This window comes from Flavobacterium terrae, assembly GCF_900142035.1.
GTDB lineage: Bacteria > Bacteroidota > Bacteroidia > Flavobacteriales > Flavobacteriaceae > Flavobacterium > Flavobacterium terrae.
Map to the genome: position 1 here is coordinate 519043 of NZ_FQZI01000002.1, position 230686 is coordinate 749728.

The 230686-nt window shown below is 32.4% G+C and carries 193 protein-coding genes, 8 tRNA genes and 1 pseudogene (2 of these 202 running past the window's edge); 87 read left to right on the forward strand and 115 right to left on the reverse strand.

What is annotated here, in order from left to right; genetic code table 11:
- The 6 genes from BUC09_RS06730 to BUC09_RS06755 form a co-directional block, all read right to left on the reverse strand.
- Positions 1 to 1819: the 5' portion of a CHAT domain-containing protein gene (locus BUC09_RS06730; RefSeq protein WP_073309927.1), read on the reverse strand. 386 nt of this gene lie to the left of the window's left edge; the window shows 1819 of its 2205 coding nt (coding positions 1–1819); its start codon is at positions 1817 to 1819; its stop codon lies beyond the left edge, outside the window.
- A gap of 169 nt (positions 1820 to 1988) precedes the next feature.
- Positions 1989 to 4760 carry a bifunctional aconitate hydratase 2/2-methylisocitrate dehydratase gene (locus BUC09_RS06735; protein ID WP_073309929.1) on the reverse strand — a complete coding sequence of 924 codons (2772 nt, stop codon included), beginning with the start codon at positions 4758 to 4760 and terminating at the stop codon, positions 1989 to 1991.
- Between the two features lie 320 nt (positions 4761 to 5080).
- Positions 5081 to 6355: a YCF48-related protein gene (locus tag BUC09_RS06740; RefSeq protein WP_073309931.1), complete on the reverse strand. Its 1275-nt coding sequence runs from the start codon at positions 6353 to 6355 to the stop codon at positions 5081 to 5083.
- Between the two features lie 13 nt (positions 6356 to 6368).
- Positions 6369 to 7322, reverse strand: a complete 954-nt coding sequence (locus tag BUC09_RS06745; protein ID WP_073309932.1) for an AAA family ATPase — start codon at positions 7320 to 7322, stop codon at positions 6369 to 6371.
- 78 nt (positions 7323 to 7400) lie between these two features.
- A complete protein-coding gene (locus BUC09_RS06750; protein ID WP_073309934.1) occupies positions 7401 to 8759 on the reverse strand; it encodes a peptidylprolyl isomerase in 1359 nt (452 codons plus the stop codon).
- Positions 8760 to 8781: 22 nt separating this feature from the next.
- Positions 8782 to 10758 carry a peptidylprolyl isomerase gene (locus BUC09_RS06755; protein WP_073309936.1) on the reverse strand — a complete coding sequence of 659 codons (1977 nt, stop codon included), beginning with the start codon at positions 10756 to 10758 and terminating at the stop codon, positions 8782 to 8784.
- Positions 10759 to 10910: 152 nt separating this feature from the next.
- Here BUC09_RS06755 and BUC09_RS06760 point away from each other — a divergent pair, with 152 nt between their 5' ends.
- The gene (locus BUC09_RS06760; protein WP_073309938.1) at positions 10911 to 12500 is read left to right on the forward strand and encodes a peptide chain release factor 3; all 1590 of its coding nucleotides are present in this window, start codon (positions 10911 to 10913) and stop codon (positions 12498 to 12500) included.
- Positions 12501 to 12573: 73 nt separating this feature from the next.
- On the opposite strand, the gene BUC09_RS06765 is transcribed toward BUC09_RS06760, so the two are convergent.
- The 18 genes from BUC09_RS06765 to rpsU form a co-directional block, all read right to left on the reverse strand.
- Positions 12574 to 12840 (reverse strand): hypothetical protein, encoded by a 267-nt coding sequence (locus tag BUC09_RS06765; protein WP_073309940.1) that lies wholly within the window; start codon positions 12838 to 12840, stop codon positions 12574 to 12576.
- Between the two features lie 131 nt (positions 12841 to 12971).
- Positions 12972 to 13286 carry a DUF3467 domain-containing protein gene (locus BUC09_RS06770; protein ID WP_073309941.1) on the reverse strand — a complete coding sequence of 105 codons (315 nt, stop codon included), beginning with the start codon at positions 13284 to 13286 and terminating at the stop codon, positions 12972 to 12974.
- A gap of 128 nt (positions 13287 to 13414) precedes the next feature.
- A complete protein-coding gene (gene rpoC / locus BUC09_RS06775) occupies positions 13415 to 17716 on the reverse strand; it encodes a DNA-directed RNA polymerase subunit beta' (RefSeq protein WP_073309944.1) in 4302 nt (1433 codons plus the stop codon).
- 231 nt (positions 17717 to 17947) lie between these two features.
- Positions 17948 to 21760: a DNA-directed RNA polymerase subunit beta gene (gene rpoB / locus BUC09_RS06780; RefSeq protein ID WP_073310399.1), complete on the reverse strand. Its 3813-nt coding sequence runs from the start codon at positions 21758 to 21760 to the stop codon at positions 17948 to 17950.
- Positions 21761 to 22024: 264 nt separating this feature from the next.
- On the reverse strand, positions 22025 to 22393 hold the full coding sequence (gene rplL, locus BUC09_RS06785) for a 50S ribosomal protein L7/L12 (protein ID WP_073309946.1): 369 nt from the start codon (positions 22391 to 22393) through the stop codon (positions 22025 to 22027).
- Positions 22394 to 22445: 52 nt separating this feature from the next.
- Positions 22446 to 22946, reverse strand: a complete 501-nt coding sequence (rplJ, locus tag BUC09_RS06790; RefSeq protein WP_073309948.1) for a 50S ribosomal protein L10 — start codon at positions 22944 to 22946, stop codon at positions 22446 to 22448.
- A 22-nt stretch (positions 22947 to 22968) separates the two neighbouring features.
- Positions 22969 to 23658 (reverse strand): 50S ribosomal protein L1, encoded by a 690-nt coding sequence (gene rplA, locus BUC09_RS06795; protein WP_073309950.1) that lies wholly within the window; start codon positions 23656 to 23658, stop codon positions 22969 to 22971.
- 6 nt (positions 23659 to 23664) lie between these two features.
- On the reverse strand, positions 23665 to 24105 hold the full coding sequence (gene rplK / locus BUC09_RS06800) for a 50S ribosomal protein L11 (RefSeq protein ID WP_073309952.1): 441 nt from the start codon (positions 24103 to 24105) through the stop codon (positions 23665 to 23667).
- Between the two features lie 66 nt (positions 24106 to 24171).
- A complete protein-coding gene (gene nusG, locus BUC09_RS06805; protein ID WP_073309954.1) occupies positions 24172 to 24723 on the reverse strand; it encodes a transcription termination/antitermination protein NusG in 552 nt (183 codons plus the stop codon).
- Positions 24724 to 24731: 8 nt separating this feature from the next.
- A complete protein-coding gene (gene secE, locus BUC09_RS06810; protein ID WP_073309956.1) occupies positions 24732 to 24929 on the reverse strand; it encodes a preprotein translocase subunit SecE in 198 nt (65 codons plus the stop codon).
- Between the two features lie 15 nt (positions 24930 to 24944).
- Positions 24945 to 25015 (reverse strand) — tRNA-Trp (locus BUC09_RS06815).
- A gap of 51 nt (positions 25016 to 25066) precedes the next feature.
- A complete protein-coding gene (tuf, locus tag BUC09_RS06820; RefSeq protein ID WP_073309958.1) occupies positions 25067 to 26254 on the reverse strand; it encodes an elongation factor Tu in 1188 nt (395 codons plus the stop codon).
- A 55-nt stretch (positions 26255 to 26309) separates the two neighbouring features.
- A tRNA-Thr gene (locus BUC09_RS06825) sits at positions 26310 to 26381 on the reverse strand.
- A 182-nt stretch (positions 26382 to 26563) separates the two neighbouring features.
- A tRNA-Tyr gene (locus BUC09_RS06830) sits at positions 26564 to 26644 on the reverse strand.
- Between the two features lie 62 nt (positions 26645 to 26706).
- Positions 26707 to 26780, reverse strand: a tRNA-Thr gene (locus tag BUC09_RS06835).
- A gap of 88 nt (positions 26781 to 26868) precedes the next feature.
- Positions 26869 to 27171, reverse strand: a complete 303-nt coding sequence (gene hpf, locus BUC09_RS06840) for a ribosome hibernation-promoting factor, HPF/YfiA family (protein WP_073309960.1) — start codon at positions 27169 to 27171, stop codon at positions 26869 to 26871.
- 25 nt (positions 27172 to 27196) lie between these two features.
- The gene (locus BUC09_RS06845) at positions 27197 to 28102 is read right to left on the reverse strand and encodes a tyrosine-type recombinase/integrase (RefSeq protein ID WP_073309962.1); all 906 of its coding nucleotides are present in this window, start codon (positions 28100 to 28102) and stop codon (positions 27197 to 27199) included.
- A 71-nt stretch (positions 28103 to 28173) separates the two neighbouring features.
- Positions 28174 to 28368: a 30S ribosomal protein S21 gene (gene rpsU / locus BUC09_RS06850; protein ID WP_073309964.1), complete on the reverse strand. Its 195-nt coding sequence runs from the start codon at positions 28366 to 28368 to the stop codon at positions 28174 to 28176.
- Between the two features lie 206 nt (positions 28369 to 28574).
- Between rpsU and BUC09_RS06855 the strand changes: the two genes are divergently transcribed.
- Positions 28575 to 29243, forward strand: coding sequence for a ferredoxin reductase domain-containing protein (locus BUC09_RS06855; RefSeq protein WP_073309966.1), 669 nt, complete (start codon positions 28575 to 28577; stop codon positions 29241 to 29243).
- A 48-nt stretch (positions 29244 to 29291) separates the two neighbouring features.
- Here the strand turns inward: BUC09_RS06855 and BUC09_RS06860 are convergent, their stop codons facing one another.
- The 9 genes from BUC09_RS06860 to BUC09_RS06900 all read right to left on the reverse strand — a co-directional run bounded on the left by BUC09_RS06860 (position 29292) and on the right by BUC09_RS06900 (position 42012).
- On the reverse strand, positions 29292 to 30464 hold the full coding sequence (locus BUC09_RS06860) for an acyl-CoA dehydrogenase family protein (RefSeq protein WP_073309967.1): 1173 nt from the start codon (positions 30462 to 30464) through the stop codon (positions 29292 to 29294).
- A 29-nt stretch (positions 30465 to 30493) separates the two neighbouring features.
- A complete protein-coding gene (locus BUC09_RS06865) occupies positions 30494 to 31387 on the reverse strand; it encodes a ComEA family DNA-binding protein (protein WP_073309969.1) in 894 nt (297 codons plus the stop codon).
- Between the two features lie 5 nt (positions 31388 to 31392).
- Positions 31393 to 31620, reverse strand: a complete 228-nt coding sequence (locus tag BUC09_RS06870) for a PspC family transcriptional regulator (RefSeq protein WP_073309971.1) — start codon at positions 31618 to 31620, stop codon at positions 31393 to 31395.
- Positions 31621 to 31657: 37 nt separating this feature from the next.
- Positions 31658 to 32923: a DUF2851 family protein gene (locus BUC09_RS06875; protein WP_073309973.1), complete on the reverse strand. Its 1266-nt coding sequence runs from the start codon at positions 32921 to 32923 to the stop codon at positions 31658 to 31660.
- 76 nt (positions 32924 to 32999) lie between these two features.
- On the reverse strand, positions 33000 to 34361 hold the full coding sequence (locus BUC09_RS06880; protein ID WP_073309975.1) for a pyridoxal-phosphate dependent enzyme: 1362 nt from the start codon (positions 34359 to 34361) through the stop codon (positions 33000 to 33002).
- 136 nt (positions 34362 to 34497) lie between these two features.
- Positions 34498 to 36459: a putative porin gene (locus BUC09_RS06885; RefSeq protein ID WP_073309977.1), complete on the reverse strand. Its 1962-nt coding sequence runs from the start codon at positions 36457 to 36459 to the stop codon at positions 34498 to 34500.
- A gap of 88 nt (positions 36460 to 36547) precedes the next feature.
- Positions 36548 to 37276, reverse strand: a complete 729-nt coding sequence (locus BUC09_RS06890; protein WP_143161876.1) for a hypothetical protein — start codon at positions 37274 to 37276, stop codon at positions 36548 to 36550.
- Between the two features lie 18 nt (positions 37277 to 37294).
- A complete protein-coding gene (locus BUC09_RS06895; RefSeq protein WP_073309981.1) occupies positions 37295 to 38761 on the reverse strand; it encodes a RagB/SusD family nutrient uptake outer membrane protein in 1467 nt (488 codons plus the stop codon).
- Positions 38762 to 38772: 11 nt separating this feature from the next.
- The gene (locus BUC09_RS06900; protein ID WP_073309983.1) at positions 38773 to 42012 is read right to left on the reverse strand and encodes a SusC/RagA family TonB-linked outer membrane protein; all 3240 of its coding nucleotides are present in this window, start codon (positions 42010 to 42012) and stop codon (positions 38773 to 38775) included.
- A gap of 199 nt (positions 42013 to 42211) precedes the next feature.
- Between BUC09_RS06900 and BUC09_RS06905 the strand changes: the two genes are divergently transcribed.
- Complete coding sequence (locus BUC09_RS06905; protein ID WP_073309984.1) at positions 42212 to 42871, forward strand: ribonuclease HII; 660 nt, start codon at positions 42212 to 42214, stop codon at positions 42869 to 42871.
- A 36-nt stretch (positions 42872 to 42907) separates the two neighbouring features.
- On the opposite strand, the gene lipB is transcribed toward BUC09_RS06905, so the two are convergent.
- On the reverse strand, positions 42908 to 43600 hold the full coding sequence (gene lipB, locus BUC09_RS06910) for a lipoyl(octanoyl) transferase LipB (RefSeq protein WP_073309986.1): 693 nt from the start codon (positions 43598 to 43600) through the stop codon (positions 42908 to 42910).
- A gap of 117 nt (positions 43601 to 43717) precedes the next feature.
- Positions 43718 to 44455, reverse strand: a complete 738-nt coding sequence (locus BUC09_RS06915; RefSeq protein ID WP_073310401.1) for a hypothetical protein — start codon at positions 44453 to 44455, stop codon at positions 43718 to 43720.
- 153 nt (positions 44456 to 44608) lie between these two features.
- Here BUC09_RS06915 and lysS point away from each other — a divergent pair, with 153 nt between their 5' ends.
- The 3 genes from lysS (at position 44609) to BUC09_RS06930 (ending at position 47269) form a co-directional block, all read left to right on the forward strand.
- Positions 44609 to 46300, forward strand: coding sequence for a lysine--tRNA ligase (lysS, locus tag BUC09_RS06920; protein WP_073309988.1), 1692 nt, complete (start codon positions 44609 to 44611; stop codon positions 46298 to 46300).
- A 113-nt stretch (positions 46301 to 46413) separates the two neighbouring features.
- Complete coding sequence (locus BUC09_RS06925; protein WP_073309989.1) at positions 46414 to 46866, forward strand: hypothetical protein; 453 nt, start codon at positions 46414 to 46416, stop codon at positions 46864 to 46866.
- Positions 46867 to 46930: 64 nt separating this feature from the next.
- The gene (locus BUC09_RS06930; protein ID WP_073309991.1) at positions 46931 to 47269 is read left to right on the forward strand and encodes a hypothetical protein; all 339 of its coding nucleotides are present in this window, start codon (positions 46931 to 46933) and stop codon (positions 47267 to 47269) included.
- Positions 47270 to 47319: 50 nt separating this feature from the next.
- Here the strand turns inward: BUC09_RS06930 and hemL are convergent, their stop codons facing one another.
- The 3 genes from hemL to BUC09_RS06945 are packed head-to-tail and all read right to left on the reverse strand — an operon-like array spanning position 47320 to position 50435.
- Complete coding sequence (gene hemL / locus BUC09_RS06935; RefSeq protein WP_073309993.1) at positions 47320 to 48606, reverse strand: glutamate-1-semialdehyde 2,1-aminomutase; 1287 nt, start codon at positions 48604 to 48606, stop codon at positions 47320 to 47322.
- 46 nt (positions 48607 to 48652) lie between these two features.
- Positions 48653 to 49537 carry a glucosaminidase domain-containing protein gene (locus tag BUC09_RS06940; RefSeq protein ID WP_073309995.1) on the reverse strand — a complete coding sequence of 295 codons (885 nt, stop codon included), beginning with the start codon at positions 49535 to 49537 and terminating at the stop codon, positions 48653 to 48655.
- Positions 49530 to 50435: a 1-aminocyclopropane-1-carboxylate deaminase/D-cysteine desulfhydrase gene (locus tag BUC09_RS06945; RefSeq protein WP_073309997.1), complete on the reverse strand. Its 906-nt coding sequence runs from the start codon at positions 50433 to 50435 to the stop codon at positions 49530 to 49532. The genes BUC09_RS06940 and BUC09_RS06945 overlap by 8 nt, the downstream gene beginning before the upstream one ends.
- A gap of 513 nt (positions 50436 to 50948) precedes the next feature.
- Between BUC09_RS06945 and BUC09_RS06950 the strand changes: the two genes are divergently transcribed.
- Both BUC09_RS06950 and BUC09_RS14840 read left to right on the forward strand, forming a co-directional pair.
- A complete protein-coding gene (locus BUC09_RS06950) occupies positions 50949 to 56615 on the forward strand; it encodes a GEVED domain-containing protein (protein ID WP_143161877.1) in 5667 nt (1888 codons plus the stop codon).
- Positions 56616 to 57025: 410 nt separating this feature from the next.
- Positions 57026 to 61495 (forward strand): glycine-rich domain-containing protein, encoded by a 4470-nt coding sequence (locus BUC09_RS14840; RefSeq protein ID WP_073310001.1) that lies wholly within the window; start codon positions 57026 to 57028, stop codon positions 61493 to 61495.
- Here BUC09_RS14840 and BUC09_RS06960 read toward each other — a convergent pair.
- Positions 61492 to 61818, reverse strand: coding sequence for a hypothetical protein (locus BUC09_RS06960; RefSeq protein ID WP_073310003.1), 327 nt, complete (start codon positions 61816 to 61818; stop codon positions 61492 to 61494). The two genes, BUC09_RS14840 and BUC09_RS06960, sit on opposite strands and share 4 nt — an antisense overlap.
- Positions 61819 to 61845: 27 nt before the next feature.
- Between BUC09_RS06960 and BUC09_RS06965 the strand changes: the two genes are divergently transcribed.
- The 4 genes from BUC09_RS06965 (at position 61846) to BUC09_RS06980 (ending at position 65958) form a co-directional block, all read left to right on the forward strand.
- Positions 61846 to 62028, forward strand: coding sequence for a C1orf53 family protein (locus BUC09_RS06965; RefSeq protein WP_073310005.1), 183 nt, complete (start codon positions 61846 to 61848; stop codon positions 62026 to 62028).
- A 212-nt stretch (positions 62029 to 62240) separates the two neighbouring features.
- Positions 62241 to 64232, forward strand: a complete 1992-nt coding sequence (locus BUC09_RS06970; RefSeq protein WP_073310007.1) for a urocanate hydratase — start codon at positions 62241 to 62243, stop codon at positions 64230 to 64232.
- Between the two features lie 80 nt (positions 64233 to 64312).
- A complete protein-coding gene (locus BUC09_RS06975; protein WP_073310009.1) occupies positions 64313 to 64846 on the forward strand; it encodes a DUF4136 domain-containing protein in 534 nt (177 codons plus the stop codon).
- Between the two features lie 71 nt (positions 64847 to 64917).
- Positions 64918 to 65958, forward strand: a complete 1041-nt coding sequence (locus tag BUC09_RS06980) for a DUF6340 family protein (protein WP_073310010.1) — start codon at positions 64918 to 64920, stop codon at positions 65956 to 65958.
- A 10-nt stretch (positions 65959 to 65968) separates the two neighbouring features.
- Here the strand turns inward: BUC09_RS06980 and BUC09_RS06985 are convergent, their stop codons facing one another.
- Positions 65969 to 67270, reverse strand: a complete 1302-nt coding sequence (locus BUC09_RS06985) for an OmpA family protein (protein ID WP_073310012.1) — start codon at positions 67268 to 67270, stop codon at positions 65969 to 65971.
- A gap of 212 nt (positions 67271 to 67482) precedes the next feature.
- On the opposite strand from BUC09_RS06985, the gene BUC09_RS06990 reads away from it, so the two are divergent.
- Both BUC09_RS06990 and BUC09_RS06995 read left to right on the forward strand, forming a co-directional pair.
- Positions 67483 to 69240, forward strand: coding sequence for an aromatic amino acid hydroxylase (locus BUC09_RS06990; RefSeq protein ID WP_073310014.1), 1758 nt, complete (start codon positions 67483 to 67485; stop codon positions 69238 to 69240).
- 60 nt (positions 69241 to 69300) lie between these two features.
- Positions 69301 to 69609: a rhodanese-like domain-containing protein gene (locus tag BUC09_RS06995; RefSeq protein WP_073310017.1), complete on the forward strand. Its 309-nt coding sequence runs from the start codon at positions 69301 to 69303 to the stop codon at positions 69607 to 69609.
- A gap of 40 nt (positions 69610 to 69649) precedes the next feature.
- Here the strand turns inward: BUC09_RS06995 and BUC09_RS07000 are convergent, their stop codons facing one another.
- The 4 genes from BUC09_RS07000 to BUC09_RS07015 all read right to left on the reverse strand — a co-directional run bounded on the left by BUC09_RS07000 (position 69650) and on the right by BUC09_RS07015 (position 75229).
- Positions 69650 to 70213 carry a DUF4230 domain-containing protein gene (locus BUC09_RS07000; RefSeq protein WP_234972528.1) on the reverse strand — a complete coding sequence of 188 codons (564 nt, stop codon included), beginning with the start codon at positions 70211 to 70213 and terminating at the stop codon, positions 69650 to 69652.
- 301 nt (positions 70214 to 70514) lie between these two features.
- Complete coding sequence (locus BUC09_RS07005) at positions 70515 to 71492, reverse strand: GSCFA domain-containing protein (protein WP_394333000.1); 978 nt, start codon at positions 71490 to 71492, stop codon at positions 70515 to 70517.
- A gap of 24 nt (positions 71493 to 71516) precedes the next feature.
- On the reverse strand, positions 71517 to 72746 hold the full coding sequence (gene xrtN, locus BUC09_RS07010; RefSeq protein ID WP_073310023.1) for an exosortase N: 1230 nt from the start codon (positions 72744 to 72746) through the stop codon (positions 71517 to 71519).
- Complete coding sequence (locus BUC09_RS07015) at positions 72746 to 75229, reverse strand: XrtN system VIT domain-containing protein (RefSeq protein WP_073310025.1); 2484 nt, start codon at positions 75227 to 75229, stop codon at positions 72746 to 72748. Before BUC09_RS07015 ends, xrtN begins: the two co-directional genes overlap by 1 nt.
- Before the next feature lie 216 nt (positions 75230 to 75445).
- Here BUC09_RS07015 and BUC09_RS07020 point away from each other — a divergent pair, with 216 nt between their 5' ends.
- Positions 75446 to 77206: an ABC transporter ATP-binding protein gene (locus tag BUC09_RS07020; protein ID WP_073310027.1), complete on the forward strand. Its 1761-nt coding sequence runs from the start codon at positions 75446 to 75448 to the stop codon at positions 77204 to 77206.
- A 49-nt stretch (positions 77207 to 77255) separates the two neighbouring features.
- On the opposite strand, the gene BUC09_RS07025 is transcribed toward BUC09_RS07020, so the two are convergent.
- The 4 genes from BUC09_RS07025 to alaS form a co-directional block, all read right to left on the reverse strand.
- The gene (locus BUC09_RS07025) at positions 77256 to 78071 is read right to left on the reverse strand and encodes a hypothetical protein (RefSeq protein WP_073310029.1); all 816 of its coding nucleotides are present in this window, start codon (positions 78069 to 78071) and stop codon (positions 77256 to 77258) included.
- Positions 78072 to 78178: 107 nt separating this feature from the next.
- On the reverse strand, positions 78179 to 79015 hold the full coding sequence (locus tag BUC09_RS07030; RefSeq protein ID WP_143161878.1) for a hypothetical protein: 837 nt from the start codon (positions 79013 to 79015) through the stop codon (positions 78179 to 78181).
- A gap of 80 nt (positions 79016 to 79095) precedes the next feature.
- Positions 79096 to 79860, reverse strand: a complete 765-nt coding sequence (locus BUC09_RS07035; RefSeq protein ID WP_073310032.1) for a hypothetical protein — start codon at positions 79858 to 79860, stop codon at positions 79096 to 79098.
- 63 nt (positions 79861 to 79923) lie between these two features.
- Positions 79924 to 82560: an alanine--tRNA ligase gene (gene alaS / locus BUC09_RS07040; protein ID WP_073310033.1), complete on the reverse strand. Its 2637-nt coding sequence runs from the start codon at positions 82558 to 82560 to the stop codon at positions 79924 to 79926.
- 63 nt (positions 82561 to 82623) lie between these two features.
- On the opposite strand from alaS, the gene BUC09_RS07045 reads away from it, so the two are divergent.
- The 6 genes from BUC09_RS07045 to BUC09_RS07070 all read left to right on the forward strand — a co-directional run bounded on the left by BUC09_RS07045 (position 82624) and on the right by BUC09_RS07070 (position 88775).
- Entirely contained in the window at positions 82624 to 83595 is a 972-nt protein-coding gene (locus BUC09_RS07045; protein ID WP_073310034.1) for a M23 family metallopeptidase, read from the forward strand.
- Positions 83595 to 83924: a MerR family transcriptional regulator gene (locus tag BUC09_RS07050; RefSeq protein ID WP_073310035.1), complete on the forward strand. Its 330-nt coding sequence runs from the start codon at positions 83595 to 83597 to the stop codon at positions 83922 to 83924. Before BUC09_RS07045 ends, BUC09_RS07050 begins: the two co-directional genes overlap by 1 nt.
- A 67-nt stretch (positions 83925 to 83991) precedes the next feature.
- A complete protein-coding gene (locus BUC09_RS07055; RefSeq protein ID WP_073310036.1) occupies positions 83992 to 84609 on the forward strand; it encodes a LemA family protein in 618 nt (205 codons plus the stop codon).
- Positions 84609 to 85046: a TPM domain-containing protein gene (locus BUC09_RS07060; RefSeq protein ID WP_073310037.1), complete on the forward strand. Its 438-nt coding sequence runs from the start codon at positions 84609 to 84611 to the stop codon at positions 85044 to 85046. The genes BUC09_RS07055 and BUC09_RS07060 overlap by 1 nt, the downstream gene beginning before the upstream one ends.
- The gene (locus tag BUC09_RS07065) at positions 85047 to 85850 is read left to right on the forward strand and encodes a TPM domain-containing protein (RefSeq protein ID WP_073310038.1); all 804 of its coding nucleotides are present in this window, start codon (positions 85047 to 85049) and stop codon (positions 85848 to 85850) included.
- Positions 85851 to 85952: 102 nt separating this feature from the next.
- Positions 85953 to 88775, forward strand: a complete 2823-nt coding sequence (locus BUC09_RS07070) for a T9SS type A sorting domain-containing protein (protein WP_073310040.1) — start codon at positions 85953 to 85955, stop codon at positions 88773 to 88775.
- Positions 88776 to 88782: 7 nt separating this feature from the next.
- On the opposite strand, the gene BUC09_RS07075 is transcribed toward BUC09_RS07070, so the two are convergent.
- The gene (locus tag BUC09_RS07075) at positions 88783 to 89568 is read right to left on the reverse strand and encodes an SDR family oxidoreductase (RefSeq protein ID WP_073310041.1); all 786 of its coding nucleotides are present in this window, start codon (positions 89566 to 89568) and stop codon (positions 88783 to 88785) included.
- 176 nt (positions 89569 to 89744) lie between these two features.
- Here BUC09_RS07075 and BUC09_RS07080 point away from each other — a divergent pair, with 176 nt between their 5' ends.
- Together BUC09_RS07080 and BUC09_RS07085 are read left to right on the forward strand one after the other, a co-directional pair.
- Positions 89745 to 91622, forward strand: a complete 1878-nt coding sequence (locus BUC09_RS07080; protein ID WP_073310042.1) for a transthyretin-like family protein — start codon at positions 89745 to 89747, stop codon at positions 91620 to 91622.
- Between the two features lie 193 nt (positions 91623 to 91815).
- Complete coding sequence (locus BUC09_RS07085) at positions 91816 to 92346, forward strand: hypothetical protein (RefSeq protein WP_073310043.1); 531 nt, start codon at positions 91816 to 91818, stop codon at positions 92344 to 92346.
- Positions 92347 to 92383: 37 nt separating this feature from the next.
- Here the strand turns inward: BUC09_RS07085 and BUC09_RS07090 are convergent, their stop codons facing one another.
- From BUC09_RS07090 to era, 3 genes are all read right to left on the reverse strand, one after another.
- A complete protein-coding gene (locus BUC09_RS07090; protein WP_073310044.1) occupies positions 92384 to 95164 on the reverse strand; it encodes an outer membrane beta-barrel protein in 2781 nt (926 codons plus the stop codon).
- 105 nt (positions 95165 to 95269) lie between these two features.
- Positions 95270 to 96580, reverse strand: coding sequence for a ribosome biogenesis GTPase Der (gene der, locus BUC09_RS07095; protein WP_073310045.1), 1311 nt, complete (start codon positions 96578 to 96580; stop codon positions 95270 to 95272).
- Between the two features lie 54 nt (positions 96581 to 96634).
- Positions 96635 to 97519 carry a GTPase Era gene (gene era / locus BUC09_RS07100; RefSeq protein ID WP_073310046.1) on the reverse strand — a complete coding sequence of 295 codons (885 nt, stop codon included), beginning with the start codon at positions 97517 to 97519 and terminating at the stop codon, positions 96635 to 96637.
- A 46-nt stretch (positions 97520 to 97565) separates the two neighbouring features.
- Here era and BUC09_RS14780 point away from each other — a divergent pair, with 46 nt between their 5' ends.
- The 9 genes and pseudogenes from BUC09_RS14780 to BUC09_RS15010 all read left to right on the forward strand — a co-directional run bounded on the left by BUC09_RS14780 (position 97566) and on the right by BUC09_RS15010 (position 106944).
- Positions 97566 to 97718, forward strand: a complete 153-nt coding sequence (locus tag BUC09_RS14780) for a hypothetical protein (RefSeq protein ID WP_159432943.1) — start codon at positions 97566 to 97568, stop codon at positions 97716 to 97718.
- Between the two features lie 125 nt (positions 97719 to 97843).
- Positions 97844 to 98167, forward strand: a complete 324-nt coding sequence (locus BUC09_RS07105) for a hypothetical protein (RefSeq protein WP_073310047.1) — start codon at positions 97844 to 97846, stop codon at positions 98165 to 98167.
- Positions 98168 to 98238: 71 nt separating this feature from the next.
- A complete protein-coding gene (locus BUC09_RS07110) occupies positions 98239 to 100407 on the forward strand; it encodes a TonB-dependent receptor (protein ID WP_073310049.1) in 2169 nt (722 codons plus the stop codon).
- A gap of 4 nt (positions 100408 to 100411) precedes the next feature.
- Positions 100412 to 101212 (forward strand): cation efflux transmembrane domain-containing protein, encoded by an 801-nt coding sequence (locus BUC09_RS07115; RefSeq protein WP_073310403.1) that lies wholly within the window; start codon positions 100412 to 100414, stop codon positions 101210 to 101212.
- Positions 101202 to 101540: pseudogene (locus BUC09_RS14900) on the forward strand (MerC domain-containing protein); the annotation flags it as partial. The gene BUC09_RS07115 and the pseudogene BUC09_RS14900, both read left to right, overlap by 11 nt.
- A gap of 51 nt (positions 101541 to 101591) precedes the next feature.
- Positions 101592 to 101810, forward strand: coding sequence for a GDCCVxC domain-containing (seleno)protein (locus tag BUC09_RS14905; protein ID WP_234972533.1), 219 nt, complete (start codon positions 101592 to 101594; stop codon positions 101808 to 101810).
- A gap of 353 nt (positions 101811 to 102163) precedes the next feature.
- Entirely contained in the window at positions 102164 to 104068 is a 1905-nt protein-coding gene (locus BUC09_RS07125; RefSeq protein WP_143161879.1) for a hypothetical protein, read from the forward strand.
- A 154-nt stretch (positions 104069 to 104222) separates the two neighbouring features.
- Positions 104223 to 104831 (forward strand): recombinase family protein, encoded by a 609-nt coding sequence (locus tag BUC09_RS07130; RefSeq protein ID WP_073310054.1) that lies wholly within the window; start codon positions 104223 to 104225, stop codon positions 104829 to 104831.
- Between the two features lie 460 nt (positions 104832 to 105291).
- Positions 105292 to 106944 (forward strand): recombinase family protein, encoded by a 1653-nt coding sequence (locus BUC09_RS15010; RefSeq protein ID WP_084127148.1) that lies wholly within the window; start codon positions 105292 to 105294, stop codon positions 106942 to 106944.
- On the opposite strand, the gene BUC09_RS07140 is transcribed toward BUC09_RS15010, so the two are convergent.
- Positions 106904 to 106976, reverse strand: a tRNA-Met gene (locus BUC09_RS07140). The genes BUC09_RS15010 and BUC09_RS07140 overlap by 41 nt on opposite strands.
- 123 nt (positions 106977 to 107099) lie before the next feature.
- Here BUC09_RS07140 and BUC09_RS07145 point away from each other — a divergent pair.
- The 5 genes from BUC09_RS07145 (at position 107100) to BUC09_RS07165 (ending at position 111636) form a co-directional block, all read left to right on the forward strand.
- Positions 107100 to 107528: a MarR family winged helix-turn-helix transcriptional regulator gene (locus BUC09_RS07145; RefSeq protein WP_073310056.1), complete on the forward strand. Its 429-nt coding sequence runs from the start codon at positions 107100 to 107102 to the stop codon at positions 107526 to 107528.
- Positions 107529 to 107662: 134 nt separating this feature from the next.
- On the forward strand, positions 107663 to 109276 hold the full coding sequence (locus BUC09_RS07150) for a S8 family peptidase (protein ID WP_073310058.1): 1614 nt from the start codon (positions 107663 to 107665) through the stop codon (positions 109274 to 109276).
- Positions 109277 to 109399: 123 nt separating this feature from the next.
- The gene (locus tag BUC09_RS07155) at positions 109400 to 109846 is read left to right on the forward strand and encodes a KTSC domain-containing protein (protein WP_073310060.1); all 447 of its coding nucleotides are present in this window, start codon (positions 109400 to 109402) and stop codon (positions 109844 to 109846) included.
- A 100-nt stretch (positions 109847 to 109946) separates the two neighbouring features.
- Positions 109947 to 110429 (forward strand): DUF1761 domain-containing protein, encoded by a 483-nt coding sequence (locus BUC09_RS07160; protein WP_073310062.1) that lies wholly within the window; start codon positions 109947 to 109949, stop codon positions 110427 to 110429.
- Between the two features lie 61 nt (positions 110430 to 110490).
- A complete protein-coding gene (locus BUC09_RS07165; RefSeq protein ID WP_073310063.1) occupies positions 110491 to 111636 on the forward strand; it encodes a GNAT family N-acetyltransferase in 1146 nt (381 codons plus the stop codon).
- Here BUC09_RS07165 and BUC09_RS07170 read toward each other — a convergent pair whose 3' ends face one another.
- Both BUC09_RS07170 and BUC09_RS07175 read right to left on the reverse strand, forming a co-directional pair.
- A complete protein-coding gene (locus BUC09_RS07170) occupies positions 111637 to 112020 on the reverse strand; it encodes a DUF4345 domain-containing protein (RefSeq protein ID WP_073310066.1) in 384 nt (127 codons plus the stop codon).
- Positions 112021 to 112035: 15 nt separating this feature from the next.
- Positions 112036 to 113946 carry an ABC-F family ATP-binding cassette domain-containing protein gene (locus BUC09_RS07175; RefSeq protein WP_073310068.1) on the reverse strand — a complete coding sequence of 637 codons (1911 nt, stop codon included), beginning with the start codon at positions 113944 to 113946 and terminating at the stop codon, positions 112036 to 112038.
- 66 nt (positions 113947 to 114012) lie between these two features.
- On the opposite strand from BUC09_RS07175, the gene BUC09_RS07180 reads away from it, so the two are divergent.
- Positions 114013 to 114408: a DUF983 domain-containing protein gene (locus BUC09_RS07180; protein ID WP_073310070.1), complete on the forward strand. Its 396-nt coding sequence runs from the start codon at positions 114013 to 114015 to the stop codon at positions 114406 to 114408.
- On the opposite strand, the gene BUC09_RS07185 is transcribed toward BUC09_RS07180, so the two are convergent.
- From BUC09_RS07185 to topA, 7 genes are all read right to left on the reverse strand, one after another.
- Positions 114405 to 115466 (reverse strand): NAD(P)/FAD-dependent oxidoreductase, encoded by a 1062-nt coding sequence (locus BUC09_RS07185; RefSeq protein ID WP_073310072.1) that lies wholly within the window; start codon positions 115464 to 115466, stop codon positions 114405 to 114407. The genes BUC09_RS07180 and BUC09_RS07185 overlap by 4 nt on opposite strands.
- A gap of 66 nt (positions 115467 to 115532) precedes the next feature.
- Positions 115533 to 116546: a type IX secretion system ring subunit PorN/GldN gene (porN, locus tag BUC09_RS07190; protein ID WP_073310074.1), complete on the reverse strand. Its 1014-nt coding sequence runs from the start codon at positions 116544 to 116546 to the stop codon at positions 115533 to 115535.
- 48 nt (positions 116547 to 116594) lie between these two features.
- Positions 116595 to 118124, reverse strand: a complete 1530-nt coding sequence (porM, locus tag BUC09_RS07195; protein ID WP_073310076.1) for a type IX secretion system motor protein PorM/GldM — start codon at positions 118122 to 118124, stop codon at positions 116595 to 116597.
- Positions 118125 to 118175: 51 nt separating this feature from the next.
- Positions 118176 to 118823, reverse strand: coding sequence for a type IX secretion system motor protein PorL/GldL (porL, locus tag BUC09_RS07200; RefSeq protein ID WP_073310077.1), 648 nt, complete (start codon positions 118821 to 118823; stop codon positions 118176 to 118178).
- Between the two features lie 48 nt (positions 118824 to 118871).
- Entirely contained in the window at positions 118872 to 120257 is a 1386-nt protein-coding gene (gene porK / locus BUC09_RS07205) for a T9SS ring complex lipoprotein PorK/GldK (RefSeq protein ID WP_073310405.1), read from the reverse strand.
- Positions 120258 to 120404: 147 nt separating this feature from the next.
- Positions 120405 to 121550: a formimidoylglutamase gene (locus BUC09_RS07210; protein WP_073310079.1), complete on the reverse strand. Its 1146-nt coding sequence runs from the start codon at positions 121548 to 121550 to the stop codon at positions 120405 to 120407.
- Between the two features lie 3 nt (positions 121551 to 121553).
- The gene (gene topA / locus BUC09_RS07215; RefSeq protein ID WP_073310080.1) at positions 121554 to 124055 is read right to left on the reverse strand and encodes a type I DNA topoisomerase; all 2502 of its coding nucleotides are present in this window, start codon (positions 124053 to 124055) and stop codon (positions 121554 to 121556) included.
- Between the two features lie 213 nt (positions 124056 to 124268).
- Here topA and miaB point away from each other — a divergent pair, with 213 nt between their 5' ends.
- The 10 genes from miaB to BUC09_RS07270 all read left to right on the forward strand — a co-directional run bounded on the left by miaB (position 124269) and on the right by BUC09_RS07270 (position 132949).
- Positions 124269 to 125723, forward strand: coding sequence for a tRNA (N6-isopentenyl adenosine(37)-C2)-methylthiotransferase MiaB (gene miaB / locus BUC09_RS07220; protein WP_073310082.1), 1455 nt, complete (start codon positions 124269 to 124271; stop codon positions 125721 to 125723).
- Positions 125724 to 125755: 32 nt separating this feature from the next.
- Complete coding sequence (locus BUC09_RS07225) at positions 125756 to 126280, forward strand: YcxB family protein (protein ID WP_084127130.1); 525 nt, start codon at positions 125756 to 125758, stop codon at positions 126278 to 126280.
- 16 nt (positions 126281 to 126296) lie between these two features.
- Entirely contained in the window at positions 126297 to 127562 is a 1266-nt protein-coding gene (locus tag BUC09_RS07230; protein WP_073310085.1) for a sigma-54 interaction domain-containing protein, read from the forward strand.
- 29 nt (positions 127563 to 127591) lie between these two features.
- Complete coding sequence (locus tag BUC09_RS07235; RefSeq protein ID WP_073310086.1) at positions 127592 to 128095, forward strand: LptE family protein; 504 nt, start codon at positions 127592 to 127594, stop codon at positions 128093 to 128095.
- A 4-nt stretch (positions 128096 to 128099) separates the two neighbouring features.
- Positions 128100 to 128978 carry a hypothetical protein gene (locus BUC09_RS07240; RefSeq protein ID WP_073310088.1) on the forward strand — a complete coding sequence of 293 codons (879 nt, stop codon included), beginning with the start codon at positions 128100 to 128102 and terminating at the stop codon, positions 128976 to 128978.
- Positions 128979 to 128984: 6 nt separating this feature from the next.
- Positions 128985 to 129359 (forward strand): preprotein translocase subunit SecG, encoded by a 375-nt coding sequence (gene secG, locus BUC09_RS07245; RefSeq protein ID WP_073310090.1) that lies wholly within the window; start codon positions 128985 to 128987, stop codon positions 129357 to 129359.
- A gap of 139 nt (positions 129360 to 129498) precedes the next feature.
- On the forward strand, positions 129499 to 129774 hold the full coding sequence (locus tag BUC09_RS07250; RefSeq protein ID WP_073310092.1) for a co-chaperone GroES: 276 nt from the start codon (positions 129499 to 129501) through the stop codon (positions 129772 to 129774).
- 40 nt (positions 129775 to 129814) lie between these two features.
- A complete protein-coding gene (gene groL / locus BUC09_RS07255) occupies positions 129815 to 131446 on the forward strand; it encodes a chaperonin GroEL (RefSeq protein WP_073310093.1) in 1632 nt (543 codons plus the stop codon).
- Between the two features lie 530 nt (positions 131447 to 131976).
- On the forward strand, positions 131977 to 132393 hold the full coding sequence (locus BUC09_RS07265; protein WP_073310098.1) for a hypothetical protein: 417 nt from the start codon (positions 131977 to 131979) through the stop codon (positions 132391 to 132393).
- Positions 132394 to 132499: 106 nt separating this feature from the next.
- Positions 132500 to 132949: an SRPBCC family protein gene (locus BUC09_RS07270; RefSeq protein WP_073310100.1), complete on the forward strand. Its 450-nt coding sequence runs from the start codon at positions 132500 to 132502 to the stop codon at positions 132947 to 132949.
- A gap of 36 nt (positions 132950 to 132985) precedes the next feature.
- Here BUC09_RS07270 and BUC09_RS07275 read toward each other — a convergent pair whose 3' ends face one another.
- From BUC09_RS07275 to xrtF, 13 genes are all read right to left on the reverse strand, one after another.
- Positions 132986 to 133747: a DUF2490 domain-containing protein gene (locus tag BUC09_RS07275; RefSeq protein WP_073310102.1), complete on the reverse strand. Its 762-nt coding sequence runs from the start codon at positions 133745 to 133747 to the stop codon at positions 132986 to 132988.
- Positions 133748 to 133762: 15 nt separating this feature from the next.
- Positions 133763 to 134440, reverse strand: coding sequence for a DedA family protein (locus tag BUC09_RS07280; protein ID WP_073310104.1), 678 nt, complete (start codon positions 134438 to 134440; stop codon positions 133763 to 133765).
- 77 nt (positions 134441 to 134517) lie between these two features.
- Positions 134518 to 135153, reverse strand: coding sequence for a carbonate dehydratase (can, locus tag BUC09_RS07285; RefSeq protein WP_073310106.1), 636 nt, complete (start codon positions 135151 to 135153; stop codon positions 134518 to 134520).
- 21 nt (positions 135154 to 135174) lie between these two features.
- On the reverse strand, positions 135175 to 135816 hold the full coding sequence (locus BUC09_RS07290; RefSeq protein WP_073310108.1) for a carbonic anhydrase family protein: 642 nt from the start codon (positions 135814 to 135816) through the stop codon (positions 135175 to 135177).
- Between the two features lie 8 nt (positions 135817 to 135824).
- Positions 135825 to 137426 carry a SulP family inorganic anion transporter gene (locus BUC09_RS07295; protein ID WP_073310110.1) on the reverse strand — a complete coding sequence of 534 codons (1602 nt, stop codon included), beginning with the start codon at positions 137424 to 137426 and terminating at the stop codon, positions 135825 to 135827.
- Positions 137427 to 137487: 61 nt separating this feature from the next.
- The gene (locus BUC09_RS07300; protein ID WP_073310112.1) at positions 137488 to 137778 is read right to left on the reverse strand and encodes a hypothetical protein; all 291 of its coding nucleotides are present in this window, start codon (positions 137776 to 137778) and stop codon (positions 137488 to 137490) included.
- A gap of 91 nt (positions 137779 to 137869) precedes the next feature.
- On the reverse strand, positions 137870 to 138241 hold the full coding sequence (locus BUC09_RS07305; RefSeq protein WP_073310114.1) for a heavy-metal-associated domain-containing protein: 372 nt from the start codon (positions 138239 to 138241) through the stop codon (positions 137870 to 137872).
- Positions 138242 to 138254: 13 nt separating this feature from the next.
- Positions 138255 to 140252: a TonB-dependent receptor plug domain-containing protein gene (locus tag BUC09_RS07310; RefSeq protein ID WP_073310116.1), complete on the reverse strand. Its 1998-nt coding sequence runs from the start codon at positions 140250 to 140252 to the stop codon at positions 138255 to 138257.
- A 76-nt stretch (positions 140253 to 140328) separates the two neighbouring features.
- Positions 140329 to 140757, reverse strand: a complete 429-nt coding sequence (locus BUC09_RS07315; protein ID WP_073310118.1) for an HYC_CC_PP family protein — start codon at positions 140755 to 140757, stop codon at positions 140329 to 140331.
- A 56-nt stretch (positions 140758 to 140813) separates the two neighbouring features.
- A complete protein-coding gene (locus BUC09_RS07320) occupies positions 140814 to 142172 on the reverse strand; it encodes an MBL fold metallo-hydrolase RNA specificity domain-containing protein (protein ID WP_073310120.1) in 1359 nt (452 codons plus the stop codon).
- 10 nt (positions 142173 to 142182) lie between these two features.
- Entirely contained in the window at positions 142183 to 143007 is an 825-nt protein-coding gene (locus BUC09_RS07325; protein WP_073310122.1) for an ATP cone domain-containing protein, read from the reverse strand.
- 38 nt (positions 143008 to 143045) lie between these two features.
- Positions 143046 to 143489 (reverse strand): exosortase F system-associated membrane protein, encoded by a 444-nt coding sequence (locus tag BUC09_RS07330; protein ID WP_073310123.1) that lies wholly within the window; start codon positions 143487 to 143489, stop codon positions 143046 to 143048.
- Positions 143470 to 144015 (reverse strand): exosortase family protein XrtF, encoded by a 546-nt coding sequence (xrtF, locus tag BUC09_RS07335; RefSeq protein ID WP_073310125.1) that lies wholly within the window; start codon positions 144013 to 144015, stop codon positions 143470 to 143472. Before xrtF ends, BUC09_RS07330 begins: the two co-directional genes overlap by 20 nt.
- 70 nt (positions 144016 to 144085) lie before the next feature.
- On the opposite strand from xrtF, the gene BUC09_RS07340 reads away from it, so the two are divergent.
- The 3 genes from BUC09_RS07340 to BUC09_RS07350 all read left to right on the forward strand — a co-directional run bounded on the left by BUC09_RS07340 (position 144086) and on the right by BUC09_RS07350 (position 147222).
- Positions 144086 to 144538, forward strand: a complete 453-nt coding sequence (locus tag BUC09_RS07340) for a GAF domain-containing protein (RefSeq protein WP_073310127.1) — start codon at positions 144086 to 144088, stop codon at positions 144536 to 144538.
- A 99-nt stretch (positions 144539 to 144637) separates the two neighbouring features.
- Positions 144638 to 144907 carry a 30S ribosomal protein S15 gene (gene rpsO / locus BUC09_RS07345; protein WP_073310129.1) on the forward strand — a complete coding sequence of 90 codons (270 nt, stop codon included), beginning with the start codon at positions 144638 to 144640 and terminating at the stop codon, positions 144905 to 144907.
- A gap of 146 nt (positions 144908 to 145053) precedes the next feature.
- Positions 145054 to 147222: a polyribonucleotide nucleotidyltransferase gene (locus BUC09_RS07350; RefSeq protein ID WP_073310131.1), complete on the forward strand. Its 2169-nt coding sequence runs from the start codon at positions 145054 to 145056 to the stop codon at positions 147220 to 147222.
- Positions 147223 to 147329: 107 nt separating this feature from the next.
- Here the strand turns inward: BUC09_RS07350 and BUC09_RS07355 are convergent, their stop codons facing one another.
- The gene (locus BUC09_RS07355; protein ID WP_073310133.1) at positions 147330 to 149426 is read right to left on the reverse strand and encodes a DUF3857 domain-containing protein; all 2097 of its coding nucleotides are present in this window, start codon (positions 149424 to 149426) and stop codon (positions 147330 to 147332) included.
- Positions 149427 to 149494: 68 nt separating this feature from the next.
- Positions 149495 to 151411 (reverse strand): transglutaminase-like domain-containing protein, encoded by a 1917-nt coding sequence (locus BUC09_RS07360; protein ID WP_073310135.1) that lies wholly within the window; start codon positions 151409 to 151411, stop codon positions 149495 to 149497.
- Between the two features lie 170 nt (positions 151412 to 151581).
- Here BUC09_RS07360 and BUC09_RS07365 point away from each other — a divergent pair, with 170 nt between their 5' ends.
- Both BUC09_RS07365 and rpe read left to right on the forward strand, forming a co-directional pair.
- The gene (locus BUC09_RS07365) at positions 151582 to 152445 is read left to right on the forward strand and encodes a sigma-70 family RNA polymerase sigma factor (RefSeq protein WP_026711939.1); all 864 of its coding nucleotides are present in this window, start codon (positions 151582 to 151584) and stop codon (positions 152443 to 152445) included.
- A gap of 345 nt (positions 152446 to 152790) precedes the next feature.
- Entirely contained in the window at positions 152791 to 153453 is a 663-nt protein-coding gene (gene rpe / locus BUC09_RS07370; RefSeq protein ID WP_073310137.1) for a ribulose-phosphate 3-epimerase, read from the forward strand.
- Between the two features lie 36 nt (positions 153454 to 153489).
- Here the strand turns inward: rpe and BUC09_RS07375 are convergent, their stop codons facing one another.
- The 19 genes from BUC09_RS07375 to mraZ form a co-directional block, all read right to left on the reverse strand.
- Positions 153490 to 154794 (reverse strand): TolC family protein, encoded by a 1305-nt coding sequence (locus tag BUC09_RS07375; RefSeq protein WP_084127132.1) that lies wholly within the window; start codon positions 154792 to 154794, stop codon positions 153490 to 153492.
- A gap of 1 nt (position 154795) precedes the next feature.
- Positions 154796 to 157885, reverse strand: a complete 3090-nt coding sequence (locus BUC09_RS07380) for an efflux RND transporter permease subunit (RefSeq protein WP_073310141.1) — start codon at positions 157883 to 157885, stop codon at positions 154796 to 154798.
- A gap of 7 nt (positions 157886 to 157892) precedes the next feature.
- A complete protein-coding gene (locus BUC09_RS07385) occupies positions 157893 to 158960 on the reverse strand; it encodes an efflux RND transporter periplasmic adaptor subunit (protein ID WP_073310143.1) in 1068 nt (355 codons plus the stop codon).
- A 114-nt stretch (positions 158961 to 159074) separates the two neighbouring features.
- A complete protein-coding gene (locus BUC09_RS07390; RefSeq protein ID WP_073310144.1) occupies positions 159075 to 159899 on the reverse strand; it encodes a zinc-dependent peptidase in 825 nt (274 codons plus the stop codon).
- Positions 159900 to 159921: 22 nt separating this feature from the next.
- A tRNA-Arg gene (locus tag BUC09_RS07395) sits at positions 159922 to 159995 on the reverse strand.
- A gap of 47 nt (positions 159996 to 160042) precedes the next feature.
- Positions 160043 to 160492: a GatB/YqeY domain-containing protein gene (locus BUC09_RS07400; protein WP_073310146.1), complete on the reverse strand. Its 450-nt coding sequence runs from the start codon at positions 160490 to 160492 to the stop codon at positions 160043 to 160045.
- A 135-nt stretch (positions 160493 to 160627) separates the two neighbouring features.
- The gene (gene ftsZ / locus BUC09_RS07405; RefSeq protein ID WP_073310148.1) at positions 160628 to 162592 is read right to left on the reverse strand and encodes a cell division protein FtsZ; all 1965 of its coding nucleotides are present in this window, start codon (positions 162590 to 162592) and stop codon (positions 160628 to 160630) included.
- A 42-nt stretch (positions 162593 to 162634) separates the two neighbouring features.
- The gene (ftsA, locus tag BUC09_RS07410) at positions 162635 to 164008 is read right to left on the reverse strand and encodes a cell division protein FtsA (RefSeq protein WP_073310149.1); all 1374 of its coding nucleotides are present in this window, start codon (positions 164006 to 164008) and stop codon (positions 162635 to 162637) included.
- A 3-nt stretch (positions 164009 to 164011) separates the two neighbouring features.
- Positions 164012 to 164737: a cell division protein FtsQ/DivIB gene (locus BUC09_RS07415; RefSeq protein WP_073310151.1), complete on the reverse strand. Its 726-nt coding sequence runs from the start codon at positions 164735 to 164737 to the stop codon at positions 164012 to 164014.
- Complete coding sequence (gene murC, locus BUC09_RS07420) at positions 164730 to 166070, reverse strand: UDP-N-acetylmuramate--L-alanine ligase (protein ID WP_073310153.1); 1341 nt, start codon at positions 166068 to 166070, stop codon at positions 164730 to 164732. The genes BUC09_RS07415 and murC overlap by 8 nt, the downstream gene beginning before the upstream one ends.
- Positions 166067 to 167161 (reverse strand): undecaprenyldiphospho-muramoylpentapeptide beta-N-acetylglucosaminyltransferase, encoded by a 1095-nt coding sequence (gene murG, locus BUC09_RS07425; protein WP_073310155.1) that lies wholly within the window; start codon positions 167159 to 167161, stop codon positions 166067 to 166069. The genes murC and murG overlap by 4 nt, the downstream gene beginning before the upstream one ends.
- A 3-nt stretch (positions 167162 to 167164) precedes the next feature.
- Positions 167165 to 168460, reverse strand: a complete 1296-nt coding sequence (locus BUC09_RS07430) for an FtsW/RodA/SpoVE family cell cycle protein (protein ID WP_073310157.1) — start codon at positions 168458 to 168460, stop codon at positions 167165 to 167167.
- Positions 168461 to 168480: 20 nt separating this feature from the next.
- A complete protein-coding gene (murD, locus tag BUC09_RS07435) occupies positions 168481 to 169812 on the reverse strand; it encodes a UDP-N-acetylmuramoyl-L-alanine--D-glutamate ligase (protein ID WP_073310160.1) in 1332 nt (443 codons plus the stop codon).
- Positions 169813 to 169815: 3 nt separating this feature from the next.
- Entirely contained in the window at positions 169816 to 171045 is a 1230-nt protein-coding gene (mraY, locus tag BUC09_RS07440) for a phospho-N-acetylmuramoyl-pentapeptide-transferase (RefSeq protein ID WP_073310162.1), read from the reverse strand.
- 10 nt (positions 171046 to 171055) lie between these two features.
- Positions 171056 to 172516: a UDP-N-acetylmuramoyl-L-alanyl-D-glutamate--2,6-diaminopimelate ligase gene (locus tag BUC09_RS07445; RefSeq protein WP_073310164.1), complete on the reverse strand. Its 1461-nt coding sequence runs from the start codon at positions 172514 to 172516 to the stop codon at positions 171056 to 171058.
- Entirely contained in the window at positions 172516 to 174519 is a 2004-nt protein-coding gene (locus tag BUC09_RS07450; protein WP_073310166.1) for a penicillin-binding protein, read from the reverse strand. The genes BUC09_RS07445 and BUC09_RS07450 overlap by 1 nt, the downstream gene beginning before the upstream one ends.
- Positions 174510 to 174851 carry an FtsL-like putative cell division protein gene (locus BUC09_RS07455; RefSeq protein ID WP_073310168.1) on the reverse strand — a complete coding sequence of 114 codons (342 nt, stop codon included), beginning with the start codon at positions 174849 to 174851 and terminating at the stop codon, positions 174510 to 174512. The genes BUC09_RS07450 and BUC09_RS07455 overlap by 10 nt, the downstream gene beginning before the upstream one ends.
- Positions 174848 to 175756 (reverse strand): 16S rRNA (cytosine(1402)-N(4))-methyltransferase RsmH, encoded by a 909-nt coding sequence (gene rsmH / locus BUC09_RS07460; protein WP_200778477.1) that lies wholly within the window; start codon positions 175754 to 175756, stop codon positions 174848 to 174850. The genes BUC09_RS07455 and rsmH overlap by 4 nt, the downstream gene beginning before the upstream one ends.
- Positions 175731 to 176201, reverse strand: coding sequence for a division/cell wall cluster transcriptional repressor MraZ (gene mraZ, locus BUC09_RS07465; protein ID WP_073310172.1), 471 nt, complete (start codon positions 176199 to 176201; stop codon positions 175731 to 175733). The genes rsmH and mraZ overlap by 26 nt, the downstream gene beginning before the upstream one ends.
- A 370-nt stretch (positions 176202 to 176571) precedes the next feature.
- Here mraZ and BUC09_RS07470 point away from each other — a divergent pair, with 370 nt between their 5' ends.
- Entirely contained in the window at positions 176572 to 177342 is a 771-nt protein-coding gene (locus BUC09_RS07470) for an alpha/beta fold hydrolase (RefSeq protein WP_073310407.1), read from the forward strand.
- Positions 177342 to 177962: a ribosome biogenesis GTP-binding protein YihA/YsxC gene (yihA, locus tag BUC09_RS07475; protein ID WP_073310174.1), complete on the forward strand. Its 621-nt coding sequence runs from the start codon at positions 177342 to 177344 to the stop codon at positions 177960 to 177962. The genes BUC09_RS07470 and yihA overlap by 1 nt, the downstream gene beginning before the upstream one ends.
- Positions 177963 to 177998: 36 nt before the next feature.
- Here yihA and gldC read toward each other — a convergent pair whose 3' ends face one another.
- Complete coding sequence (gldC, locus tag BUC09_RS07480) at positions 177999 to 178340, reverse strand: gliding motility protein GldC (RefSeq protein ID WP_073310176.1); 342 nt, start codon at positions 178338 to 178340, stop codon at positions 177999 to 178001.
- On the reverse strand, positions 178340 to 179296 hold the full coding sequence (gene gldB / locus BUC09_RS07485; protein WP_073310178.1) for a gliding motility lipoprotein GldB: 957 nt from the start codon (positions 179294 to 179296) through the stop codon (positions 178340 to 178342). Before gldB ends, gldC begins: the two co-directional genes overlap by 1 nt.
- A 101-nt stretch (positions 179297 to 179397) precedes the next feature.
- On the opposite strand from gldB, the gene nadE reads away from it, so the two are divergent.
- A complete protein-coding gene (gene nadE / locus BUC09_RS07490) occupies positions 179398 to 180204 on the forward strand; it encodes an NAD(+) synthase (protein WP_073310410.1) in 807 nt (268 codons plus the stop codon).
- Positions 180205 to 180285: 81 nt separating this feature from the next.
- Entirely contained in the window at positions 180286 to 180915 is a 630-nt protein-coding gene (locus BUC09_RS07495) for a response regulator transcription factor (protein ID WP_073310180.1), read from the forward strand.
- Here the strand turns inward: BUC09_RS07495 and dnaG are convergent.
- The 6 genes from dnaG to BUC09_RS07525 form a co-directional block, all read right to left on the reverse strand.
- Entirely contained in the window at positions 180912 to 182888 is a 1977-nt protein-coding gene (gene dnaG, locus BUC09_RS07500) for a DNA primase (protein ID WP_073310182.1), read from the reverse strand. The two genes, BUC09_RS07495 and dnaG, sit on opposite strands and share 4 nt — an antisense overlap.
- An 84-nt stretch (positions 182889 to 182972) precedes the next feature.
- The gene (locus tag BUC09_RS07505) at positions 182973 to 184214 is read right to left on the reverse strand and encodes a hypothetical protein (RefSeq protein WP_073310184.1); all 1242 of its coding nucleotides are present in this window, start codon (positions 184212 to 184214) and stop codon (positions 182973 to 182975) included.
- A gap of 136 nt (positions 184215 to 184350) precedes the next feature.
- Complete coding sequence (locus BUC09_RS07510) at positions 184351 to 185388, reverse strand: hypothetical protein (RefSeq protein ID WP_073310187.1); 1038 nt, start codon at positions 185386 to 185388, stop codon at positions 184351 to 184353.
- A 16-nt stretch (positions 185389 to 185404) separates the two neighbouring features.
- A complete protein-coding gene (locus tag BUC09_RS07515) occupies positions 185405 to 186124 on the reverse strand; it encodes a hypothetical protein (RefSeq protein ID WP_073310189.1) in 720 nt (239 codons plus the stop codon).
- A complete protein-coding gene (locus BUC09_RS07520; protein ID WP_073310191.1) occupies positions 186111 to 186671 on the reverse strand; it encodes an RNA polymerase sigma factor in 561 nt (186 codons plus the stop codon). Before BUC09_RS07520 ends, BUC09_RS07515 begins: the two co-directional genes overlap by 14 nt.
- A gap of 103 nt (positions 186672 to 186774) precedes the next feature.
- A complete protein-coding gene (locus BUC09_RS07525) occupies positions 186775 to 187755 on the reverse strand; it encodes a polyprenyl synthetase family protein (protein WP_073310193.1) in 981 nt (326 codons plus the stop codon).
- A gap of 121 nt (positions 187756 to 187876) precedes the next feature.
- Here BUC09_RS07525 and BUC09_RS07530 point away from each other — a divergent pair, with 121 nt between their 5' ends.
- The gene (locus BUC09_RS07530; RefSeq protein WP_073310195.1) at positions 187877 to 188731 is read left to right on the forward strand and encodes a hypothetical protein; all 855 of its coding nucleotides are present in this window, start codon (positions 187877 to 187879) and stop codon (positions 188729 to 188731) included.
- 45 nt (positions 188732 to 188776) lie between these two features.
- Here BUC09_RS07530 and rlmN read toward each other — a convergent pair whose 3' ends face one another.
- Positions 188777 to 189820, reverse strand: coding sequence for a dual-specificity RNA methyltransferase RlmN (rlmN, locus tag BUC09_RS07535; RefSeq protein ID WP_073310197.1), 1044 nt, complete (start codon positions 189818 to 189820; stop codon positions 188777 to 188779).
- A gap of 113 nt (positions 189821 to 189933) precedes the next feature.
- Here rlmN and BUC09_RS07540 point away from each other — a divergent pair, with 113 nt between their 5' ends.
- The 7 genes from BUC09_RS07540 (at position 189934) to BUC09_RS07570 (ending at position 196456) form a co-directional block, all read left to right on the forward strand.
- The gene (locus BUC09_RS07540; protein ID WP_073310199.1) at positions 189934 to 190884 is read left to right on the forward strand and encodes an NAD(P)H-dependent flavin oxidoreductase; all 951 of its coding nucleotides are present in this window, start codon (positions 189934 to 189936) and stop codon (positions 190882 to 190884) included.
- Positions 190885 to 190985: 101 nt separating this feature from the next.
- Positions 190986 to 191627 carry an O-methyltransferase gene (locus tag BUC09_RS07545; protein WP_073310201.1) on the forward strand — a complete coding sequence of 214 codons (642 nt, stop codon included), beginning with the start codon at positions 190986 to 190988 and terminating at the stop codon, positions 191625 to 191627.
- Positions 191628 to 191770: 143 nt separating this feature from the next.
- Positions 191771 to 191977 (forward strand): hypothetical protein, encoded by a 207-nt coding sequence (locus BUC09_RS14660; protein WP_073310203.1) that lies wholly within the window; start codon positions 191771 to 191773, stop codon positions 191975 to 191977.
- A gap of 4 nt (positions 191978 to 191981) precedes the next feature.
- The gene (locus tag BUC09_RS07555) at positions 191982 to 192755 is read left to right on the forward strand and encodes a GLPGLI family protein (protein WP_234972529.1); all 774 of its coding nucleotides are present in this window, start codon (positions 191982 to 191984) and stop codon (positions 192753 to 192755) included.
- Positions 192756 to 192786: 31 nt separating this feature from the next.
- Positions 192787 to 193032 (forward strand): hypothetical protein, encoded by a 246-nt coding sequence (locus tag BUC09_RS07560; RefSeq protein ID WP_073310207.1) that lies wholly within the window; start codon positions 192787 to 192789, stop codon positions 193030 to 193032.
- A gap of 50 nt (positions 193033 to 193082) precedes the next feature.
- On the forward strand, positions 193083 to 193799 hold the full coding sequence (locus BUC09_RS07565; RefSeq protein WP_073310209.1) for a GLPGLI family protein: 717 nt from the start codon (positions 193083 to 193085) through the stop codon (positions 193797 to 193799).
- On the forward strand, positions 193799 to 196456 hold the full coding sequence (locus tag BUC09_RS07570; RefSeq protein WP_073310210.1) for a carboxypeptidase regulatory-like domain-containing protein: 2658 nt from the start codon (positions 193799 to 193801) through the stop codon (positions 196454 to 196456). Before BUC09_RS07565 ends, BUC09_RS07570 begins: the two co-directional genes overlap by 1 nt.
- On the opposite strand, the gene BUC09_RS07575 is transcribed toward BUC09_RS07570, so the two are convergent.
- From BUC09_RS07575 to BUC09_RS07600, 6 genes are all read right to left on the reverse strand, one after another.
- Complete coding sequence (locus BUC09_RS07575) at positions 196451 to 197014, reverse strand: phosphatase PAP2 family protein (protein ID WP_073310212.1); 564 nt, start codon at positions 197012 to 197014, stop codon at positions 196451 to 196453. The genes BUC09_RS07570 and BUC09_RS07575 overlap by 6 nt on opposite strands.
- A 1-nt stretch (position 197015) precedes the next feature.
- Entirely contained in the window at positions 197016 to 197375 is a 360-nt protein-coding gene (locus BUC09_RS07580; protein ID WP_073310214.1) for a Sec-independent protein translocase subunit TatA/TatB, read from the reverse strand.
- A gap of 40 nt (positions 197376 to 197415) precedes the next feature.
- Complete coding sequence (locus BUC09_RS07585; protein ID WP_073310216.1) at positions 197416 to 199677, reverse strand: M1 family metallopeptidase; 2262 nt, start codon at positions 199675 to 199677, stop codon at positions 197416 to 197418.
- A gap of 61 nt (positions 199678 to 199738) precedes the next feature.
- Positions 199739 to 200242, reverse strand: a complete 504-nt coding sequence (locus tag BUC09_RS07590; protein ID WP_073310218.1) for a DUF6702 family protein — start codon at positions 200240 to 200242, stop codon at positions 199739 to 199741.
- Between the two features lie 12 nt (positions 200243 to 200254).
- Positions 200255 to 200992 (reverse strand): peptidase associated/transthyretin-like domain-containing protein, encoded by a 738-nt coding sequence (locus tag BUC09_RS07595; RefSeq protein ID WP_073310220.1) that lies wholly within the window; start codon positions 200990 to 200992, stop codon positions 200255 to 200257.
- Positions 200982 to 201680: a hypothetical protein gene (locus tag BUC09_RS07600; RefSeq protein WP_073310222.1), complete on the reverse strand. Its 699-nt coding sequence runs from the start codon at positions 201678 to 201680 to the stop codon at positions 200982 to 200984. Before BUC09_RS07600 ends, BUC09_RS07595 begins: the two co-directional genes overlap by 11 nt.
- A gap of 110 nt (positions 201681 to 201790) precedes the next feature.
- Between BUC09_RS07600 and pepE the strand changes: the two genes are divergently transcribed.
- Positions 201791 to 202495 (forward strand): dipeptidase PepE, encoded by a 705-nt coding sequence (pepE, locus tag BUC09_RS07605; protein WP_073310224.1) that lies wholly within the window; start codon positions 201791 to 201793, stop codon positions 202493 to 202495.
- A 104-nt stretch (positions 202496 to 202599) separates the two neighbouring features.
- Here pepE and BUC09_RS07610 read toward each other — a convergent pair.
- Both BUC09_RS07610 and BUC09_RS07615 read right to left on the reverse strand, forming a co-directional pair.
- Positions 202600 to 202672 (reverse strand) — tRNA-Gly (locus BUC09_RS07610).
- 35 nt (positions 202673 to 202707) lie between these two features.
- Positions 202708 to 202780 (reverse strand) — tRNA-Gly (locus tag BUC09_RS07615).
- Positions 202781 to 202925: 145 nt separating this feature from the next.
- On the opposite strand from BUC09_RS07615, the gene BUC09_RS07620 reads away from it, so the two are divergent.
- A complete protein-coding gene (locus tag BUC09_RS07620) occupies positions 202926 to 203363 on the forward strand; it encodes a GNAT family N-acetyltransferase (protein ID WP_073310226.1) in 438 nt (145 codons plus the stop codon).
- Positions 203364 to 203366: 3 nt separating this feature from the next.
- Entirely contained in the window at positions 203367 to 204911 is a 1545-nt protein-coding gene (locus BUC09_RS07625) for a L,D-transpeptidase family protein (protein ID WP_073310228.1), read from the forward strand.
- Here the strand turns inward: BUC09_RS07625 and BUC09_RS07630 are convergent.
- Positions 204849 to 205574, reverse strand: a complete 726-nt coding sequence (locus BUC09_RS07630; protein WP_073310230.1) for a murein L,D-transpeptidase catalytic domain family protein — start codon at positions 205572 to 205574, stop codon at positions 204849 to 204851. The two genes, BUC09_RS07625 and BUC09_RS07630, sit on opposite strands and share 63 nt — an antisense overlap.
- Before the next feature lie 203 nt (positions 205575 to 205777).
- On the opposite strand from BUC09_RS07630, the gene BUC09_RS07635 reads away from it, so the two are divergent.
- From BUC09_RS07635 to BUC09_RS07695, 13 genes are all read left to right on the forward strand, one after another.
- A complete protein-coding gene (locus BUC09_RS07635) occupies positions 205778 to 208258 on the forward strand; it encodes a DUF5916 domain-containing protein (protein ID WP_084127136.1) in 2481 nt (826 codons plus the stop codon).
- 113 nt (positions 208259 to 208371) lie between these two features.
- On the forward strand, positions 208372 to 209889 hold the full coding sequence (gpmI, locus tag BUC09_RS07640) for a 2,3-bisphosphoglycerate-independent phosphoglycerate mutase (RefSeq protein ID WP_073310232.1): 1518 nt from the start codon (positions 208372 to 208374) through the stop codon (positions 209887 to 209889).
- Positions 209890 to 209893: 4 nt separating this feature from the next.
- On the forward strand, positions 209894 to 210460 hold the full coding sequence (locus BUC09_RS07645; RefSeq protein ID WP_073310234.1) for a thioredoxin family protein: 567 nt from the start codon (positions 209894 to 209896) through the stop codon (positions 210458 to 210460).
- A 129-nt stretch (positions 210461 to 210589) separates the two neighbouring features.
- Complete coding sequence (locus BUC09_RS07650) at positions 210590 to 211261, forward strand: TetR/AcrR family transcriptional regulator (RefSeq protein WP_073310236.1); 672 nt, start codon at positions 210590 to 210592, stop codon at positions 211259 to 211261.
- Positions 211258 to 212907: a peptidase domain-containing ABC transporter gene (locus BUC09_RS15040; protein WP_073310238.1), complete on the forward strand. Its 1650-nt coding sequence runs from the start codon at positions 211258 to 211260 to the stop codon at positions 212905 to 212907. Before BUC09_RS07650 ends, BUC09_RS15040 begins: the two co-directional genes overlap by 4 nt.
- Positions 212908 to 212919: 12 nt before the next feature.
- Positions 212920 to 214272, forward strand: coding sequence for an HlyD family secretion protein (locus BUC09_RS07660; RefSeq protein WP_073310240.1), 1353 nt, complete (start codon positions 212920 to 212922; stop codon positions 214270 to 214272).
- Positions 214256 to 215641, forward strand: a complete 1386-nt coding sequence (locus tag BUC09_RS07665) for a TolC family protein (protein WP_073310242.1) — start codon at positions 214256 to 214258, stop codon at positions 215639 to 215641. The genes BUC09_RS07660 and BUC09_RS07665 overlap by 17 nt, the downstream gene beginning before the upstream one ends.
- A 123-nt stretch (positions 215642 to 215764) precedes the next feature.
- Complete coding sequence (gene map / locus BUC09_RS07670) at positions 215765 to 216589, forward strand: type I methionyl aminopeptidase (RefSeq protein WP_073310244.1); 825 nt, start codon at positions 215765 to 215767, stop codon at positions 216587 to 216589.
- Entirely contained in the window at positions 216589 to 217359 is a 771-nt protein-coding gene (locus tag BUC09_RS07675; RefSeq protein WP_073310246.1) for a class I SAM-dependent methyltransferase, read from the forward strand. Before map ends, BUC09_RS07675 begins: the two co-directional genes overlap by 1 nt.
- 59 nt (positions 217360 to 217418) lie before the next feature.
- Positions 217419 to 218666, forward strand: coding sequence for a type IX secretion system plug protein (locus BUC09_RS07680; RefSeq protein ID WP_073310248.1), 1248 nt, complete (start codon positions 217419 to 217421; stop codon positions 218664 to 218666).
- A 71-nt stretch (positions 218667 to 218737) separates the two neighbouring features.
- Positions 218738 to 219124, forward strand: a complete 387-nt coding sequence (gene apaG, locus BUC09_RS07685) for a Co2+/Mg2+ efflux protein ApaG (RefSeq protein WP_073310250.1) — start codon at positions 218738 to 218740, stop codon at positions 219122 to 219124.
- A 133-nt stretch (positions 219125 to 219257) separates the two neighbouring features.
- Positions 219258 to 220883 carry an L-glutamate gamma-semialdehyde dehydrogenase gene (gene pruA / locus BUC09_RS07690; protein ID WP_073310252.1) on the forward strand — a complete coding sequence of 542 codons (1626 nt, stop codon included), beginning with the start codon at positions 219258 to 219260 and terminating at the stop codon, positions 220881 to 220883.
- 306 nt (positions 220884 to 221189) lie between these two features.
- Entirely contained in the window at positions 221190 to 224093 is a 2904-nt protein-coding gene (locus tag BUC09_RS07695; RefSeq protein ID WP_073310254.1) for a T9SS type A sorting domain-containing protein, read from the forward strand.
- A 34-nt stretch (positions 224094 to 224127) separates the two neighbouring features.
- Here BUC09_RS07695 and rsmG read toward each other — a convergent pair whose 3' ends face one another.
- The gene (gene rsmG, locus BUC09_RS07700) at positions 224128 to 224748 is read right to left on the reverse strand and encodes a 16S rRNA (guanine(527)-N(7))-methyltransferase RsmG (protein ID WP_073310256.1); all 621 of its coding nucleotides are present in this window, start codon (positions 224746 to 224748) and stop codon (positions 224128 to 224130) included.
- Between the two features lie 105 nt (positions 224749 to 224853).
- Between rsmG and BUC09_RS07705 the strand changes: the two genes are divergently transcribed.
- The 6 genes from BUC09_RS07705 to BUC09_RS07725 all read left to right on the forward strand — a co-directional run.
- Entirely contained in the window at positions 224854 to 225948 is a 1095-nt protein-coding gene (locus BUC09_RS07705) for a fatty acid desaturase family protein (protein WP_073310258.1), read from the forward strand.
- 30 nt (positions 225949 to 225978) lie between these two features.
- The gene (locus BUC09_RS07710; protein ID WP_073310260.1) at positions 225979 to 227166 is read left to right on the forward strand and encodes a pyridoxal phosphate-dependent aminotransferase; all 1188 of its coding nucleotides are present in this window, start codon (positions 225979 to 225981) and stop codon (positions 227164 to 227166) included.
- A gap of 57 nt (positions 227167 to 227223) precedes the next feature.
- Positions 227224 to 228390, forward strand: a complete 1167-nt coding sequence (purT, locus tag BUC09_RS07715; RefSeq protein ID WP_073310262.1) for a formate-dependent phosphoribosylglycinamide formyltransferase — start codon at positions 227224 to 227226, stop codon at positions 228388 to 228390.
- Between the two features lie 149 nt (positions 228391 to 228539).
- On the forward strand, positions 228540 to 230411 hold the full coding sequence (locus BUC09_RS07720; protein ID WP_073310264.1) for a peptidase U32 family protein: 1872 nt from the start codon (positions 228540 to 228542) through the stop codon (positions 230409 to 230411).
- A gap of 94 nt (positions 230412 to 230505) precedes the next feature.
- Positions 230506 to 230664, forward strand: coding sequence for a lipoprotein (locus BUC09_RS15020; RefSeq protein ID WP_159432944.1), 159 nt, complete (start codon positions 230506 to 230508; stop codon positions 230662 to 230664).
- Positions 230621 to 230686 carry the 5' portion of a DUF6370 family protein gene (locus BUC09_RS07725; protein WP_073310266.1) on the forward strand. 261 nt of this gene lie beyond the right edge of the window, so only the first 66 of its 327 coding nucleotides appear in the window; it begins with the start codon at positions 230621 to 230623; its stop codon lies off the right edge, out of view. The genes BUC09_RS15020 and BUC09_RS07725 overlap by 44 nt, the downstream gene beginning before the upstream one ends.

Consider the following 230686-nt stretch of genomic DNA (forward strand, 5'->3'; position numbering starts at 1 on the left):
TTTTTATTGGTAAAAAAGTCGTAGTTACACAGTATGCACCTGCCTGCATAAATGCATCGGAAAGGAGTTTAACATATCCATAGTTTGGAAAAGTCTCACAAGCAGAGAGAAATACTAGTGGTGCACTAATTTCGTATTTTATAATATCGTTTCCAGTTAAAACTTCATTTTTTTCATTATCAACAATTAAATAAGTTGATAAATCCTTTTTATTAGAAGCTCCATGACAATCAAAAATTAGTAATTCAGGTTTATGCTTTTTTATTGCCTCACTTATCTCTGTGATTGTCGAACATTTTACTGACGAAAAGCCAAGTTTTTCTTTATGACTATCTATTAATTCAAACATTCTATTCATAATAGCATCATCTTTTGACGCACAATGAACAACTAAAGTATTATTAATCAAATCATTTGGTATTTGAAATAATTTTCTCTGCAAATGAACTGCATTATTAACTATAGAATTTAGATTAAATTCTGGTAGTCTACAAACATCGTGTGTAAAACATAAAGGGTGTTCGTCTAAGTACAACCACTCTAAAGGCAAATCAGAAATGGCAAATATCTGTCCATTTCTTTCTTTTATATAATTTTTAGAAATTTGATCTAAAGTAAGATTACTTATTTTTTTTCCAAACTTTTCAATATTTGAAATTGTAGATTCCTTTTTAGGTGTTATTTTTTCTAAATGAGATAATTCCAAATTAATTGACTTTCCAATCTGTGGTAATCGCATTACTGGAGAATATGTGAACATAGAGTGTAAATAGGCTACATTATCTAAATACATTAATCGTTTTAAGTTTTTACTCATAATAAGTTTAATCCCATCTTCGGAGACAGCATTTTTACCTTGTTCTGGGATTAAATGTTGATACATTAAATCCTGTTCAGAATTTAATACAGCTGAAAATTGCTTTTGTTGTTTAGAAAATCGTTTGTCTAATAAATTCTCTGTTTTAGGATAATGATATGGTTGAATAAGAATTAATGTTGGAAAAATTGGCTGAAATGGGTCTGTAGGTTTTACTCCGACATCATTATAGAGTATAGCATAAATGCTATCTATTTTTTGACATTGATTGACTATTTCTTTCGTTCTTTCTTCTGGTAAAGTTACAGTAGTTCCAATCTCACTATTAACTTCTAACCAATAATTACCGATTATCTGATTTAATACAAAATAATTATTCCAAGTTAATATTGCTCCTGGAATATTATTTTCTCTTATAAATGTTCTTTTTGGGTTAATTTGGAGTTGGAAATCCATTCCAGTTAACACATCAGTTCCTTCATAAAATGAATCAAGCTTACTTTTAATTTTCCCAATATCTCTATTTATGATTTCAATAAACTCAGTTGTATTATTAAATAAGTTAATCCGCAAATACTCTTCTGTATTATCAGTTTTTTCTCCAATTATTACATAATAAGAATATTCCATTAGCTCTAAAGTCTTAGCAATAGCAGCATGATTTTTAAGTGTGGAATCAATTATAAAGACTTTTATTAAAGATTGAACCCCAAAACTTTTCGAATAGTTATCTATATTTTTTAATACTACTTCTTTTTCTAAATTAAAGACGTCACCTGGTAAAGTAAATAACTCATAACTTTTTATAGCTTTATACTTGAAACTGAACTCAAAATGCTGTATTGAATTTTCAAGTTGCATTAAATCTATCGGTAAAGTCCTAAGAAGATTAAATGAGTTAACATAAAATTCACTATCAGTATAGTTAGGAGTATTAGATATTACAATATATTGAATAGTAAGTGGAGAGGAAAACTTTAAAAATGAACTAGTTTCTGTCATACTACATGAATTTATTATAAGTTTAAAACACACTTAATTTAAGAATATCCTATTTTCAACTACAAATCTCAGTAAAGTTTATCAAATTATAAATATAACCAAAATCTTACAATAAACGCCAACAAAAAAACCCGAGCTTTCACTCGGGTTTTTTATATATTTTAAAAAATTATTTCACTAACAACTTGTGAGAAGGTGCAAACTTAGTCAAGTTGATACCTTCTACTGCTGCAGTATATTCTTCAATATTAGGAGTTCTACCCAAGATCGTTGACAATACTACTACCGGTGTAGAAGACAATAATGATTCTCCTTTTTTCTCAGCAGAATCTTCCACCACACGTCCTTGGAACAAACGCGTTGATGTTGCCATAACCGTATCTCCTTTAGCTGCTTTTTCTTGGTTACCCATACACAGGTTACAACCTGGGCGCTCTAAATACAACATGTTTTCATATTCTGTACGTGCTGCTGCTTTAGGTGCGTTATCGTCGAATTCGAAACCTGAGTATTTTTGTAATACTTCCCAGTCACCTTCTGCTTTTAACTCGTCCACAATGTTGTATGTTGGAGGCGCAACTACTAAAGGCGCTTTGAATTCTACTTTACCCTTTTGAGCTTCGATGTTTTTCAACATTTGCGCTAAAATTTTCATATCGCCTTTGTGTACCATACACGAACCGATAAAACCTAAATCAACGGTTTTAGTTCCGCCGTAGAAAGACAATGGACGAATTGTATCGTGAGTATAACGTTTTGAAACATCCGCATTGTTTACGTCTGGATCGGCAATCATTGGTTCAGCAATTACATCTAAATCCACTACTACTTCAGCGTAGTATTTTGCTTTCGCATCCGGACGTAATGCAGGCTCTTCCCCTGATCTGATTTCGGCAATACGTTTGTTTGCTTTGTCGATTAATCCTTGTAACACTTGTTTTGCGTTATCCATACCTTTATCGATCATGATTTGGATTCTGCCTTTAGCAATTTCCAATGATTCGATTAAGGTTTCATCTTCTGAAATACAGATTGATGCTTTTGCTTTCATTTCAGCCGTCCAATCGGTAAATGTAAACGCTTGATCTGCTGTTAATGTACCAATGTGCACCTCGATAATTCTTCCTTGGAATACATTTTCACCTCCAAATTGGTGTAACATTTGCGCTTGCGTAGCGTGAACCACATCACGGAAGTCCATATACGATTTCATTTCACCTTTGAAGGTTACTTTAACCGATTCTGGAATTGGCATAGAAGCTTCACCCGTTGCTAACGCTAAAGCTACAGTTCCTGAATCAGCACCAAACGCTACTCCTTTTGACATACGTGTGTGTGAATCACCACCGATAATGATTGCTCTATCATCAACAGTAATATCGTTCAATACTTTGTGGATAACGTCAGTCATTGAGTGATAAACACCTTTAGGGTCACGAGCCGTAATCAATCCGAAATCGTTCATGAATTTCATTAATTTCGGGATGTTTGTTTGTGCTTTTTTATCCCAAACCGAAGCCGTGTGACATCCTGATTGGTACGCACCGTCCACGATTGGAGAAATCGTCGTTGCTGCCATTGATTCTAACTCCTGCGCCGTCATTAAACCTGTAGTATCCTGAGAACCTACAATGTTCACGGTTACACGAACGTCAGAACCTGCGTGTAATACTTTTTTAGAAATCGTACCTACCGCGTTACGGTTGAAGATTTTCTCTACTGCAGTCAATCCTTGACCTTCGTTGTGAATCTCTTTTGATGGTGCGTATACTAGAGGCGCATCGATTCCTAATGTTTTAGCCGCAAACGTTTGTAATTTTTTACCAAAAACGATAGCGTAAGAACCACCTGCTTTGATAAATTCCATTTTTTGAGGCGTGAATGATCTTGAGATATCGATTAACTCCTGATCACCATTGTATAATTTTTTTGATTTTGTATTGATCGTTAAAACAGTACCTGTTGCTACAGAGTATTTTTGCTCTAAAACCGGCTCACCGTTTTCATCACGAACCACTTCACCGTTAGCATCTGTTTTCTTTACCCAGTTTTTAAGGTCGATACCAATACCACCCGTTACATCAACTGTAGTTAAGAAAATTGGAGAAATACCATTCGTACCACCTACAATTGGAGCAATGTTTACGAAAGGCACATAAGGACTAGCTTGTTTACCTGTCCAAAGCGCAACGTTATTAACCCCTGACATACGAGAAGAACCAACTCCCATTGTTCCTTTTTCAGCAATTAACATAACACTTGCATCAGGATGTTGTGCTTGCAACGCTTTGATTTCTTCCTGTGCTTGAGGTGTAATCATACATTTTCCGTGCAATTCACGATCTGAACGCGAGTGTGCTTGATTACCTGGAGAAAGTAAATCTGTAGAAATATCACCTTCACCTGCAATGAAAGTTACCACTTTAATTTCTTCAGCTACTTCAGGCAATTTTGTAAAGAATTCTGCTTTAGCATAGCTTTCTAAGATTTCTTTTGCCACTGTGTTTCCAGCTTCATACGCTACTTTTAAACGATCCATATCGGCATCGTACAAGTATACCTGTGTTTTTAACACCTCAGCTGCTTGCTTCGCAATCGCTTCATTGTTTCCTAAAGCCAAGTCCAACAATGCAATGATTGATGGTCCACCTTTCATGTGTGATAATAATTCGAAAGCAAAAGCAGGGGTAATTTCCGCTACCGTAGCTTCGCCTAAAATAATTTCTTTTAAGAATTCAGCTTTAGCACCTGCTGCCGTAGTAGTTCCTGGCAATGTATTGTAGATAAAAAACTTTAGCGAATCTTCTCTATTCGGATTGTTTACATCTTTGATTTGAGCAATAATCTCACTTAACAATTCAGCACCATCAATTGGTTTTGGATGCAATCCTTGACCTTTACGGTCTTCTATTTCTTTAATGTAGTCGTTATAAATATTCATTTTCAATATTACTTAGATAATACGAATTAAATCGTTTTCGTTATTCTTTGTTTGTTTGTTTTTAAAATTTCAGAGCAAATTTAATCAATAGGAATCGAATTAAAAAATATTTAGCATTTCATTAATTTATGGAAAATATTATTTATAAACATTCTATTTTAATGAATATAATTTAATAAAATCAAGAAATCGTATGCTAAATTTAATAATTCTTAAAAATTGAAAAATAATTTGATAATTTACAAGAAATCTGGTTTTAAAATTGAACTATTTGCAATAAACCAAAGCAATTCTCTGTCCGTAAAAGATTAAAAAAAAGATTATTTAATCACCTTAACAGATTGTCTTCCAGTGTTGGAATGGAAGTTTACAAAATAGACCCCTTTAGGATAATTGAATTCGAATTCGAATGCTTTTTTTTGTGGAAAATCTATATCCAATTGCTTTAATTCGGTTAATCTACGCCCCAAGTGATCATACAACTCAATCATCATGTGATCTGCATCTTTAAAATCTATAGTAATATGTAATTTATCGCTAACGGGATTAGGATGAATTTTTACTTGCAAAGGAATGCGTGGTACTTCTTGAAATTCATTGGTACTCAAAGTACTATCAAATTTATAAATGGTTGCTCCTGAAGCGTATGCTAAATCTTGGTTGATTATAAATATTCGGTTTAAATTGCTTCCTATATTCATGTTTGTCCAAGTATCACCCGCATCAAAAGTTTCATAAAAACCAGTGTTGTGTCCACCCATCCATCCGTGGTTTTCTGTAATAAAACCTACTGCTTGAATATCTGTTTCTGGCGCATTTTTACTTACCCAAGTAGCACCAGCATCTGTTGATTTTATGAATTTCCCTAAGTTAGGCGAAACAGATTCGATTGAACCAAACATTACATTATTATTCCCTTGCAATGTTTGCAACTTCCACACATATTCACCTGCCAAACCACTATTAAAGATTTCATTCCAAGTAATTCCGCCATCGGTTGTTTTAAGGATTATAGCTCCGGTGCCATTTCTTCCTGAAACAAAACCATTATTTTCATCTAAAAAAAGTATTTCAACTAGCCCAGTAGCATAAGCTGACATATTGATATACTGCCACGTTGCTCCTGAATCTGTTGATTTTATAATAAACGGAGGCACATTCATATACGAACCACAACCATATACTGTTGAATTACCTACACAATCCAAACCACAAACAGCTCTTGGCGCAGTTCCTATATTAGTTACTTCTGACCAAGTAGTTCCGCCATCAATAGTTTTGTAAAATTTATTATTTGTCAGCGTTCCAACAAATCCGATATTTTCATTGAGAAATTCAATGTTTCTGAAGTATGTATTAATTCCTAGTGTAGCTTCAGACAATTGTTGAGTCCAAGTTAACCCTCCATCCGTTGTTTTATATACTGACGCTGTTGAACCATTTGCCGCCCATCCTAAATTATCATTAAGAAAAAACACATCGTCAAATCTGCTTCCATTGGTATTCAAATAAGCTGAAGACAATGGATGCCATTGTGATTGTGAGAAACCAAAAACAGATAGTAGTACTATTACTATATTTAGAAAAGGTTTCATAAAATTCTTTTTATTAAAATAATTTTTGGATTATGCTTTCTTCAGAAATTCCTTCGGCATCAGCTTTGTAATTCTTAATAATTCTGTGTCTCAAAATTCCTGTAGCCACTGCTTGAACATCTTCGATATCTGGAGAAAATTTTCCGTTAAGGGCAGCATGTGTTTTTGCAGCCAATATCAGATTCTGTGAGGCTCTTGGCCCTGCTCCCCAATCTAGATAATTCTTAACAAAATCTGTCGCTAAAGGATTGTTAGGTCTTGTTTTAGAAACCAGTGTTACTGCATACTCAATAACATTATCAGCAACTGGAATTCTTCTGATTAAATGTTGAAAATCTATAATTTCTTGCGCCGTAAACAATGCATTTACTTGTACGTTATTATCTGTAGTTGTGCTTTTTACTACCTGCACTTCTTCTGCAAAAGATGGATAGTCTAATTTTACAGCAAACATAAAACGGTCTAATTGCGCTTCTGGCAACGGATAGGTTCCTTCTTGCTCAATTGGGTTTTGAGTCGCCAACACAAAGAATGGCAAATCTAATTTATAATGATGACCTGCAATAGTCACCGCTTTTTCTTGCATTGCTTCAAGAAGCGCAGCTTGTGTTTTAGGGGGTGTTCTATTGATCTCATCAGCCAAAATGATATTGGAAAATATTGGTCCTTTGATAAACTTAAAAGAACGATTTTCATCTAGAATTTCACTTCCTAAAATATCTGAAGGCATTAAATCTGGTGTAAACTGAATACGTTTAAAATCTAAACCTAAAGCTTGAGAAATCGTATTAACCATTAACGTTTTAGCTAGTCCTGGCACACCCACTAATAAAGCATGACCACCAGAAAATACACTCAATACAATTTGATTAACAACCTCTTCCTGACCAACAATAATTTTTGATATTTCTTTTTTAAGCTCTTTTTGTTTTTGAACTAAATTTTGAATTGCAGCAACATCAGACATCTTGGAATATATTTAAATTAAAAAGAGTTAGCTTATACTTTGATAAAACTAACTCTTTTCTCTGAATTAATAAAATAATTATTTTTTTAACCAGTTATTAGTAAATGCACAATCACGGTATTCACCATTGATTTTAACATGGGTTTCTTTGATTTTTTCCTCAGACCATTTAGCAATTTCTTTTAATTGCTTTTCTTTCAATGCTAATTCTTTTAATCGAGTATAATCTTTAGAATAATCAGCTGTGTGTTCTTCGAATTTATTTTTTACTGCCATTATTTTATAGAACTTACCAGTAGGCTCTTCGTCTAATGTAGGATATGAAACATCTCCGTCCTTCAAATTAGCAACTATACTATATAAACTAGGGTCCATCTTAGTTAATTCGAAACGCTTGTCTTGAGTTTTAGGATTCGTTAAAACACCTCCATCATTTCTAGTTTCTTTTTGATCTGACATTGTACGTGCTGCCTCTTCGAAAGTAATCTCTTTATCTAAAATTCTTTTTCTGATTAAATCAATTTTTTCTTTTGCCGCTTTCATTGCTTCATTTGAAACTTTTGGTTTAATCAAAATATGTCTTACATCAATTTCTTGACCTCTAACTTTTTCTAAATAAATAATATGATATCCAAATTCGGTTTTAAATGGCTCCGAAATTTCACCTTCTTGTAAACTAAACGCCACATCTTTGAACTCTTTAACAAATTGTGTTTTACGATTCATTTTGTAAAAACCTCCTGAGGATCTTGAAGCATCATCCTCAGTATACAGAACTGCTTTACTAAAAAAACTTGAATTGTTTTCTAGTATATCTTTTTTAAATCCTTTTAGTTGATCTATAACAGCTTGTTCAGCTTCTTTAGAAACCTGTGGCTTAACAACAATTTGAGCTAATTCCATTTCGGCACCAAAAACCGGCAAATCTTCTTTTGGGATTTTCTTGAAGAAATCACGAACTTCCTCTGGAGTAATAGTAACATTATCAACTATCTTTTTCTGCATCTCAGCAGTTAACTTATTAGTTTTAATAATCTCAAAAAGCTCAGTTCTAAAATCTTGTTCACTACTCTTTTTGAAATATTCGATTACTTTATCCATAGAACCTAACTGTTCTACCATATAACTTACCTGCTCTTCAAGTTTTGAATTTACTTCGGCGTCAGTAACCACAATACTATCTTGAATTGCCTGATGAGCATATAATTTTTCACCAAGTAATTTATCAAGCATCTCACATCTTGAGATTTCCTTTATATCAATTCCTTGAGTTTTTAATTCTAAATATGTTTTATCAATATCAGAATCTAAAATCACATAATCACCCACAACGCCTATAACACCATCAACTTTAACTTTTTTATCTTGGGCATGTCCCAAAAAAGAAGTTATCAAAACTGCAATGATTACGCTTATTTTACTTTTTAAAATCTCCATTCTTCTTATTTATTTCTCTCTTTTATTTTTTCATTTCTGCTTTTAATCTTGCAAAAACATCTTGATTAACTGATACCTTGAACTCGTTTTTAAGTTCAGAAACCCAATTATCTTCTAAATATTGTTGGTAGTCATTAATTACCTTACCTCTAGATTCATCAATAGTTTTAGCACCTGCTGGCATAACCTTAAGAACTTTATTCACAAAATAATGATCTTTATCCTTATAAACATTTGAGATACCTTCTTTTAACTCTAAACCTTTTGGTAAATTTTCCGCTCCCTCTTCAAAAGTTTCTTGTTTAATCATGATATCAACCACGCCATTTTTATTAAATTTTTCCTTAATTGCTTCGATAGCCACTTCACTTTTAAGCATTTTACGAGCTTGTTTTACAATATCTTCTTTAGCAGATGATGCGACTAAAACATCTCCTCTTTTTTTCCATTGGTATTTTGCTCTATTTGCTTCAAAATAATTTTTCAATCCAACGGTATCTTGTTTCGCTTTGTTCCAAATTTCTTTTTCCATTAAGTCAAACAACAACAAACCATCTCTATACTCTTCTACAACATTAGCGAACTCAGGAAATTCATTTTCTAAATTTTCATTGTAGTATAGATTTAATTGATTGTCTACAAATTTTGAATACAAGAAATCAACTAATTTTCCAATAGGTTTAATTTGATACTTACTTTTTTGTTGTGATTCCAGATCTCTTAAAAAAGGTACTGCTCTAATTGATTTATTTTCAATTTTAAGTAATTCTACATTAAAATCTTTTAAGTCTGTTGGTAATTCCCATTTTTCATCATAAAATGTATTATTTACAAGACTTTTAACTTTAGCCAATATTTTAGCATCAGTAACAACTTTATACTTTTTATGTAACTTTTCAGTCAGTGAGTTAGTTATTAATCTAGAACGATCATCTTTACGAATTTTGCCGTCTAACTCACGTTCCATTTCTGATTGACTTTTTATAGGATGTTTTTCGATTAACTTCACTATATGCCATCCAAATTGACTTTCGAAAGGTTTAGAATAATCTCCAACATTAACTAATCCAAAAGAAGTGTTTTCAAATTCTTCAGAACTTAATTGACCCGCAGCAAAACGAGGTAAAACCCCACCTCTAGGTGCTGAATTTTTATCTTGTGAAAATTGATTTGCTAAGGCTTCAAAATTTTCACCTTGCTTTAATTTAGCATATATTTCTTCTATTGTTTTTTTAGGCTTTTCAATTTCAGATGGTTCATCTGTTACTGTTGTAGGTTTTAAAATCATTATATGAGCAACAGTTATTTCTCCCTTATTGTCTCGAATATCTTTAACTTTAACTAAATGATACCCAAATTTAGTTCTAACTGGCATAGAAATTTCACCAACCTTAGTTTTATAAGCCGCAGATTCAAAAGGATACACCATTCTAAACGCTGTAAAGTAACCTAAATCTCCTTTATTCTCCTTAGCTGATGGATCTTGAGAGTATTTTTGAGCTGCTTCTTCAAAATTTTCGCCAGCAATTATTTTTTTTCGAATGTCTAATGCTTGGTTGTAAGCTTTCAAAGTATCTGCAGGAGCGGCATTCTCATCTACAGTTATTAGTATATGTGATGCTCTAACTTCTTTTAGTAAACGAGCATAACCTTCATCGATTAATGCTTTTGTAACTTTAGTATCAGATGTATAATTTTTAGATAATTGAGTACGGTATGAATTAAGTTCACTAATGTACTTTGAATTATACTGCAAACCTAATTTGTTCGCTTTGTTAATCTTGAGCTTATAACCAATAAATAACTCCAAGTATTTATCTAAGTCTTTTTGAGATTCATCTTTAACTAAGTCAATATTCTTATTATACACTCTAGAAAATTCATCTGTATAATAGGGCTTATCATCTATTGAAAAAAGAACTTCTTTTTTGGTTTCTTGCGCATAAGTAATTGCATTAATCACTAAGGCAACACCTAAAATCAACTTATTAATTTTCATTGTTTAGAAATTATTTACAGTGGTTTTGGTATGTTTTTTTAAATAACGAACAAAAATAACAATTCGCTTATATTATCCAACTATATAAATAGGTATTAACAAAAATTTATTAACGAAAAATAGTATTTTTGCAAACCATTTTAATTCACATTATGAGTTTTTTAAAAGAAATACAACGCAGAAGAACATTTGGTATTATATCCCATCCCGATGCTGGTAAAACAACACTTACAGAAAAGTTACTTTTATTTGGTGGTGCAATTCAAGAAGCAGGTGCCGTAAAAAGTAATAAAATTAAAAAAGGTGCTACATCTGACTTCATGGAAATTGAGCGTCAAAGAGGAATTTCAGTGGCAACTTCAGTATTAGCATTTAATTATAAAGACAAAAAAATCAACATTCTTGATACTCCAGGTCACAAGGATTTTGCAGAAGATACATTTAGAACCCTAACCGCAGTTGATAGTGTGATTGTAGTGGTTGACGTTGCCAAAGGGGTTGAGGAACAAACAGAGAAACTAGTAGAAGTTTGTCGTATGCGCCACATTCCTATTATTGTTTTCATCAACAAATTAGACCGTGAAGGTAAAGATGCTTTTGATTTGATGGACGAAGTGGAGAAAAAACTTGGTCTTCATGTCACACCATTGAGTTTCCCTATTGGAATGGGATACGATTTTAAAGGAATCTATAACATTTGGGAAAAGAACATCAATCTTTTTGAAGGAGATAGCCGTAAAAACATTGAAGAAACCATTGCTTTTGAAGATGTAAACAATCCTGAACTTGAAAAAATCATTGGCGAAAAACCAGCAAATAAACTTAGAGAAGAATTAGAATTAATCAGTGAAGTTTATCCTCCGTTTGATAGAGAAGCTTATTTAAAAGGTAATTTACAACCTGTATTTTTTGGTTCTGCTTTGAACAATTTTGGAGTTCGTGAGTTATTGGATTGTTTTATTGATATTGCTCCTTCCCCACGTCCAAAGGATTCAGACACTCGTGAAGTAAAACCAGACGAAAATAAATTCTCTGGATTTGTATTTAAAATTCATGCTAACATGGATCCAAAACACCGTGATCGTTTAGCATTTATCAAAATTGTTTCTGGTACTTTTGAAAGAAACAAACCATATTTACATGTTCGTCATGGAAAGAATTTAAAATTCTCTAGTCCGAATGCTTTTTTTGCTGAGAAAAAAGAAATTGTCGATATTTCATATCCTGGAGACATTGTTGGTTTACATGATACAGGTAACTTTAAAATTGGTGATACTTTGACTGAAGGTGAACAAATGAGTTTTAAAGGAATTCCTAGTTTCTCTCCAGAGCATTTCCGTTACATCAACAATGCCGATCCTTTGAAGGCAAAACAATTAGAAAAAGGGGTTGACCAATTAATGGATGAAGGTGTGGCTCAGTTGTTTACTTTAGAGATGAATAATCGTAAAGTAATTGGAACTGTTGGAGCTCTTCAATACGAAGTTATTCAATATCGTTTAGAACATGAATACGGAGCAAAATGTACGTATGAAAACTTCCCTGCTTATAAAGCCTGTTGGGTAAAACCAGAAGATCCTAAAAACGAAGAATTTGCAGAATTTAAACGTATCAAGCAAAAGTTTTTAGCTAAGGACAAATACGGTCAATTGGTTTTCTTAGCCGATTCTGATTTTTCAATTCAAATGACACAAAGCAAATATCCGAGTGTGAAATTATTTTTTACTTCGGAGTTTGAGTAATAGCTGTAAGCATTATGCTTTAAGCCTTAAACAAACAAAAGCGACCCAAAGGTCGCTTTTGTTTGTTTAAATTCTAACTTAATACTACAATTATAATACCTGATAATCCGAAAGAAATAAAAGTAAATAATAGTAATTTATTATTATTTTTTAAATCCAAGTAAATAGATTTAGAGTCACCATTAATTTTATTGAAATTATCATTGTTAATTTCAACTAAATTAACCCATTCGTCTTTATAATAACCATAGTACAATTTTGTTTTTTCAAAAATTTCTGGATAGTCATTTTTTATTTTTTTACTAAATTTATCAATAAGTAAAAAGATTTCTAAACCCAAAAAAAGCAAATAAAGGCAAAAAAACAAATGGAGAATAGTTTTTAATTGGTGTAAAAATTAAAACTACAAATATTAACCATCCTATTAAAAAAATACTTTTTGAAATATTTGTCATATTTAAAACAGTCAAATTAAGCTTGCCCTGTAGGACCAAAATTCAACGGGATAGGTGTTTGTTCTACTTCTTTAATTTCACCATGAGCGCTTTCAAAACGATTTATATTTTCAGCCAATGCTTTCACTAAACGTTTTGCATGTTGTGGTGTTAAAATGATTCTTGATTTCACTTTCGCCTTTGGCACTCCAGGCATTATATTGATGTAATCAATCACAAACTCAGTATTAGAGTGATTGATAATAGCTAAATTCGAGTAAATTCCTTCTGCAGTAGCTTCATCTAACTCGATATTGATTTGTCCTTCTTGTTGTGGGTTTTGATTGCTCATAATTTTAAATTGTTTTCGAATATTCTAATTTAAAAAAGAAAGAATGTTCGAACTGCTGTTAAACGTAATTAAAAATCCTAACAGTAAAAACTGTTAGGATTTATAAATATAGTCAGAAAAACTAATTATTAATAATTATATTCCTCTTTAGTAATCATTAATTCATCATACTCTTCTTTAGAACCTACAATTGTATTATCATAGTCTCTCATACCTGTACCAGCAGGGATTCTGTGACCAACAATTACATTTTCTTTAAGACCTTCTAATTTATCAACTTTACCAGCAACAGCTGCTTCGTTTAATACTTTAGTTGTTTCCTGGAACGATGCAGCAGAAATGAATGACTTAGTTTGTAACGAAGCTCTTGTAATACCTTGAAGTATTGGAGTCGCTGTAGCAGTGATAACATCACGAGCTTCTACTAAGTTTTTATCCTCACGTTTTAACAATGAGTTTTCATCACGTAATTGACGAGCTGTTACAATTTGACCTGGCTTAAGACTAGCCGAATCTCCAGCATCCTCAACTACTTTCATTCCATATAACTTATCATTTTCAGAAATAAAGTCTTTAGTATGAATTAATTGCTCTTCAAGGAATAATGTATCTCCAGGATCTTGTACCTGAACTTTACGCATCATTTGACGGATAACTACCTCGAAGTGCTTGTCATTAATTTTTACACCTTGTAAACGGTAAACCTCTTGAATTTCATTTACCAAGTACTGTTGAACAGCAGCTGGACCTTGAATTCTTAAGATATCTTCTGGAGTGATAGCTCCATCAGAAAGTGGCATACCTGCTCTTACGAAGTCATTTTCTTGAACTAAGATTTGGTTTGATAATTTAACCAAGTATTTCTTGATTTCACCAAATTTAGACTCGATAACGATTTCACGGTTACCTCTTTTGATTTTACCAAAAGAAACAACACCATCGATTTCAGAAACTACCGCTGGGTTAGATGGATTACGAGCTTCTAACAACTCTGTAATTCTTGGTAAACCTCCCGTAATATCGCCTGCTTTTGAAGAACGACGAGGGATTTTTACTAAAATCTTACCTGCCTTAATTTTCTCTCCATCTTCTACCATAAGGTGAGCACCTACTGGTAAGTTGTAAGAACGAATTAACTCTCCATCTTTACCATAAATTAATAAAGTAGGAATTAATTTTTTGTTTCTTCCTTCAGAGATTACTTTTTCTTGGAATCCTGTTTGCTCATCGATTTCAACCATAAACGATTGTCCTTGCTCTAAATCTTCATAAGCAACTTTACCAGTAAACTCAGAAATAATAACTCCATTATAAGGGTCCCATTTACAGATTACATCTCCTTTTCCGATAGATTGACCATCAGCAACAAAAATACTTGAACCGTAAGGGATATTATGTGTACTTAATAAGATTCCTGTTTTCTCATCAACTAATTTTAATTCAGTAGAACGAGAAATAACGATATCTACAATATTACCTTCGTTATCTTCACCTTTAACCGTTTTTAAATCTTCGATTTCTAAACGTCCAGGGAATTTAGCGATGATACTAGACTCTTCAGAAAGACCTCCAGCAACCCCTCCAACGTGGAACGTACGAAGTGTTAACTGTGTACCTGGCTCACCAATTGACTGAGCAGCAATTACTCCTACCGCCTCACCTTTTTGAGTCATTTTACCTGTTGCTAAGTTACGTCCGTAACATTTAGCACAAATACCTTTTTCTGCCTCACAAGTAAGTGGAGAACGTACTTCTACTTTTTCAACTGGAGAAACTTCGATTACTTTTACAATCGCTTCAGTAATTTGTTCACCTGCATGAACCATTACATCACCGTTTAACGGATTAATAACATCTTGTAAAGCAACACGTCCTAAAATTCTTTCTCCTAAAGTTTCAACGATTTCTTCGTTTTTCTTCAATGCAGAAACTTCAACACCTCTTAATGTACCACAATCTACTTGATTAACGATAACATCCTGAGCAACGTCATGTAAACGACGAGTTAAGTAACCCGCATCGGCCGTTTTTAACGCCGTATCCGCAAGACCCTTACGAGCACCGTGCGTTGAGATGAAGTATTCTAAGATTGAAAGACCTTCTTTAAAGTTCGATAAAATCGGGTTTTCAATAATTTCACCACCACCAGCAGTTGATTTTTTAGGCTTAGCCATCAAACCACGCATACCAGTTAACTGACGAATCTGCTCTTTAGATCCACGGGCTCCAGAATCAAGCATCATATATACCGAGTTGAAACCTTGTTGGTCCTCACGGATATTTTTCATTGCTAACTCTGTTAATTGAGCATTTGCCGAAGTCCAAATATCAATAACCTGATTGTAACGCTCATTATTCGTGATAAGACCCATGTTATAGTTCATAGAGATAACCTCTACTTGCTCTCTAGCCTCAGCGATTAATGTATGTTTTTGATCTGGAATTTTAATATCACCTAATGAGAATGATAATCCTCCTTTAAATGCGAATTTATATCCCATATCTTTCATGTTATCAAGGAAAGCTGCCGTCGTAGGAACATCAGTTACTGCAAGGATTTTTCCAATGATATCACGAAGTGATTTTTTAGTTAATACCTCATTGATATAACCAGCTGCTTCAGGTACTACTTCGTTAAATAATACTCTACCAGCAGTAGTTTGGATAATTTTATATACTAATTCTCCATTTTCATTGAAGTCTTTAGCTCTAATTTTAACACGAGCATTTAATTCTAATCTACCTTCGTTCAACGCAATGTGAACTTCTTCTGCAGAATAGAAAGTTAAACCTTCACCTATAATTTTCAATTCAGGTGTAGTTAAACGCTCTTTTGTCATATAGTACAATCCAAGAACCATGTCCTGAGATGGAACCGTAATAGGTGCTCCATTCGCAGGGTTCAAGATATTGTGAGATGCTAACATCAATAATTGAGCTTCAAGAATAGCTTCTGGTCCTAATGGTAAGTGAACCGCCATCTGGTCACCGTCGAAATCGGCGTTGAATGCCGTACATGTTAACGGGTGTAACTGGATTGCTTTTCCTTCAATTAACTTAGGCTGAAATGCTTGAATACCCAATCTGTGAAGAGTTGGAGCACGGTTTAGTAATACTGGGTGACCTTTGATTACATTTTCTAAGATATCCCAAACTACTGGCTCTTTTTTATCGATGATTTTCTTAGCAGACTTAACTGTTTTTACAATACCTCTTTCGATTAACTTACGAATAACGAATGGTTTGTAAAGCTCAGCAGCCATGTCTTTTGGAAGACCACACTCATACATTTTTAACTCAGGTCCAACAACAATTACCGAACGAGCAGAATAATCCACACGTTTACCTAATAAGTTTTGACGGAAACGTCCTTGTTTACCTTTTAATGAATCTGATAATGATTTTAATGGTCTGTTAGATTCTGTTTTAACCGCAGAAGCTTTACGTGTGTTATCAAACAATGAATCTACTGATTCTTGTAACATACGTTTTTCGTTACGTAAGATAACTTCAGGAGCTTTAATCTCCATTAATCTTTTTAAACGATTGTTACGGATGATAACACGACGGTATAAGTCATTCAAATCTGAAGTTGCGAAACGACCACCATCTAGCGGCACTAACGGACGTAATTCAGGTGGGATAACTGGAACCACTTTTAAGATCATCCATTCTGGAAGGTTCTCACGGTTTAAGTTAGCCTCACGGAAAGACTCAACAACTTGAAGACGTTTTAACGCTTCAGTTTTTCTTTGTTTAGATGTTTCGTTGTTTGCAGCGTGACGTAATTCATAAGATAATGCATCTAAGTCAACACGTGCTAACAAGTCCATAATACATTCAGCACCCATTTTAGCGATGAATTTATTTGGATCTGTATCATCTAAATATTGATTTTCCATAGGAAGAGAATCTTGAATGTTCAAGTATTCTTCTTCTGTTAAGAAATCTAATTTTTGTAATGATTCCCCTTCAGCATTTTTAGCAATACCCGCTTGGATAACTACATAACGCTCATAGTAAATGATCATATCTAATTTTTTAGACGGTAAGCCTAAGATATAACCAATTTTATTTGGTAACGAACGGAAATACCAAATGTGTGCGATAGGCACCACTAAGTTGATATGTCCAACACGGTCACGACGTACTTTTTTCTCAGTAACTTCAACCCCACAACGGTCACAAACAATTCCTTTATAACGGATTCTTTTGTATTTACCACAAGCACATTCAAAATCTTTTACTGGACCGAAAATTCTTTCGCAGAAAAGACCATCACGCTCAGGTTTGTGAGTTCTATAGTTGATAGTTTCTGGTTTCAAAACCTCACCTCTTGACTCAGCCAAGATAGATTCTGGAGAGGCTAAACCTATCGAAATCTTATCGAATCGTTTAATAGCACTCTTTTCTTTATTTCTATTCATCATAGTTTCTACTATTGATTTATTTGCAATTAAAAATTGATTTATAGTGGTGTTCTCATAACATTTTCCCACTACCTCGGATTACTTCTCTAAACTTCAATTTCTCAATTGAAGTGCTAATTATAAACTAAATGTTTATAAAAAATCGGAACGGTTTACGGGGCTAAATCCTAAAAACTCGAATTAATAAGTAATCAGTTCCGAAAAAATCGGAACCGATTACTGAAAATTTATTTATTCTTCTAATCTAATGTCTAAACCAAGACCTTTTAATTCATGCATTAATACATTGAATGATTCAGGTAATCCTGGTTCTGGCATAGTTTCACCCTTAACGATTGCTTCGTAAGTTTTAGCTCTACCAATTACGTCATCAGACTTAACAGTTAAGATTTCACGTAGTGTACTAGAAGCACCATATGCTTCAAGTGCCCAAACCTCCATCTCTCCGAAACGCTGACCTCCGAATTGTGCTTTACCTCCTAATGGTTGTTGAGTAATCAATGAGTAAGGACCAATAGAACGAGCGTGCATTTTATCATCAACCATGTGACCTAACTTAAGCATGTAAATTACACCCACAGTTGCTGGTTGGTGGAAACGCTCACCTGTACCACCATCATAAAGATAAGTGTGACCGAATCTTGGAACTCCAGCTTCGTCAGTTAAGGCATTAATTTGGTCTAAAGATGCTCCATCAAAAATTGGTGTTGCATATTTTCTTCCTAATTTTTTACCTGCCCATCCAAGAACTGTTTCATAAATCTGACCGATGTTCATACGAGAAGGTACCCCTAGTGGATTCAATACGATATCTACTGGTGTTCCATCCTCAAGGAATGGCATATCTTCTTGACGAACAATACGAGCAACGATACCTTTGTTACCGTGACGTCCCGCCATTTTATCACCCACTTTCAGTTTACGTTTCTTAGCGATGTAAACTTTAGCTAGTTTCAAGATACCTGATGGTAACTCATCTCCAACTGTGATAGTGAATTTCTCACGACGTAACGCTCCTTGAAGGTCGTTTAATTTAATTTTATAGTTGTGAATTAAATCATTAACCATAGCATTAGTTTCGTCATCAGCTACCCATTGACCTTTAGTCAAGTGAGCGAAGTCTTCTACAGCTTGTAACATTTTTTTAGAGTATTTCTTACCTTTTGGTAATACTTCTTCCCCTAAATCATTCATTACTCCTTGAGAAGTTTTTCCGTCAACGATTACGAATAACTTATCGATTAATCTGTCTTTTAATTCAACAAATTTAGTTTCGAATTCCATTTCAAGAGCAGCCAATTCGTCTTTGTCTTGTGAACGCTTACGTTTGTCTTTTACAGCTCTTGAGAATAATTTTTTATCTAAAACTACACCATGTAATGAAGGAGACGCTTTTAATGAAGCATCTTTTACATCACCAGCTTTATCACCGAAGATAGCTCTTAATAACTTCTCTTCTGGAGTTGGATCTGATTCTCCTTTAGGTGTAATTTTTCCGATTAGAATATCACCAGGCTTAACCTCGGCACCAATTCTAATCATACCGTTTTCATCTAAATCTTTAGTAGCTTCTTCAGAAACGTTAGGAATATCATTTGTTAATTCTTCGTTACCTAATTTAGTATCACGAACTTCTAACGAATAGTCATCAATATGGATTGATGTAAAGATATCGTCACGAACTACTTTTTCAGAAATTACAATCGCATCCTCGAAGTTATATCCTTTCCAAGGCATGAAGGCAACTTGTAAGTTTCTTCCAAGTGCTAATTCACCGTTTTGAGTAGCATAACCTTCACATAAAACTTGCCCTTTAACAACTTTATCACCTTTTCTTACGATTGGTTTTAAGTTGATTGAAGTACTTTGATTCGTTTTACGGAATTTGATTAATTGATATGTTTTCTCATCTGCATCAAAGCTTACAGCTCTTTCAGCATCAGTTCTTTCATATTTAATAGTAATTTGATTCGCATCAACGTATTCTACTACTCCATTTCCTTCTGCATTAATTAATACACGAGAATCTGAAGCTACTTGACGCTCTAAACCAGTACCAACGATAGGTGACTCAGGACGTAATAATGGTACGGCCTGACGCATCATGTTTGACCCCATCAAGGCACGGTTCGCATCATCATGCTCTAAGAACGGAATCAAAGAAGCTGAAATCGAAGCAATCTGATTTGGTGCAACGTCAGTATAATGAACGACATTAGGATCAACAACCGGGAAGTCACCTTCCTCACGAGCAATTACTTTATCAGCAGTAATTTTACCATCAGCATCCATTTCAATGTTTGCCTGAGCAATCATTTTCCCTTCTTCTTCTTCAGCGCTTAAGTAAATAGGTTCAGAAACTAAATCTACTTGGCCGTTAGTTACTTTACGGTAAGGAGTCTCGATGAATCCCATTCCGTTTACTTTAGCATAAACACCTAATGAAGAGATAAGACCAATGTTTGGTCCCTCTGGTGTTTCAATAGGACATAAACGACCGTAGTGCGTATAGTGAACGTCACGAACCTCGAAACCAGCTCTCTCTCTAGATAAACCTCCAGGTCCAAGGGCAGATAAACGACGTTTGTGCGTAATCTCTGCTAATGGATTCGTTTGATCCATGAACTGAGATAACTGGTTCGTTCCGAAGAATGAATTAATTACCGATGACAATGTTTTCGCATTGATCAAATCGATTGGAGTAAACACCTCATTATCACGAACGTTCATACGCTCACGAATAGTACGTGCCATACGAGCTAAACCAACACCAAACTGAGCTGATAATTGTTCACCTACTGTTCTAACACGACGGTTAGATAAGTGGTCGATATCATCGATTTCAGCTTTAGAGTTAATTAACTCGATTAAATATTTTACGATAGTAATGATATCCTCTTTAGTAAGCACCTGCTTGTCCATAGGAATATCAAGACCTAATTTTTTGTTCATTCTGTAACGACCTACATCACCTAAGTTGTAACGTTGATCTGAGAAGAATAACTTGTCGATAATTCCACGAGCTGTTTCTTCATCAGGCGGTTCAGCATTACGTAACTGACGGTAGATGTGCTCTACTGCTTCTTTTTCAGAGTTAGTAGGGTCTTTTTGTAATGTATTATGGATAATTGAGTAATCAGCCGCATTCAAATCTTCTTTATGTAATAAGATAGATTTTACATTTGATTCTACAATTTCTTCTACGTTATCTTTATCTAAAATAGTATCACGATCTAAGATGATTTCGTTACGCTCGATAGATACTACTTCTCCAGTATCCTCGTCTACGAAATCCTCATGCCATGTATTTAAAACACGCGCAGCAAGTTTTCTTCCAACATATTTTTTTAAACCTGATTTAGATACTTTGATTTCTTCAGCAAGGTCGAAAATCTCTAAGATATCTTTATCACGTTCAAATCCAATTGCACGGAAAAGAGTTGTTACAGGTAATTTTTTCTTTCTATCGATATAAGCATACATTACGCTGTTAATATCGGTAGCGAATTCAATCCATGATCCTTTGAAAGGAATTACACGGGCAGAATATAATTTAGTTCCATTTGCGTGGAATGACTGTCCAAAGAACACACCTGGTGAACGGTGTAACTGAGATACTACTACACGCTCAGCTCCGTTGATTACGAAAGTACCGCTAGGCGTCATGTAAGGAATTGTACCTAAGTATACATCTTGCACAATTGTTTCGAAATCTTCATGCTCAGGGTCTGTACAGTATAATTTTAAACGTGCTTTTAATGGCACACTATACGTAAGTCCTCTGTCAATACATTCTTCGATTGTGTAACGAGGTGGGTCAACAAAGTAATCAAGGAATTCTAATACGAATTGATTACGAGTGTCAGTGATTGGGAAATTTTCCATGAAGGTGTTGTATAAACCTTCATTACCTCTTTCGTCAGATTTAGTTTCCAATTGGAAGAAATCCTTGAACGACTTAACCTGAACATCCAAGAAATCTGGATAGTTAGGAATATTTTTTGTCGAGGCAAAATTCAATCTTTCAGTCTGATTTAATATCATCATGGACAAAATTTTGATTAAAAAAAAGTAATTTTTGTGTTAAACACATTAATTAATAAGACAATTTTACTTCTTTTTATAACCAACACATCTCTAAAAAATAAAATGAAGTAAAGCTTTATTTTTGTCTTCGTGTTGATTTAAAAACTTTCGAAATTTTAAATTATATGAATAAAAAATTCAACAATTTTATTAAACGAAAAATGGTTTAGGCTTTGAGTAGAGTACTCAAAAGCCTAAACCTGTATTCTAAACTATGTAAGCTTATTTAAGCTCAACAACAGCTCCAGCCTCTTCTAAAGCTTTCTTAAGACCTTCAGCCTCATCTTTAGAAACTGCCTCTTTAACGTTTGTTGGAGCAGCATCAACTAAATCTTTAGCTTCTTTAAGACCTAAACCAGTTAATTCTTTAACCGCTTTAACAACTCCTAATTTAGAAGCACCAGCATCTTTTAATACTACAGTGAACTCAGTTTGTTCAGCAGCAGCAGCTTCACCTCCACCTGCAGCAACTACTACAGCAGCAGCAGCTGGTTCGATACCATACTCGTCTTTTAAGATTGTAGCTAAGTCGTTAACTTCTTTAACTGTTAAGTTAACTAATTGTTCTGCGAATTGTTTCAAATCTGCCATTTTTTCTATCTTTTAAAATGATTTGTAATTATATAATTTATTTGTGCGCAATTTATTCAGCAGCTTCACCTTTAGTTTCAGCATTGTTTAATAATGCAGAAATAATACGTTGAGCTGGCGATTGAAGTAATCCGATGATTTCTCCGATAACTTCTTCTTTAGATTTAAGTGACGCTAACGATTCTAATAAATTGTCTCCAATATAGATTTCGTCGTTAATGAAAGCACCTTTTAAAACTGGTTTCTCACCTTTTTTACGGAATTCTTTAATGATTTTTGCAGGAGCATTTGCAATGTCAGCAATCATGATTGAAGTATTCCCTTTTAAAGTAGATGGTAATTCACCAAATTCTTTATCTGAAGCTTCCATTGCTTTTGCAAGCAACGTGTTTTTAACAACTTCTAATTTGATACCTGCTTTGAAACAAGCTCTTCTTAAATTTGAAGTAGTATCTGCATTTAAACCAGAAATATCCGCAAGGTATACGATATTTGCTCCAGCTAATTGTGCAGTTAAATCTCCAATAGCGATTGATTTTTCTTCTCTTGTCATATCAAAAACTTTTAACTACCAATTATACTGCTTTAGGATCTAAAGCAATAGCCGGACTCATAGTACTTGATAAGTGAATAGACTTAATGTAAGTACCTTTAGCAGCTGTTGGTTTTAATTTAATTAATGTTTGTATAATTTCGTGAGCGTTCTCTTGGATTTTGTTAGCATCAAAAGAAATTCTTCCAATTCCAGCATGAACGATACCAGTTTTATCAACTTTAAAATCGATTTTTCCAGATTTTACCTCTTCTACAGCTTTACCAATTTCCATAGTAACTGTACCAGTTTTAGGGTTTGGCATTAAACCTCTAGGTCCTAAAATACGACCTAATGGACCTAATTTACCCATAACTGCAGGCATAGTAACGATAACGTCAACATCTGTCCAACCGTCTTTAATTTTTTGTAAATAGTCATCAAGACCTACGTGATCAGCACCAGCAGCTTTAGCTTCAGCCTCTTTATCTGGCGTAACTAATGCTAACACTCTCATGTCTTTACCTGTTCCGTGAGGTAATGATACCACACCTCTAACCATTTGATTCGCTTTACGAGGGTCAACTCCTAATTTAACAGCGATATCAACAGATTCATCAAATTTTGCAGAAGCAACTTCTTTGATTAATGCAGAAGCATCTTTTAAAGAATACAATTTATTCTTCTCAATTTTTGAAGCTGCAACTTTTTGCTTTTTTGTCAATTTTGCCATTTCTTCTTATTTTAAAGGAGAATCTCCAGTTACAGTTATACCCATAGATCTAGCTGTTCCAGCAACCATGCTCATTGCTTTTTCAATTGTGAACGCATTTAAATCAGGCATTTTATCTTCAGCGATAGTCTTAATCTGGTCCCAAGATACACTTGCAACTTTTTTACGATTAGGCTCTCCTGATCCTGATTTTAATTTTGCAGCTTCTAATAATTGAATTGCAGCAGGTGGAGTTTTTACAACAAAATCAAACGATTTGTCTTTATACACAGTAATTTGTACTGGTAAAACTTTGCCAGGTTTATCTTGTGTTCTAGCATTGAACTGCTTACAGAACTCCATGATGTTAACCCCAGCAGCTCCCAAAGCAGGTCCAACCGGTGGCGATGGGTTCGCAGCACCTCCCTTTACTTGTAGTTTAACTACTTTACTAACTTCTTTAGCCATTGTTTAAAAATTTAGCACATCTATCAATTGGAAGCGATTGATGTGAGTTATTATGTAACAAAAAATTTATACTTTTTCAACTTGCATAAAACTTAACTCTAATGGTGTTTTTCTTCCAAAAATTTTCACCATTACTTCAAGCTTACGCTTTTCTTCATTAATCTTCTCAACAGTTCCATTGAAACCATTGAAAGGACCATCAGTTACTTTTACTGTTTCACCTAATGTAAATGGAATTGCACCATGATCTACAGTTACAGCCAACTCATCAACTTTACCTAGCATTCTGTTCACTTCAGACAGACGCAAAGGCACAGGATCTCCTCCTTTTACTTCACCTAAAAATCCAATTACTCCAGTAATAGATTTAATGATGTGAGGAATCTCTCCAGTTAAGTTAGCTTCAATCATTACATAACCAGGAAAATACACTTTGTCCTTACTGATTTTTTTTCCATCACGTACCGTAACTACTTTTTCAGTAGGCACTAATACCTGAGAAATATAATCAGCCATACCAACACGATTAATTTCCTGCTCGATATAAGCTTTAACTTTGTTTTCTTGTCCGCTAACAGCTCTTACAACATACCACTTTTTCACACTAGTTTCCGCCATGACAAAAATTATCCTTTTATCCAGTTAAAAAATCCAGCAATTGCTTTTCCAAAAACAGTATCAATTCCCCATGTAGCCAAAGCAAAAATCACAGAAAAAATTGCAACAATTATAGTTAATTTTTGCACTTCTTCCCATGTTGGCCAAGTTACATTTGACTTTAACTCTTCGAAAGCTTCTGATATGTAATTAGTAACTTTATTCATCCTATTTTGTTTTTGCACGGGCGGAGGGATTCGAACCCCCATCAACGGTTTTGGAGACCGCTATTCTACCCTTGAACTACGCCCGTATGTTAAAAATCCAGCAGCATAACTGCTGGATTTATATAATTATTGTAAAATTATTCTACAATTTCAGTAACCTGACCAGCACCAACTGTTCTACCACCTTCACGGATAGCGAAACGTAAACCTACGTTTAATGCAATTGGGTTTAATAAAGTAACATCAATAGTTAAGTTATCACCTGGCATTACCATCTCTACACCTACAGGTAAAGAAATTGTACCTGTTACGTCAGTTGTACGTACATAGAACTGCGGACGGTAGTTATTGTGGAATGGAGTGTGACGTCCACCTTCTTCTTTTTTCAAGATATAAACCTCAGCTTTGAATTTAGCGTGTGGCTTAACAGATCCTGGCTTACAGATAACCATACCACGACGGATATCAGCTTTGTCAATACCTCTTAATAATAAACCTACGTTATCTCCAGCTTCACCTCTATCAAGGATTTTACGGAACATCTCAACTCCTGTAATAGTAGAAGTTAATTTATCAGCTCCCATACCGATGATTTCAACAGGATCTCCAGTATTAGCAACTCCAGTTTCGATACGACCTGTAGCAACAGTTCCACGACCTGTAATTGTAAATACGTCCTCAACTGGCATCAAGAATGGTTTTTCGTTATCACGAACTGGCTCTTCGATCCAGTTGTCAACAGCTTCCATTAATTCGATGATTTTTGGTACCCAGTTTGGATCATTGTTTAATCCACCTAAAGCAGAACCTTGAACAACAGGACCATTATCTCCATCATATTCGTAGAAAGATAATAAATCTCTGATTTCCATCTCTACTAATTCTAATAACTCAGCATCGTCAACCATATCCACTTTATTCATGAATACAACGATACGAGGAATACCTACCTGACGTCCTAAAAGGATGTGCTCACGAGTTTGTGGCATTGGACCGTCTGTAGCAGCAACTACTAAGATAGCACCATCCATTTGAGCAGCACCAGTAACCATGTTCTTAACGTAATCCGCATGACCTGGACAGTCAACGTGAGCGTAGTGACGATTAGCTGTTTCATACTCTACGTGAGATGTATTAATTGTAATACCTCTTTCTTTCTCCTCAGGAGCGTTATCGATTTGATCAAACGATTTTGCTTGACAGTAACCTGCATCAGATAATACTTTAGTGATAGCAGCAGTCAAAGTAGTTTTTCCGTGATCTACGTGTCCGATAGTACCAATATTTAAGTGCGGTTTCGAACGATTAAAACTTTCTTTTGCCATTTTACTTAATTTTTAATCTTAGTTATATATTAGTGTTCAAAAAATTCAAAATTTGAGCCAATGACGGGATTTGAACCCGTGACCTCTTCCTTACCAAGGAAGCACTCTACCCCTGAGCTACACCGGCTTTTGTGAGTCCAGAAGTTAGAATTTAGAAGCTTGAATAAATTTCTAAATCCAGAATTCTAAATTCTCAAAAAGGATTAACTCGCAATGCTTGTTGATCCCGTAAGGCGAAGCCTTACTCAAAGCTTTTATTTTTTCGAATTATTAAAAGTAAACTTTTATCATTCGCTTCAAAAAACTTTGTGGGGAGAGCAGGATTCGAACCTGCGAAGGTTTCCCAACGGATTTACAGTCCGTCCTCGTTGGCCGCTTGAGTATCTCCCCTCCTTGCTTTCAATATTTCAAATGCTCAATTTAATTTCAACTAATTAAATATGAGAAAATTGAGCCGATGGAGGGACTCGAACCCACGACCTGCTGATTACAAATCAGCTGCTCTAGCCAGCTGAGCTACACCGGCGACTCAATAAAAAAGTCCGCTATTTCTAACGGACTGCAAATGTATGTATTATTTTTATTAATCAAAACTTTTTTGCTTAAAATTTTATTTAGGCGTGAGCTCTAATCTTTTCTTTACGTTTTAGTAACAATCTTTCCATTGCTTCAGAAGCTAATTCGACACCTTCTTCAAAAGATTTGCACTGTTTTTTTACGATAAACTCATCACCCGGAACGATAATTTTTGCCTCTACAATTTTATTTTCTTTCTCACTTGTCCTTTCAACTTTCAAAAACACATCTGAAGAAACTATCTTGTCGAAGTATTTTTCTAATTTGTTAACTCTTACATCTATGAAATCAACTAATTTTCTGTCAACATTAAAGTTAACTGCATGAACATTTACCTTCATAATTTTAAAATTTTAAGTTAAACAATTATAAAGAATCATTTTTGCTTCTTGGATGCGCATTACTATATACGTTTTTCAATTCGGTTAAACTTGACTGTGTATAAACTTGGGTTGACGCAAGACTTGAATGTCCCAACAATTCTTTAATTGAATTTAAATCAGCCCCATGATTAAGCATATGAGTCGCAAATGTGTGACGAAGCATGTGCGGACTTTTTTTTACTTTTTCAGAGACATTACTAAAGTAACAATTTATTAACCTATAAACAAACGTTTCGTTTAATTTATTTCCGTTACTTAATAAAAATAAATTATTCTCATCAACGATTTGTTTTAACGATTTTCTTTCAGCAAGATACATTTTTAATTGCTGTATCATTAAAGGGAGTAGCGGAATTATTCGTTCCTTATTTCTTTTTCCCAAAACCTTAATTGTAGCATTAGACAAATCTAAATTACTTAATTGCAAGCCTATCAACTCTGAACGCCTAATCCCTGTAGTGTAAAATAAATCGATAATCAATTTGTCACGGCAACCTTCAAATCCTTTTGGATATTTTATTTCAAACAACACCTTGTTTAATTCTTCTTCAGAAAAAGGAACCTGAATCTTCTTTGGAGTTTTTAAAGCTTTGTGTTTTGCCAATGGATTTGATTCGATTTGCTTTGTTTTTAGCAAAAATCTATAAAATGCTTTTAAAGAAGCTATTTTTCTATTTATAGAAACATTCTCCACTCCATCATCAACTAATGAGACAATCCAACTACGAATCAAAGTGTACGAAACCTCCTCCAGAGAAATTTCGTCATAATTTTCTTTTAGAAAAGCTTCAAAAAAAGCCAAATCATTTCCATAGGCAAGCGCCGTATGTTTAGAATAGTTTTTCTCTTTTAGTAAATAGTCTAGGAATTTTTGTTGATTTGAATGCATAAAAAAATCGTTAGTATAAAAGTACAAAACTTCTACAACTAACGATTTTATATTATCAGAAAATTAACGTATTAACTTTCGATGCTATCTCTTAATCCTTGGATATATTGAGCTTTTTGGATTTGTGCTCTTCTTGTAACAGAAGGCTTAGTGAACTGCTGACGTGCACGCAATTGTCTTACAACTCCAGTTTTATCGAATTTTCTTTTGTAACGTTTTAACGCTCTATCGATGTTTTCTCCGTCTTTAATTGGTATAATTAACATAATTTAGACACCTCCTCTCATTTACGGGTGCAAAACTAGGAAATTATTTTTAATTACAAAATCTTATTTATCAATTTTTTAGACATCACTACTTGTTTACCCTTTAAAAGAGCTCATAACTTAACTTAACTGCTTCAATCATCTCCTAATTCATAATTTAACAAAAAATAAGTAACTTTATAAATAACATATAACCTCACATAAGTATGTCAAATCATATTGTAAAAATTCTTCAGTCTTATTACATTACTCACGATGTAAAATGTTTTATTGTTGAAAAACCAGATAACTACGATTTCGTTCCAGGACAAGCAACTGATGTATCTATTAATTTACCCGATTGGCAAGACAAACCTCGTCCTTTTACTTTTACAAGTTTGAGAGAACAGCGTTATCTTGAATTCATGATAAAAATTTATCTTAACCACAATGGAGTAACTAGTATGCTTGGCAAAACTAATGCAGGGGCCGAATTAATCCTTCAAGAACCGTTTGGAGGGATTCAGTTTAAAAAACCAGGAGTCTTTATAGCTGCAGGAACTGGAATCACTCCATTTCTATCCATATTTAGAGATTTATATAAACAAAATAAACTTTACGGCAATCGATTAATTTACACCAACAAAACTTCGGACGATGTGATTATGGATGCTGAACTTAAGAAGCTTTTAAAAAACGATTATTTAAAAGTATTTACAAGGGAAAATATCATTGGTTTTACTGGCAGACGAATTGATAGAAATTTCTTGATTGAAAACATAGCAGATTTTGGACAGCATTTTTATGTGTGTGGCCCTCAAGATTTTGTGAAAACGATCACAGGACACCTATTAGAGCTTGGAGTTACCTTAGACGCAATGGTTATTGAAGAATAAAAAAGCCAGTTTTAAACTGGCTTTTACTTTTAAATATTATTACAAAGATTATTTCTTAACCGCTGGTTGATAATCTTTATTATCAATTATCATTTTAGATAAAATTTCTTTAAGAATTTCTGAGGTTCCTCCGCCAATTGGGCCTAAACGGCTATCACGGAACAAACGTGCTAACGGATATTCTTCCATATAACCATAACCTCCTAGCATTTGCAAACAATCATAAATAGCTTGATCAGCTACTTTTGTAGATTTTAACTTAGCCATTGTAGCTTCTTTTACTACATATTCACCAGCATTTAATCTAGCTACAGCAGCATAATTAAAAACTTTACAATGCTCCACTTCTGTAGCATGTTCTACCAAAGTGTGACGCAAAGCTTGGAAAGAATTGATTTTACTTCCAAAAGCCTCACGTTGCGACATATATTCAAGGGTATAATCAATTGCATATTCAGTTCTTGCATGAGCATTAATTGCCATAATTAATCTTTCTAATGCAAAATGTTGCATGATATAAGGAAATCCTTTCCCTTCTTCACCCATTAAATTTTCAAGAGGAATTTCAACATTATCAAAAGCAATCTCAGCCGTATCTGAAGCTCTCCATCCCAACTTATCTAATTTTGTAGCCGAAACCCCTTTCAAATTAGCATCAACTAAAAACATACTAATTCCTTTATTACCAAGTTCAGGATTTGTTTTTGCAGCCACAACATAATAATCTGCATAAACACCATTAGTAATAAAAGTTTTTGAACCGTTTATTATGTATTTATCCCCTTTTTTCTCAGCAACAGTTCTCATCCCTGCCACATCACTACCACCAAAAGGCTCGGTAATACACAAAGCACCTATTTTTTGACCAGCAATACTTGGAGCTAGATAATCTTGTTTAATTCTTTCTCCTCCTTCTGCATTTAAATGAGTCATCGCTAAATAAGCATGAGCCCACATTGCTGCTGCAAAACCCGAAGAATTAACTTTTTGAAGTTCTTCTAAAAAAATTACCGTATAAAATAAATCAAGATTTGAACCACCATAAGCTTCAGGATAATTAAGACCAAAAAAGCCCATTTCTCCGAATTTTTCCCAAATAAAACGTTCTATCGCTCCTGATTTCTCCCATTTTTCAATGTGAGGCACTACTTCTTTTTGTAAAAAATCACGAAAACTCTCTCTAAACAATTGATGATCTTCGGTAAAATATGTTGAATTCATAAGGTTGTATTGTACTTTTTTTAGCTTTTTTATTTAAAGTCCAAATATAGGGCAATAATTTTGACTTTTTCAACAGGAAAGCCCTTAATTTTTATTAAATCTTCAATTGATTTTATTTCTCCGTTCATACTGCGATACGTTACAATCTCACGAGATAATGAAAATTTGAAATATGGAAATTTTGACAACTCTTTTGTAGAAGCGTTATTAATATCAATTTTAGTTGTGCTAGGTAAATTGCTAATTTTGAAATATTTGTTGAGTTCTGCAATTACCTCTGGAGACAATCCCCAAACATCATTCATTTGTTCCATACTAACAAAACCTCCTAAAGATTCTTTAAACTTTAGAATACGCTCAGAAATTCCATCTCCTATCCCGTATATTTTTATTAAATCTTCTTTTGTCGCTTCGTTTAAATCTTTTTGAACAATCTTTTCAGGCTTTTTTTCGAATGTATTAAAGTCTTTTTTGGCATACATTCTTTGAGAAACATTTTTATTATTTACCCAATCAGGAAATTTAAAATATGGCGAAATTTTAGCCAATAAAGAATCCGAGACCTGAGTCACTTTCTGAAATTCTTGTGCAGAATTTACAAATTTCCCAGATTTTCTAAATTCGAGAAGCCTGTCAATTTCTGCAACTTTCATTCCTAATTTGTACCCTTTAAAATCTGTTATAAAATTTGGATTAAATGGATACATCTTGTAACTATCTTCTCTGGTGGTATTATTTTTTAGAGAATCAATTTCTACTTGTAAAGCTAGCCACTTCTTTCCTTCATCTGAAATCTCCACATCTTTAACCGAATAAAAACTAATAGAAAAATAAACCGCTTGAAGCAAGACAATTAAAAAAACCAAAAGAGCAATACCAATGCGCTGCTCTTTATTAAAATACAAGAATTTTTCAAAAATCATATCATTTACAAATCGAATACAGAAGTTCTTTTGGTACGAATCAAATCTTTGAGTTTAATTATAAAACCTAATGTAAGATAGACTCCAAACCACAAACCAGCTGTAACAAATGAAATATAAATAAAAAAAAGACGAACACTATTTGCTCTCATCCCTAACCTATCTGCTAATCTAGAGGCAATGTGAAATCCTTGTTTTTCGAAAAAATATTTCAGCTTAAGTACAAATGACACTTTGTTTGATTTTATGAAGTAAACTTACAATTATTTTCTATTTCTTCAAAAGTTCAATACCAATTGAACAAGTTAAACATTTCCCTAAATCACAATATTTCTTTTTTAATTCTATTAATGCTTGTGATTGAAAAGCATTATCAGATTTAACACCAATTGCAATGAATTTATCTACTATTACATTTTTTTCAGGTTTTATCTCTTCTAGAATTTTAATTGAATCTTCAAAAGTTTCTTTTCCAAAACTCCTATCATACAAAAACTTAAAAGGGACAATCGTATTAATCATAAGAAGATCAATAAAAGATTTTGACAGCAACTTCTTTTTACAAACACTCAACCTATCAAATTGATAATGGGTCTCCCAATACTTTTCTACTCCCACATCAAATAACTCATAAAAATCGTTTGTTGATGAAAGTGCAATACTTTTTGAAAATAAGTTTTGATGTTTAGCATAGAGTTGCGCTAATTGCGAAAGCCTTATTGTTGGAAAATTATCTGGCCTAAGCTTATAATATTCAACTTTGGCTACTAAATGATCTTTCAAATTATACTTTTGCTTTAAATACTCCCATCTTATATACAAATCTCTACCATAAGTATCCTCATAACTTTCGAGCATTGTAAGAGTACCGTAAAATAAAGCTTCTAAATTTTGTGGGTCAAAGCTTTCTTTTCGAATAATTTCAAAAGGAATTGATTTTGCCATTTGAAAAAAGGAATCACCATTTACATTTAACCCAAAGTTTTTAGCCAAAAACCAAAAGAAAACTGCTTCCCAATCGTTTTTAGAAAATTCGAGACATTTTTGTATTTCTTCAGAACGTTTCTCTAATCGCTCTAGATATAATTTTTCTTGCCAGTTTTTTAAAACGAAGTCTGACACATCAAGAATATTATTTTCACAATTTATCCAAGATTTCCGTTCTTTAAGTTTAGAATATTTAAACAATGCTTTCTTTGAGACAAAATTTGAAATTTCCAAAACAGGAATTATCGAATTATCCTTTCTGTAAATATCAACATCATTTTCCCAAACAACATGTAATATAACATTATCGTAGCTTTGGTCTTCATGATGATTATGCAAGTACCAATCTGAAGATTTGTTGTGTATCTCAATATTCCCGGCCCATTTTTGATTTCCTATAATAATCTGAGCATTAAAGAAATCAGGACCACTCGTTTTTAAGCATGAACCAGGTTTTACAACCTGTAATTCATCACCTTGAGTAGTCCTGAGAGGACAAGTGTCCATTCTTTGGAATTGCCAAATGTGGTGTAAAAATTCTTCTTGCATGGCGTGTATAGAAATGTAAATATAAAAAAAATCCTACAAAATTTTTGTAGGATTTTAAATTTATTTTCTAAAGCTATTACTTTATAGAATTGATTATATCATGTTTTGTTATAATATGATACTTTCCTTTTCCTAAGTCAACTAATACCGCCTGATTATCTTTGTTGATTAGTTTTGACACATCCTCTACCGCTGTACCTAAAGAAACTATTGGAAATGGATTACCCATTACCTCTCTAATAGGTTTATCGGCAACATTTTTATCTGTGATATAACTTTGGAACAAGTCAGATTCGTCTACAGAACCTACAAAGCCAGTAACATCTACAACTGGAATTTGGGAAATTTTATATTTGCGCATTCTTTCAATAGCATGTGAAACCAACTCCTCTGTTCTTACAGTCACTAACGGCTTATCAATATGCTCTTTAATAAGATCTTCAGCTTTTGTTACTTCTTCCTCTAGGAATCCGCGTTCACGCATCCAATCATCATTGAACATTTTACCTACATAACGACTTCCTGAATCGTGGAATAAAACCACAACAACATCGTCTTTTGTAAAATGCTCTTTTAACTGAATTAACCCTTTAATTGCTGCTCCAGCTGAATTTCCTACAAAGATTCCTTCTTCTAAGGCTATTTTACGAGTGTAGACAGCTGCATCTTTATCGGTTACTTTTGTAAAACCATCAATTAAAGAGAAATCAACGTTTTTAGGTAGGATATCTTCTCCAATACCTTCAGTGATGTAAGTATAAATTTCGTTCTCGTCAAAAATTCCAGTTTCATGGTATTTTTTAAAAACCGAACCATAGGTATCAATACCCCAAATTTTAATATTTGGATTCTTTTCTTTTAAATATTTTGCCACACCAGATATTGTTCCTCCAGTTCCAACTCCTACAACAAAATGTGTAATTTTTCCTTCTGTTTGTTCCCAGATTTCAGGACCAGTTTGCTCATAGTGCGCAATAGCGTTACTAGGATTGTCATATTGATTAACATACCAAGAATTTGGAGTTTCTTCAGCTAAGCGTTTAGATACTGAATAATACGAGCGAGGGTCTGTTGGTTCTACATCTGTAGGACAAACTACAACCTTTGCACCAACTGCTCTAAGAATATCGCATTTTTCCTTTGATTGCTTGTCTGAAATCACACATATCAATTTGTAACCTTTTACAATTGCTCCAAGTGCTAATCCCATACCTGTGTTTCCAGATGTACCTTCAATAATTGTTCCTCCTGGTTTCAATCTTCCATCAGCTTCGGCATCTTCAATCATTTTTACGGCCATTCTGTCTTTTACAGAATTACCTGGATTAAATGTTTCAACTTTTGCTAAGACTAAAGCATCTACTTCAGCGGTAACTTTGTTTAGTTTAACTAAAGGAGTGTTTCCGATAGTTTCTAATATGTTTTTTGCGTATTGCATTATATTTGTTTTTTGTTGTTACAAAGGTAAAAAAATGTACTTGATTATTGAAATCTAACTGAATGCGTGAGGGATGGCAGCAAGTACCATGTACTGCGAACAGCCCGACCATGCCTATGGCAGGGTCACGCCCTAATTACTGAAAGAAATTCCATACTAAACCAAAACGAATAACAAAGTCCTTATATGGGTTATTAGGTGCGGCATAATAATCTCTTCCTGTAAAACTTGAATTAAAATGCTCTGCTTTTAGGAAAATTCGACATTGTTGAACACGAGCATTTACAAAGAAATCTATGAGCGGAAAGTTTCCAATCTTCTTGGAATTCTGAGTATAAAATTCAGCAATTAATGGATTGTAGGCATTAGCATAATAACCTGTAAAATACTGGAATGTAAAACCTGTTTGTAAGAACATAGCCTTTTTAAAAAGGTAGTCAGAAAAATACAAAGTATTACGTGTAGTAATTTTTGGAACATTTAAGATTGGATCATTTTGAGTTACTTGCTGATACAAAACCGTGTTATCTAAAGCAAACTTTCTAAACTTAAACTCTTTTTCTACTTTAAGCGAAAAATATCCGATAGTGCTATTGTATTGTTTAGGAGTAACTAAAATCTCATCAGAACTTAGTGAATCATCGCTAAAATACAAATGATCAGTTAAAGTTGAAATTTGTGCTTGAGCAGACCCCCATTGCGTTGTTGCATCTATTTTAAGCGTATTAATTTTTTCGTTATTAAAGCTATGCTTCCAGTTGTAATTTACAAAATCACTTTGATATAAGGTATAATTCATATCAGGCACTTTGCTTAAATTTAAGTATTGTGCAGAAAAATAGTTTTTATCATTAAACTTATACTTAACCGAAAGATCTAATGTAGAAAATGTTTGCTTAGAAATAGCTTTAGAAAATAAAGCGTAACCATATATTTTATTCTTGTTGTAAAAATACTTTCCACCAACTGCGTTTAAATCATTATTATTTGTATTTGGTATCAAAATTTGATTTCCGGAAACAATATAACGATCATAGAAATAATTGTATTTGAAGTCTTCAATAAAGAAATTGAATTTACCTATTAATGAGTTACTAAAAGTTGCGCCTAGCTTATTATACATTACGTTACTTTTAGTTAAATCATTATAATTTGAATTCACAAAGCTACTACCATACCTTTCAGTTTTAGTAGGCATTTTAAATTCAAAATATTTTGTCTCATAACTAAACTGATGATCTAACAAAACATTATTTGCATTATCATTTTTATTGATTCTAAAACTATGGTCAATAAAATAACGTTTTCCCTTAAGCATTGAAGATGCATCAGATAGATTAACTTCAAGTCTTGATCGATCTGTGAATTCTGAATTACCTGATTCAAAGTTATCAATATCTATAATCCCATCATTTTCTTTATTCAACATATCCTGACTTGTATAATGTAGATTAGCAATATATCTTCTGTTACTTGTACTATAACTAGTAGTAAACCTGAAATTACCAGAACTTGATAGGTTGTTAATGTATTTTCCCAAGGAGCGAAGCCCTTTATAAGCAATGGAAAAATTTAAATTTTCTGAAGTATTTAAAGTAATAAAAGCATCAAGGTTTTGGCCTTGTTCAAGAACTGTTTTAAAATATAATTCCGTAAGTGGTGTCGCTACAGAAAAATATTTAATGTCATTAGCATTTAAATAATTAAAATGCTTTCCTTTAAAACCAAAATTAGGCAATGAAGTTGTACTTGAACTAATTCCAAAATCTAATGTATTATAGGTGTGACCATCATTAGCAAATGGTAATAATCCAAAATTATCCCTTCTGAGATAATTAAAGGCATACTCCTTTTTTATCGTTAAGGAAGTATCAACATAAACAGTATCCTTATTAAGGGAAATAATTCTATACTGATTATGTTTAGCTTTAGGAGCTTCTTTAGGAGCTTCACGAAGTGACTTAGCCTTAGTTGTATCTTTATCAATCAAAGAAGTATTATCAATACCTCCGCTTGCTCTCCTCAATGGATTCCTTTGTGCAGAAACACTACTCCAAGAAAAAACAAAAAAAACTATTACTATTAAAGATAATCTCATTCCATTTTTAATTATGGCAAATGTAATAAGAAAATACAAAAAAAGCCGATAAAATAAATTATCGGCTTTATATAAAAGAATAACTAAACTAGTTTATATCAAACTCTTCAGTAATATCTGTTCCAAAATCACCTCCACCTGTAACCAGTATAGCTCCAGAATCCGAAAGATTACTAACAGTATAAGTCCCTGTCATACCATCCCCGTACGAATCATAAATTACAAAATAGTAGTGACCTGCAGCCAAACATAGTTGAGTAGAAAAAGATGCATCTCCATCAGCATAGCCGTCTCCAGAAGCAACTAAATTTGAATTCTCATCGATTAATTCCCAAGAAGTTTCAGAAGCATAATCATCGAATAAAAAATCAATTTTAACCTTTGAACCATTACAGAATTCAGTAACATTAATAGTTAACGGTTTACCTACATAAATTCCAGGAGCTGCTGCCAAGTTTAAAGCAATTTTTTTTCCAGTTCCTAAATTGTTCCCTGTTACAGTAACATTGAAAGTACCAACATTTGAATTTGCAGGAATTGTAACAGTTGCTGGAACTGTATAATCACTTGCAGGCATTGTTGTTGCTGTTGGCGCTGTATTAACTACTATACTATATGTTCTATCATAACTCATTACAGCAGAGGCATACACTTTTACAGAACCTGTTTTAGTAGCATTAGCTTCCACTTCAATGTTATTTGACATCTCCAAAGATGCATAATTTAAAGCTTCATTATCATCATCTTCATTACAACCTACCATTATTGTAAATAATGCGAAAATTGCGCTGAGAATTGTTATTTTTCTAAAATTCATAATATTTGTTTTTTAATATTAATAATTCTGACCATCAATGAATGGGTTGTTCAACACTTCAGCTTGAGGAATTTTGAAAGTTAACTTCTCATCATTTGAAGGAGTAGATGTACCCGCTTGATAAACGTGATTAGTTCCTCTTGTAGCATTCTTATGATTACGTTTCATAGATAAATATGATTTACCTTCTCCCCATAATTCAATTCTCGTTTGCTTATAAATTTCATCTAATAAAGCTTGTCCCGTTAGTGCATCAATGTAAGTTGTGCTAGTCAAACGATTAGACAACAAATTAGATAGTAAAGATTTTGCAGTAGCTTCATCTCCACTTTTAGCAGCAGCTTCAGCTCCTAATAAATAAAACTCATCAACTCTCATATAGATATAGTCAGTTGTAATATTTCTTTGTCCACCAGCAACTTTAGCTGGATCAAAGAACTTATTTAAAGGCAATTGAGTTGAGGCAGAAAATTGTGTTTTTCTGATATCAGATGCAGGAATAGAAGCGTATAATGCATTATCCATAACTTTTCTATCACCAGCCCAAGCATAACTATAGGTATACACATCTACTTGTCCCCACCAAGAAACTAAGTCTAATCCTTGATCTGTAGTCAAATCCGCACCCCACATCCAAGATGGAGTATTAACATTATTAAAACCACCTTTTAATTCAAGTGCTGTAGTTTTAGGGAAACCTCCATTATTAACGATATCAACTGATAAGTCTTTAGCTTCTGCATTCATACCCATAGCAGCATATGTGTAAGCCAATAATCCCTTAGCAACAACATCATTAACTTGGTTTTTATTTTCTCTTGTGTAGCCATTCAACAACGTAATTGCACTATTAAGATCACTTACAATTAAAGCATACACATCAGCTGTAGTACTTTTAGGTTGTGCTTGTTGTTCTGGATCTGTATAAATAGGTAAAATTGCTCTAGATGACTCAAACTCTCTTGAATAGAATTGAGCTAAATAAAAGTAAGCGTAACCTCTTAAGGCTTTAGCTTGACCCATTAAATATTTATTTTCTTGATTTACAGGAGTAATATCATTACCTCCTAGTGTTTTAATAACAATATTACAAGAACGAATTATACGATAATAATATCTCCAAGGCTTATAGTTTTCATTTCTTGTGAAATCTACAGTCGCTTGATAATTAACCAATCTAGAATACCATCCATAGACACTAGCTGACAAAGCCATATCTCCAGATAACATATCCGAATAAATATCATATCCTTTCTGACCAAAATCATCATGATCTAAGTTTGTACCCCCAGTACCAGTTTCAAACATAGTACTATAAATTCCAGAAACTAATCCCTTAACTAAGGCAGGGTTATTAGCAGCTGCTTCAGTATACTGCTCTTGAGTAATAATTTCTGTAGGTTCAGTGTTAAGATAATCTTCACTACAACCAACAGTACTCAGCAACAATACTGCAAAAATTGAATTAATTAATTTATTTTTCATCTTTTTTCTTTTTAAAATTCAAGTCTTAAACCCATTGTAAAAGTAGATAATGTAGAATAACGATAAGTATTTGAATTACCATTTTCAGAAGTAGAAGGATTTAAACCTTTACGCTTTGATGACAAAAACAAGTTATCTCCAGACACAAAAATATTAAACTTAGATATAGCTAACTTATCAGTAAATTTAGATGGCATTGTATATCCAATTCTCGCATTATTTAGACCAATATAGTCAGCTTTAGTCAAGAATCTAGTAGATTGAGAAGCAACGTTTGCATCTTGACCAGCAGATAATCTAGGAATATCTGTAATATCACCTGGTTTTTGCCATCTACCTCTAATATCTGTTGACCAGTTATTTGCACCTGCTGTACCATTAGCCATTAAACCAGCATAAGCCCCATCATAAACATAACCTCCTAATCTGTATACAAATTGAGTAGTTAAATCAAAGTTCTTATAAGCAGCATTCAATCTGAAAGCACCTCTAACTTTAGGTATAGATGATTTACCAACATAATTTAATGTAGCTTGAGCATAATTATTTGTTGTTGTTTTACCAACATTCGCATTAGGGTTAGCTGCTAAATAATCAACCATACTAGGGATTGTAACATCACCTGTGTTAAAAATTCCATCTGAGTTTTTATCATCAAAATATCTAAACCAAAGAGCTGTACCATCAGCAGCATCAACACCAGCCCATTCTCTTAAATAGTAATCATAAATTGATCTTCCTTGAGACCATGCAAAAGGAGCATCATTAGAATCAAGGACTTTAGGCATACCTGTAGCTGGATCAATAGGCATTTTAGTTATCTTGTTTTCAAGAATCTCACCATTTACACCAAAATCTAAACTAAATCCTCCTCTATTTTCAGCTTTTAATAAGTGTGCATTTACATCAAATTCAATACCACTATTTCTTAACTGACCATCATTAACTTGAATAATAGCAACCCCTGTAGATATTGCTGTTCTTCTTTCAAAAATAAGATTATCAGTATTTTTCACATAGTAATCAACATTTAAATCCAATGAATTATTGAATAATGATGTTTCTATACCAACCTGAGCAGTTTTAGATGTCTCCCAAGTCAAATCTTTATTTCCTGGAATTGGTCTAGGAACTATTGAATAGTCATTATTAACAACACCAACATTAAATGTGTCATAACCTGGCCATAAACCTACACCTTCTTGATCTCCAGTTAAACCGTAACTTCCTTTTATTTTTAAATAATTAATATATTTTGAATCATTAAGAAATTTTTCTTTAGTAACAACCCAAGAAGCACCTACTGAACCAAAAGTCCCCCACTTATCATCTTTAAATCTTGAAGAACCATCACGACGACCTGTAGCCGTAAAATAGTATTTACCACTATAATTGTAATTTAATTGTCCAAAATAACTTTCTGTTTTAGCAGATTCTGTATAAGACAAAGTAGGACTACCAGTCAAAATATATTGACTCAAATCATAGGTATCTGGAACAACTGATCTATATTTTGAAGCTTCAATAGTATTATCTTTCCAGCTGTTAGACTCATGAGCCACAAAAGCCTCAAAATTATGATTACCAAAATTATTTTTATATCTTAATAATTGTAGGAAATTTTGCATAATATAACTTTGTCTATTCTTATACAAAGATCCTAATTGTGAAGCAGAAGATCCGTAGAATGGATTACCTCTTAAATTTCTCTCGAAATCACGATATTGAGCACCATACAAAGTTTCAAAAGTCAAACCTTTATATAATTTAACATCAAAATTAAAACTACCATTAAATTCTTTAGTATCTCTACGATCTCTATCAAACTTAGCATCTGCAATCGCATTTGTTAATGCACCAAAACCTCTTTGACCAGCAGGACCTCCTCCGTAATCATATTGATAACCTCCATAAATTGGATCTTCAACCATATTTCCAGCAGCATCTCTAGTAAAAAGAGGATAAATCGAAGGAATGTTATCTACAAACCAAAATATACTTCCAGAATCAGAAGTTTGTCCATTATTATTACTTCTCGATCCACTAAAACCAATATTAGCACCAGCTTTTAACCATTCTTTAGGTTGATGACTAACATTTAATCTTGTTGTATATCTCTTGAAATCAGAGTTAATTATTGTTCCCTTTTCGTCTAAATAACCAAACGAGCTGAAATAACGTGTTTTATCATTACCTCCACTAAATCTAACATTTGTCTCTGTTCTCATTGAACTATTAAAACCATAATCTTCCCAATCTTCTGGATTGTATCTTCTAGTAACTCCAGGACGAACTTGTCTTGTATTCGGATCGATTAAATCAGAAGCACTTGCAACATTCCACATGTTGTAAGCTGGACTAATACCTGCCTGAGATGTATCAAATAAAGCACTATTTGCAGATGCTGTAGGATTTGCACTTCCAGTAGCAACAGCTCTATTATAAAGCGACTCCCATGTCAAACCAATATACTCCTCAGGAGATTCAATAACATCATATCTTGGTATTAACATCATATTAACACTAGTTTTTGAATCAATTTCGATTGAAGTCTTATTAGCTTTACCTTTTTTAGTACTTATAACAACAACACCATTAGCTCCTCTTGAACCATAAACAGATGTAGCCGTAGCATCTTTCAAAATAGTTAATGACTCAATATCCTCTGGGTTAATTGCATTTAATGTTCCAGTAAAAGGAACTCCATCTAACACATACAATGGATCTCTATTACCATTAACAGATCCAAATCCACGAATACGTATTGTAGCAGAAGTACCTGGCTGACCAGACGTTGTAATTACATTAACACCCGCTACCTCACCTTTTAAGGCTTGAGAGATATTAGCCACAGATTTTGCCTGAACATTTTCTGATTTAATTTTGTCTGCAGTACCTACATAAGCTTCTTTAGTTGTCGTTCCGTAACCTACAACAACAACTTCATTCAACACTGTAGCATCGTCTTGCATTACAACATTAATTGCATTAGCAGCACCAATCACTCTAGTTACTTCTTTCATCCCTAAAAATGAAAAAACCAACGACTCTCCTTCTTTAGCTTTGATAGAATAAGCTCCATCAAAACCTGTCTGCACTCCACGTTGTGTTCCTTTAACAACAACATTTACTCCAGGAAGTGGTCCTGAAGCATCAGACACAACTCCTGTTATAGTTTTCTCTTGAGCGAAAGAAAACTGCATTGTTAACGCCATTAATAGCGTAAAAATCCATTTGAACTTTGATCTCATATCAATTTTACTTTGAGTTAGTTATTTCGCAAACTTCTTAATAATTTCTTAAAAAAACAAATAAACAACAAAATAAAACGATTTGATTTACGTTAAAGTTTACTCGATAATAAAATCAAATAATCAAAAACTAATGCCTTTTGTAAGAAATAATCTATTTTTTTAGATTTAAATTTATATTTTTGACAAAACTAATTTTATGTTAAAGAGTTATTTTTCTAACTCATCACTTGAAGCAGGAACAGATGAAGCAGGAAGAGGGTGTTTGGCAGGACCTGTAACTGCAGCAGCAGTAATACTTCCAGATGATTTTCACATAGAAAAACTCAACGATTCCAAGCAACTTTCCGAAAAAGTTAGAGAGAAATTAAAACCCACAATTGAAGAGAAGGTTTTAACTTTTGCTTTCACGCATATTCTGAATGAAGAAATAGACGAAATCAACATACTGAACGCATCTATGAAAGCAATGCAACAAAGCATTCTTAAGCTTACCACAAAACCTGAATTCATAATTGTTGACGGAAACCGACCTATATTTAGCAAACTTGGCATAAAAACAAAGTCTGGTTATAATTTTTCTGAAGAAGAAATTGAACATTTAAAATCAATCCCAAACCAAAGCATTATTAAAGGAGATAGTAAGTATTTAAGCATAGCTGCAGCCTCTGTTTTAGCCAAAACCTACAGAGACGAATACATGAATAAAATACACGAAGAATACCCAATGTATGGATGGAATAAAAACAAAGGATATCCTACAAAAGATCACCGAAAAGCAATTGCAAAATATGGTCCTACAAAATACCACCGAATGTCATTCAGATTATTACCTGAACAATTAAAACTCGAGTTATAAATAAAAAAAAGGTTCATTATGAACCCTTTTTTTTATTTATATCATTTCTGCTTCAAATAGATTTGCAAAATGCTTCACAATTTTTTGCTTCACTTCTTCTTCATCAATCTTCCTACCTAATTCCACATGAAGCGATGTAACCGCTTTTCCTTTTATTCCGCATGGAATAATATTATCAAAGTAACCTAAATCTGCATTTACATTTAACGCAAATCCGTGCATGGTTACCCAACGAGAGGCACGCACACCCATAGCACAAATTTTTCTTGCAAAAGGCGTTCCTACTCCTAACCAAACTCCTGTTTCTCCTTGACTTCTTTCCGACTCGATTCCATATTCTGCCAAAGTCAAAATAATAGCTTCTTCCAGCAAACGTAAATACTTATGTATATCAGTAAAGAAATTTTCTAAATCTAAGATAGGATATCCTACAATTTGTCCCGGTCCGTGATACGTTATATCTCCTCCTCTATTGATTTTATAAAACGTTGCTCCTTTTGCCTCCAATTGCTTTTCTGAAAGCAACAAGTTAGACATATCTCCACTTTTTCCCAAAGTATACACATGCGGATGCTCTACAAAAAGAAAATAATTATCCGTTTCTATCGATGGCGTTTCTCTCTTCTGAATTTTCTGGCTTACAATTCCTGAAAATAGTTCCTCTTGAAAATCCCAAGTATCTTTATAATCTTTTTGACCTAAGTCTTGAAGTTTAACTTTTTTATTCATTTTTTATTTGGGCAACTTTTCCGCCTTCCGTTCTCGCTTTTTATATTTGATGATTTCGAGAGCCTCAACCATCAAACCCAAAAGAGCTTCACTCAAGTCGGGTTGCAAATTTTAATATTATTTAAAAACAACCTCGAAATTTAATTTTTCAGGCTCTTTCATATATTCGTTAAAAGGATATTCTATAGTAATCGTTTTTCTATCTTCAGAGAACATCGCTGTTTTATTAGAAACTGATTTTACAGCTTTTGGAAAATGATACTTGATAATATATTTAGACGATTCATAAATCATTTTATAAGAAGCAGCAGCCGAATCGTTTTCTAATCTTTTCAAAGCTTCTTTATCAACAATTGCCTTGCGAGAAAATTTCTTCCCATTGTACTCATAATTAACTTTAGCAGTGCTTGAACCAAAACCTCCCATATCACCCATTGGATTATTTTTAGCCTGACCTTTATTCATCTTTTGAAGCTCAGACATACTCGACATTACCTCCTGCAATTCTGCAACCGATTTAAAATCAGTATTCATTGCAAACAAAAATTGATTCGTATCAAAATTCATTTTCATTCGCATGTTGAATTTTTCGAGGTTTTTAATTTTAGCCTGCTCTTCTTTAGAAAGTTTTGCAATACTATCCCTTTTTGCATCAAACATCTCTTTAAAAGAAAACACCGAATCAACATTTTTCTCTTGTTTCAAAGAATCTTTTGGCATCATCGCCATAATACTAGAACCATCCATATCCATATTATATTTTCCAGTTCCATCAGGATTTATGGTTATTTCTTCAGTAAAAGTACAACTGGTTAAAACAAGTAATAAGGCGAATAATGAGAATAGTTTTTTCATGTAAAATTTAGTTTTGTCAAAGATAAACATTATGAATCCCAAATCACAAAAAACAAATTCTAAATATTTCACAATATTGAGCCATAACGTTAAACCTAAACTTTTGAACTTGAAGCAAAAAAAATTATCTTTGCACCCTTAAAATTAATTGCTATGCAACTTTCGGAACAAGAAATCATTAGAAGAGACAAACTGAACGCTTTGCGTGAATTGGGTATTAACCCTTATCCTGCCAACTTATATCCTGTTGACCATACATCGAAACAGGTGAAGGAAAACTTTGAAGAAGGCAAGAAGGTTGTTGTGGCTGGACGTATCATGAGTATGCGCGATCAGGGGAAAGCTTGTTTTGCCGAATTGCAAGATAGCGAAGGAAGAATTCAATTGTATTTAAACAGAGATGTAATTTGTCCAGACGAAGACAAAACATTATACAATCAGGTTTTCAGAAAATTAACTGATCTTGGTGACTTTATTGGTATTGAAGGAGAATTATTTACCACTCAAGTTGGAGCAAAATGTGTACGTGTGTCAAACTTTACTTTTTTAAGTAAAACATTACGTCCGTTACCATTACCAAAAACAGATGAAGAAGGAAAAGTATTTGATGCTTTTGTTGATCCAGAATTACGTTACCGTATGCGTTACGTTGATCTAGTAGTAAATCCGCAGGTAAAAGAGGTTTTCATGAAGAGAACTAAATTATTTACTGCCATGCGTACGTTTTTTAACCAAGCTGGCTATATGGAAGTTGAAACTCCTGTATTGCAATCGATTCCTGGTGGAGCTGCAGCACGTCCTTTTATTACTCATCATAATAGTTTAGATATTCCACTATACATGAGAATTGCTAACGAATTATATTTAAAAAGATTAATTGTTGGTGGTTTTGATGGTGTTTACGAGTTTTCTAAAAACTTCCGTAACGAAGGAATGGACAGAACACACAATCCAGAATTTACAGCAATGGAAATTTATGTAGCCTACAAAGACTACAACTGGATGATGGAGTTTACAGAAAACTTATTAGAATATTGCGCTACTCAAGTAAATGGAACTACCGAAGCTACTTTTGGAGAACATAAAGTAAACTTTAAAGCACCTTATGCTCGTGTAACGATGACTGATGCCATCAAACAATTTACTGGTTTTGACATTACAGGAAAAACGGAAGCTGAATTATTTGAAGCTGCCAGAGGAATGGGTATTGATGTAAACGAAACTATGGGTAAAGGAAAATTAATCGATGAGATTTTTGGCGAAAAATGTGAAGGCAACTTCATTCAGCCAACATTCATCACTGATTACCCGAAAGAAATGTCTCCTTTATGTAAATCACACCGTGACAATCCTGATTTAACGGAACGTTTCGAATTAATGGTTTGTGGTAAAGAAATTGCAAACGCTTATTCTGAATTAAATGACCCAATTGATCAAAGAGAGCGTTTTGAAGCACAAATGGCGTTAGCTGCAAAAGGTGACGATGAAGCAAACGGAATTATAGACGAAGACTTCTTACGCGCTTTAGAATATGGAATGCCTCCAACATCTGGATTAGGAATTGGAATGGATAGATTAATAATGTTCTTGACAAACAATGCTTCAATCCAAGAAGTTTTATTCTTCCCTCAAATGAGACCAGAGAAAAAAGGGCCAGAATTAACAGAAGAAGAAAAATTAATCATCGAATTGTTAAAAGCTGAAGACAACCAACCATTAGCTCAACTTAAAGAGAAATCGGCTCTAAGTGGAAAAAAATGGGATGCAGCCATGAAAGGTTTAGCTAAACATGGCTTAACTAAAGTTGTTGTTGATGGAGATAACAAAACAGTGGTTTTAAATTAAGCTACTTCAATCTAAATAGTTAAAGGAATCCTAAATTAGGGTTCCTTTTTTATCTTCAATTAAACCATATTGAATTACTACTGTCTTATTGATATAACGCAAAATTAATTATCATGAAAAAGACACTTTTAATCGTATTAGCAATAGTAAGTTTATCAGGTGCATATGCACAAGAAAGAACAACTGAAAAACCTCGAAGAGAAAGAATGACTCTTGAACAAAGAAATCAGTTACAATTAAAAAGAATGACCGCTAATTTAGACTTAACTCCTTCTCAACAAAAGGAAATGGCCGTAATCATTGCAGATCAAAATTCAAAAAGAGAAGCAAAAATAGCTGAAATAAAAGCTAATAAAGAGGCAAAAAAACAATTAACAGCTGATGAAAGATTTAAAATGGAAAATGAAAAGCTTGATGCTCAAATAGAACATAAAGCCAAAATGAAAAAGGTATTAAATAAAGAGCAATTTGAAAAATGGGAAAAAAATCAAGAAAAGAGAAATGAGAAAATGCACAAAATGAAAAGAGCTCATCATCAAAAATCCAAAAAAGACGCTGTTGAATAATTTTTTGGTTTTTTAAAAAAAATGTTTAGATTTGGTTTCTATAAACTAATCTATTTATTTAATTATGAAAAAATTATTACAAATATTACTTTTTGTTTTGGCTTTCACCATGGGTGCAAATGCTCAAGAAAAAAGAGAATTAACTCCTGCTGAAAAAGCTAAGCAAAATGTATTAGAGTTATCAAAAGCAATCGATACTAATGGTGACGATCAGTTTTTTGTAAACATGAACAATTTATTTCTTGCTAAACATGAAGCTTTGTCTAGAGAAGGAATCACTGAAGCTGAAAAGAACGAAATTTATAGAAACATTGATATGAAGATGAGAGCTACTTTCTCTGAAAATCAAATCAAACAAATTCAGCAACAACCAGGTTTATATGACCGTTTAATAAAGAATTAAATTTCTTGAATTAATATAAAAAAATCCGCTTTTTAGCGGATTTTTTAGTTTCATAAACTCTTTGCTACTTTATCAATCGCTTGTATTGTAAAATCAAGATCTTCGTAAGTCAAAGCATCTGTAATAAACCATGTTTCGTAAGCCGAAGGAGCGATATAAACGCCTTCTTTAACTAATCCATGGAAGAAATCCTTAAAGCGTTGGTTGTCTCCATTTTTTGAAGTATTAAAATCATATACTTCTTCTTTATCAAAGTGAACAGAAATCATAGATCCTACTCGATTAATTGTAAAATCTATATTATTTAACGACAATACTTTTCTAATTCCAACTTCTAAATAGGCTGTTTTTTGTTCTAATCTTTTAAAAATTTCAGTATCAGAATTTAACTCAGTAAGCATAGCCAAACCTGCAGCCATTGCTAGAGGATTCCCTGATAAAGTCCCAGCTTGATAAACAGGTCCTAAAGGTGCTAAATAATTCATTATTTCGTTACGCGCAGCAAAAGCACCAACAGGCAATCCACCACCAATCACTTTTCCAAAACAAACAATATCAGCCTTTACATTATACAATTCTTGAGCGCCGCCTTTTGCTAAACGAAAACCTGTCATCACTTCATCAAAAATCAAAAGAGTACCATTTTGATCACAAAGTTCACGAAGTCCTTCTAAGAAACCTTCTTTGGGCGGTATACAGCCCATATTTCCAGCAACTGGTTCAATGATAATTGCTGCAATTTCATTTTTATTAGCTTCTAATAAATCCTTTATATTTTGAATATCATTGTAATTAGCCAACAAAGTATCCTTTGCCGTTCCTTGTGTTACGCCAGGACTATTAGGTGAACCAAAAGTAATTGCACCACTACCTGCCTGAATTAAAAACGAATCTGAATGGCCATGATAACAACCTGCAAACTTGATAATTTTATCTCTTCCCGTAAATCCTCTTGCTAAACGAATAGCACTCATACATGCTTCTGTACCAGAATTTACAAAACGTATTTTATCGATATTTGGCACCATAGAAACAGCTAATTCAGCAATTTTTGTTTCAATTTCGGTAGGCATACCAAATGATGTTCCTAATTTAGCTTTCTCAACAACAGCATTAACTACTGGTTCATGAGCATGACCTAAAATCATTGGCCCCCATGAATTAATATAATCGATTAATCTATTTCCATCTTCATCAAAAAGATAAGCTCCTTTTGCACTTTTAACAAATATTGGAGTTCCTCCAACATATTTAAACGCTCTAACTGGTGAATTTACACCTCCTGGAATTACTTTTTCAGCTTCGGCAAATAACTGACTACTTCTTTGATAAATCATTTTACTGATATTTATATTTAGCCATAAGGCTATATTATGTTTTATACTATTTTACAATTAACTCCTGCCCTATTGATAAAGCATTATTTGTTAAATTATTTTTAACTTTCAAGGCATCAACAGATAAATTATATTTCTTTGAAATCGAATAAAGTGTATCACCTTGTTGAACAGTATGAATTTCATCAGATTGGATAATTCTTTTTTCTGTGTTACTTTTTGACTCGTTACTTATGGAATCATTTTCTACTTCAAACTCCATTCCTAAAACTTCAGCATCAAATTGTTGAAGTTGATATCTTTCTATTAAACTAATTAATTTTTCAGGATATTTTGGATCTGTAGCATAACCTGATTTTTTTAAACCTTTAGCCCATCCTTTATAATCATGTTTTTCCAATTTAAACAAAGGCTGATACCAAGGTCTACTTGTCAAAAACAAGGAATGATCACGGTATGACTCTTGAGCTTGTTGATACTTTCTAAAACATTCTTGAGCAGCATCATCATCATGACGAACATACTCTCCCTTCCATTCTTTATGACATTTAATTCCAAAGTGATTGTTTGCTACTTTACACAAAACACCAGTTCCTGCCCCTGATTCAAGAATACCTTGCGCTAAAGTTATACTCGCAGGAATTCCATATTGCATCATATCTTGTTTAGCTACATCTTTAAACTGATTAATGTAAGCTAAAACGACTTCTTTAGTAACTTTTATATTTGATGTAGCAACTAGAACTTCTTTATCCGTTTTAACTTCATCAATTTGAACAACTGGATGTTCTCGATTTATTTTTTTTGCTGTAGGAGTAACTACTTTTTTCTTTTGAGTAGTCTGAGCTGTTTTTTTAGACTGTACTTTAGATTTTGAAGTACCACACCCAACAAGAAACAGCAACAAAAAAATGCAAACTATTTTATTCATTTACCAATATTTTAGTCATTTTCCTCTTTTCGAGTAATTTATTCATACCTTCAATACCTTGTAATCCTCCTGTGTGAATTAAAAGTATTTTTGAGTTTTCTGGAAAATAATTTTTCGCTATCAAATCTAAAACGCCATAAACCATCTTTCCAGTATAAATTGGATCTAAAGGAATAGTAGTTTTTTTATAAAAATCATTAATAAAATCAATCAATTCTTCAGTTACTTTCCCATAACCGCCAAAATGGTAATCGCTGATTAATTCCCAATTTTTATTTTTTGCAAACTTACAAATTTCATTTTTTAAAAAGTCTCCTTTTAATGCAGGAAATCCAATAACTTTTTGATGTGGCTGAGCAGAATTTATTATACCCGAAATAGTTCCTCCTGTACCTACCGCACAGCATATATAATCAAACTCACTATCCTTTAGATTCAAAATTTCCTCACAACCTTTTACTGCAAGTTCATTCGTTCCTCCTTCAGGTAGAACATAGCAATTACCATACTTGCTTTTTAGATAATTCAAAAATTCAACCGAATCCTTCTCTCTATATTGTTCCCTGGTAACAAACTCAAATTTCATTCCACATTGTTGAGCAAAACGTAGTGTTGGGTTATTGTTAATTTCCTTCCAAAGCTCTTCTCCACGTATTATACCTACACTATTCACTCTATTTTCTTTGCAAGCATAAGCAGTTGCTGCTATATGATTAGAAAAAGCACCACCAAAAGTAATTAATGAATCAAATAATCCTCCTTTTAAAAATTCTAGATTATACTTAAGCTTCCTAAATTTATTACCAGAAACAAACGGATGCAATAAATCCTCCCTTTTTATCTCTAAAACTCTTTGACTTTTTATAATTGATGAAATATTTTGTCGTGTAGAATCCATTAATTGCAAAAGTACAAATAAAGATTATCTGACCTCAATCACACCGCCTATTAAACCCCATAAAAAACAACAAACGATTTATTTTTTGTTATAAAAAAAACAGAAAAAGCTTTAAATCAAATATTTAGATTTTAACATTGTAAGAAAAAGCTTATTTTGATAAAAAAATTTAAAATTCGTTTTTTTAATAAAAAAAACTTAAAACTCCTTTATTTATAACACTTACAGAATATCATCAAAGCAAAAAACATCATTTTGAAGGCTAAAAAAAACGATAAAATGTTAAATTTAATCGACAAAATTTGTAAAAAAAAAAGGCTTAATTTATCTTTACCTTGAAATGGATAACTGAAAATCTCAATTTTCAAAAACTAATGGCTAACGAATGGTAAAAAACTACTTTATTTCCTAAAAACATATTTGCTCTATTTATACGTATGTCGTCAAATTGATGACATACACGAGTCTTTTGTGCCTAGTAAAGTGGTTCTTACTAAATTAAATAAGATGCATATGTTGAAAAATTCCCCTAAATCAGTACTCAACTTTAAGATGATTTTAGTATTCATCTTCATGATTGCTTTGTCATCAGTATCTTTTGGACAAACTGACACCTACAATTCAGTAACTCCCGGAACTGGAACATGGACACGTCCTGCAAACGTAACACATGTTACATTAGAAGCTTGGGGCGGCGGCGGCGGCGGCGGCGGCGCAACCAACAGTAATGGAGCAACTGGCGGCGGCGGCGGCGGCGGTGGCTATGCTAGATTAAATAATAAAGTCGCAACTGCAACAATTAATTACACATTAGGAGCTGGGGGTACTGCAGGATCAAATGCGAATGGAGGAAATGGAGGAAATACAACTTCAACGTTTGGACTAAATACTATTACAGCTGCTGGCGGATCTAGAGGTCTTAGATCTGCAAATGGAGCTGGAGGAGCTGGTGGAACGTTAAACTTTGGAGATGTTACCTTTAATGGCGGATCAGGATACCAAGGAGTTGACGGAACTAGATCAGGTGCTGGTGGTGGTTCTGGTGGCGGTGGCGGTGCTGGTGGAAATGGTCTTGCTGCTGGAACTGGAGGAGCTGCTGGAATAGCTGGTTCCTTTACTGCTGGAGCAGCAGGAGCAAATAGTGTAAGTGCTAATGGGACAACAGGTGTTGACGGATCAATACCTGGATCTGGAGGAAGTGGAGCCCGAGGCGCTAGTGGTGCTGGTGGAGCTCGTGCTGGTGGAGTTGGTGGTTCAGGCCAAATTATTTTTCGTTATATTTCTGTAAGTAGCATCTCTCCAACACCAGTTTGTATAGGTACAACTATAACAATTACAGGAACAAATTTTGCAACTACGGGATCAACAACTGTATCTGTAGGAGGAACTTTATGTACAAGCGTAACTGTAGTTAGCGCTACACAAATAACAGCTGTAATTGCCCCAGGAACAACTAGTGGTACAGTAGTTGTAACTAACCCAAACGGAATGAATAATGGACAAACATTAACTGTTAACCCATCTACAATACCATCAATATCTACTCAACCTGTAGCGACAAGCATATGTTCAAATTCTAGTGGTTCTTTTTCGGTAGTAGCTACTGGAGCTGCATCATACCAATGGAGAAGAAATGGTGTTAATTTAACTAACACTGCTCCTTACAGCGGTGCAACAACTGCAACTTTAACAATAACAAATCCTGCACTTGCTATCGCTGGAAACTTTGATGTTGTAATTTCTAATGCAGCTGGATGTTCTATTACATCAAACACAGTTGCTTTAACAGTAAATGCAACACCTGGCATAACAACAAATCCCACCAACTCAACAATAACATCTGGCAGTAATACATCGTTCTCTGTAGTGGCGACAAACTCTCCAACAAACTACACTTGGGAAGTAAGTACAAATGGAGGCGGAGCATGGACTACTGTAACTAATGGAGGGGTGTATTCAAATGCTACTACAGCAACTCTTAATATTACTGCAGCACCTGTAACAATGGATGGATATTTATATAGAGTAACAGCATCTAACAGTTGTGGCTCGATAACATCTACACAGGCCTTACTAACTATAACATTAGCTTATTGTACATCAAGCGGAGATACAGTAAATGCTTTTGGGATAAAGCGCGTTACATTTAATACAATAGACAATACACCTAGTGGTACCGCAGTTAACGTAGCCTATTCAGATTATACTACTGTAAGTACTACTGTTACAAAAGGAACAACTTATACATTGAGTGCTTTTATAGACACACTTGGTAATTATACTGCTTATCAATCTGCCTATATTGACTGGAATAGAGATGGTGATTTTCTAGATGCAGACGAATATTATGATTTAGGACATGTGAGAAATGTCGCTTTTGGCCTAACTGGTAATAGTCCATACCCCATTACGATTCCTTTAAATGCAGCAACAGGTTCTGTAAGAATGAGAATTCAATGCAAATACAATAGTAAAACTACAGGACCTTGCGAAACAGGTTTTATTGGTGAAGTAGAAGACTATACTTTAAATATTGTTACTAATGCAAGTGCTTGTAGTACTCCTACAGCTCAGCCTAGTACACTTTTATTAGCTTCAGCCAATGGGGCTTCAATCACAGGATCATTTACTGCAGCAAGCCCTGCAGCTGATCACTACCTAGTTGTTAGAAGCACAAGTAGCACACCTCCTACCTTAACACCATCTACTTTCTATACTATTGGGAGTACAATAGGTGCTGGTTATACAGTTGTAGATAATGATAACAACACCAGCTTTCTAGCTACTGGATTAACTGCGAATACACTTTACTATATTTATGTATTTTCATATAATGGAACATGTACTGGCGGTCCTTTATACAATACAACATCACCATTAACAGGAAATATTACTACCGCCAATAATTCATATTGTGTACCAACTTCATTAATCAACACTAATTACATTTCAGGTATAACGTCTATTGGCACCTTAAACGACATGTCAAATAATCCAACAGGTTATTCTTCAAATGGATATGGAAACTATACATCTCTAACTATTGCAAGGCAAATTCCTGGAGGTGGTATTAACATCAACATAAATCTTTCTGGCTCTTTAGGGCAATTTATTTATGCATATGTTGACTGGAACAACAATGGCTCTTTTGCAGATGCTGGCGAAACAGTTTACACAACTGGCACTACTGCAACAGGAGACACTTCTTTTGGATTTGTAGTTCCAGCAGCACAAGCTGCAGGCAACTATAGAATGAGAATTAGAACTCGAAGCTTTGGTGATGACAGTACAATAAACTCTTGTGCTCAGGGATATACTACAGGTGAAACTGAGGATTACACTATTGCTGTTCAGGCAGATTGTGCTCAAAAAATTACAAGCGTTACTAATGGATCCGCATGCGGCCCTACAAATACTGTAAGTCTTTCAGCTGTATCCGCAGGGGCTACTGGATTTAGATGGTATTCTACTGAAACAGGCGCAACATTAATACAACAAGTAGTTGGTTCAGGTAACTGGACAACACCTAGTATAAGCTCTACTACAACATATTATGTAACTGCCTATAATGGTACTTGTGAATCTTTATATAGAACACCAGTAGTTGCAACAATAAAACCTACTACAAATATTACTGTGACTCCTTCTACTCCAACTGTTTGTGGAGAAGGCACAATTATTTCTGTTACAGCTGGTGGAGACACTATTACTGAAGATGTTTTGCTTCAAGATTTTGAAAGTGGACTTGGAACTTGGACTGTTGCAACCCCAACTAACACAAACGCAGGCGCTGATACTCCTTGGAGTGTAAAAACTAGTACTTATCAACCAACTACTACAACAGTTTGGAGACCTGCAGTTAACTCTGGTGCGGTGGCTACAACTGGAAATAGATTTGCTTTTACAACTTCTGACTACACAAACTCTAATATTGTTACAATTATGACATCTCCAGTAATTGACGCAACTGTATATAGTAATTTAACTTTAACTTTTGATCATTATTACTCATATTACGGAGGAGATAAAGGAGAAGTACAAGTTTCAATAGACGGAGGAGGTACATGGCCAAATACAGTGAAAACTTATAATTCAGATATTGGATCAGCTTCAAAATTTGTATCAGATTCAATAGACTTATCAGCTTTTGCTGGACAAACAAACTTAAGAATCCGTTTTGTTTATACAGGAAATTGGGACGACGGTTGGGCACTAGATAATTTTAAACTAACAGGTGTAAAACCTTTAAATACAACTTTTACATGGAGCGGAGGCAGTGTAAATGCATACATTGACAATCCTCCTACGATACCATATGTTGCACAAAGTGTATCAACTATATATTTATTACCAACAACTAGTCAATTAGAACAAGCTAATTGGTCACTTACTGCTACTGCCACATTAGGTAATGGTTGTCCTGTATCTAAAGTAATATCTGTTACAAATAATACAAAAACTTGGAAAGGTACTATTGACAATAATTGGAATAATGCAGGAAATTGGGCTCCAAATGTAGTTCCTGATGCAAACTCTTGTGTTATTATTCCAAACGCAACCAATTCACAGATTATGAATACTCCTAATGCTTTAGCTAAAAATCTTACAGTAAAAGGTACAGGAAATTTAGAATTACAATCAGGAAGAAATTTAACTGTAACCGATTGGATTAATGTTGAATCTGGAGCAACATTTAATGTAAGAAATAGTGCTAATTTGGTTCAAGTAACCGAATCACCTGTGCCTTCAAATTCTGGAATTATAAACATGCAAAGAACCGCATTTGTTGACACTAAAGATTATGTATACTGGTCTAGTCCAGTTGCAGGATTTAATTCTGCTAATATCTCATTAACATCAAGCAATAATCATCTTTACAAATGGTTACCTACAACAGGAGGTGTTAATGGTTTTGGAAATTGGACAAGTGGAGTGGAAACTATGGTAATTGGTCAAGGTTATATCGAAAGAGGTTTAAATAGCGCTCCTTTAAATTCACCAGTAAACTTTACAAGTACTTTTATTGGAACACCTAATAATGGAACTCTTACGACTCCAATATCTAGAGGTACTTATAGTGGAGTGAATTACAACACTGGAGTTTCAACAACACCTGCAACAGATGATGATGACAACTGGAATTTATTAGGAAATCCATATCCTTCATCAATTTCAGCTGCAGACTTTTTAAATGCTAACTCAACAAATTTAGATGGTTTTGTGAAAATTTGGACACATGGTATCCCTCCTACTACTACTGCTTTAGACCCATTCTATAATAACTATGGATACAATTATGATCCTAATGATTATATAACATGGAATTTATCTGGACCTTCAACACCAGGATTTAGCGGATATATTGGTGCAGGACAAGGATTTATTACAAAAATGAAACATACAAGCCCTACAACTAGCTCGACTGCTGTATTTAATAACTCGATGAGAAACGCAAGTTTTACAAATAGTGAGTTTTACAAATCAGCAAATCAAAAAACATCTATAGGAAATAGTGAAGGACGCATTTGGATTGATTTAGTATCATCTAATGCAAGTACAAGAGCTTTAATAGCTTATGTTGATGGAGCAACCGACAACAGAGATCAAATGTATGATGCTCAAGCTGACTTGAAGACTAATTTCAGAATAAACTCTCTATTAGGTCAAGAAAGATTAATTATTCAAGGTAAAAAAGCTCCTTTTGATTCAAACGATCAAGTAAATTTAGCATTCAAAACACCAACAAATGGAACATATACTATAGCTATTGGTGCGGTAGATGGATTGTTTACTGATTTAAGTCAAAATATTTACTTAGAAGACACTCAGTTAAACATTATTCATGATTTACGTTCGGCTCCATATCAATTTACAACAACTCAAGAAGAAAACGTAAATAGATTTGTACTTCGTTACACTAATCAAACTTTATCAAATGACACTTTTGATTATAGTAATACTGTTTCTATCTATGCAAATGAAAATGTAACTATCAAATCAACATCAGAAAATATCAAAAACATTAAAATATATGATGTCCTAGGAAAGACTCTTGTTGATAAAGATAAAGTAAATAAAAATGAAGTTATTTTAACTGAACTAAAACCTACTGGTGGAATGCTAATTGTTAAAGCAACTCTTACCAACGGAAGTGAAGTTACTAAAAAAGTAATTTTCTAAATAATTAAAATAAATACAATAAAAAAAGACCTCCAATATGGAGGTCTTTTTTTATTATCACCTGATAGTATTTATAAAAATAAAATCAATTTCTAATCGTCATCAAAAGCTAGAACTAAGTTTAGATTTCCATATTGTTAAGATATTTTTAAATAAGAAATTCTATCATTAACAAAAAAAATCGATTCTCTGAGAAAACTTTATATTTTTTTTTCAAAAAATCATTTCGTTAATTTCTTCTACCTTTTTGAATAATAACATGTTAAGAATTATCAAGATGCATTTTATCGATAAAAATCGTAATTTATCGAAAAAATAAGCATTTTATCGATATTAACAAATCGCTTAACGTTTTTTTAATATTTTGACAAAAGTTTTTCAAAAAACAACTAACCTAACTATAATACCACGTGAAAAAAAATTACTCCTTTGTAGAGCAACTCTTTGTTGCTTTTACAGAAAAACAGCATTACAAAACCAGTAAATCTGGAAATTCCTTAAAAAAGTTTAACTTTTTATCATTTCTTTTTTTAATTTTATCTATTACTGCTAGTTCATACTCGCAAACTTTTACAGATAACACCGCCAACGGTAATGAAACATGGACAGTTCCTGCAGGAGTAACTTCTGTCACTGTACAAGTTTGGGGAGCTGGAGGTTCTGGAGGAGGTTCTGACTCAAATGGTTATGGTGGCGGAGGCGCTGGAGGTGGAGGATATTCTACCAAAACATTTTCAGTATCAACCGGACAAACAATAAATTACAATATTGGAGCTGGAGGTACTGCAACAACTATTGCTGATGGAAACCCAGGTGGAAATACCACTTTATCTCACACTAACTCTTCAACTAGTATAACTGCTAACGGAGGAGCAAGAGGACTTAAAGAAACAGATACTGCTGGTGGAACTGGCGGAACTGGCGGAACAGCAACTGGCGGCAGCACTAATATAACTGGGCAAAACGGTGTTAACGGAGAATCAACAGGAGCCAGTGGTGCAAGCGGCGGAAACGGCGGAAACGGCGGAAATTCAACAGCTACAGGTGGAGCCGGAGTAAGTAACGGAGATGGAAATAACGGAACAATTCCTGGCGGCGGCGGCGGCGGCGGCGAAAGAGGCGGCGGAAGTACTAGAAGTGGCGGAGCAGGAGCTAATGGACAAGTAATCATTACTTATGCAGTTTCATGTTCTGGGACACCAACAGGAGGAACTGTTTCTGTATCTCCAACGACTGGAGCAGTAAGTAGCGCATATGTTGTTTCTGCAACTGGATATACAACTGGAACAGGCATTACTTATCAATGGCAATACAATACAGTTAGTGGATGGATCAATCAGGGTTCTGCTTCAGGAACATATTCTAATTATAATGCAACTGCACTAGCCACAGCTGGAACTGCTGTTCAATGGAGATTAGTTGTTACATGTTCTGGAAATTCTGGAAATTCTGGAACTGGAACTTTCACAACAACTTCTCAACAAATTGTACCAACATCAGGAAACAATTCTGTTAGTTGCGGCACAAATGTTCTTCTACTTGATAATGGAGGAGCAGGAAACTACAATATAGATAGTAATGGATATGCTGTATTAAATGTTGCTCCTACATCAGAGTCATATATAACTATTACAGGAAATTACAACACCGAATCTGGTTACGACTACATAAGAATTTATACTGGATCAGGAACTGGTGGCGCACAAGTAACAGGAAGTCCTTTCTCTGGAACTGGAACCATTAACTTTACTGGTGCCCCTGGACAAACTTATACGGTACAATTCACATCAGATGATATTGCCCAATATAGTGGTTTTGAATTACAAGTAACTTACAATGGACCTTGTACGCCTCCTGCTTGTGGCCGTCCAACAGTAAACGCTATTGAGACTGGAAGCACAACTGCCAGCGCATCTTGGACACCATCAGCTTTCGGATCTCCAACAGGTTATTATTATGCTATTAGTACCTCATCAACAGCACCAACTTATCCAGGAGCAGCTTGGACATCAACTACAGCTACTTCTGCTACATTTTCTGGACTAAATAGCTATACAACTTATTATGTTTATGTAATTACTAACTGTGGAGCTATTGGTAGCAACGTAGGTTCAGATCCTTTTACAACTCAACTTGGAACTAGTAATGTGGCAACCGGATGTCCTTCAGCTGATTCTGGCTGGCAAGACCCACTAAATGGAACAATTAGCTACACAACATCTCCTCCTACGAGTACATGTATAAGTTCAAGTGCTACAACACTTGCCGCAAATTACCTCCCATTAGGAAGTACATCTAGCTACTCAATAGAGCAAATAGCATATAATCCACCAAGTGCTTTTAATGGCCTCGCAAATCCTGTTAGTGTTGGAATTGACGATGTATGGTCTCCTGTAATTACCTTACCTTTTAATTTCTGTTTTTGGGGAAATACATACACACAATGCCGCATCGGTTCTAATAGTATTATTACTTTTGATCCTGATGCAATAGCACTCACTGGTACCAACCCAAGTAGCGGATATGCTTTTAGCAGCAATATTCCACAAAGCAACGATAACATTTTACTTAAAAACTCAATTTTTGGAGTTTTTCACGATATTGACCCTTCAAAAGGAGGAACTGTAGGATGGGAATTAAAAACTTTAGCGAGTGGATGTAGAGCACTGGTAGTTGCCTATAACAATGTACCTCTCTTTGGGGACAATACTAAACTATATACCGGCATGATGGTTTTGTATGAAAACACTAACGTAATTGAAGTATACATCAAAAGTAAACCGTTAGACAACACCGATGGAAGTCCTTGGAATGGCAACAATGCTATTGTAGGTATTCAAAACGCCACAGGAACACAAGCTGCTGTTCCACCTGGAAGAAATGGTTTAGATGCTGATTGGACTGCAACCAATGAAGCATGGCGCTTTACTCCGGTAGGTGATGATTATGCTCCTATTGTACATTGGTTTCAAAACAGTATAAGTGCTGCAAATGAAATAGGAACAGGAGATACTATTACTGTACAACCAACTACAACTACAACATATTATTCTCAAGTAGAATACAGATTCTGTAATGATGGTGGTTTGTTCTATGCTCAAGACAATATTACTGTAACCGTTACGGGATCAAAAACATGGAATGGATCTGTAAGTTCAGACTGGAACACTGCTAATAACTGGACACCATCTGGAGTTCCAACTGCTCTTGATTGTGTTGTTATTCCTACAGCGCCAAGAAATGCAATTGTTTCTGGTGCAAATTACAATGGACTTGGACACAATTTAACAGTTCAAAATGGAGGAAATTTAAGTATTGCTTCACCAACAGCACCTAACAGAACAAGCTTAACTATTACTGATGTGATAAATGTGAATAATGGAGGTAATTTTACTGTTAACAATTCGGCCAACCTAATTCAAATAAATAATGTTGCTAATACTGGTAACATTAACATGCTGAGAAACGCATTTGTTGATCACAGAGATTATGTGTATTGGTCTAGTCCAGTAGCTGGCTTTAATTCAGCTGATATTTCTACCTACTCTGGAAACAATAATCTTTATAAATGGACACCAACTGTTGCTGGGAATGGAGTTGGTAATTTTGGAAATTGGTTTAGTGGAGTTGAAACTATGGTAATTGGAAAAGGATATATTGAAAGAGGCTTGAATAGCGCTCCTTTAAATTCACCTACTACTTTTACAGCTACTTTTACAGGAGTACCTAATAATGGAAATATCACAACACCTATTTCTAGAGGAACTTATAATACAATTGGATTATACACTTCTCCATTTTCTCCTACTGATGCAACTCAGGATGATGATAACTGGAATTTAATTGGAAACCCTTATCCGTCTTCAATTAATGCTAAAACTTTCTTAACAGCAAATGCAGCTAATCTTGACGGGTTTATAAAAGTTTGGACACATGGAATTGCACCTAGTACAACAGCATCAGATCCATTCTATAACAACTACGGATATAATTATGACCCTGCCGATTATCTAACTTATAACCTTTCGGGAGCTCAAACTCAAAATGGATTTGACGGTTATATTGGAGCTGGACAAAGTTTTATAACTAAAATGTTACACACAAGTGCATCTACTTCTGCTAATGCTGTATTTAACAATGCAATGAGAAGTAATACATATAGAAATGATCAGTTTTACAAAAACTCTGATCAAAAATCAAATTCAAATCCAGAAGGAAGAATTTGGTTAGATATTGTTTCTTCAACCGCGAGCAATTCAACACTTGTTGCGTATGTGGATGGAGCAACAAATAGCAAAGATCAAATGTATGATGCACAAGTTGATTTGAAAGCAAATTTTAGCATCTACTCTTTACTTGATGGTTATGACAGAAATGTAATTCAAGGTAGAAGCTTGCCTTTTGATCAAAATGACCAAGTTCCGTTAGCAGTTAAATTACCAACTACTGGTAGTTATAATATTGCAATACAAGGTGTAGATGGTTTATTTAGTAATCAAAACCAAAACATTTACCTTGAAGACAAACAGTTAAATCTTATTCATGATTTAAGATCTGCTCCTTACACATTTAATGGAGTTCAAGGAGAAAACTTAGACAGATTTGTATTACGTTATACTAATCAAACACTAAGCAACAATGATTTTGACTATAACAATGCAGTTAACATCTTTGCAGACAATAGTATTACTATTAAATCATCTTTAGAAAAAATCAAAGAAGTTACGGTTTATGATGTACTTGGAAAAACATTAGTTACTAAAACTAAAGTTGACAATACAGAAATTTCTATAACAGAAGTTAGACCAACAACTAATGTATTGATAGTAAAAGTAAAACTTGAAAACGACGCTGAAGTTGTTAAAAAAGTAATTTACTAAACATACTTTAAAAATCCCCAAAAAGGCCTTTGTTCACAATAGCAAAGGTCTTTTTCATTTTTATATGCTTCTCGTTCAAAAGAAATATTTCTGTAAGCAGTATGCTTATTCTTGTATTGAATCCATCTAAATAAAAACTCAATAGAATACCAAACAAAAAATGGAACAACAAGCATCTCTAATTGTTGCTTAATATGAATTCGTTCATGATTCACAAAAGCTGGATTCTTCTTATCCTCTTTATTAACCAAAAAGACAAAAGGAAAAAAAGTAATACCTCGAAATCCTTTTGGTGTAAAATATTTAAAAACAATAAGAATCATACCTCCGAAAGTTTTAAATTTGTGTCCATGTTTGGGCAAAATAACGAAAATAAATTAATCGAAGGAGAAGATTTTTATTATACTCCCGAAGGATACAAATGTTTTACTGAAAAATACCACTTAAAAAGAGGTTATTGCTGTAAAAGCGGTTGCAGACATTGTCCTTACGGATTTGATAAAAAAACAGGAACCAATACTAAGAAAAAATAGGGCGTGCCCTACTCTTCGTTTCGGTCGGGCTGTACGCAGTACATGGTACTTCGCTCCCATCCCTCACGCAAAACACACAACACAAATGGATCACCATTCACAAAAATACAGAGTCAAAATACACAAGTCCTATCACAGGTCTGACATTCGTTATCCCTAGTGGTTACAATAACTACATATTAAGAATAAACGAATAACCAAAATCATTAAAAATGACTTTTAAAGAACAAATACAACAAGGTATTCCATCGGTTTTACCGCAACCAAAACAATACGAAACTTCAATTAATCACGCACCAAAGCGTAAAGAAATATTAACTGACGAAGAAAAAAAATTAGCTTTACAAAATGCATTACGCTATTTTGAACCAAAACATCATGCCGAATTAGTACCAGAATTTAAAAACGAATTAGAAACGTATGGTAGAATTTACATGTATCGTTTTCGTCCAGATTATGAAATGAAAGCGCGTCCAATTTCAGAATATCCTGGAAAATCGGAACAAGCAAAAGCGATTATGTTAATGATTCAAAATAACTTGGATTATGCTGTAGCGCAACACCCACACGAATTAATTACTTATGGCGGTAACGGTGCTGTTTTCTCAAACTGGGCACAGTATCTTTTAACCATGAAGTATTTATCTGAAATGACTGAAGAACAAACATTAGTTATGTATTCTGGTCATCCAATGGGGTTATTCCCATCTCATAAAGAAGCTCCAAGAGTAGTTGTTACAAATGGTATGGTGATTCCTAACTATTCTAAACCGGATGATTGGGAAAGAATGAATGCATTAGGAGTATCTCAATACGGACAAATGACTGCCGGAAGTTATATGTATATTGGTCCACAAGGAATTGTTCATGGTACTACAATTACTGTTTTAAATGGTTTCAGAAAAATTAAAAAATCGCCTTCAGGGGGTTTATTCGTTACTTCTGGTTTAGGAGGAATGTCTGGTGCGCAACCAAAAGCAGGAACTATCGCAGGCTGTGTTACAGTTTGTGCAGAAGTTAATCCTAAAATCACTAAAATCAGACACGAACAAGGTTGGATTCATGAAATTATAGAAGATTTAAATGCTTTAGTAACTAGAGTAAAAACAGCTTTAGAAAGCAAAGAAGTGGTTTCAATTGCGTATTTAGGAAATGTAGTTGATGTTTGGGAAAAATTTGACCAAGAAAATTTACACATCGATTTAGGTTCTGATCAAACTTCATTACACAATCCATGGGCTGGTGGCTACTACCCTACTGGTTTTACTTTTGAAGAATCTAATGAAATGATGGCAAATAATCCTGAACAATTCAAAGTAGAAGTTCAAAAAACATTACGCCGTCATGCAGCAGCTATCAATAAACATACAGATAAAGGAACGTATTTCTTCGATTATGGAAATGCCTTCTTATTAGAAGCTTCTAGAGCTGGAGCAGATGTTATGAATCCAAATCCAACTTTAGGAAGAGAATTCAAATATCCTTCTTATGTACAAGATATTATGGGACCAATGTGTTTCGACTATGGTTTCGGACCTTTCCGTTGGGTATGTGCTTCTGGAAATCCTGAAGATTTAGCTAAAACTGACAAAATTGCTTGCGATGTTTTAGAAGAAATGATGAAAAATTCGCCAATTGAAATTCAACAACAAATGGCCGATAATATCCAATGGATAAAAGGTGCTCAAGAAAATAAATTAGTCGTTGGTTCTCAAGCGCGAATTCTTTACGCTGATGCTGAAGGAAGAGTTAAAATTGCCGAAGCCTTCAACGAAGCTATTGCAAATGGAGAAATTGGATACGTTGTTTTAGGAAGAGATCACCATGATGTTTCAGGTACAGATTCACCATATAGAGAAACTTCAAATATTTATGACGGTTCTCGTTTTACTTCAGATATGGCCATTCATAACGTTATTGGAGATAGTTTCCGTGGTGCTACATGGGTTTCTATTCATAATGGTGGTGGCGTTGGCTGGGGAGAAGTTATAAACGGTGGTTTTGGTATGGTTCTTGATGGTAGTACTGAAGCATCTAAACGCTTGGAAATGATGTTGTTCTGGGATGTAAATAACGGAATTTCAAGAAGAAGTTGGGCAAGAAATGAAGGTGCTGTTTTTGCTATAAAAAGAGCTATGGAAAATCAGCCACTTTTAAAAGTTACACTGCCTAATATAGTTGAAGAAGGATTACTTGATTTTTAAGTTTTATGATTATTTTAAATAGTTTAAACTAAATTTCTTGTAATTTTAATACAGAAAAACAATTTTTAAACTCTTTGAATATGAAAACATTAAAACTATTGTCTCTAGCATTACTTTTTGTACTTGCCTCGTGTAGTTCAGTGAGGGTTAATGCAGATTATGACAAAAATGCCAACTTTGGACAATATAAAACCTTTGCCTTTCATAAAAGTGGGATTGATAAAGCTGAAATTTCCGATTTAGATAAAAAAAGGATTCTTCGCTCAATTGACACACAATTAAGTGCTAAAGGTCTTTCAAAAAGTGAATCCCCAGATTTGTTGGTCAACATTTTTACTAAAGAAAGAGAACGCGTTGATGTAAATCAATATTACTCTGGATGGGGTTATGGTTGGGGCTACGGATGGAACCCATATTTTTGGGGAGGAAGACCATATGTTACCACTTCTACCGAAGGAACTCTTTATATCGATTTGATTGATGCAAAAAACAAAGAATTAATTTGGCAAGGTGTAGGAACAGGATACTTAACACAATGTGTTGAAAAAAAAGACGAAAGAGCTAATGAATTTGTTTCTAAAATACTAGAACAATTTCCACCACAAATCAAATAATTTGAAATTAATTTACAATATTTGACCCGCACACACTTTGTGCGGGTTAATTATTTAAAAAACAAGACCATATGATAAAAAATTACCTATATCTTTTTCTAGCAATAATCATTTCCTCTTGCAGTTCAACAAACTTGATGACATTAAGAGTCACTGAGCCCGCTCCGATTTTTATAACTACTAATGATTTAAAAATTGGAATTATTAATAGAACTGCCTCAACAAAAGAAAACTCAAGTTTAGACGTAATAGATAAAATTTTGTCTGCAGAAGGAAAAAACCTAGATAAACATGGCTCAAATGCATCAATACAAGGATTATTAACTGAACTTAAAAAAAATCAACAAGTAAAAAGCACAATAATATTAGACAGCTCAAAATTTAAAAATATGGGTTTAGCAGTCTTTCCAGAAGCAATATCTTGGGATAAAGCTGAAAAAATTTGCAATGAGAATAATCTAAATGTCATTTATGAGCTTTCATTTTATGACACAGATGCAAGAGTTGACTACAAAACTTCAACTTCCCAATTAGCCAATCCTCTAGGTATTAAAATTCCTGTAATTGAACATCAAGCAACTATAAATACTCTAATAAAAACAGGATGGCGTATTTACTACCCTCAACAAAAAGTTCTAATTGATGAATATGTAGCCAATAACAATGTAGTGTTATCAGGAAAAGGAGTTAATCCTGTAAGAGCTATTGAAGCAATAATAGGCAGAAAAGAAGCCGTTTTAAACATAAGCGACAGAATCGGACAGAGCTATGCAACAAAACTACTACCCTATTACACTAGAGTCTCTAGAGATTATTATGTAAAAGGCACCAACAATTTTGAAATAGGAAAAAGAAGAGCGCAAACTGGTGATTGGGATGGAGCTGCAGAACTATGGGCATTAGAAACTAAAAATTCTAATCCAAAAATAGCAGGTAGAGCTTGCTATAATATGGCAATCATTAATGAAATTAATGGCAATCTAGATACTGCCATAGAATGGGCATCAAAATCATACACAGACTATGGCGATAAACTAGGATTACGTTATATTAATATGCTAAAAAACAGGGTTAAAAAACAAAAATTATTGGAGTCGGAAAATCCAAAATAATTGTATCTGTTTATATTTTTTTAAACTCAACTCTTCTATTTTGAGCTTTACCTTCTTCCTTAGAATTATCACCTAAAGGTTGAGATTCGCCTTTACCAGAAGTTTGCATTCTAGAGCTATCGATTCCAAATTTAGACATCAAATAATTCTTAACACTTTCAGCTCTTTTTTCTGAGAGTTTTTGATTATCTGACTCTTTTCCATCTCCATCTGTATGCCCAATTATCATTACTTTAAAATCTGGAGCAGAATTTAGTGCTTCACCTAACTCTGCCAATACTTTTTCACTCGATGGTTTTATAGTCGCTTTATTAGTATCAAATAAAATTTCATTAGTAGTGAAAGCACCCGTTTCAATTAATTTATGGCGAGTATCAGCTCCTGCTTCTGCAAGAACAATATCTGATAAATAAATACGATCATCTAAACCATCGTGCTCATGGTATTCATAAGAATAAAAAACAATATTGTTGTAGTTAACCCCATCTTGAAAAGCATCTGGCAAATCCCAAATTTTATTTCCATCAATATAAACTCTCATACGCGGTCCCTGACGCCATACCTGAACTCTAACATTATCATTTGAAGAGGTGAATTGAGCAATTGATTTTTCATTTTTAGAATATTCCTCTCCCTTAGAGTATACAAAAAAACGAGTCAATCCCTTTTGTCCTCCCGCATCTTGAGGGTGTAAATTTACCAACACCCCTTCTTTACCATGTCCAAATTGATGCCAATTTTTATAATCTTTTTTATAGTCTGACGAACTAGCAAAAACAAAATTTAAAGGCGTTGAGTAATAACTATATTTATCTGAAGTAGCTAAATTAAATTCAAAAGTGAAATTTTTTGGTAATGTTTTATTAAAGTTTTTGATGGTAAATGAACCTCTAGAATTAAGCATTAACCATTTATCTTTAGATCCTGAAAGTTCAACAACTTCTCCACTTGTGTTTGTCAACCAGTTTACAGGGAAATCTCCAGTAGCATCTTGTTTAAAATCTTCTGTAGCTAATATTTTTGTGCCCGAAACAAAATCTTTTGCCCCTTTAGCAGTTTTTTCAGATTTTTTTGATTTTTTTGAAGATGTATCATCTGATGTCGATTTACCACCTTTCTTGGCTTCTTCTATTTTTTCATCAGACTTTTGATCTGCTTTATTAATTGTTTTATCAACGTGTCTGTCTACTTTTTCTTCAATTTTACGATTGATTTTATCTTCTAATTTTCTACCAAATCCACCTAAAACCTGAGCATTTGTATTAAATGAAAATGCAATGAATACAATTAAAAAAAAACAACTCTTTTTCATATCAATTTTTTAAAAATCCAATATAACTTATAAAGTTTAGCCTAAAAAATGATTCTAGAAAAAATCTATCAAAGGCAAAAATCATAGACGAACGGACAAAATAAAAATCATTTGAAAATGCAAAGAATTATCTTTTTTTTGAGAATATGATAAATGTTAGCTTTTTAAAAGCTTAAAAAAGCGTATTTTTGCTATATAAACAACATTATTTTATGGAAACTCATTTTGAAAGCAATCCATTAATTGATAAATTACCAAAACACTTAAAACAGTTTATCAAAGCACAAGATTACGAAGATTACACACCAATCAATCAGGCAGTGTGGCGTTATGTAATGCGTAAAAATGTAGATTATCTTTCAAAAGTAGCCCATGAATCTTATCTAGAAGGCCTTACTAAAACTGGTTTAGAAATTGATTCTATTCCAAATATGTACGGTATGAACCGTATTTTAAAAGAAATTGGTTGGGCTGCAGTGGCAGTTGATGGTTTTATACCTCCAAGTGCCTTCATGGAATTCCAAGCTTATAATGTTTTAGTAATTGCTAGTGACATTAGACAGTTAGAACATATCGAATACACACCTGCTCCTGATATTATTCATGAAGGCGCCGGACACGCACCTATTATTGCCAATCCAGAATATGCTGAATATTTAAGACGCTTTGGAGAAATTGGTTGTAAAGCCATTTCTTCAGCCCGAGATTATGAATTATATGAAGCCATTCGTTTACTTTCGATTTTAAAAGAAGCTGAAGATACACCTGAAGAAGAAATTAAAAAAGCAGAAGATCAAGTTGACTATCTTCAAAACAATATGGGAGAACTTTCTGAAATGTCAAAAATCAGAAATCTACATTGGTGGACAGTTGAATATGGTTTAATTGGAACTGTTGAAAACCCTAAAATATATGGTGCTGGACTACTTTCTTCTATTGGAGAAAGTGCTTGGTGCATGACAGATAATGTCAAAAAAATACCTTATGAGATAAGTGCTGCTGATCAAAGTTTTGACATCACAAAACCTCAACCACAACTATACGTAACTCCTGATTTTTCTCATCTAAGTTTAGTTTTAGAACAATTTGCCAATAAAATGGCTTTAAGAACAGGTGGCTTAAGTGGTATTAAAAAGCTTATAAGCTCAAAAGCATTAGGAACTATTGAATTAAGTACTGGTCTTCAAATTTCGGGAGTATTTACAAATGTGATTGAAAATGAAGGAAATCCAGTCTATGTTCAAACTACTGGAAAAACTGCTTTAGCCTACAGAGAAAAAGAATTAGTTGGTCATGGCACTGAATATCATGCAGAAGGTTTTGGCTCGCCTATTGGTAAGCTAAAAGGCATCAATTTAGCTATTGAAGATATGAGCCCACGTGATTTACAAGCCTACGATATTTATGAAGGCAAACAAATAACGCTAGAATTTGAAGGCAACATAAAAATTAGCGGTGAAATTGTAACAGGAACAAGAAATTTACAAGGGAAAATTTTATTGATTAAGTTTAAAAATTGTACCGTTACACAAGGTGATACAGTTTTATTTAGACCAGAATGGGGAATCTATGATATGGCAGTTGGAAAAGAAATTATCTCTGGTTTCTCTGGTCCTGCCGATGTTACAAGTTTCGATATGATTACTCATGTTCCTTCTTCTAAAACTATTAAACAAAAGAAAACTCCAGAACGTGAAGAATTAGAGAATTTATATAAAAATGTTCGAAACATTCGCGAAAATAAACCATCTGAAACTACTTTAAAAGAAGCTTTTGGTGCAGTTACAAGCAACCATCCAAATGATTGGTTATTATGTATTGAAATTGCAGAATTAACTCATAAGACTAATGATAATGAGTTTACAGACAAAATTATCAATTACTTAGAAAGCTTAAAAATTCGTCGTCCTGAAGTAGCTCATTTAATTTCAAATGGTTTAGATCTTATTTTTGATAAAATTTCTGCTTAAGTAACGAAAGTCACAATACAATAATTAATATGCCCGTAACTTTGATAAAAAAATCAAATTATGGGCATTTTAGATTTATTAGGGTTAGGTAGTAAAACCAACAATATTCAAGAGTTTATAGAAAAAGGAGCGATTATAATCGACGTTAGGACCAGTGGTGAATTTGCTTCAGGTCATATAAAAGGTTCTAAAAACATTCCTTTAGACAAAATACAAAGTAAGATTGAAGAAATTAAAAAATTCAACAAACCTGTCATTACTTGTTGTAGAAGCGGAATGAGAAGTGGTCAGGCAGCTTTAACTTTAAAACAACATGGTGTTGAATGTATTAATGGTGGCGGTTGGGATAATCTAGAAAAACAATTATAACTCTTAACAATTCAAAAAAAGGCTTCTGACAATGAAGCCTTTAGATTTTAAATTCATTTTCAGATTTTATCTCCTCTCCTTTATATTCAACTTTCCATCCTACAGAATGCGTCACCAAAAGTATTTTTGACAATTCGCTAATCAATCTATTTTGAGCATTGGATTTCAGTGTAGACTTTTCAATTTTCTTTGCTAAATCAAGCTTAACTTTTTTAGCTATATTATTAAAATCAGCTCCTGTAAACTCATTAAACTTGCTTTGTTCAATATCATAATACTGGATGTCAGGACTAATTTTTATTTCCTCTTTTGGAATAGAAACTATACGAATTGTTTTGTTTTCTTCATCTACTTCATATTTCATTTGGCGCAAATCATACATTACTGAAACATCTGAATTAGCCACAACAATCGCTTTTTTATCAAAAGAAACCAAACCTCCAAAATAACTATCTTTATCTTTAAACGTAAGAACTTGAGAATAATGACCTTCGGTAACTACTAACTTACCTACATTTTTTATTTGTTCTTGTATTAGATTAGAACCGTATTCTGTGGTGTTTTCTTTTTCACCTGAAAAATATTTATAAGTAAAAAAAGCCATTACCAAAAAAAGTAAGGCAAAAAATAATTTTTTATACAAGTTTATCATGCTCTTATTTTAAAACATAAAGATAAAAAAAAGAAGCTTCAAATACTGAAGCTTCAAAACCCAATCAAATTATATTCGATAAATATTTATGAAAAAAATTAGTGACTAAACATAAACCAAAAGTATATAGACATTCAATAACAACAATGCTACTATTACAAAAACAATCCCTATGAATTTGATATTAATTCTCATACAACTAGAATTGAATTTCAAATTTCAGGAAATTTATAATTAAAACAAATAGGTAGATTTACCTGTTTTTAAATCTAATGCTTTCGTTGCTCTTCTCTAAATCAAGAATTTTTAATTCTAAATTTTTTAAAAACTTTTGATGACTCTCTGAATTTGAATTAAAAGGTCTATGATGTAAAGCCTTTTGAATATCACATACTTTTTGCATTGTTGCAAATTCCTTTTCTTCAACAAAATTTTCAAAGAATTTTATCCAAATATAATCGATAGCAGTTGGATTAGGATGCAACATGTCTTCTGCATAAAAACGATAATCCCGAAGTTCATCCATCATAATTTCGTAGCTAGGAAAATAATTAGCAATAGATGACTTTTGATTAACAACATTATAAACAGCCAAAAGCAAATTGGCTTTACTCACTTGATTTTCAACAAAACCATCCTTGATATGTCTAACCGGCGATACTGTAAAAGTGAATTTAGCATTAGCATTTATAGAAGCTACCAGTTGAATTATATTTTGAATACTTTTTTCAACAATCTCTACAGATAGTAATTCTTTTGCAAACTGCTTTTGTGGTACTTTATGGCAATTGGCCACTATTTCTCCCGAAACAACATCTCGATATACCCAAGATGTTCCCAATGTTATAACAAAATGAGAGAACTCTTTTAATTGGGCATGAGTTTCATCTATCAATCGATTAAGATGATTTATAAAATCTTCTTTATCTAAATTGGAAAGTTCAGAATGCACTTCAAAGCAATGCCAAGCTTCGTTGTGATAAAAAATATCTTTTTCTGTAAAACATCTTTTTTCAACAACTCTACGAATTAATTTCTCAATCGATACGGCATTAAAAATTATTCCAAAAGGATTTACTTGATTCTTGAATTTGAAGTATTCGAATTTTTCTCCAATATTTTCTGCAAAACAAGAACCTATCAAAAAGATTTTAGATTTATAAAAAATAGGGAAATGACTTTTAACAAGAGGAACTTCTGTTCTAAATTGCATGTGTAAAGATATTTTCATCAAATTTACAAAATTTGATTTTGCCTAAACTTGTTTGACTTGATTTATCAATCGTATCGTTTTATTGTAAATCAATTTGTAAAACATAACTTCTATAAAGGATGTATATTTTTTATCTCCACATTCATACCACCAGTAAGATATATAATATCGATTATCCTTTTCCATTTTATTATACCAAACTTTTGAATGATTTAACTCAATAATTTTGGATTCTAAAATTTTATAACCATCTCCTGTCCAACAAATCATTGGTTTGTGAGAAGGAGTTTTTATATAGGTTAGTTTATTAGTTTCTGAGATTTTAAAGACTTCATCATTTACCCACTCTCCTTTTTCAATAGCATATTCTGAACTAATGTTCTCTAATAAATTAAAATTTTGAACTTTATACATTTCTAAAGAGGTAGTAAAAACTAAAACAAAAGCCGTTAGAATAGGAAACCAATTAATTTTATCATTTATTTTTTGCTCGGGATTTTGATTGGGTTTTATATAACGTATCAAGATCAACATTGGAAGAATTTGATATAATAAAAAACAAACCAAACCAACACTATGATGCAAAAGATTCTCCTGTGTGCAATCAAGCAAAACCAATGTAATAATTCTAAAAAAATTAGAAATGACATTGAGCACTGTTACTATGAAACAAAAAAATACGATTTGAACTATATTAAAATAACTCTTATTTTTTCTTTCCTCTATGGTAAGCAACGTCGCAGCTGCTAGAAAACCTGTCTTAAACATAGACAAGCCCATACAAGCGGTATCTATGGTTATTTTAGCATCATTTATATAAAAATTGACTCCTTCTATTTTATCAATTTGGATACTATTTTTCAATACCAAATAAACTCCTTGACATAATGCTTGCTTTATTTCTGAAGATAAGTGTTCGAAGAATTTATTAAAAAGCGAAGAAAACAATAACAAACAGATAAAAGCTATATAGGAAAACTTTTTTGTGAAACTGTAATAAACTAAACAGATGATAATACAAAGCGATAGAAAATGTAATGATTTAGTATGAAGTCTATAACTCACAAATTCAAACAAAACCAAAAACACCAGAAGTAGATAATGTATCTTCATCTTTGTATTTCTACCTCCAATAAAAAACAAAATCATTGAAAGCACAACTCCTATGAAATCATTTTCTAGAGCAAAAAAAAGCACTTTGTAATTCATTACCATTAGCAATGCTAGGATAAGAACCACAAAGGCTTTTTTATATTTAATTACGAATGTCATTAGGCAACTGAATTCTTTTTTTGTCTATTATAATAATACAAAAGCGTCAATGCTAATACTCCAATCAAAGCCCATTCATAAGGCTCTGGAACTGCTCCATCATTATTAATTGATGCATTACCCAGAGTATTTACATTTTTTTCAATTCCGTTATTTTCATAATCCTGATCTGTCTCCAATACAATCAAGGATGAAATTGGCGTGACAACATTAGCTTCTTTTGCCAAATCAACGAATTTATTATTTGCCAATGAATCCGATTGAATGTTTACTTGTTCGTCAAGTACTTTACCAAAAGCATACATTCTAAAGATATGATTTGAACCATTGCTTTTTGAGTTATCTGCTAATGGATTTTCCTCAATTGCAACATTAGCCACTTCAAGATTTACTTCATTTTCCTTTTTCTCAAATTCTTCAAATTGATTTTTAGCAATCAAGTCAAGACAATTACTTAGATCTGTTTGTAAAAAACCAACATACTTTTGTTCTTTAATCGTTTGCCAGAACGGATTTATTTCGTTTGAAATCGAAATAACCTTTATGTTTTTCTGTTTCGTTTTTGCTTTAACTTTTTTAAGGTAATTAGACTCTTCTAACTCTTCAAAATTAGCTGAGAACGTTCCGCATTTTGTCACCAGTAAACTATTATCTTTCAACTTATACAATGGAGGTAATGAATATTGCAATGATTGAAACTGATCAAAAACAACCTCATAATTCTCTTTATTTATTTCCCTCAATTCATTATTTAAAAAAGCATAGTATTTGTGATTAATATTATTTAAAATCATTTCTAAATCATTCTTTTCCCAATTACTATTTAAGTCTAAAACAATCATTTCTGGGACAAATGAAATTCGTTCTTTTTGGACTTTCTTCAAATTATAGATCTTATCCTTCCAAATAAAAGAATTATCAAATGCTTTATTATTTAATGGTAATACAGTTTCCCATTCATCAAGTCCTTTTGATTTATTGATATGAAAATTGTTAACCAATTCGAAATCTTTACTTGTTTCAAATGTATTATCCCCAACAATTTGTATTCTAGACAAAGTTTCTGCATTAGAAATATTTGGCCCTTTGATGTTTAAGCTGGAATATGTCATTTTAGAATCGAAAACTTTCAAAGGGGTGGTAAATCCACACTTAAAAGTCCTTGGTAATTCTCGAGTAATAGGAAAAACGCGAACTACAACCCTATTCCCTTCTTTCCATTGCATTAAGGAAGGGTCACGTGCCTCTACTCCTACAATTTGTTGATACGCTGCTTTAGCTTTCTCTTTAGTAGTCAATACCCCTTTTCGTTCTACCCCATTTACCCATAAAGAAAGTGAAGTTGCTACAGAACCTTCTGGAAGTTGAAATGAATAAATAGCTTCTTTATTACCCCAAGAATCTTCTTCACAAACAACATCCATAGTGATTTCAGTATAGGCTAATCGTTCATTGGCATATATCTTTACATCTTCCTTAATATTTTTTGTAACTAAGTCTTTACCGCTCCATAACTGCTCTTCTGTTTCTAGACGCTTATCGAAATTAGATTTCAAAATATTTATTCTATCATCCGCACTTAATGAAAGTTCGTCAAGAAACAAATAAGCAATGTTTACGATTGGATTATGTGTCTTTCTTTCATTGAACTGCTTATTCCCTAGTCCATCTAAACCTCTAAATTCAAAAAAACTACCACTTTCGATATAAACGATACCTTTTTTAAGTAGTATTTCATTGAAAAAATTAGGCTTAAGATTTTGTGATACTTTTATATAATTTGGCAAGTCAGTATCTGTATCAAAAGACTTTGTTATCAGATGGCTGTTTATCTTTGTATTTTCAATTGTTAACAATGCTACAAAAGTTACAATCCCAACTACTCCAAGCAAAAAACCTGAAGTAAACTGCAACATATTTTTTTTATCAATATGACTAGTATTAAATAACTTCTGAATATGCCAAAAACAAACAATTGCAGGTACTAAACCGTAAAAACCTAATCCTATAGCTAAAACACCTATAAAAGACAAAGGCATAAGAGGAATAAGATAGAACATAAAATAAACGATCATTAAAAATGTAAGTCCATTAACAAAATAAATTATTGGAGTTAAAGCCCTGTGTTTGTAATCATTGTAAATTAAAAAGTTAGACAAACAAAACACAAAAGTGATAATGTAAACCCATACTGGTAAATTCTCAAAAATGCATATCAAAACATTTGCTGAAAAACAGCCGATAAACCAGTTTAAAAATAAAAATGGAATAATATGATTATAGGTTCCCCTACCATACAAAATTTTAAAAATGAAATATACCCCATAAACTATTTCAATAATTATGGCTAAAAAACAAACAGATTCCATTCCTTGAATATCCAAATGAACTCCTAACAATGCAATCATTAAAAAACAAACACTCAATATAGTCACTGCTATACTGATATAAACCCCTTTCTTATTTAGAAAACCTTTTTTCATATTTAAAAATTAAAAGTACTTTGAATTACAAAGTTATTATTAATTTTAAATTGATCAATAATTTTGGAATAAAGTTTTCAAAAATTAATTATTATAATAAAAGTCAAAACTTTAAAAATATATACATTTAAGATAAGACAAATATTTAACGATTTCTTCACTCTTTTATTCCTTAATTTTGTTCATCCTCAAACAAAAGGACTTTCTTAAAAATATATGAAACTACTCTACAGTTACCTCAAAAAACATAAAGCTCTACTTTTTTTTGCCTTACTAATGGCCGCCATTAATATTTGTTTTAGCTTGAGTGATTCTATTATCACTGGTAAACTAATGCAAGATTGTGGTGTAGGAATTGCTAAATACAAAGGAAATGAAATAGGCTTTATCAAAGCAGTTGGATTCTGGCTTGGTCTTTCTTTAGGAGCAGCTATGATTTCACGTATTACAAAAAACTTCCAAGATTATTTCACCAATATTGTCATACAACGTACGGGTGCCGAAATGTATACAGATGGAATCAAAAAATCATTAGACTTGCCTTATATGGAGTTTGAAGACCAGCAAAGTGGTAAAACGTTAAGCATGCTTCAAAAAGTACGTTTGGACTCTGAAAAGCTGATCACTCTTTCTATATCTTTAATTTTTCAAACTATTATTGGGTTCATTTTTGTACTCGTCTATATTTCTAGAATTGATTATCGTATTGCTATTATTTTCATCTTAACTGCTCCTATCATAGCATACATCAGTTCTTTTTTAGGAAAGAAAATAAAAGCTGTATCCAGAAAAATTGTGCAACAAACCAATTCATTAGCTGGTTCTACCACTGAAAGCTTAAGAAATATTGAATTAGTAAAAAGTTTAGGATTAACACAACAAGAAGAAGGTCGATTAAACTTGAATACCTTAAAAATTTTACAACTAGAAATACAAAAAATTAGATTCATTCGAAGCTTGAGTTTTATACAAGGAACAACTGTTCACTTTATGCGTACTTGCATCGTTTTTACTTTATACTATTTCTTATTTAACAGTAAAATAGTTGTAGGTGATTTATTGACTATGGTCTTTTTCACCTTTTTCATTTTTAATCCATTACAAGAATTAGGAGCATTCATCATTGCCAAAAACGAAACCAAGGTGTCAATGGAAAACTTCGAAAAATTGCTAAGTGCTACCTCAGAATTTCGCCCTGATCAACCTAAAGACTTTGGCACAATTCAAACATTGACTTTTTCTGATGTAGAATTCCAACACAAGACAGCAAAACAACCAGCAGTAGAGAATATAAACTTCACTATCAAACAAGGTGAAACTGTAGCGTTTGTTGGACCATCAGGTGCCGGAAAAACCACATTAGTAAAACTTCTAGTTGGCTTATACCCCCCAGCAAAAGGTAACATATTATACAACAATATCGATTCTAAAGAAATAGATTTACTTGATTTACGTCAGCAATTAGGCTTTGTAACCCAAGATGCTCAATTATTTTCAGGAACGATTAAAGAGAATTTATTATTTGTAAAACCTGATGCAACGGACCAAGAATTATTAGATGCCTTGCATAAAGCCAGTTGTCAAAATTTACTAAAACGTGCCGAAAATGGTATAAACACTACTATAGGAGAAGGTGGAATAAAAGTATCTGGCGGAGAAAAACAAAGACTTTCAATTGCTCGAGCTATACTACGTCATCCTAATTTATTGATATTTGACGAAGCGACTTCTGCTTTAGACTCAATTACTGAAGAAGAAATCACCTCAACCATTAGAAATATTTCTGACGATGACAGAATTACGGTATTAATAGCACATCGTTTATCAACGATTATGCATGCTGACAAGATTTTTGTCTTAGAACAAGGTAAAATAATCGAACAAGGTAAACATGAAGACTTATTGGATGAAAAAGGTCTTTATTACGCGATGTGGAGACAACAAATAGGTGAACGAAAAAGTTCTGCTGTAGTTTAAAATAAAAAAAGCCCGAAACAATTTGTTTCGGGCTTTTTTATAAATTATTTTAATAGAAATGTTGTATTGTAGTTACAATACCACCAAAAGTTTCTGTTTCAGTTTTAGGATAATCATTTGACTCATATGTATATGAATACGTTGTCAATGGAGTTGTCGTTGAATTTTCAGTTAAAATATTATGATTTACTCCATTTACACTAGTATAAGCAAAACTTAACTTACTATATCCAACAACATTCTTGAAAGGATTATTTTTAGCATCATATGTATAAGTAATAGTTTCAATAAGTGAACCGTTTTCAAATTTTTCAATTTTAACTACTTCACCATTCGCAAAATAGATTTTCCCAGTCCCATCTAAATTAGTTTGTGAAACATCATCACCACTATAATAATTAACCGAAATTGTTCCATCTGCATTATAAGCATAAGTTTCTTTATGTCCCAAATCATCTAATGGCTCTATCGATGTCATTGAATTTATTCTACCATTTGAATCGTACGAATAACTATCTTCTTGTTCGATAGTCCCATTATTCAATTTATAAGTTAGCTTTGCAATGTTATCTCCATTATAAGTATAATAAACATCACTCTCTGGAGTGTCATCAATTGCGCTCACAATTTTATTACCATTATAAGTATAATTCCATGTTGAAACATTACCAGAATCATCCGTATGAATAGTTTTCTTCAACAAAACTGAACCAGCTGGATTTGTTGGATTAGTGGGATTCGTTGGGTTTGTGGGATTTGCGGGATTTGTAGAACTATCAGATGGCGGTATATTAGGCTCTATATCATGAGAACATGAATTTAACAAAAGTGTAAAAGCACCTAAAAAGTAGATTATTTTTTTCATATGGGGTATAATTTATTTTTTTGCGAATTAACAAAAAAAAGCTGAGAGTTGAACTCTCAACTTTTAAAATAATAAATCAGAAAATTTAGTTCTTATCATAAACTAAATTATTCATAGAAAAACTGTGTCGTATTATCTAACACTTGATTCCTATCATACATTTTTCTTTCTATTGGAAAAAACGACTCATTATAGGTAAATAATCTCTTATAACTTGATACAACTGTTGTCCAACTTCCACTTACATATTCATCTGCAGTACGCTTTATATTACCTAAATTCCCACTAGAAGTTGTTTCTACATTATCAAATAATTTTTTGTACCCTACTATATTTATAGTCGGATTCTTCTTAGAATTATATGTATACTCCTCCCATTTATCATTATATCTTCCTCCAGCAATAATTGGATAATCCGTATTTATTTGTGAAGATACAGTAGTCCCTGAAAAATAAACTGTCCCATCTGAAATTATAGTTTCCTGGCTATTTGATAAATTAATACTGAAAACTTCATAATCTGCTACCTCTTCATTACCATTAATAAGATGATGATCATATACCGTCTTCTTTTTAGCTGATAGAGTTCCTCCAGAGTATTCATACATTATAACTTGTGTGATCTTATCATTTTGATAAGTGTACTCTTTTTTTGATTTTAAAATTGCATTAGAGTATTTTTCAACTTTAGTAATTAAATCTCCAGTATATGTAAATTTAGTTTCATCATTGTTAGTACCATTAGTGGAAAGAATTTTATCTATTTTAAATCCAACATAGAAATAAGTATCAGTTGTTACAACACTTCCTTTTGTTGTAATGGTCTTTTTTAGCAAAACATTTCCTGACACATCCTCTGGTTCTTGAACGGCCACATCATCGCCTGACGAACATGAGTAAAGAACAAATAATAGAAAACTTAGTAGTAGTGTGATTTTTCTCATTTTATTTGGTTCAATTATAAATTGTTGTAAAGAAAAAATTCATTTTTTTAATCTGTAAAGAATAATATAAGCATTGTTATTTAGTAATAATATTCAAAAACATCTGAATAAGTATTTGATGTTGTATTTTTTTCAGTTATTTTAACTGGATAGTTCTCATTATTATAATCTAATTCATAGATTGTATGAGATAAATCATGAGACAGTAAGTTATTTTCAATACCTCCTGATTCAACAAACATCATCACTATTTTATTAAATCCTAAAATATTTTTAAAAGGGGTATACTTATTATCATATGTCATTAATTCAGTATACTGTATTGTTGAATATGATGAATCCCCATAAGTTTCTAATTTAAATACATTGCCATTTGAATTTAAATAATATTTATAGTATTCCGTTTCAATATTATTAATACTAATTGAAGTTATAGTGCCGTCAATATTGTGGGTGAAACTTTCTGATAAACTTAAATTTGAAGTTCCTCCCGAAACATTATACACTTTATATTCTGACAATTTATTTTCGGTATTATAAAAAAAAGTCCTATACTTTTTTAATATTCCAGATTGATAATAATCAATCCTCGTTATTAAATCATTATTATAGGTATATCTATCTTCCTTATCATTATTATAAATAACTTTATCTAATTTATCTCCTGAATAATTAAAATCTCCTATGACATAACTAATTGGCGAATTATAATCATAATGTTTAAACTGAATTGGCTTTATATTATTAGAAGGTGTTATTGGAGCTTCAACTATTAATGCATCATCACTAGAACAAGAAGTTAACAATAATGTTATAAAACTCATTAAAACAATAATCTTTCTCATTTATTACAACTTTAAAAATTTTAAGAATCTAAAAAAATATTACAAAAAAATCCTTTATATTTACTACTTAACAAATTCCACCGCTTTTTCCAGTGCTTCTTTGATTCCATCAACATTTTTACCACCAGCAGTTGCAAAGAATGGTTGACCACCGCCACCACCTTGGATGTATTTTCCAAGTTCGCGAACAACTTGTCCAGCGTTTAAGTTTTTGCTTGCTACTAATTCTTTAGAGACATAACACGTTAACATTGGTTTTCCTTCTTCAGCTGTAGCTAAAACTAAGAATAAATTAGTTTCGTTATTACCTAATTCATAAGCCAAATCTTTTGCTCCTTCAGGGTTTAAATCTACCTGAGTTGCTAAAAATTTAACTCCGTTTATTTCTTGTATTTGAGAAACTAATTCACCTTTAAGGTTTTTTGCTTTTTCTTTTAATAATTGCTCAATTTGTTTTTTCAATTTAGCGTTGTCGTCTTGTAAAGCAACAACAGCTTTCATTGTATCTTGAGGGTTTTTTAATACTTCTTTGATTTCAGCTAATGTGCTTTCTTGATTTTTATAGAAATCTTTCACAGCATCACCAGTAATTGCCTCAATACGACGAATACCCGCAGCTACAGCTCCCTCTGAAACAATTTTGAAATGCCAAATGTCAGCACTATTTTTCACGTGAATTCCTCCACATAACTCTTTACTATCTCCAAATTCAATCATACGAACATTATCGCCATATTTTTCACCAAACAACGCCATTGCACCTTTTTCTAATGCTTCTTTGATTGGGATATTTCTATGTTCTACTAATTGTAATTGTGCTTCAATTTGTGCATTTACGCTTGCTTCTACTTGACGTAATTCTTCATCCGTTACTTTAGAGAAGTGTGAAAAGTCGAAACGTAAATAATTTGGATTTACTAACGAACCTTTTTGTTCAACATGTGTTCCTAAAATTGTTCTTAAAGCCAAATGCATCAAATGCGTAGCAGAGTGATTTTTAGAAGTCGAAGTTCTTAAATCAGTATTTACTTTTGCTACAAATCCTGCTTCAACATTCTCAGGAAGTTGTTTTGCGAAATGCAATATTAAGTTGTTTTCTTTTTTCGTGTCGATAATTTCGATGGTTTCGTTAGCTGAAACTAATGTTCCTTTATCACCAACTTGTCCACCACCTTCTGGATAGAATGGCGTAGCGTCTAAAACGATTTGGTATAAAACACCATCCTTTTTAGAATCAACTTTACGGATTCTTGTGATTTTAACATTGTTTTCCGTTTGGTCATAACCAACAAATGTTTCTACGTTTCCTTCAATTAAAACTTTCCAGTCGTCAGTAGTTACTTCTGAAGCTGCACGAGAACGTGCTTTTTGTTTTTGTAATTCTGATTCAAATTCAGTTTCATTGAACGAATAACCTTTTTCTTTTAAAATTAAAGCCGTTAAGTCTTTCGGGAAACCAAAAGTATCATACAATTCAAATACTTTTTCTCCTGAAACTTCTTTTCCAGCTGTTTCAGCAACTACTTTATCTAATAATTGTAATCCTTGTTCTAAAGTTCGTAAGAAAGAAGCTTCTTCTTCACGGATTACATTGGTAACCAATTGTTGTTGCGATTTAATTTCAGGGAAAAATTCGCCCATTTGATTCGCTAACACTTCAACTAATTTATTAATGAAAGGTTCTTTAGTTCCTAAGAATGTAAATCCGTAACGAATAGCACGACGTAAAATTCTACGAATTACATAACCAGCGCCTGTATTTGATGGCAATTGTCCATCAGCAATAGCAAAAGCTACCGCACGAACGTGATCTACAATTACACGAATCGCAATATTCGTTTTGTTTTGCTCTTCTGATATGTTTTTTACTTCGTTTGAAGTGTATTTCAATCCTGTAATTTCCTCAACTTTCGCGATAAGCGGCGTGAAAACATCTGTATCATAATTTGAAGTTACGTTTTGCATTGCCATACACAAACGCTCAAATCCCATTCCGGTATCAACGTGTTGTGCAGGTAGTTTTTCTAACGAACCATCAGCTTTACGATTGAATTCCATGAAAACGTTGTTCCAAATTTCCACTACTTGCGGATGATCAGCATTAACTAAATCTCTTCCTGAAACAGCAGCACGTTCCGCATCGGTTCTTAAATCGATATGAATTTCTGAACAAGGACCACACGGACCTTGATCACCCATTTCCCAGAAGTTGTCTTTTTTATTTCCTAAGATGATTCGGTCTTCAGATACATATTGTTTCCAAATATCAAATGCTTCTTGGTCAAACGGAACATTCTCAGCAGGATTTCCTTCGAAAACTGAAACATACAAACGGTCTTTGTCTAACTTTAAAACTTCGGTAAGAAATTCCCAAGCCCAAGCCAATGCTTCTTTTTTGAAATAATCGCCAAAAGACCAGTTACCTAGCATTTCGAACATCGTGTGATGGTAAGTATCAAAACCTACATCTTCTAAATCATTGTGTTTTCCTGAAACACGAAGACATTTTTGCGTATCGGCTATTCTTGGGCTTTTTGGAGTTCCATTGCCTAAGAAGAATTCTTTGAATTGTGCCATTCCCGAGTTGTTGAACATTAGGGTTGGGTCGTCTTTAAGGACGATTGGCGCAGAAGGAACAATTAAATGGTCCTTACTTTTAAAAAAATCAAGGTATGCCTTACGAATGTCTTGTGATTTCATTATTTGGCTAATATTTTGTTACTTTGTAATAATCGTGTGCAAAAATAGTACATTTTTTAAAGAATGGGGAAAGTAAAATATTATTTCGATACTGAAAGTTTAGCCTACCGAAAAATAAAACCTAAAAAAGGAAGAAATTTAGGTTTTGCAGCACTTTTTTTACTTGCTTCTGCCTTGTTTGGTTTCTTATGTTTTTTTGTTCTTTCTAACAGCAAATATTTTGAGACACCTAAAGACAAAATTCAAGCAAGACAAATAGAAAATTTAAAACTTAACTACACTATTCTTAATCAAAAAATCAATGAATTAGATGAAGTATTGGCAAATGTCCAAGAACGTGACAAGAACATTTATAAAGTTTATTTCAATGCTACTTTATCTAAAATTGAAAAAGACAGTATTAATAGCAAAATAACCTTTAAGGAATTGCTAAAACTCAATAATGAGCAAATTATTGAAAAAACCAATGGCCGTGTTTCACAAATTTCTGAAGAATTAGCCAATCAATCTAAATCATTGGATGAGATTTTAAATCTGGCTAAGAAAAAAGAAAAATTTCTTTCCTCTATACCTGCTATTCAGCCTGTAAAAAATGAACATTTAAAACACATGGCTTCTGGTTTTGGGTACAGAAGTGATCCTTTTACCAAAGCAAGAAAAATGCACAAAGGAATGGACTTTACATCTCCCACTGGTACACCTGTTTACGCTACTGGAGACGGAGTTGTTCGAAGAGCAGATGCTGGAGCCTCAGGATTTGGAAACCATATTGTTATTACCCATGGATTTGGTTACGAAACACTATACGCACATTTGAGTCGCTACAACTGTAGACCAGGAAAAAGAGTAAAAAGAGGAGACGTAATTGGATTTGTAGGAAGCACAGGTCGAAGCCAAGCTCCTCATTTGCATTATGAAGTTCACAAAGGAGGAAAAGTAGCAAATCCAATTAACTTTTATTACGGAGACATTTCAGCAGTTGAGTATACCGCAATTGCTAAACTTGCAACGCAAGAAAATCAATCATTAGACTAATGCATATTAATCTTCCAGAAAAATTATACTATAGCATGGGCGAAATTGCCAAAGCTTTTAATGTAAATCAATCTTTAATTCGTTTTTGGGATAAAGAGTTTGACATTTTGAAACCAAAGAAAAATGCTAAAGGAAATAGAATGTTCACTCCTGAGGATGTAAAAAATCTTCAATTAATATATCATTTGGTAAAAGAAAGAGGTTTTACACTTGAAGGTGCCAAAATACATTTAAAAGAAGGTCAAAAAAAGACTTTAGATAAATTTGAGATTATAAAAAAACTCGAAAACATCAAAATTCAACTTACAAACATTAAAAACGAACTTTAATTTGTAACTTTTTCAAACTTATTACGTTTAATTATCAAATAAATTAACTTAAAAAAACAAAACGAATATGAGAAAATGGTTAATTCCTGTTGGAATAATTTTAGTAGTTGTATTTGCATTATACAGCTGGGCAAAAGGAGTAAACAATACTGCAGTAACTTTAAGCGAAGGCATTAAAGAATCATGGGGTAATGTTGAAACATCATACCAAAGAAGAAATGACCTAATTGGTAACTTAGTAAAAACTGTAAAAGGAGCCGCTGATTTTGAAAAATCAACTTTAGAAGCAGTAATCAAAGCAAGATCTGAAGCTACTTCTGTAAAAATTGACCCATCAAACATTACACCTGAGCAATTGGCACAGTTCAATCAAGCACAAGGAAACTTAAACAGCTCATTATCTAGACTTCTTGTTACTGTTGAACAATATCCTGATTTAAAAGCAAATCAAAACTTCTTAAAACTACAAGACGAACTAGCTAGTACTGAAAATCAAATCTTAACTGCTCGTACTCGTTTTAACGAAGCTGTAAAACCTTACAACACTCATATTAAAACTTTCCCTAATAGTTTATTAGCAGGAATGTTTGGCTTTACAGAGAAATCATATTTTGATGCAGTTGCCGGTGCAGAAAAACCAGTTGATGTAGAATTTAACTTTGACAACAAAGAAGATAAAAAATAATGTCTGTAACTGAAGATTTTCTAACAACACTTGAAGAACAAGAAATTGTTGACGCCATTCAAACGGCCGAAAAAAACACTTCGGGTGAAATTAGAGTCCACATAGAAGCACAAAATGAAAAACCTCCGTTCGAAAGAGCTCAGGAGGTTTTCTTTTCGCTTAACATGAATATGACTTTGGCCAGAAATGGAGTTCTTTTTTATGTAAATGTATCTAACAAATCATTTGTTATATTAGGTGACGAAGGTATAAACAAAGTTGTAGAAAGTGATTTTTGGGACTGTACAAAAGACATAGTACTTGAACATTTTAAAGAAAAAAAGTTCAAAGATGGATTAGTAGCTGGAATACTTAGAGCTGGAGAAAGGCTAAAAGCGTATTTCCCATTCCAAGCTGACGATACAAATGAATTACCTAACGAAATCTCTAAATCATAAATGATACAATTCGTATTAAGAATGGTAAAACTAATTGTAATGCTAACTGTTTTACTGTTACATTATGTTGGTTTTTCACAATACACAATTCCTGAAATTCCAAAATTTCAAACCAGTGTTTATGATTATGCCAATTTACTTCAAGAGAATGAAAAGCAACAGCTTGAAAACAAACTAATTAAATATTCTGACTCTACAACAACTCAAATCGTAGCCATTACTATTGATGATTTAAAAGGGGAAGACATAAGTCAACTGGCAACAAAGTGGGCACACACTTGGGGAATTGGTCAAGCTAAAGAAGACAATGGTATTTTAATTTTACTCTCAAAAAACGATAGAAAAATACACATAGTAAACGGTTATGGCATTGAAGATCGTATGACTGCTGGCATCACTGGTGAGATTGTTCGTGAAGTCATTATACCTGAATTCAAAGCTGGAAGCTACTACAACGGATTAGACAAAGGAGCCGATGCCATTTTCCAAGTTTTAAAAGGTAAATATAAAGGAGAAAGGAAAAAAGACAAAAGTGATGATGGTAGTGCTGGCGTATTCATAATCATTTTAATATTTATAGTTATTCTTATCATTTTATCAAGTCGTAATCGAAGAGGCGGCGGCGGAAGCGGTGGTCGATTTTCTGGACCTGACTTAGGAGACATCATTATTTTAAGTCGAATGGGTCGCGGCAGTGGAGGCGGATGGTCTTCTGGAGGTGGTTTTGGAGGAGGATCTGGCGGCTTTGGTGGCGGCTTTGGTGGCGGAGGATTCTCTGGTGGTGGTGCTGGCGGAAGTTGGTAAGTTGGATTTTAGATAACTGATATATAGATAAGCCAACAATTCTTGAGATACCAATCAAATAAATAATAATTTAGTTAACTTCGCAATTCCAAAAATATTTTTATGAGAAAACTTTATGCACTCCTTTTTTTCAGTTTAACACTTTTCAGTCAAAATAGAACAATTGACAACACATTTAATCCTTCAGAAACAGGAATATTTCAACAAAATATTGGTAGAAACGGCGTTTTACTTCCTAATGGCAAAATTCTAACCGTCTATCATCAAATTGATGGTTACTCTGACGGAAAAGTAATTTTATTAAACTCTGATGGAAGTATTGATAATTCATTTAGTTGCCCAGCAAGTGTTGTAAATGTAAACAATAGTGCAGATTATAAAATATATGCAAAAAATGATGGAAGTTTCTTAACCCTATTAGGTTATAGTGACTCTTCAGGCAATAATTTCAGTCTTAAATCCTTTACATCTACAGGGTCATTAGTTAGTAATTTCACCTCTCCTCAATTTAGTGGAAGTCCAGCTGGTACTGCGGTTGCAATCAATAAAATAATTTATCAAAATGATGGAAAAATAATAATCGTAGGGAGATTTAACAATGTTAATGGTACAGCTTCAAAAAACATAGTTCGATTAAACAATAACGGAACTATTGACACCACATTCAATATTGGTAGTAGTTTTTCCGACAGCTATGGAAATAATATTGTCAACTCAATTGTAATTCAAAATGATGGAAAATATATAGTTTGTGGAGCATTCACAAGCTACCGAGGTACAGCTAGATACTGTATTGCAAGAATAAATACAGACGGAAGTATCGATACAACATTTAATGTTGTTCGCACGCTTGATTCTATTTCTAGCGTAACAAATGGATTTGACGGTCAAATAAAAGATGTAAAAATACAATCTAATGGTAAAATTATTGTTGTTGGCAGTAATTACAGAACAAATTATAATATTGTTTCCAAAACTGTAGTACGATTAAATGCGGATGGTACTAGGGATACTTCTTTTATACATACAAATCCAAGTTCAATATCTTATGAATATTGCCAGATACAAAACGACGGAAAAATATTATTGAATAATGGTGCTTATACTGGAAGTATCATAAAAAGAATCAATACCAATGGAAGCAATGACAATACGTTTAATTACACCAACAACACTACACTTTTAGGATGGGATGAAGCTATATATCTTCAAGGAACAAAACTACTAGTTAATGGTAATTATTCTGGGACAAATGGATTAACTAGAAACGGTTTACATAGAATAAATACAGATGGTAGTTTAGATTTAACATTTAACCCTCAAGCTGGACCTAATTCTTCATATATTAACAACTTTAATAATATTACTTTTTCTACCATTGATTTAAAATCTAAAGTCTTATTAGATGAAAAAATACTTTTGATTGGAAACTTCACCTCATTTAATGACATTCCTTGCAGAAGTCTCTGTAGATTAAATCAAAATGGTGATTTTGATTCAAGTTTTCAATTAGATAACTCTGTAAAAATTATTCCCTCACAAAATAGTAATACAAAAATCGTTTTACATCAAAATGACGGCAAAATCCTATTAGCATTTAATAATCCTTCATGGGCATATGTTAGTAACGTAAGCAAAGAAATTATAAGATTAAACAGTAATGGTACTTTAGACAATACATTTAATTTTAATTCTACTTCTTGTGGCATTAAAGATTTAAAACTACTGAATGACGGAAAAATATTAGCAACTGGAAGTGGCAGTTTCTTTAAAAATTCTACCAATTATAAATTGGTTAAATTAAACGCAAACGGTACAATAGATACAGATTTCAACTCAGCTTTATTTCCTAATGTCCCTTCATCAATTGACATACAATCTGACAATAAAATAATTGTTTCATTCAATGGTAACGCTAGTAGTGCTTATAATTACAAACCAATTATTAGACTTAATGCTGATGGCACACTAGATTCAAGTTTTGATTCAACTTTACATCTTGGAAAAAAATTCCATAATATTAAATGCTTGCCAGACAACAAACTTCTTATAAGCTATGTACTTAGCGGTTTTAGCGACAGCAACCCTTTTTTAGGAAGATTAAATGCAGATTTAACAGTTGATGCAACATTTACCATATTTGAAAGCAAAAATACTATTAATCCAAAATTTTTATTGAACAATAAAATTATTTTCTCTGCTAAAACACCAGGCTCTACAGTGACCAAAATGTATATTTTAAATGAAAATGGTGTATTAGAAAGTTCTTTTGCTCCTTTCACTTCTTCAATATCTAATTTTGATATTCAAAATTGTAATAATGTTATTATAAGCGGTAATTTCAATTTATTCGAAAATGTAATAAAAAATAATATTATAAGATATGGTGAGCCATTGACTCCATTAACACCAAGTCCATCTGGCGATATCTATCAATCATTCTCAAATGGGCAAACACTAAATAATTTAATTGTAACTGGTACTAATATAACGTGGTATTCAACACCATCAGCTTGTGCAATAAATAATAATATAACATCTAAAAACTTTATGGAAGTGAACTCTATACTTCCAAATTCAACTTTATTAGAAAACAATTATACTTATTACGCCTCTCAAACAATAAACAATATTGAAAGTAGTTACAGGCTACCTGTTACTGTATATACTAATTTGGGCACAGATAGCTTTACATTTAATAATTTTAAATTATTCCCTAACCCAGTTAAAGATATTCTAACTTTAACTAATGACTCTCAAATTGATAAAATCGAGATTTTCAATCAAATTGGTCAGAATATATTAATTGAAAAACCTGAAACAGAAAGCACTTCAGTTAATTTATCAAAATATAGTAAAGGCATATATTTTATAAAAATTTATTCTAACAATAAGAGTATCATAAGAAAAATAATTAAAGATTAAGCCATAATTACCTCACCTTGCTTCTAATCACAAAATAATGCAATAGCGTTGGAAAGAAACGTTTAAGATAAACACCAAGCGTTTCTTTTCTTCCTATATATACTTCAAATTTTTCTTTTTCAATAGCTTTTACCATTCTTTGCGCAAAAACAGAAACTGGTAATCCATTTTTTGTTGCCTCATCATCTGTAGTTTGTTTTGAACCATCGGCTGTTAAGGCATTTTTAGCCACATTGGTTTGAATAAACCCAGGACAAACCATGGTGACATTTATTCCATCTTTTTGATGCTCCATTCGCATCACATCAAAAAAACCATGCAAAGCATGCTTTGCTCCACAATAACCAGATCGATAAGGGGAACCAAATTTCCCCATTAAACTTGTTACAACGACAAAATGTCCTGATTGATTTTGAATGAAGTGCGACAAAATAGCTTTGGCTAATGCCACATTGGCTAAATAATCTACTTCAATTAGCTTTTTATCTACTTCAAAGCTTGTTTCTGCAATCAAAGAGCGCTGACTAATTCCTCCATTACAAATTAAAACATCAATTTTTTCAAACAATGCTATTGCCTTAGTCACATTACTTTCAGCATTATCAAAATCTGACAAATCAAATGGAAAAACTTCAGCTGAGGAATTACAATTGGCTTTTACTCTTTCTAATTCGGTTACATTTCGTCCAGAAAGAATAAGTCTACAATTCTTTTTTGCTAATTCATAGGCTAAACCCTCTCCTATTCCTGAAGAAGCACCTGTAATCCAAACAACTTTATTATTTACTTCCATAGTATGCAATATAACTATTTTAACTTCTCAAATCTCATTAAACACCTTAAAAATAAACGTCTTTTTCCTGAACAAAATCAGTCCTTTCACTTGCAACCCAGAGCATTAAAAAATCAAAATTTGTAATATATAAAATTGATAATCAATCACTTATTACAAACTAAAATTATTAAAACATGAAAAGAATTTTTAAAGGCACATTAAAAGGGCAACTATGTGAAGATTGTCTAGAATATATTGCCAATGCGGAGGTATTACTATATCTCCCATACCGAAAAGAAGTTGCAAATAGCGCTGTCGCTAATCCAAAAGAGACCTTTCATTTAGTTACTCCAGAAGAAGCTAAACTTAGGGAGAATCTTCTTATTGCAAAAACAGTAGCTGATGAAAATGGAAATTTTGAATTTAGCATTGATGAAAAATATGCTAATTCTGCTTTTGACATCGATTTTGTTTGTGGAACCGTTCCTCCTAAAATTCCAAAACCAAAGAGAACAGAGCCTCTTCAATTTCACATTACCACTCTAGCCATGGAATGGAGGATGGATGAGTCACAAGATTACATCTTTTTTAAATGGGAATACGAGATTTCATATAAATTCTGGTGCTACATTAGAGGACATTATTTTGATGCTTGGGTGATTTGTGGTCGATTAGTAAACTGCAAAACAAATACACCTATTGCTAATGCAAAAGTAACAGCTTTTGACGCCGATTTTTTAACCGATGACAACTTAGGAACTGCTACTACGGATAGCAACGGACATTTTAGAATTGATTATTCATCTATAAAATTCAAACAAACTTTTTTGTCTCCTTTAATCAATGTTGAAACTGATCCAGGTTTACCTTTAACATTTCAAAGTGGCCCAGATGTTTATTTTAAAGCAGAAATAGCAGGTACAACTCTAATTGATGAAACTAGAGCAAATGCGCGAAAAAACGTTAGTTACTGTCTATGTGTGAAATTGTGTTCTGAGGTAAATGTTGTAAATCCTGAAGATCCTAATTTCCCAAGTGCTTGGACAGGAATTGGAAATGCTTTTAGCGCTTCTTATGGAACAAACAGCTATGATTTTGATATTGATGGTTATGCTGGATCAGGAAAAAATGCATTATTTGGCACAATTCGCCTTACTGGTCAAGCCGCTTTAAAATCAGCATCAGGCAACCCAATTGAATATCGCTTTTTAATAAGTGACATCACCACTCCAAATGGAAGTCCAAGCCCTGCAACTTCAAATTTCACTAAAATAGTTGGAGTGACTCCAAATTTATTTGCACCAAGCGTGGTTTCTAAATTAACTCGAAAAGTGTATTCTCCAATAAATAATGAGATTTTTGTAACCAGTGACCAAAGTGATTTTGATAGTCAAGGATGGTTTGATGTAAACCATGCGATAGAGAGAGCTCTAATCAATGCTGGTCTAACTTTGGCCGACTTAAATTTATATAATATTATTGAAGAAGACACACTTATTTCATTAAATACAACAGCATTAACTACTGCTCCAAATGTTCCTGGCACAATTAATCCAGGGCAAGCAATACCAGCTGCAAATAAAATTCCAATTGAAAAATTTGCTATTCGATTTGAAATAAGAGAAGTAGTAAACAAACCATTAAGTCAATTTAATGTTGTTCCCGGAAATGGAAAAACACTAAACTCGGTTATTATGAATAATAATCCTGTGGTATTAAAATTATCTATTGCCGAATTAGAAACCAATGGTTTATGTACTCCTATCAATGGAACTTTACATGCTAAATACACAGTTTACCATCCACATCTTACTTCATCTTCATTGCACTTAAGAAACAATAGCAATACTGTTAACAGAGCAATAACTGATGGAATTGTTCCTTTGAGTAGCAACACTAACCCAGCAATAGATGAAAGAACGAACAATAGTTGTCAATTAAACAACCCTCCTAACGATATGACTCGCTGTACATATATTCTTAAGTTATATGCAAGAGCTAGAATGCACAATGGAGATGTTGCTCTATCCGATAGCGGACCAGTTGAACAGATTTTTTTCTATGATGTATAACATTAATTTTAAAAGCAGCTATTTCAGCTGCTTTTTTACTTTTTGTTAATTCTCAGGTAGCAACAAATCACTAAAAACAATTAAATCAAAAAAGGGGAAAAAACCCTATCAAAAAGAGCATAATTCCTTGAATTATTTTTTGGCACCTATCTCATCTTTGCATAGTACAATTAGAAAATTAACTAAAACATAAATGAAAAACATTTTAACAACAGCAGTTCTAATATTAATTGGGGGATTAATGACTGCGCAAACAAATTACAATAGTGAAAAAGAAAGTGAAACTAAAAAATGGACTTGGTCTCATTCAAATTTAGGTAACGGAATAAGTCTAAATTATTTTTTTGAAAAAGATCAAACGTACGAAGTAACTTTTTGGGTTAAAACATCTTCAAATGTTTCTAAACCAAACAAAAAAGTGTTACAATCTTCAATTAATATTAGAACAGCTTCCAATGTAGCGTATAATGAATTTGAATACACACTTCCAGAATTTTCAGAGTATAGCGAAGTCGTTTGGTCACAAAAAGCTGGAGAAAAATTTAATCAATGGCAGCAAAAGAAAATTTATTTTACACCAAAATACAACAACTTACAATTATGGCTATTCCCTTTAATGACCGCTAACGCAAATGACAATGGAGGAGCAAGGCTGGAAATGGAGGTCGACAAAATTATTATTAGAAAAAGTTCAGGCAAACATGTTGGATTGTCTTCGTTATAAAAAAAAAGCAGCTATTTAAGCTGCTTTTATAGTTTTATTAAAACATCCCTCTACCGCGAGATGGCTTTTCTTTGGCGGCAAATTTAACTAGCTTATAAGTCAAGGAGAACATAACGTAACGCTTTAAAACAGTATTTTGTTGATCTATAATTTCCGTTGCTGTTACATTTCTAACATTACTTTGATTTTGATTTAAAAGGTCATACACTTTAACTTTCGCTAAAAATAGATCTTTATAAAACGAATACGATAAACTGGTATTCCACAAATAAAAATCATTTTTAAAATTTGCTGCCGAACCAGAATTATAATTGTATCCAAAATCATTCCCAAACACCCATTTTTTTGGCCAATAAGTGGTTACTTGCAAATTGAGTTTATGGCTTAAATTATCAGTTTTCTCAATCGTGTAATTATTATAATTTACAAATTGCTTTTTAAAGTTGTAAGATGGTGAAATAGTTATTTTATCTGTCCATTCGTATGTAAATCTAACATTGGGTAATATCGAATATGTAGAAGCAGAAAACATTTGCCCATCTATAAAACCTTTATCATAATCTAAGCTATTATTAAGACGGAGTTCATAGCGATAATTAATTTTATCCTTTTTTATTGATTTGTTCCAAAATGTTCCAAAAGTAAAATTATTCGTTCCACTAATATTAACATAGGTTGTCGTTCTCTTTCTATTTTGGTCAAAAGTTGTAACAGGGATTACTTCTGATTCATTATAGTTAAGAAAAGAATAAACGCCATAACCTGAACGCGTGCTGTAATCATAATTTCTGTAAGAAAAATGAACACTATGCTGCTTATTTATATCCAAATTAGCATTTCCGATTACAGTATTTAAGGGATTAGATAAGTTTTGAATGGGTAATAACTGAGTGGAGCTAGGCACACGGTAATCTAAATTATAATATAATCCTATATTTTTTGATTTGGAAAATTTATAAGTCCCATAAAAATTTGCCATTGGTAATACAAAATCTTTATCTAAACGAGTAATTACCCCAATATAATCAGAACTATTTGTATTATATATAGATTTTGTTCCTAGTGTTAGATATAAATTATATTTTGACTTCTCTAGACTAACAGCTGCAAAAGGATACAATTCATTTGACTTAGATTTATAAGCCATAGTTAACAAATCATTTTGAATTGAATATTGATTGGTTGAAGCATCAAAATCGAAAGTTTCATTTTTATTTTCATCAGCATTGTGACTTAATTTTGCACCTATTTTCACAATTAATGAATCAGTTATTGGCTCACTATATTCTAATGAAAGTGAATAGTTTTCACTTTTCGTTTTCTCATTGCCTTTTTGGTTACGAATATCTGAAGCGTTTGAATTTTGATAAAAATTAGTTACTGAATTTACCTGTGATTGGTTATTATTTTCATTGTTCTCATTTTCAACTTCCAAAGTCACGTTTCTTCTTTTTCTTTTAAATGTTTTAGTCAAAGTAGCGGTATTCTGAAATGACTTATTATTAGATTCTGTATAGTTTCTTGAACTAAAATCATTTAGTAATACATCAGTCTCATAAGAAGAGCTTTGTGAGTTATTATAATTTTTCCTATCATTTTGACTCAATTTGGGCTGAAGAACAAGAGACAAAGTTGAATCAATTTTTACATCGGCAGTCAAATTAAAATTATTGTATTGTGAATCTGTACTGGTATTAGACTCAGAAATGGTATTAAAAGCTCCCGTTGGTAATAAAGCAAATCTATTTGTTTTATTGGTATTGGTGTTATTCGTTCCAGAATGGAAAAAACTACTCGAAAAATCGATATTTTTGAAATATTCATCGGAATAATTAATCCCAACTAAATCAGACTTTGTAATACCCGTGTTAGAACCAAAACTTTGTCCGTTATACCAATAACTTCCATTTTCTCCTGCATATAAACGATTACCTCCTCTACCACCACCCATATTATCAAAAACCTCATCCATAGAAAAACCTACCGAATTAATATTATTGGCTGAAGCCAAAACACTGAACTTGGTTTTATTTTTAAAATAATTTATAATTCCGCTTGACTCATAACGTTTGCTACTTCCATAACCAGCCATAGCTTTACCAAAAAAACCTTTGTTCTTCTTCTCATCGATAGTTAAATTAATACTCGCATTGTTAGACGACGCATTTGCACCAGTTTTTTCCTCTTTCTTAGTCTTGGTATCTGTAACCTGAACTTTATTTATGATATTTGAAGGTAAATTTTGCAATGCTACTTTTCCGTCTTTATCAAAAAAAGGTTTTCCGTTGACTAAAATTTGGTTTACTTCTTTTCCATTTACTGATATTTTCCCATCAGCATCAATCTCAACTCCTGGCAATTGTTTTAATAATGATTCTACATTAGAATCAGGTCTAACTTTAAAAGATTCTGCATTAAACTCTAAAGTATCCTTTTTAATACGAATTGGTGGTGCTTCAGATTTGATTACAATTTCACCAAGTAATTTTGCTTGCTCTTTTAAAATTATAGTCCCAAAATCTCTGTTCTCACTAATTTCATTCAAATTAATTTTATGATCCTCAAAGCCTACCATAGATACTTTAAGATAAACAGGATTACTAAGTTTCTTCAAATCAAATGAAAAAACACCGCTTTTGTTAGTAATCGTATAATCGACTAAAGAAGAATCCTTTGCCATAGAAACATAAACTGTTACTGACTCTAAAGGCAATTTAGATTTCTCATCAAGAATTTTACCTTTGAATTTAATCGAGTTTTGAGCTACAATTTGTAATGAAAATAAAGCAAGCGCTAGTAGTAATGATTTTTGGAACATTGAAAATTATTTAAAAAAAATGCGGTTTTAATGATTGTTCATTAAAACCGCGAATTAAAGACTTTCTTATCGAAGAAATTTATGCTTTTTATTTTTTTTAACAGATTATTTCTGTCTAAAGTAGATATCCATTGGAACTCCAGAAAAATCCCAATGCTCTCTTATTTTGTTTTCAATAAATCTTTTGTAAGGATCTTTCACATACTGTGGCAAATTGGCAAAAAATACAAATTGTGGCACAGGAGTAGGTAATTGCATACAATACTTAATTTTGATGTATTTACCTTTTAACGCTGGTGGTGGCATATGCTCAATAATATTAAGCATGTGCTCATTGAATTTTGAAGTTGAAATTCGTTGACTACGATTTTCATATACTTTTACAGCTGTTTCTAATGCTTTTAATAATCTTTGTTTGGTTAAGGCTGAAACAAAAAGAATTGGCACATCTGTAAAAGGTTCTATTTCTTTACGGATTTTAGCTTCATAGTCACGAGTAGACATAGTATCTTTCTCAACTAAATCCCATTTGTTAACTAATATTACTATTCCTTTTCTATTTTTTTCTGCTAACCAAAAAATACTTTGGTCTTGTCCTTCAAATCCTCTTGTCGCATCAATCATTAAGATACAAACATCACTATGTTCAATCGCTCGAACAGAGCGCATTACAGAGTAAAACTCTAAATCTTCTTTTACTTTAGCTTTTCGTCGAATTCCAGCAGTATCAACTAAATTGAACTCAAAACCAAAACGATTGTATCTTGTATCGATAGCATCACGAGTTGTACCAGCAATATCTGTAACCACAAAACGATCTTCACCAATCAAAGCATTAATGAAAGATGATTTTCCAGCATTAGGTCTTCCTACGACACAAAAACGAGGTAACGGATTTTCTTCTTCTACAGCATCTGGCATCTCAGGTAAAACTTCAACAAGTTTATCTAGTAACTCACCAGTACCACTTCCACTCATTCCCGCAATTGTGAAGTACTCTCCTAAACCTAAATTGTAAAACTCTAATGCGTCTTGTTCTCTTTTCCCGTTATCTACTTTATTTACAGCAAGAAGTATAGGTTTAGTCACTTTTCTTAGCAATTTAGCAACTTCCTCATCCATAGGAGTAATCCCTTCTTCAACATCAACCACAAAGATGATTGCATCTGCTTCGTCAATAGCTAATTCCACCTGCTTTCTAATTTCTCCTTCAAAAATATCGTCAGAACCTTTAATATATCCACCAGTATCAATTACCGAAAATTCTTTTCCGTTCCATTCGCTTTTTCCGTAGTTACGGTCACGAGTCACTCCTGAAACAGAATCCACAATAGCTTCTCTTCTCTGAATCAAACGGTTAAAAAATGTAGATTTCCCAACATTAGGTCTTCCTACAATGGCTACGATATTATTCATCTTTTATTTTTTTAAAAAGTGTGCAAAGGTACAATTTTATTTTTAGAAGCTGGTTTACTTCTGATTATAACCAAATCTTCTTAGTTGATAAGCGTTACTTCTCCAGTCTTTATTAACCTTAACAAACATTTCGATATGAATTTGTTTACCAAAGAATTTCTCTAAATCTTGACGAGCTTCCATTCCAACACGCTTAATTGCCGCTCCTTTGTGACCAATTATAATCCCTTTTTGAGTATCACGTTCCACCATAATAACAGCTCGGATTCTGATGATATCATCATCTTCAATAAATTCTTCCGTTTCAATTTCAACTGCATAAGGAATTTCTTTATCGTAATGCAACAATATTTTCTCACGGATAGTTTCATTTACAAAGAAACGTTCTGGTTTATCTGTTAAAGCATCTTTTGGATAATACGCCGGTGATTCAGGCAATAATTCTAAAATTCTATCAAAAACAACCTGCACATTAAAATTTTCAAGAGCAGATATTGGAAAAATCTCAGCATTTGGCACCTTTTCTTTCCACATTGCCACTTGCTCTTCTAATTGCTCTTGATTTGATTTGTCAATTTTATTCAATAATAATAAAACAGGAATTTTAGAATGTATGATTTTATTAAAGAATGCCTCATCTTTTAATTCCTTTTCACCTATTTCAACCATGTAAATCAAAACATCAGCATCTTCAAAAGCTGACTTTACAAAATCCATCATAGAACTTTGTAACTCATAAGCTGGCTTGATGATACCTGGTGTATCCGAAAATAAAACTTGAAAATCATCTCCGTTTACAATACCTAAAATACGGTGACGTGTAGTTTGTGCTTTTGAAGTAATTATCGAAAGACGTTCACCTACAAATGCATTCATCAATGTAGATTTACCAACATTTGGATTACCAATAATATTTACATAGCCGGCTTTGTGTGACATAGTGCTGAAATTTTGACAAAGGTACATAAAAAAAGCCACTCAATGAGTGGCTTACTTAGTAGCGGGAATTCTTGAAAAATCTAACCATTTCTTGGAAGATTATTATAAAATCATTGATTATTCAAACAATCATTTTACAATAAATAAATTCAGTACTAATAGTCAAACTTTCAAAAATGAAAAAAACACTACTTATTAATTTGGTGCAAAGCTAGTTAATTAATTTCGGAAGAACAAATATCCTCAGTCAAAAACTGAAGAACGTATATCATGTCGTTAGATTTAAAAAATTTGTGTTTATCCAAAAAACACTAAATTTGCAGTATGAAAATAATGGTTAGCATATTATCATTTATTGTTGTGGTACTTTCAGTAGTGCCATGCTATGCTTATCATGGAGATTCTAAACATCAAATCGAAACTCAACATGAGGAAAACTCTGGTAAATGTGATGATGATTGCGATGGTAATTGTTCTCCGTTTTATTCCTGTGGTACATGTACAGGTTTTATTTCTGAAGTGACAGTGTCATTTAAAATTGATAGAATTCTTATACATGAAGATACTTCAATGCAGCCTTACTCATACAAGAATCCAATTTATTCTGCCTTTTTTTGTAGTATCTGGCAACCGCCAAAAATAGTTTAGTGTTTTTTAGTTATTTACACTAATGGTTAGCCATTAGCATAAAATCATACATAAACATTAAGCAATTAATCATGCAAAAATATTTTTTTATAATCATGGCAATGTTTGTTGTCGTGAGTGTTCAAGCACAAAATAGTTTTAAGGCAATTGTCAAAAACGAAGATACCAAAGAACCAATAACAGGTGTGTCAGCGGTTGTAGATAGCACTAACAGTATTTCTGTGTCAGATGAAAATGGCACAATATTAATTACCAACATTCCACATGGAGAGCATTCAATAACTTTTTCTTCAATTGGTTACAAAAAGAAAACTGAAGTATTCACTTTTCCACTCGTTAACGAAGATGCTTTAGAAATCTTTTTAGAATCTGAAGCAGAAGAAATAGAGGAAATAACTATTACTTCAACCAGAAGTACTAGAACAATAAAGGACATTCCTACAAGGGTTGAATTTATTGCTGGTGAAGAATTGGAAGAAAAAGGCAATATGAAACCTGGAGACATTAGAATGTTACTCAATGAAAGCACTGGTATTCAAACACAACAAACCTCAGCAATATCAGCCAATTCATCTATTCGTATACAGGGACTTGATGGAAGATATACGCAAATCCTAAAAGATGGATTTCCTTTATATTCGGGTGCATCAAGCGGATTGGGTCTTCTGCAAACCCCACCACTCGATTTAAAGCAAGTTGAAATTGTTAAAGGTTCTGCTTCAACATTGTACGGTGGTGGTGCAATTGCTGGATTAGTAAACCTGATTTCAAAAACCCCGTCAGAAGAAAGGGAATTACGTTTCCACATCAACGGAACATCAGCATTAGGGCTTGACATTAACGGATTCTATTCACAAAAATTTGATAAAGTTGGTCTAACACTGTTTGCTTCACACAATAGAAATGCACCGTATGACCCTGCCGACATTAAATTGACAGCCATTCCTAAATTTGAAAGATTTAATATTAATCCGAAGCTATTTGTTTATTTTAACGACAAAACCAAGCTTGATTTTGGACTTAATACGGCATTTGAAAATCGTATAGGCGGAAACATTGATTATATTAAAAACAAAGGCATTACAGGTGCTTATTTTGAAAAAAATGACACTCGTAGGATTAGCACCCAGCTAACTTTTACGCATCAGTTTAATGAAAATGAGCGATTGACTTTCCGTAACAGTTTAAACAATTTTAATCGTGTAATTTCTATTCCAAATTATGAATTTGACGGTGTACAGAACAGTACATTTTCAGAAATTACATATTCACACAACGGGGAAACTTCAGATTGGGTTACTGGTGCAAATCTTTGGTCGGATAACTTTACTGAAAAACAAACCACTACATTTCCTCTACGTGATTACAACCAAATTACTTTCGGTGCATTTGTTCAAAACACATTAAAGGCTAAAGGATGGTTACACATTGAAACTGGTTTAAGAGGAGATTATATTACTGATTATGGTTTTGCACTATTGCCGAAAGCATCGGTATTGTTTAAGGTTTCGGAAAAAATATCGTCACGAATTGGTGGTGGACTTGGTTATAAAACGCCAACGATATTCACAGACGAAAGCGAAAGAATTCAATATCAAAATGTTCTGCCAATTGACAATAATTTTAACAGTCTGGAAAAAAGCTACGGAACTAACTTTGATGTTAATTACAAAACTAATATTACAGATGAAATTTCGTTTAGCATCAATCAAATGTTTTTCTATACCTATATTAATAACCCACTAATACTAACACCACTTTCAAACGGAACATTCCAATTTGTTAATATTGATGGGCATATTGACACGAAAGGTACTGAAACGAATATTAAATTAGGTTATGAGGACTTCAAATTATTTGTTGGATATACTTATACAGATGCTCAGATTGACCAGAACGGTATCAAATCCCAAAACCCACTTACAGCAAAACACCGTTTTAATAATGTTTTGATGTACGAGGTTGAAGATAAATGGAAAGTTGGATTGGAAGCTTATTATTATAGCCCGCAAAAATTAAGTGATGGTTCTACAGGGAAAAATTATTGGATTTGCGGTGTGATGATTGAAAAACTGTGGGAGCATTTTTCAATTTATACCAACATTGAGAATCTTACCGATATAAGACAAACAAGGTTTGGTAGCATCTATACTGGAACAATTGACAATCCTGTTTTCAAGGACATTTATGCTCCGTTAGACGGATTTGTTATCAATGCGGGAATTAAAATTAAACTGTAACGATATGTATAAGAGTGTTTACAAAATAGCGAAGATGGATTGTCCAAGTGAGGAACAATTGATACGGCTTAAACTAAATGGTATCGAACAAATACAACAGCTTAATTTCGATATTCCAAATAGAAAACTGGAAGTGTTTCATTCGGGTGATACGAACTTGATAACAGATAAAATTAACAGTTTAAATCTTGATAGTAGTTTAGAGAAAACCGAAATCACCTCTGAGAGTATTAAACAATCGGACGACACACAACAAAGAAAGCTTCTTTGGCGAGTGTTAGGAATCAATGCTTTTTTCTTTGCGTTAGAAATGGTTACAGGATTTGTTTCCAACTCAATGGGACTTGTTGCAGACAGTTTAGACATGTTAGCTGATAGCATCGTTTACGCTCTTGCTTTGTTTGCTGTTGGTGGTGCAATGGCAAGAAAAAACAACATTGCAAAAATGAGTGGATATTTTCAATTATTGTTAGCAATATTGGGGTTTATTGAAGTACTACGAAGATTTTTAGACCTTACCGAAGTACCAGCATTTCAAACCATGATTATAATTTCATTGCTTGCGCTTGTTGGAAATGCAATATGTTTGTATCTGTTACAGAAATCCAAAAGCAAAGAAGCTCACATGCAGGCGAGCATGATTTTCACCTCGAACGATGTTGTTGTAAATATTGGGGTGATTGTTGCGGGTGTGTTGGTTTATTTCACCAATTCAAAAATTCCTGATTTGGTTATTGGTGTTTTGGTTTTCGCTGTTGTAGGCAAAGGTGCTTTAAGAATTTTAAAATTATCAAATGAAAAATAATTTAACTAACAATATTGACAAACTTGGAACAGTCGGGCTGTTTCTGACAGCTATTTTTTCACCTTGTTGTTTTCCCCTTTTTGCGTTTGGGGCTTCAGCTCTTGGGTTGGGAAGTTTTGAGTTATTTGGGGGTTGGACAATGTGGATTTTCCAAGCAATGGTTTTGGTTTCAATCATTGGGCTTTTTATTTCTTACCGCAAGCACCGATGCACTTATCCTTTATTGGTTGGAATCCCAAGTGCACTTTTAATATTTTACGGTTATTATTTTGCTAACGATGACACCTATTTCATTTATGCAGGAATGTTTGGGTTGTTTATAAGTACGGCTATAAATTACTATCGAAACAAACTTCACGGAAATTGTGATACCTGCACAATTTATAACGGTAAAAAAGTTGAATTGGAATCAACTATTACTTGCCCGAAATGTGGTCATAAAAAAACGGAAATAATGCCTACCAATGCGTGTGAGTTTTTCTATGAATGTGAAAATTGTAAAACGAGATTACGACCATTAGAAGGTGATTGCTGTGTGTATTGTAGTTATGGAACTGTAAAATGTCCACCAATTCAAGCTGGTGAAAATTGTTGTTGATTAGTATAAAACAATAAAACCTCTGACGATCGTCAGGGGTTTTATTGTTTTTATTTCATTTGTAACCACCCACCTTAAGAACGAGATTGAAAGTAGTATAGAAAATATTACACTATTTGTAGGGGTCCATAAAACTAAAACAAATGAAATTAAAGTATTTATGATTTAAATAATCAGAATGATAGTGCGTATAATAGCTTTCAATCTAAATAAATGATGAATTTCATTAAATTTTAAGTTTTAATTATATATTTTGGCAGTTAATTCTTAACACATCATATGTTGAAATATTCATAATGTATTTGATTAATATTTGTTGAGTAAGTTAAACGTTGAATTATATAATGAATGTTATGGAACTAAATTTACCTGAATTTGACAATGAGTTTTTTTGTATTATAAACAGAGATGATTCTACATTATCGGCTTTAATTTCTTCCTGTATTTACAAATCAGGAAAATACCCATCAATCTTCGAATATTCAAATGTTACCATAGAAAAAGGGGAATATAGCAAAGAAAAAATTGATGAACATGTAATTACTAGAACAAGAGCAGAAGAATTCAATATAAAAATTAAAAACACTATAAATAGTATTGGTGGCTGTGAATATTTAATCTTAGCAGGTCTAACTAATAATCAAAAAAGTTATTTAGATTTTCTAGAAGACTATAATGTAATTGAAATTGAATCTATAGAAGATGTCGAAGCATATCTTCACCCAATTGTTGATAAAAATGAGTATGTTTTTTGTAATAATAATGATATACATTACGGTTTATATTTAGCTGCTCAAAGGAATTGCATATTAAAAATTGATGATACTGTTCCTAATGTAACCTTAGAACTAGAGAAAGATAATAAAGGTATAATTGTTGTTGAAAATATAAAATCTGTATCAACTATAATTGCTGTAAATTATGCGCTTTCAGTTAATGCTAGCTTAAAATTAATTGAAAGCCCAGAAATCAGTAATAAAAAAATCAAATATCTTATTGAAAAATGGCAAGAAGGTGATATTAACTCATTTAATGATTTAAGTGCATTGCTCTATGATAAAGTGCAAGATATAAATTTCATCGAGTATCAATATTGTACATTTTTTACAATTGGAGCTCCTTACTCTTTGATTTTAAAAAATGTAATCCCATTTACTTATGTCAACTTATTATTCAAACCAGATTTTTTTGTTTTCAATAATTTATATTTTGAAAATAGAGAAAAAATTTATTCATCAATAGTGTTTTCCCCATTAGAATTTGGTGATGATGAGGAAATTAAACACGTGATAAAAAAATTTAAGGATAATAACTATTTTGTAAAGGAATTGATAGGTAAAGAAGCTTCTGTCTATAACATTTCGATGCATGTAAAAGAGTATCCTTTTGAATTATTGCATATTTGTAGTCATGGCGGGGAAGTTGATGGTTTTTCTTTAATTGAAGAATATACAGATTCAGACGGTAATACTCATGTTGTAGAATATGATGAAGTTGTAAGCTTCGCTCCTCATGAAAACCAAGACAAAGAACTAATACCAGTTACATCAAAAATGATATTCAGAAAATTTGATGGATTAGATTGGAGAAGTGATGAATTAAAATCAAAAAAATACCCACATTATGTTTTTACCGAAATGGTAAATGAATTACACAAAAAAGAAGGAAAAAGTAGAAAAAGAAAAGCAAAAATTGCAGATTCATGTGCGATTAAATGTGCCGATTTTAATTATCAAGGAATGTTTAATGTTTTAGCAGGTTTTCATACATCACCTGTCATTTTCAATAATACATGTTGGTCTTGGTCTTGCATTTCAGATTCTTTTTTGGCAGTTGGAGCTCGTGCTTACATAGGGACATTATGGGAAATTAATAATAATGTAGCCAAAGAAACAGCAGAATCATTTTATGATAATTTATTCAATAATACAATATTAGAAGGACTGCATAAAGCTCTAATTCACACAATAGGGACTGAAAGTGAAAACATATATGTATTATGGGGATTACATTTTTCAACATTAAAATCTGGGCAATCAATACAGAATAGCAAAGAAAATGTTGCTACTAAAATATTAAATTCATTTTATCGCTGGAGAGCAAAATTGAAAACTGCAAATGATAAGTCAACATATAAAAATATTGAACGACTAATAAATTGGAATTATAATCAATTATTTAAATATTTTTTTATCGAAACAATAAGAACAATAAAAATTAAAATGGTAAATAAAATAACTCAAACAAAAATTTTATAAGATTTGATGAGTTAAGTATTTTAATAATGTTCACAACTAGCCCATGCTTGAAATTAGCACACTTTTTTTGTGTAATAACCTGGTTTTTAGGTGTATAATTTTGCCACCCTAAAAATATACACTATATTTGTCATGTAATCAAAATTTAAACGCCATGACAAAAGTAAAATACATTAGAGTTTCCACTACGGAACAAAACACAGGTCGCCAAGAAACAAACTCAAAAGAATTTTCAAAAGTTTATATTGATAAGGTTTCGGGTTCGGTTAAATTCTCGGAACGCAAAGAAGCATCAAAACTTTTAGCCGACATTGAAACAGGTCTTGTTTCTGAAATTCATATAAATTCGATTTGTCGTTTAGGTAGGTCAATAATAGAAATTTTAGTTATGGTCGAGTTTTTCAACCAAAAATCTATAAATCTATTTGTAGAAAATATTGGAATGTTTTCTTTAATTGACGGAAAACCAAATCCGAGTTTTAAAATGATTGTGTCGGTGCTTGGAAATGTAGCTGAGTTGGAACGTACAAATATGTTAGAACGTCAAAAACAAGGAATCGAACTTGCTAAGGCTAAAGGAACATATAAAGGTCGCCTGTATGGAACACGAATGAATGACGATGAAGTTCTGGTTAAATATAAAGCCGTTGTTAAAGAACTCAAAAATGGCGAATCACTCCGAAGAGCCGCTAAAATAGGAAGTTGTTCGCTTGGGACAGCTCAGAAAATACAAAGAATATTACAGGAAAAAGAAGTGGTATAAAACCACTTCTTTTCTTTTTTTGCTGATAGTCAGTATTTTGTAAAAGTAAAAACTTGCAACCTGTTTCTTTAATTAGTATCTTTGTTGATATAGGATTCATTACGGGATGTAATAATCTTTTTGCTTCAACTGAAGTAATTTCTTTCAAGAGGAAAGGCACTCCTCACATATCAAAATCACATAATTAAAAATTACCGAGTCAACCTGGGCTGGATTTTCTATGCCTAAATCTTGAATTTTAATTTTTGTGATGAGAATAATCTCCCGTATTGAAAAAATGAGAAAGTGCGGAAAATCTAATAGTGAAAAAGGAATTAGATGAGGACAAGGTAAGATTAACGAATGAAGAGTTAAGACAATTCAAAGGATTTGAAAATATTTCAGATTCAGAATGCGAAGAAATAATAGACAGTTTAGTTATGCTATCAATAATAATGTACAACTTATAAAACGATAAAAAATGAAATTAGAAGACTTTAAAATATTTCAAAAGGCTAAGAATGTAATAGCCGAAAAAATTAAAATAATTTGGGGCTATACAAGAGTTAGTTCAAAAGAACAGTTTACCAACTTTAGTTTAGAAGACCAAGAAACTGATATCAGAAGATATGCTGAAAATCATGGTTTAGAAATTACCAATATGGTTGGAGGGACATATGAAAGCGCCAGTGGTGATTTCTCCCGTAAAGAATTTGCAAAACTCATAAATCAAATCAAAACTGCAAAGGTTAAGCCTTATGCTGTTGCCATAAGAACTATCAATCGTTTTTCAAGAAGCGGTGGTGGAGCAATTACAATAGTGTATGATTTGGTAGAAAAAATGGGAGTTCACCTTATAGAAACCTCAACAGGACTTTGTACTGACAATGAATATGAAAAACTTGAGATTTATAAAAAATTATTGGAAGCAAGAAAAGAGAACCTTGATAGGCTTAAGTTGACTTTGCCAGGTATGATAAAACTTTTGGAAAATGGAAATTGGCTTGGAAAAGCTCCTAGAGGCTACATTGTAAAAGGGAAAAAAGTAAATGACTTTTCAAGAATGCAAGCAGTTCAGGAAGTAGTTATAACTGAAGAAGGGAAACATATTGCAAAAGCTTGGAAATGGAAATTGGCTGGGGAACGTGATTATGTAATACGTCAGAAATTAGATTTATTAGGTGTTACTATTAGCAAACAAAGGATGAGTGATATGTGGAAAAATCCGTTTTATTGTGGTATTTCTGTAAATAATTTATTGCCAAGTCCTGTAAAAGGAAAATGGAAACCTTTGATAAGTGAAGCGGATTTTTGGAAAATTCAAAACCAAATCAATGAGGGAAAACCAAATGGACCGAAAGAACATTCCAAATCAAAAATTTGTCCCGAAAGACCGCTCACTAGCTTTGTGAGATGCACATGTGGAAGTCCATTAACTAGCTATGTGGTCCAAAAGAAATCATTACACTACTATAAATGTCAACAATGTAAAGACGCCAGTTTTAATGCCTATACAACAAAAAGGTCTAGCAATGATGGGCTTAACAACCTGTTTGAGGATTTATTGCTTAAATACACCCTTGGAGAGAAATTTATTGAGCCATTCAAATGTCAACTAAACAGAATGTTTCAAAGTATGAATAATGAAGGGAATGATGAGTTAAAAGCAACCCAATCGAAGATAGAATCGATAAAAACAAAGCTTCAAACTTTAGAAACCCGTTATATTTCAAATCCTGATTTTGAAACCGAACTATACAACCGATACAAAAAGGAATTTAAAGCCGAATTAGAGAGTGAAATGAAACAAATGGATATTGCTCAACAAAAAATATCTAACCACGCCAAGTACATAGATTCTGTAGTCGAAGTTGCCAAAAACATCAGAAAAACATGGGTTTCAGGAGATATTGAAAATAAGTTGAGAGTTCAAAAATTGGTGTTTCCTGATGGAATAGTCATAAACCCGAAAAAAAGACAATATCTAACCAAAAAAGTGAATCAGATATTTCAGTTAACCTCAACGATATCAAGGGATGACAAAAGTACAGAAAACAAAAAACCCATCGATGATATCGATGGGTCATGCTTAGTAGCGGGAACAGGACTCGAACCTGTGACCTTCGGGTTATGAGCCCGACGAGCTGCCTACTGCTCTATCCCGCGCTGTTTCGAGTGCAAATATACAACCATTATTTACAAATACAAGCTTATTTTAAAAAAATAATAATTTTATTTTTCAACCTCCTTATTTTCAGGTTTTATACCTTTGGATATTAAAAATTTAAAATGGAAAAACTTAATAATATAATCTTTTATAATATCGACAAGGCAATACGAAGCTACAGAATGTATGCCATGAAACAGATTCGTAAAAGCGGTTACAAAATAACAATTGATCAATGGCTTATTATAAAATCAATTTTAGAAAAACCCAAAATCACTCAACAAGAGCTTGCTAAAAATGTATTTAAAGACAATGCGTCAGTAACTAGAATTATTGAACTGATGGTAAAATCAAACTACTTAAGCCGTGCAGTTGATTCTAAAGACAGACGAAAATCAGTTTTAACTGTTACTCAAGAAGGCAAAGACATAATTAAAAAAGTTCAAAGTTTAGTTCTTGACAATAGAAAAGTTGCCCTTGAAGGTGTTTCAAAAGAAGAACTTGACACTATGAATATCGCCTTACAAAAAATAATTACCAACTGTTTATAAGCTCCAATAAAAGTTAATTTTTTGCTAAAATAGATTTAAAGCGTAACAAGACTTAAAAAATGAATACTTACCTTTAAATATTTATTTGATATATCAAGTTTCAGTCAATCAATCAAAAATTAAATCAAAAGGGTATGAAAAATAGAAAGTTAATGCTACTGTTTGTTGGTTTAACCTTATCAACTTCAGTATTTGCTCAAGGACCTAATCTCACTGTAACAAAAAAACAAAAACTAACTGAAAATCAGTTAAAACGTTGGAGTCATTTAGATTTAGAGAAAGACAGTATTCCAGGAATGAGCATAGACCGTGTTTACTCGGAACTACTTAAAGGTAAAAAGGGAGAAAAAGTAATTGTTGGAGTGGTAGATTCTGGTGTCGATATCGATCACGAGGATTTAAAATCGGTTATTTGGACTAATAAAAAAGAAATTCCAAATAACGGCATCGACGATGACAAAAACGGTTACATAGATGATGTTCATGGATGGAACTTCTTAGGAAACATAGAAAACGAGAACCTAGAATTAACTAGAATTCTCAAAAAAGGAGATGATGGCTCACAAACCTACAAGGATGCCAAAGTAGCTTATGACAAAAAAATGGAAGCACTTTTAGCTAACAAACAACAAGTTGACAACATTATAAATGCCAACAAAATAGTAAGCGAGTATCTTAAAAAAGAAGATTTCACAATCGATGAAGTAAAAGCTATCACAACTGAAGATGCGGAATTAAAGAAAAACATTGAAGTTTTTACAAAGATTGGTAAAGCAGGTTCTACTTTAATGACAAACGTCAATAAATTTAAAACTCAAGTTTATAATCAATTAAACTACAATTACAACTTAGAATTTGATGGCCGAAAATTAGTTGGCGACAATCCTGAAGATATTAATGATAAATTTTACGGAAACAATATTGTATATGGCCCAACTAAAGAAAGCGCCTTACACGGCACACATGTTGCAGGAATTATAGCACAGTCACGTAACAACAATATTGGTGGTGATGGTATTGCTGACAATGTTGAAATAATGTCTGTTCGTGCAGTTCCTAATGGTGACGAATACGACAAAGACGTTGCTCTAGCAATTAAATATGCTGTAGATAATGGTGCTAAAGTAATCAATGCAAGTTTTGGAAAAGACTTTTCACCACATAAACAATGGGTATATGACGCCATAAAATATGCCGAAAGCAAAGATGTACTTATTGTACATGCAGCAGGAAATGATTCAAAAGATATTGATGTAGAACCAAATTTCCCTAACGATTCTGACGATAAAAAAACAGAATTTGCTGACAATGTGATCACTGTGGGTGCTTTAAATTTTGAAAACGGTAAAAAAGTAGTAGCAAATTTTTCAAACTATGGAAAATTAAATGTTGACGTTTACGCACCAGGTGTGAAAATTTATGCAACTACACCTAATAGTGAATATCAATACTTACAAGGAACATCAATGGCTTCGCCAAATGTTGCTGGAGTTGCTGCTATGATTCGTTCATATTACCCAAATTTATCTGCTAAAGAGATCAAAGGAATCATCATGAACTCAGGAACTCCTATTACAGAAGATGTTGTTGTGGGAGGAGACCCTAAAGATGTTCGCCCTTTTAATTCATTATCTAAATCAGGAAAAATTGTCAATGGATTTACAGCTATGACTTTGGCAGAAAAAATGAGCAAAGAAAAAATGAAAACAAAAAAATTCCCTAAAAAGAACAAAACAATAAAAAGCTAATAAGTCAATAAAAGTTAAATATTTCTAATTAAACATAAATAAATACGAAATTATCTAATTGATTTCTATACTTTTGCGCCCTTGAAAATAAACCACTTTTGGTTTATACATTTTAGATCATTTATGAAAAGAGTTGTTGAGTACAGAAAATTATTAGAAGTTGACAAAAATGTTACTTTGAAAGAACTAAAAACTATTTATCGAAACAGCATGAAGGAAACTCATCCTGATAAGTTTGTAAACGATGAAGAGGGTAAATTAGCTGCCGAAGAAAAAAGTAAAGCTGTCATTAGCGCATATCACTTTTTAGTTAGCATTGCACCTGAAACATTAGAAAAAAATCTACCAGAGTATCAGGAAACTATAAATGGATCAACGATTTTAGATTTTTACTTAGAAAAACAAACTTTGTTCGTGACTTATTTAAACGGAATGTCTTACGAATATATTGGTGTTCCTAAAAATGTATACATTAAAATGATTAATGCTGAATCACCTAATCGATTTGCAAAACGTCATATTTACGGAAATTACATTTACAGAAAAACTGGAGAAGCCGTTGAGGTTTAATCAATTAAATAGTTAAAATACAAAAAGACCTTCATAAAACGAAGGTCTTTTTTATTTATTTTTTATTATATTTGAATAACAAACCGAAACAAAATAAACTATGGAAATTAATTTTTTAGCACTGCTTTTAGCAGCTTTATCAACGCTTGTTGTTGGATTTATTTGGTACAACCCTAAAGTTTTTGGAGGAATTTGGATGCGCGAAACTGGAATGACAGAAGAAAGCGCAAAAGGAGCAAATATGGTCATGATTTTTGGAATGTCAGTCGTATATGCTTTTTTTATTTCTTTCGTTCTTCAGTTTTTAACCATACACCAGTTTGGAGCAATAGGAATGATAGGCGGAGATATTGAACACGCAAAACCATCATATGCAGCTTTTATGGGTGATTATGGAGATGCTTTTCGTTCATTCAAACACGGAGCACTTCATGGATTCATGTCAGGATTATTTTTAGCATTACCAGTTATAGGAACCAACGCACTATATGAAAGAAGAAGCTGGAAATACACTCTAGTTACTGGAGGATTCTGGATTGTTTGCTTTATGATCATGGGTGGAATTATCTGCGCAATGAAATAAAAATTAACATTTTATTACAATAGTATCGCCCTATATTTAGGGCGATATTTTTTTACAAATTTTGAACACATCTTCATTTAAAATTTATTCTGCAATCAATGAATTGCCTGCATCTTGGGATAAAGTTGCAGAAGAGAATGTTTTTCTGCAAACTCCTTATTTAAAAGTCTTAGAAGAGTCTGCTCCTACAAATATGCAATGCTTTTATATTGGTATTTTTGAAGAAAATAATCTCATTGGTGTAGCGCTGGCGCAATATCTTAACGTACACAAACTTGAATCATTTGGCGAAAGAGACAAATGTATTAAAACCACAGTCCGTAATTTTGTTTTCAAAAACTTTGCCTCACATGTTCTTTTCTTAGGAAATAATATGATTACTGGTCAAAATGGCTATGCTTTTAATAAGCAAATAGATTTCAAACACATTAGTGAATTACTAATTCAATGTTCTGAAGCTATCATTCAATATTTTAAAAACAAAGGAATTAAAATTCACATCGTTTCTTTTAAAGATTTTTACCAACATTGTTCTGAAGAATTGAAAAAATACGATTTTGCCAAAATGTATGATTTCAACATTCAGCCTAACATGATTTTTAATTTAAATCCTGAATGGAAAACTGAATCAGATTATGTTGCTGCATTTTCAAAAAAATATAGAGATCAATACAAAAGATCACATAAAAAATGTGAAGGTGTTTTTGTTAAAGAATTAGACTACAACGAAATTCTAACTCACGAGGAAAGGATTTATGAATTATATCATTATGTAGCTAAAAATGCACCTTTTAATACTTTTTTCTTAGCTAAGAATCATTTTTCAACATTTAAAAAACAACTTGGTGAGCAATTACGTGTTGTTGGATATTTTATCGAAGATAAACTCGTTGGATTTCATACCATTCTACTTAATGGAGAAACATTAGAAACGTATTTTCTTGGTTATGATGAACATATTCAAAAGGAAAAAATGCTGTATTTGAATATGCTATACAACATGACCAAATTTGGAATAGAAAACGGATTTAAAAAAATTATTTTTGGAAGAACAGCTTTAGAAATTAAAAGTTCCATTGGCGCTGAACCAGTATTGATGTCAGGATTTATTTACCACACTAATAAGCTTATTAATCGCTTTATGGACAAAATATTTACTCGACTTGAGCCTAATGTTGAATGGCAACAAAGACATCCGTTTAAGTAATTATTTTTCTTGAAATTTGCTATATGCATATACACCATAACAACCTAAAATCAATTCGCCAAAAACGCCAAGAATTAGCAACAAAGAGGGTATTCCGTCAAAAAGCATACTTACTATTCGACCGAATGCTAATCCGAACATGAAAATAAAATTAGAGACAGTCGCAATTTTCCAGAATTTGGCCTTAGCAATCCCTAGAATCCACAAAATTGCAAAACTGATGTAAATACCCATAATTGCTTTTAGGATATTTTTTTCATCAACTGTATTTATTGAAAGCTTAAAAAAAATCTCTGGAAAAAAACCATACAATAATGACACAGGAAATACAACTAAAGAAGAAATGATTAAGTGAGTATTTTTAATAGCCAAACTTCCTTTCATTACAGTTATAATTAGTTATGACAAGTTATCAATTTCTAACTGTACCGCTTCCCAATCTTCTAATAATTTATCCAACTCTGCTTTTTTCTTTTCATAAGCAGCAAAGAAACTGGCATTCTCAATATGTTTATCATAGTTAGAAGCCAATTCTTTGTCGTCGTTTTGAATGTCTTTTTCTAATTGTTGAATCTGACTTTCTATTTTAGACAATCTATTTTGTAGCGATTTTTGAGCTTTTTGCTCTTCGTATGATAAATTTTTAACTTGCTTAGGAGTTTCTTTAACCACAACATCCTTTTTCTCCACTTCACGGAAATTATCTACATTTCTTTGTTCCAAGAAGAAATTGATATCCCCTAAATATTCTTTGATTTTTTGATCTTTAAATTCATAAACAGTATTCGCCATTCCTTGCAAAAAGTCACGGTCGTGAGAAACTAAAAGTAAAGTACCTTCATATTTCTGCAAAGCAGCTTTTAATACATTTTTAGATTTAATATCCAAGTGATTCGTAGGCTCATCCATCAGCAACACGTTAATGGGCTGTAATAATAATTTACACAAAGCCAAACGATTTCGCTCTCCTCCTGATAACACTTTCACTTTTTTCTCTACATCATCTCCTCTAAAAAGAAAAGAACCTAACATATCTCGAACTTTTGAACGATTCGTATCTGTAGCAGCTTCCAACATTGTGTCTAACAAGGTCTTTTCACCATCTAAATATTCTGCCTGATTTTGAGCAAAATAACCTAACTGCACATTATGTCCTAATTTGATTGAACCATCGTATTTAAACTCATTTACAATTGCTTTGATAAAAGTAGATTTTCCTTGTCCGTTCTGACCAACAAAAGCGATTTTACTACCTCGTTCAACCAAAAGAGAAATATCTTTCAAAATTACTTTATCACCATAAGCTTTGGTTACATGCTCCGCTTCTACCACTACTCTTCCTGGCGTGACAGACACAGGAAACGAAATATTCATAACCGAATTGTCATCTTCATCAACTTCGATTCGCTCAACTTTATCCAATTTTTTGATTAAAGATTGAGCCATTGATGATTTAGTAGCACTATATCTGAACCTATCAATTAATTTTTGTGTTTCTTCGATTTTTTTGGCTTGGTTTTTTTGAGTAGCCAATTGTTTTTCACGGATTTCTTCTCTTAAAACTAAATATTCAGTGTAAGGCTTATTAAAATCATATGCTTTACCCAATGAAATTTCAATAGTTCTGTTGGTTACATTATCTAAAAACATTTTATCATGCGATACGATCACCGCAACCCCAGGGAATGATTTTAAGAAACTTTCTAACCAAATAATACTTTCGATATCCAAGTGGTTTGTAGGCTCATCCAGAAGCAAAATATCATTGGATTGTAATAATAATTTAGCTAATTCGATACGCATACGCCATCCACCAGAAAAAGTATCAGTTTGATTGTTGAATTCTTCACGTTTAAAACCTAGACCAAGAAGAATCTTTTCAGTATCACCTACGTAATTGTATCCTCCTAATATTTCATAATGATGTTGTACATCACTCAATTGTTCAATCAGTTCAGAATAAGATTCACTTTCGTAATCTGTTCTTGTTGCCAATTGATGATTGATTTCATCAATTTTTAATTCTGCTCTTTTAATTTCCTCAAATGCTTGATATGCCTCATCAAGAACTGTTCTTCCTTTAACAAAATCAATATCTTGACGAAGAAATCCAATTCTCACATCCTTTTCTGTTGCAATAGTACCACTATCAGGTTTAAAATCTCCTGCTAACATTTTTAGCATGGTAGACTTACCGGCACCATTTTTTCCTACAAGCCCTACTCGATCGCCAGCGCCTAAACGAAATGTTACTTCTTCAAAAAGGAAAGTTCCACCAAAGGAAACCGATAAATTATGGATATTTAGCATAAAAATTGTGACTAAGGTTACAAAGGTAGACTTATAAAATTGATACCTTTGAGAAAATTTTTGCAAATGTTAAAAAAAGGATCGAAACTAAATAGCATTTTAACAGGAAGTTGTCCTAAATGTCAACAAGAAAGCATGTATGCTGGAAAAAACATGTTCAATCCAGAATATACTATTAAAATGAATAAAGAATGTAGCCACTGTGGACTACATTATCAATTAGAACCTTCTTTTTTTTATGGATCTATGTATGTAAGCTACGCTGTTGGAGTTTCTTTTGGAGTTGCCGCCTTTGTTATATTTTATTTTCTCTTAAAAACAGATTTAAAAACTGCATTTATTGGAATCTGCGGAACATTATTAGGTTTCATGCCTATCATTATGAGATTATCGAGAAATATCTGGATAAACATATTTGTTAGTTATGATAAAAATTGGAAACAAAACAAAGAGGAAAATTAAATTTCTTTAATTCCCAGTTTTTTATAAAATCTAGAAATATTGATATTAGAATCTAAAGGGATAGCATTCTCAATATTTTGAAATAAAGCATTAGCCAACCAAGGTCCTAGCATTACTCCTCTTGTTCCTAAACCATTTAAAACATGTAAGTTTTTAAACTCATGATGGGTACCTACTAGAGGCCTCCTATCTTTGACTGTTGGACGAACGCCAGCAAAATGCTCTACAATTTCAAATTCACAGTCAATTAATTCTTTTAAGTTTTCAATCAACTCATTTTTACCTTCTTCAGTAGGCAGATCTGTTTTATCATCCCAATTATAAGTCGCTCCAACTTTGAATAAATCATTCCCAATTGGTAAAATAAAAATGCTAGATTTTAGAACTACATCCAGATTAAGCTTTGGTGCTTTAATAATTAGCAACTCTCCTTTTGTACCATCAAGAGGCAAATGATTGAAGTAACTATTATTATGAAGTGCAAATCCTTCTGAAAAAACAATATTTTTAGCTTTAATACCTTCATAAACAACAAAATCATTCTCAAATACAACTTTAGAATAATCAAATTTGGCATTACTAAATAGATCTGAAGAAGTTAAAAACTGAATATAACTATCCAACAAAAGAGATACTTCAAAATAACCAGTAGTTAAAACTTCACCAAAACCAAATTTAGAGGTAATAGATTGATACTGTTTGTGTATAATATCCGTTGAAAGAAAAGGTGCAAGATTAGGTTTATCTGCAGCCTGAAACCAATTGTTTTGCTCTTCAATAGATGCAAATTTTCTATAAATAGGTATCTTGAAATCAAATTGCACCTCAAGTTTATTAGCTATGTTTTCGAAAAAAGGCAAACCAAATTCCAATTGCTCTTTAGCTTTCCAAACTTCACTAAACCTTTTTAAAATAACAGGATTATATAATCCACCCGCAACTCTCGAAGAAGAACTCGAATAATCATCAAAAACATGAAATGCTTTATTATTTTGAAAACACAATTCTGCAAAAGAAACACCTGCAATTCCTGAACCAACAATAATATAATCTAACATGGTACAAAAATAAAAAACTCTTACCGTTATGGTAAGAGTTTTTTATGAAATTGGAGAAATTAATTATTAGTAATTCCACATATCTTGCTCGAAATTACGAATTTTGTCTTTCACTCTTTCTGATTCTAATAACTGCATTAAAGAGTTATCTTTCATATATTCAGAAATTTGTCTGTCATTATAAACATTCTCTTCTTTATAAGTTAACGCATTAAAACGACGAGAATTTAATAAATGATCAAATGAAATTGGCATAGAAGAGTTTTCATCATTGAATGCTTTCCACTCATGTAAAACTTCTCTAGCTCCAGGATAAAATACCCAGAATAATTCAATATAATCTTTTTCTTCTTCTGATTTACCCATAGTATAAACGTCTGGGATCACAGGACAAATTCCTAAAATTCTGTATCTTAAATCTGCTTGTCTTTTGTCAAAATACCAAAGACCAACAATTTTATAATCCGATACATCTATAGATGCTAGGTCAGTTCTTACAACATACTCATCAGAAATCTTTCTAGAAGGCTGAATAGTATCTGTTTTCATTTTACCTGTTTTTTGCTTAACCATTTTCTTTCCTTTTTTCACCATAGTGTATTCAGGAGTTTGAACGATACGCATTCTAAAAGCATCTGGATCTTCGTTCATTTGCTCTCTACCAGCATCACTAGTATCGATTTTTGTTAACGAAGCATTAATATCCTTTAAAGATTTTTTTACTCTAAAGTAACTATCATCATATACTTCAGTAATTTTACCAGATTTAATACCTGAAACTAATACATCATATAAAGAACGACGATCTTTACCAATAGCAGCAGTATCAATAGGATAATACAAAGGAAAATTGATTCTTTCATCAAGGTCAATAATTTCCCATGTCTTTTTAGACATTAAAATATCACGGTCATCTACATAACCATATTCTAATGGCTTGTCATTATCTTTTGATAGTTGAGCCTCTGATTTCTTCCCTATATCAGAAGGAACTTTAGCATTCAACAAGTTAGATTGAGCGAAAGAAGTAGTACTTCCGGCAACAAAAATAACAACTGATAATAAATTTCTCCAATTCATAATATTCTATTTGAGGCGTTTAATAAATTAAACGAAATTTGTTTTTAATTATTGTACTTCAAAAGTACAAGTAGAAACTCTCTTAGCAACTTGGTCAATACCTTGGAAATTAGCTTTAATTTCAGAGATAACAACTACATCACCACGTCCAGCTTTTTGAATCGCTGCTCTAGCTCTACCGTCCATTTTGCTTCCAGAAACAACAATTGTAGGTTGTCCAGGAACTTTAATGTTAAATTGAGTTACATTTACTGTTACAGGAAAATCGAAATCTTCCATTACAGCTGTGATTGTACAGTTTTCTAAGTTACCTTTAGGTCCTTTTGCAGAAACCTCACCACGTATTTTTCCAGTTGGAGCAGGTAAACCTTTAATACGGAATTCTTTTTTATCAGAAACTACTTTACCATCAGGTAATTTAGCAGAAACATTGATCATTACAGAAGTACCAGCACCAGGACGTAAAACATATTTACCATTTCCTACTTTAGACATACCATTAGCTGAAGCATTAACATTGTTGTCTCCAACACCAGCAAATGAAATTGAAATTGGGTTAGGTACACCACGGTAAACAACGTTCATTTTATCAGCAGAGATAGTAGCTGAGTTAGGACGAGGAACTACAACATATTTCCCTTCGAATTTTAACGGAATAGTTTTTCCATCTTCTAAGAAAGTGAATTGACCACGGATATCTTGCTCACCGACACCTCCTGCAGTTGTAGAAATGATAGCTTGACCATTTTCTAATTTACCAGGACCTTGGAATGAAGTTGGCTTAGTATTTTCGTCATAACGACCTAAAACCACTTTACCTTTAACTGCTTCTCCTTGGAAGTAAGCATTCTTTTCTAAAACAACAATAGCTTGATAGTTGCTGTAAGATGCAGCTTGAACCGCCGCTTTACCTAAAGCTGCACTGATTACATCAGATTCTGCTTTTTTAGCATCATTTTGCCAAGCGGAAAGCTTTGCTAAAGAAGCAATAGCTGGGAAACCTTTAAAATGATAATCTAAGTATTTTACTTTAATTCCTTCTTTGTTAGGAACATCAGATACATCAAATTTTTTAGTAACCTCATTCAAGATAGCAGAATACTTTTTTTCGTTTCCTAAAGCTGATTTTAAATCTGCTTTATAAGATTCGATTGCACTGATTACAGCTTGTCCTTCTTTTGTATATCCCTCACCACGGAACCATGCATTATCAAGGTTTTCACCTTTATCCATAGCTTCGTAAGGTAATTTTCCATTTTCAGCTTCTACACCTTCTAAAACTTTAGTTTTTAAAGTTGCAATGAAGTCATAAAATTTCTTAGTAGCAGCTTCAACTTTATGTGCAGTCATAGCTGCAGTAGCAAATTCTCCTTTTGCCTCAGAAGCTTTTTGATCTAATGAAGCCATCATTTGCTCATTTGTAGTATTAGCTGAAGTGTTAGCACCTTCAAACTTTTCGTTCATCAAACCAAAAGCTGATAATACTTCTTTTGACATATTCATTGCCAACATCGCGATGAAAACCAAGTACATTAGGTTAATCATCTTCTGTCTAGGGGTTAATTTTCCTCCTGCCATTTTTTCGAATTAGTTTTTGTGTTAAATAATAATTTATAGTTTAAAAACTAATTATCCTCTGTTACTCATAGCAGAAAGCATACCACCATAAACATTGTTTAATGATGCGATGTTTGCTGTCATTGACTGCATTTGCTCTTTTAATTTAGCTGCATTTTCAGCGATTTCTTTGTTAGCCTCAGCATTACGAGAAGCGCTATCTAATTGAGCTTTATATAAGCTATTTAATGATTCCATGTTACTTGCAGCTGCCAACATTTCATCAGCATATTTCTTTTGACCTGCCATAGCATCTACTGTTGGAGAAATACTTTTAGCAGCACCTTCGAAATTTTTGATACTATTTCCTAAGCTAGACATTAACTCACCGTCAATTTTAGCTTCTTTTAACATAGCGTCTAATTTTTGAGATAATAATCCTTGAGCATCTTTTGGATCTTCTTTTTTCGCTTTTTTGTCAGAAGCTTCACCTCCAGCTAATTCTGGATAAACTAAAGACCAATCCAAATCCTTTTCAACAGGCTCGAAAGCAGATAAAGCAAAAATTAATGCTTCAGTAACTAACCCAATAGATAACATTAATGTACCAGTTAACGGTCCTATTTCAAAGTGAGTGATTTTGAATAATGCACCGATAATTACTACTGCCGCTCCCATACCGTAAGCGAAGTTCATTGCTTTTTTGCTTAAAATTGCCATAATAAATAAATTTAAGTTAAGTTAAAATATAAAATAAAGTTGGTTAAATTATTTTGCGTTACCAGTTACATCTGTACCCATATAATCTTGGATTGTACGGAAACCAATGTAGCTTCTTGCTGAATCTGCATATTCGAAATCACGTGTTCCTACTTGTAAATAGTAAGCAACATCTTTCCAAGAACCACCACGGATTACTTTACGCATATTTTTTTGATCAGAAACGTTAGGATTCATTGTAGAAACAAACTCATATGCTGTAGGATCATATGATGATTCTGTCCACTCAGAAACGTTACCTGCCATATTGTACAAACCATAATCATTAGCTTCGTATGCATCAGCTTCTACTGTATATAAAGCTTGATCAGCTGCATAATCACCACGAACCGGCTTGAAGTTTGCTAAATAACATCCTCTATCGTTTTTAGCATACGGACCACCCCAAGGGTAAGTTCCAGACTCTAAACCTCCACGAGCAGCATATTCCCACTCAGCTTCAGTTGGAAGTCTATAAGTACTCACATTATTTTGGTGACGTCTTTTTCTTTCCGCATTATGATATAATGTTCTCCATGCACAAAACGCTTTAGCTTGTTTCCAATTCACACCCACTACTGGATAATCTCCATAAGCTTGGTGCCAGAAATAATCATTATGCATTGGCTCATTATAAGAATAAGCGAAATCTTTAATCCATACAGTTGTATCAGGATACACCATCGAAGAGTCTTGACGAATAAATTCTTTTCTCTTACCAACTTTAGCTTTAGCTGCAGCTTGAATATCCATCCATTTGTATTTGAAAACTAATTTGTTCACATCAATAGTTCTTAAACCATTGTAAGCTTCCTCAGCAGGGATATACATAGAATCCATTACTTCAGTATAACTTGCATCAGGATATTCACTAGTTTTCCATTTTAAAGGAACCTTTTTATTTAATTTTCTACCAGCATATGGATCATTACCTGAACCCATACTTGTATAGTTATCATACATGTATTTGTCATAAACACTCATGTTTGTAGTGTCAGAATCTAAAAATGCATAATCACCAATGCTTCCGCCTTTTTTAGAAGATTTACCATCAGCCGCACCTGCACCTTGCTCATCAGCAGCAATAGCTAAACGCATTCTAACAATAGAATCTCTTACCCAGTGAACATACTGTCTGTACTCACTGTTAGTAATTTCTGTTTCGTCCATGTAAAAAGAACGAACAGTTACGGTTTTAGTAGGCGCATCTTGTACATTAGCTAAATCATCATCTGATTTACCCATAATAAAAGCTCCACCAGGAATCAATGTCATCCCGTAAGGTTTCTCAGGATGCCATGCTTTTCCTTTTACACCAACTAGCTGACCATTGTCTTTTGATCCGCAGCTGTATAAAAATGAAATCAATACTGCTAATAAAATGTACTTCTTCATATAAATTTGGGTTATGTATGTATTCATAAGTTTTAAGGCCGTAAACCTATTTATTTATTTTCTAAAAAACAATAGTTAATCATAAAAAAATCTTAAAAAAATCAATTTAGACTATTTTTAGATTAGTAAGCTTGTTAAAAAGTTGATTTATATTAAATTTTTTCGCTGTGCTTTCCACCATCTTTCAGGCACTTCTCCATTACATGCAGCCAAATACTCTTTGTGAGCACAAGGCAACAACGTAGACTTTTTTAATTTATTGTGTACTCCCGATATAAGTGGTATTTCTATCCACCAACGGTCAGTTTTATTACTTTTATAAAAAATTACCTCTTCTTCTAAAGTCACAATGTACTTAATATAGTTCTCTTTCGTTCCAAAAGGATACTCATTTGATCTATAATTAAACCCTTCAATAAAATACCATATGATTTGCGCAATAAGTACCGCTTCGTTTTTAGTACTATTATGATTAAATATCCCAAAAGAAGAAACTTTATCACTTATTCCAGCATATCTAGATAAAACACATATTTCTTTTCCTGAAAAACCATTTGGTGTAAAGTCTACAAAGTTAGCAGAATTTGATGACTTTACAGACCTTATATCAAAACTAACTAAATCTGCATCTCTAAAAACAGGTTCAGCAATTGTAGAATCATTAGATATTTCCCCTAAACGATAGGCATCAAAATAAAGCTTCTCAATTAAATCGATTTCTTCCTGTGAATTGAAATAAGTTTGATATCCTACATTACTATAATTAAAAAGATTATTAGGCTCTTCAACAATCATTTTTGTTAAATACGAATCTGAAGGAGAACTTACTTCTTTTGCAAAATCAAATTTACTATCAACCGAAACTAAATTGACCATTTGTTCTAATTGATCATAACCTCTATAAATAGCATACGTCAAATCCTGTGACCCTCCTATTATAATAGGTATGATTTTATTTTTAATCAAATGAGAAACTGCAGTTTTAACAACAAAATAAGTATCCTCAACAGAGTCACCTGCTACAATATCTCCTAAATCAATAATTTGTGATTGCCAATTACCCGGAAATAAACTGTAAAATTCTTTACGTATATGTATCAAGTCAACTCCACCATCTCTTCCCTCTTGACCTCTATTTTCTAAAACTCCAATAATAGCTATTGAAACTTCATTAAAACTTGGAAACTCATATTCTGTATTAAAAACAACTTTTTTACCCAACGCTTGATTATGTAAGCCATTGATAAAATCCAAGAAATTAGCATCATGTGGTTGAAAAAAATCAAAAACCATTTCTTATTTCTTTTTAGCAGTTGTTTTTTTTGCTGTTGACTTTTTAGCTGCTGCTTTTTTTGCAGGAGCTTTTGCTTCGATCATTTCTTTTACTTTTTCTAAAGTTAAAGCCGAAGCATCAATATCTTTATTCAATTCGATTTTCGTTTTCCCCTTTAAGATTACAGAACGACCCCAACGTGCTTTTTCAACGCGGATTCCTTCTTCTTCCCAATTATGAATTACTTTATCGATATCTTTTTGTAATTTATCTTCAATTAATTCGGCAATATCTGAAGCTGATAAATTATCAAAATTATATTTCTTACTTACATTGATAAAAATTCCGTTCCATTTAATGAATGGTCCAAAACGACCCACTCCTTTTTGAACATCCATATTTTTGTATTGTCCAATTGGAGCATCAGCCTGATTCTTTTCATCAATCAATTCTTGCGCTCTTTCTAAAGTCACATCTAAAGGTTCTTCTCCTTTAGGTAATGAAATAAAAGTTTTACCGAAACGAACATACGGACCGAAACGACCATTATTCACTTCAACTTCTTCTCCTTTATATATACCTAAGTTTTTAGGCAATAAAAATAGATTCAAAGCATCTTCTAAAGTAACAGTGCTAATATTTTGCTCAGCTCGCAAACTTGCAAATTGTTTATTTTCATCATCTGCCTCACCAATTTGAACCATTGGCCCAAACTTACCTAAACGAACTGAAACCTGCTTGCCTGATTTTGGATCAATCCCTAATATACGTTCACCACTTTCTCTTTCTGCATTCTTCTCTACATCTTGAACATTAGGATGGAAATGATTATAAAAATCCTTCATCATTTTTGACCACTCAATATTTCCTTCAGCGATTTCGTCAAAATCTTGTTCAACTTTGGCAGTAAAATTATAATCTAAAATGGTTTCAAAATTCTTAACCAAGAAGTCATTTACAATAATACCAATATCTGTTGGCACCAATTTACCTTTATCAGAACCTACATTTTCTTTTAAAACTTGTGCTTTGACATCACCAGCTTTTAAAGTAATTTGATTGTATTGACGTTCCTGACCTTCAAAGTTTCCTTTTTCAACATAATTTCTGTTGATGATAGTAGAAATAGTTGGCGCATACGTTGACGGACGACCAATTCCTAATTCCTCTAATTTTTTAACCAAAGAAGCTTCGGTATATCTTGCAGCTGCTCTTGAAAAACGCTCAGTAGCTGTAATATAATTATTTTTTAAAGTCTCATTGACTTTTAATGCTGGCAACATTCCTTCTTCCTGTTCATCTTCATCATCATGTCCTTCCAGATACACTTTAAGGAATCCTTCGAATTTGATAACCTCTCCTGTAGCAGTAAATATTTCTTTATGATTGTTCGCTTCAATTTTCACATTAGTACGCTCTAATTGAGCGTCACTCATTTGCGAAGCCAAAGTTCTCTTCCAGATTAAATCATACAAACGTGCTTGATCTCTATCTATATCAATTGTATGACGAGTCATATCTGTAGGACGAATCGCCTCGTGAGCCTCCTGTGCTCCTTTAGATTTTGTATTAAAATTTCTAGGCTTACTATATTCTGCACCATAATAACTTGTAATTTCAGCCTGTGCAGCAGCCATAGCTTCCTGAGAAAGATTCACACTATCTGTTCTCATATAAGTAATTAATCCCGCTTCATACAAACGTTGTGCTATTTGCATTGTGATACCTACTGGTAAATACAATTTTCTAGCAGCTTCCTGTTGTAACGTAGATGTTGTAAATGGAGCGGCAGGTGATTTTTTTGTAGGCTTAGTTTCTAAATCCCCCACCTTGTATGTAGAACCAATATTTTGTTTTAAAAAGTTTTCAGCTTCTGCTTTTGTTGCAAAATTTTTAGGCAATTTTGCTTTAAAGCTTTTTCCAGCTTCATTTGTAAACTCAGCTGTAATACTATAAGATGCTTCTGCTTTGAAGTTTTGAATTTCACGCTCACGCTCTACAATTAAACGTACAGAAACCGATTGAACACGTCCAGCAGACAAACCTCCTTTTACTTTTTTCCAAAGTACTGGAGATAATTCATAACCCACTAAACGATCTAATACTCGACGAGCTTGTTGCGCATTCACTAAATCATAATTGATTCCACGTGGATTTTCAATTGCTTTTTGAATAGCAGATTTTGTAATTTCATGAAAAACAATACGTTTAGTCTTTTTGGGATCTAATTTCAATTCTTCCGCTAGGTGCCAAGAGATAGCTTCCCCTTCGCGGTCTTCATCGGATGCCAACCAAACCATTTCGGCAGTTTTAGATAAATCTTTGAGTTTTTTAACCAAAGCTTTTTTATCAGGAGAAACCTCATATTTTGGTTTGAAATCATTATCTACATCTACTCCTATTTCCTTAGAAGGTAAATCAGCGATGTGACCATAACTCGATTCAACCTGAAATTCTTTTCCTAAAAATTTTTCAATAGTTTTTGCCTTTGCAGGCGACTCAACGATGACTAAATTCTTTGCCATTTACAATTTTATTTCTTCGGCAAAAGTATGGGTTTTTTTTAAATATTATCTTTTTGAAAAAATATTTAGGTCAAAAGAAACCCTTTTATCGATGTTACACCTATTTATATATAGTACAAACAAGCTTAAATAATGTTAAAGAAATCTGACATCTTGTCAGAAAATCAAATTTAGTATTATCTTTGCACGCACATTTTTACGCAAAGGCAATTTATGGAAAAGGAAATTGATGAAAAGAAACAAGGTACTAGCCTAGTTTTACAAGAAAAAGAAGGAAATACAAAAAAACTTTTTATAGAAAGTTATGGTTGTGCTATGAATTTTTCAGATAGCGAAATCGTAGCATCAATATTAACAGAACAAGGTTATAATACAACTCAAAAGCTGGAAGAAGCCGATTTAGTTTTAGTTAATACTTGTTCAATTCGTGACAAAGCAGAACAAACTGTTCGCAAACGTTTAGAAAAATATAATGCTGTAAAACGAAGCATTAACCCTGGAATGAAGGTTGGTGTTTTAGGATGTATGGCTGAACGTTTAAAAAGTCAATTTCTTGAAGAAGAGAAAATAGTTGATATGGTTGTAGGCCCTGATGCCTATAAAGACTTACCTAATCTTTTAAAAGAAGTTGAAGAAGGTCGTGATGCCATCAATGTTATCCTTTCAAAAGATGAAACTTACGGAGACATTTCACCTGTACGCTTAAACTCTAATGGAATTAATGCCTTTGTATCTATTACAAGAGGTTGTGATAATATGTGTACGTTTTGCGTTGTACCTTTTACTAGAGGCCGTGAGCGTAGTCGTGAACCCCAATCTATCATTGAAGAAATACAAGATTTATGGAACAGAGGTTTCAAAGAAATTTGTCTTTTAGGTCAAAACGTTGACAGTTACCTTTGGTATGGTGGCGGATTGAAAAAGGATTTCGAAAAAGCAACTGAAATGCAAAAAGCAACTGCCGTTGATTTTGCTCAATTGTTAGAAATGTGTGCTATACAATTCCCTAAGATGCGTTTTCGTTTTTCGACTTCAAATCCTCAAGACATGCACGAAGAAGTGTTACACGTTATTGCTAAATATAATAACATTTGTAACTACATTCACTTACCTGTACAGTCTGGAAGTACTAGAATTTTAAAAGAAATGAATCGCCAGCATACTCGTGAAGAATATATGGAATTGGTTGACAAAATCAAACGTATTATACCTGGGTGTTCGATTTCACAAGATATGATTACTGGTTTCCCTACGGAAACTGAAGAAGATCATAAAGACACTTTAAGTTTGATGGAATATGTGGAATATGACTTTGGTTATATGTTTGCTTATTCTGAAAGACCAGGAACTTTAGCGGCTCGTAAAATGGAAGACGATGTTCCTGAAGCTGATAAAATGCGTCGTTTACAAGAAGTGGTCGATTTACAACAAGAATTAAGCGCAAAACGTACTGCTCGTTTTAAAGATCAAGTTGTAGAAGTTTTAATTGAAAAAGAATCTAAGAAATCTGACAAACATTGGTCTGGAAGAAATTCAGAAAATGTGGTTACAGTTTTCCCTAAAGAAAATTATAAGCCAGGAGATTTCGTATTGGTAAAAATTTCTGATTGCACTACTGCAACATTGATTGGAGAAGCAATTGGATATAGTGAAATGCAAAGTAATTAATCCAACACTTGAGATTAAAAACTTAAATAAATATGAGTGGAGAGATAGTTATAAATCAAAGTTTAGATGCGGACCAGATAGTTAAAGCAAACGTTCTAGTCATTATTACGAGTAAATTAAAATATTTTATTTTTTTAATCGCTTTTGTAGTAATTTTTAACTTTACGATGAACATAATTAACCCTTACAATATCAACAATAATTCTCAAATAGATTTAAAAGAATTTCTTCCAATTCTAATTATTATTCTAGTGCCCTATTTTATTTGGAACTCTTTAAAAAAATCGGCTCGAAAAGCACATTCTGATAAAAGAAGGTTTTTTGAAAACGTAAATTATGTTTTTAACATGAACGAATTCAAAATAGAAGGTGAAAATTTCAAAAATGTGTACAACTGGAATGAATTAAAAAAAGTAAAAGAAACTAAAAACTGGTTTTTAATATATACAAATGAATATCAAGCAATTGCTTTAGACAAAAACCAACAAGAAAAAAGAAAAATTGAAGAAATTAGGAGTTTAATAAATTCTTTAAATATCCAAAAAAGTTTAAAATAAACTTAGCCTAAAACAAATGGAATCAGTTCAAGCCATAAAACAACGATTTGAGATTATCGGTAACGACACGAAATTAAACCGTGCAATTGAGAAAGCTATTCAAGTAGCTCCTACGGATATTTCTGTATTAGTAACTGGAGAAAGCGGTGTTGGTAAAGAAAGTATTCCTAAAATAATCCATTCGCTTTCCCATCGCAAGCACGGAAAATATATTGCTGTAAACTGCGGAGCTATTCCTGAAGGAACGATAGACAGTGAATTGTTTGGTCACGAAAAAGGATCCTTTACTGGCGCAACCGCAACGCGTGAAGGTTATTTTGAAGTGGCAGATGGTGGTACCATATTTCTAGATGAAGTAGGTGAATTACCTTTAACTACTCAAGTACGTTTACTACGTGTTTTAGAAAATGGCGAATTCATTAAAGTGGGTTCTTCTCAAGTTCAAAAAACCAATGTGCGTATTGTAGCAGCAACCAATGTAAATATGGCTGACGCCATAGAAAAAGGTAAATTTCGTGAGGATTTATACTATCGTTTGAGCACAGTAGAAATTGGCTTACCTCCTCTTCGTGAACGTAGAGACGATATTCATTTGTTATTTCGAAAATTTGCTTCAGATTTTGCACATAAATACAAAATGCCTCCTATTAAGTTAGAAGACCAGGCTGTAAACTATTTATTAAAATACCGTTGGGGTGGAAATATTCGTCAACTACGTAATGTGGCTGAGCAAATTTCAGTTTTAGAAACCAACAGAGATATTTCATTGCAAACGTTAACTTCTTATTTACCAAGTGAAGGAAGTAACTTACCTTCTGTAATTGGGAAAAAATCTGAAAGTGACTTTGCTACAGAAAGAGATATTCTTTATAAAGTTCTTTTTGACATGAAAAGTGACTTGAACGACTTGAAGAAACTTACTTTGGAACTAATGAAAAATGGTGCCAAAGTTCAAGATATAAATCCAAACTTAATTCAAAAGGTTTACGGAACTTCTAAAGGAAATGATAGTGAAATCATTTTTGATGAAGAACCAATAGTATCTGTACTACCTAACACAAATAATCAGGTAGAGGAAGAATATATTGAAGAAGACGATAACGAGAACTATATTTTTGCTGACACTGTTGAAGAAGAAGATTCATTACGTTTAGATCAAAAAGAAATAGAACTCATCAAAAAAGCATTAGAACGAAATAAAGGAAAACGTAAGGCAGCCGCAGATGAACTAGGAATTTCAGAAAGAACATTATATCGAAAAATTAAACAATTCGATTTGTAATTTCAATTTAATATCTTTGATGCTTTACCATGAAAAAAATCTATTACATATTCATTGCTTCTTTTTTCACTCTTTTAAGTAGTTGTTCTGTATACAACTTTACAGGAACAGGAAAAATTGATGCTAAAACATTTCAAGTTAATTATTTCCAAAACACATCAGAATTAATAGAACCTGGTATTGAACGTACTTTTACTTTACGTTTACAAGATTTAATTCAAAATCAAACGAATCTAACTCTTACAAATACTGATGGAGATTTAGTTTACGAAGGTGAAATTGTAGATTATAGAATTAGCCCTATGACTTCTACTGCAGATTTAACTGCTGCACAAAACAGGTTAACAATTTCGGTAAATCTAAGATTTTCGAATAAAAATAAATCCGAAGATGATTTCGAAAAACGTTTTTCGTTTTTTTATGATTATCCAGGAGAACAACAACTTACTGGTTCACAATTAAGAACCGCTTTAGACGAAATATTTGAACGTATCACCCAAGATATGTTTAATGATACTTTAGCCAAATGGTAAAATCATGAATATTACTGAATTTACATATTTGCTTAACAAACCTGATGCTATTACAGAAAATCAGACGAATGATTTAAGTAAAATCATCGAAGAGTTCCCTTATTTTCAAAGTGCCAGAAGCATTTATTTAAAGGGTTTACACAAACAAGATAGTTTTAAGTACAACAATACTTTAAAAACAACAGCTGCCTACACAACAGACAGAACAGTTTTATTTGACTTTATAACTTCTGAACATTTTTCTGAAATTCTGCCAGAAGTTATTCAAGAAAAAGAAGAAGATATTGTTACCCAAGATATTATTGAGAATAATGATATTTCTGCAGTTAAAATCGACATTAAGGAAGATGTTTTTGAAAATACTTTAGAAAAATCCATTTTATCATCTATACAAGAGGCAGAACAACATCAAGAAACAATTAACGAAAAAACTGAAACTATAGTTCAAGAAGCTGAAGTTGAAATCTCCGAAAAAGCAAAAGAAGTAGAAACACCTGTTACATTCAATCAAAACGAAAAACATTCGTTTCAAGAATGGCTTCAATTGTCAAAAATAAAACCTATCGTTCGTGAAGAAGATACTAACGAAACTAGTGGAGAAAAAAGTTTAACTTCTAAACTTGAAATAATTGACAAATTTATAGAAACCAACCCTAAAATCCCACCAGTCAAAGAAGACGTACCACCTCCTACTTACACCACAAAAACTGAGGACACATCGTACTTAATGACAGAGACTTTAGCAAAAGTTTACCTTGATCAAAAAAAATACAGCAAAGCAATACAAGCTTATGAAATATTAATTTTGAAATATCCAGAAAAAAGTAGTTTATTTGCAAACCGAATTTTAGACATTAAAGAATTACAACAAAATAACAAATAGTTAACAATGAGTACATTTTCGATTTTTTTAGTTTTAATCACTATAGTTTGTTTTTTACTAGTCGTGGTAATTATGGTTCAAAATCCTAAAGGAGGAGGATTATCTTCAACTTTCGGAAGTTCACAAATGATGGGTGGAGTACAAAAAACAACAGACTTCTTAGATAAAAGTACTTGGTATTTAGGAGCTACATTAATCGCTTTGATTTTATTATCAAGTTTAAGCTTTAATGGAGGTAATAGCGATAATGGTTCAAAAGTAATTGATGAGAGCGCAGTAACAACTCCTGCAATTCCTTCTTCTGCACCAGCAGCTACAGAAAATAAAGCAACTACTCCAGCTGAAACAACAAAACCAGCTACTGAGGAAGCTAAAAAATAATCTTTAGGATACAATAATACAAAATGCCAGCCTGTCAGTGCTGGCATTTTTATTTAGTAAATTTGTCAGCATTTTTGACTTGGCACAATTTCTGAAAAAAGAAAAGCATCAAAAAATAATAACATAAATACATATAATTATGGCATTAAACATTAAACCACTTTCAGACCGCGTTATCGTGGAACCAGCAGCTGCCGAAACACAAACAGCTTCTGGAATTATTATCCCAGACACCGCAAAAGAAAAACCTCAAAAAGGAACTGTGGTGGCTGTAGGAAACGGAAAAAAAGATCAACCCATGACAGTTCAGGTTGGCGATACGGTTCTTTATGGAAAATATGCTGGAACTGATTTAAAATTTGAAGGGAAAGATTATTTAATTATGCGCGAAGAAGATATTCTAGCAATCATTTAATCAAAAAACAAATTAACGAATCAACAAATAAATCAATAAAATGGCAAAAGACATAAAATTTGATATTGAAGCACGTGATGGATTAAAACGTGGTGTAGATGCATTAGCAAATGCTGTAAAAGTAACATTAGGGCCTAAAGGGCGTAACGTAATTATTTCTAAATCGTTTGGAGCACCAACAGTAACTAAAGATGGTGTTTCTGTAGCTAAAGAAGTAGAATTACAAGATGCTCTTGAAAACATGGGAGCTCAAATGGTAAAAGAAGTAGCTTCAAAAACCAATGACTTAGCAGGTGATGGAACTACTACTGCAACAGTTTTAGCTCAGGCTATCGTTAAAGAAGGTTTGAAAAACGTTGCTGCAGGTGCCAATCCAATGGATTTAAAACGTGGTATCGACAAAGCAGTTGAAGCTATCGTTACTGATTTAGGAAAACAAGCTAAAGAGGTAGGTTCATCTACTGACAAAATCAAACAAGTAGCTTCGATTTCTGCTAATAATGATGATGTTATTGGTGATTTAATCGCTACTGCTTTTGGTAAAGTCGGAAAAGAAGGCGTTATAACTGTTGAAGAAGCAAAAGGAACTGATACATACGTTGATGTGGTAGAAGGAATGCAATTTGACAGAGGTTATTTGTCTCCTTACTTCGTAACGAATACTGAAAAAATGGAGGTAGAATTAGAAAGACCTTACATTTTATTATACGACAAAAAAGTATCTTCTTTAAAAGAATTATTGCCAATACTTGAGCCAGTAGCTCAATCATCAAAACCATTATTAATTATTGCAGAAGATGTTGATGGTGAAGCGTTATCTACATTAGTAGTAAATAAATTACGTGGTGCCTTAAAAATCGCTGCTGTAAAAGCTCCTGGTTTTGGTGACCGCAGAAAAGCAATGTTAGAAGATATCGCTATTTTAACTGGTGGAACAGTAATTTCTGAAGAAAGCGGATACAACTTAGAAAATGCTACTTTAGAAATGTTAGGAACAGCAGAAAAAGTTTCTATCGATAAAGACAATACAACGCTTGTTAACGGAGCTGGTGACAACGAAATGATTAAAAATCGTGTGAACCAAATCAAAGCTCAAATGGAATCAACTACTTCTGATTATGATCGTGAAAAATTACAAGAGCGCCTAGCAAAATTAGCTGGTGGTGTTGCTGTATTGTATGTTGGTGCAGCTTCTGAAGTAGAAATGAAAGAGAAAAAAGACCGTGTAGATGATGCATTACATGCAACTCGCGCAGCGGTTGAAGAAGGAATTGTTGCTGGTGGTGGTGTAGCTTTATTGAGAGCGAAAGCTACTTTAGCAAATATTAAAACGCTAAACGCAGACGAAGCTACAGGTATCCAAATAGTAGCTCGTGCCATCGAAGCTCCTTTAAGAACAATTGTTGAAAATGCAGGTTTAGAAGGATCTGTAGTAGTAGCAAAAGTAGCTGAAGGTAAAGACAACTTTGGTTACAATGCTAAAACGGACGAGTATGTAGATATGCTTGAAGCAGGAATCATTGATCCTAAAAAAGTAACTCGTGTAGCTTTAGAAAACGCTGCATCAGTTTCTGGTATGATTTTAACAACTGAGTGTGCTTTAATCGATATTAAAGAAGAAAACGCTGGTGGTGGAATGCCAATGGGTGGCGGAATGCCAGGAATGATGTAATCGAAAGATTAATATCTTATAATTTAAAAGCTGTTCTTTTATTAGGGCAGCTTTTTTGATATAACGAAAAATTGTCAACTTAAAGCTCTAAAAAACAAATGAAAAAACTAATATTTATAATAACGTTTTTAACTATAATACTAAGTGTTCAACTATTTATCTACCCTTTAAATATAACCTCATCAGTCATACCTGGAAGACATATCACAATTTTATCATCATTTTATTTTTCATTAATTTCGGCGATTATAATCCTAATAATTCCAATAATAACTTCTTTATTATTGTTCAAAAATGGAAGGGCAATAAATCTAAAAATTTTTATTTTTCATGCATTAATTTCAGCAATTTTACTTTTTCTTTTACAGATTTCAACATCAGTTATTAATAATCAAGATCTAAACAATATAGAAAAGAGTTTAACAAATATTCCAGCAATCATTTTATCCATACTTGCAATCGAGCAAACGTTATTTGGATTTTATATTTTTAAAAAAATGCACTAATAACTTTAAGTCTAATACAAGCGAATGAACAAAATTACAATTTACAAGTTATCATTGTTTTTCTTTATAATTACAGTATTTGCAAACTGCGATAAAAACTCAACAGATTGCTTTTTAGGCATAAGACCTAATCTAATTTCAAAAGAAATGAATCCTGCAGTTGCTTTTCAACAATACAACGACAATATTTATTTTGAAATGGCTAACTCCAACACAGATTATTACTATATCTCAGATATTATAATAGAAGGTAGCCTTCCTCCTGGAATAAACTATAAAAAATTTAACAGTAATGCAGTTAATTTTTATGGAGCTCCTAACACTAAAGGAACATATTCATTTACTGTAAAAATAAAAGCTCGGCCTAATTACAGCGAAAATGGTTCTAATGAAATGTGTGAGGATATTGCTTCAAATAATTATACAATTACAGTAAACTAATATTTTTCATCATAAACAGTTGTATAATTATTTTATAAGTAAAAAATAAAATTTTGAAACCGTATAAAAGCTTTCCGTAAATTAGTAATGAGAAAAACAAACTATTATGGCAGACAATTTTGTATCATTACATAGAGTGCTAACGACAACTCCTGAAAAAGTATATCGCGCTTTTACAGAGGCAGCAGCAATAGCATCTTGGCTACCACCTTATGGTTTCTTATGTGTGGTACACAACATGGAACCAAAAGAAGGAGGCACTTTTAAAATGTCGTTTATCAACTTTTCAACTGGGAACAGTCACTCCTTTGGAGGGAAATACATTGAACTTAAATCTAATGAATTTATAAAGTATACCGATACTTTTGACGATCCAAATTTACCGGGCGAAATGACAACTTCGGTTTGGATAAAAGAGGTTATGTGTGGTACCGAAATAAAAATTTCACAAGAAAACATCCCTTCAGCTATCCCTAGTGAAATGTGTTATTTAGGATGGCAAGAATCTCTTGAAAAATTAAAAAAATTAGTCGAACCCGAAATTCCTGATGCATAAAATAATAAAACCCCGATTGTGTAATCGGGGTTTTATTTATTCCTTCATTTTGTACCAATCAAAATTGGTGATGTAAGATATTCTTAAAGTTGGATTATCCTCTAGTAAGGTGTTTTTCAAATTCCAAATATTTTGATGAATGTAATTTATCTGTATTTGATGATGCGCATTAAAATTATAACCTAAACCAGCAATAATCCTGTTTTGTTGCACTACTGTTTTTGCTTCTTTTACTCCAATATTCATAAAAACCTCATCTCCTAAAACAGCAAAAAGCTTGGCCTTTCCTTCTTTTTTTGTCAAAGGATGATTTAACAAAAACATATACCTTAACCTGTTGCGGTATTCGTAATTTGCTATTTCTAATTCTCCCTGACTATTTGAGGTTGCAATACCAACAAATCGATTTTCATCACGCAAACGATGTGTAAACTTTAAATCGTTTAAATTATGAGTAAAAGTTCCCTGTAACCAAACATGATGTTCAGGAGTGGTCATTTTGTTCATAGGGATTTCTCCGTATACATAAGTATCGTAATACGTATACCCTACACTTGCTATAAATGATTTTGAAAATTGATAATCTAATGATGGTCTAACAAACCATTGCTGCTTTTGAGAAAAACCATCGGCATATCTCATTGTAGCTTCTAATGTAAAAGATAATTTTTCAGAGAATTTATTTTTCCCTGAATAATGCAACCATACATTAGTATTGTTTGAAATTTGTTGAGAATAACCCTTTAAGAATATCATTAAAAAAAGAACAACTGCTCTGAGTCTAATAATATTATTCATTTTGTATTTTTTAATTTATTCGATATGAACTCGCTTTTTAAATATTTTCCAAAGTACCGGGAAAGTCGTAAAAGCTACAATTCCAATTACTATAAATTCGATGTAGTGTTTTAAGTCTATATTAAATTGATCTAAGAACAACTGATATAGATAGTGTCCAGACAAGATCATTGAAAAAGACCATAAAAAAGATCCTATAATGTTATAAAACATAAATTTCTTTTTATCCATAGACACAATTCCTGCTATAACAGGAGCAAATGTTCTTACGATGGGCAAAAAACGAGCAAAAACAATTGCTCTGTTACCATATTTTTCAAAAAACTCTTTAGCTTGATATAAGTATTTCTTTTTAAACAAAAAGGAATCTTTTCTATTGTAAAGATATGTACCGCTTTTAGCTCCGAACCAATATCCTGCCATATTGCCAAAAATTCCCATTATAGAGACTAATAAAGCAAATACTGTTACGTTTAAGAAATCATTGCCTAAGGATATTTGGTGCATTAAAGTTTCGCTGTAAATACCTGCCAAAAACAACAAACTATCTCCTGGCAAAAAGAACCCGGCAAGTAGTCCAGTCTCTGCAAAAACAATAAATAAAACAACTAGTAAACCTATTTTAATACCTCCAAATTCTAATAAAATATAGAACTCTGGGTTAAGTAATTGTAACCAATTGAAGTCTTCCATTCGGTGAAAAGTAATTTTTAAAAGGCGAAGGTACTACATTTAGCACAATCGCCTTTATTTTAAATAATAAATAATTCTTAAATATCTAACTGATACAACTCGTGTAAGTCATCATTTTTAGAAAAATTCACTTCTAAATCGGTTACATAACCTGAGTTTAAACCATAAACCCATCCGTGTAAATACAATTCTTGACCGTTTTTCCAAGCGGTTTGTACAATAGATGTTTTCGCCAAATTTAGAACTTGTTCTTTTACATTTAATTCAACAAATCTGTTAAATCGTTCTTCCTCATTTTCTATTGGAGTTAGTTTTTCTTTATTGAACCTAAAGATATCTTTTATATGACGAATCCAGTTATCGATAACTCCATATGAACTATTTCCCATAGCAGCTTTAACACCTCCGCAGCCATAATGACCACAAACGATAACATGTGAAACTTTTAGAACATTTACTGCATAGTCTAATACGCTTAACATATTCATATCACTATGTACAACCATATTGGCTATATTACGGTGAACGAATACTTCTCCAGGTTTAGCTCCAATAATTTCATTTGCTGGAACTCGGCTATCTGAACAACCTATCCATAATAAAGGGGGATTTTGACCTTTTGATAAATCTTTAAAATAATCTTGATCAATAGCTAATTGATCCTCAACCCACTTTTTATTGTTTTCTAATATTTTTTTATAAAAATCACTCATTTTCTTATCAACTAATAAAGTCTATTTTACAAATTCTGTATCGTTATAAAACTCAACTTCACCAGTTTCGATATTATACATTGCGCCAATAATTCCAATTTCTCCTGCTTCAATCATTTCCGCTAGAATGTGACTTCTTTGTAGAATTGACTTAACCGTTCTTTTTACATTAATCTGCGCTACATTTTCAACAAATTCAGAATTTTTAGAAGTTCTTTCTTCTTTAGTTTTTTGCTCTTCATATACAGCTGGCTGTAATTTTGATAAAAGTTCTGTCAAGTTACCCATTTCAACATGGTCACAAGCTCCTTTTACAGCTCCACATTTAGTGTGTCCTAAAACCACAATTAGTTTTGAACCTGCTACTTTACAAGCAAATTCCATACTTCCCAAGATATCAGTGTTTACTACATTTCCTGCAATACGAATTGAGAAAACATCCCCTAATCCTTGATCAAAAATTAACTCTGCCGATGTGCGACTATCAATACAACTTAAAATTGTTGCAAATGGCCATTGCCCATCACTTGTTGCATTTACTTGTTCTAAAAGATCTCTATGTAGTTTTAGATTATTAACAAATCTTCCATTTCCTTCTTGTAAAAGTTCTAATGCTTTTCTTGGTGTTATTTGTGATTGTAATTCTTTATTTAAAGTTCTCATTGTATTATTTATTTTGTTGTATGTTCTACGTAAATGTGTTTTCCTTCTTCTCCAGAATTTTCTAATTCATAAGCTTCTTTAAAGCCTACTAATTTAACTTTTATATTTTCTTCTTTGGCACGAATTTTTTTAAATTCTTTAATTAAATCCAAAACATCGTGTGCAATATATACGGTATCTGAGGCGTTAATAACTACCTTAGAATTTTCAGGTATTGACGCTAAAGTTTCTTTTATGGCCGCTTTGTTCAAAAATGAAACCTCTTGTGCTAAATCGATATGGATTACATCTCCGTCTTGATATTGTTCTTTTCTAAAATTATAAGCTCGTTGCATATTCCCTTTCAAAATAAAAATAACACTTATTATCAAGCCAAGTGCCACACCTTTCAATAAATCAGTGAAAACGACCGCTAGCATCGTTGCTATAAAAGGAATAAACTGATACTTTCCTCTTTCATAAAAATGCTTAATCACTTTAGGGTTTGCTAATTTATACCCTACCAATAATAATACCGCAGCTAAAGTTGCTAAAGGTATCATATTTAAAACAGATGGAATTACAACTGCACAAACAATCAATAAAATACCGTGAAAAATGGCTGACATTTTAGTTTCGGCTCCTGCATTTGCATTTGCTGTCGTTCTCACAACTACTGAAGTCATTGGCAATCCTCCTAAAAGTGCACTTATCATGTTTCCAATTCCTTGTGCTTTTAACTCATTATTTGTATCTGTATAACGTTTGTGCTTGTCCATCCTGTCAGCTGCTTCGATACATAAAAGTGTCTCAATAGAGGCTACTACTGCAATTGTTACTCCAACAATCCAAACTTTCTGATTGGTGAAAGCAGTGAAATCAGGCAATGTAAAACTTTGCTTGAATTCATCAAAAGAAGTAGGAACTGGTAATTTCACCAAGTGATCTTGTAGTACTGCCAATGACGAACCAGAAGCAATAAAAACCTGATTGACAATGATTCCAACTATTACAGCCACTAATGCAGCTGGAACCAATTTTAAATTCTTTAAAAAAGGTACTTTATTCCACCCAATTAATATTGTCAACGAAATAATTGTAATTATTGTCGCTCCTAAATGAATATTTCCAACAACTGAAAAAATCTCTGAAAATGTATTTTGACCATCAGGCTGTAAGAATGCTAAATCACCTTCATAATCCTTATCATAACCAAAAGCATGAGGAATTTGCTTAAGAAATATAATAACCCCAATACCGGCCAACATACCTTCAATCACATTGTTTGGGAAATAATTTGAAATAGAACCCGCTCTTAAAAATCCTAAAACAATTTGCAATAAACCAGCAATTAAAACCGCCAGTAAAAAAACATTAAATCCTCCTAAATCAGTTATTGCTGTTAACACGATAGCTGTTAACCCTGCTGCAGGCCCAGAAACGGATAAGTGTGATTTACTTAAGTAACCCACTACAATCCCTCCAACTACTCCTGAAATTATTCCAGCGAATAATGGCGCGCCAGATGCCAAAGCAATACCTAAACACAAAGGCAAAGCCACAAGAAATACCACTAATCCCGAAGGCAAATCGGAACCAAGGCTTCCAAAAATATTTATCTTTTTTGTCATAACCTTAAAAATTTAAAACCATATTTTACCACAAAATACACTTGTGGCTATCAATTATGTTTTAAACTTGCTCTGGAGGCAAAAGGTCAATAAATGAGTTTACTCTGTAGTTTTTTAGCAAATAAAAATCTGGAATTTCTTTTGAAGCTTTCTCTGTAAATAAGTGTCCAGAATTTTCACTCTCTATTATATATTCTGATATAATTTGCTTAGTATTTTTATGCTGTTCTTCTTCCTCAGTAATAGTATATGAAAATTTTGATTCATTTTTCTCATTGATTATACATATGATAACCGAAGAAAATTGAAACAAAATAAATATTACTAAAACTATTTTGGTAAAAAACTTCATGCTGCGAATATACTTAATTATAGAGCTCAAAAAAATGTCGTTAACATTTTATTAAAAAAAAGCTTTGATAAAAAATCAAAGCTTTATACTGTTATTTTATTCTTTCATATTGACAACAACCGTGGAGTTTATCATAATCCTCTTGAGTTGCTTTAACATTCTTTGTGTCATGTCCTACTTTAGCAATAGCATTTTCAACACTTTTCACATCACATTTTTCTTCATTAATAATTAAATAAAGCATATGATCATCTGTATGCCATGTAGCACTTTTTACTCCTGCAACTGAAAAAGCTGCTTTTTCAATGCGCTTTTTACACATTTCGCAGTTACCATTTACTTCAACATTATATTTAGCATTTTTATTTTTTTTAGCCCCGCTCAATTCGGCTTTGCCTCGGGTCTCTTGAGCTGAAGATGTAAAACCTATCATTAACATCATCATTAAAACTATATTTTTCATATTTATAAATTTATTATTTTACTTTAAATCGCAAACCTGCATAAAACATTTTACCAAAAATTGGCGCATATACTACTGAAGTATCAAAATTTGTTCCAAAAGGATTTCCAGCTCCCACAATCGCTTTATCTTGTCTGTAATTCCCAAGATTTTCTGCACCAACATACATTTCAAATCTTGATGAAAAAGTACGAGTAATTTGTGAATTCATTACAATAAATGAGGGAGAAAATTGAGAAAATTCACCTGCCGTATTTGGCAATTGCTGCTTCCCTATCCAGTTCAATGTATAATCAAAACGCCATTGTTGTCCTTTTTCTTTAATATGGGTCTCAAATTCTAAATTAGTAAAAAAGCGATGTTTCGCCTGTAATGGTCTTTGAAAATCTCCTGAAGTATAAGTCGTCATTATATCATAATACTTATAAGCCGAGCGGAAGTTTAGATGCTTAATAATTTCAGTATTAAACTCTACTTGAAGACTATTAGCGAATGATTTTCCATTTAAATTATAAAAATTCACTTCAGTATTCGACTGAAAAACGTCTACAACAACTTGATTTTGAAAATCGGTACGATAAAAATCTAGAGATGCATCTGATTTCATTCCAAACAGATCAAATTTTTGCAAGAAGCCAATTCCATAATTCCAAGCAATTTCTGGATCCAAACCATAAATTTTACCATTTGCATTTGAAATAGCAAACTCTCTTGAACTACCAAAAAACTGCTGATTTTCGGCAAAAATATTTGCTGATCTTTTACCTCGTCCTACAGAAAAACGAAGCACACCATCTTTCCATGGATTATAACGCGCATGTAACCTAGGCGTCGCAAAAACACCTAAACGATTATGATAATCTACTCTACCTCCTAGAATGAAGCTAAAATTATCCGCATTATCATAAGTATACTCAAAAAAGGCTCCTACCGAATTATCTTTTCGACCAACATCAGTCACATCAACAAATTCCTGATAAATATCTGATGTGAAATTTAAACCCGTAGAAAATTTATTCATTGTATTATTGATAATCGAATTGAAAATCAAATTAGAATAAAAACTTTTTTGTTTAATATCATATGTTCTTATCCCAAAATAAGAGTCTTGTTCATGCGAAGTAAATGCATTTTGAAAACCAATACTTTGGTATGGCATATCTGCCCAAACGTAACCTATTTTTGATGAAAAGTCGAAACGTTCTGTGTTTATCTCAGAGCCCCAAGCATTTGCTGTAAGCTTATCTTTCAAAGGATCAAAATGCATTTCTCCAGTTTGTTTTTCATCTTTCATGTATCTGAAATTAAAAAAACTCACCCATCCTTTTTCTGGATTAGCATACTGCCAACGATTCATTACATTAATTTGATTTCCTAGAGGATTATCTAAAAAACCATCATCATTCATATCATTTTTAGCAACACGCATATTTCCATGAAGCAACAAACTTGTAGCCCATTTATCGTTTAATTTATGTGTAACATGCGTATTTAATTCAAATCGAGAATCCGAAGAACCATAAGCATTGAGGTAAAAAGGAATTTCTTTGAGAGGCTTTAACAGTTCAGTGTTAATTTGTCCCGAGATACTTTCGTAACCATTTATAACACTTCCAGCACCTTTAGTGATCTGAATACTTTCGACCCAAGTACCTGGAGTAAAAGACAATCCAAAAGCCTGAGAAGCTCCTCGGACAGAAGGAATATTTTCTTCGGCAATTAGTAAATAAGGACTTGTAAGTCCTAACATTTTTATTTGTTTAGCTCCTGTTAAAGCATCGGAAAAATTCACATCGATTGATGGATTTGTTTCAAAGCTTTCGGCCAAATTACAACAAGCAGCTTTTAAGAGTTCTTTGCTTGTTAAGACAGTAGTATTCGTTGCTTTTAGTAATGATTTTTGAACTTTCCCTCGTTTTGCTTCAACCTTAATTGTCTGTAAGGTATCTTGAACTTGTGCAAAAGCATTTATGGAAAAGAAAGCAACAAAAAACATGATTATATTTTTCATTGTATTTTAATTTATTTGTTAGAAATGATTCCTTTTAACAGTTTGTTCTTAAAGAACAAATTGTATCACAAATAAATTAGGCGTAAAAAATGTATTGTGAGTAAAGTTTATATAGTGGAGGTGCATTTGTATCACAATAAAACGAAGGATTTTCGCTTTTTTGCACAAACTCTTTTAATACAACAAATTGTGAAAAATTATATTCCTGAGCTGGAATAAATGATGATAAATCTAACTGAAAACTCTTAACTAAAACATTTTCTGAAGCAGTCTTCTTAATATCTACCTTATCATTTTTGCAGCATTCATCATGAGTATTTTGCTTAGCACAACATGACTTTTCTACCACACATGGCTTTTCTTCAACGCAAGGTTCTTCAGTTTTATAGTTGAATGTTATACCTGAAATTTTCCCTTCACAATAATGCACATTAAAAGCCAGCCCTACATTGGAAACCAATATAAGTGTAGATAATAAGATTGCTATGTGTGCTTTTATCTTCATATTATTTTGCAGGGTCAAAAGTATACATTTTTTAAAAGATTTATTATAAAATGTTGTTAATTGATTTCAAAAACTTGTTTCAAATATGGAATTTCACATACGATGCCATACCTAGATTCAATTTCTGCTTTAAGAGCAACAAAAGCTTTAGCCTCACCATGAACTAAAAAAACAGTCTTTGGTTTCTCTTCTAATTCGGAAAGCCATTGAAGTAAATCTTCTTGATCACCATGAGCAGATAATCCTTCTATTTCCATAATTTGAGCATTTACTGGATAATAATGCCCATACATTTTTATCTCATCTGCCCCATCAATTAATTTTCGACCGCGAGTACCTTCGGCTTGATATCCTACTATGACAACTGTATTTTTAGCATCAATTATATATCTTTCCAAATAACTCAAAACTCTCCCTCCTGTAACCATCCCGCTAGCAGCAATCACCACTTTTGGCTGATCATTATATATAGTTTCAATAGTTTCTTCAAAATTGGTTATTAGTTGAAACATATTACACATCGCTTCACATTCATCTAGTTTAAGCTTATGCCAAGTATGATTTTCTGTAAACAAATCAATTACTTTTATTCCCATTGGAGTATCAATAATATAAGGAATTTCAGGAATTCTTCCTTGTGTTTTTAATTTCCAAATTAAAAACATAATTGTTTGGGCTCGTTCAACGGCAAAACTGGGAATAATCACATTCCCACCTCTGGCAAAAGTTTCATTAATGCATCTTTCCAAATCCTCCATAGGATTATTATCAGGATGCAAACGATCTCCATAAGTACTTTCTAAAAATACATAATCTGCTTTTTTGGGTTTTTTAGGTTCAAAAAGCAAGTCATCATTATCTCTCCCAATATCTCCAGAAAAAACTAATGTTTTCCCCTCAAGCTTTAATTCAATAGAGCAAGCCCCTAAAATATGACCAGCATAAAAAAATCTAGCTGCTATTTCGGCATCTAAATCAAACTCTTTTTCTGGAGAGATAACTTTAAAAAAAGGAAATACTCTTTGTGCTTCTTCAACCTTGTATAATGGCTGTGCAGGATTGTGTTTTGAGTAATGCTCTTTATTTGCTTTCTCGGCCTCTTCTTCTTGGATTTTAGCAGAATCCAACAAAATTAACTTTGAGATATCCTTAGTTGGACTTGTACAATAAATTTTCCCTTCAAATCCTTGATTGACCAATCTAGGCAGCCAGCCACAATGATCTAAATGTCCATGTGTAAGTAAAACATAATCTATTGTTTGCGGCAATACATCTAGAGGTTCCCAGTTAAGCTGCCTAGTTTCTTTATTCCCTTGAAACAAGCCACAATCAACTAAGATTCTAATTCCATTAGATTCAATTAATGTTTTTGAACCTGTAACGGTCCCTACTCCTCCAAAAAAATGTATTTTCATAAGTACTATTTTAAATGCACAATTCTGAAACTTCTTTGCAAATGTTTTTAATCCTTTTTTGGCTCAAACCAATAAATGATAAACTCTCTGTATCCTCTTTTAATTGATTAACTACTAAAATATCCAGCATAAGAAGCTTTTCTTTCTCAGCCAATGAAAGCGTTGTTAGACAAGTAACTGGATAAAGACGAGTATTTTCAATTCTATTCCTTAGGCTATTCCCTTTAGGATAGTCCCAACTCAACAACTCAAGACCTGAGCAAACTGCAAACTTTACAGCATCATCTGAAAACCGATTATTGGTAGCTATAAGACATCCATTAATAGAAGTTGGTTCCTCAAAAATTAAATGTGTTTTACCTTTCAAATCATTAAATCTGGAAAGGATGTACATTGGTACTTTTACATCTGAAATTATACTCCTATTAGAATGAAACTTACATTCAATCATTTTAACCTCAGAATCTTTTTGAACTACTAAATCTACTTCATGCGAAACACATTTTCCTTCCAAACTTAAATTAATGAGGGTTGAATATTTCTCTTCTCTAAACAACCATGAAATATATTTCTCAAAATAAAAGCCTGCTGGCCCAAGCAACTCAAGAGAAGCTCTTAAATTATACCTAGCAGCATTAACATTTGATGCTTTTTTTAATAAATCGAATGCTATTTTATAAATCTTCTTGGTTGTAATACCATCATAAAGTTTTCCTTCAATCTGATTCAACACATTTTCAACTGTAAATTGACTCGCTCCCGTCTTGAGTAAAGATTTTTCTAGTTTGGATTTTTCAAAATTTACAATATCACCAGAGTACTTTATAATTTTCATCTTTCAAGAGACTAATTACTATAAAGTTAAGGAAATATTTATAAACTTTTCTTTTGGTAATAAAACGCTGGTATAAAAAGAATTAAAAACAATGGTTGTATCAAAAACCTTCTAACATAAAAAAGAATCATTTTTTGATTTTCATCAAAATAATGAAGTAAAACGAACACCCCCAACAATAACAAGATTAAAAATACTGTCAATAGAAATGCTGAAAATTTAACCATTTGCAATTCTTGAAAAATCACATAAATGATTGCTATAGTAAGTACAGAGTTTAAAAAATAACGAAATCCCCAATTCACAAACAAAAGCAATTCATTATAATTAGGATACTTTAAATGCGAAAATTCAGCTTGGAAATAATTTATAAAAGGATCATAGAACCAATCATTTTCAAAGGCTCTTATCGAAACCAATAGACCTAATAAAAAAATCAACAAGGGAATTTGCTCCTTCTTACTAAGCTTTTTTTGAAGCATATTTATAAAATTTATTGATCCATAAAAGCCAAAGCATAAAAACAATTCCATAGATAATTAAAGGAAAAACAACACCATGAATTATATGTTCATTCCCAGGATATTTATCCAAAATTATGATGATAAAAACAATGCGCAACACATTTAATAAGTAAACCAAAACACTTCCTCCTAAAGCAAACAAAAAAGTAGTCTTAAAAGTAGTAGAGAAAGAAACAATAAAAGAAACAAATAGAATAATTACACTAATCGCATTACAACCTTCTATTATTCTACCTACATAGTTATTATTAAAAATTACAAGAAAATATTCTCCTCTAGTATCCTTAACCATTTTAGCGTTTTCATCGATTGCTTGTAACAACTTTTCGGAAAGCAAAGAAACATTAGAAGTAATACCATCAACACTATTACCATTGTAACTTTTAAGATAAACTTGATACATTACAGTGAGCAATAAGTACGAAATGAAAAACTTAGCTAAAAACAACAAAAAGGGCTTGTATTCTTGTATGTAATTATTCAAAACTATTTTTTAACAAATTTATATAAAAATTAAAATTAGGGTTAATTACTTTTGCACAAAACTTAATACAATGAATTTTCAAGATTTACAACCCAAAATAACCGAAATAGTAAACACCTCTTTAACTAGAGATGAAAAATTATTACACATTTGCCAACTATTACAAGACAATATAAGTTATTACAACTGGGTAGGATTTTATTTTGCTAATCATGAAGCAAAAACCTTACATCTTGGTCCCTATGTAGGTGCTGAAACAGATCACACAGTGATTCCATTTGGCAAAGGAATATGTGGTCAAGTAGCAGAGTCAAATGCCAACTTTGTGGTTCCAGATGTTTCTGCACAAGACAATTATATTGCATGTAGTTTTACTGTGAAATCTGAAATTGTAGTTCCATTGTTTGTAAACGGAGTAAATATTGGCCAAATAGACATTGATAGTCATGTAATTAACCCTTTCACTGAAGCGGACGAGCGATTTTTAGAATTTGTAAATCAAGAAGTTGCTAAATTATTTTAATAAAATAACAAAAGTTTGCAACTTCAAAAAAAAGGTATACCTTTGCACTCGTATTGAGAAAACCTCAATCTACATAATAATCATTTAAATAATATTAGCATGTATTTATCTAAAGAAAAAAAGGCTGAAATCTTCGCTCAACACGGAGGAAAAGCTGAAAACACTGGTTCTGCTGAAGGGCAAATCGCTTTATTCACTTTCAGAATCAACCACTTAACTGAGCACTTAAAAAGAAATCGTCACGATTACAACACTGAGCGTTCGTTAGTGAAATTAGTAGGTAAAAGAAGAAGTCTTCTTGACTACTTGAAAAACACGGAAATCAATAGATACCGTGCGATTATCAAAGAATTAAACATCAGAAAATAATCAAAATAAAAGAGGTGCCTGCGCGCCTCTTTTTGTTTTATATATTTGTTACAGAAAAAGTTTGGTTTTTCATTGGGTTTCAGACAACTACACACAACACACAACAACACAACTAAAACCCTTTGTTTAATTTAGAATTACATTTTATGATTCCAAAAGTGTTCCAAGAAGTTATCGATTTAGGTGACGGAAGAAGTATCACAATCGAGACTGGAAAATTAGCCAAACAAGCTGACGGGTCTGTGGTTGTTAGAATGGGCGATGCAATGCTTTTAGCAACCGCAGTATCTGCAAGAACTGCAAATCCTGGAGTAGATTTTTTACCATTAACTGTAGATTATCGTGAAAAATTTGCTGCTGCTGGTCGTTTTCCTGGAGGTTTCTTCAAGAGAGAAGCACGTCCTAGCGATAGCGAAGTATTAACAATGCGTTTAGTTGACCGTGTATTACGTCCATTATTCCCAGATGATTATCATGCAGAAACACAAGTTATGATCCAGTTAATGTCTCATGACGAAAACGTTATGCCTGATGCATTAGCAGGATTAGCAGCATCTGCATGTCTTGCTGTATCAGATATTCCATTTTACAACTTAATTTCTGAAGTACGTGTAGGTCGCGTTGACGGAAAATTAGTAATCAACCCAAGTAAAGAACAATTAGAGCAATCAGACATCGATATGATGATTGGTGCTTCTGACGATTCTGTTTGTATGGTTGAAGGTGAAATGAAAGAAATTTCAGAAGCTGAGATGATTGAAGCAATTAAATTTGCTCATGAAGCTATCAAAATCCAAATCAAAGCACAAGAGCGCTTAAGAGCTGCTGTTGGTTCTCCAGCTTACAGAGAATACGAAGCTGAGAAAAAAGACGAAGCAGTTTACGCTAAAGTTAAAGCAGCATCTTATGACAAATATTATGCTGTAGCTCAAGAAGCTTCTGCAAAAAGTGAAAGAGGCGAAAAATTTGCTGAAATCAAAGAAGAAGTTAAAGCATTATTCTCTGAAGAAGAACATGCTGAAAACCCTGATTTAGCAGAATTAGTTTCAAAATACATTTACAAAACTCAAAAAGAAGCTGTAAGAAACGTTGTTCTTGAAAAAGGAATCCGTTTAGACGGTCGTAAAACAACTGAAATCCGTCCAATTTGGTCTGAAGTTGATTACTTACCATCTGCACATGGATCTGCAATCTTTACACGTGGTGAAACTCAAGCATTAGCAACAGTAACTCTAGGAACTTCTAGAGAAGCTAACGTAATTGACTTACCATCAGAACAAGGTGAAGAGCGTTTTTACTTACACTATAATTTCCCTCCATTCTCAACTGGCGAAGCAAAACCATTAAGAGGAACTTCACGTCGTGAAGTAGGTCACGGAAATTTAGCACAACGCGCCCTTAAAAACATGATTCCTGATGATTGTCCTTACACAATCCGTATTGTATCTGAAGTATTAGAATCTAACGGTTCGTCTTCAATGGCAACAGTTTGTTCTGGAACTTTAGCATTAATGGACGCAGGTATACAAATGGTAAAACCAGTTTCTGGTATTGCTATGGGATTAATTACTGATGGAGAAAAATTTGCAGTATTATCAGACATCTTAGGTGATGAAGATCATTTAGGAGATATGGACTTTAAAGTTACTGGTACTGCTGATGGTATTACTGCTTGTCAGATGGACATTAAAATAGATGGTTTACGTTATGATATTATGGAGCAAGCTCTTGAGCAAGCTCGCGATGGACGTTTACATATTTTAGGTAAAATCATCGAAACAATTGCGAAACCTAATACTACTGTAAAACCTAAAGCTCCAAAAATTATCACTGTTACTATCCCTGGAAATTTCATTGGCGCATTAATTGGCCCTGGTGGAAAAGTTATCCAAGAATTACAAAAAGCAACAGGAACAACTATTGTTATCAACGAAGTTGACGAACAAGGTGTTGTTGAAATTTTAGGAACAAGTCCGGAAGGAATTGATACCGTTTTAGCTAAAATAGATTCTATCATTTTCAAACCACAAGTAGGTGAATCGTATGAAGTGAAAGTAACTAAAATGCTTGATTTTGGAGCAGTAGTAGAATATACTAAAGCGCCAGGTAATGAGGTATTACTTCACGTTTCTGAATTAGCTTGGGAACGTACAGAGAAACCTTCTGACGTTGTTAATCTTGGTGATGTGTTTACAGTTAAATATTTAGGTATTGACCCTAAAACTCGCAAAGAAAAAGTTTCAAGAAAACAATTACTTCCTCGTCCACCTCGTGAAGAGAAGAAAGAAGATAAAAAAGAAAATCCTCAAGGTTAATTAATTCAAATTAATTCAATAGGTTGAACCCTGCTCTATGAGCGGGGTTTTTTTATAAAACCTCATAACATAAAAAAGAAAAAAGGACCTTTACTAGGCCCTTTTCTTTAAATCTTTTTCAATAAAATTTTCTCTTGTGTAAACTGGTAAGCTGCATCCAAGAATTGAATCATTTTAAGCCAATTACTATTAGGTTCAAAATAATTATTATAGTGCTTAGAAGTTTCAATTACCAACTTATTATCTTTTACAATAGCAGTACTAATAAACCTACCTGTTTCATTACTAACGCTTTTATTTAACTTTTCAAGACCAGAAACAGTAAATCCTTGAGGAATTTCAAATGTTATTTGATTCTCTATAGCTCTAGGATAAGGCATATAGATATCATTTTTTCTATCCTTTTCTTTTTTATCAATTTCGATCTGAGATGTCAAAAATTTACCTATTTCTATGATGTAGTTATCACCTGCTTTTTTAATAAAATCATTCTTAATTTTAAATTCTTCATTAAACTGAAAAGGTTCTTTAACACCGTTTCTTCCAGATTTTATTATTGCCAAAGAATAATCTTCTACCTTGGCTTTGTATTCTTGGGATATTGAATTGGTATGCTTTTCTTTAAAATTTTCTTCTAGTTTTTTAATTAAAGCTTTCATCCCCTTTTTCTCTATTTCATCCTTACTTTTAGGGATTCCATATCTCTTTGAAGCTTCATACAACTTATTATCCTCCTCAACATATTTATAAAAAGGTATTTTTTCCTTTTGCTCGTCAGCTTTAAAATGACCAGAATAAGAAACTTCACGATTTACATTAAAATTAGTTAAATCATCATTTAATGAAATAACTGAAATAGTTTTAGAAACATTATCTTTTATAGTACTCGATGGCAATATAATTTCTTCAATTCCATCTTCTTTTTTTGATCCAATACCCATTAAAAGAAAAGCTTTTGAATTTTCAAGGTCAGAATTTAAATAATCTATACCCGAAAATGGTGTAAAGTATTCCAAATATAGAGGTGTAGATGTATTAACTCTTAATACAGGCGTAAGATTATCTTTAATCAACAAGTCTTTAATTGACCCATTATATCTTGCAGACCCTAAAATAATATCATAATCAATATTATTACTTTTTAAAAAGGCAATAAAATAGTTAAAAAAATCTTCATCACTATAAAAAGGAGTATTGAAACCTGTCTGCATATAACGATACTCTTTACCTAGATTAGCTTCACCAGCAACACTAAGCTCAATAGGTCTTATTAAATATAAATATCTTGCATAATAATAAAGAGCTCGAACCCTTTCTTCATCACTACCAAATTTTTTATCTTTAAAAAACTTTTTTGGATCTTCATGTACTGAGCCATTGTAATAATAATTTCCTGAAAGATAATGTCTATACTTCTTGAACACCTCATCTTTATCAACAGTTTTCTTAATATCTTTCTCTCTATCAGAAAGAAAAGCATCAGCTCCGTTTCTATCACCTCCATTTTTAGCAAAATAAACCTGGAATTTATAACTTGGCAATTCTACTAAAGGATACAACCATTTTGAAAATTCTTCTTTTTCAATATTTTTAGCTTCTAATTCAAATTTTCGATCACTAGATCTTTCTGCCTTTACTTGTTTCAATTCAGGCGCACCATTATAAGAATTGAAATTAATAAAGAAATCATTTTCAGATAAAAAATTAAGCTTATAATTCATAATAGGGTACTCATCTCCTAATACTCTTTCAACTTTAGGAAATTTTGAACTCCCATCTGACTTAAATTTTTCCTGTGAGAATAAATAAAAATCAATAATATCACCCACTTCAAGGTTAGATATTGCTATTTTTTTTTGATTATCAATTAACTTCGTTTCTTTATCTACATCAATTTCTACAACACTACCATTGGGTTTGATAATTTTAACCCCAAGTATATTTGCACCTGCTTTTCTTGCATATCCAATATCTGAGTAAACTTTATCTAAAAAAGAAAACTCCGAAAACTCTTTTACTGCTGCTTCATCCAACAACATTATTTTTTTTCTAACTCCTGAAGTGTATGTAACATTAATTCTATAATTATGATAATCATGATTTTCATATTTATAGATTACAACAGCAGATTCATTTTTCCATTTATCAGGAATTGTATTTACATTACTGTAAATATCATTTTTACCCCAGAAAAATTCTTTCACTTCATCTTTATCTTATGCAAAAACAGTAAAAGAAAGTAGTATTAATAAATAGGTAATATTCTTTTTCATTATTTTGAAATCGTTATTTGTTGATTATAATTATTGACTAAATTTTTATTGAATTCATTCCATTTATTCATATCGGCAGATTTGATTACTGCATTTTTGAATACAAAAGTTTTTTTATACTCAATAGTATTACCAATAATTTTATAAGTAACACTAACATCAAAATCATTCTCTTTAATCAATAAATCTTGTGGTAATTTTGTAACCTTATATCCTTGAGGAATAGTAAGAACTACGTTCGAAACAAAATATGTTTTGTAATCAAATTCATAGTCTGTTTTACGTTCAGAAAATTCAAGATTTTTATACTCATTCATGAATTCTAAATCAATATAAATTTCATTATCAAAACTAGTAACCTTATTAGAAACAGATAGATTGTAATCAACTGTTAGATTTTGATCTCTATTTTTTAAATCTGAAGTTTTGATATTATTTACAGTAATATTCTTATCTCCTTTAGACAAATAGTATTCTAAAGTTTCTTCTTTTTTGTCTTTTCTAAAAGAATTAAAAATGGCTAAAAATTGTGCCGCTCCTTCTCCTTCATACTTTCTAGACACACTCCCTTTAAGTTTTTCATCCTCAATTATTAGATTTGCAGTATAGATTTCTTTATTAAAATCCGGTTTACACATTGGAACTTTTTCAATAATAAACTTATCTCCATCTTCAATCATTACTTCTTTATTCTGAATCCTTTCAGCGTATTGACCAAACGAGTTAAATTTTTCTGTTCCATCTAGAAAATATTTTTTTCCTTTATAAAAAAGTGTACAAATCATATGATTATCAACCGCCAATGAAGGTGTACTGTAATCATAAGCAATATGCTTTGTTCCAACCCAAGTTAATCTTGCATCAAAACCCGCAAGCTTGAGCATTTGCTTTATTAAATTAGCCATACCCTTGCAATCTCCATAACGCTTTTGAAAAACATTATTTGATTCATCAGGTTTAAATCCTGCAATTCCATCTTCAAAGGCAATATATCTTATGTTATCTTGTACCCAATAATATATGTTTTTTATTTTCTCCTCATCAGTTTTTGCATTAGTAGTTAACTCATCAACTTTACTTTTAAAAGCTAAAGAATCATCCTTCATCGAATCAACTAATGATTTATACCACTTATATAAGTCTGCTGTAGAATTAAACAAAACAACTTCTTTATTATTGTTTTTAAAAGATTTTGCTATGATTAAAATATGAGGATATAAATATGTTTTTCCAGGAGAATCTTTTTCTTTATAAATTGCGGGAACATTTTCTAATGAAAAGGTATAAACTGTCGCTTTAGATTTTAAATCTTTCTTTTGGGTTTTGATAATCTTTTTACCCTCAAAATTAAATTCTTTAAATTCAATATCTAGCCAATCAGGAACTGTTATATTAATTGTTTTATTTACAATTGGAAATTCATCATTAAAATATATTGATGTAAAATACTTAACATCATCATATTTTTTTTGCATTTCATATTTGTATGTATACCCTTGGACAGGGAAATCAAAACTTACATGCTTAACTCTGGCATCATTATAAAACAAATCTTTATCCTTATAAAATTCATCTTTAACAGGATAATTAGCCATTTTATCGTTACGGTACTTAAGATTAAAAGTTTCGATTTTTGAAGCACTATCATAAAACTCATACTTACTAATATCAGCTCGATGGTTTATATTCATCAACAACTCACTAATTGAATTATTGACAGTTACTCCATTCTTTTCTTTGTTTATAGCGAAACTGACATTTTCAACACTTTTCAGAATAGCGACATCATCTTTAGAATAACTATCTCGTAAATCTTTGGCAATTTTAACATCATCTGATGTTGGTCCAGTATCTTTTTGGGCAAACATTTTAGCTGATAACAATAAAACAATCAGCATTTTAGCATATAAATTCATTTGGGGAAATTTTTGGCAAATAAACGGAAATATTTTCAAAAAAAATCAAGTAAAAGAATTTCAATTTTTTAAAAAATAAAAAAATAAACTTTTTGTAACTTTTTTTGTAACTTTTTTGCAACTCATTACGTACAACTATCTCACAACCCTAAATTTGGAGGAGAAACTTCATGAGACAACTTAAAATTACAAAACAGGTTACCAACCGTGAAACAGCGTCTTTAGACAAGTATTTACAAGAGATTGGTAAAGTTGACCTTATTACTGCAGATGAAGAAGTAGAATTAGCACAACGTATCAAAGCAGGAGACCAAAGAGCACTTGAAAAATTAACAAAAGCAAATTTACGTTTCGTAGTATCAGTAGCTAAACAATATCAAAATCAAGGATTAACACTTCCTGACTTAATTAATGAAGGAAACTTAGGTTTGATTAAAGCTGCTCAACGTTTTGATGAAACACGTGGTTTCAAATTCATTTCGTATGCCGTATGGTGGATTCGTCAATCTATCTTACAAGCTCTAGCAGAACAATCTCGTATTGTACGTTTACCGTTAAATAAAATTGGTTCGATTAATAAAATCAATAAAATGTACGCTTTATTAGAGCAATCTAACGAGCGAGCTCCTTCTGCAGAAGAAATTGCAAAAGAACTTGATATGACCGTAAATGATGTAAAAGAGTCTATGAAAAACTCTGGACGTCATTTATCTATGGATGCTCCATTAGTAGAAGGTGAAGATTCAAACTTATATGACGTATTACGTTCTGGTGAATCTCCAAATCCTGATAGAGAGTTAATCCACGAATCATTACGTACTGAAATTGAACGTTCTTTAGAAACTCTTACTCCACGTGAGGCAGATGTTGTACGTTTGTATTTTGGTTTAGGTGACCAACACCCTATGACACTTGAAGAAATTGGTGAAACTTTTGACTTAACTCGCGAGCGTGTTCGTCAAATTAAAGAAAAAGCAATCCGTAGATTAAAACACACTTCAAGAAGTAAAATCTTGAAAACTTATCTTGGATAGTTCAAATTTTCTAATTTTTTTTAATTTTGCATTATTGCAACGATTATAATTAGAAAATTATATACAGTAACAACAGTCTAAGACTGTTCGTTTTTTGATTGATGATTGAAACTCCGGCTGATTACCGGAGTTTTGCTTTTTAAAGCAAAACTCCAGTTTGTTAGGCTTCGCCTCGGGTTTAGCTGAGAAATCTTGACCATTGAAACTCCGGCTGATTTAGCTTCGCTCAGTTCGGCTTTGCCTCGAGTCCGGAGTTTTGCTTTTTAAATACTATTGGCTTTAAATTTTTAAAACTTAAAGCTATCTTTGCCACACAAAACACAACACAACAACAATATCTCAAAAATGAAAAACACACTTATTGCACCGTCTGTTCTTGCAGCAGATTTTGCTAATTTACAACGCGACATCGAAATGATTAACTCTAGTGAAGCTGATTGGTTCCACATAGATATTATGGATGGTGTTTTTGTTCCAAATATTTCTTTTGGAATGCCAGTCTTGGATGCTATTAACAAACATGCAAAAAAAACTATAGATGTACACTTGATGATTGTAGATCCTGACCGCTACATTTCTACTTTTAAAAAATTAGGTACTGATGTATTGACGGTTCATTACGAAGCATCGACTCATTTACACAGAACATTGCAAGCTATAAAAGCAGAAGGTATGAAAGCTGGAGTAGCCTTAAACCCTCACACTAATGTTTCTTTACTAGAAGATGTTATTAAAGACATCGATTTAGTTTGTATCATGAGTGTAAATCCTGGTTTTGGTGGACAGTCATTCATTGAAAACACATATAAAAAAGTTCAACAGCTAAAAGAAATAATTATTCGTAATGGCGCTTCAACTTTAATTGAAATTGATGGTGGTGTAACAAGCAAGAATGCTAAACAATTGGCTGAAGCTGGCGCAGATGTTTTAGTAGCTGGAAGCTTCGTTTTTAATGCCGAAAATCCTATACAAACCATTTCCGATTTAAAAAAAATTGCATCACTATAAAACTTAAAAAAGGCGCTTAATTAAGCGCCTTTTTTATTAAAACTTTATATTTCCTGCTATTTGTTGCAATACAATTTCGGATATCTTCGCTTGAAATTTAGCACTACTATTTCTTGCAATCGCGTTGATGTAATTTTCTTGTGCATTCCTAAACTCTATAGTTGGAACCGTTCCAATTTTGAATTTATCTAAAGTAATCTCCATATTCTTTTTCGCAATAGATTCATTACTTTCCTCCAGTTTAACCAACTCAACATTAGTCAAATAAGTTTGATAGGCCGATGCTAATTGAACATTTACTGATTGTTTTTGCTGTTGAGCTACCAATGATGAATTTTCAACTTGAATTTTAGCAATCTTTTCATTTCTATTCTGAGAAAAACCATTAAAAATAGGCATCGTGGCAGTAACACCATAGTTCAACCCTTTACTTGATGTTGAAGAAGTAAAGCCTAAACTACTTTCGGTTTCTACAAATGTATACCCTGTATTCAATCGTACTGTCGGGTATCTAGTGGCTTTAGTTTGTTTTAATTCTAACTCAGCCACTCGTTTATTGATCAAAGCCAGCTGTAGTTGTAAGTTTTGTTTTTCTGTTAATGATTTTAATTCGGCCAATTGTAAATTATCATCTACAACGACATCTTCAACTACTTGAAAATTTGTAGAAAGATCTCTTGCCAAAATCTCATTTAAACGAATTTTTGTCGTCTCATAAAATTCTTTCTGCTTTAATAAAGTAGAAGAATCAGTATTTAAATCAACTTGTGCATTTAAAACTTCTAACTTTGATGCTTTACCAATTGTGAAACGGTTCTCAGCTGTCTTTAATCGTTGTTTTGAAATTACTATTGTAGTATCTAAAGCTTTTATTAACTGTTGTTGTTGCACTAAATTATAGTAAGTAATCATAACATCACTAACTTTTGTTAAAACAGTCAATTTTAGTTGAACATCGCCTTGCTTTTCTAATTCTTTCAATTGGTCATAACGAGCAAACATTCTCATACCATCAAATATTGTCCAACCTAAATTAACTCCATATTCTAAACGGTTATTTTTAGCATTATCGAGTTGTCTAACATCTCCATTAGTTTGTACTTGTTTTGAGTTTTGAATACTATTATTTTTTGTGAGAGAAGCATCTATTTGCGGTAACATACCCGCATTTCCTATACTGTTATTTTCTTTATCAACACTTAATTCATTTGTAGCAATCTTGATATCATAATTGTTCTTTAATGCAATTTGCACAGCCTCATCTACTGTCAAAACTTCCTGAGCAACTACTTTTGGAACAAAAACAAAAAATAGTATTAAAATCAAAAACTTATTCATCATTTTAAGCCTTTTCATATTGTTCAATATTATCAAATTCTGGTCGGTGTTTTTTTTCTCTTGACCACATTAAATAAATAGCGGGTATCACAAACAAGGTTAACGCTAATGAAAATAATGTTCCACCTACAATTACAACTCCCATTCCTATTCTACTAGTAGACGCAGCTCCTAAAGACATAGCAATTGGAAGTGCTCCTAAGGCAATAGCTAAACTCGTCATTAAAATAGGTCGTAAGCGCGATTCTGAAGCCTCAATAATTGCCTCATATTTTGATTTCCCTTCTTCTCTTAATTGATTTGCAAATTCTACTATTAAAATTCCATTTTTGGTTACCAAACCAATTAACATTACTGTACCAATTTGACTAAATATATTCCATGTTTGACCAAACAGCCATAATGAGAATAACGCTCCAGCAACAGCCATAGGCACTGTTAAAATAATTATGAAAGGATCTATAAAGCTTTCAAATTGCGCTGCAAGTATCAAAAAGATTAATAACAATGCTAATCCGAAGGCAAAAGAAGTATTTGAACTACTTTCCATAAAGTCACGGGATTCTCCGCTCAAGTCTGTAGTAAAACTATCGTCCAATATTTTTTCTTTAATGCGTTCCATAGCTTCTATCCCATCTCCAATACTTTTTCCTGGAGCCAAACCAGCTGAAACAGTAGCCGACATATATCTGTTATTATGATACAATTGAGGAGGACTACTTTGTTCTTCCATATGTACCAAATTATCTAATTGAATTAATTGCCCTTTATCATTTTTTACAAAGATTGAAGTTAAATCCATTGGCGCATTACGGTCTTTTTTGTCAAATTGACCCATTACCTGATATTGTTTTCCATTCATCATGAAATATCCAAAACGCTGACCACTTAATGAAAGTTGCAAGGTTTGTGCTACATCAATAACAGAAACACCCATACTTTGTGCTTTTTCCCTGTCGATGGTTACGTAAACTTCTGGTTTGTTGAATTTTAGATTTACATCAGAATTAGAGAATGTTGGATCATTTGATACTTCTTCCATAAACTGAGGGATTTTTTCTTCTAACTTTTTAAAATTAGGAGCTTGAATCACAAATTGAATAGGGAAACCACCTCTTCTATTCACCGCTATGGTAGGTGATTCTGAAACCGAAACCTTTGCCTCTGGATACTGCTTTGTCCATTTAGTCAATTTCTCAGCTATTTCCTTTTGTGATTTATCCCTTTCATTTGGTTGTACCAAAGCAATTCTTGCAAAACCACTATTTACAGATGAAGAACCAAATCCTGGCGAAGTAACAATTAAGCTTACCTTTTTTTCAGGTATCGAATCATTGATTAATTCTGTCAAATCATTCATAAAACGATCCATATAGTCGTAAGAAGAACCTTCAGGGGCAGAAACGCGAGCTGTTAAGAAACTTCTATCATCATAAGGAGCAGTTTCCTTTTGCAAAACATTAAAAAATAGATAAATCAATCCGAAACAAACAATCAAAATCGGGAAACTTAACCATTTCTTTTTCATGAAACCAGTTAACGCTTCTGCATAACCAGAATTCATTTTTTCGAAAATAGGCTCTGTTAGATTATAAAATTTAGATTTTTTTTGTTCACCACCTTTCATCAAATAGGCATTCAGCATTGGCGTAAGTGTTAACGATACAAATGCTGATATCAAAACGGCTGCACCAATCACGACTCCAAATTCACGAAATAATCTTCCCACAAATCCTTCCAAGAAGATTACTGGTAAAAACACTGCTGCTAACGTTATTGAAATTGAGATTACTGCAAAGAAAATCTCATTAGAACCTTTGATAGCCGCTTCTATGGGCGACATCCCCTCTTCTACTTTTTTGAATATATTTTCGGTAACTACAATACCATCATCTACTACTAATCCCGTTGCCAGAACTATAGCTAATAATGTTAGTACGTTTACTGAAAATCCACACAAATACATAATAAAGAATGTGGCAATAAGAGAAACTGGGATATCAATTAACGGTCGGAATGCAATAGCCCAATCTCTAAAGAACAAATAGATAATCAACACTACTAGTATAACTGAAAGCAATAAAGTTTCTGCCACTTCTAATACTGCTTTTTTAACAAAAACTGTGTTATCGATGGCAATATTCAGTTTAAAATCCTTTGGAAGATCTTTTTGCAATTGATCGTATTGCTCATAAAATTTTTCTGCAATATCCAGATAATTAGTTCCCGGCTGCGGAATAATCGCCATACCAATCATCGGTTGGCCCGAATCAGATAGTTTGGTTTCTAGATTCTCAGCTTCTAAAGCCGCTTTACCAATATCACTAAAACGAACAATCTTATCTCCTTCAGCTTTGATAATAATATTATTGAAGCCTTCTTCTGTTGAAATATTACCAATAGTTTTTACTGTTAATTCAGTATTAGCTCCTGTTAATTTACCTGATGGTAATTCCACATTTTGCTTGTTCAATGCCGAACGTACATCGGCAACAGTACACCCGTAAGAAGCTAATTTATTGGGATCAATCCATAATCGCATAGCATATTTACGCATACCCCAAATTTGCACACTACTTACTCCTGGTATAGTTTGTAAACGTTGTGACAAAACGTTGTCAGCATAATCTGTTAACTCCAAAACATTTTTATTATCACTTTGCACTGTCATTGTGATAATTGGTTCAGAATCAGCATCAGCTTTTGAAACGACAGGTGGCGCGTCAATATCTTGCGGTAAACTACGAACTGCCTGTGATACCTTATCACGAACATCATTTGCAGCTTCTTCAAGATTTTTATCTAAGTTAAATTCAATACTAATATTACTTCTTCCGGAACTACTAGAAGACGAAATATTCCTAATTCCGTCAATGGAATTAACTGCTTTTTCTAAAGGTTCTGTAATCTGAGACTCAATAATATCAGCATTGGCACCAGAATAATTTGTTTGCACTGAAATTTGTGCAGGATCAATTGAAGGAAATTCTCTAACTCCTAAAAACGTATACCCTATAATTCCAAAAAGTATCAACATTAAGTTGAGTACGATTGTTAAAACGGGTCTTTTAATACTTAAAGTGGATAAACTCATAGCTATCTTACTTTATGTTAACTTGAACTGGTGTATCATCTTTCAAAGTCATGACACCCGTTGTTAATACTGTATCGCCTGCTTTTAAACCAGTTAACACTAAAACATCTTTATCTGTTCTGGCTCCTGTTTCTACCATAACTTCTTTTGCTTTTCCATTAATAGAAACAAAGACTTTTTTACCATTTTGTACTGGTATTAATGCCTCTGTTGGCACCAATAAGGCATCATTAATATTTTCTAAAGGCAGTGATACATTTGCAAAAGTTCCTGGAATTAATTTACCACTAGAATTTTGTGCAACTGCGCGCATTTTAAGGGTTCGTGTTGCCTCTTCAATCTCTGGTTCGATTGCATATACTTTAGCTGTAAACTGTTCTTTTGAGCCTGAAGTAGTAAACGAAAGATTTGTGTTTACTTTCATTTGAGTTGCATATTTTTCTGGAATTGAAAAAGTAACTTTTACTTGAGTGGTATTCACCAAATTTGCTACTACTGTCGTTGGAGTCACATAAGTCCCTTTTGAAATATAACGCAATCCTATTTTACCAGAAAAAGGGGCTTTGACTGAAGTCTTAGCTATTTGAGCTTGAATTAATTGAGTTTGAGCTTGTGCAGAACGAAAATCGGCACTAGCAATATCATATTCTTCCTGACTGATGGCTTCTTTTTGCAATAACAATCTGGCTCTTCTTTCATTTTCTGATGCTAAGGCTTGTTTTGTTCTAGCTTGAGAAAGTTGAGCTCTAAGTTCTAAATCATTAATTTTAAATAATTGTTGGCCTTTAGAAACATAACTTCCTTCTTGAAAGTTGATACTTTCTACAACACCACTGACCTCACTTCGAACTTCAATTTGCTCGTTAGCTTCAATAGAACCTGAAAGTGATAAATTATCTGAAAAGACTTGTGGTTTTAAAACGATTCCGGAAACTTTTGAAGGTTTTTTATCTCCTTCTTTCCCCTTTCCTTTTCCTCCTTCATTATCCTTAGCGTTGTTTGCAGATACTCTGTAGAAAATCATTCCGCCTAAAACAACTGCCAATAATAAGTATACAATATGTTTAAATTTCATAATACGTGTGTAATTTTATGTCAATCTTGGGATTTATTAACAAAACTACTCGTTATTATTTATATGTCTAAATGATTAATTTTTATTTAACAATATTTTAGAACAATTGGTCATTTAAGCTTCTGAATAATTGATCATTCGCTTTACACTTAAAAACAATTCTGGAAAGTCATTTTTAAATTGATCTGGAGTTTCAAAGAAATTTTCGAGTATAACTGCCATAAATTCTAACTGATTTGTAAAAGCATATTCCCTAAAGTAATTCGAATTCCTTAGTTGCTCTTTATAATCAGAGTCTTTTATAGTGCTTAGTAATTTTTGATAATTTTCCACATAAATATCATTTGAGACAGAACTTGTTTTCATACACTCAAAATGGAGAGTATGGGAAAATTCATGAAGTCCTAAATTTAAATTATCATTTGAAATATCAAGCCCTTCCTTAAAATGTTTCCATGAAAAAACTAATGCTTTATATTTAGGATTGAACTCTCCTTTATGATACACATCATTTTTCTCAGAATAATAAATGTCAGGATACAGTATAATTTTATCAAATACACTATAAATAAAACTTCTCATTCCAAAAGTCAATTTGACAGAAGTACTAGCAATTAAAAGTTTCATTTCATCAGTAACAACTAAACCACCATTCCCTTTGAAATGATAATTTTTAATAAAAACTGCAACTCTATGCTCAAAATATTTTTTTCTCTTTGATGAAAGCCTTCTGTAAAACGAAAAATTTTGATGGATTATATTTCTCTGCTCTTCATCAATCCTTTTTGGAAAAGGATAAAAATGTACATAAAAAGGCTTGTAAAAGTATTGTGCAAATACGTATTCTAAAAATTTAAAAGCATACACAAACACAATCAAGAAAAGAATTGAAGCAAAAATTATTATTATCCAAATACCTTGTCCTTGATCTTGTTCCATAAAATTGAACTGAAAGTTTTTGTGACCACGGAGGGATTCGAACCCCCAACCCTCAGAGCCGAAATCTGATATTCTATCCAGTTGAACTACGTAGCCTTATAGAAGTCAGAATTCTAAATTTAGAATTCTGACTTTAAAGTGTTTTATACTAAAAGCTTTTTTACAATATTTGAAATTGTTTTACCGTCAGCTTGACCGGCAAGAGCCTTAGAAGCTGCTCCCATGACTTGACCCATAGCAGCCATTCCAGAGAAACCACCATCTGCAATAATTTTAGCTATTGCAACCTCTACTTCAGCCTCTGACAATTGTGCAGGTAAGAATTTTTCGATAACAGCTACCTGAGCAATTTCAGGTTCAGCTAAATCAGGACGATTTTGTTCTGTATAAATAGTCGCAGAATCCTTGCGTTGCTTAACTAAACGTTGTAATAATTTGATTTCATCATCAGCAGACAAATCTTCTTTTGCTCCGCTTTCTGTTTGTGCTAATAAAATTGCTGATTTTATTGCTCTTAATGCTTCTAAAGCTACAGTATCTTTAGCTCTCATAGCATTTTTCATTTCATCCATTATTTTTGCTGATAAACTCATAATGATAGTAAGTATTAGTATTTAGAATTTAATTTCTAAAAGGTATTTATAAAGTTTTATTTAGTCATGCGAAATTAAAAAATAACCCGAAAAATCAGCAGAAATTTCGGGTTACATAGGTTTGGTTTGAAATAGTTAATCTACATTATCGTGTAAGAATGAATTGTTAGAACGTAACTGAACATCGTCATTACTATCTAATCCTAAAGACATTCTTGATCTATTATTATCAAGTGGATTGTTTGTTAAATCAATCCCCATTCTTTTGTAAGCCGGTACTTTTTCGTACTCGTCTACTCTAGCAGCGTTATTATGAAACTTGTAATTGAACTCTTTCATTTTACGACGACGTTCTTCAGCTCTTAACTTCAATGAATCTTCGATAGACATTTCAACTGGTGAGTTGATATCGTAAGTAGGATTTGAAACTGGTTGCTGTGCAACTGGCTCTACTTGTTTCATTGTGATATTAAGCTCTTCAGGAGTTTTTTCAATTACTGGCTCTTCTTTTTTTGCTTGAATAAATTGGTTTTCAACTTCCATATACTCTTCAAGCGAATGACGAATAACACCATTTTGAGTTACTTCTGTAACAGGAACAAATTCTACTGCATCTGTTACTCTTATATCTTTAATTTCGTTCGTTAAATCGAAAATTAATTTATCGGTATTTACTGATTCCTCTTTGTGAGCAATTGGCAAATCGAATGTTAATGAAAACTGATCTTCGTCATGAGCCACAAATTTTGGATCCACAACTTCAATCTCTTTTACCTCTGGTGGAGTAAAATAAAACTCATTTTCTTTGATTTGATTAGCCGAAACTATTTCAAAAGTAACATCCAAATTCTTTATAAATTCCGTTGTAGGAACTAAATCCATTGTAAAATATGGCTCCACTAAATCCGGAGTTGTCACTTCTTCTTCTAAAGAAAAAACAATTTTATCTTCAACAACAGGAGCTTGCTCAGCTACTGGATTAGCAGAAGGCATATTTAAAGAAAAATCGAATCCTTTTGCTTCAAATTTTTGAGTTAAGTTATGCACTAACTTTTGTTCGTCTTCTAAAGCGTGAATTATCTTTTTAGGTTCAGTATTTACAATTTCTGCTTGTTGCTCTACACAAAAACCAGTCGCAATGATAGTAACCGCAATAGAATCACCTAAAGTTTCATCTTCACCAACTCCCATGATTATATTAGCATTGAAACCTGCTTCGGCTTGGATGTGATCATTGATTTCTCCAATTTCATCGATAGTAATTTCATTAGTTCCAGAAACGATAAGCAACAATACGTTTTTAGCACCTGAAATTTTATTGTCATTTAACAACGGAGAATCTAATGCAGCAATAATAGCATCTTTTGCTCTGTTTTCACCTTCAGCAACCGCAGAACCCATTATTGCAGTACCTGAATTTGAAAGGACAGTCTTAGCGTCTTTTAAATCGATATTTTGAGTATAGTGATGCGTAATAACTTCTGCGATACCACGAGACGCAGTTGCTAACACTTCATCAGCTTTTGAGAAACCTGCTTTGAATCCAAGGTTTCCGTACACTTCTCTTAATTTATTATTATTGATTACAATAAGTGAATCAACTTGTCTTCTTAATTTTTCAACTCCTAATAGTGCTTGCTCTGAACGAATTTTACCTTCAAACTGGAAAGGAATTGTTACAATACCGACAGTTAAGATTTCTCTTTCTTTTGCTAATTGAGCAATAACAGGAGCTGCACCAGTACCGGTACCACCACCCATACCAGCTGTAATGAAAACCATTTTAGTATTGCTGTCAAGCATTTTCTCAATATCCTCGATACTTTCTAGAGCAGCTTGCTGACCTACATCAGGATTTGCACCAGCACCTAAACCTTCAGTAAGACTTACTCCCAACTGAATTTTATTAGGCACAGGACTATTTTGTAATGCCTGAGAATCAGTATTACAAACGATAAAATCTACTCCTTTGATACCTTGCTTGAACATGTGATTGATGGCATTACTACCTCCACCACCTACTCCGATAACTTTTATCACGTTCGATTGATTTTTAGGTAAATCGAAAGAGATGCTTCCAAATTCTGAGTTGCTTTCCATACTATTTGGTTTATTATTTTGTGTTACTTGTGATAACTCTGATTACTCAGCGTTATCTAAAAAATCTTTAATCTTATCAATATATCTGTCAAAAAACGATTTTCTAATCGTTGTTTCAGTCGATTTAGAATGAGTTCTAGCCTCTTCTATAACCCTTTCAGCTTCCTGCTGAATCATTTGTTGTTCTTCAACTGTTGGTTTTTGCACCAAAACAGGCTCAGGAACATAATTATCTTGCGGAACCGCACTCATGGTGTTATTACGAACACTATTCATCACTAAACCAACAGCAGTCGCATACAACGGACTTGAAATTTCTTCGTTTGAATTCCCTGCTAAATGTTCATTAGGGTATCCAATTCTAGTATCCATTCCTGTTATATATTCTACTAATTGTTTGATATGTTTTAACTGAGATCCTCCCCCAGTTAACACAATTCCTGCAATTAATTTTTTGCGTGGATCTTCATGACCATACGCTTTTATTTCAGTATAAATTTGCTCGATAATTTCAACTACACGAGCATGTATTATTTTTGAAAGGTTTTTTAATGAAATTTCTTTAGGATCTCTTCCTCTTAATCCCGGAATTGAAACTATCTCATTATCCTTATTTTCTCCTGGCCAAGCAGAACCAAACTTTACCTTCAATAATTCAGCTTGTTTTTCAATAATTGAACAACCTTCTTTGATATCTTCGGTAATTACATTACCTCCAAATGGCACAACCGCCGTATGACGAATGATACCATCTTTAAAAATTGCTAAATCTGTAGTTCCACCTCCTATATCGATTAAGGCTACACCAGCTTCTTTTTCTTCTTGACTTAATACCGCATCTGCAGAAGCCAAAGGTTCAAGAGTTAAACCAGAAAGATCTAACCCAGCACTTTTAATACATCTACCAACGTTTCTAATCGATGAAGCTTGACCAACCACAACGTGGAAGCTACTTTCAAGTCGACCTCCATACATGCCTATTGGCTCTTTTATTTCAGACTGTCCATCAATTTTAAATTCTTGAGGTAATACATGAATAATTTCTTCTCCGGGTAACATAGCCAATTTTTGAACTTGACCAATTAGCACATCTATATCTTTTTCACTAATTACTTCTTCAGAATTAGGTCTTGATATATAATCACTGTGTTGAATACTACGAATATGCTGACCCGCAATACCAACTACTACATCTTTAATTTTAAATCCAGAATCTTCTTCTGCTAAAGCAATAGCTTCTTGAATAGACTGAATTGTTTGTGTAATATTATTTACTACACCTCTAGCCACACCGAGACTTTTAGACTTACCAACGCCTAAAATTTCTAGCTTTCCGTATTCATTTTTCTTGCCTATCATAGCAACAATCTTAGTTGTTCCTATATCAAGTCCTACTGCTATATTCTCTCTTTCCATACTCTATTCTTTTGTACAAACCACTTGCTTTGTAAACTTCAAATTGATTTTCGAATACGAAGAAATCAATGTGTCTTGTACTGCTTTTTGAAAAAACGCTTTATAATTATCAAATTTTCTATCCATGTGTATGGTTCTACCGAAAATTATATCATAACTATAATTTCTATTCTTCATTACAATGCTTCCGTCGTCGTTTATAGTCATCCCAATGATATTTTTTTTCAAAAAATCATCAGAATAAACCTTTTTCAACAAGGCGACAAAATTCTTATCTAAGGCTTTATCAACATCACCATAAATAAGTGGCACTCTGGCGCTAAAATTATTTGAAAGCGGCATCCTATCTCCTTTATAATCAATATAAAAAGAAGAATTATCATTAAAAACTCTAGCGATTGGGGTCTTTTGTTTTACTATTGTTTTCAACTTGCCATCAACACTCACATACACTTCAGAATTGTCTATCATGCTGTGTTTATTGATAGTTTGCTCTATACGCTTCAAATCTACTTGTTCTTTTTTAATACTGGAAGTACCTCCAAAATTTTCTATCAACAACTTATTAACCATTTCATGCGTAACAAATGGGCTCTCAGAATTGACAAATTCGATATCTGGCTTAGAAATTTTTCTCATTTCGTTTCTTTTTGAGGTAAACGAATACAGAAAAACCACCACTCCAAAAATGGCTATCAGCTGAATATTTATTAACCAATTTTTACGCATCTAAAGCTTTTTTAATTTCTGGCACCATTTCTCCTACATCACCAGCACCTATAGTAACTATAACTGGTGAATCTGATGATTTTAACAATGCTATAAGTTCTTCTTTTTGAACTAATTTTTTATTTGAATTATCTATTTTATCCAATAACCATTGCGAAGTAATTCCTGTCATAGGTAATTCGCGAGCTGGATAAATTTCCATTAACAATACCTCGTCAAATTGAGATAAACTTTTTGCAAAATCATCAGCAAAATCCTTTGTTCTACTAAACAAGTGCGGTTGAAAAACAGCCAACACTTTTTTTCCAGGATACAACTCCCTAACCGCTTGATGCACTGCATTTATCTCGGTAGGATGATGTGCATAATCATCGATATACACAAAATCTGGTTTACGAATTTGGAATGAAAAACGGCGTTTTACTCCCTTAAATGTTGCTAACGCTTTGACAATGGAATCGGTTGGGGTTCCGTAAGTTCGAGCCATGGCCAAAGCAAGCAACGCGTTGGTTAAGTTGTGCTTCCCTGGTAATCCAAATTTTATATCTTTAATTTCTTCGGTTGATGTTGTTACATCAAAAACATACCATCCATCTATAATCCTAATATTATGCGCAACAAATTTAGAATCATCATTTACCCCGACAGTTATTCCATCAAGCGGCAAACCACTGATTACAAATAAGTTATTTTTATCCTCAACTTTATCAGCAAATTCTTTGAAAGAAGCTTTTATAGACGCGTCATCACCGTAGATATCGAGATGATCAGCATCCATTGAAGTTATGCACGCAATATTGGGGTGCAAATGTAAAAAAGATCTATCAAATTCATCAGCTTCAACCACAGTAATTGTTTTTCCAGAACCAATTAAATTTGAGTTGTAATTTTCAACAATTCCACCTAAAAAAGCTGTAACATCTAAACCACTTTCATACAAAACATGCCCTAGAATACTCGAGGTTGTAGTTTTACCATGCGTTCCAGCAACTGCAAAACAAAACGTATCCTTAGTAATGATTCCTAAAACTTCTGCACGCTTTTTTATTGTAAATCCATTTTCTTTAAAGTAATCCCATTCAGAAAGTTGTTTGATAGCTGGTGTATAAACCACCAATGTATTTTCTGGTTTACAATCCTTTGGAATAAAATCAATATTATCTTCAAAATGAATTTCAATACCACTTGCAATCAAATCATCAGTAAGCATAGTAGGAGTTTTATCATACCCCATAACTTCTTTACCAATGAACTTGAAATAACGCGCTAAGGCACTCATTCCAATTCCTCCGATTCCTATAAAATAGACGTTATGTATTTGGTTTAAATTCATTTAATCAATTTTACTATTTCATCAACAATTTGTTTCGTTGCATTTGGCATAGCCAATGTTTTTATATTCTCACTTAAACTTTGTTGCTTCCCATTATCATTTAACAAGGCTTCAAATACAACTTCAAATTGCTCATCTAATTCTTTTTCTTTAAGCAATATTGCTCCATGCTTATCAACAATTGCTTGCGCATTTTTTGTTTGATGATCTTCAGCGACATTTGGGGAAGGAATAAATATAACTGGCTTCCCTACCAAACATAATTCAGATACTGAAGAAGCACCAGAACGAGATATCACCACATCTGACGAAGCATAGACTAAATCCATTCTATCAATAAAAGCCAATACTTGAACACCAGCCTTATCATTAAAATGTTTGTACTCTTCAAAATATAGCTTACCACATTGCCATATAATTTGGACTCCTTGTGATAACAACCAATCAACTTCTTTAGCAATCAATTGATTAACACGTCTTGCACCAAGACTTCCTCCCAAAATCAACAATGTTTTTTTAGTAGCATCAAGTTTAAAACACTCTAAAGCTTCTCCTCTTTTATCATTAACCGACAGCAAATCCTGACGAACTGGATTTCCTGTTAAAATCATATTTTCTTTTGGAAAAAATCTTTCCAAGTTTTCATAAGCCACACAAATCTTGTTGGCTTTTTTACTCAACAATTTATTAGTAATTCCGGGATATGAATTTTGTTCTTGTATTACAGTTGGAATACCTAACATTGAAGCAACTTTTAAAACTGCACCACTTGCAAATCCTCCAGTACCTATAACCACGTCTGGCTTGAAACTTTTTATAATTCCGAATGACTTCATCAAACTTGAGGCCAATTTCAGCGGAAACATTGCATTTTGCAATGTTAATTTTCGTTGTATTCCTGCAATCCACAGACCCTTAATAGGATAGCCTGCTTGGGGAACTTTTTGCATTTCCATTTTATCGCTAGCACCTACAAATAGAATGTCAGCTTTTGGATAACGAGTTTTTAATTCGTTAGCAATAGCAATAGCAGGATAAATATGTCCTCCTGTTCCTCCTCCGCTGATTATGAATTTTGGATTCTCTTTCATTATCTATTTGTTTAAAACAGCATTCATAGGATTGTTCAATTCTTCGATTGAATAATCTTCATTAACTTCTTCTTCTACTTTAATTTCTTCCGATAATTCTCTATCAATAATTCGTTGTAATGCTTCTTCTCGTTTTTGCTTTTCGATATTTTCCTTAGCTATTTCCTCCTCCTTTTTCGTTACATTCAAAATAATACCCAAAGCCGCGCAAGTCATCCAAATCGACGTTCCTCCACTACTTATCAACGGTAGTGTTTGTCCTGTTGTAGGTAACAACTCTACCGCCACACCCATATTAATGAAAGCTTGAAAAATCACAGGAAATCCTAATCCTACCACAACAAGTTTTCCAAAAATAGTAGGTGCTTTGTAGGATGCAATTATGAACCTTACAAACAAAATGAGGTAAATTGTGATTATAAAAAAGGCTCCAAATAAACCAAGTTCTTCTACAATAATGGCAAAAATAAAATCGGAAGAAGATTGAGGCAAAAAGTTTTTCTGAACACTTTTCCCGGGGCCTAATCCATAAACACCACCAGTAGCAATAGCTGTTTTAGCTTTTTCTATTTGGTAATCATCTTCCCCTGGTTTATCTGAAGCAAAATTATCTATACGGCTTATCCAAGTGTCAACACGGTTTGGAAATGCTCCTGGAAATGCTTTTACCACAAGAATAAAAAAAGCAAATGATACAATTCCCATCCCAACGATTATAGCAATATTTTTTATTGGGTAATTCCCAACAAAGGTTAGCATCAAAATCATTGAGAATATTAATGCTGTAGTCGAGAAGTTAGAAGGCAAAATAAGCGCAAGCGTTATAAAAACAGGTATCCAAAGCTCTACAAATGATTTTTGGAAAGTCATATCTTCTACTTCGGTTTTAGACAAATACCTAGCCACAAATAGAAACATAATCATTCCAGCAAATGTTGATGGCTGAAAAGAGATACCTACTAACGGCACTTGAATCCATCTACTTGCATTAGCGCCTTCAATAACTGTCCCTTTCACCATTGCATAAGCCAATAAAATCCAGGCAAATGGCAAAAGCACTCTAGACAGACTTCGGAAGTAATGATAAGGCACTTTTTGTACTTGATACATAATCCAAAACCCTGCTGATAAATGAACAAGATGTTTGATTAAATACACCAACGTATTACCTGTACCATGTTTTTGATACGCTAAATTACTACTAGCACTGTACACAGGAATAAACGAGATTAGGGCCAATAGCGCAACCATGGCCCAAATCACCTTATCTCCTTTTAAATTATGTATCAGTGTTTTCATTTATACTTTAACTAAAAAACTTATAAATTTTGTACAGCTTGTTTGAACTGACGTCCTCTGTCTTCGTAATTTTCAAATAAATCGAAACTTGCACAAGCGGGTGACAACAATACTGTATCTCCTTTTTCTGCAATTTTATACGCTTGTCTTACCGCTTCAACCATAGAAGATGCTTCAACTAAAACATCTACAACACCACCAAAGGTTTCGATAAGCTTTGCATTATCGATTCCTAAACAAATGATTGCTTTAACTTTTTCATTTACTAAAGACAATAATTCAGTGTAATCGTTTCCTTTATCTACTCCTCCTACAATCCAAACTGTAGGCGTTGTCATACTATCTAATGCAAAAAAAGTAGCGTTTACATTTGTTGCTTTAGAATCGTTGATATATTGAACGTTTTGAATTTTAAGCACTTTTTCTAATCTATGCTCTACACCTTGAAAATCAGAAAGGCTTTCACGAATTGTGTCTTTTCTAATTTTTAATAACTGAGCAACAGTTGCTGCAGCCATAGCATTTTTTACATTGTGCTTTCCTTCTAGTGATAATTGTGATGTTGGCATATCGAAATTCTCGTTTGTCGTATTTATTTTTATATTATTTTCTTCTAAAAAGGCTCCAAAGTCTAATGGTTTTGAAATAGAAAATGGAACTAGTTTTGCTCTTGTACTATTGTTTTTGAGCCAGTTTGCTATTGCTTCGTCATCTGCATCATAAATCAAGAAATCATCTTCTGTCTGATTCATGGTTATTCTAAATTTAGAAGCAATATATTTTTCGTATTTGTATTCGTATCTATCTAAATGATCCGGGCTAATATTTGTTATGATTGCTATATGTGGCTTATAAGTTTCTATTCCGTCTAGTTGAAAACTACTCAACTCTAAAACATATGAATCATACTTACCTTCTGAAACCTGCCAAGCATAACTTTTACCAATATTCCCTGCTAAACCAACATTTAATCCTCCTTGTTTTAGCAAATGATATGTCAACATTGTTGTTGTTGTTTTACCATTACTTCCTGTTATTCCTATCGTCACGGCATCTGTAAACTGATTGGTAAATTCTATTTCGGAAACTATTGGAATATTTTTTTCTTTAATCTTTTTGATGATTGGCACTTTATCAGGAATCCCTGGACTTTTCATCACCACATTTGCATTAAGAATCAAATCTTCTGTATGCTTTTCGTCTTCAAATTTGATTTTATGAAGTAGTAAAACTTCTTTATAATTGTTTTTTATTTTTCCAAAATCGGACAGAAATACATCATATCCTTTCTTTTTCCCTAAAATGGCGGTTCCTACACCACTTTCGCCTCCTCCTAAAACTACTAATCTCATATATTACCTTAATTTTAGGGTTACAATTGATACTATTGCCAACAGAATTCCTACAATCCAAAATCGGGTAACGATTTTACTTTCGTGGTATCCTTTTTTCTGATAATGATGGTGTAAAGGAGACATTAAGAAAATGCGTCGACCTTCACCGTATTTTTTCTTTGTATATTTAAAATAGGCTACTTGTAGAACAACCGATAAATTTTCGGCTAAGAATATTCCGCAGATAACAGGAATCAACATTTCTTTGCGAACTGCAATTGCTAAAACTGCAATAACTCCACCAATAGTTAAACTTCCCGTATCTCCCATAAAGACAGCCGCTGGATAACTATTGTACCATAAAAATCCGACCAATGCACCTACGAAAGCCGCTATAAAGACAGTCATTTCCCCAGAGTTTGGAATAAACATAATGTTCAAGTAGTTAGAAAACATAATATTACCTGAAACGAAAGTAAAAACCCCAAGAGCAATTACAGATATTGCTGAAGTTCCGGCCGCGAGACCATCAATACCATCAGTTAAATTTGCACCATTTGAAACTGCAGTGATGATAAAAATTACAATCGGGATGAATACTAACCATGCCCAATTTTCATATCCATCACCTGTCCATGCTAACAATTCAGCATAATCAAACTCATTATTTTTAAAGAATGGAATTGTTGTCGCTGTAGATTTTTCTTGAAGAGAAACCGGATTAATAGTGTTTTGAGCAGCATTCACCACAATTTTAGCTGTCTGAGTATCTTTTCTTACAGTCACTCCTGGATGGAAGTACAACGTAGCACCAACAATAACTCCTAGACCAACTTGACCTATAACTTTGAAAATACCTTTTAAACCTTCTTTATCTTTCTTAAATACTTTTATATAATCATCCAAGAAGCCTATAAGTCCCATCCATAACATGGACACAATTAACAATATCACATAGATATTATTCAGTTTTGCTAGTAAAAAGACTGGAATTAGAGTCGAAAATATAATGATAACACCACCCATAGTAGGCGTCCCTGCTTTTTGAGTTTGCCCTTCAAGACCCAGTTCACGAACTGTTTCTCCAATTTGCTGACGTCTTAAAAAACCAATTACTCTTTTACCATAAATGGTAGACAATAGCAATGACATTATAATAGCCAAGGCCGATCTGAAAGTAATATACTGGAAAACCCCTGTTCCAGGAACGTCTAGCGTTTTGTCTAAATACTCAAATAAATAGTATAACATACCTCTATGGTTATTTGTTAAGTTGCTCTAATATTTCTTTTACTATTTTCATATCGTCAAAATCATGGCGAACACCGTTAATTTCTTGATAAGTTTCATGACCTTTACCAGCGATTACTATTATATCATTGGTTTCTGCCATTTGACAAGCCGTTTTAATAGCTTGTTTTCTATCTAAAATCGAAACGTATTTTTTGAAATTTTCAGGACTAATTCCTGCTTCCATTTCATCAATAATCGCTTGAGGATCTTCCGTTCTTGGATTATCAGAAGTGATGACTACTTTATCACTAAGTTCTGTTGCGATCTTAGCCATTATAGGTCTTTTAGTTCTATCTCTATCTCCTCCGCAACCTACAATAGTTATTAGTTTTTCATTTTTAGTTCTTATATCATTGATTGTATTCAATACATTTTCTAAAGCATCAGGCGTATGAGCATAATCTACAACGGCTGTAATTTTTTGAGCTGAAACGATATATTGAAATCTCCCAGAAACACTTTCTAGCTCAGAAAGCAAACGAAGTGCTTCAATTTTTTCGATTCCTAATTCTATAGCAACTCCGTAAATTGCCAATAGATTATACGCATTAAAGTTCCCTATTAAACGTGTCCAAACTTCTTGCTCATTAATTTTAAGCTGTAATCCGGACAATTGATTTTCTAAAATCACTGCTTTATAATCAGCATAAGTTTTTAGTGCATATGACAACTTTTTAGCCTGAGTATTCTGAATCATAACCGCACCATTTTTATCATCAATATTTGTTAGAGCAAATGCTGATTTTGGTAAATGATCAAAAAATGATTTTTTTACATCTCTATACTCGGCAAACGTTGGGTGATAGTCTAAATGATCGTGAGAAAGATTTGTAAAAACTCCTCCTTTAAATTCAAGTGCTTCGGTTCTTTTTTGATGAATACCATGAGAACTCACTTCCATGAAACAATACTCACAGCCAGCTTGAACCATTTCATTGATGTAATAATTGATCGTTAAAGAGTCTGGAGTAGTATGAGTAGCTTTATATTCTATTTCATCAACTAAAATTTTCACAGTCGAAAGCAAACCTACTTTATAACCTGCTTTTTTAAACAACTGATATAAAAGAGATGCTATTGTAGTTTTACCGTTTGTTCCAGTTACACCAATTAGTTGTAATTTAGAAGATGGATTGTCGTAATAATTATTTGCTAAATGAGCCAATGCATCATTTGTATCTTTCACCACAACATATACAATTTGCGATAACAAATTATTTGGTAAATCTTGACAAACAACCACTGAAGCACCTAATGAAATTGCTTTATCAATGAACTCATGACCATCTGAAACAGTTCCTTTAATAGCCACAAAAACATCATCCTTTTCAATTTTTCTAGAATCGAAATGAATAGCACTGATTTCAACATCTGTCGAACCATGTACAGCCTCTATCGCTACCTTATATAAAACGTCTTTAAGCTTCATTATGATAATTCAAGTATTATGGTGTTGTTTTTAATAATTGGCTGACCAGGTAATATAGATTGCTTTTTAACTTTACCAATCCCTATAACTTTTACTTTCATTTCTAAATTTTCAAGTAATGCTACTGCATCCATCCCTGCCATTCCTTTTAAGTTGGGTATAACCGAAGGCTTCTTGTTTAATTTTGCATTGTATGCATAATAATTACCTTCTTGATCTTTAAACTTTTTCTTAAGATTTTTTATCTCGTTTGTTGAAGGAACATCTGTAAATACTTTTTGTGCAATTCTTTTAAAAACTGGTCCAGCAACATCTGCTCCATAATAATTATTTTTTAATGTATTGGGTTTATGAACCACCACTATACAAGAATACTTAGGATTTTCGGCAGGAAAATACCCAACAAAAGAAGAAGCATAATACATGTGTTCATCTCCTTTATGATAATTTACCTGTGCAGTTCCTGTTTTACCCGCCATCGAAAAATCTTTAGAATACAATTTAGAGCCAGTTCCCTTTTTAACTACATTTTTTAGAACCGCTTGCACTTTCTTCAAAGTTTCTTCTGAACAAATACTCGGATTTATTACTTGCTTATCAAATTTTTTAATTGTCTTATTCCATTCTTTAACCTCTTGCACGAAAATTGGTTTAACCATTTCTCCATTGTTAGCCACAGCATTATATAATGCTAATGTTTGCAACGGTGTTACTGAAACTCCATATCCAAATGCCATCCAAGGCAGGGAAATCCCACTCCAGCCATTTTGACCAGGTTGTGGTATTTTAGGAGTTCCCTCTCCCTTAAATGGTAATCCCAGTGGTTTATTTAAACCAAGACTATTAATTCTATCAACAAACTGTTTTGGGTTATCTTTATAATTTTCGTAAACTGCTTGAACTAAAACTGTATTTGACGAAACCTCAAATCCTCGGGCCAATGAAATCTTTCCGTAACCGCCTTCATGAGAATCACGTACGTGACGCCCTTTGTAAACAATATCTCCGCCTTTAGAATCGTAAACTTTCCCAGTATCTATTTTTTCATCATCAATAAGAGCAATTAAATCTATTAGTTTAAATGTAGATCCAGGCTCATGTGATTCTCCCACAGCATAATTAATGGTTTCATAATATGATCCATCAGTGGCTCTTCCTAAATTCGAAATAGCTTTTACAGCTCCTGTTTTTGTTTCCATTACTACAACACATCCATGATCTGCTTCATAATCTTGTAGTTGTTTTAACAAAGCATGATGGGCTATATCTTGTACATAAACATCAATGGTAGACACTATGTCATATCCATCTCTTGGCTCAACCTCATAATTATCATGAATAGGTTTCCATTGTCCTTTGGCAATTTTCTGCTTTAAAATTCTGCCATCTGTTCCATTAAGATATTTTCCAAAAGCCCCTTCGATACCTACAGGCAATAATTTTCCGTTTTCATCATATCTTTCATAACCAATAGTTCTCTTTGCAATTTTTCCAATTGGATGTTCACGGACAGTTTTTTGTTCAGTAATCATTCCACCTTTATATGCTCCAAGACTAAAAAGCGGAAAACCTTTAATAGTCATATACTGTGTATAACTTAAATCACGGGCTACTAAAAAATATCTGTTTTTATTTGCTCTAGCTTTTCTAAACTCATTTAAATAAGTATATGCTGACTTGTTTTTTAGTAACTTATGCAAAGAGTCAGACAATTGTTCTATGTGATTGTCAAAATTTTCTTGTGATGGCGCCAAAGCATCAAATCGAATTGTATATTCTGGAATTGACGTAGCCAATAAACTTCCATCTGAAGAATACACATTACCTCTATTTGCCGGAATAACAAAGTTTTTAATTGTTCTTTCTTTTGCCAGCTTGCGGTAATACTCACCTTCTACCCACTGTATATTAGTAAGTTTAACACCCACAGCCGTTACCATGATTAAAACAATCAATGCAACAATATAGATACGATTTAATATGTTTCTATTTTCTACTGCCATAGCTTATCCCAAGCTGATTTTTCTTTTGCTACTTTTATTTTTTTTGGAGGAACAGACGATGGGAAAATTTCTTTTTCAATCATTTCTTGCGCTACTGTCGATTCCATTTTTATTTTCATTAATTCTGATCTTCTATCAACAAACTCAGATCTTAATTCTTTTACTTCATTAGTTAACTCAGCAATTTTGTATACTTTTCCTTCATAACTATGTGTATTTGCAATCATTATGATTGCTAGGAAAATTAAAAAGACAATGAATCCCCAATTTTTTGTTGCATCCTCATTGACTAAAAACCTTGCTTTTAATATGCTGTAAAACTTGTTTTTCATAATTTTTCAGCGATTCTTAGTTTAGCACTTCGAGCTCGATTATTAATTGCTATTTCCTCATCTGACGGAACAATTAACTTTCCTATATTTTTAAAAGGAACCTCATATCTTCCAAACATATCTCTCTCTGGTTCACCTTCAAACATTCCATTCTTAATATATCTTTTCACCAACCTGTCCTCTAGGGAATGATAAGATATAACACTCAATCTACCTCCAGAATTTAAAAGCTCATTTGTTTGTTCCAAAAACTCCTTAAGAACTTCCATCTCTTGATTTACCTCTATTCGGATTGCTTGATATATTTGAGCTAAAATTTTATTGGCTTTATGCCCTGGTAAAAATCTACTCAAAACTTGCTTTAAATCCTCAGTATTAACTATAGCTTCTTTTTCTCTTTCTTCAACAATTGTTCTTGCAAGCGCTGCTGCATTTTTAAGCTCTCCATATTCTAAAAAAATACGGCGTAAATTTTTATCATCGTATTCATTCACAACTCTGTAGGCACTTAACTCATTTCGCTTACTCATTCTCATATCAAGTTCCGCATCAAATCGAGTCGAAAAACCTCTTTCCGGCACATCAAACTGATGCGAAGAAACCCCTAAATCACCTAAAATTCCATCAACGGTTTTAACACCATTAAATCGTAAGAACCTCTTTATATATCTAAAATTTTCTTTTATTAACACAAATCTTGGGTCATCAATTTCATTTTGCCATGCATCTTCATCTTGATCAAAAGCAAACAATTTTCCATTAGCGCCTAATCGAGATAGTATTTCTCTCGAGTGCCCACCACCACCAAATGTAACATCAACATAAACACCGTCAGGTTTAATATTTAAACCATCAACTGTCTCTTTTAATAAAACTGGATTATGATATTCCATTGTCGTCATCATTATTACCCATTACTTCTTCAGCCAAATCTGCAAAATCTATATCTGAATCATCAACCGCTTTTTCATACAAATCTTTATCCCAAATCTCAATTATGTTTATTGCCGATGACAACACAACACTGCTATTAATAGATGCAAAAACAGCCAAATCTTTAGGAACTAACAATCTCCCTGTCGAATCAATCTCCACCATTCTAACCCCTACAGTAAATCGACGGATGAAATCGTTATGTTTTTTATTAAATCGATTCAGTTTGTTTATTTTTTGCATCATTACATTCCATTCTGCCATGGGATACAACTCCAAACATTGCTGAAAAACCGATCGTTTTAAAACGAAGCCTTCTTGCAAAGATGAATTCAACTGATTTTTCAAAGCGACAGGCAACATTAACCTTCCCTTAGAATCAGCCTTACATTCATATGTTCCAACAATGGTATTCAAGTAGTTACAATTTTTGTATGATACTGTACAAATGTAGAAAATAATTTACCACATTTTACCACAAATTACCACTTTGTTGATAAGTTTTACCATTTTCTATTCAAAAAGAAACTTTTCTAAAAAGAGTCTTTTTTTAACTTTAAGATATTTTTTTGTGTAATTTTTTCTTTTTAAGAAATTATTCGCAATAAAATACTCTTTTTAAAATGCTTTTTTGATTTTTTTTCAAAAAAGACAGTGACGCTAATCCAATCATTTGGCTGATTACTAAACACTTAACTTATCAACATAAAAATTGAAAATTATTCTAAAAAACGTATTTGACTTTTTAATCCTATATTTGCGTAATAAACAATATCAAAAAACCAAAGTGAGTAACTTAATAAAAGACGGTAAATACGAATATTTTGAAGCTGGTGAAGGAACACCCATTATTATTTTACATGGATTAATGGGCGGATTGAGCAATTTTGACGGAGTTGCAAACTACTTCCCAAGCAAAGGCTATAAAGTTGTAATTCCTCAATTACCTTTATACTCTCAAAACATTTTAAAAACGAATGTAAAATCGTTTGCAATATATGTTAAAAACTTCATTAATCACAAGGGTTTTAATCGAGTAATACTTGTTGGAAACTCACTTGGAGGTCACATTGCTTTATATTTTACAAAGATGTATCCTGAAAGAGTTTGTGGTTTAGTTATAACCGGAAGTTCAGGTTTATATGAAAGTGCTATGGGAGATAGTTATCCTAAGCGAGGCGATTATGAATACATCAAGAAAAAAGCTCAAGATGTTTTTTACAACCCCGAAGTTGCTACTCCAGAAATTATTGATGATGTATATGCAACAGTAAATGATCGAATCAAATTGATTAAAACACTTACGATTGCTAAAAGCGCTATTCGTCATAACATGGCAAAAGATTTACCAAAAATGCATGTTCCTACAGGAATTATTTGGGGTAAACAAGACAAAGTAACTCCACCAGATGTTGCAGAAGAGTTTCACAAGCTTTTACCCAACTCAACACTATACTGGATTGACAAATGTGGTCATGCAGCTATGATGGAACATCCTGATGAGTTTAATAAAATTTTAGAAGAATGGCTTGAAACTAAAGCCGAACATAAAGAATAATGAAAGTCAATACCGCCGAATTTATTATTAGCAACTCTGATGTGAGCAAATGTCCTTTGGATCGCTTGCCCGAATATGCTTTTATAGGAAGGTCTAATGTAGGAAAATCATCTTTGATTAACATGTTGACCAATCATAAAAATTTGGCAAAAACATCTGCGAGACCGGGTAAAACTCAATTAATAAACCATTTCAAAATAAACAATAACTGGTTTCTAGTTGACTTACCAGGTTATGGATACGCTCGTGTTTCTAAAAAAACCAAGGAAGTATTTCAAAAATTCATTACCGATTATTTCGAAAAAAGAGAACAATTAGTTTGCGCCTTTATACTTATCGATATTAGACACGAAGCCCAAAAAATTGACTTAGAGTTCATTAACTACCTTGGAGAAATTGAAGTGCCTTTTTGCATCATTTTCACTAAAGCAGATAAAATAAGTCGTGTAAAAATTGACCAAAGCATAGCCTCTTACAGAAAATCATTATTGGCTAACAATTGGGAAGAAATGCCACCTCATTTTGTTACTTCATCACTTGAAGCAACAGGTAGAGATGCTGTTTTAGAATATATAGATTCTGTAAATCAAGAGATTTTTAAAAACAATAGCTTTGTATAAAAAGAAAGGGTTCTCGTTGAGAACCCTTTCTTTTTATTAATCTTCTTTTTTTAACTCTAGTTTTTCTGCAAAATAATCACAAAAATCTCGCATTGTGTCACTCATTTTCTCATCGGCCGTAGCTCTTTGAAATGTATCTGCCATTGCAACTAATGTTTGATGAAAGAATACTTTCATTTCGTCGACCGGCATATCTTTAGTCCATAAATCAATTCGCATCGTTTCTTTGGCTTTGCTATCCCAAATATTTAGCATAATTGCTTTAGCCTCTTCATTTTCTATTCCTCCGTCTTTTGCTGTCCAATACAACTTTTCAGGAATTTGATTTTCGTCTAATGCTATTTTAAATTTAATATCTGATGTTTTATTGATTCCCATTATTTAGTAGGTTTATATTTAGATTTTTGAAATATTTCTTTTGCATCCATTAAGAACATTTGTTGAGCAGGAATATCATTGTTATCCATAAAGGCTCTTACAATTTGCCAACCTATCCATGCGCCAACACGTCCTGGTGTTTCGTTATCATTGACCAATCCAAATTTAGAAAATGGTCCTGGTTCGATAAATTTTGGCAATAATTTCGAATCTGTACTATACAACAATTTTTCATCGATAAAAAAGCGCCAAACATCAACATCATGCTCTTCGCACCATTTTATTTCATCAGCAGTGTAACATATTTTATCTTCGTCAGAATACTCTGGTAGTAATATATCTTTTAAATACAATTGCTTACCAGCATAAATCATTTGTGACAAGAAATCTCTTTCCATGGGTGGTTTTACTTTTCCATATGAAAAACTCTGTACAATGTCTGGTAAAATTTGAGAAGGCTCAAAAGTCTTTTTTAGATACTCTGGGTATTCATAAAATTTATGATTTTTTCCCAAATACATTTCTAGTGATACAATAACAAGACTATCTGTATAAATTGCTTTGTATTGTGGGTCCATATCATGTATCAAAGTCACAACTTTAGGCGTTCTTGTTTTAGGATAATAAAATTTAATGTATTTAAATAAATCTTCGATCCCTTCTTTTTCTAAATCAAAGTTATCATAACGTTTTTCCACTTCTTTATAAAGTTCTCTCCATAACGGATTAGTCATTTTTTCGATCATTGCCGAATCAGAAACATTAGTTGGAAAAAAATAAGGATACTTCGCTTTTAGTTTTTGCAGATCTTGAGGTTTTGTGCCAAAAAAAGCTTTGTCATAACGATCAACTTCAATTGCAACCGGAATATCTTCTGCCTCTGCTTTTATTTTATCGTTTTTTGAACAAGATGTTAAAATTATGCTAGCTAAAGCAAATACTACAAATTTCTTCATAAATTATAACAGTAATTTATTTCTTACGTTTTTTTGAATACTTTTTTGAGTAAAAGTATTACATTTGCAAATATACATCGTTTTGAAAAGAATTTATGCCTATGCAAAAAATTACTCAGCTTGACACTGAAAAAGTTAACCTACATATCGTTAATTGGCTCAAAACTTATGCAGAAAACGCAAAAGTTAATGGATTTGTAGTGGGAATTTCTGGAGGAATAGACTCAGCTCTCACTTCGACTTTGTGTGCACAAACCGGCCTAACTACTTTATGTGTTGAAATGCCTATTCATCAAGCAGAAAGCCACGTAAACAGAGCTCAAGAGCATATTGCTCAGCTTAAAAAAAGATTCTCAAATGTGACAGACACAAGAGTTGATTTAACTCCTGTATTTGAAAGCATGAAAATTGAAATTCCAAAAACAAACGATGAGATAAAACTCAACCTATCACTGGCTAACACCAGAGCACGTCTACGCATGACCACCTTATACTATTTAGCAGGAATTCAAGGCCTTTTAGTAGCAGGAACTGGGAATAAGGTAGAAGACTTTGGCGTTGGTTTTTTTACAAAATATGGTGATGGTGGAGTTGACCTTAGTCCAATTGCAGATTTGCTAAAAAGTGAAGTAAGACAATTAGCATCTTACTTACAAGTTCCCGACTCTATTTTAAAAGCAGCACCAACTGATGGATTATTTGGTGATGACAGAAGCGACGAAGATCAACTAGGTGCTAGTTATGAAGAATTAGAGTGGGCCATGGCACAATTGGAACAAGGAAAAAAAGCTGAAGATTTTATCGGTAGAGAGAAAACTGTATTTGAAATATACAAGAAACTCAACACTATAAATCAACACAAAATGAACCCCATTCCTATTTGTAAAATACCAGAAATTTATAAGTAATTTATTACTTGATTCCCAGTTATTTACAAAAATATTAATTATCTTTACTATTCGTTTTAGTTTTAATTTAAAGTTTTTATTATGGTAAAATTAGGTCTTGCAGACAACCATCCAGTTGTACATTATGGCATAAAATCTTACTTTAAAGAACACTCTGACATTTCCTTAGTTGGAATAGTTGATAATTTTGATATGGTTGAGGAAATGCTAAAACGCAAGGATATTGACGTCCTACTTATGGACTTAGAACTTGAAGGACTTTCTAGCATAAATCTCATAAAAGCCCTATTAAAAGATTATCCAAAAGTAAAAATTGTTCTTTATTCAAATCTAAATGAGCAAATTTATGCTCCAAATGCAATCAAAGCAGGCGTTTCTTCGTTTGTAGAAAAAACTGAGAAACTTGATGTATTAGCTTCGACTATCATTAAAGTAAACAGAGGCGCAGTAATATTTAGTGAAGCTGTCAAGAAAAACATGGCACTTATTTCTAAACAGGCTAAATCTGAAAGGTTGTATAGAAAATTATCAAGCCGTGAGATTGAAGTATTACGCTATTTATCTAACGGTAAGAAAAACAAAGAAGTTGCTGAAGCACTAAATCTTAATGAAAAAACTATTAGTACTTACAAATTACGCCTATTAGCCAAACTAAATGTAACTAATTTAGTAGATTTAGTAAACAAAGCTAAGACGCTAGAAATTGTTTAACTATAACGTGACATTACTCTTCCTAATTTAACCGAGAAGTTATTTATAAGTTTAGAGTAATCCATCACCATAGAAAGATTTTCAGAATTGTCACTTTCAATTGTATTTGAGAGTGACATTTTTATTTCTTCAATTATTTTATTTACTAAAAACCATCTCAATGATAAAATAGTTTCGGTTACATACTGAGAGACTGTTTTATCTTTTAGCTTAACATAAATCTGCTTTGCTTCCCAGTTATGAAGCATATCTTTTTCATCTGCCATTAAAATAGAAGTAACTTCTTGAGAAAGCTCAGGCGAAACTTGCATTAAATACTGCTCTATTTCAAACTTTTTATCTTGATTGAAATACGCAATTAAATTATTATATATGGATTGAAAAACAGGGTTTGCTAATTCGACCTCATCTTCCTGCAAACTTAAATAAACCCTTTGAAAAACTTTATATTTGTTCACTTCTCTAACTTCCTTTAACTCACCATCATCGTTAGCTTTCCATAAAAAATCTTCAAAATCCTCTTCAAAATCACCATACAAAAGCAATATCTGGATAATTTTTTTCTCAAGCTCGTATTGTATATCAACTTTAGCAGAAACAGAAGCTGTTTCATTTTTATGAACTTCAAATGCTTTTTGTTCCTGAACAAATTTCTTATTAGCTTCTGAAATATCTTTTTGCATAAGTTGTGCCAATGTATTAAAAAGAACTTCTTCTGAAATCTCCATAATACGAGAACACTCTTGAATATAAATTTCTCTTTTTATTCTATCAGGAATTTTAGAAATACTAATAACCATATCCCTAATAAGATCAGCTTTCTTGATAGGATCGTTTTTAGCATCCTTCATCAATAAAGAGGCTTTGAACTGAATAAAATCTTTAGCATTTTCGTCTAAATATCTTAACAATTCTTCATGTGGTGTTTTACGAGCAAAACTATCTGGATCTTCTCCTTCAGGGAAAGTACAAACTTTTACATTCATGCCCTCCTCTAATATCAAATCGATACCGCGTATTGAAGCCCTTAGCCCCGCTGCATCACCATCAAATAATACCGTAATATTTTTAGTAAGTCTATTAATTAACCTGATCTGATCTGAAGTCAATGCAGTCCCAGAAGAGGAAACAACATTCTCAACTCCTGCTTGATGCATTTGAATTACATCTGTATATCCTTCACAAAGAAAACAGTTGTCCTGTTTTACAATTGCTTGTTTTGCATGATAAATACCATACAACACTTTGCTTTTATGATAAATATCGCTTTCTGGCGAATTAAGATATTTTGCTGCTTTTTTATCATTAGTCAAAATTCGGCCTCCAAAACCTAATACGCGACCAGACATACTTTGAATAGGAAACATTACGCGTCCTTTGAATCTATCAAATTGCTTCTCATCTTTTGAGATGGTCAATCCTACTTTTTCTAAGTATTCTAAATTATACCCTTGACCTAAGGCTTCTTTTGTAAAAGCATCCCAAGTTTCAGGAGAATAACCTAATCCAAATTTCTTAATGGTATCTGAAGTAAAACCACGCTCTTTGAAATATGAAAGTCCAATAGCCTGACCTTCATCAGTATTATACATAGTGTTTTGAAAATACTTTTGAGCAAATTCAGAAACCAAATACATACTTTCTTTTTCGGAAGCCTCTTGCTGCTCTTCAGAAGTTCTTTCCGTTTCCTCAATCTCAATATTGTATTTTTTTGCTAAATATCGAATAGCTTCAGGAAACGAGAAATGCTCGTGTTCCATTACAAAAGTAACAGCATTACCTCCTTTACCCGAACTAAAGTCCTTCCAAATTTGTTTTACGGGAGAAACCATAAACGAAGGAGACTTTTCATCAGAAAAAGGACTAAGTCCTTTAAGATTAGTCCCTGCACGTTTGAGTTGCACAAAATCACCAATAACCTCCTCTACACGGGCAGTTTCAAAAACAGTATCTATAGTATTTTTGGAAATCATCAGAATTAAATGTCGTCAAATATACAACTTTCATAAAAACAAAAAGTGCTCTAAATAGAGCACTTTTAATTATTTATATTTTGATTATTTTAATCTAAAATCTGGTCTTTTCTTTTCGTCATTACTTTTAAAGAAATTTGTCAAACCTACTTTTGAAACTCTATTCAACATACTAGGTTGTAAGAACCAATTATTAACTTGATCGTTTTTAAATAGTGCCTCGTTAGTAAATGCCTCTACACAACTATCAATTATACAATCTTTAACAGTAATCTTTTTGTAATTATCTGCCTCTAAATATTTATCATCTAAAGCAAGGAAACTAGCAAATCCTGAAACCACACATTTATTCATTTCTAAAAATGAGTCTGATTTTAATGAAATAGCTTCTTTTACTAAACCAACACTATTATCATCGTTATTTACGATTGTAACATTATTAAGTTTAATTACAGTTTTTCTTTTTGTTGGATCAAAGTTTTCTACTTTATCATACGAATCAATTTCGAAAGCTCTAGAACGAGTGTTATCTGAAATAAATGGACTTCTGATTACAACACTGTTATTAACTGTACTTTGAATTCCCATAGAGAAATCGAAATCATCATCACTATTTCTGTAAGAAATGATATTACTTAAATCTACGTTCCCACCAACAACTTCAATTGCATCATCTTTTGCAAAACTGATTTGAACAAACTCTACTTTAGTCTTTTTACCAACTGCTCCTAGAGTTAAACCGTTTAGCATCGTTTTTGAGTCAATTTTTTTACCAGCAAATTCTATACGAACATATTTCAATATTCCAGAATCACTGTTATCATCATTACCTCCAAAAACATTATACAATGGGTTTGAATCATAGATTGAAGAAATTAACCCTCCGTGTCTATTTAAGGGAGCATCACCGTAAATAATTACACCACCCCAATCACCAGCTTTTCTGTCTGATGCTGATTTATTTGATGTAAAAACAATAGGGTCTGTTACAGTCCCTTCTGCTATAATTTTCCCACCTTTAACAACAGTCAAGGTACCTGTCGAGTCACTATCTCCTCTAATTACCGTTCCAGGTTCAATTGTTAAGGTTACTCCACTTGGCACATAAACAGTACCCATAAGCAAATAAGTATTCCTTTTTAATAAAGTAGTATTTTCTTTGATAACTCCAGTTAAAATTTGAGTAGCTGGAGAATAATCAGCAGTTTTAGGTTTGAAACTTGTCCAGCCATTAAACCAGTTGTTTTCGCCATATATTCCAGGCATTTTCTGAGCATTTGCTACTCCAACAGAAGTTAACAGCAATAATAAAAGTGTCTTTCTCATTTGTGATTTGTTTTTAATCAAGGGAAACAAATTTAACTTTAGTTTTCTAATATACCAAAAATTAATGTTAAACTATAATTAATAATAAAAAGTGTTTCATTTCTGAAACACTTTTCAATAACTATGCCAAATAAAATTAATTAAAATCAAATCGTACTCCTAGAGAAATATTGTTTTGATCAACTGTATTATTTTTAAACAATGGATTTAAATCATACTTAACATATAAACTTGTTTCTTTATACCCGATATAAGCTCCAAGTCCGTAAACAAAATCATTAGTATTGAAACTTCCTTTTTCTTTTTGAGTATAATCGTGTCCATTTTCTTCATACTTTAAAATTTGTTTCGTTTTTACATTAAAACCTGCAAAACCTCCTAGACCAACTCTTACTCCTTTATGTATTTGAAAAAATGGTTTATCATTATAATCTTTATTACCTGAAAAATCAAACTCTAAATATAACGGAAATACAATATTCAAATTTTTAAATCTCGAATCATCCAGCTTTGTAGATGAATATTGCAAATTTGTTTGCTTTCCATTTTCAACAAAATAACGGCTATCTGTAGGTCTTAAGTTGTTGTGTTGAAATGATAATCCATATTTAAAATGCAATAAATTGTCATTTTTTAATATTCTAGTATTGTACGAAATTCCAATTTCATAAAAATGTGACCCTAAATATCTAAAATCTGAATGCGCAACTGAATTATTTGTTATGAGATTATTCAATCCTAAGGCAAACACAAATTGAGATGTTGTTCTCTTTTCAGAAACTTTTACAGTATCTTTCTTGTTATTAAATATAACACTAAAAGCCTGTTTTTTTGGATTTACTGTATCTAAATATGTAATTCTTCCTTCTACTTTTTCCTTAACAAGTGTTGTTAATTTAGTTTCCTCCTCAGCTACACGACTTTCTATTTTCAAAGCACTTGCCTCAGCTAATTTTAATTTCTTTTCATCAGCTTGTTCTCTGTTGATAGTTCCTTTTTCAAGTTCTTTATTAACTTCTTCTACTCTAAGTTTAAGGAAAACCTTTTCTTCTTTTGTTATTTTTTCTATACGATTAGCAATCGCTCTAGCTTTTTCTTCAAAAGTTTCTTGACCAAACATTTTAGCGGTAGATGCTAAAATTAAAATACTCAAATAAATAATAAAATTTTTCATACTGTTCGTTTTTTGATTAATGATTAATTGATGATTCTTGATTTCTGCTGACCACAGCTTCTTTTGCTTCTTTATATCCTTTTGTGACTGTTTTCATTACTTTTTGACGAAATGTAAGCTGAATTTCTCCATCCACTTGATTTAACAGCGTACTTGGATCAATTTTTAATTTAGGCTTTTCTGCTGGTGTTTTTACTTCAGCCACTACTTCGTTATTATCTTGAATAATTTTTTGTTCGCTTTTTTCCTCAATATTTTTAATATCATTTTTTTTATCTGAATTAGCTACTTGATAATCATTCTCTTCAATTGGCAAAGAACCTTTACTTATTGAATTATTGAATCTTTTTCTTTTTTCATTTTGATCCTCAACTTTTGATTTTGATTCAGAATAAGCTACCGAAGAATTCTTTTCATCAATAATTGTCTTATTAGATTCTATTATATTCGTTTTACCAACTTCATCATTTGAAGATTCATTAACCTCTTTGTTTACAATAACATTTGAATTATTCTGTAGTATTTTTTCTTCATTAGAATTCAAGAAAAAATAACTTACTCCTAAAAAAAGAACTATTCCAGCGGCAATTCGCATCCAAGGAAAGGGTTTCTTTTCAACTTTACTCTCTTGAACCGAAAGCATTGCGTCCAGTCTATCCCAAGCTTGAGCAGAAGGTTGAATTTCTCTTTTGCCTAACTTTTCTCTTATCTCATTTTCTAACTTATTCGGTTCCATAACTGTAATTTTTAAGTTTTTGGATTTGGGTTTGCAGCATTTCTCTTGCTCTTGACAATTGTGATTTTGATGTTCCTTCAGTAATACCTAACATTTTTGCAATTTCTTGATGCTTGAATCCTTCGATCACATATAAATTAAATACCATTTTGTAACCTTCGGGCAAATTGTCTATTAAGAACTGTAAATCATCGAGAGACAACTGACTTTCTATTGAATTATGACTATCTTCTACAAAAGACTCATCATCCATGAATTTCACCTCTTTCTTTGCTCTAATAAAAGAGATGCATTCATTAATCATTATTCGTCTTATCCAGCCTTCAAAGCTTCCTTTATGCTCAAAATTTTGAAGATTTGTAAAGACTTTCATAAAAGCTGTAATCATTACATCCTCTGCCAGTTGCAAATCTTTTATATATTGTCTGCACACTCCCAACATTTTGGGAGAGAACTGAGTATATAATTGATGTTGAGCATGGCGATTATTTGCAAGAGCTTGCTCGATCAATTTTTTTTCTTCGTGATGTAAATTGACAACTTTCACTTTATTTTGGCTTCAAATTTTAATATAAGGAATATCACATTGACCCTTCTATTTACATAGACGAGAATGAATAAAAAAAGGTTGCATGATGGATAAAAAAAAATTATTTTTTTCTTTCGATCACGTAATTTACCATTAAAACTAGGGAGTCTTTATAAGGGGAATCTGGGAAGGATTCTATGAGTTTAAGGGCTTCTTGCTGAAATTCTATCATTTTTTTCTCAGCATAAATTAATCCATTATTATTTTTTACAAAAGCAATAACTTCTTTAACTCTCTTTTTATCCTTATTATGATTTTTGATAGAGTTTATAAGCCAACTTTTTTCTTTAGAAGTACAGTTATTTAATACATGGATAAGAGGAAGCGTCATTTTTTGCTCTTTGATGTCTATTCCTGTTGGTTTACCAATAGCTTCTTCTGTATAATCAAACAAATCATCTTTAATTTGAAAAGCCATTCCTATTAGCTCTCCAAATTTTCGCAAGCGTTCTACCAGTTCTGAATCATCTGGTTTAACCGAACAAGCAGCAAGCGAACAACAAGCGGCTATAAGTGTAGCCGTTTTTTGTCGGATGATTTCGTAATATACTTCTTCTGTAATATCCAGTCGTCTAGCCTTTTCTATTTGAAGTAATTCGCCTTCACTCATTTCTCGTACTGCAACTGAAATGATTCGAAGCAAATCAAAATCTCCATTATCTATTGATAGTAACAAACCCTTTGAGAGTAAATAATCTCCAACTAAAACAGCAATTTTATTTTTCCATAAAGCATTTATTGAGAAGAAACCACGACGTCTATTACTATCATCAACCACATCATCATGAACTAAAGTGGCTGTATGAATTAATTCGATTACTAAAGCTCCTCTATACGTACGCTCTAGAACTTCACCTCCCGAAATCATCTTGGCGGTAAGAAAAACAAACATAGGACGCATTTGTTTTCCTTTACGGTTTACTATATAATAGGTTATCCTATTTAAAAGAGCAACTTTTGAAGACATTGAAGAATGAAACTTTTTTTCAAAAAGCTCCATCTCATGAAGTATTGGTTTTTTTATTTTCGAAGAAATATCCATCGGAAACCAAAGATAGTATTTCTATTGAAAATTTTATAATTCAAAAATATTTTTATATTTGATTTAAACCTTTTTACGTTATAACTGTCAAATACCCAAAACCTTAAAAAAATCTTAAATTATGAAAACTAAAATTTTAATTCTTGCAGCACTTTTATCAGTAGTTTTCTACAGTTGTACAAAAGATAATGAAAATGACAATAAGGCCATGACTGCAGAAGATGCAAAAGTGAATGCTAAAATGGATGCAGCTGGATCTGATATTTCTGCTATTATTGAAGAGCAATTAACAACCCAAGATGGTATCACATTAAAAAGTACACAACAAGCTACTTTTGCACCAAATTGTGCTACCATGACTAGAGTTCCTGATTATGGAACTGTAATAACTCCTGGCACAACAATTACTAAAACCGTTGACTTTGGAACTACTGGATGTCCATTACCAAATGGAAATATTTTAAAAGGAAAAATCATTATTACTTTTGTTTACCAGCCTAATGCAACTTCACATACTATTAATTACCAATTTGATAATTTTTATCATAACAATATTAAAATTGTTGGAAATAAAACTTTTACAATTTCATGGGGTACTTCTGCAGCAAATCCTGAAACTCATGCAATCGTAGTTATGAATATGGATTTTACAGCAACATTCCCAAGCGGAAATGTATTTCACAGAACTGGTTCTAGAGCGACTGAAATTATTGCTGGTCAAACTACGCCAGAATATACAGACAATGTTTACAGCGTAACTGGACAATGGAACACAAATTCAACTACTTCTGGCTGGTCTATGACTAGTACAATTACTTCTCCATTAATTGTAAAATTAAATTGTCCAAATATTGTAAAAGGTATTATTCAATTTCAAGGATATGGAACTTCAACTTTAGACTTTGGAAATGGGGATTGTGACAATACCGCTATATTTACTCACAATGGAGTTCAATACACCATCATTTTGAATTAAATTTTAGTTTTAAAAATAAAAAAATCCCGAAATCTCGGGATTTTTTTATGCTTCTTTATTTGCCAATTGACCACAAGCAGCATCAATATCTTTTCCTCTACTCCTGCGTACTTTTACAATAATATCATTTAATTCTAATGCTTTAATATAAGCGTTTATAGATTCCTCCGAAGCTTGCTGAAACTCACCATCATCAATTGGATTATATTCAATCAAATTCACCTTACATGGCACATGCTTACAAAACTTAACCAAAGCATCTATTGATTTTTTATCATCATTGATTCCTTTCCAAACCACATATTCATAAGTCACCTTACTTTTGGTTTTTTTGTACCAATACTCCAATGCTTCTCTTAATTCAGGTAAAGGAAAACTTTTTGTGAATGGCATAATTTGATTTCGTATCTCTTCGACTGCCGAATGCAATGAAACCGCCAATTTGAATTTCACTTCGTCATCAGCCATTTTTTTAATCATCTTGGAAACACCAGATGTTGAAACGGTAATTCTTTTTGGAGACATTCCTAATCCTTCTGGTGATGTAATTTTATCAATCGCTTTCATCACATTTGGATAATTCATCAACGGCTCACCCATTCCCATGAAAACAATATTGGATAAAGGGCGATTATAATACAAGCGACTCTCTGAGTCAATGGCTGCCACCTGATCGTAAATTTCTCCAGGTTCAAGATTACGCATGCGTTTTAATCGAGCTGTTGCACAAAAATTACAATCCAAACTACATCCCACTTGACTAGAAACACAAGCCGTTGTCCTAGTTTCAGTAGGTATCAAAACAGATTCAACAACTAAACCATCATGCAAACGCACCGCATTTTTAACAGTTCCGTCTTCGCTACGTTGCATTTGATCCACTTTAATATGGTTAATTACAAAGTTAGCTTCCAACATTTCTCTAGTTTGTTTTGAAACATTGGTCATATCCTCAAATTTATGAGCGCTTTTACTCCAAAGCCACTCATACACTTGATTTCCGCGAAATGCTTTATCACCATTCGCAACAAAAAAATCACGAAGTTGTTCTTTAGATAATGATCGTATGTCTTTCTTTTCCGTTTGCATGCTGCAAAGATAACAATTCTGAAATCCTAATATCGATAAGAAGATTTGAAATATTATTAAAATTATATGCGCGCATATAATTTTTTTATATCTTTGATAAAATTGATTTAATAATGACAAAACCTAATTTAAAAGAGTTATTGAACATTAAACATCCTGTAATCATGGCGCCAATGTTTTTGGTTTCAAACACTGCGATGGTGATAGAAGGAATGAAAGCAGGAGTTGCAGGTTGTATACCAGCACTAAATTATAGAACCCTAGAAGAATTAAAAGCTGCAATCGCCGAATTAAAAGCTGCAAAAGTTGAAGGTGGAAGCTTTGGGTTTAACTTAATCGTAAATAAATCCAATATTAAATACAAAGACCAATTACAGGTTCTTTGTGAGGAAAAAGTTGATTTCATCATTACTTCTTTAGGAAGTCCCGAAGAAACTATTCGTGAAGCTCATAAGGCAGGCGTTAAAGTTTTTTGTGATGTGACTGATTTAAGTTTTGCAAAAAAAGTAGAAAGCTTGAAAGCTGACGCTTTAATTGCAGTAAACAATCAAGCTGGAGGCCATCGAGGAAATATTGACCCTGAAGCATTAATTAAATTACTTGATGAGAAAACTACATTGCCTGTAATTTCTGCAGGTGGTGTGGGTTGCAAAGCAGATTTAGATAGAATGATTGCTGCTGGAGCTATAGGTGTATCCATAGGCAGTTTATTTATTCCTTCTGTTGAATCAAATGTTTCTCAAGAATACAAACAAGCTTGTGTTGATTATGGCGCTAAAGATATTGTAATGACAGAAAAAATTTCTGGAACTCCTTGTACTGTAATAAACACACCTTATGTTCAGAAAATAGGAACTAAATTAAATTGGCTAGAACGATTCCTGAATACTAATAAACGTCTAAAAAAATGGGCAAAGCTTATTCGTTTCATGATAGGCAATAATGCTGTTACTAAAGCTGCAACACAAGCCACCTACAAAACAGTTTGGGTTGCAGGTCCAACTATAGAACACTCCAAATCTATACAACCTGTTTATAAAATAATTGAGAGTTTGGTTAAATAGAGTTGAAAAGGCGAGAAATAAAACTTCTCGCTTTTTTTATTATAGTATTTGTACTTTTGTACTTCGATAAGCTTAATGTATCACTTTTAGTATTCAAGAATATGCATTTCATTTCAGAAGATTTAGAAAATTACGTTGCAAATCACAGCGAAAATGAACCCGATTTATTAGCTCGTTTAAACAAAGAAACGCACCAAAAAATATTGCAGCCAAGAATGTTAAGTGGACATTTTCAAGGTCGTGTTTTGAGTATTCTTTCTAAATTAATTAGACCAAATAACATTTTAGAAATTGGAACCTATACCGGCTATGCAGCACTGTGTCTTGCTGAAGGATTGACCGATAATGGAGAATTAGATACTATTGACAATAACGAAGAATTGGTGGATTTTCAAAAGAAATACTTTGATCAATCACCTTGGGCAGATCAAATACATCAACATTTAGGAAATGCATTAGATATACTACCAACATTAAATAAAAAGTTTGACTTGGTATTTATCGATGCTGATAAAGAAAATTACATTAATTACTTTCACATGATAGCACCTTTAATGAATAAAGGTGGTGTAATTTTATCAGACAATGTATTGTGGAGTGGTAAAGTTCTTGAAGAAGTAAAAGCAAATGACAAAAGCACTAAAATCCTTTTAGAATACAACCAGCTACTTAAAGAGGATCCAAGAGTTGAAACTGTATTATTACCTATAAGAGATGGTTTGACAGTAAGTCGAGTTTTGTAAAATACTAGAAACTAAACTTTTATTTTTTTACTTGTTAAAAAATATATAATTATTACTCTTTTTCTTTCAAAATTTGTTTTTTTTTTTTCACTTTTGTCCAGTTCGAACAAATAAATTTTTATAAATTTTAAAAAAACTTAAAAATGAAAAAAATGCTTTTTACAGCTATTGCTTTGGTAGCTTTTGCAGGAACTAGTATTGTTAATGCAAAAGAAGATCTAATAAGAACAAAACCATGTATGCAAGTTTATATGGAAACATATGATGAGTGCGCAGATCTTGGCATGGATGCGGCAGATTGCACTAGTGAAGCAAATGCAGCCTATGGAGAATGCTTATCTGGAAACTAAGATAATGATTAAACTTAAATTGAAATTTCAGGAGATTGTAAACAATCTCCTGTTTTATAAAAAAATAATCATTATATTTTTAATCATTAATTCATATAATTTATTTTCACAAAACAACTGCAAAGTTAATTACACTGTAATACCAACTGGTGGTTCTTTTGAAAATAATGATGATGTAAAAAAAAGTAAGATTTCAAATAGATTTCAAGGTGTTGATGAAGCACTTAAAAGATTAAATTATCAACTCATAATTAAAAACGACCAATCATATTATCATCAAATAAACAATTTAGGCCTTAATGAAAAAGTAGATAAAACAGCTAAAAATTTAGCTGGCACAAGTGAATTTCTAAAAAAAAATAGATTAGAAATTATAAAAATTATTAATTTTTCACAAGAAGTTTTTTATGTTAAAACCAAATTAAACAACGATTGGAATCTAATAAATGAAACCAAATATATAAATGGATATCTATGTTTTAAAGCAACCCAACAAAAAAGTTTACCACTAAAAAAAGAAAAAAAATATGAGGTTATCGCTTGGTATTGTCCAAAATTACCCTTTCAAAATGGCCCAAAAGAATTTGGTGGATTACCTGGATTAATTCTGGAGTTACAAGATGGTAGGATTACATACTTAGCCAACAAAATTGATTTAAGTCTTAATCAAGAAATGACAATAAAAAAAGTAGATAAAAAAATAATATCAGAAGAAGAGTTTAATAAAATTTATGAAGATAGAATGAAAAATTTGATTGATAATTTATCTAAAAACTAATTTTTATTTTAAAACCTAAAAAATAAAAAAAATGCTTTTTACAGCTATCGCTTTGGTAGCTTTTGCAGGAACTAGTATGGCAAATACAATTGAAATACCAAAGATTGAAGTTAATATTGAGAATACTACTAAAGAAGTAGAAAGACAAAGACATGATGATTGCATTCAAGTAGCAGCTGATTTTCTTGATTATTTTGCTGATCCCTTTTATGAATTAACACAAGAACAATCTCAAATGGTTTACCAAGCAGTATATAATAACTGTATGTTAAATTAAAAAACTTAAAAGAGGAATCTTTGATTCCTCTTTATTAATATAATAAATTCATGAAAAATATTTTAATCATATTATTTTCTATAATTGTAAATACTCTTTTTTCTCAAAAAAATCAAGGTATCGTTTATTATAAAATAAATGAAATAGGGCTGACAGAGCCAGAAAAAACATCAAATACATCAGGTTTAGACCTGTTCAGAAAAATAAAACAAAATTTAGCAAGTCAGGAATTCATTTTAGAATTCAATAATGAAAAATCTCACTTTTTTTTAGATCCCAAACAAAAAATAACAGACACACAATCACAAGAATACAGAATTCAAAACATTGCTTTAATATACACATTAACAGGAGAAATATTTTTTAATAAAACAGAAAATGAATTAATCATAAAAAAAAATGATGGAACTCTTGTAAAAAAAAATAGCAGTATTTCAGAGTGGCAAATAACAAAAGAATCTAAAATGATTGATGGTATTTTGTGCTATATGGCAACTCAGAAAATAAATTACATTGCGCGTGATGGAAAAGATAAAACAAAAACAATCACAGCTTGGTTTGCTCCTTCATTACCTTATAATTTTGGCCCTAAAGAATTTAACAACTTACCTGGGTTAATATTAGAAATAAAAGATGGATACACTACATTGACTGCTTATAAGATTAATTTAAATTTTAAAAAAAATATTGAAATCGAAATCCCAAAAGGTAAATTTGTTAAACAAGAAGAATACGAGAAAAAATTAAAAGCACAAATGGGAATGTAATGCGTATATTAATTTTTCTTTTATTGTCAACTTTTTTTAGTTTTTCTCAAACCAAAACCATTACAGGCATAGTTTCTGACACCTTAAACAAACCGCTAGAAAACGCTAATATTATTGCCAATCCTTTTACCAAAGAGGCACAGCTAAAATTTGCTATAGCAGATAACAAAGGTCGCTATCGTTTAGAATTAGAAAAAGAAGTAAAATATGAAGTGACTGTTTCTTATATAGGCTATAAGGAAGAGGTGATCATTATTGAACCTAATTCAACTATAACTTTACATAATTTCATTTTAAAAAGCACTGGGCAACAACTCAAGGAAATAGTCATTAAACACGAATACAAGCCAGTTGTAATCAAAAAAGACACCATGACATTTAATGTTAAAAGTTTTGCAAACGGCAACGAACGCAAAATGAAAGAAATCCTTGAAAAACTTCCTGGAGTAGAAGTAGATAAGAAAGGAACAGTAACTGTTCAAGGAAAAAAGGTGACTAAAATGCTAGTGGAGGGAAAATCTTTTTTTGGTGGTGGTAGTAAACTAGCCGTTGAAAATATTCCTGCAGATGCATTAGACAAAATTGAAGTCATAGATCATTTTAACGAAGTAGGATTCATGAAAAAGGTTTCGGACAGTGAAGATCTTGCCATGAACGTAAAACTAAAAGAAAACAAAAAGAAATTTATTTTTGGCGACATTGAAGCTGGCGCAGAAATAGCTAATGACAATGGGTTTTATTTAGCCCATGCTGGTTTGTTTTATTACAGCCCAAAAACAAATTTTAGCTTTATTGGTGATAGTAATAACATCGGTAAAAGTACTTTTACCTTTGAAGATTTAATGCGATTTGATGGTGGTTTTAGTAGTTTTTTATCGGGAAGAAAATCGTTTACTAACCTATATAATTTTGCCTCTGACAATACAGATGTTTTGAGCAACAAATCAAATTTTAGTGCCTTAAATTATAGTATTGAAGCTAGCAATAAAACAACAATTTCTGGCTACGGAATTTTTTCTAAAGGATTTACCAGCAGTTTTTCTAACAACAGTAACCAGTATATTCAAAACAACTTTATAACTTTTGAGAAAAGCACGAATTTAAGAGAAACAAAATCTACTTTAGGAATTGTAAATACAAAATTAGACTATTCTCCAAGTAACACCGAAAAATGGTTTTACAATATTCAGTTGCAAGCAAGCAACAACAAGGGTAAGTCGAACATAAACACTGTTTCAAATAATAATTCTTCATTTTTTGAAAGTCTAAATAACGCAGACAACCAATCACTAAAACAATACATTGAATGGCACAAAAGTATAAATGAAAATCACACGACTACTTTTGTAATGAACAATGCTATCGAAAAAAACACTCCATTCACACATTGGTTTACCAATCAGCCATTTTTAACAGGATTAATTCCGCTTCAAAATGATGTCGAATATACTTTGGAACAAACCAAAAAAGTTAACAATACAAGCATAGATGCTCTTTTTAAACATTATTGGATCATAAACAACTTTAATCATTTGTATTCTGTTATTGGAAATAACTATGATCAATCAAAATTGAACACAAATGAAAAGCAACTTTTAACCAATGGTTCTGTAAATGATTTTAGCACTAACGGATTTGGAAACTCAATAAAATACACATTAAATGACATCTATTTAGGGCTTGAATATAAATTTAAAATTGGCAAATGGACTAATAAACCTGGTGTATATTTTCATCAATATGATTTAAACACAAAACAAGAAACAAGTAATCATATATCTAAATTTTTAATTCAACCTCAATTTAATAGTGATTATGAATTTAGCCAAGCAGAGTCAATTAATTTTAGCTACAAATTAAGTAACTCATTTGCAGAAGTTTCACAATATGCAAACCAGTTCACACTTCAAAACTATAACTTAGTATTTAAAGGTAATGCCTTATTAAACAATGAACAATTTCACAATGCAAACTTAAGATACTCTAAATCAAATATGTATAGAGGAATCATGATTAATGCAATTGTAAATTTTAACAAAAAAACAAAAACAATAAGAAATGAAATTGAGCTTTCTGGAATTAATCAATTTACAACTCCAATTTTGACAAATAATCCTGAAACTTCATGGCGTGCTTACGGTATGCTTTCGAAAAAGATATATCGTTTCACTATAAAATTTTCAACAAGTCTAAATTGGTTTGAATACATCCAAAAAATAAACAACTTAACCAACACGGTACAACGCAACAGCCAAAATTTAGGCATTTCAGCTAGAACAACTTATAAAAAATGGCCAGATATTGAAATTGGTTATAAAAAAGGATTTAATCAATTTAAAAGTCAAACTAACTCATCATTTGAAACTAATGAATTTAATGCAGATATAGAAATACCTTTTAGAAAATCATTTGTGTTTAAGTTTGAATATGAAAACTTCAAAAACTCAAGCACAAAGCAAAATAATTATTTTGAAATTGCCAACACTTCTTTGAGTTACCAAAAGAAAAATAGTCCTTTGCGAATTGAAGTATTTGCTAATAACTTATTTAACAATAAAATTAAAACCAATAATTCTTTTTCGGATTATTTAATAACAGAACAGCAAACTTACATTTTACCAAGAGTTTTTATGCTTAGTCTTAGTTATAAATTATAATTGAGGTAAATATTTTTTCTTTACTTCAATGTAAATTTTATAAAAAGTAAATCCTGAAATCGCCCCAAAAAGATAACCTGAAAGAATGTCTCCTGGAAAGTGAAGCCCTAAGTAAATTCGGCTGTAAGCAAATATTAAAGGAAATAAAAAAAGTGAAATTGCATATTTATAGTATTTCTTCAAAATCATAAAGACAAAAACTGTAGATGCCATTGAACTAGCTGCATGACCCGAAAAATAACTGAATGATCCCGCAGTTTTTACAACTCTTATTATATTTTTAAGCTCTTCATCATTACAAGGCCTGATGCGTTGTACTGTATTTTTCACAAGATTTGTAAATTGGTCAGTAAACGTTATTAAAACAGCCATTGATACTATTATTAAAAGTAAGTTCTTACCTCCTACTTTTTTATAGACCAAATAAAAAACAAATAAAAATAACGGTGTAAGGTGTAGTTGCTTTGTTATAAAAAGCCAAAACGGATCGAAAGTTTCTGATCCCAATCCGTTAAGGTATACTAATAAATCTCTGTCTAATTGAATTATTTTTTCCAAGTTACATTTGGCGTTTAATAGGACCAGTTAGGTCATCAAAATTTTCTTTGACTTCGTTAATTTCTTTAGAGATATCAAGGGGATTATTATCTCCTGTTATTTTTGCTGTTTCATCATCAACCATTTTATTAAAGCCTTGTTTAACTTGCTCTACTTCGGCATTAAAATCTCTTGTAAGACTTCCTATTTCATGATTATCAGCACTTTTTTGTATCTCAGATTTTATTTCATTAGTTGCATTTTTTAATTGCGCCATTCCTTTTCCTAAAGTTCGTGCAATGTCAGGAATCTTTTCAGATCCAAATAGCATCAATGCTATAAAAATGACTAAAATTAATTCTCCTCCGCCAATACCAAACATAATCTTATATTCTAAAATTTATTTTACAAAGTTACAAAGTTTAATTTTTAGATTCATCAAACTTAGAAGCAACTTCTTGTTTAGGCCATGCATTATTTGCAACATCAATATCTGCTGTTTCTTCTTTTGGATCAACCATAATCTTTTTGATTATTTTATTAGTCGCAAAAGTTCTTGAAACTTCAGCATCATTTTTTGTCCAAATTTGAGCGGGGAATTTATGATTTTCTGTCGTTCCGTCTTCAAAAGTAAGTTCAACAATAATTGGCATTACTAAACCTCCCGGTTTATTAAATGTTACTTGATAGAAATATTTAGGTGATTGTAATTTTGATTTTTCATCAGCAGTGAAAGTTTTCTCTACATACTCATCTAACGTTTTTACATCTTTTACGTTTAATGGCTTACTCATTTCTTGCTTCATATCAGCACTGCTACCATCAATCATATAAACCATTGGTCCAGAATTTCTAAATCGATTACGTCTAGTTGCTTGTTGTGCTTGAAATCCAGCAGGCGCTTCATTACTCACAAAGAATTGTTTAACTTCTTTAATTCCAATATCTGTATAATCTGTAGTATAGAACCACCCTCTCCAAAACCAATCTAAATCAACTCCTGAAGCATCTTCCATTGTTCTAAAGAAATCTTCTGGTGTTGGGTGCTTAAATTTCCAACGATTTGCGTATGTTTTGAAAGCATAATCAAATAATTCACGTCCCATAATTGTCTCACGCAAAATATTTAATCCTGCTGCAGGTTTTCCATAAGCGTTATTCCCAAATTGGGTAATACTTTCTGAGTTAGACATAATTGGTTCTAACCAACTTTGATCACCACTCATGTAAGGAACTATCAATTTAGCAGGACCTCGATCTACAGGGAAAGTAGACTCCCATTCGATTTCAGCAAGATACTCCATAAAAGTATTTAATCCTTCATCCATCCATGTCCATTGACGCTCGTCTGAATTCACAATCATTGGGAAGAAATTATGACCAACTTCATGAATGATAACTCCTAACATTCCATACTTGACTCTATCAGAATATTTTCCATCTTTTTCAGGACGTCCAAAATTCCAACAAATCATAGGATACTCCATTCCTTGATCTTGTGCATTTACAGAAACAGCTTTTGGATAAGGATAATCGAAAGTTCTTGATGAATAACTTTTTAATGTATGTGCTACTGCTCTAGTTGAATATTGTTCCCAAAGTGGGTTTCCTTCTTTAGGATAAACCGAAGTTGCCATCACTGTTTTACCTCCAAGCTTTACTGCCATTGCATCATGGATAAATTTTCTAGAAGTAGAAATCCCAAAATCACGAACATTTTCGGCTTTAAATTTCCAAGTTTTCTTTTTATCTGAAAATCCTTTTTCTGAAACCATTGCTTCGTCCTGAGTAACAATGATTACAGGTTTATCGAAAGATTGTTGAGCTTGCTCATATCTTTTAACTTGCGCTGCAGTAAACACTTCGCTTCTATTCATTAGTGTACCTGTAGCTTCCATAATATGATCTGAAGGAACGGTAATATTTACTTCAAAATTTCCGAAAGGAAGTGCAAATTCTCCTTGCCCCCAAAATTGCATATTTTGCCATCCTTCAACATCATTATAAACAGCCATTCTTGGATAGAATTGAGCTAAAACATACAAACGATTTCCGTCTTCAAATTGTTCATATCCAGAACGTCCACCATCAACCATATAGTTTCCAATATTGTACCACCATTTAATAGAGAAAGTAAACTTTTGCCCGTGAGCTAGAGGTTTATCAAGGTTAATACGCATCATCGTTTCATTTACAGTATATGAAACTGGCGCGCCTTTTACATCTTTAACATAATCTATCTTAAATCCGCCATCGAATTTTTCTTCAAGGTAAGTTCTTGAAAACCCTCTAGCACTAATTGCTGAATCTACTCTATTATTTTGAACCAGAGGAGTTTTTGAAGTTTTAGCAAAAAGATTTTGATCTAATTGAACCCATAAATAATCTAAAGATTCTTTAGCATTATTAGTGTAAGTTACTGTTTCAACGCCATAAAGTCTTGCGTTCTTGTCATCAAGCTCAATATCGATTTTATAATCTGCTTGTTGTTGATAATACTCAGGACCTGGAGCTCCAGAAGCTGTACGATACATGTTTGGCGTAGCCATTAAATCATACATTTGTCTGAATTTATTTGTATCCTCGTGCCCTTGTTGCTTTACTTTTGGGCTTTCTTGTTGAGTTTGTGCAAACGCATTAATACTTAACGCAAGAGCTACTACGAATAGATTAAAATTTTTCATACGGAAACCTTAATTTGAGGTGCTAAATGTAGCTTATTTTTCAATCACGAATAAAAAGACACTAAACTTTTAACATTCCTTTTACATTTTCTGAAGTAAAAAGAAAGCTTTGCTTTTTTTCATAGATTTTTGTGTGTACAATATTTTGTTGCTCATTAGTAAAATCCAATAATACTGTGTTCTGAATTTCTAAGGTTTTTATCTTTGAAACGTCTTTAACATTATAATAGCAAATAAGAACATTCCCCTCCATTTCTTTGCTTAAAAAATTTACAACTTTAGTTTGTCCATTCACTTTAAGCACAAAGTTTTCTGCTAAATATTTTTTCATTAAGGCAACATCATCAACAGATTCACTTGCTTCTCCCAATAATGTTCTTTTTTTGTATTTTTCTTTAAGAATTGAATTTAAATCATCAACAAAAATTCGAGAGGTAATTTGAATCATCTTTTTGTCTTGCGCATAATTCACTTGATAAATCGCTACATAAAATTTATGTGCTGCAAACGACATTATTGATGCAAAAAACATCATTAAAAACAATATACGAAGGATTTTTTTCATGCTATAAAAGTATTAATTCTTTTCTGGAAAAGTCATTTTCTTGAAATCAACAGCAATTTCACCTAACAAAAATGTAGCCAGAGTTTTATTTTTTGAATCAATAGCATTTAATAAATCGACTTTGTCTAAGGCAAATATTTTAAACCCTTCGATATAATCTGTTGGAATTTTGAGTTTTTGAGAATAAAAATCGTTGTCAAACCATAAATCCAATTTTTCAATCTGTTTTTCTTTCTTTTCAACCGCTAATTCTTTTTTCAACATTTTAGTACGTCCACTAATTTGATTTATCAATCCGTCTAAAGGCATACCTCCTAAAGGAATTAATAGTGGACTATACCATTTTAGCTTTTCAGCAGTTCTTAACCTTCTTTCTGCAGGAGTATACTCTTTTACGTTTTTAGAAACAATCCCCAATGATTTCGTGGTGAATTTATTTACTTCAATTTCATCTAACTGATTGATTTTTGCCTTAACTTTTATAATCAAGGGGCTTTGTTTAAAAGAATTATCGTTCAGTTTGATTTCAATACCTTCTATTAATTGAGAAGAAACAACCAGAACATCATTTGGTTTAGCTTCAATAATAAATTCTCCTTGAGCATTAGTTATTGTATTTATTTTTAATGATGAATTAACTACATAAATACCTTCTAAATTAGCAATATCAGAAACCAATTTTCCTTTTAAACCATTTTGAGCAAAACTCATTTGAGTAAATAAAAAAAGTAGCAGTAGTTTAATTCTCATTCTGTATTTCTTTAAACTTGAAAGCCAGTTCAACTAACTTAAATTTCAAATTACCATAATTTTTGTCTTTAAGTAATTTAGCAATTTCCATATCCTCGGATGCAAAAATTAAAAATCCATTAAGGTTTTCTTTCGCTATTTTTAACGTTGTCAGGAAAAAATCTTCTGTAAGAACCCTAAGTAGCTTTTCATGATTCAACTCATACTTTTCGACCTCAACAATTTTTTTTAACATCTTTTTTTGGCCACTAATTAAATTATAAATCATCCCGACCGGCCCTCCTGTACTGGCAGATCTAAGCCTTCTCTCTGCAACAGTATACTCTTTCACATTTTTACCAATAATACCTAAAGATTTTGCCGAAATTCTACTGATTTGAATCTCATCTAATTCATTAGCTTTAGAAAGCGCCTCAATAATCAATGGATTCATTTTAAAAGAATTTTGATTCAAAACAATTTCTAAACCTTCTAATTTTGGTGATGAAATAATCAAAACATCACCGGGTTTTGCTTCTATTAAAAACAACCCTTTAGCATCAGTAACCGTATCTTTCTTAGTCGTAAAATTAAAAACAATAACATCTTTAACATCCAAAATATCAGAAATTATCTTTCCTTTCAACTCACATTGAGAAAAACCCAATTGAGAAAAACCAACCAATAAAAAGGCTAATAGATGCTTCATAATTTAATTTATGTGGTAAAAATAGAAGTGTTGTCTGCCAATTTATTATTAATGACTTGGTAATTTTTTGTTAATTATAATTTTTAAATTTGGACTTCAATTACATTAAAATGAAAAAAGTTTTACTTGCAAGTACATCTACTTTATACGGAGGTGGCTATTTAGAATATTTACTTCCAACGCTCAAAAAACATTTTGAAAACGTAAACACCCTGTTATTCATCCCCTATGCAAGACCAAGTGGAATTTCACATGAAGAATACACGATGAAGGTTGGCGAAGCATTTTCTAAAATAAACATTAACGTTAGAGGGTTACATGAATTTGAAAATCCAGAAAAAGCAATTCAAGAAGCTGAAGCTATATTCACTGGTGGCGGTAATACGTTTTTGTTAGTTTCGGAACTATACAATAACAACTTAATGGATGTTTTAAAAAAAGTTATAAATGATGGGACTCCATACCTTGGCACAAGTGCCGGAAGCAACATTGGCGGTAAAACCATGAATACTACTAATGACATGCCTATTATACTTCCTAAAAGCTTTGACACTTTAGGAATACTAAATTTTAACTTAAATCCACATTACTTGGATCCTCTTGAAGGATCAACTCATATGGGAGAGACTCGAGAGACAAGAATTAATGAATTCCACAAACAAAGTTCAATTCCAGTTTTAGGATTGCGAGAAGGTAGTTGGTTAGAAATTTATGACAATAATGTTATTATAAGAGGTGAATTAACCGCAAGATTATTTAGACAAAATGAATTTCCTGTCGAAATGTCTCCTGGTGAGAATTTAAATTTCATATAAATAAAAAGCCTCAAAAATGATTTTGAGGCTTTTTTATTTGAAGCAAAGCTTCAGAATTTTGCACAGTAAAATAAAAAATCCCAAACAAAGCTTGGGATTTTTAGAGCGGAAGACGAGGCTCGAACTCGCGACAACCAGCTTGGAAGGCTGGAGCTCTACCAACTGAGCTACTTCCGCAGGTGATAATTTTTAAAACTTTATCTTGTTTTTAGAGCGGAAGACGAGGCTCGAACTCGCGACAACCAGCTTGGAAGGCTGGAGCTCTACCAACTGAGCTACTTCCGCATTTGTGGGTGCAAATATAAATAATAACTTTTCTTTAATGCAAACTTTTTTGAAAAAAAATTTCCGATAAAATGAATAAAAAAATCGAGCAAGCACAATAGCCTTTTTACAATAATGATATAAATAACATTAAATTTGCCTTTCCATGATACAAATCAAGTCAATACAGTCTACTCAGACACACATCGTTCGCCATCCTGTTTTAAGGCCAGGAAAACCAATAAGCACATGTATTTTTGATGGAGATGATTTACCTAGCACAAAACACTTTGGCTTGTATACAAATACAGATTTAATAGGTGTAATTTCGGTTTTTGAAAATAAAAATCTTATTTTTAGTGAATCTAATCAATTACAAATCAGAGGAATGGCTATTCTTCAAGACCACCAAGGAAAAGGTTACGGAAGATTATTAGTCAATGAAATCGAAAATTATGCAAAAAGCGCAAACACTAATCTTATATGGTTTAATGCGAGAGAAAGTGCTGCAAAATTTTACAAAATTTTAGGATATCAGATTTCTGGCTCACTTTTTGACATTGAAGGAGTCGGATTACATTATGTAATGTATAAACAAATCTAACCCATGAAGTATTTAAGTATTATTTTTTTTTGTTTATTCCTATATGTAGGCTGCGGAAATGCAGGCCCTAAAAGCACTGATGAATATATTGATGACGCTTTAAAAAATGAGGAAATCCAAGAAGGATGGGGAGTAAAAGAAAATAGAATCAGTCTCATTGAAGCCATAAAAAATTCAGAAAATGAAGGATTACTTCCTGAAGATTACCAATACAGTAAACTTATTGAACTTGAACAAAAACTTGACTCATTACCTGAAATCAAAGATGAATATCACGAATTACTAACTACATCATACATAAAATATCTATCGGATCTAAAAAACGGAAAAATAAATCCAAGAGAAATATACAATGATTGGGATATTGAAAAAAAAGAAATTCAACCAGACTCAATTCTTTCGATAGCACTTCAAAAAAATAAAATAGATAGTACTCTTGAAAGCCATAAGCCAACTCATTTTATTTACAAGAACCTAAAAAAAGCTCTATCTCTTTTAAAATCAATGCCAGAAGAAAACTTCGACACGATTGCTACTAAAGAAAAATTTAAACTCAACACTAAGAGCGAAATCATAGCAAAAATCAAAGAAAGATTACGTTATTGGGGTGACTTAAACAAAGACGATACTTTGGCAAATACTACTTACAATACTGATTTAAAAAATGCAGTAATTAAGTTCCAAAATAGACATGGCTTAGAAGCCGACGGAGCCATTGGTGCTTTGACCCTAAAAGCTCTAAATATTAGCAAAGAGACCAGAAAACAACAAATAATTACAAATCTTGAAAGATGGAGATGGTATCCTTCTGATTTAGGCAATAGCTACTTAGGAGTAAACATTCCTAATTATTATTTGTTTGTAGTAGACAATAAAGACACGATTAACAAATACCGTGTAGTTGTGGGGACACCAAAAAGAAAGTCTCCAATTTTATCTTCAAAAATTTCCAATATTGTTTTCAATCCAACTTGGACCGTTCCTCCAACAATCATTAAAGAAGATTTAGTGCCAGATGCGACTAAAAGTAGAGGCTATTTTTCTAGAACTAGAATAAAAATTTTTAATTATAAAAATCAAGAAATATCTCCAAATGATTGGAAGCCTGAAGATGCTAACAAATATCGATATGTTCAGGAACCTGGATACAATAATTCATTAGGAGTAGTTAAAATAAACTTTCCAAACAATCATTTAGTATACATGCACGATACAAATCATCGTGATTATTTTGTATACAATTACCGTGCTTTAAGTTCTGGCTGTGTTCGTATCGAAAAACCACTTCCGCTGGCAGAATATCTACTAAAGAACCCTAAAAGATATTCATCTGTAAAAATTGACACGATCGTGAAAACTAAAAAAACACAAGCTGTAAAAGTTGATTGTGATTTTAAAGTTCACTTTCAATATTTTACAGCTTGGTATAAGAAAGGTCAGTTACAATTTCGTAATGATGTTTACCGACTTGATTCTGATTTATATTTAAGATTGACTAACCAATTTAGTAGTGATGTCGTAAGCTCTGCTCGGGTGATAGATAAATAAGCAAGACTTACCTTTTATAGTTTGGATTATTTCATTTTTTAAACCTTCAGGAATTGCAGGACAACCTTGACTTCTTCCTAAATAACCTTGAGTTCTTAAAATCGATGGGTTTGCATAACCTGCTCCATGAACAACAACTGCTCTTGCTCTTGCATTACAATTAATTCCTCTTTCTTGACCATCTAATTTTAATGACAAACCGTGCTTGCCTTGATAAGTCTCTCCAGTAGTGTAAAAACCTAAACTACTTTTATTAGAATTCATTTCATTAGAAAAACTATTTGCAAATTCTCCACCTGATTTCATTCCGTGAGAAACAACAGAATTATATAAAACCTTATTAGAAACAAGATCTATAACCCATAATCTTTTTTTAGTAGAAGACAAACTAAAATCAATAACAGTAATGATATCTTTTTCAATAAGTCCTTTTTCTTTCAAAGCATAAAAGCCTTGTAATGCTTTTTGAAAACATGTTAATTGAGGCAATGAAAAGTTATTAGCATCTAAAGAGCTATAGATCATTTCAATCTTAGCAGACAATGTTACTGCATTATTTGATGCAAGTAATTTAGGGTCAGTTTCAGTTTTAGTAGTATTCGTAGCTTTTGGGGCAAAAGACATTAAGAATAACAAAATAAGGGGCAGAATTCTGTAAATCATTGATTATCTTTTATTTGTGTTGTTTTTCATTGAGGACAAATATTAGTAAAAAAAAAATACCATCCAAATTTTTTTGCACTTTATCGATGAAATTTAACACTTCATCGATTTTTTAAAAACCAAAAAAATAGTTAAACTATTCTTAAATAAAGGGCTCAGCTACAGTTTCTTGTTAAATTTGATAAATCAAATAAACGAACAGTATGTTTCATAAAATAACAACTTATTGCACATTGTTATGCTCTAGTTTCGTGTTTAGTCAAAATGCCTCATCAACAGAATTGACAAGTGAAAACCAAAAAAAACACCTTTCAACAGAAAAAAAGAAGTTAAGTGCATCTCGAACATCCGAAAAAATCACTTTAGATGGTATTATGGATGAATCTGTATGGCAAAGTGCCGAAATAGCGAAAGACTTCATAATGCATAACCCTGATAATGGAAAACCTTTAGCCCATGAAAAAAGAACTGAAGTTAGAGTTCTTTATGATAATGATGCTATATATGTAGGCGCAATGATGTATGACGATGAACCCCAAAAAATAATGAGGGAAATCACTCAAAGAGATGATGATGGTTCTACAGATTTCTTTGGCGTAAGTGTCAACGGTTATAATGACGGACAACAAGAATTTAGATTTTTAGTTACTGCAGCTGGAGTACAATGGGATGCAAATGCTAATTCAACAACAGGAGAAGACACTTCTTGGGATGCCATTTGGGAAAGCAATGTAAAAGTTACTGATCAAGGATGGTGTGCAGAAATTAAACTGCCCTACTCTGCCCTTCGCTTTTCAAAAGATAAAGATAAAATCTGGGGAATTCAGTTTTTTAGACAATTACGCAGATACAGACAATTATATACCTGGAACTATGTCGACAACAATAAAGGCTCTTTTGAACAACAATCAGGAATATTAGAAGGGATTAAAGACATTAATACACCAACTCGATTATTCTTTTTCCCATACGCATCAGTTTATGAAAACAGTAACAAAATAAATGGTTCAAAAACAGAATTAAAATTAGGAATGGATATTAAATATGGTATAAGTGATGCATTTACTTTAGATGCTATATTGGTGCCTGACTTTGGCCAAACTGCATTTGACAATCAAATTCTAAACCTTGGTCCATTCGAACAACAATTAAATGAAAACAGACCATTCTTTACTGAAGGAACAGATTTATTCAACAAAGGAAATTTATTTTATTCAAGACGTATTGGAGGAAGACCATCACTTAGAGGTGGAAAAGTAAACCAAATAAAAGGTGAAGACGAAATAATAGAAAGCAAATATCCTGAAAGAATCAATTTACTTAATGCAATAAAAATATCTGGAAGAACTAAACAAGGCTTAGGAATAGGATTTCTTAATGCGATTACAGAAAAAGCATCTATTACAATGCTTGACACAGTAACACAGCAAAGAAGAAAACAAATAGTCGAACCTCTATCTAACTACAACATCATTACATTAGATCAGCGATTCAACAAAAACTCCTCGGTTACATTTATAAACACTAATGTAACTCGAAATGGAGAATTTAGAGATGCTAATGTTTCAGCATTGGTTTTTGATCTAAACACTAAAAAAAACACCTACAATCTTTCTGGAGATTTTAAATACAGCAAAGTAAACGAGTTTAGAGATGACCCTAACAAAGAAGGAGTTAACACCTCACTTAGTTTTGGTGAAACAAGCGGAAAAGTTAGATTTAGTGTTACTGGTAATTATGTTACTAAGAAATTTGATAATAATGATTTAGGCATAAATTTTCAAACAAACTTCCTTGGCACTTATGGAAATATAAATTACAGAATTTTAAAACCTAATAGTATCCTCAATTCATTCAACACTAACATGAATGTCAATGCTCAATTTGAAAATACTACTGGAAAATTACAAGCTGGAAATATTAATTTTAATTTCAATGCTACTTCAAAAGACAATGATGGTTTTGGCGGAGGTCTATTCTTAAGACCAAGAAAAGTATTCGACTTTTATATGCCTCAAACCGAAGGTCGCTATGTAAGACTTCCAGAATACTATGAAACATGGTTGTATTTTTCATCAAATTACAATAAAAAATTTGCATTAGATTTTAATCCTTGGGTGGGAACAACATCAGAACTAAATAGATATAGTTATGGTTTCGATTTAAGCCCTCGTTATCGTTTTAGCAACAAAATATCGATGGTATTAGGGTATAACTATTATAAAGAAGCAAACACCATTGGACTATACGATAATAGCTCTGATATCATTTTCGAAAAAAGACACGTAACAACCTCAACCCTTTCTTTACGAAGTAAAATAGCAATCAACAACAAAATGACAATCAATATTAATTCAAGATATTATTGGAGTTATGTTGAAAGCAAAGACTTTAAGAAATTACAAGATGATGGAAGCTTAAGTTATACTAATTATAGCGATTTAGGAAGTCAAGATTTTAGCTCATGGAATTTAGACTGTTCCTACTCATGGTGGATTGCTCCTGGTAGTCAACTAAATATTTTATACAGAAACAATTCGGCAAATTTTAACGGAGGATTATCAAGAATAGACAAAGATTTCTCAAGAAACTTCAACGGTTTATGGGACGATAACTTAAGTCATACCTTCTCGGTAAGTCTTCGTTATTTTTTAGACTTCAACCGAGTAAAAAACTGGATATAATTTTCTATTTTTGGAGCTATTTCCTGCTATACGCTTTATCTTTTTGTGGTTATGTCGAGAACCTCAACAACCACAAAAAGGATATCGCTGCTATCAGGGCTAAACAATTTAATATGAACAAAAAAGTAATTTTAATGATACTTGATGGATGGGGAAAATCACCAGATCCAAAAGTATCAGCAATAGACAATGCTAATACTCCATTTATAGATAGTTTATATACAAAATTTCCCAACGCAACTCTTCGCACAGATGGACTAAACGTAGGTTTACCTGAAGGTCAAATGGGAAATAGCGAAGTAGGTCATATGAATTTAGGTGCTGGCAGAATTGTATATCAAGATCTTGCTAAAATAAATCTAGCCGTACAAAACAAAACCCTAAATCAAGAAAAAGTATTAAACGATGCTTTTACTTATGCAAAGCAAAATAACAAACCTGTTCACTTTTTAGGATTAGTATCGGATGGTGGAGTACATTCCCACACAGATCACTTAAAAGGATTGTTAGATTCGGCACAAGATTTTGGATTAAACAATGTATTTATTCATGCTTTTACAGACGGTCGCGATGTTGACCCAAAATCTGGTATAAATCATATTGAGGATCTTGATAGCTATTGTCAAAAATCATCTGCAAAAATAGCATCCATTGTTGGTCGTTATTACGCCATGGACAGAGACAAACGTTGGGAGCGCGTAAAAAAAGCTTATGACTTAGTTGTCAATGGTATTGGGACTCAAGCAACAAATGCTAAACAAAGTATCCTTCATAGTTACAACAACAATATTACAGACGAATTTATCGAACCAGTAGTTATTGTAGACGAAAACAACAAACCAATTTCTACTATTCAAAATGGCGATGTCGTTATTTTCTTTAATTTTCGTACCGATAGAGGTCGTGAGTTAACAGAAGTACTATCTCAAAATGACATGCATGAGCAAAACATGCACAAACTAGATTTGTACTATGTTACAATGACTAATTATGACGACACTTATAATAATGTTCATGTAATTTATGACAAAGACAATATCACCGAAACTTTAGGAGAAATTGTTTCAAAAGCAGGTAAAAAACAAATTCGTATTGCCGAAACTGAAAAATACCCACATGTCACTTTCTTCTTCTCTGGTGGTAGAGAAGAACCTTTTGAGGGTGAGACTAGAATTTTAAGAAATTCTCCAAAAGTAGCAACTTACGATTTACAACCTGAAATGAGTGCTTTCGAATTAAAAGATGCTCTTGTATCTGAATTAAAAAAAGGTGAAGTTGATTTTGTTTGTTTAAACTTTGCTAACGGAGATATGGTGGGTCATACCGGCGACATGCAAGCAGCCATAAAAGCTTGTGAAGCTGTTGATCAATGTGTAAAAGAAGTTGTAACAACTGCACTAGAAAAAGACTACACAACATTACTAATTGCTGACCATGGAAATTGTGATACTATGGTAAATCCAGACGGAACTCCCAATACTGCGCACACTACAAATCCTGTTCCTTTAATTTTAATAGATAAAGAATTGAAAAACATAAAAGATGGAGTTTTAGGAGATATTGCGCCAACAATACTTGAATTAATGGGGATTGCGAAGCCTGAAGCTATGCCACAACATTCACTTTTATAATACTATGAAAAAGATATTTTTATTAATCCTTACTTCGATATTATTTATTGGATGCAAGACAAAACAATTACAAGATACTGTGGCTTTATCTAAAGATATTAAAGAAGAAGTTATAACTGAAGAACCAAAAGAGATAATACTAATTGGTCAACATTCAAAATCAGACTTACAACAAGAACCTTATGCAAATTGGTTTAATCCTGAAGAGAAATCATATGTACCAAATAAAGAAACATTATTTTCTCTTAGAAATATAAATCAAGATTATACAATCACTATTTTCATGGGAACATGGTGTGACGATAGCAAACAACAAGTTCCTCGTTTTTACAAAATTCTAAATGATATTGATTTTGATTTGTCTAAAGTAAAACTCATAACTGTAGATAAGTCTAAAACAACTCCAGAAAAACATGAAGAAGGACTTAATATCACAAATGTACCAACATTCATTTTTTACAAAGACAATAAAGAACTTAACAGAATTGTTGAATCTCCAGTAGAATCTTTAGAAAAAGACATGTTCAAGATAATTACTGAACAACCTTACAAACATACATACGAGAATTAAATATTTATAAATATAAAATTAATTGAAGCCACTTTTTAAGTGGCTTTTTCATTAAACAAAAGTTAAACTTTCTGAATTGATAGTAATACTATTAATATTGTTTGTATGTTTGTCAAAATAAAATTAGCAATGAAGAATCTAATTTCAAATATAAAAATTGCTGTCAACGATAAGTTGTATGTAAAAGACCCTGAAACTTCAGATTTAGGAAAAAAAATAATTCAAAACAGTATCCTTTTAATAGATGAAATAGGGTTTGAACTTTTTACATTCAAAAAACTGGGAGATAGAATTCAATCCAATGAAAGTTCTATTTATCGCTATTTTGAAAACAAACACAAACTATTACTATACCTATCATCTTGGTATTGGACTTGGATAGATTACAATTTGGTTTTTTCAATTACCAATATCAATAATCCAGTTGAAAAATTAGAAAAAGCCATTCTAATTGTAACACAAAATATTACTGACGATTTAGATACTCCTCATATCAACGAGGAAATTTTAAACAGAATAATTATTTCAGAGTTTACAAAAACATTCTTAACAAAAGAAGTTGATGAAGAAAACAAAGAAGGATTCTTTATAGTGTATAAAAGAGTAGTAAACCGATTAATTGACATAATTAAAGAAGTAAACCCTAATTACAAATATGCGAAAAGTTTAGCATCATCAGTTGTAGAAGGAGCTTTACACCAACAATACATCAAAAAACATTTTAAAACAATAACTAATTTTAACGAAAATGATGATGTAACACAATTTTATATTGAATTAGTTAAAAAGACTTTATCATGAAACCATTAACACGATTTAAAAGACTAATTGAAATTGATAAAAAAGATATTTATCAAATATTCTTATATGCAATTTTTGCTGGTATTATAAGTCTTTCTTTACCACTAGGAATACAATCAATAATTAACTTTATACAAGCTGGAAAAATAAGCACTTCTTGGATAGTGCTTGTTGTAATTGTAGTAATAGGAGTTGCTTTAGTAGGTCTATTAAAAGTAATGCAATTTCGAATATCAGAAAATCTACAACAAAAAATATTTGTAAGATCTTCTTTTGAACTAGCTTTTAGATTTCCAAAAATCAAACAAAAAGAATATTACAATCAATATCCTCCAGAACTAGCAAATCGATTTTTTGACACTTTAAACATTCAAAAAGGAGTTTCAAAACTTTTACTTGACAGCTCTACTGCATTATTACAAATACTTTTTGGTATTATATTACTTTCGTTGTATCACTCATTTTTTATATTTTTTGGACTAATATTATTATTCCTTCTATACTATATTTATAAATTAAACTTTGAGATTGGATTAAACACTAGTTTAAAGGAATCTAAATACAAATACAAAGTAGCACATTGGCTCCAAGAAATTGCTCGAAATCACATAAGTTTCAAAAATAAAAATGCCTTTGAGTTCTCTCTTTCGAAGAATGATTTTATAGTAAATGAATACCTAGTATACAGAGAAAAACATTTTAAAATATTAAAAAAACAATTCATTCAGCTTATTGGATTTAAAGTATTATTAACCGCTGGTTTGCTTATAGTAGGAGGATTTTTAGTACTTAATCAACAAATGAATATTGGTCAATTTGTGGCGGCCGAAATAGTAATTCTATCCATAATTGGGGCAGTTGAAAAACTATTTTCAGGCTTAGAGTTATTTTATGATGTATTGACTTCTTTAGAAAAAATTGGTCAAGTCGCTGATTTAGAATTAGAGGAAGACAATAAAAATTCAAAATATTTATTATCAGACAATGACCCCATTGACATTGAAGCTAAAGAAATAACTTATACTTATCCAGAAAGCAGTCTACCAACAATTTCTAATGTAAATATTAAAATTAAAGCAGGAGAAAAAGTCCTTTTAAAAGGAGAAAATGGCTCAGGAAAAACAACCTTGTTACGATTACTAGCGGGTCTATTTGAACCTGACAAAGGAACTATTTTCATAAATAACACTAATTTAAAACTTCTATCAATTGAAGAATATCGTTCAAAAACTGGAATGATAACATTAAATGAAACCCCTTTTGATGGAACTATTTTTGAAAATATCACAAACAACAATCCATTAATCACCCTTGATCGAGTTCATAATGCTTTAGAACAAGTAAAGCTAACTGAAGTCATCAAAACATTACCCAAAGGCTTAGACACACATTTGTTTCCTCAAGGAAAACAAATTAATTCATCAGTAATTCAAAAAATAATCTTGGCTCGATGCATCATTAATGACCCACAAGTTTTATTTCTTGAAGAGCCAGTAGACAAGTCAGATAAAAATACAGCCAAAGAAATTATTGATTTTTTAACAAGTAGCGAAAACAAATGGTCTTTAGTGGTCATTGCAAAAGACCCATATTGGGAACAAAAATGCGACAGAACAGTTTTATTAAACAAATCAACAACTGAGTAAAAAAATTAAAGTATGTTAAACATCACTAACAATAGAATTGAAAAGTATGTCGATATCACTAAATATCAATCGGCAAAAGTTTTTGCTGATAACAGACACTACAAAATCATCAAAAAAATATTAGCAGGAACAGCTATTTTAGTTGTTTTACTTATGTTTTTACCATGGACTCAAAACATTAAAGGGAGTGGTTTTGTAACAACTCTCAAACCCAATCAAAGACCTCAAGAAATTCAAACTGCCATAGCAGGAAGAATAGAAAAATGGTTTGTACAAGAAGGTGATTTTGTAAAAAAGGGTGATACAATTTTATTCATTTCAGAAATCAAAGAAGACTATCTTGATCCTAATTTAGTTGAAAATACAGGCAACCAAGTCAAGGCAAAAGAAGGTGCAGTACAATCCTATGCAGAAAAAGCAAAAGCATTAGATAGTCAAATAAATGCAATAGAAAACGAAAGAAGTTTAAAATTACGTCAAGCTCAAAACAAATTACGTCAAGCACATCTAAAAGTAAAAAGTGATAGTATTGAGTTTGAAGCAGCAAAAACCCAACTAAAAATTGCACGTACTCAATTTAACCGTTCAATCACATTAAACAAAGAGGGATTAAAACCTCTTTCTGATGTGGAGGAAAAAAGAATGAAATTACAAGATACTGAAGCCAAAATAATCACTTCTGAAAACAAATATATTGCAAGTAAAAATGAAGTTTTAAATGCTACAATGGAATTGAGTCGAATTACTGCTGAATATTCTGAAAAAAAAGCTAAAGCAAGTAGCGACAAACAATCTGCCATAAGCTCACAATTCGACACAGAAGCCCAAGTAAATAAATTAAAAAATCAATACAAAAATTATCAAATACGCAACGGTCTATACTACATCACGGCTCCACAAGACGGTTATGTAAACCGTGCCATTCAATCAGGTGTGGGAGAAACAATGAAAGAAGGAACAGCTGTAGTAACTATTATGCCAGCCAATTTTGAAATTGCTGTGGAAACTTACATTGATCCCATTGACTTTCCTTTAGTAAAGAAAGGAGAAAAAATCCGTGTTTGGTTTGATGGATGGCCTACAATCGTATTCAGCGGATGGCCCGGTGCTTCCTACGGAACTTTTGGAGGTATTATTGTAGCAAAAGAAAATTTTATTAGTGAAAACGGAAAATATCGTGTATTAATTGCTCCAGACTCAAAAGATAAAAAATGGCCTGATTTATTAAGTATTGGTGCTGGAGCTCAAACTTTAGCATTGCTTAACGATGTACCTATTTGGTTCGAAATATGGCGAACTTTAAATGGTTTTCCTCCAAATTTTTATACTGGTGAAAATAGTAAGAAAGATGAAAAGAAAAAGTAATTTCCTTATCGCAATAGTTTTTCTAGCTTTTAATGGTTTTTCACAAACTAAAGAATTAACATACAACGAATTCTTAGGTTACGTAAAAAAATACCATCCACTAGTAAAACAAGCTAATTTGAATATATCAGAAGCACAAGCACAATTAATGCAAGCAAGAGGTGCTTTTGATCCTAAAATTGATGTTGATTTTGATAAAAAAAACTTCAAGGACAAAAACTATTACTCCTTGTTTAATGGAAGTTTTAAAATCCCTACTTGGTATGGAATTGAATTAAAAGCTGCTTTTGACAACAACGAAGGTATTTATGTAAACCCTGAAAACACAACTCCTAATAATGGGTTAACCTCAGTAGGAATTTCAATTCCTGTAGGTCAAGGACTATTTATAAATCAAAGAATGGCTGATATTCGTAAAGCCAAATTAGCACAAACCCTAAACACTGCCGAAAGAGATTTACAAGCTTTAGAAATTATCCATGAGGCTTCTCTTCGTTATTTTGATTGGAAAAAAAATTACGCTGAAGTTAAATTGTATGAAAACTATCTAAAAAATGCTCAAACTCGTTTTGATGGAGTTACTAAACTTATCGAACAAGGTGACAAACCCGCAATTGATAGTATTGAGGCTGGAATAACAGTAAAAAACAGAAAATTAAATCTTGAAGATTCTAACTTAAAGCTAACTAAAGCTAGATTGGCTCTATCCAATTATATTTGGACAATTGATAATATCCCATTAGAAATTGACGAAAGTATTATCCCTGAGACAAACCTTACTAACACTATTCAAGAAACCTTAAATCAAAATAGCATTGAACAGTTTCAAGTTGAAAACCATCCCAAAATCAAAGCTTGGAACACAAAAATAAACATGCTAGAAATAGACAGAAAACTAAAAGCAAACTTTTTACTGCCTAAATTAGACTTAAGCTACAATTACTTATCTGAACCCAGTTATTTTTCTGATTACAGATTTCAGGATTATAAAATTAGCCTTAATTTTAGTATGCCCTTGTTTTTAAGAAAAGAAAGAGCAAGTTTGAAACTGGCTAAACTTAAAATTCAAGATTCAGAATTCAGTCGTCAATTCGAAAGTCTTCAGTTACAAAACAAAATTAAAGCCCAAGAACAAGAAATTATTTCTCTCAAAAAACAATTCGAATACACCACAAGCTTAGTCAATGATTTTGACAAAATGCTCAAAGCAGAAGATAGATTATTTGAAATTGGCGAAAGTTCATTGTTTGTAATAAACACAAGAGAAAACTCATTAGTTAGTGCCCAAATAAACAATATTGCCATCGAAAACAGATTGTACAACGCTTTCATAGGACTTTATCAATCACTTGGAAATCTGAGCCTTTAATCTAAAAATATAGCAATACCTTAAAAATTATGATTTTAAGAACAAACTCAAAGTAAATCGTATTCCAGATATTTTAATTATTAATTCTGAGATTTTTGTACTTTTGCAGCCTTATTTAGATATATGAGTTCTATAATTTTAAAAACAAGAGAAGAAATAGAAATGATGCGCGAAAGTGCATTAATTGTTTCAAAAACATTAGGAATGTTAGCTTCAGAGATCAAACCTGGAGTAAGTACTCTTTATTTAGATAAACTAGCAGAAGCTTTTATCCGTGACCACGGAGCTACTCCTGCTTTTTTAGGAATGTACGGTTTCCCAAATTCGCTTTGCATGAGTCCAAACTCACAGGTGGTTCACGGCATACCTAATGATAAACCCTTAGAAGACGGCGATATTATATCGGTAGATTGTGGTGCTTTAAAAAATGGTTTTTACGGGGACCATGCCTATACTTTTGAGGTAGGTGAAGTTGCAACTGCTACAAAAATGTTATTAAAAACCACAAAAGAATCATTATACGTTGGTATTCGTGAATTAAAGGCTGGTAACCGAACAGAAGATGTAGGTTATGTCATTCAAAAATATTGCGAAAGCCATGGTTACGGTGTGGTTCGTGAATTAGTTGGCCATGGATTAGGGCGTACAATGCACGAAGCTCCTGAAATGCCAAACTATGGTAAAAAAGGACGTGGAAAACTAATGCAAGAAGGATTAGTAGTAGCTATTGAACCAATGATTAATCAAGGAACAAAAAACATTAAACAACACAAAGACGGCTGGACAATTACTACTGCAGATGGCAAACCTTCGGCTCACTTTGAACACGATGTTGCTATCATTGATGGTAAACCTGAATTGTTATCAACATTTGCTTACATCTACAAAGCATTAGGAATAACATCTAATGAAGAAGATGAATTTAGAAAAGCACCTTTAGTATTATAATGAAAAAAATATTCAAATTCTTTTTGAACACAATTCCAAGGCCAATTCTGATTAGAGTTAGTATTGTTATTCGTCCTATTTTAGCTTTTTTACTTAAAGGAAATAAATTTACAGATCCTATCGATGGGAAAAGCTTTAGCATGTTTTTACCATACGGCTACGGATCTCAACGAAACAATGTACTTTCACCTAGTACACTTTCTCTTGAAAGACATCGCTTATTGTGGTTATACCTTCAAAATGAAACCGATTTTTTTTCTTCAACAGCAAAAAAGAAAGTATTACATTTTGCTCCAGAACAAGAGTTTTACAAACGTTTCAAAAAACAACAAAATATAGATTACACAACAACCGATTTGTTTTCACCATTGGCAGATGTAAAAGCTGATATCTGCAACTTACCTTTTGAAGACAACTCTTATGATATCATTTTTTGCAACCATGTTTTAGAACACATTCCAGATGACACTACAGCAATGCAAGAATTATATCGTGTTTTAAAACCAGGTGGCATGGGAATTTTTCAGATTCCGCAGGATTTATCCAGAGCTACTACTTTTAGTGATGACACTATTACTGATCCTAAAGAAAGAGCAAAAATATTTGGTCAATACGATCATGTTCGTGTATATGGAAGAGATTATTTTGACAAATTAAGAAGTATAGGATTTAAGGTTGTCGAAGAGGACTATACATCTAAACTTTCATCTGAACTAGTTGAAAAATATTGTTTAGCAAAAGGAGAAATTATTCCAGTTTGTTTTAAATAATTTATTGGCACAATATTCGTTGTAAAATTATATCTTTACTTAAATACAGATATTTAATAATGCATCGGATCTTTTTTTTTATTGCTTTCGTTTTTTGGGGACATCAATTAACCGCACAGGTAACTGAAACACAACCACCATTCAATATAAAAACTGTAACATTTACTCAAAACACTAATAATGTTTATCCTTTTTTTAGATTAGGAGAACCGTTTCAGTTTAGTTTTGACGATTTGTATGGCAACGAAGAAGATTATTATTTTACAGTAACTCATTATAACTATAATTGGACTCCTTCAGATTTAGCTAAGGCAGAATATATTTCCGGAATAGACAATCAACGTATTCAAGATTACGAAAATTCATTTAACACGCTTCAACTTTATTCGCATTATCGATTAAATTTCCCAAACAACTTTTGCCAGTTAACAAAAAGCGGTAATTATCTCTTATCCATATACAATAGTACAAGAGATTTAATTTTTTCGAAAAAATTCGTTGTATACGAAGAATTAACAGAAGTTCCTATGCAAATAAAAAGATCTAGAACAGGATCTGACAATAAAAAGATGCATAATGTCGAGTTTAGCATAAAATCTACAAGTCTCATCTTTCAAAATCCAATGCAAAACATAAAAGTAATTCTTTTTCAAAATGGGAAATGGAACAATTGCATCGTTAATGTAAAACCTCAATATACAATTGGCAACGACTTAATTTTTAGATATAATCAAGAGACTCAGTTTTTTGCTGGCAATGAATACCTATACTTTGACAACAAAGAAATAAGAGCTGCAACTAATACTATCGCAAAAGTTGATAGTAATAGTGGTTTGTACAACACGTTTTTATACACAGACTCTCCCAGAAAAAATAAAGGATACACATTTTTCCCAGATGTTAATGGTAATTTTCAACCTAGAAACTTAATAGCACAAAACAATGATGTAGAAGCAGATTATACTTGGGTATATTTTTCTCTTTTCGCTCCAGAATATGCTGCTAATTCAAATATTTATGTTACTGGAATGTTTAACAACAATGTTTTAAATTCTGAAAACAAAATGGAATACAATACTGAAAAAGGTATTTTTCAAAAAGCCATTTTAATAAAACAAGGGTTCAATAACTATGACTACACCTTAACAGATGGAAAGCAAAAAGTAGATGCTGCGAACGATATTGATGGTAATTATTATGAAACAGAAAATAATTATACAGCTTTAGTATATTATAGAGCAAACGGTGAAAGATATGATAGAATCATTGGTAAAGGGGATGCTAATTCTACAAACATCACCAACTAAAATTTATGATTTCATTTAATATTTTTTATCAATAAATTCATAACTTTGTGAAAATGTAGAAATTGCACTTTATGGTTACTCAAATTACAAGAGGTATTAAAATCTCAGTTATGACTACTTTTGAAGGAACTTACTTCAAAAACCACAAGATGCATTTTGCTTTCAGCTATCATATTACAATTGAAAATCACAGTAAAGATTCTGTTCAACTAATGGCTCGTCATTGGGAAATTTTTGACGCTCTCAATGAAATGGAAACTGTTGACGGAGAAGGAGTTATTGGAAAAAAACCCGTTTTAAAACCTGGTGAAATTCACACGTATAGTTCTGGCTGTTTACTTTGCTCTCCTCACGGAAGCATGAAAGGACACTTTGAAATGGTTAACTTCACTTCTACCAGATCATTTATCGTTATTGTTCCTTCATTTAAACTAAATGCTCCTTTTGCTTTAAATTAATGTAAGGAAGTTCAATTATTGTATAAAATTTCACTTCAAAGCTTTACCTTTCTGTCTGGGCTAATCCAAAAAACCTTTGTACTTTTGTACTCAAAATCAACATAACAATTGTCTAATTTTCAAAATAAAAAAAATGCTTAAAGGATTTTTTAATATACCAAAAGCGGTAAATGAACCCGTAAAATCATACTTACCTGATTCACCAGAAACTGTGGCAGTTCACAAAGCATATAATGCAATGTGGAATGAAAAAATCGACGTTCCATTATATATAGGAAGCGAAGAGATCAGAACGGGCAACACCCGTAACATGACTCCTCCTCATGACCATAAACATATTGTAGGTACTTATCATTTAGCTGAAAAGTCACACGTAGAAAAAGCTATTGCGAATGCCTTAGAAAGCCGTACAAAATGGGCTAACATGGCATGGGAACAGCGTGCAGCAATCTTTTTAAAAGCAGCTGAATTAATTGCTGGCCCATACAGAGCAAAAATAAATGCAGCAACTATGATTGCCCAGTCAAAAACAATTCATCAAGCAGAAATAGATGCCGCTTGCGAATTAATCGACTTCTTACGTTACAATGTTGAGTTTATGACTCAAATCTACAAAGATCAACCATCATCAAATTCTGATGTATGGAATCGTGTTGAATACAGACCATTAGAAGGTTTTGTTTACGCAATTACACCTTTTAACTTTACTGCAATCGCGGCTAATTTACCAGCAAGTGCTGCGTTAATGGGGAATGTTGTAGTTTGGAAACCATCAGACAGCCAAGTATTTTCTGCAAAAGTTATCATTGATGTATTTAAAGAAGCTGGAGTTCCAGACGGTGTTATCAATGTTGTTTTTGGTGACCCAGTTATGATTACTGATACAATTTTAGCTTCACCAGATTTCGCAGGTATCCACTACACTGGATCCACTTTCGTATTCAAAGAATTATGGAAAAAAATTGGAGAAAACATCCATACTTATAAAACATACCCAAGAATTGTAGGAGAAACAGGAGGAAAAGATTTCATTCTAGTTCACCCATCTTCTAATGTAAAACAAGTAGTTGCTAATACAATTCGTGGTGCATTTGAATTCCAAGGACAAAAATGTTCTGCCGCTTCAAGAGCTTATTTCCCTACAAGTCTTTGGCCTGCAATTAAAGAAGAAATGGGTAAAGAATTAGCAACAATAAAACAAGGAAGCCCTCAAAATTTCTCCAACTTTGTTACTGCTGTAATTCATGAAGGATCATTCGATAAGCTAGCCAAATATATTGACCAAGCAAAAGCAGACGCAGATGCAGAGGTTATTTTTGGAGGTAATTACGATAAGTCTGTTGGTTATTTCATTGAGCCAACTGTAATTTTAACTACAAACCCTAAATACACAACAATGGAAACCGAATTATTCGGACCAGTGTTAACTGTTTATATTTATGAAGATAAAGATTGGGCTGATGTATTAAAATTAGTTGATTCAACATCTGAGTATGCTTTAACTGGCGCAGTTTTCAGTCAAGATCGTTATGCTATTGAAGAAGCCACTATTGCTTTACAAAATAGCGCTGGAAACTTCTACATCAACGACAAACCAACTGGAGCTGTAGTAGGAATGCAACCTTTTGGTGGAGCGAGAGCTTCAGGAACAAACGATAAAGCAGGTTCTGCTCAAAACTTATTGCGTTGGGTCTCTCCAAGAACAATTAAAGAAACATTTGTTACTCCAACAGATTACAGATATCCGTTTTTAGGTTAAAAAACTTAAAAACCAAATATTTAAAAAGGCCGCAAATTGCGGCCTTTTTTATTTCCTTGCATCTAAATTAGTACTAATAATTTTGTTAATTATTATATTATTTATAATTTGGGAATCAAAAATTATTATGCATGCATATAATTTTAACTATTTTTTTATAAAATAGACAAAAAACAACTAAACAAACTAAACCAAAAACCAATGAAACAAAATTATCGCTTGATTTTGCTTCTTTGCTGTTGCCATTTTATTATCCAGGCTCAAAGCAAGAAGAAAATCGACTTTTCTGATTTTAGTCAGAAAGGCATGAAAACAAAAATTTTCTTAACCAATCCCAAGCCTTTTTCAATCTTAGGCCAAAAAAACGAAAGCTATGGAATGTATGGCTTTTACCAATCTTACCAAGAATTATCAATTTCTGACAAGCTAAACCGATTTAACAATTCTGACTACATCAAATCTCAAATGAAGTTAGAAACTACTTCAGAAACCATAAAAATAGGACTCATTCACACTGAATTTGAAACAATAAGCAAAGAAGCTTTTGAAAATGGCAAAATTAAAATAGAGAACAATAAAGCCAAGCGTTTATCTTCTGACTATGTTTTTAGTAAATATTCAAACACAATTATTGCTCCTCTAACTAGTAGAAAAAAAGGATTACAAACAACTTTTATTCTTGATGATAAGATGTTTGTAAATTCAACTTCTAACAATATAAAAAACATTAGCATTAACTTTGATGACAACAAAGGCTATGTCATTTCTGAAATCAACAAACCCATTTCTGTAAACTACAACACTGAAGGAACAAAGAACATTTCTTTCAAAATCGAATTAGAAAATGGAGAAACAATAATACGAAAATCAACACTTCAAGTTAGTTACTCAAACGAAGATACGGCAAGACTTTTCAGAAGATCACCAAGCTTAATCACATCAACAAGAAATCCAGATCTAGCAATTTATGGCGCTACGGATCAATCTCCAGGAAAGTGCGAATATGAAGTATTTTTAAGCCCAGACGGAGTATTAGATAAACCTATTTTTATAGTAGATGGTTTTGACCCTTCAGATAGCAGAAACATTACTGCTGTATACAACCTTTTAACTTATACAGATGCAGAGGGAATTACACAAAATCTTGGTGATAGAATACGAAATCAAGAAGGATTTGATGTAGTTGTAGTAAACTTTCCCACATATATTAATGCACTTAACAATACGATAGATGGAGGAGCTGATTTTATAGAAAGAAATGCACTTTCATTAGTTACTGTTATCGAATTAATTAACAACCAAAAAACAGGAAATGAACAAAATGTAGTAATAGGTCCTAGTATGGGAGGATTAATTTCTAGATATGCATTACGCTTTATGGAACTAAACTCTCTAAATCATCAAACAAGACTTTGGATTTCATTTGACTCTCCACACTACGGAGCCAATGTACCAATAGGACTTCAACATTTATTTAATTACTTTGCCTATGGATATGGAGATGTTGACGCAGTAAAACCTCTAGTTGAAGGCATGTTACGTTCTCCTGCTGCAAAGCAAATGCTAGTTGATCATTTTGACGCACACACTACAAGTATTGTGGGTGTTGATGATCCTCGTGTTCCAACTACAGGCCTCCCTTTATTACCAACTGGTGCACAAAATTTTAGAAATAATTTCCAAAACAGAATGAATACTATGGGATTTCCTGTAAACACAAGAAATATTTCTATGATTAACGGAAGCGGTTTAAGTGCAAAATTTAAAGACATTAACAACAATGATGTAAATCCAGGTTTTGACTTAATAAACAGTAATATAAACACAGGAACAGTGTTTGGATTAAATACTAGGGCACAAACCTTTTGTGAATATATGCCAAATGCAAATGTTCAGGAACAAATAGTAAATGTATCTATTCAAGCTCAGATTTTCTTTTGGGTAACTCAAGATACATTTATAGCGACTGCAAAACAAAGTTCAAATACAAACGGGGTTGATTCTTCACCGGGCGGATTATTTGACATTTTCGCTTTAGCAAACTCTTTAGGCGGAGATCCAATTTTAACTAATTTCCTAAACTCAATGCGTTGTGGTTATTTTAGTTTTATTCCTGCAGTAAGTTCTATGGGATTAAATATTGGCGGAAACATTAACAACAATCAACCTAATTATTATTTCAATATTAATTTAGGCGCAGCTGATACGCCTTGGGATGGAGTAAACACCACAACTACAAACACTACTCCATTTAAAAACTGGTATATGCCACCTACAAATGAAGGACATGTTAAATTGACTCAAGGAAATGTTGATTTTGCTTGGTGTGAAATTGTTAAACCTGACTTTGACTTTAATACTGTAAGTTCAAACAGCACAAGCACATGTACTGGAAATAATGCAAATTTTACTTTTGATTATAACAACATTCATGGATGTTTACCTACTCCAACAACTTTTACAGCTACAGGAAACCCAACTGGTTCATCAGTAACGTTTACACCAAATTCGATTTCAGCAAATGGGACAGTAAATATGTCTGTGAGCAATATTGCTCCAGGGACTTATACTATAAATGTTACTCCTGTTGGATTTCCTACTAAAGTAATTCCAGTTACAGTGACAATTTACCCTCCAAATCCTAATCTAAATAGTGCTACTCAATATAGTTTAAACAATAATGGTTTTACAACAGCAAATAGCGCAACTGTACCTCAAGGTTCAAACTTAGAATTACAAATTCCTTCTAATTTATACAGCGGAACTATAGAATGGTTTGACCCAACTGGGGCTTCTAGAGGAAGTAGCAACCCTACAATATTGAACATTCAAGATAATAGTATTGAAGAAGGAACTTGGCAAGCTCAAGTTACTTTCACAAACGATTGCTCAAGAATGATGATTCCCTCTAACATTCCTTTTACAGTTGTAGTAGAGCCTTCATTAAGTACAAATCAATTCCAACAATTAGAATTAAGTATATATCCTAATCCCTCAAAAGATTTTATTACAATAAAATCGCCAACTACTTTAAGTCAAATTAGAACGAAGATAATAGATTTAAGAGGCCGAGTAATTCAGGATAAAGAAATTAAAAATGTTAATTCTGATCAGATTCATTTAGAAATTTCAATCTTATCTGAAGGAGCATATATTTTACAAATAGAAACCGAAGGATCAAAAATCACTAAAAGAATTATCAAAGAATAATAAAATAAAAAGTCCCGATAAACTCGGGACTTTTTTATAATGGCAAATACACTACTTTTTTGGTTTCGAAAAAATCTTCAGTAAAAAAGTCAGATATATTATATTGTATAGCTTCTGGAAAATCATTTAATTCTTCTGTTAAATCACCACCTTTTAAATATAAAATACCATTAGCTCTTTCAGAATGAGCATTATTTTTTTTAGTTTTTCCTTTCACCCAACTTACAAAATCTGGCATATTAGTTACTGCACGACTAACAATAAAATCAAATTTATCATTTACAGTATTTGCTCTTTTTTGTTCAGCTTTTAAATTTTTCAAACCAATGGCCTGAGCCACTTCATTAACTACTTTTATCTTCTTTGCAATAACGTCAATAAGGTAAAATTTTGTTTCGGGAAAAAGAATCGCCAATGGAATTCCAGGAAAACCTCCCCCTGTACCAACATCTAAAATTGTACTTCCAGCTTTAAATTCCTGAATTTTAGCAATTGCCAAAGAATGCAATACATGCTTAATATATAATTCTTCAATATCTTTTCTAGAAATGACATTAATCTTGGCATTCCAATCTAAATATAAAGCCTCTAATTTTGAAAATTGAGCAATTTGCTCTTGAGACAAATTAGGAAAATACTTTAGTATTTCTTCCATAAATCAAATTTTTCACAAAATTACATAATTTAGAGGTTAAAATTTGTGTTAATGAGTATCAATTCAATTTATTAAACATTAACTTTGGCGCTTATTGCAAAAAATATGAATACAACAATTCCAACTTTTTCTAGAACAGACTCGATGAAATTCTTTCGCACATTGAATACTCGAGTTAATAACTATTTCAAAGAGAACAACATACAAAAAACAGGAAACTGGAAATTACATTTAAAAACTGTAGTTATGTTTGCTTTGTTTTTGAGCCCTTACTTTTTGATATTAACTTTAGATCTACCTTTTTGGGCACATATATTACTATCTATAGTTATAGGAATTGGAATGGCTGGTGTAGGTATGAATGTAATGCATGATGGGAATCATGGTTCATATTCCTCAAAACAATGGTTAAATAAATTTATGGGAGGAAGTATATACATCCTTGCAGGAAATGTTTACAACTGGCAAGTACAACACAATGTTTTGCACCACACATATACCAATATTCCGGGACATGATGAGGACTTAGAAGCTGGAAGAATTATGCGTTTTAGTAAAACGGCAAAATGGCATCGTTTTCATAAATTCCAACATTATTACTCAGTTTTCCTTTATGGATTATTGACTTTCAACTGGGCTATCACCACTGATTTCCTTCAAATGAAACGTTATTTAAAACGTAAATTATCGTATGGTGAATTCAAGAGTCCTGCAATTCAATGGACAACATTAGTAATCACTAAAGTGATTTATTTTTCAATTTGGTTAGTAATACCTATGGTATTAGGTATCCCTTGGTGGAAAGTTTTAATTGGTTTCGTAATTATGCATTACACAGCTGGTTTAATTTTAAGTATAATCTTTCAATTAGCTCACGTGATTGAGGATACAGTTACTCCTGAACCTAATGATGAAAACGAATTAGAAAATACTTGGGCAATTCATCAGTTGTTTACAACTGTGAACTTTGCTCCTAAAAATTGGTTAGTAAATTGGTATACAGGTGGACTAAATCACCAAATCGAACACCATATTTTTCCTCACATTAGCCACATTCATTATGGTAAAATTGCGGAAATAGTTAAAGAAACAGCAAAAGAATGCAACTTACCGTATTACGAATACAAAACCATGACAGCTGCAATAGCATCTCATTTCCGTCATTTAAAAGAATTAGGACAAAAACCACAATTAGCATAAATAAACACACAACACAATTTTCAAACTAAAATGAGTACAATTTTATCGGAAAGAATTAACAACCTAGCCGTTTCACAAACTTTAGCCATGGCTGCTTTAGCCAGAGAATTAAAATCTCAAGGAAAAGACATTATCAGTTTAAGTTTAGGCGAACCTGATTTCAACACACCAGACTTTATTAAAGAAGCTGCTAAAAAAGCTATCGATGACAATTATTCAGCCTACCCTCCTGTAGAAGGTTATGCCGATTTAAAAGAAGCCATTTGTAATAAATTCAAGAGAGATAACAATTTAAATTATACGCCTGCTCAAATCGTAGTTTCTACGGGAGCAAAACAATCGCTTTACAATGTTGCCCAAGTAATGTTGAATGATGGCGATGAAGTAATTCTTCCAGCTCCTTACTGGGTTTCTTACTTTGAAATTATAAAATTATCAGGCGGAATTCCTGTACCAGTTGAAACTTCTGTGGAGTCAAACTTCAAAATGACTCCAGCACAATTAGAAGCTGCTATCACACCAAAAACAAAAATGATGTGGTTCAGTTCTCCTTGTAATCCTTCAGGTTCTGTTTACAGCAAAGAAGAATTAGAAGTATTGGCTGATGTATTAAAAAAACACCCAAATATTTATGTAGTTTCTGATGAAATCTACGAACATATTAACTATACTGGTAACTATTGCAGTATAGGTTCAATTCCAGGAATGGAAAACAACACTATTACTGTTAACGGAGTAGCAAAAGCGTTTGCAATGACGGGATGGAGAATTGGTTATTTAGGTGCTCCTGAATTTATCGCTAAAGCATGTATCAAAATGCAAGGACAAGTAACTAGTGGTGCCAACTCAATTGCTCAACGCGCTACTAAAGCTGCTGTTGAAGCATCTCCTTCAGCTATTAAATATATGGTGGATGCTTTTGAAAGCAGAAGAGGAATTGTATACCAATTACTATCTGAAATCCCAGGTTTTAAATTAACGATGCCAGAAGGTGCTTTCTATTTCTTCCCTGATGTTTCTGAATATTTTGGTAAAACTTTAAAAGGAAAAGAAATTAAAGATGCCAATGACTTTGCCATGTACTTATTAGGCGAAGCCAATGTAGCAACAGTAACTGGAGACGCATTTGGTAATCCAAACTGCATCAGACTATCTTACGCAACCAGTGAAGAACAACTTAGAGAAGCTATAAAGAGAATCAAAGAATCTTTATCATAATATCACGCCTCAAGGAAACTTGGGGCTTTTTTATTACCACAATCCACAACACAACAAATGCAAAAGAAAATACTATTATTAGGTTCAGGAGAATTAGGAAAAGAATTTGTAATCGCTGCACAACGTATTGGTCAATATGTCATTGCAGTAGACAGTTATGCAAACGCACCAGCCATGCAGGTGGCTCACGAACACGAAGTGATTAACATGCTTGATGGAACAGAACTAGACCGAATTGTAGCTAAGCATAATCCTGATTTTATTGTTCCTGAAATAGAAGCTATCCGCACCGAACGTTTTTACGACTACGAAAAACAAGGCATAACTGTTGTTCCTTCGGCTAAAGCTGCAAATTTTACCATGAACCGTAAAGCCATTCGTGATTTAGCAGCCAAAGATTTAGGATTACGAACTGCAAATTATCGTTATGCCACAACAAAAGAAGAATTAGAAAAAGCTGTTACGGAAGTTGGTATTCCTTGTGTAGTAAAACCACTAATGAGTTCATCTGGAAAAGGGCAATCAACCATAAAATCTGAAAATGATATTGAAAAAGCATGGAATTATGCTGTAGAAGGTTCGCGAGGCGATATTGTAGAAGTTATTGTAGAAGCTTTTGTTAATTTCCATTCAGAAATAACATTGTTAACAGTTACTCAAAACAATCATCCTACGTTATTCTGCGCACCTATAGGTCACCGCCAGGAACGTGGGGATTATCAGGAAAGCTGGCAACCAGCAAAAGTTTCAGAAAAAGATATTATAGAAGCTCAAGACATGGCTCGAAAAGTTACTGAAGCTTTAGGTGGTGCAGGGCTTTTTGGTGTGGAGTTTTTCTTAACTGATGAAGGTGTTTATTTTTCAGAATTATCACCAAGACCTCACGATACTGGCATGGTGACGTTAGCCAAAACACAAAATTTCAACGAATTCGAATTGCATTTACGTGCCATTTTAAGTATTCCAATTGCCGAAATCACTCAGGAAAAAATTGGAGCAAGTGCCGTTATTTTAGCAACTGAAAATTCAAATAATCCAACATTTGATGGTATCGAAAAAGTAGCGAGTTTATCAAAGACCGATTTTAGAATTTTTGGAAAACCAACTTCAAGACCTTTCAGAAGAATGGGAGTTGTGTTAGTAAATGATTCACTTGATACACCAATTGAAGAAATTGTTGAAAAAGCAAAAAACACTGCCACTTTAGTAAAAGTGAACGCATAAAAAACCGACTTACTCGGCTGACAATGAAGTAATTTTCTTAAAAACAACATCTTTTAGCCAAAAAATGAATCAATAATTCGTAAGCTTATTTTTTTTTCGGAAATTTGCACTCATTTTTTCGGTAATATTCGGAAAATAAGTTTTTAGAAATGAAGAAGAAGATAGAAATTTTAGCTCCGGCAAAAGATTTATTAACTGGTATTGCAGCGATAAATGCTGGTGCCGATGCCGTTTATATAGGTGCTCCCAAATTTGGCGCACGCTCAAATGCAAACAATTCTATAGAAGATGTTGCGGCATTGGTTCAATATGCACATTTATATAATGTACAGATTTTTGTGGTTATCAATACCATTATATATGACAACGAACTAGAAACTTGTCGCCAGTTAATCTGGAAATTATACGATATAGGTGTAGATGCGCTTATCATTCAAGATATGGGGCTTTTGGAATTAGACTTACCTCCTATTGCCCTTCACGCTAGTACACAATCAAATAATCGTGATCCAAAAAAGATTAAGTTTTTGGCCGATGCAGGAATCCAACGTGTGGTTTTAGCCCGAGAATTAAATTTACACCAAATCAAAGAAATCAGTGAAGCTACTGATGTTGAATTGGAATTCTTCGTTACAGGAGCACTTTGCGTTTCATTCAGTGGCAACTGCTATATGAGTGTGGCAAATGGAGAACGTTCTGCCAATAGAGGTTCTTGCGCGCAAAACTGCCGTTTACCTTACAATTTAATTGACGGAAACGGAGAAACGTTAATCCGAAACAGTCACTTACTTTCTATTAAAGACTTTGATGTTTCTGACCAAATTCCAAACTTGGTTGAAGCTGGTATCTGCTCATTCAAAATTGAAGGACGCTTAAAAGACATCGTTTATGTAAAAAATAATGTTTCGTACTTACGTAAAAAACTAGACGCTTTCTTAGCCGAAAACGGTGATAAATACATCAAATCTTCTTCTGGAACTTGTACGTATACTTTTGATTCAGAATTGACACGTACTTTCAATCGTGGTTATACAGACTATTTCGTAAACGAAAGACATCAATCGATTGGCTCATGGGAAAGTCCAAAATCAAAAGGACAATTCATTGGTAAATTAGTCGAAACTATTGGCAATTCTTATGTTATTGAAAACGGTGAATTGTTAAACAATGGTGACGGACTTTGCTACATCAACGAAAATAATGAAGCCGAAGGCATTTACGTAAACAAAGTTGAAAACGGCATTGTTTATCCAAACGTCTTAAAAGAAATTGCTAACGGAACTGAAATTTACCGTAACAATGACGCTGCATTCATCAAATTAGTTGAAAGAGAAGATAGTGCTGTTAGAAAAATCAGTACCTCATTATTATTGAAAGAAAACGAAAATGGTTTTGAATTAATCGCAACTGATGAAGATAATAATGTAAGTACAGTACAATTAGTTCATCCGAAAGAAAAAACAAAAAACGACCAGTCGTTAGAAGATACATTCAAAGTGAATTTAGGAAAAACAGGCTTCACTCCTTACACGGCTGATGAAATTACAATTGAATTCACTGAAAACTGGTTCCTTCCTATTTCAAAAATCAATGAAATGAGAAGAAATGTTTACGAACAATTGTCTGAAACTCGTTTGAAAAATTATGTTCGCCATGAACATAAATTAGAAAAAACGTCACATCCTTATCCTGAAACTAAATTAGATTTCACATATAACGTAGCCAATAAAACAGCTCGTAAATTTTACGAACGCCACGGAGTTACTGAAATCGAAAAAGCATTCGAATTACAATGGGATCCAGGAAAATCTCGTGTAATGACTACTAAATATTGCATCAAATACGAATTGGAACGTTGTCCGAAATACCATCGTGAAAATATGGATAAAAAAGTCAAAGAACCATTAGTATTAAAACAAGGAGAATTAGAATATAAATTAAAATTCAACTGTAAACCTTGTGAAATGGAGATTTGGGAAAAAGACGCCGAATTCGAAATCGAAGACGATCACATGCATTAATATATAAACCGATGTTTACAAATAGCATCGGTTTTTTAATTTAACACTATTTAATGCCTAAAATAATGTACTTTAGTAAGACCAAATCTATGATATGAAAAAAATAATTCTCACATTATTTATTATCTTTACTCTCACTTCATGTGGTCCTCATCGTATGAAATGCGGACCCCGAAGATGTGAAATAAAAAATCAAAACAATCATAATCATGAAAAAAATAGTTTTACTGTTACTAACGCTAGTATCGTTTAGTGTAAGTGCACAAGAGAAAAAA

Coding starts and splice junctions, on each gene's coding strand:
- BUC09_RS06735 (WP_073309929.1), bottom strand. CDS start 4,760: ATGAATATTTATAACGACTACATTAAAGAAATAGAAGACCGTAAAGGT.
- BUC09_RS06740 (WP_073309931.1), bottom strand. CDS start 6,355: ATGAAACCTTTTCTAAATATAGTAATAGTACTACTATCTGTTTTTGGT.
- BUC09_RS06745 (WP_073309932.1), bottom strand. CDS start 7,322: ATGTCTGATGTTGCTGCAATTCAAAATTTAGTTCAAAAACAAAAAGAG.
- BUC09_RS06750 (WP_073309934.1), bottom strand. CDS start 8,759: ATGGAGATTTTAAAAAGTAAAATAAGCGTAATCATTGCAGTTTTGATA.
- BUC09_RS06755 (WP_073309936.1), bottom strand. CDS start 10,758: ATGAAAATTAATAAGTTGATTTTAGGTGTTGCCTTAGTGATTAATGCA.
- BUC09_RS06760 (WP_073309938.1), top strand. CDS start 10,911: ATGAGTTTTTTAAAAGAAATACAACGCAGAAGAACATTTGGTATTATA.
- BUC09_RS06770 (WP_073309941.1), bottom strand. CDS start 13,286: ATGAGCAATCAAAACCCACAACAAGAAGGACAAATCAATATCGAGTTA.
- rpoC (WP_073309944.1), bottom strand. CDS start 17,716: ATGATGAATAGAAATAAAGAAAAGAGTGCTATTAAACGATTCGATAAG.
- rpoB (WP_073310399.1), bottom strand. CDS start 21,760: ATGATATTAAATCAGACTGAAAGATTGAATTTTGCCTCGACAAAAAAT.
- rplL (WP_073309946.1), bottom strand. CDS start 22,393: ATGGCAGATTTGAAACAATTCGCAGAACAATTAGTTAACTTAACAGTT.
- rplJ (WP_073309948.1), bottom strand. CDS start 22,946: ATGACAAGAGAAGAAAAATCAATCGCTATTGGAGATTTAACTGCACAA.
- rplA (WP_073309950.1), bottom strand. CDS start 23,658: ATGGCAAAATTGACAAAAAAGCAAAAAGTTGCAGCTTCAAAAATTGAG.
- rplK (WP_073309952.1), bottom strand. CDS start 24,105: ATGGCTAAAGAAGTTAGTAAAGTAGTTAAACTACAAGTAAAGGGAGGT.
- nusG (WP_073309954.1), bottom strand. CDS start 24,723: ATGGCGGAAACTAGTGTGAAAAAGTGGTATGTTGTAAGAGCTGTTAGC.
- secE (WP_073309956.1), bottom strand. CDS start 24,929: ATGAATAAAGTTACTAATTACATATCAGAAGCTTTCGAAGAGTTAAAG.
- tuf (WP_073309958.1), bottom strand. CDS start 26,254: ATGGCAAAAGAAAGTTTTAATCGTTCGAAACCGCACTTAAATATTGGT.
- hpf (WP_073309960.1), bottom strand. CDS start 27,171: ATGAAGGTAAATGTTCATGCAGTTAACTTTAATGTTGACAGAAAATTA.
- BUC09_RS06845 (WP_073309962.1), bottom strand. CDS start 28,102: ATGCATTCAAATCAACAAAAATTCCTAGACTATTTACTAAAAGAGAAA.
- rpsU (WP_073309964.1), bottom strand. CDS start 28,368: ATGTTAATTATACCAATTAAAGACGGAGAAAACATCGATAGAGCGTTA.
- BUC09_RS06855 (WP_073309966.1), top strand. CDS start 28,575: ATGTCAAATCATATTGTAAAAATTCTTCAGTCTTATTACATTACTCAC.
- BUC09_RS06860 (WP_073309967.1), bottom strand. CDS start 30,464: ATGAATTCAACATATTTTACCGAAGATCATCAATTGTTTAGAGAGAGT.
- BUC09_RS06865 (WP_073309969.1), bottom strand. CDS start 31,387: ATGATTTTTGAAAAATTCTTGTATTTTAATAAAGAGCAGCGCATTGGT.
- BUC09_RS06875 (WP_073309973.1), bottom strand. CDS start 32,923: ATGCAAGAAGAATTTTTACACCACATTTGGCAATTCCAAAGAATGGAC.
- BUC09_RS06880 (WP_073309975.1), bottom strand. CDS start 34,361: ATGCAATACGCAAAAAACATATTAGAAACTATCGGAAACACTCCTTTA.
- BUC09_RS06885 (WP_073309977.1), bottom strand. CDS start 36,459: ATGAGATTATCTTTAATAGTAATAGTTTTTTTTGTTTTTTCTTGGAGT.
- BUC09_RS06890 (WP_143161876.1), bottom strand. CDS start 37,276: ATGAATTTTAGAAAAATAACAATTCTCAGCGCAATTTTCGCATTATTT.
- BUC09_RS06895 (WP_073309981.1), bottom strand. CDS start 38,761: ATGAAAAATAAATTAATTAATTCAATTTTTGCAGTATTGTTGCTGAGT.
- BUC09_RS06900 (WP_073309983.1), bottom strand. CDS start 42,012: ATGAGATCAAAGTTCAAATGGATTTTTACGCTATTAATGGCGTTAACA.
- BUC09_RS06905 (WP_073309984.1), top strand. CDS start 42,212: ATGTTAAAGAGTTATTTTTCTAACTCATCACTTGAAGCAGGAACAGAT.
- lipB (WP_073309986.1), bottom strand. CDS start 43,600: ATGAATAAAAAAGTTAAACTTCAAGACTTAGGTCAAAAAGATTATAAA.
- BUC09_RS06915 (WP_073310401.1), bottom strand. CDS start 44,455: ATGAAAAAACTATTCTCATTATTCGCCTTATTACTTGTTTTAACCAGT.
- lysS (WP_073309988.1), top strand. CDS start 44,609: ATGCAACTTTCGGAACAAGAAATCATTAGAAGAGACAAACTGAACGCT.
- BUC09_RS06925 (WP_073309989.1), top strand. CDS start 46,414: ATGAAAAAGACACTTTTAATCGTATTAGCAATAGTAAGTTTATCAGGT.
- BUC09_RS06930 (WP_073309991.1), top strand. CDS start 46,931: ATGAAAAAATTATTACAAATATTACTTTTTGTTTTGGCTTTCACCATG.
- hemL (WP_073309993.1), bottom strand. CDS start 48,606: ATGATTTATCAAAGAAGTAGTCAGTTATTTGCCGAAGCTGAAAAAGTA.
- BUC09_RS06940 (WP_073309995.1), bottom strand. CDS start 49,537: ATGAATAAAATAGTTTGCATTTTTTTGTTGCTGTTTCTTGTTGGGTGT.
- BUC09_RS06945 (WP_073309997.1), bottom strand. CDS start 50,435: ATGGATTCTACACGACAAAATATTTCATCAATTATAAAAAGTCAAAGA.
- BUC09_RS06950 (WP_143161877.1), top strand. CDS start 50,949: ATGTTGAAAAATTCCCCTAAATCAGTACTCAACTTTAAGATGATTTTA.
- BUC09_RS06960 (WP_073310003.1), bottom strand. CDS start 61,818: ATGATTCTTATTGTTTTTAAATATTTTACACCAAAAGGATTTCGAGGT.
- BUC09_RS06965 (WP_073310005.1), top strand. CDS start 61,846: ATGTTTGGGCAAAATAACGAAAATAAATTAATCGAAGGAGAAGATTTT.
- BUC09_RS06970 (WP_073310007.1), top strand. CDS start 62,241: ATGACTTTTAAAGAACAAATACAACAAGGTATTCCATCGGTTTTACCG.
- BUC09_RS06975 (WP_073310009.1), top strand. CDS start 64,313: ATGAAAACATTAAAACTATTGTCTCTAGCATTACTTTTTGTACTTGCC.
- BUC09_RS06980 (WP_073310010.1), top strand. CDS start 64,918: ATGATAAAAAATTACCTATATCTTTTTCTAGCAATAATCATTTCCTCT.
- BUC09_RS06985 (WP_073310012.1), bottom strand. CDS start 67,270: ATGAAAAAGAGTTGTTTTTTTTTAATTGTATTCATTGCATTTTCATTT.
- BUC09_RS06990 (WP_073310014.1), top strand. CDS start 67,483: ATGGAAACTCATTTTGAAAGCAATCCATTAATTGATAAATTACCAAAA.
- BUC09_RS06995 (WP_073310017.1), top strand. CDS start 69,301: ATGGGCATTTTAGATTTATTAGGGTTAGGTAGTAAAACCAACAATATT.
- BUC09_RS07000 (WP_234972528.1), bottom strand. CDS start 70,213: ATGGCTTTTTTTACTTATAAATATTTTTCAGGTGAAAAAGAAAACACC.
- BUC09_RS07005 (WP_394333000.1), bottom strand. CDS start 71,492: ATGAAAATATCTTTACACATGCAATTTAGAACAGAAGTTCCTCTTGTT.
- xrtN (WP_073310023.1), bottom strand. CDS start 72,746: ATGACATTCGTAATTAAATATAAAAAAGCCTTTGTGGTTCTTATCCTA.
- BUC09_RS07015 (WP_073310025.1), bottom strand. CDS start 75,229: ATGAAAAAAGGTTTTCTAAATAAGAAAGGGGTTTATATCAGTATAGCA.
- BUC09_RS07020 (WP_073310027.1), top strand. CDS start 75,446: ATGAAACTACTCTACAGTTACCTCAAAAAACATAAAGCTCTACTTTTT.
- BUC09_RS07025 (WP_073310029.1), bottom strand. CDS start 78,071: ATGAAAAAAATAATCTACTTTTTAGGTGCTTTTACACTTTTGTTAAAT.
- BUC09_RS07030 (WP_143161878.1), bottom strand. CDS start 79,015: ATGAGAAAAATCACACTACTACTAAGTTTTCTATTATTTGTTCTTTAC.
- BUC09_RS07035 (WP_073310032.1), bottom strand. CDS start 79,860: ATGAGAAAGATTATTGTTTTAATGAGTTTTATAACATTATTGTTAACT.
- alaS (WP_073310033.1), bottom strand. CDS start 82,560: ATGAAATCACAAGACATTCGTAAGGCATACCTTGATTTTTTTAAAAGT.
- BUC09_RS07045 (WP_073310034.1), top strand. CDS start 82,624: ATGGGGAAAGTAAAATATTATTTCGATACTGAAAGTTTAGCCTACCGA.
- BUC09_RS07050 (WP_073310035.1), top strand. CDS start 83,595: ATGCATATTAATCTTCCAGAAAAATTATACTATAGCATGGGCGAAATT.
- BUC09_RS07055 (WP_073310036.1), top strand. CDS start 83,992: ATGAGAAAATGGTTAATTCCTGTTGGAATAATTTTAGTAGTTGTATTT.
- BUC09_RS07060 (WP_073310037.1), top strand. CDS start 84,609: ATGTCTGTAACTGAAGATTTTCTAACAACACTTGAAGAACAAGAAATT.
- BUC09_RS07065 (WP_073310038.1), top strand. CDS start 85,047: ATGATACAATTCGTATTAAGAATGGTAAAACTAATTGTAATGCTAACT.
- BUC09_RS07070 (WP_073310040.1), top strand. CDS start 85,953: ATGAGAAAACTTTATGCACTCCTTTTTTTCAGTTTAACACTTTTCAGT.
- BUC09_RS07075 (WP_073310041.1), bottom strand. CDS start 89,568: ATGGAAGTAAATAATAAAGTTGTTTGGATTACAGGTGCTTCTTCAGGA.
- BUC09_RS07080 (WP_073310042.1), top strand. CDS start 89,745: ATGAAAAGAATTTTTAAAGGCACATTAAAAGGGCAACTATGTGAAGAT.
- BUC09_RS07085 (WP_073310043.1), top strand. CDS start 91,816: ATGAAAAACATTTTAACAACAGCAGTTCTAATATTAATTGGGGGATTA.
- BUC09_RS07090 (WP_073310044.1), bottom strand. CDS start 95,164: ATGTTCCAAAAATCATTACTACTAGCGCTTGCTTTATTTTCATTACAA.
- der (WP_073310045.1), bottom strand. CDS start 96,580: ATGAATAATATCGTAGCCATTGTAGGAAGACCTAATGTTGGGAAATCT.
- era (WP_073310046.1), bottom strand. CDS start 97,519: ATGTCACACAAAGCCGGCTATGTAAATATTATTGGTAATCCAAATGTT.
- BUC09_RS07105 (WP_073310047.1), top strand. CDS start 97,844: ATGAAAATAATGGTTAGCATATTATCATTTATTGTTGTGGTACTTTCA.
- BUC09_RS07110 (WP_073310049.1), top strand. CDS start 98,239: ATGCAAAAATATTTTTTTATAATCATGGCAATGTTTGTTGTCGTGAGT.
- BUC09_RS07115 (WP_073310403.1), top strand. CDS start 100,412: ATGTATAAGAGTGTTTACAAAATAGCGAAGATGGATTGTCCAAGTGAG.
- BUC09_RS07125 (WP_143161879.1), top strand. CDS start 102,164: ATGGAACTAAATTTACCTGAATTTGACAATGAGTTTTTTTGTATTATA.
- BUC09_RS07130 (WP_073310054.1), top strand. CDS start 104,223: ATGACAAAAGTAAAATACATTAGAGTTTCCACTACGGAACAAAACACA.
- BUC09_RS15010 (WP_084127148.1), top strand. CDS start 105,292: ATGAAATTAGAAGACTTTAAAATATTTCAAAAGGCTAAGAATGTAATA.
- BUC09_RS07145 (WP_073310056.1), top strand. CDS start 107,100: ATGGAAAAACTTAATAATATAATCTTTTATAATATCGACAAGGCAATA.
- BUC09_RS07150 (WP_073310058.1), top strand. CDS start 107,663: ATGAAAAATAGAAAGTTAATGCTACTGTTTGTTGGTTTAACCTTATCA.
- BUC09_RS07155 (WP_073310060.1), top strand. CDS start 109,400: ATGAAAAGAGTTGTTGAGTACAGAAAATTATTAGAAGTTGACAAAAAT.
- BUC09_RS07160 (WP_073310062.1), top strand. CDS start 109,947: ATGGAAATTAATTTTTTAGCACTGCTTTTAGCAGCTTTATCAACGCTT.
- BUC09_RS07170 (WP_073310066.1), bottom strand. CDS start 112,020: ATGAAAGGAAGTTTGGCTATTAAAAATACTCACTTAATCATTTCTTCT.
- BUC09_RS07175 (WP_073310068.1), bottom strand. CDS start 113,946: ATGCTAAATATCCATAATTTATCGGTTTCCTTTGGTGGAACTTTCCTT.
- BUC09_RS07180 (WP_073310070.1), top strand. CDS start 114,013: ATGTTAAAAAAAGGATCGAAACTAAATAGCATTTTAACAGGAAGTTGT.
- BUC09_RS07185 (WP_073310072.1), bottom strand. CDS start 115,466: ATGTTAGATTATATTATTGTTGGTTCAGGAATTGCAGGTGTTTCTTTT.
- porN (WP_073310074.1), bottom strand. CDS start 116,546: ATGAATTGGAGAAATTTATTATCAGTTGTTATTTTTGTTGCCGGAAGT.
- porM (WP_073310076.1), bottom strand. CDS start 118,124: ATGGCAGGAGGAAAATTAACCCCTAGACAGAAGATGATTAACCTAATG.
- porL (WP_073310077.1), bottom strand. CDS start 118,823: ATGGCAATTTTAAGCAAAAAAGCAATGAACTTCGCTTACGGTATGGGA.
- porK (WP_073310405.1), bottom strand. CDS start 120,257: ATGAAGAAGTACATTTTATTAGCAGTATTGATTTCATTTTTATACAGC.
- BUC09_RS07210 (WP_073310079.1), bottom strand. CDS start 121,550: ATGGTTTTTGATTTTTTTCAACCACATGATGCTAATTTCTTGGATTTT.
- topA (WP_073310080.1), bottom strand. CDS start 124,055: ATGGCAAAGAATTTAGTCATCGTTGAGTCGCCTGCAAAGGCAAAAACT.
- miaB (WP_073310082.1), top strand. CDS start 124,269: ATGGAAAAGGAAATTGATGAAAAGAAACAAGGTACTAGCCTAGTTTTA.
- BUC09_RS07225 (WP_084127130.1), top strand. CDS start 125,756: ATGAGTGGAGAGATAGTTATAAATCAAAGTTTAGATGCGGACCAGATA.
- BUC09_RS07230 (WP_073310085.1), top strand. CDS start 126,297: ATGGAATCAGTTCAAGCCATAAAACAACGATTTGAGATTATCGGTAAC.
- BUC09_RS07235 (WP_073310086.1), top strand. CDS start 127,592: ATGAAAAAAATCTATTACATATTCATTGCTTCTTTTTTCACTCTTTTA.
- BUC09_RS07240 (WP_073310088.1), top strand. CDS start 128,100: ATGAATATTACTGAATTTACATATTTGCTTAACAAACCTGATGCTATT.
- secG (WP_073310090.1), top strand. CDS start 128,985: ATGAGTACATTTTCGATTTTTTTAGTTTTAATCACTATAGTTTGTTTT.
- BUC09_RS07250 (WP_073310092.1), top strand. CDS start 129,499: ATGGCATTAAACATTAAACCACTTTCAGACCGCGTTATCGTGGAACCA.
- groL (WP_073310093.1), top strand. CDS start 129,815: ATGGCAAAAGACATAAAATTTGATATTGAAGCACGTGATGGATTAAAA.
- BUC09_RS07265 (WP_073310098.1), top strand. CDS start 131,977: ATGAACAAAATTACAATTTACAAGTTATCATTGTTTTTCTTTATAATT.
- BUC09_RS07270 (WP_073310100.1), top strand. CDS start 132,500: ATGGCAGACAATTTTGTATCATTACATAGAGTGCTAACGACAACTCCT.
- BUC09_RS07275 (WP_073310102.1), bottom strand. CDS start 133,747: ATGAATAATATTATTAGACTCAGAGCAGTTGTTCTTTTTTTAATGATA.
- BUC09_RS07280 (WP_073310104.1), bottom strand. CDS start 134,440: ATGGAAGACTTCAATTGGTTACAATTACTTAACCCAGAGTTCTATATT.
- can (WP_073310106.1), bottom strand. CDS start 135,153: ATGAGTGATTTTTATAAAAAAATATTAGAAAACAATAAAAAGTGGGTT.
- BUC09_RS07290 (WP_073310108.1), bottom strand. CDS start 135,816: ATGAGAACTTTAAATAAAGAATTACAATCACAAATAACACCAAGAAAA.
- BUC09_RS07295 (WP_073310110.1), bottom strand. CDS start 137,426: ATGACAAAAAAGATAAATATTTTTGGAAGCCTTGGTTCCGATTTGCCT.
- BUC09_RS07300 (WP_073310112.1), bottom strand. CDS start 137,778: ATGAAGTTTTTTACCAAAATAGTTTTAGTAATATTTATTTTGTTTCAA.
- BUC09_RS07305 (WP_073310114.1), bottom strand. CDS start 138,241: ATGAAAAATATAGTTTTAATGATGATGTTAATGATAGGTTTTACATCT.
- BUC09_RS07310 (WP_073310116.1), bottom strand. CDS start 140,252: ATGAAAAATATAATCATGTTTTTTGTTGCTTTCTTTTCCATAAATGCT.
- BUC09_RS07315 (WP_073310118.1), bottom strand. CDS start 140,757: ATGAAGATAAAAGCACACATAGCAATCTTATTATCTACACTTATATTG.
- BUC09_RS07320 (WP_073310120.1), bottom strand. CDS start 142,172: ATGAAAATACATTTTTTTGGAGGAGTAGGGACCGTTACAGGTTCAAAA.
- BUC09_RS07325 (WP_073310122.1), bottom strand. CDS start 143,007: ATGAAAATTATAAAGTACTCTGGTGATATTGTAAATTTTGAAAAATCC.
- BUC09_RS07330 (WP_073310123.1), bottom strand. CDS start 143,489: ATGCTTCAAAAAAAGCTTAGTAAGAAGGAGCAAATTCCCTTGTTGATT.
- BUC09_RS07340 (WP_073310127.1), top strand. CDS start 144,086: ATGAATTTTCAAGATTTACAACCCAAAATAACCGAAATAGTAAACACC.
- rpsO (WP_073310129.1), top strand. CDS start 144,638: ATGTATTTATCTAAAGAAAAAAAGGCTGAAATCTTCGCTCAACACGGA.
- BUC09_RS07350 (WP_073310131.1), top strand. CDS start 145,054: ATGATTCCAAAAGTGTTCCAAGAAGTTATCGATTTAGGTGACGGAAGA.
- BUC09_RS07360 (WP_073310135.1), bottom strand. CDS start 151,411: ATGAATTTATATGCTAAAATGCTGATTGTTTTATTGTTATCAGCTAAA.
- BUC09_RS07365 (WP_026711939.1), top strand. CDS start 151,582: ATGAGACAACTTAAAATTACAAAACAGGTTACCAACCGTGAAACAGCG.
- rpe (WP_073310137.1), top strand. CDS start 152,791: ATGAAAAACACACTTATTGCACCGTCTGTTCTTGCAGCAGATTTTGCT.
- BUC09_RS07375 (WP_084127132.1), bottom strand. CDS start 154,794: ATGATGAATAAGTTTTTGATTTTAATACTATTTTTTGTTTTTGTTCCA.
- BUC09_RS07380 (WP_073310141.1), bottom strand. CDS start 157,885: ATGAGTTTATCCACTTTAAGTATTAAAAGACCCGTTTTAACAATCGTA.
- BUC09_RS07385 (WP_073310143.1), bottom strand. CDS start 158,960: ATGAAATTTAAACATATTGTATACTTATTATTGGCAGTTGTTTTAGGC.
- BUC09_RS07390 (WP_073310144.1), bottom strand. CDS start 159,899: ATGGAACAAGATCAAGGACAAGGTATTTGGATAATAATAATTTTTGCT.
- BUC09_RS07400 (WP_073310146.1), bottom strand. CDS start 160,492: ATGAGTTTATCAGCAAAAATAATGGATGAAATGAAAAATGCTATGAGA.
- ftsZ (WP_073310148.1), bottom strand. CDS start 162,592: ATGGAAAGCAACTCAGAATTTGGAAGCATCTCTTTCGATTTACCTAAA.
- ftsA (WP_073310149.1), bottom strand. CDS start 164,008: ATGGAAAGAGAGAATATAGCAGTAGGACTTGATATAGGAACAACTAAG.
- BUC09_RS07415 (WP_073310151.1), bottom strand. CDS start 164,737: ATGCGTAAAAATTGGTTAATAAATATTCAGCTGATAGCCATTTTTGGA.
- murC (WP_073310153.1), bottom strand. CDS start 166,070: ATGAATTTAAACCAAATACATAACGTCTATTTTATAGGAATCGGAGGA.
- murG (WP_073310155.1), bottom strand. CDS start 167,161: ATGAAAGAGAATCCAAAATTCATAATCAGCGGAGGAGGAACAGGAGGA.
- BUC09_RS07430 (WP_073310157.1), bottom strand. CDS start 168,460: ATGAAAACACTGATACATAATTTAAAAGGAGATAAGGTGATTTGGGCC.
- murD (WP_073310160.1), bottom strand. CDS start 169,812: ATGAGATTAGTAGTTTTAGGAGGAGGCGAAAGTGGTGTAGGAACCGCC.
- mraY (WP_073310162.1), bottom strand. CDS start 171,045: ATGTTATACTATTTATTTGAGTATTTAGACAAAACGCTAGACGTTCCT.
- BUC09_RS07445 (WP_073310164.1), bottom strand. CDS start 172,516: ATGAAGCTTAAAGACGTTTTATATAAGGTAGCGATAGAGGCTGTACAT.
- BUC09_RS07450 (WP_073310166.1), bottom strand. CDS start 174,519: ATGGCAGTAGAAAATAGAAACATATTAAATCGTATCTATATTGTTGCA.
- BUC09_RS07455 (WP_073310168.1), bottom strand. CDS start 174,851: ATGAAAAACAAGTTTTACAGCATATTAAAAGCAAGGTTTTTAGTCAAT.
- rsmH (WP_200778477.1), bottom strand. CDS start 175,756: ATGATGACGACAATGGAATATCATAATCCAGTTTTATTAAAAGAGACA.
- yihA (WP_073310174.1), top strand. CDS start 177,342: ATGAAAGTCAATACCGCCGAATTTATTATTAGCAACTCTGATGTGAGC.
- gldC (WP_073310176.1), bottom strand. CDS start 178,340: ATGGGAATCAATAAAACATCAGATATTAAATTTAAAATAGCATTAGAC.
- gldB (WP_073310178.1), bottom strand. CDS start 179,296: ATGAAGAAATTTGTAGTATTTGCTTTAGCTAGCATAATTTTAACATCT.
- nadE (WP_073310410.1), top strand. CDS start 179,398: ATGCAAAAAATTACTCAGCTTGACACTGAAAAAGTTAACCTACATATC.
- BUC09_RS07495 (WP_073310180.1), top strand. CDS start 180,286: ATGGTAAAATTAGGTCTTGCAGACAACCATCCAGTTGTACATTATGGC.
- dnaG (WP_073310182.1), bottom strand. CDS start 182,888: ATGATTTCCAAAAATACTATAGATACTGTTTTTGAAACTGCCCGTGTA.
- BUC09_RS07505 (WP_073310184.1), bottom strand. CDS start 184,214: ATGAGAAAGACACTTTTATTATTGCTGTTAACTTCTGTTGGAGTAGCA.
- BUC09_RS07510 (WP_073310187.1), bottom strand. CDS start 185,388: ATGAAAAATTTTATTATTTATTTGAGTATTTTAATTTTAGCATCTACC.
- BUC09_RS07515 (WP_073310189.1), bottom strand. CDS start 186,124: ATGGAACCGAATAAGTTAGAAAATGAGATAAGAGAAAAGTTAGGCAAA.
- BUC09_RS07525 (WP_073310193.1), bottom strand. CDS start 187,755: ATGGATATTTCTTCGAAAATAAAAAAACCAATACTTCATGAGATGGAG.
- BUC09_RS07530 (WP_073310195.1), top strand. CDS start 187,877: ATGAAAACTAAAATTTTAATTCTTGCAGCACTTTTATCAGTAGTTTTC.
- rlmN (WP_073310197.1), bottom strand. CDS start 189,820: ATGCAAACGGAAAAGAAAGACATACGATCATTATCTAAAGAACAACTT.
- BUC09_RS07540 (WP_073310199.1), top strand. CDS start 189,934: ATGACAAAACCTAATTTAAAAGAGTTATTGAACATTAAACATCCTGTA.
- BUC09_RS07545 (WP_073310201.1), top strand. CDS start 190,986: ATGCATTTCATTTCAGAAGATTTAGAAAATTACGTTGCAAATCACAGC.
- BUC09_RS14660 (WP_073310203.1), top strand. CDS start 191,771: ATGAAAAAAATGCTTTTTACAGCTATTGCTTTGGTAGCTTTTGCAGGA.
- BUC09_RS07555 (WP_234972529.1), top strand. CDS start 191,982: ATGATTAAACTTAAATTGAAATTTCAGGAGATTGTAAACAATCTCCTG.
- BUC09_RS07560 (WP_073310207.1), top strand. CDS start 192,787: ATGCTTTTTACAGCTATCGCTTTGGTAGCTTTTGCAGGAACTAGTATG.
- BUC09_RS07565 (WP_073310209.1), top strand. CDS start 193,083: ATGAAAAATATTTTAATCATATTATTTTCTATAATTGTAAATACTCTT.
- BUC09_RS07570 (WP_073310210.1), top strand. CDS start 193,799: ATGCGTATATTAATTTTTCTTTTATTGTCAACTTTTTTTAGTTTTTCT.
- BUC09_RS07580 (WP_073310214.1), bottom strand. CDS start 197,375: ATGTTTGGTATTGGCGGAGGAGAATTAATTTTAGTCATTTTTATAGCA.
- BUC09_RS07585 (WP_073310216.1), bottom strand. CDS start 199,677: ATGAAAAATTTTAATCTATTCGTAGTAGCTCTTGCGTTAAGTATTAAT.
- BUC09_RS07590 (WP_073310218.1), bottom strand. CDS start 200,242: ATGAAAAAAATCCTTCGTATATTGTTTTTAATGATGTTTTTTGCATCA.
- BUC09_RS07595 (WP_073310220.1), bottom strand. CDS start 200,992: ATGAGAATTAAACTACTGCTACTTTTTTTATTTACTCAAATGAGTTTT.
- BUC09_RS07600 (WP_073310222.1), bottom strand. CDS start 201,680: ATGAAGCATCTATTAGCCTTTTTATTGGTTGGTTTTTCTCAATTGGGT.
- pepE (WP_073310224.1), top strand. CDS start 201,791: ATGAAAAAAGTTTTACTTGCAAGTACATCTACTTTATACGGAGGTGGC.
- BUC09_RS07620 (WP_073310226.1), top strand. CDS start 202,926: ATGATACAAATCAAGTCAATACAGTCTACTCAGACACACATCGTTCGC.
- BUC09_RS07625 (WP_073310228.1), top strand. CDS start 203,367: ATGAAGTATTTAAGTATTATTTTTTTTTGTTTATTCCTATATGTAGGC.
- BUC09_RS07630 (WP_073310230.1), bottom strand. CDS start 205,574: ATGATTTACAGAATTCTGCCCCTTATTTTGTTATTCTTAATGTCTTTT.
- BUC09_RS07635 (WP_084127136.1), top strand. CDS start 205,778: ATGTTTCATAAAATAACAACTTATTGCACATTGTTATGCTCTAGTTTC.
- gpmI (WP_073310232.1), top strand. CDS start 208,372: ATGAACAAAAAAGTAATTTTAATGATACTTGATGGATGGGGAAAATCA.
- BUC09_RS07645 (WP_073310234.1), top strand. CDS start 209,894: ATGAAAAAGATATTTTTATTAATCCTTACTTCGATATTATTTATTGGA.
- BUC09_RS07650 (WP_073310236.1), top strand. CDS start 210,590: ATGAAGAATCTAATTTCAAATATAAAAATTGCTGTCAACGATAAGTTG.
- BUC09_RS15040 (WP_073310238.1), top strand. CDS start 211,258: ATGAAACCATTAACACGATTTAAAAGACTAATTGAAATTGATAAAAAA.
- BUC09_RS07660 (WP_073310240.1), top strand. CDS start 212,920: ATGTTAAACATCACTAACAATAGAATTGAAAAGTATGTCGATATCACT.
- BUC09_RS07665 (WP_073310242.1), top strand. CDS start 214,256: ATGAAAAGAAAAAGTAATTTCCTTATCGCAATAGTTTTTCTAGCTTTT.
- map (WP_073310244.1), top strand. CDS start 215,765: ATGAGTTCTATAATTTTAAAAACAAGAGAAGAAATAGAAATGATGCGC.
- BUC09_RS07675 (WP_073310246.1), top strand. CDS start 216,589: ATGAAAAAAATATTCAAATTCTTTTTGAACACAATTCCAAGGCCAATT.
- BUC09_RS07680 (WP_073310248.1), top strand. CDS start 217,419: ATGCATCGGATCTTTTTTTTTATTGCTTTCGTTTTTTGGGGACATCAA.
- apaG (WP_073310250.1), top strand. CDS start 218,738: ATGGTTACTCAAATTACAAGAGGTATTAAAATCTCAGTTATGACTACT.
- pruA (WP_073310252.1), top strand. CDS start 219,258: ATGCTTAAAGGATTTTTTAATATACCAAAAGCGGTAAATGAACCCGTA.
- BUC09_RS07695 (WP_073310254.1), top strand. CDS start 221,190: ATGAAAACAAAAATTTTCTTAACCAATCCCAAGCCTTTTTCAATCTTA.
- rsmG (WP_073310256.1), bottom strand. CDS start 224,748: ATGGAAGAAATACTAAAGTATTTTCCTAATTTGTCTCAAGAGCAAATT.
- BUC09_RS07705 (WP_073310258.1), top strand. CDS start 224,854: ATGAATACAACAATTCCAACTTTTTCTAGAACAGACTCGATGAAATTC.
- BUC09_RS07710 (WP_073310260.1), top strand. CDS start 225,979: ATGAGTACAATTTTATCGGAAAGAATTAACAACCTAGCCGTTTCACAA.
- purT (WP_073310262.1), top strand. CDS start 227,224: ATGCAAAAGAAAATACTATTATTAGGTTCAGGAGAATTAGGAAAAGAA.
- BUC09_RS07720 (WP_073310264.1), top strand. CDS start 228,540: ATGAAGAAGAAGATAGAAATTTTAGCTCCGGCAAAAGATTTATTAACT.
- BUC09_RS15020 (WP_159432944.1), top strand. CDS start 230,506: ATGAAAAAAATAATTCTCACATTATTTATTATCTTTACTCTCACTTCA.